Raw genomic sequence first — 222,517 nt, 5'->3', positions numbered from 1 at the left:
GATTTGCCTTCGCCGGGCAGGGAGCTCGTGACGACGACGACCTTCTGGTCGTGGTCGACCTCGACGTACTGCATGTTGGTGCGCAGCACGCGGAAGGCCTCTGCCCACGGGGTCGCCTGGCTCAGCACCTCGTGCGGCGGGAGGTGGGCGGCCTGGTCGTTGGAGATGTTGGCCAGGATCGGCGCGCTGGTGACCTCACTGACGTCGTCGCTGGACGTCACCGAGGTGTCGAGCAGCTCGCGGGCGACGGCCAGGCCGACGCCGAGCAGCAGGCCGAGCACAGCCGCCAGCCCGAGGTTGCGGAGCGGCTGCGGGGACACGGGGACGGTGTTCTCCTGGGCGTCATCCACGATCGAGGCCCGGATCAGGGCGTCACGCTTGCCGCTGGGCGTCTCGAGGTCCTCGACGAGCTCCGTGAGGCTCTGGGCATAGGCCTGGGCGATGTCGCGGGCAACGACCGGATCCGGGTCGGTGGCGGTGAGCTGGAGCAGCACGGTCTCGGGCACCACCGTGGCCGCTACCTGGGTGCGCAGCACGTCGGCGTCCGCGTCGCCGCCGAGGCTGTCGGCGACCCGCTCGGCGAGCTGGCGACTTGTCACCAGGTCGGCGTACGACGCAACTCGTTGGGTGGCGAAGAGGTTGCCGGTGTAGGCGTCGTTGGAGTCGGAAGGCGTCGTGGACACGAAGAGCTGCGCCGAGGACGAGTACTGCGGCGTCGCCTGCCAGGTGAGCAGCGCGGCGACGGCCATGGCACCGACGAAACAGAGGGCAACGACCCGCCAGCGTCGGCGAATCGTCGACCAGTAGTCCTTCAGTTCCACGTGATTCCGTTCATTGTTGAAAGTTGTGCGGCATTTCGCCGAGTCACTGTAACGGGTGGCACACTGACGCCGACAAATGCAGAAGGCTGTTCCGCTGCCTCGGCAGCGATTGCGGCAACGCGAGGAAACATGGGGGTTTCCGGATGTCCGAAATGATGAGACGCCTGCAGCGCCGCAAGACGCCGGTGGTGATGCTCTTCGATGCCGCTTGCTGGTTGACCGCATTCATTGTGTGGTCCGGGCTGCGTCTGGACTGGGATGTTGCCGACTGGAGCCCTGCGCTGATCTTCGGAGCGGTGGCCGCTGTCCTCCACGTGGTGCTGGGCTTCGCTGTGCGCCTGCACCACGGCCGCTCACGGATCGCGAGCCTAGATGAGCTGATCGTCCTCGGTTCGGTCATCTCCCTCATCGGGCTTCTCCTCTTCGTCATCAACTTCGCCGACATCCACGTGCCTCGGAGCGTGCCGCTCGGAGCAGCCCTCCTGACCCTCTTCATGACGGCTCTCGGCCGTGCTCTCTGGCGACGGCTGAAGGAGCGCGACCAGGAGCTCATGCGGGCCGAAGGGTCCACCCCGGTCCTTCTCGTCGGTGCAGGGGATGCCGCACACGACCTGATCGCTTCCATGCTCAGGGACCCCTCTCACCAGTGGCGCCCCGTCGGCATGCTCGACGACGACCCCTACAAGCGCCACCGACGGATCCGCGGGGTTCCCGTCCTGGGGCAGATACCTGCCCTCGTCGACGTCGCGGCGGAGCACGGAGTCGACACGGTGATCCTCGCCATTCCGAGCGCCTCGGCCAAGATCATCACCGACCTCAACCAGATCGCCCTTGCGGCCGGCCTGCACGTCAAGGTGCTCCCGGGCACCAACGAGCTCCTGTCGGCGCACGTCGGTATTCGCGACATCCGCGACATCAATCTCACCGACGTCCTCGGCCGGCACCAGCTCGACACCGACATCGAGTCGATCGCCGGCAACCTCGCCGGCAAGCGAGTGCTGGTCACCGGTGCTGGTGGCTCGATCGGAGCAGAGCTGTGTCGCCAGATCGACCGCTTCTCCCCGGGTGAGCTGATGATGCTCGACCGCGACGAGTCGGCGCTCCATGCTGTGCAGCTATCTCTCCGAGGCCGGGCACTGCTCGACTCCGACGACGTGATCCTGTGCGACATCAGGGACCCCGACGCCCTCCGCACCATCTTCACGGATCGCCGACCGCAGGTGGTGTTCCACGCAGCCGCGCTCAAGCACCTCCCGATGCTGGAGCAGTTCCCCGCCGAGGCGGTCAAGACCAACGTCATCGGCACCCGCAACGTCCTCGACGCCGCCCGAGAGGTTGGCGTCGAACGCTTCGTCAACATCTCGACCGACAAGGCCGCCAACCCGTCGAGCGTGCTCGGCTACTCCAAGCGGATCGCCGAGCGTATCACGGCCAGCCACGCGGCGTACGAACAGGGCACCTACCTCTCCGTCCGGTTCGGCAACGTGCTCGGCAGCCGGGGCTCGGTGCTGACCGCCTTCGCCCAGCAGATCGCTGCGGGCGGGCCAGTCACGGTGACCGACCGGGAGGTCACCCGCTACTTCATGACGATCGTGGAGGCGTGCCAGCTCGTCGTACAGGCGGCCGCGATCGGTCGCCCCGGCGAGGCGCTCGTCCTCGACATGGGCGACCCGATCAGGATCATCGACGTGGCGGACCAGCTGATCGAGCAGTCCGGCCGCCCGGTGCCGATCGAGATCACCGGCCTCCGCGCCGGTGAGAAGCTCCATGAGGAGCTCTTCGCCGACGACGAGCCCCAAGACGTCCGGCCCGAGCACTCGTTGGTGTCCCACGTGCCCGTGCCTGGCATCTCCGATGACCAGATCAACGGCTTGCCGACTTCGGGGCCACCGGTGGAGGTCGTCCGCGCTCTTGCGGCGCTGTGCCTGCTCGCGCCAGTGTCGGGCGGACGCGGTCGGCACTGAGCGACCGACTAGCCTTGGGCAATGGATTCGGAAGAGCGCCCCTGGGGCTCGTGGCACGTGATCGACGACGGCCAGGGCTACAAGGTCAAGCGCATTCACGTCAACCCCGGCGCGCGCCTGTCGTATCAGACCCACGAGCACCGATCCGAGCACTGGGTCGTCATCTTCGGTGTGGCCACCTGCGTCATCAACGGCGAGACGATCGAGGTCGGCCCGGGACGCTCGGTCGACGTCGTCCAGGGCGCCGCGCACCGCATCGCCAATCTCGGCTCCGAGGAGCTCGTGATCATCGAGGTCCAGCGCGGCGGCTACACCGGTGAGGACGACATCTGCCGCCTCGAGGACGACTACGGTCGCGAGGACGCCGAAGCCCCGGCGCAGTAACGCTCCAGCGCGACGAAGGCGTCCTCCGGCTCGAAGCCGGTGGCCCTGATCTTGGCGAGATTCATCGTGCTGTTCAGCGGTCGCGGGGCGAGCGTCTTGCCCGCGGCATACTCCTCTGAACTGATCGGCGTGACGTCGCCGGCGTCGCGCCCGGACAGCTCGAACACCCGGGTGGCGATGTCGGACCACGACGTCGCCGGACCGGTGTTGCTCACGTGGTAGGTGCCGTACGCCGCGTCGGACTCGAGCAGGTGCCGCGTAGCGCGCGCCAGCTCGGCGGCAAAGGTCAGCCGCCCGACCTGGTCGCTCACAACCGACGGTGAGACGCCGTTGCCGGCGAGGCGTTGCATGGTGCGCACGAAGTTGCCACCGTCGCCGATGACCCACGACGTGCGCACGACGTAGTGCCGCGGCGCTGCGGCGACGGCGAGCTCACCGGCCGCCTTGCTCTGGGCGTAGACGCCGAGCGGTGACAGCGGCTCGTCCTCGGTGTGCCCCGGGTCGAGGGGTGCGGTGCCGTCGAAGACGTACTCGGACGAGTAGTGAACGAGCGTGAAGCCGTGCTCCCGGGCCAGGGCCGCCAGGGTGGCCGGAGCCGTGGCATTGGCAGCCCAGGCGGCGACCCGTCCCTCGGCCGTCTCGGCGGTGTCGACAGCGGTGTAGGCCGCGGCATTGAGTACGACGTCGTAGTCGGCCCACGGCCAGGCGGCGACGGCACCGGTGTCGGTGAGGTCGAGGCGGTCACGGCCGACGCCCTCGGCGTCGGGGAACTCCTGCTGGAGCGCCTGCCCGAGCTGGCCGTTGCCGCCGACCACGAGCGTGCGCTGACGGGCGATCGCCGTACCGCGGTCGAGCTGCGGGTTCTGCCGGTCCTTCTCGGAGATGATGGCCTCGGCCAGCGGGATCGGCCAGGAGATCGACACCGTCGGGTCGTCGAGCGCCAGCGCGGGGTAGGTGATGCCCGGGCGCCAGTGCTGGTTGACGAGGTAGGTGTAGGCCGTGCCGTCCTCGAGTGTCTGGTAGGAGTTGCCGACCCCGCGGGGCACGAAGACCGCCATCGAGGTGTCCATCTCGAGGGTGAACGTGGCGCCGAACGAGTCGCCCTCGCGCATGTCGACCCAGGCACCGAAGATGCGGCCGGTCGCCAGCGAGATGAACTTGTCCCAGGGCTCGGTGTGGATGCCGCGCGTCACGCCGCGGTCGGCGTTGAACGACACGTTGTTCTGCACGGGACCGAAGTCGGGCAGCCCGATGTCGAGCATCTTCTGGTGCTGCCAGTTCTCCTTGAAGAAGCCGCGCGGGTCCTCGCGCACGTCGAGGCGGACGACGAACAGCCCGGGGATGGGCGTGGTCTCCAGCGACGGGAGGGCCACGGTCACATCCCCTTTGCGGCGTACGACGCCTCGGTGGCTTCCTTGGCCGGGCGCCACCAGTCCTGGTGGTCGGTGTACCAGGCGATGGTGTCGGCGAGGCCGGACTCGAAGTCCTCGAAGCGCGGCCGCCAGCCCAGCTCGCTGCGCAGCTTGCCCGACTCGATGGCGTAGCGCATGTCGTGGCCGGCCCGGTCGTTCACGTGCTCGAACTCGTCGGCCGGGCGGCCCATCAGGGTCAGGATCAGGCGGACGACCTCGAGGTTGTTCTTCTCGCCGTCGGCGCCGATCAGGTAGGTCTCACCGACCTTGCCGTCGTTGAGGATCGTCCACACGGCACTCGAGTGGTCCTCGGCGTGGATCCAGTCCCGGACGTTCTCGCCGCTGCCGTACAGCTTGGGGCGGCGGCCGTCGAGCACCTCGGTGATCTGGCGCGGGATGAACTTCTCGATGTGCTGCCAGGGCCCGTAGTTGTTGGAGCAGTTGGAGATCGTCGCGCGCACGCCGAACGACCGCACCCACGCGCGCACCAGGTGGTCGGACCCGGCCTTCGACGCGGAGTAGGGGCTGCTCGGGTTGTACGGCGTGTCCTCGGTGAACCGCTTGGGGTCGTCGAGCTCGAGGTCGCCGTAGACCTCGTCGGTGGAGATGTGGTGGAGGCGTACGTCGTGCTTGCGCACGGCCTCGAGGATCGTGAACGTGCCGATCAGGTTGGTGCGGATGAACGGGCTCGGATCGTCGAGCGAGTTGTCGTTGTGGGACTCGGCGGCATAGTGCACGACCGCGTCGTGCTGCGCGACCAGCGGCTCGACGACGGATTCGTCGGCGACGTCGCCCTCGATGAGCTCGACCCGGCCGGCGGGGAGGCCGTCGAGGGCCTCGCGGTTGGCGGCGTACGTCATCTTGTCGAGCACCGTGATGGTCGCGTCCGTCTCGCGCACCAGGTAGTGGACGAAGTTGGATCCGATGAACCCGGCGCCGCCGGTCACGAGAATTCGCTTCATGCGGCGGAGTCTAGGGGGTGCGTCAGGACGACCGGGCGGTCAGGCTCCACTGCTCGCTGCCCGCGACCTGAGCCGCGTCGAAGCGCGCGGAGCGCCCCTTGCCGGGGACCCAGCCCTCGGGGAGATCGGCGTTCCGGAAGCCCTTGGGCCAGTGAACGGTCACCGAGAGCTCCTCGGGGCGGACCGTCGGGTGGTTGTCGAAGTCGAGGCCGTAGACGAGCTCGCCGTCCTTGACGGTGGCGGCGTTAGGGACGTCGTACTCCAAGGTGAGCGTCTTGGACTCGCCCTGGAGCAATATCACTCCCTTGGTGAAGTACGGGCGGCCGAAGTAGTCGCGCAGCTCCGGCTCGAAGGGCTCGTCGTCGAAGGTGGCTCGGCGCACCTTCACGCCCTCGGGCAGGAAGGTGCCGACGTTGGAGTAGATGTCTCGCGAGGTGTAGCCGGTCTCGGGCACACCTGGCGGCAGGGGCTCTGCCTCGTTGCGCAGGTCGACGCGCAGCCGGACCTGGGCGCTTCCGTTGGCCCGCAGTTGTACGTCGGAGCTGATCACCTTGCGCTGCCAGTAGTCGGCCTTGGTGCCGACCGTGCTCTGGGTGAAGATGCCCACGTAATCCTGGTCCGTGGCCGACAGATCGCCGTCGAAGCCGATCTTCGTGACGGCTTCCTGTGCGGCCCGGTCACGAAGGTAGAGAACGAGGTGTCGGGCTTTGGCTGCCTCCGCGAGGGCGGTGGCAGTCCCGATGAAGTCGTCGCTTGCGAAGAGCTGGTCCAGGAAGGCGGGGATCAGCGCCCGGTTGATCTTGCGTCGCTGCTCGGTCGCCTCGAGGTCGTATCGGTCATAGCTGTTGAGAGTGAGGGGGACCAGGGTGTCAGCTGTGACCGCGCCGACTCCGGGCACGTCCAGTGGGCCGGTCACCTCGAGTAGGCGCGCCAGGGCTACCACGTCGACAGCGACGAGTCCATCAGCCTCATTCTTCTTCAGACGTGCCCAGGCTCTGAGCACCTCCTCGCCGGCAACCGGCCAGGAGGGAGCCAGGGTGGTCTTGGTGATCTGCGCCTTGTAGGGACCGTGGAAGGGGTTGCCCTTCACTCCTTGCCACACCGTCGACCGAAAGAAGCGCGCATTGCTGCCGACGTCATTGACGCGGCTCCGGGTCAACCGCCCCATATCAAGCGTCATGCCCGAGAAACTGAGGGCTGCGCCGCCCGAGAAGCGCTGTTCCGCGGGGTTGAGCAGAGCGAGAACATACGACTCCTTCTTCTCTGCGCCTAGCATCCCCGGCAGGGTGGAGAGCAACGGGCGGAGATCGGTGAGTGTCTCCTGGGCGGGGATGACCTCGGCCAACGCCTTATCCCGAGCCGCTGCGGTGGCATCTCCGACAATCGGGCTGGTGCCAGCCACGTCGTCGAGCGAACTGCGCGCCCCGTCGATCTTGTCCTCGATGGTGTTTACGCCGGCCAGCACCTTCTGGAGGGTCGAGATGTCCACACCACCCTCGGACAGGAAGAGTGACGCCTTCTCACCCGAGACCGCGGGCTCCAGATCCATCACGACTTCCAGCGCACCGGTGACGTCGTCGAGCGCATCTCCCAGGTGGCGTACGTCGCGCACTCCCGACCCCGCGACCGGCACCAGGCTCCACACTCGCCCACTCACCCCGTTGGTGACATCGCGGACGTCGTCGACCTCGCTGCGGGCCGCGCGTACGTGCTCTCCCGCCAGCTCGATGTCGCCGGCCTTGATGGCCGCCACGGCCTGCGTCAGGTCGGACTGGGCGGCGTCGGCATTGCCGGGCACGCTGCGAAAGGGCAGCGCGAGCAGCACAAGAGCGATGAAGAGGAACAGGAGGATCACAGAGCCGATGAGGATGCGGCGCCGCAGGCCATGAGACGTCGCAGGCATGGCGTCATGGTGCCAGAGAAGGCCTGAGGGCAACGAACCCATAGGCTTGCGCTCATGCGCGGAATCATCCTTGCCGGTGGCACCGGTTCACGTCTGCACCCGATCACCCAGGGCATCAGCAAGCAGCTGGTCCCCGTCTACGACAAGCCGATGATCTACTACCCGCTCACGACGCTGATGCTGGCCGGCATCAGGGACGTGCTGGTCATCACCACGCCGCACGAGGCCGAGGCCTTCCGGCGTCTGCTCGGCGACGGGTCGCAGTTCGGCATCAACCTCACGTTCGCCGTACAGGCCAGCCCCGACGGGCTCGCGCAGGCCTTCCTCATCGGCGCCGACCACATCGGTGGCGAGAAGGCCGGACTCGTGCTGGGCGACAACATCTTCTACGGCACGGGCCTGGGCAGTCAGCTGCGCAGCTTCGCCGACATCGACGGGGCGGCTGTGTTCGGCTACCACGTGTCCGACCCGACGGCGTACGGCGTCGTGGAGTTCGACGCCGAGGGCCGTGCGATCTCGCTGGAGGAGAAGCCGGAGCAGCCGAAGAGCCACTACGCCGTGCCCGGCCTCTACTTCTACGACAACGACGTTGTGGGCTTCGCCAAGGAGCTCGCGCCGTCGCCGCGTGGTGAGCTCGAGATCACCGACCTCAACCGCCGCTACCTCGAGGCCGGCCGGCTGCAGGTCGAGGTGCTGCCGCGCGGCACGGCCTGGCTCGACACCGGCACGTTCGACTCGCTCAACGACGCCTCCAACTTCGTGCGCACCATCGAGGGCAGGCAGGGCACCAAGATCGGTGCGCCCGAGGAGGTCGCCTGGCGGATGGGCTTCCTGTCCGACGCCGAGCTGGTCGAACGAGCAGAGCCGCTGCGCAAGAGCGGGTACGGCGAGTACCTGCTCGGGCTGCTCAACGACCGTTGAGGTCGGCCTCGACCATCGCGGCGACCACTTCGGTGAACGACCTGGTGGGCTGCCAGCCCAGGTCGCGACGGGCGCGCGTGCTGTCGCCACGCAGATCAGCGGCATCGGTGGGCCGCATGAGTGACGGGTCGACGCGCACGTGGCGCTCCCAGTCGACGATGCCCGCGTGCGCGAACGCGGCGGCGGCGAACTCCCTGACTGAGCGGCTCTCGCCGGTCGACACGACGTAGTCCTGCGCGACCGGATGTCGCGCGGCGCGCACCATCGCGTCGACGTGGTCGGGCGCCCAGCCCCAGTCTCGGGACGCGTCGAGGTTGCCGAGCACCAGCGTCTCGGCTCGGCCGCGAACGATGTCGGCCACACCGCGGGTGATCTTGCGGGTCACGAACCGCTCGGGCCGCCGTGGCGACTCGTGGTTGTAGAGGATCACGGCGATCGCGGCCAGCCCGCGTTCACGCCACGTGCCCACGGCCCGGTGTGCAAGCGCCTTCGCCTCGCCGTAGGGGTTGGTAGGCGCGAGCGGGCTGCCCTCGTCCTGCGGGCTGGTGGTCGGCGCACCGAAGATCTCGGCCGACGACGCCTGCACGAACCGCACCGGGCGAGCGACTGCCTGCATGACGGCGTACGACGACGCCATCAGCTCGATGGCCGCGTCGCCGTTGACGCGGCGTACTGCCTCGGGCTCCTGCCAGCTCTGCGCGACGGAGCTGATCGCGGCCAGGTTGTAGACCTCGTCGGGCGCGAGCTCCAGCAGCAGCCCGCGCACCGCGTGGGTGTCGTTGAGGTCGCCGGCGTGCAGGGTGACGGCGGCGGGGCAGTGCGGGAGAGGCCCGGCAGACGCCCGGGCGAGTGCGTGCACCTCGACGCCGTCGGCGAGCAGCCTCTCGGCGAGATAGCTGCCGTCCTGGCCGCCGATGCCGGTGACGAAGGCGAGCGTCACCAGCCGGCTCTCAGCGCCGCGATGTCGGCGTCGACCATCATCGCGACGAGCTCGTCGAAGCCGACCCGCGGCTTCCAGCCGAGCACCTCGCGCGCCTTGCTCGCATCACCGACGAGGCGGTCGACCTCTGCCGGCCTTCTGAAGCGGTCGTCCTGGCGCACGTGACCGCTCCAGTCGTCGACGCCGATGTGCCTGAACGCGACGTCGACCAGGTCGCGGATCGAGTGGGTGACGCCGGTGGCGATGACGTAGTCGTCGGGCTGGTCCTGCTGGAGCATCAGCCACATGGCCTCGACGTAGTCGCCGGCGAAACCCCAGTCGCGCTGGGCGTCGAGGGTGCCGAGCACGAGCTCGTCGGCCAGGCCGAGGCTGATCGCCGCCACCGCCCTGCTGACCTTGCGGGTCACGAACTCCTCGCCACGTCGCGGCGACTCGTGGTTGAAGAGGATGCCCGATGAGGCGTGCATGCCGTAGGACTCGCGGTAGTTGATGGTCATGTAGTGGCCGAAAACCTTGCTGACGCCGTACGGCGATCGTGGCCACAGGAGCGTGCGTTCGTGCTGCGGCCACTCGGGCACCGAGCCGAACATCTCCGAGCTCGATGCCTGGTAGAACCGCACGGCGCCCGGGTCGTCACCGGCATGCAGCCGCACCGCCTCGAGCATCGTGAGCACACCCTTGGCGGTGACGTCGGCGGTGAGCGCGGCGTTCTCCCACGAGTAGGCCACGAACGAGATCGCACCCAGGTTGTAGACCTCGTCCGGCCTGGCGCTGCCCAGCGCGCGCAGCAGGCTGGACATGTCGGTGAGGTCGCCGTTGTGGAGGTGTACGTCGGGCACCAGCCGCTCGACCAGCTCGCGGCGCGGGTTGTTCTGGCCGCGGATCACGCCGTGCACCTCGTAGCCCTTCGCGAGCAGCAGCTCGGCGAGGTAGAGCCCGTCCTGTCCGGTGATCCCGGTGATGAGCGCGCTGGGCCGATGACTGGGCATGGGCGCGATTGTGTCAGGCGGTGACGATCGCCTCGAAGCTCTTCAGTGCCCGGTCGGCATAGCCCTGCCACATCTTGGCGATCACGCTCGTCGTGAGCCGGGCAGGCGGGGCAGCGGGGTGCAGGGTCCAGGCCCAGCTGATGCGGCAGCCGTCGCCCTCCGGGGTGACTGTCCAGACCCCGTCGATCTTCGACATGAACGGGCGCAGCTTGCCGTGGATGTCGTCGAGGACGTAGCTGAAGCTGTGCGGCCGGTCGATCGTGATCAGCGTCTCGTGCAGGGTGCCGCCGTCACCGAGGACCAGCGTGCGCGACTGGCCGACCGCGTCCCAGGCGCCGTCCTGGTCGCGCACGTCGGTGATGGGAGGGAACGCGGCGAACCTGCGAGCGAAGATCGCCTGCCGCGGCGCCGCGAAGAGCGCGTCGAAGGCCCGGACGGGGTCGACGGCCATGACCCGTGATGCCTCCACACGATGGCTGCTCACCCGGGCAGGCTAGCGGACAAGCAGGGAGGTCGTGCCGTACGACGACCCGTTCGACGCCTTCGTTAGGCTGCCTCGCATGAAGGTTCTGGTCACCGGCGGCGCCGGCTACATCGGCTCGATCACTGCGAAGGCGCTCGACGAGGCAGGTCACACCCCCGTCATCCTCGACTCCTTGCTCGTCGGCCCGCTGGCGTTCGTGCAGGACCGGATCTTCTACGAGGGCGACATCGCCGACCGTGAGCTGCTGAGGCGCATCATGGCCGAGCACCCCGACATCGAGGCCACGATCCACATGGCGGCGCGGATCGTCGTACCCGAGTCCGTGGAGAAGCCGTACGAGTACTACCGCGACAACGTGTCCAAGTCGCTCGAGCTCTTCGACGAGCTGCTCGCGCTCGGCAAGCCGCGAGTGGTCTTCTCGAGCTCCGGCTCGCTCTACGACATCAAGGACGACTTCGAGGTGCGGGAGACCGACCCATTGGCGCCCACGTCGCCGTATGCCCGCACCAAGCTGATGATGGAGATGGTCCTCCAGGACATCGCCGCCGCGACCGACCTGCGCGCGATCATCCTGCGCTACTTCAATCCGATGGGCTCCGACCCGGACCTCGAGACCGGCATCTACGCCAAGGAGCCGTCGCACGTCATCGGTCAGCTCGTGATGGCCGCGCGCGGCATCAAGGACGAGTTCACGATCACCGGCACCGATCTGCCCACCCGTGACGGCACGGGGCTGCGCGACTACATCCACGTGTGGGACCTCGCGCGGGCCCACGTGCGGGCCGTGGAGAAGTTCGACGAGGTGCTCGCGGCCGTGGACGCGCCCTCGACGATCATCAACCTCGGCCGCGGCGACGGGGTCACCGTGCGCGAGCTGATCGCGTCGTTCGAACGGGTCTCCGGCCAGACCGTGCCGCTGCGTGAGGCACCGCCGCGTCCGGGTGACGCCGTGGGTGCGTTCGCCAACGTCGACCGGTCGGCCGAGCTGCTGGGCTGGCAGACCGAGCTGGACCTCGACGACGCCATCGCCTCGGCGCTCGCCTGGGGGGAGAAGCGCCAGGAGATCCTGGGCTACGAATGATCGCGGCCCTGGCTCTCGCGCTGTCCCTGATCGGGGGCGCCGCGGGTTTCGAGACGGTTGCTCGGCAACCTCCTCAACCAGCGGACCGACCGCTCGCCGGGCGGGTCGTCGTCCTCGATGCCGGGCACCAGCTCGGCAACCACAACTACCCACAGCAGATCAACCGGCCGGTGCCGGCGGGGGGGTTTTCCAAGCCGTGCAACACGACCGGTACGTCGACCAACGGTGGCTACCCGGAGGCGACGTTCACCTGGCAGGTCACCCGGCTGGTGCGCGCGCGGCTGCTTCACCTCGGTGCCCGGGTCGTGATGGTGCGCACCACCAACCGGCAGGACCGCTGGGGCCCGTGCGTGGACGTGCGCGGCCGCGCCGGCAACGACATCGACGCCGACCTGAAGATCAGCATCCACGCTGACGGGTCGTACGCCGCGGGGGCTCGCGGCTTCCACGTCATCACGCCGGCCTCGCGGCCAGGTTGGACCGCCGACATCGCGCCCCCGTCCGCCTCTCTGGCCCGCGACATGAAGCGCGGACTGAAGCGGGCCGGTCTGCCAGTGGCCAACTACATCGCCGGCGGCGACGGCATCGACGTGCGCGGTGACCTCGGCACCCTCAATCTCTCCGAGATGCCGGTCGTGATGGTCGAGCTGGGCAACATGCGCAGCGCCGCCGAGGCCCGGCGGATGACCAGCAAGCGCGGCCGGGCGACGTACGCGAAGGGGCTCGTGCGGGGCGTGCGCTCCTACCTGTCGTGACTCCACGGCTATCGTCGCCACGATGATCGCGACCTACCACTGGGACGACTGGGCCCTCGCCGACCTGGTCGCAGCCAAGGGCGCGACCCGGGTGAGTCTCGTCGTACCAGCCCGGAACGAGGCCGCCACCGTCGGCGACGTCGTGACGCGTGTGCGAGACGCGCTGATGGAGACGGTGTCGCTGCTCGACGAGATCGTGGTCATCGACTCCGACTCGACCGACCAGACGTACGCCGTGGCCGAGGACGCCGGCGCCGTCGTGCACCGGTCGGCCGACATCCGTCCCGACCTGGGCTCGCACCCGGGCAAGGGCGAGGCGATGTGGAAGTCGCAGTTCGTCACGACCGGTGACGTCGTCGTTTTCATGGACGCCGACCTGCTCGACTGGGACACCCACTTCGTCCCGGGGCTGCTGGGGCCGCTGCTCACCGATCCCGCGCCGCAGCTGGTCAAGGGCTTCTACGAGCGCCCGTTCGGGGACGACCCGGCATCGGCCTTCGAAGGTGGCCGGGTGACCGAGCTCGTCGCCCGACCCCTCGTCGCGGTGCTCTTTCCCGAGCTGGCCGGACTCATCCAGCCGCTGGCCGGGGAGTGGGCGATCCGCCGCGAGCTCTTCGGCTCGCTGGCGATCCCGACCGGGTACGCCGTCGAGCTGGCCGCGCTGGTCGACACCGTGCGCACCCACGGCCAAGCTGCCCTGGCCCAGGTCGACCTCGGCCGCCGGGCGCACCGCCACCAGGCGCTCCGTGACCTGGGCGGGATGTCGACCCAGATCCTGGCGGCGGCGCTCGACCGCGCGGGCCTCGAGCGCTCCGACACAGGCGTGGTGCTGCGCCAGTTCCACCCCGAGGGCGAGCGGGTCGAGGCGGTCGAGATGATGGTCCCCACGCTCGAACGACCGCCGGCAGAGGAGCTCAGGTGACACTCGTGCTCGGTCGGCACCCGTTCGCCGACGACGCCACGCTGATGATGGCCATCGTCAACCGCACCCCCGACTCGTTCTACGACAAGGGCGCCACCTGGGCCGAGGACAAGGCCTTCGACCGGGTCGCGCAGGTCGTCGACCAGGGCGCCGAGATCGTCGACATCGGCGGCATCAAGGCGGCTCCGGGCGTCGAGATCGACGCCGCCGAGGAGATCCGCCGGGTCGCCTCGTTCGTGGGCCGCGTGCGGTCGGCGTATCCCGACCTGGTCATCTCCGTCGACACCTGGCGGGCCGAGGTCGGTCGAGTGGTGTGCGCCGAGGGCGCCGACGTGCTCAACGATGCCTGGGGTGGCGCGGATCCCGCGCTGGTCGACGCGGCGGCCGAGCACGGCGCCGCGATCATCTGCACCCACACCGGCGGGGCGACCCCGCGCACCAGGCCCTATCGCCTGGAGTACGACGACGTGGTGGCCTCTGCCATCCACGACACCGTCGCCTATGCCGAGCGGGCGCTTGCCGCCGGCGTACGCCGTGAGTCGATCGTGATCGACCCCGCCCACGACTTCGGCAAGAACACCTTCCACTCGCTCGAGATCACCCGCCGTCTGGGCGAGCTGGTCGCCACCGGCTGGCCGGTGCTCGTGTCGCTCTCCAACAAGGACTTCGTCGGCGAGACCCTCGACGTACCCGTGGGTGAGCGGCTGACCGGCACCCTCGCCGCCACCGCCGTCTGCGCGCTCGCCGGCGCCCGGATCTACCGCGTGCACGAGGTCACCGAGACCCGTCAGGTCGTCGACATGATCGACACCATCGCCGGCCGGCGTCCGCCGCAGCGCGCGATCCGGGGACTGCAGTGAGAGTCGCGATCGTGGCGCCGGTGCTGGCCCTGCTGCCCGAGTACGCCGGCCGCGAGGACCCCGTCGCCGAGCTGCGTGCCGCAGCGACGTCGGCGGTCGCGTGGCTGGTCGATGGGGCAGACGGAGTGCGGATCGTGGCTGCCGACGTACAGGCCGAGCGTGTGGGCACCCATCTCCTCGAGTCGTCCGCCCCACACCGGGTCAGGGCCCGGTCTCAGGCGGACGACCCGGTGCTGGTGCTGGCCAACGGGTCGGCGAAGCGCACCGAGAAGGCGCCAGGCCACCTCGACGACCGGGCCGTCGCGTTCGACGACGCGCTGGGTGCGGCGCTGGCCGCCGGAGACGCCAGCGCGCTCGCGGGCCTCGACCTGACCTTGGCTGCTGAGCTGTGGGCCAGCGGCATCGACGGGCTGGCCTCGCTGGGGGGGCTCAGCGTCGAGGAGGCCGTGGTCGACTACGCCGACGACCCGTACGGGGTCGCCTACTGGGTGGTGAGGTGGACATGCGCGTCCTGATCGGCGACGACCCGGGTGCCGACGTCGCGGACGACGACCTGTCGGCCCGCTACGCGCGGCCCTTCGACCATGTGGGGCCGTGGCTGCGGGTGAACATGGTGAGCACCGTCGACGGCGCCGCCCAGGGCGAGGACGGCAAGAGCGGCGGCATCAACAACGCCGCCGACAAGCGGGTCTTCGACGCGCTGCGCCGGGTCGCTGACTGCGTGGTGGTCGGTGCGGGCACACTGCGCACCGAGGGCTACCGACCCACCGCCGTGCCTCTCGTCGTCGTGAGCCGTTCGGCGCGGGTGCCGCCGCTGCTCCAGGGCGCCGAGCCCGGCCGGGTGCTGATGGCGACCACCGAGCGCGCACCCGGACTCGCCGAGGCGCGCGCGCTGCTGGGGCCCGAGAACGTCATGGTCCTCGGCACCTACTCGGTCGACCTCGTCACCCTGAAGGCTGCCCTGTACGACCGCGGGTTCACCGAGCAGCTGTCGGAGGGCGGCCCACAGCTGCTGCATCACCTGCTGGCCGAGGGTGTCGCCGACGAGCTCTGCGTCACCGTCGTGCCCCGCGCGGTGGCCGGTAGCCGGCTGCGGATCGTGGTGGGCTCGGAGATCGACGTACCCCTGACCCCGACGCTGCTGCTCGAGGAAGCCGGCACCCTGCTCGGGCGCTGGCACGTCACCCGCTGAGTCAGCCGATCGCGTCGAGCAGGGCCTTGTTGAACGCCGGCAGGTCGCCCGGGTTGCGGCTGGAGATGAGGTTGCCGTCGGTGACGACCTCCTCGTCGACCCAGGTGCCGCCGGCATTGCGGATGTCGGTCTGCAGGCTCGGCCACGACGTCAGCCGCTTGCCGTCGAGGACACCGGCCTCGACGAGCGTCCACGGCGCGTGACAGATGGCCGCGACCGGCTTGCCGGACGCCACGAAGTCCTTGACGAACCTCACGGCGTCGGCGTCCATGCGCAAGGCATCGGGGTTGGCGACACCGCCGGGCAGCACGAGCGCGTCGTACTCGTCGATGCTTGCGTCGGACACCTTCACGTCCACCGGCCTCGTCTCGGCCTTGTCGAGGTGGTCGAAGGTCTGCACCTCGCCGGCCTCCGGCGACAGGAGTACGGCGGTGTGCCCGGCTTGTACGACGGCCTCCCAGGGTTCGGTCAGCTCGACCCTCTCGATGCCCTCTGACGCGGTCAGGAATGCGATCTTCTTGGTCATGCCCTCCACCGTGGCACGCAGGTGGTGAGCGGACACCACCGCTACCGGTGGTCTCAGCCGTGGGTGATCGTGCCCGCGTTGTCCTTGTCGAGGGAGCGGCCGATGACCATCCGCTGGATCTGGTTGGTGCCCTCGAAGATCTGCATGACCTTGGCCTCACGCATGTAGCGCTCGACGGGGAAGTCCTTGGTGTAGCCGTAGCCGCCAAGCACCTGTACGGCGTCGGTGGTGACCTTCATGGCGTTGTCGGTGGCGACCAGCTTGGCGATGCTGGCCTCGCGGGAAAACGGCAGGCCGCGGTCCTTGAGGCGGGCGGCGTGCAGCGTCATGGCGCGGGCGCTCTGCACCGCCGCCTCCATGTCGGCCAGCACGAACGCCAGGCCCTGGTGGTCGATGATGCGTTGCCCGAACGTCTGGCGCTCCTGGGCGTAGGCGACCGCCTTGTCGAGGGCGCCCTGGGCGAGCCCGATGGCGACGGCGGCGATGCCTAGACGGCCGGAGTCGAGGCCGGCCAGCGCGATCTTGAGGCCGTCACCCTCGGCGCCGAGCCGGCGCTCGACGGGCACCCGCACGTCGCTGAACAACATGGTCGCCGTGGTCGAGCCGGTGAGGCCCATCTTCTTCTCGGGGTTGTCGGCCGTGAGCCCCTCGGCATCGGCGGGCACGAGGAAGCAGGAGATGCCGTTGCGGTCGTCGGACGTGCGGGCCATCACCTTGTAGAAGTCGGCCTGGCCGCCGTGCGTGGTCCACGCCTTCGCGCCGTTGAGCACGTAGTCGTCGCCGTCGAGCTTGGCCGTCGCGCGCATCGCCGCCGGGTCGGAGCCGGCATGCGGCTCGGAGAGGCAGTAGGCGCCGAGCAGCTGGCCGCCGAGCATGTCGGGCAGCCACTGCTTCTTCTGCTCGTCGGTGCCGAACTTCACCAGGCCGAAGCACGACAGCGCGTGCACGCTGGTGCCGACGCCGACGCTCGACCACACGGCGCCGAGCTCCTCGAGCACCTGCAGGTACACCTCGTAGGGCTGCCCGCCGCCGCCGTACTCCTCGTCGTACGGGAGTCCGAGAACGCCGACCTCGCCGAGCATCCGGAAGACGTCCCGCGGGAAGGTCTCGGTCGCCTCGGCCTCGGCCGAGCGCGGCGCGAGCTCGTTGGTGGCGAGGTCGCGCACCAGCTTGAGGAGGTCGGTGGCTTCGTCGGTGGGGAGGACACGGCTGGCAGTCATGGTGCTCCAGCGTAGGGCGCGTGAGACGCCTGACGGAATGCAGAGGGCGTGGCCGGGGTTGGAGCCCTCGATGCTTGCCGAATCCCGCCGCCTGTCGACCCTGCTCGGACTCCTGTTCGGGCTCGCCGGCATGGGCTCATCCTCCGCCGCGATCGCCCTGCCGCTGATGGGTGCCGACTTCGGCATCAGCGTCGGGACCGCCATCTGGACGATCAGCCTCTACACGTTGATGCTCGCGGTGACCACCGCCGTCTACGGCCGGGTCTCCGACCTGGTCGGCGTGCGCATCCCGTTGATGGTCGGCATCGGCCTGATGACGGGTGGCGCCCTGGTCGCGGCCTTCGCCCCGACCTACTCCGTGCTGCTCGTCGCCCGCCTGTTGCAGGGCGCGGGCGCCGCTGCCGTGCCGACGCTCGGCGTCGCCGTGCTGAGTGCGAGGTACGCCGGCCCGGTGCGCGGACTGGCTCTGGGCCGGCTCGCTGCGACCGCTGCCGCCGTCAGCTGCATGGGCCCGCTCGTGGGCGGCATCGTCGAGCATGCGTTCGGCTGGCGCGCGGTGATGGCGCTGCCGATCCTCGGTGCGCTGGTGCTCCCGCTGATCTGGCGGGCGCTGACGGGTGAGGGCACCGGCGCCAGCCTCGACGTACTCGGCGCTGTGCTCGTGGCGGCGACCGCTGCCGGGCTGGTGCTGCTGGTGCAGTCGCCGTCGACGGGTCTGGTGGTGGCCCTGGTCGGCGTCTTCCTGATGGTCTTCGGGGCCCCCGCGGTCGCGTGGCGGATGCGTCGACGCCCACACGGGTTCCTGCCGGTGAGTGTGGTGCGCAACCCGGCCGTGGTGCGCAGCGCCATCGCGGCGTCGGCCATCCCCGCGTCGTGGTTCGCGCTGCTGATCGGTGTGCCCGCGGTGCTCGTCGCCGAGGGCTGGGAGCCGTGGCAGGTCGGCCTGCTGCTCGTTCCGAGCGCGGCCGTCGCGCTCTTCGTGCCGCGTTTCGCCGGACCGTTGATCGACCGGATCGGGCCGGCCGCCGCGATCGCCGCTGCCACCGTGGGTGCCAGTGTGGCGCTGCTGCTGGCGTCGCTCGGCGCGCAGCTCGTCTCCGCGCCGCTGCTCGGGTTCGTCGTGGCGGTGGTGACCGTGATCTTCGGCATCGGCCAGCCGGCCCTCAGCGCCGCCGTCGGCGACGCGGTGCACGAGGACGTCCGCGGCGTCGCCCTGGGTGTGGCCACGCTCTTCTTCCTGGTCGGCGGAAGTGTTGGCTCCGCCGTCGTCGGAGGCCTCGGAGAGGTCGTGGGTCTGCCGCTGAGCCTCGCCGCGCTCGCGGTGGTTCCGCTGCTCGGGCTGTTCGTGCTGGCCCCACAGCTGCGTACGACGCGCGTGCCCGGCTGACTCGCCGGTAGGGGGCTGGCGCCGGAAGCGGACCGTGCCTAGAGTGCGGGCGACGTCATTCTCTCGAGGGGAAGCGCTACCAATGCCCGGTGCACGCCGAATTGCCGTCCTGATCATGCTCGTGCTCGGTGTGGGGGTGTTGCCGGTCGCCAGCCTCGCTCCGGCGGGCGCTGCCCCCGACGACGGAGCCTTCACGAAGCTCAGCGGCTTCAAGCCGTCCGGCGCGAAGGTCCGGGTCAGGCCCGAGTCCTTCTCTGCAACCCGGGTGGACATCCCTGCTTTGAAGGGTGAGCTGCCCACCGGCGCTGCCTCCGCCGTGGTCTCCGTGCCCGACCCGTCCGGTGCTCCCGTGCGCTTCCGGGTCCAGCGCACCCAGATCATGGAGTCCAAGCTCGCCGCCGCGCACCCCGAGCTCGCGACGTACTCCGGCCGCGGTGTCGACGACCCGCTCGCCTCGATCTCGCTCGACCTCACGCCGATGGGCTTCCACGCCTCCGTGCGGGCGCCGGGTGGGCAGCGCGACTGGTACGTCGACCCGGCCTACAACGGCCGTGGCACGACGCAGCACCTGAGCTACTACGGCGCCGACCTGCCCGCCGCCGAGCAGCGCCGCCGTGAGGGCGAGATCCAGGGCGTCGGCGACAAGCTCCGCGATGCCACGGCCGCCGCGCCGTCTGCCGCAGCGGGAGCGCCGATCGTGCGCAAGGTATACCGCCTCGCGCTGACCTCCGACCCGACGTACGCACTCAAGTTCGGCGCCAGCAACGTGCTGTCCGAGAAGGTGACGCTGATGAACCGCGTCAACCAGGTCTACAACGACGACCTGGCCATCACCATGCGCCTCGTCAACGCCACCGACAGCCTCAACTTCGACACCGACGCCGAGGCGACCGGTCCCGACGGGCCGTGTGGCTCGGCCCCCTGCTTCAGCCTGTACGACGACGGCGGCACGCCCGACGACGAAAGTGACGACGTCCCCGGCGGTCTCGACTACTGCGACTCGCCCGCACTCGGTGAGAACCGCAACGTGCTCGGCCTGCTGGTGGGCGCCTCCAACTACGACATCGGTCACCTCGCGCTCGGCGTCAACGGTGGCGGAGTCGCGTTCCTCGGCGTCGTCGGCGGGGACTACAAGGCCTCGGGCTGCACCGGCCTGCCGGACCCCCGTGGTGACCTGTTCGCGATCGACTACGTCGCCCACGAGATGGGTCACCAGTTCGCCGGCAACCACACGTTCAACGGCACGCAGTCCAACTGCTCCGGCGGCAACCGTGAGTCCATCACCTCGGTCGAGCCGGGTTCCGGGTCGTCGGTGATGGCCTACGCCGGCATCTGCCGTCAGGACAACCTGCAGGCGCACTCCGACCCGTACTTCTCCCAGCGGTCGGTCGACGAAGTGACGACCTATACGAGCGGCGCTCCCGCGAGCAACTACGAGGTGCAGACCGTCTCCCTGCGTGACTTCAGCGGGACCGACAGCCTCCAGATCAGCTACGACGGCTCCGCGCCGGTGAGCGTCACTCGCGGAAGCACCTACAACGCTGCCGGTGTCGAGGCCGCGATCGAGGCGGCCACCGGGGCCGATGTGTCCGTGGTCCAGTGGGACTTCGACGAGGAGGGTTACCGCCCCGACCCCACCGAGATCGACGACCGCGGCTTCCAGGTGATCTTCAACGAGGCGCCCTTCGTGCTCGAGGTCCCGGCCGACGCCGGCGACGTGGACTACGACGCCCTCACCGTCACCGGCACCGGCGCCACGACCCTCGTCGGTGAGACCGCCAAGGGTGGGCCGTCGGACAACGGCGGCGGCCTCCTGCCCGAGCCGACCAACAACCTCGCTCCCTCGGTGACGGCGCCGGCAGACAAGACCCTGCCGATGCGTACGCCGTTCGCGCTCACCGGCTCCGGCACGGATGGGGACGGCGACCCGCTGCTGTACCTCTGGGAGCAGAACGACGACGCCTCCGGCACCGCGGGCACCGCCCTGGTCAGCAACACCAAGATCGACGGACCGCTCTTCCGGGTGTTCGGCAAGGAAGCCAAGGTGTCCGCGGCCGACTCGCTGCTGACGCCGTCACCGGGCGAGAACCTCGCAGACGGCAGCCCGACCCGGGTGTTCCCGGATCTGGCGCAGGTCCTCAGCGGCAACACCAACGCCGCCACCGGAGTCTGCCCGACGGCGCCCCCGCCGCCGGTGCCCTTCGTGCGGCTCGACCCGGCACTGGTGGAGTGCTACTCCGAGTACCTGCCGAAGACCGGGTATCTCGGCACTCCCGAGTCAGGTGTCCCGGCCATGCACTTCCGGCTGACCGCTCGCGACCTCTACCCGACCGGAGGAGGCCTGGCCTTCGACGACGTGACCCTCAGGCTCGACCCGACGGCCGGGCCGTTCCAGGTCACGTCGCAGGCGACCCCCGGGGCGACCGTGGCGGGTGGCACCTCCGTGCCCGTGACGTGGGCGGTCAACAACACCCAGGGCCTCGCGCCGACGGTGAAGATCACGGCGTCCACCGACGGTGGTGCGACCTTCGGGTCGGTTCTTGCCGCGGCGACACCGAACGACGGATCCGAGGCGCTGACGATGCCCAACGTCACGGCTGCCGACGTACGCATCAAGATCGAGGCGGTGGGCAACTACTTCTTCGACGTCAACGACGCGTCGTTCAAGCTGGCGGCCTCGCCGGCGCCGAACACGACGATCACCGAAGGCCCTGACGACAACTCCGTCGTGCTCGAGAAGCGGCAGACGTTCGACTACGCGTCGAGCAGCGCGTCGGCGACGTTCGTCTGCACGGTCGACGACGCCACCGTCCCGTGTGGCGCCGGAGGCAAGGAGCTCAAGTTCAGGGCGGGCACCCACCTCTTCGGGGTGTCTGCGGTCAACGCCGCTGGCGTCGCAGACGCGACCCCGGCGACGCGGACCTTCACCGTTCCGATCGATGACGGTCAGCTGGTCAAGAAGGGCGACTGGAGGAAGGTCAACGACAAACGGGCCTACGGCAACGACTACGTCACCTCGAGCGACAAGGGCGACAAGCTGATCACCCGGATCCGCCAGGCCACGGCCATCACCCTGGTCGTCAGCACTCGCAAGAACGCCGGGCCCGTGAAGCTGTTCGTCGGCAACCACCGGGTCAAGACGTTCAGCCTCCAGGGCAAGAACCGGGTCAACCGGCTCCGCGCCGTGGTGTTCGACTCACCGGAGAGCGGCAAGCTCAAGGTCGTCGTGGGCAAGAACAAGCCCGTGCGCATCGAGGGCGTGGCGGTGGTCACGGACCCCAGCTGATCCGGCACCTCACACCCAGCACCTCACACAGGGCCATCCGCTGCTGCGGGCGGCCGTGCGTGCGGGGCAAGCCCTGGTCGAGCAGCTCGGATGGTAGCCGTACGTCCGAGGCAGAACGAGTGGCTGGACAGGCACTTCCTGAACTTGTCCGGCCTTGCACCGGCCGACAAGTTCAGGAATCCCCGGTCGACCGGGGATTCCGAAGGAAGTGGATCAGGCAGGAGGGCCGACGAGCAGGGCTGCACCGGTGAGTACGACGACAGCGGCCAGGCCGGCGAGCGCGCCGCGCGCGGGGTTGCGGAGCAGCCACGACACTGCGCGCTCGGGGAGCGACGCCGGTGAGGTGGACACCAGGCGCCAGTCGGTCGACAGCATGCCGTGCCTCTCGGCGTACACGTCGAAGGCGATGGTGGCGAACGGCGGGACTGCGGCCATGAGCCCGAGCATGCCGCGCCCGGGCGTCCAGCGCTGGTCGACCCAGGCGACCAGCGTCACCAGGCAGTAGGCGACGAACACGACCCCGTGCACCATGCCGAAGACGCGTACGCCGAGCTCGGTGGTCTCGGTGACGTACTTCAGGAACATGCCGACGAGCAGCAGCGCCCAGGTGATGGCCTCGGCGATCGCGACCCGGCGGAACAGGACCCGTGGGGTCACTTGTTGGCCTTGCGGGCATGGGACGCGGTCTTGGCGCGGGCGTGCGCGTCGAGCACGACCTTGCGGATGCGGACCGCGTCGGGGGTGACCTCGACGCACTCGTCGTCACGGCAGAACTCCAGGGACTGCTCGAGCGACAGGTGGCGCGGCGGGATCAGCTTCTCGAAGTTGTCGGAGGTGGCGGACCGGATGTTGGTCTGCTGCTTCTCCTTGGTGATGTTGACGTCCATGTCGTCGGCGCGGGAGTTCTCGCCGATGATCATGCCCTCGTAGACCTCGGTCGTGGGCTCGAGGAACATGATGCCGCGTTCCTGCAGGTTGGTCATGGCGTACGCCGTCGCCGCACCCTTGCGGTCGGCGACGAGCGAGCCGTTGGTGCGCGAGCGGATCTCGCCGGCCCAGGGCTCGTAGCCCTCGGAGATGCCGTGCGCGATGCCGGTGCCGCGGGTGTCGGTGAGGAACTCGGTGCGGAAGCCGATCAGGCCACGCGCCGGCACCAGGAACTCCATGCGCACCCAGCCCGTGCCGTGGTTGGTCATCGACTCCATGCGGCCCTTGCGGGACGCGAGCAGCTCGGTGATCGTGCCGAGGTACTCCTCGGGCGCGTCGATGGTGAGGCGCTCGAACGGCTCGTGCACCTTGCCGTCGACCTCCTTGGTGACCACCTGCGGCTTCCCGACGGTGAGCTCGAAGCCCTCGCGTCGCATCTGCTCGACGAGGATGGCCAGCGCCAGCTCGCCGCGGCCCTGCACCTCCCACGCGTCGGGGCGCTCGGTGGGGAGGATGCGTAGCGACACGTTGCCGACCAGCTCGGCGTCGAGACGGTCCTTCACGAGGCGAGCCGTGACCTTGCCGCCCTTGGTGCGGCCGACGAGCGGCGACGTGTTGGTGCCGATCGTCATCGAGATCGCGGGCTCGTCGACGTGGATGAGCGGCAGCGCGACGGGGTTCTCGGCGTCGGCCAGGGTCTCGCCGATGGTGATCTCGGGGATGCCGGCGACGGCGACGATGTCACCGGGACCAGCGCTCTGGCCTGGCTGACGCTCAAGGCCCTCGGTGACGAGGAGCTCGGTGATCTTGACGTTCTTCACCGAGCCGTCGCGGCGCATCCAGGCGACGGTCTGGCCCTTGTTGAGGGTGCCCTCGTGGACGCGGACCAGCGCGAGCCGGCCGAGGAACGGGGAGGCGTCGAGGTTGGTGACGTGGGCCTGCAGCGGCGCGCCCTCGGTGTAGACGGGGGCCGGGATGGTCTCGAGGATCGTCTTGAACAGCGGCTCGAGGTCGCTGCCCTCGGGCATGGTGCCGTCCTCGGGCGCCACCAGGCTGGCGATGCCGGCGCGGCCCGACGCGTAGACGACGGGGAAGTCGAGGGCGTCCTGGCTGTGGCTCTCGTCGAGGAGGTCCATGAACAACTCGTAGGTCTCGTCGACGACCTCGGCGATGCGGGCGTCGCTGCGGTCGGTCTTGTTGACGACCAGGATCACCGGCATGTCGGCGTTGAGCGCCTTGCGGAGCACGAAGCGGGTCTGGGGGAGCGGACCCTCGGATGCGTCCACGAGCAGCACGATGCCGTCGACCATCGACAGGCCGCGCTCGACCTCGCCACCGAAGTCGGCGTGGCCGGGGGTGTCGATGATGTTGATGACCATCGGCTTGCCGCCACCGGCCGGACCGGCGTAGTGCACCGCGGTGTTCTTCGCGAGGATCGTGATGCCCTTCTCGCGCTCGAGGTCACCGGAGTCCATGACCCGCTCGGCGACGCTCTCGGCCTGGTGGGCCGTGAAGGCACCGGCCTGGCGCAGCATCGCGTCGACCAGCGTCGTCTTGCCGTGGTCGACGTGGGCGACGATCGCGACATTGCGCAGATCGCTGCGAGTTGTGGTTCCAGACATGGGGGTACGCCGTCGCTTTCGCTGGGGTGGGAGTGCGCTCAATCCTATCGGCGGCGCATGACTTTCCCAGAATCGCGCCCGGGCCATCCCATGCGTTCGGACGGTTCAGTTTGTCGCTGGTCTCGGGTAGGACTGGAGGCATGACGTGCCTGTTCGTGCCGCCCTATCTCCTGCGCCGAATCGCCGAGTCCGGGCACCCGGGCGCCGGTTCGTCCAACCAGACGCTGCGTGTCGACGCGGGCGTTCGAGGACGCCGGGCGGCCCGGCTTGCCGCTCCACCTGTCATCGACGGCGCCTGGCTGGTGCACACCGCCGACAACGGCACGGTGCTGCCCGGTGAGCCCGTGCGTGCCGCCGGAGAGCCGGCGGTCGGCGACGCCGCGGTCGACGAGGCGGCCGACGGCATCGCGTCCACGCTGGCGCTCTTCGCCGAGGAGTTCGGCCGGGCGTCGTACGACGGGCAGGGGGTCGGCGTCTCGCTCACGGTGCACTACGAGAAGGACTACGACAACGCCTTCTGGGACGGCGCGCACCTCGTCTTCGGCGATGGCGACGGTCGGGTCTTCGACCGGTTCACCACGGCGATCGACGTGCTCGCGCACGAGTTCACGCATGCGGTCACCGAGAGCACTGCCGCCCTGGCCTACGAGGGTCAGCCGGGGGCGCTCAACGAGTCGGTCTCCGACGTCTTTGCCTCCTGCCTCAAGCAGCGGGTTCTCGGCCAGACCGTCGACCAGGCCGACTGGCTGATCGGCGAGGGCCTCTTCCTCCCGGGGGTGCAGGCGCGGGCGCTGCGCGACATGGCGGCGCCCGGCACCGCCTACGACGACCCGGTGCTCGGCCAGGATCCGCAGGTCGGCCACATGGACGAATTCGTCGACACCGCCGACGACAACGGTGGTACGCACATCAACTCCGGCATCCCCAACCGCGCCTTCCATCTTGCTGCACTCGCCATCGGTGGCTCGGTCTGGCAGGGCGCCGGACAGATCTGGTACGCCGCGCTCACCTCCGGCAGGCTCGCTGCCGACGCCGACTTCTCGGCCTTCGCCGCGGCCACGGTCGCCGCCGCCGGTGACCGGGCAGAGGCCGTCGGGCAGGCCTGGCTACAGGTCGGCGTCGACCCCGGAGGTGAGTCCGTCCCCACCGGGACGGGGGCAGCCGCTTCGCCGACCGACGTGCCTGCGGGAGTCGTGGCAGTCCGTCGATCGGGTGGGTTCGCCGGCCGCACCACCGTCGGCGTCGTCGACCTCGACGGCGCCGATCCGCGAGCGGATGAGGTGCGCGACCTGGTCAGCGGCCTGGACCTGCGCCGCGTCAAGCCGGCTCTGCCCAAGCCCGACATGTTCACCTACACGTTCGAGATCTGCGGGGCCGACCCGGTCGCCGTACCGGAGCAGCACCTCGACGCCAGGTTGCACCGTTTGGCCGAGGTCGTGTTGTCCGGCACCGAGGATGGCGCGACGCGCTAACCGAGCGGCGCCCCGCGATTCCTCTCAGGTCAGCCCCTCTCGTGTCGATAGTCCCCCTGTCGACGCTTGAGGGAAGGGCCACAAATGGACGAGATCGATGAGATGGACGAGATCATCTCGGAGTTTCTGGTGGAGAGCCACGAGAACCTCGATCAGCTGGACCGCGACCTCGTGGAGCTGGAGAGGAACCCTGACTCCCGCGACCTGCTCGGGAGCATCTTCCGGACCATCCACACGATCAAGGGCACCAGCGGCTTCCTGGCCTTCGGCCGGCTGGAGGCGGTGACCCACGTCGGGGAGAACCTGCTCGCCCGGCTGCGTGACGGCAAGATGACCATGACCCCCGCCACCACCAACGTGCTGCTGGCCATGGTGGACCGGGTGCGTGACCTGCTGGCCGCCATCGAGCACGACGGCACCGAGGGCACCGTCGACGTCAGTGAGGCGGTCGCCCGGATCACCGAGGTGCTGGAGGGCCGGGACGTGATGCCTTCCCCGGTGCTCGTGCCTGATCCGGTCCCCGAGACCGACCCCCGAGCCGACCTGGCAGCCGACCTCGTCGAGGAGCTGGCCGCCGATCCCGTAGTCGAGCTGGCGGTCGTGCCGGTCGCAGACCCGGTCGCCGGCTCCCCTGCCGAGGAGGAGGGCACCCGGCGCAATGTCGCCGAGTCGTCGATCCGCGTCGACGTCGACGTGCTCGACAGCCTGATGCGACAGGTCGGAGAGCTGGTGCTGACCCGCAACCAGATCGTGCGACAGGCCTCCGGACAGGAGAACCTCGAGCTCGTGCGCGCCGCCCAGCGACTCAACCTGATCGCGACCGAGCTGCAGGAGGGCGTCATGAAGACGCGCATGCAGCCGATCGACCACCTCTGGGCCAAGCTGCCGCGCGTCGTACGCGACCTCGGAGCCGCCTGCGGCAAGCAGGTCGAGCTGGCCATGGTCGGCCGGGAGACCGAGCTCGACCGCTCGCTGCTCGAGTCGGTCAAGGATCCGCTGACCCACTTGGTGCGCAACGCGGTCGACCACGGACTCGAGTCGGCCGCCGAGCGGGTGGCGGCCGGCAAGCCGGCCGAGGGCCTGGTGACCCTGCGCGCCTACCACGAGGGCGGCCAGGTGGTCGTCGAAGTATGTGACGACGGCGCCGGCATCGACCCTGCGCGGATCGCTGCCAAGGCCGTCGACAAGGGCGTGCGCACGCAGGCCCAGGTCGCTTTGATGTCGAGCGCCGACATCCTCCAGCTCATCTTCACCGCGGGCTTCTCGACCGCCACCGCGGTCACCAACGTGTCGGGCCGCGGCGTCGGCATGGACGTCGTCAAGACCAACATCGAGAGCATCGGCGGCACCATCGAGATCGACTCGGTGCTCGGCCGCGGCACCACCTGTCGTCTTCGCATCCCGCTCACGCTCGCGATCGTGCCGTCCCTGACCGTCGAGTGCGCAGGTGACACCTATGCCATCGGACAGGTCAACCTGCTCGAGCTCGTGTCGCTGGGCGCGGACCGTGCGGCCACCGCCATCGAAGACGTCAACGGCGCCCCCGTGCACCGACTGCGCGGCACCCTCCTGCCGCTCGTCCACCTCGCGGACGTGCTCGGCGTCGAGTCCGAGCGCAGCGACGGCCACGTGCTGATCGCGGTCCTCCAGGCCGATGGCAAGCGCTTCGGACTGGTCATCGACCGGGTGCTGTCGACCGAGGACATCGTCGTCAAGCCGCTCGGGGCGCGCCTGAAGTCCCTCGGCACCTACTCAGGTGCCACGATCCTGGGCGACGGCCGGGTGGCGCTCATCCTCGACGTACAGGCGCTGGCCCGCCGCTCCCTCAACGCCGACATCCTCGAGCGCGTCGCCGCGCAGGCCGAGGAGACGAAGGTGGCCGTCGAGCACGTCCGGCTCCTCGTCGCCGGTATCGGTGGCGGTCGTCGGGTCGCCATCCCGCTGTCGTCTGTGACCCGGCTCGAGAAGATCCCGCAGGCGTCCGTCGAGGTCGTGGGCAGCCGTGAGGTCGTCCAGTATCGCGGGGAGATCCTGCCGTTGCTGCGACTGGCCCGGCACCTGGGCGTCGCGACGTATGACACGGGTGAGTCGGGCGAGAAGGACCTGGTGGTCATCATCTACACCGCCGGCGCGCGCAGCCTCGCGATCGTCGTCGAGGAGATCGTCGACATCGTCGACGAGGAGACCGAGATCCACCACGACATCGCCGACCGGGGTCTGCTCGGCTCGGTGCTGGTCCGCGACCGAGTCGTGGAGGTACTCGACGTGCGCGACGCCGTGCTCGCCGCCGACCCCCACTTCTATGCGGGCACCGACAGCTCCGACCTGTCGTCGTACGACGCCTGGTCGGGCTCCGGATCAGCGTTCGACGCACTTGAGCAGGAGGCGGTATGAGCACCCGGTTCGTCACGTTCACCCTCGACGCGCGGCTGTACGGCGTCCGCGTCGAGTCCGTGCGCGAGGTGCTGCGCGGGCTCCCGCGCACCCGCATCCCGCTCGCGCCCTCCACGCTGGCCGGACTCATCAACCTCCGTGGCCAGGTGCTCAGCGCGATCGACCTGCGCGAGCAGCTCGGCATGCCACCGCACACCGGGGAAGCCGACCAGATGATGGTGGTGATCAGGGCTGCCGGCGAGTCGGTCGCGCTCCTGGTCGACAGCATCGGAGCGGTCGTCGACGTCGAGGACGACCAGTTCGAATCACCGCCCGACACCCTCAGCGCAACGTCTCGCGAGCTACTGCTCGGGGCCTACAAGCTCGACCACCGCCTGCTCCTAGCCCTCGACGTCGACCGCGCCGTCGCCGCCTGATCACGAGAAACGGATATCCCATGAAGTCACCCGTCACCCTGAGCGTGGGTCGTCGGCTCGCTGCCATCGCCGCAGTCGGTGCCGTCACCGTGTCTGCCGTGCTCTTCACCGCGTTGTCTGGCCAGTCGCGGCTCTCCGACATCACCGGCCAGTTCATCGAGGCCAGGCGGGTGCAGGCCGCCCTGTTTGCCATGGACACGCGGGCCAGCGAGATCAAGGTGACGGCGCTGAAGGCGATCCTCGGCGAGGACCTCGACGAACAGCGGGCCAGTTTGAGTGAGGACGCGGCCACGGTCGACGAGCAGCTCGCGATCATCGAGGCCAACGCGGGCAACCTCGACGCCGACGCGCGGGCGGCAGTCGACCCGCTGGCCGGCGAGTTCGCTACCTACGTCGACAAGATCGAGACGCTCCTGGCAACGGTCGGCTCCGACCAGGCAACGGCGAAGGCGCAGGTTGGCGACATCCAGGCCGCCAACGACCTCACCGACGAAGCCATCGGGAACGCCATGGACGCCATGGATGGCTACACCGCTGTGCTCGGGGCTAAGCAGGACGACATCGCGTCGCAGACACGCCTACTGACGCCTGTCATCGCATTCGTCGGCATCGTTGTCCTGTTGGGCGCCTCCTACGCCATTGCCCGCAGCATCACCCGCCCACTGCGCCGTTCGGTCGACGCCCTCGAGGCCTTCGCGGAGGGCGACCTTTCCCAGCGCGTCCCCGAGACCTCCTCGGCCGAGCTCGGTCAGCTCGAGCGGGCGCTCAACCACTCCGTCGAGTCGGTCGGCCAGATCGTCACCGCGGTGTCGGTCTCGGCCGACGCCGTCGCCGCCGCCTCCGAGCAGCTGTCGGCGTCGTCGCAGCAGATCTCGGCTGGTGCCGAGGAGACCTCGACCCAGGCCGGCCTCGTCGCCGGTGCGTCGGAGGAGATCTCCCGCAACGTGCAGACCGTGGCCGCGGGCGCCGAGCAGATGGGTGCCTCGATCCGCGAGATCGCCCACTCGGCCAACGAAGCGGCCCGGGTCGCCTCGCAGGCGGTGCACATGGTCGACACCACCAACGACGCCGTCTCCAAGCTCGGTACGTCGAGCCAGGAGATCGGCAACGTCGTCAAGGTGATCACCTCGATCGCCGAGCAGACCAACCTGCTGGCCCTCAACGCGACCATCGAGGCCGCCCGCGCCGGCGAGGCCGGCAAGGGCTTCGCGGTCGTCGCCAACGAGGTCAAGGAGCTGGCGCGCGAGACGGCCAACGCCACCGAGGACATCGCCCGTCGGGTCGAGGCGATCCAGGGCGACACCGGTGGCGCGGTCGAGGCGATCCGTGAGATCGCCACGATCATCACCTCGATCAACGACTACCAGCTCACCATCGCCTCGGCGGTGGAGGAGCAGACCGCGACCACCAGCGAGATGAGCCGCAACGTCGCCGAGGCCTCCGCCGGCTCGGGCGAGATCGCGAGCAACATCGCCGGCGTGGCGGCAGCAGCCGACACCACCACGCAGTCGGTCACGCAGACCCTCGACGCGATCAACGAGCTCGCTCGGATGTCGAACGACCTCCGGTCCGAGGTCGGCCGCTTCCGCCAGGGCTGATCCGGGGCTGACGTACGACCAGGCCGGTGGCATCCTTGGGGGCGCCACCGGCTTCGTCGTCCCCTGACGACAGCCGACGCGGGGAGGGGTGACGATGCGCTACTCCGTCGTGGGCGCGGCCACCCTCGGCTTCGACCTGGCCCGGCTCCCGCACGGCGCAGCCGTCGCCGGTGTGCTGCGCGCTGCCCTTGCGTGTGGACCCGCCGAGCTCGACCGGCTCGCCGCTGCCCACCCCGGACCACGGGCCCGACGGCATCGCCACTCCGCGCTCGACGCCGCGATGGTCGAGCGTGATGCTCTGGCCGACCTCCTGCCAGACGCCGGGCGCGCGTTCGACGAGGCCGCGCGCGGGCAGCTGCACACCCTGCGTCGCCTCGAGAACGGCATGCTCGGCGACGCCGCCGGGCTCGACCACCTGGTGCGGCACGAGATCTTCGACTGGACCTGGTTGCGCAGTGGATCGATGGCCGTGCAGGACCCGGTCGCTGCCGACGCGGCCGACGTACTCTCCGACGCTGCTGTGGCCGAGTACCTCCGTGAGCCGGCCCACCCCGACCTGTGGGTCGAGATGACCGCGCCGTTGGGTGCCGCCGGGGTGCTGTCGGTCGACGGTCTCGACGGTCTCGACGTGGTCGACGCCCCGGGCGCCTCGTCCGTGCTGCGCGCCATCGCCTCGGCCGACGACGAGATGCGTACGGCGTGGCGTCGGGTCGTCGACGAGGTCCGCCCCCACACGGCCCAGTGGGCGCCGGCGATGCATCGAGCGACGTGGGCGGTGACCATGTCCGAACGGCTCCGGCTCGCCCTCGACGTGCAGCTCGCCGGGGTCGTCGCGTTCCACCGGGGCGGGTTCACCGCCTCCGACGGTGCGTACGGCGCGTGGAACGCGCTGGCGGGAGTCCTCCAGGCGCAGCTGGTCGACGACCTGCTGCCGGCCTCGGAGGCCGACGTACTCCTGCGCCCATGGCGTCTCGTCAGCGGCTGAATCGCTCAGGTCGCGTCGGCACCTGCCGATGAGTCAGGCGGTCACTCGTCCGGGGGACCACATCCCCCGCAGAATGAGGACTTCCATGGCGCCGATCCGCGTGCTGGTCGTCGACGACTCCGTCGTCATCCGGCGCCTGGTGAGTGACCTGCTCCAGGAGGACCCCGACATCGAGGTCGTCGGCACGGCCGTCAATGGTCGCGCGGCCCTGCACAAGGTCGAGTCACTGAAGCCCGACCTGATCACCATGGACATCGAGATGCCGGAGATGAACGGCATCGAGGCCGTGCGGGCGCTCCGCGCCTCCGGGTGCACGTCGCCGATCATCATGTTCAGCACGCTCACCGAGCAGGGCGCCGTCGCGACCCTCGACGCGCTTGCCGCGGGTGCCACCGACTACGTCGCCAAGCCGGCCAACGTCGGCAGCGTGCACCGCTCCATGGAGCTCGTGCGCGAGTCGCTCATCCCGCGTATCAAGTCACTCGTGCCCCGCACCTTCCTCCGTCCCTCGGCGGTCGTGCCGACGCCCAGGACCCTGACGTCGCCGCGGCCCTCGCTCGCGACGCGCACCGGCTCCGAGGGCTATCGGCTGCTCGTGATCGGCAGCTCCACCGGCGGCCCCGAGGCCCTCCACACCCTCTTCACGTCGCTGCCGCTCCTGCCCCTCCCGATCGCGGTCGTCCAGCACATGCCGCCGGTCTTCACCCGCCAGTTCGCCGCCCGACTCGACCGCGCTTCGGCGTGGGAGGTGACCGAGGTCGAGCACGACCAGCTGGTGGGCCCGGGCCAGGCCGCCATCGCACCGGGCAACTACCACCTCGAGCTCGTGTCCACCTCGCGGGGCTTCGTCGCCAAGCTCTCCCAAGGCCCGCAGGAGAACTACTGCCGACCTGCGGTCGACGTGCTCTTCCGCAGTGCCGCCGAGGCCGCCGGGGGCGCCGTGCTCGGTGTCGTGCTGACCGGCATGGGCCAGGACGGCGAGCGCGGCGCGGACCTCATCACCCAACGTGGCGGCAGCGTCATCGCCCAGGACCAGGCGACATCGGTCGTCTGGGGCATGCCGGGCGCCGTGACCAACGCAGGGCTCGCCGAGCTGGTGCTGCCGTTGCCGCAGATCGCCCCTGAGCTGGTCCGCCGGCTCGCCCGACCGAGCCGGATCGCAGTGCCTGAAGCAGTGGAGGTGGCCAGGTGAGCATGGGTTCCCGTGAGTTCGACTTCGTCCGTGACCTGGTCCGCACCGAAAGCGCGATCGTGCTCGACACCGGCAAGGAGTACCTCGTCGAGTCGCGGCTGCTGCCGCTCGCTCGCGCGGCTGGCCACAGCGACGTGACGTCGTACGTCGCGGACGTGGCCCTTCGTCGCCAGCCTCGCTTACTGACGGCCGTCGTGGAGGCGCTGACGACCAACGAGACGTCGTGGTTCCGCGACAACGACCCGTTCACGGCGTTGCGTACGACGGTGCTGCCGACGCTCGCGAAGACCCGGCCCCGGAAGGCGATCCGGATCTGGTGCGCCGCGTGCTCGAGCGGCCAGGAGCCCTACAGCGTCGCGATGTCGGTGCTCGACTCGCCGCTGCTCGCCAACTGGGACGTCACGATCGTCGCGACCGACCTGTCGGACGAGATGGTGCAGCGCGGTCGGGCGGGGGAGTACTCCCAGCTCGAGGTCAACCGTGGTCTGCCGGCGTCGCTGCTGGTGCGCCACTTCGAACGCGACGGCCTGAACTGGCGGATCAGTCCCGAGCTGCGCTCGAAGGTCGAGTTCCGCCAGCTCAACCTGCTGCGCCCCTACTCGTTGATGGGCAAGTTCGACATCGTCTTCATGCGCAACGTGCTCATCTACTTCGACCTGGAGACCAAGCGCGACATCCTGCGCCGGGTGCGCCAGGTCACGGCCCCCGACGGATACCTGTTCCTCGGCGGCGCGGAGATGACTCGTGGGGTCGATGACGGCTGGGAACGAGAGCCCACCGGTCGTTCCGCCCTGTACCGGATCAGAGAGGAAGATCGCTCATGCGTGCCCTGGTAGTCGACGACTCCCGCGCGATGCGCCGCATCGTCGGGAACATCCTGTCCACAGCTGGCTTCGAGATACTCCAGGCCGGTGACGGCCAAGAAGCGCTCGACGTGCTGGAGGCCCAGCAAGAGCCTCCCCAACTCGCCTGTGTCGACTGGAACATGCCCGTCATGGACGGCCTGACCTTTGTCACGCAGGTGCGCAAGCGCCCCGAGTGGCGAGGGATCACGCTCATGATGGTGACGACCGAGAGTGAGCAGGACCGCATTGTGCGGGCGCTCGCCGCCGGCGCCCACGAGTACCTCACCAAGCCCTTCGAGGCCGATGACATGCGCCAGAAGCTGGAGTTCCTCGGCCTGCTTCCCGACGTACCCGTGGAGGTGTGAGATGACGACCGTCCTTGCGCCCAACGACGTCCTGCTCGGCGCCGTCGTCGAGCAGGTGTGGACCGCGATGCTGCACCGGCCGGTGCTGCCCTGGCTCGGTTCGTGGCCCTCCGGCCAGACAGGCGTCCTGGCATCGATCACCGTCGACGGCGACTGGAGCGGCACGTTGCGGCTCTGGTGCCCCGACTCGGCCGCCGTGTCGATGACCCGCGCGTTGCTGAGGCTCACGGAGGGCGTCGACCCCGAGCTGGACGACGTCGAGGATGCGCTCGGCGAGGTGGTCAATGTCGTGGCAGGCAGCCTCAAGGGTGCCGTCGGCGGCACCTCGTCGCTCGGTCTGCCGAGCGTGACCGAGGGCTCCACGCCCGAGCTCGCCGCCGATGCCGTCCACCTCACCGTGTCCTGGCACGACGACCCCGTCCTGATCTCGATCCTCCCCGCCCGCTGACCCCCCAGCCGGTGCGTCCCACGAGTAGAAACGGAACACTCCCATGAAGGTCCTCATCGCCGACGACAGCAGGGTCATGCGCCAGATCGTGCTCCGCACGCTGCGCCAGGCCGGGCTCGGTCACCACGACTTCGTCGAGGCCGAGGACGGCGTCGACGCGCTCGCGAAGGTCGCCAGCGAGCGCCCCGACATGGTGCTCTCAGACTGGAACATGCCCAACATGACCGGCATCGAACTGCTCCGTGAGCTTCGTGCCGGTGGCAACGCCGTGCCGTTCGGCTTCGTCACCTCGGAGGGCTCGCCCGAGATGCGTGACCTCGCCCAGAAGGCCGGTGCGATGTTCGTCATCGCCAAGCCGTTCACCCCGGACACCTTCCAGGACGCGCTCGGCGCGGTCCTGGTCTGACCCACCGACTCGAGGAGCACCCGACCATGCAGATGCCTGACCGCAAGCAGATCAAGGACCTCTTCGAGGGCCTGCTGGGCCGCGACGTCACCATCGGCGACGCACCGGAGCCGCTGAGCCCCGACATCGTGCCCGCCCCGGCCTTTGCCGTGTACGTCGATGACGCAGGTCGTCTGTCAGCTGTGGCCCTGATGGATTTCGTGCTCGTCGCGTACACGGGCGCGGCGCTGGCCCTCGTGCCCGTCGGTGGTGCTGAAGCGGCGATCGAGGACAACGTGATGCCCACGAACCTGATGGACAACACCGCCGAGCTCCTCAACGTCCTTGCCGCCCCGATCGGCGACGCCAGCGGGATCCACCAACGCCTCGAGCGCACCTACAGCCCGAACGACGTCCTGCCCCCCGAGCTTGCCGCCATCGCCGCCACCCTGGGGGCGCGCGAGGACGTCACGGTCGGGATCGCGGGCTACGGATCCGGCCGGCTGGCCATGGTGTCGGTCCCGACGTACTGACGCTCTGTGGGTGGTCGAGTCTCCGCGAGACTCAGGCCAAAGCGCGGTCGAGCGCCGCGCGCACGTGCAGCGTCGTACACGGGAAGAGCGGCACCTCGCAGTCGGCCTGGTGGACGAGCAGCTCGAGCTCGGTGCAGCCAAGGAGCACGCCGCCGGCACCCGCGTCCCACAGCTCGTCGATCAGCGCGACGACCCGGCGACGGGTCCCGTCGACCACGCGACCGTGCACGAGCTCTTCGTAGATCGCGGCGTTGAGCCACTCGTGGTGCACGGCGTCGGGGACGATGACCTCCGGCCCGCCCTCGGCGATGCGGTTGATGAAGAACGGGTCGTTCATGGCGACGGTGGTGCCGAGGAACGCGACCTTCTCGACGCCCGCCGCGCGGCACGCGTCGGCCACGACGTCGGCCAGGTGCAGCAGCGGGATGTCGACGGCGGCGGCGACCTGGCCGGCCACCTTGTGGAACGTCGTGGTGCACAGCATCAGGAAGTCGGCGCCGGCGCGCTCGACGCCCTGGGCCGCCTCGCTGAGCAGGGTGCCGATCTGGTCCCAGCGCTCGTTGTCCTCCATGTCGGTGACCTCGGCAAAGTCGACCGTGCTGAGGACGACCTTCGGTGACGACAGGCCACCGAGCCGTTCCTGAACCCCGACGTTGAGGTCGCGGTAGTAGACGAGGCTGGATTCCCAGCTCATGCCGCCGATGAGTCCGATGGTCTGCACAGCGGAAGTGTGCCACTTCCGGGAGGCCGCGCGGAGGGGGCTACACCCGGTGGACCTTGTGCTGCGCGGCCTGCGCGCGCGGACGCATCACCATCTCGTCGATGTTGACGTGCGAGGGACGGGTGGCGATCCAGGTGATGGCGTCGGCGATGTCGGCCGCGACGAGCGGGTCGGGCACGCCGTCGTACACGGCGTCTGCCTTCGCCTGGTCGCCACCGAAGCGCACCAGTGCGAACTCGTCGGTCTGCACCAGCCCGGGCGCGACCTCGCTGATCCGGATCGGCTCGCCGCACAGCTCCAGCCGGAGCGTCTCGGTGACGACCCGGGTGCCGTGCTTGGCCGCGGTGTAGCCGGCGCCGCCTTCGTAGGCGATGCGGCCGGCGGTCGAGCCCATGTTGATGATCACGGCGTCGCCGGACTCGCGGAGCGCCGGCAGCAGGGCCTGGGTCACGCGCAGCAGGCCGATCACGTTGACGTCATACATCGCCTGCCACTGCTCGGGGTCGGCGATCGCGATCTCGTCGGACCCGAACGCGCCACCCGCGTTGTTGACCAGCACGTGCACCGGGCCATCGAGGGCGGCGATGAGACCGGCCACCGACTCGGCGGAGGTCACGTCGCAGGCGACCGCCACGCCGCCGATCTCGGCGGCCAGTGCCTCGATCCGGTCCGTACGACGCGCGGCGCAGACCACCCGGAAGCCCGCACCGGCCAGGGCCCGGGCGGTCGCTGCACCGATGCCACTGCTCGCACCGGTGACGACGGCAACCCGACGGGAGTCCTCATCAGTTGTCATGGCGCCATGATGGCAGGATCGCGCGGGTGACGATCACTGCAGCCGCTGACGGCTCCGCCCTGGGCAACCCCGGACCGGCCGGTTGGGGCTGGTACTCCGACGACGATCACTGGGCGTGCGGCGGCTGGTCCAACGGCACCAACAACATGGGCGAGCTGATGGCTGTGCTCGACCTGCTGCAGCAGACCGCGCACCTCGACGACGAGCTGCACATCATCTGCGACAGCACCTACGTCATCAACTCGATCACCAAGTGGATGCCCGGCTGGAAGCGGCGCGGCTGGAAGAAGGGCGACGGCAAGCCCGTCATGAACATCGACCTGATGAAGGCGCTCGACGAGGCCATGAAGGGTCGTCGCGTCGTCTTCGAGTGGGTCAAGGGGCATGCCGGCCACCCGCTCAACGAGGAGGCCGACCGGCTCGCCAACGCTGCGGCCACCGCGTGGAAGTCCGGGGCCGCGCCGGATCCCGGTCCGGGTTTCGCTGGCGCCCAGGTCGCCCACCCGGCCGCCATGCCGGGTCAGATCGACGAGGAGCCCGACCTCTTTGCCGACCTCGAGAGCGCCGATCCGGTCGAGACGCCCGAGCAGACCGTGATCGCCCTCGAACGCTCACTGCTGACCGACCAGGTCCGCGCCGACGCGGTGTCGGTCGCGGCCCTGCTGCACCCGCTCTGGCAGGAGATCGGCAAGTCCGGGAGGCTGTGGAGCCGAGACGAGATCCTCGCCGAGATCGGGCCGATCGGGCTGATCAGCCTCGAGGTGGTCGACGTGCAACGGCTGTCCGACGACGTGATCCTGCTCCTGTGGCGCAGTCACACCGACGAGGCGAGCGCGCTGCGTTCGTCGTTGTGGGTCCGCGAGTCCGGCCGCTGGGTGCAGCGGTTCCACCAGGGCACGCACACCGCCGACTGACGCCCACGGGCCCATTTGCGCCGCGTGAGAGTGCTGGCACACTTGGCCCGCCCGGCCCGGAAGAGAAGGTACTCATGACCCCACGTCGTATCGCCGGCCTCTGCTGCCTGCTCGGCGGCGCCGTCTGGGTCGCGAGGTGGGTCCTGGCCCCGTCGGGCTCCGCTGCGGACGCGATGCGGTACGCCGGCCTGGCGCTGCTCGGAGTCGGCCTGCTGATCGCCGGGGCCGGTCTCGCGCGGCGCGGCACATGGTGGTTGCGCGCCGTCGCCGGAGTGGGCGCGGCCGGGCTGACATGGTCCGTCGTCGAGATGTTCCGACCGGTCGGCGGCGCGCTGATGTTCGACAGCATCACCGGGATCGTCGCGATCATCGGTGGGATCTTCGCCTCCGTGACCGGCCGGGCCCGCACGCCCAGGCGGTCCGCCGGCGCGCATGCCCGCTGAGGCGCATCCACGGCTCCGGGAATCCCGCGGCCCCATTTGCGGTTGTGGTCCTTTGGACCGACCGACGAAGGGGCACCGGTGACACGACAGTCGACGCAGTGGCGCGGCCGGGTGGCGATGATCAGCCTCCACACCTCCCCGCTCGACCAGCCGGGCACTGGCGACGCCGGCGGCATGAACGTCTACGTCATCGAGCTGTCCAAGCGTCTCGCCGCCCAGGGCATCGCGGTCGACATCTTCACGCGCGCGACGTCCTCGACGCTGGCGCAGGTCGTCGAGGCCTCCGACGGCGTGCTGGTGCGGCACATCAACGCCGGCCCTTTCGAGGGGCTGACCAAGGCCGAGCTGCCGGGTCAGCTCTGTGTCTTCGCCCGCGAGGTGCTGCGCACCGAGGCGGCCCAGCCGATCGGCCACTACGACGCCGTCCACTCCCACTACTGGCTCTCCGGCCAGGTCGGCGCGCTGGCCCGCGATCGTTGGGGGGTGCCGCTCGTGCACTCGATGCACACCATGGCGAAGGTCAAGAACGCCGCGCTTGCCGAGGGTGACAGCCCCGAGCCCCTGGCCCGCGTCATCGGTGAGGAGCAGGTCGTCGAGGCCGCCGACATGCTCATCGCCAACACCGACATCGAGGCACGGCAGCTCGTCGACCTCTACGACGCGGTGCCCGACCGCGTCGAGATCGTGCACCCGGGTGTCGACCTGAGCGTCTTCCGGCGGCGCGACCAGGCGGAGGCCCGCCGGATGGTCGGCCTGCCCGAGGACGCTCACGTGCTGCTGTTCGCCGGCCGGATCCAGCCGCTCAAGGCCCCCGACGTACTCCTGCGCGCGGTCGCCGTGCTCCTCGACGAGGATCCTGCCCTGCGCTCGGGCCTGGTCGTGCCGATCGTCGGCGGCCCCTCCGGCAGCGGCCTCGAGCACCCCGAGTCGCTCGCTCAGCTCTCTGCGGAGCTCGGCCTCGACGACGTGGTCCGGTTCGTGCCGCCGGTCGCACAGACCGAGCTGGCCACGTGGTGCGCGGCCGCCACTCTGGTCGCCGTGCCGTCGTACAACGAGTCGTTCGGGCTGGTCGCCGCCGAGGCCCAGGCCACCGGCACCCCGGTCGTCGCGGCCGCTGTCGGGGGACTCACCACCGTGGTCGCCGACGGTCGCAGCGGACTGCTGGTCGACAGCCACGAGCCCCGCGACTGGGCGGCCGCCCTCGGCTCGATCATCCGCGACGACGACCTGCGCGCCCGGCTCTCCGCCGGCGCCGTCGAGCAGGCCCGGCTCTTCGCCTGGGAACGCACCGCCGAGCGCACGCTCGAGATCTACAAGCGGGCAGCGTCGCTGATGCGCCTGGAGGCCAGCGCATGACCGCAGACGTGGTGCGCGACTTCCTGAGCGCCGAGGAGATCGAGTTCACCGAGGCCTCGCCCGGCTCCTTCTCGCTGACCCTGCCCGGCGAGCGCAAGCTCCAGACCGCGGTGCGCCTTGACGTCGGCCCCCACGCCCTCGGCGTACACGCGTTCGTCTGTCGCAACCCCGACGAGAACCACGCCCGCGTCTACCGCTGGCTGCTCGAGCGCAACCTCAAGATGTACGCAGTGGCGTTCGCCGTCGACCACCTCGGTGACATCTACCTCGACGCGCGGCTGCCGTTGTCGATGGTGAACCCCGAGGAGCTCGACCGGCTGCTGGGCTCGGTGCTGGCGCACGCCGACGAGTCGTTCAACGCGATCCTCGAGCTCGGCTTCGCCTCCTCCATCCGCAAGGAGTGGGAGTGGCGGCTCTCGCGGGGCGAGTCGACGAAGAATCTCGAGGCGTTCACCGCGCTGCGGCCCTCGGACGGGCCGTCCGCCTAGCAGCAGCGACAGTCCTGCGCGTTGAACAGTTGTTGGACCACACCAGCCGCGTGGTCGAACGGTTGACTAGCCGCCTAGGGTCGCGCGTGTGGACTGGCCCTTCTTCGACCTACGTCTGACATGTGGCGCCGTCACGTTGCGTCCTGTGACAGATACCGACGTGCCGGAGCTGGCCGATCTGTTCCCGGACGACGCTGAGCAGGACCCGCACGCGGAGCGACTCGTCGGTCTGGCCCCAGCCGCCGACCGTCGTCGCTTGCTGGTGCAGGGCATCTGGCGCGATCGCGGCTCCTGGTCGCCGAGGTCGTGGTGCCTCGACTTGGCGGTGGAGGTAGACGGTCAGCTGGTCGGCCTGCAGTCTCTGGAGGGAGAGGACTTCCCGAGGTTGCGGACCGTCGACACCGGATCCTGGCTGGCCGTCCCGGCGCGTGGCCGTCGTACGGCCGTGGCCATGCGGACCTCGGTCCTGGGTCTCGGCTTCGACCACCTCGGTGCGGAAGCGGCGGTGTCGTCGGCACGGTTCGACAACGTGGCGTCATTGGCGGTGTCGCGACGGCTGGGTTACGTCGACAACGGGGTCAGCCGAACCGATTCGCCCAGCGGCGTGGTCGAAGTGCAGCACCTGAGACTTGCTCGCAAGACCTGGGAGGCGGTCCGCCACAGCGTGACTGTGACCGGTCTGGAGCCGTGCCTGCCGTGGTTCGGCCTCAGCGGCTGATCACCAACGCCAGCAGGGCCAGCGCTGCGGGAAGCGCCTGGATGAGCAGGATGCGGCGGCTCACGGTGGCCGCGCCGTACAGGCCGGCGACGACGACACAGACGAGGAAGAAGACCTTCACATCGAACCGGTCGTCGACCAGGCCCCAGACCAGGCCGGCGACCAGGAAGCCGTTGTAGAGGCCCTGGTTGGCGGCCAGCGACTTGGACTCCTCGGCGAACTCGGGCTTCAGCCCGAAGGCCTTGTGCCCGGTGGGCGTGTTCCAGAGGAACATCTCGAGCACGAGGAAGTACGCGTGCAGCGCAGCGACCAGCCCGATCAGAACGTTCGCGAGGATCTGCATGCGGTCATCATGGCCGAGTTTCGACCGGGCCGGGGCATTCGGGCACCTGCGCCACGGGCCTGGTCGTACGGCGCGTCAGCAGCACCCCGATGATGCAGAGCGCGCCGCCACCGAACGCCAGGGCGGCGGGCACCTCGCCGAGGGCCAGCCAGGCGATCAGCGTGGTGATGAACGGGACCAGGAACGTGGTCATCGCGAACTTGCCGGCGTCGGAGTGGGAGAGCGCGTAGGCCCACGTGGTGAACGCGATCGCGGAGGGGAAGACGCCCAGGAAGACGATCCAGCCCAGGTTGGCGACGCTGGTCTCGCCGGCGACCTCCACCAGCTCGCCGGCCCACGGCAGGCACACGACGGCACCCACGACGTAGTACCAGAAGGTCATCTCGAGGGCGCTCATCGCCCCCAGCAGCTTCTTCTGGGTGATCACGCCGACGGCGAACGTCAGCGCCGCGACGACCGCGAGCACAACACCGAGCAGGTCGCCGTTGCCACCGGTGGAGGAGACCCGGCCGATCACTACGACGCCGGCGAAGCCGACGGCCAGGCCGGCCAGCAGCCAGCGGGTCAGTCGCTCGCCGAGGAAGAACGTGGCCAGCAGGGCCACCAGGATCGGCCCGATCTGCACGATTAGGGCGGCGGTGCCGGCGTCGATGCGACGCTCGGCCTCGTTGAGGGTGAGGTTGTAGATGCCGATCCACGTCGCCCCGCCCAGGACGATCAGAGGCCACTCGCGTCGGGTCGGCCAGCGCCGGTTGCGCTGGAACTGCAGCATCACGCCCAGCGCGACCACAGCCACGAGCAACCGTCCCAGCGAGAGGGCTCCGGGCGGCACGTCACGGCCCAGATGCCGGATCGCGACGAACGCCGAGGCCCACATCAGCAGCGTGAACGCCACTGCAGCCAGAGGCTTCCACGGCACCACGGGTGCGCGGTCGGAAGCGGTCGGGTGAGGAGTCTGTGGTTGGGGGGACCGGGTCGTCGGCGATGTCACCCTTCGAACCTAGATGCTCCCGCCGACATCGACCGCCCGATTTACGGTCGCGGACCAGCGACTTTCGGACGTCGATTCCGGGCCGGCGTCGCGCGGGGCTCCTGCTCGGTCAGAGGTCGAGCTTGTAGCCGAGCCCGCGCACGGTGACGAGGTACTTCGGCTCCGACGGATCGGGCTCGAGCTTGGCGCGCAGCCGCTTGACGTGCACGTCGAGGGTCTTGGTGTCGCCGACGTAGTCGGAGCCCCACACCCGGTCGATCAGCTGCCCGCGCGTCAGCACCCGGCCGGGGTTGCGCAGCAGCATCTCGAGCAGCTCGAACTCCTTGAGCGGCAGCCGTTGCTCGGTCCCGCCGACGGTCACGACGTGCCGCTCGACGTCCATCCGCACCGGACCGGCCTCGAGCGTGTCGGGCAGCAGGTCGGGCTCGTGCCCCCGCCGGAGTACGGCGCGGATCCGGGCCACGAGCTCGCGCGGCGAGTACGGCTTGGTGACGTAGTCGTCGGCGCCCAGCTCGAGCCCGACCACCTTGTCCACCTCGTCGTCCTTGGCCGACACCATGATCACCGGGACGCTCGAGGTGGCCCGGATCTGGCGGCACACCTCGGTGCCGGGGATCCCGGGCAGCATCAGGTCGAGGAGCACGATGTCGGCGCCGTTGCGGTCGAACTCGCTGAGCGCCGCGTGGCCGTCGGCCGCGATCGCGACCTCGAAACCCTCCTTGCGCAACATGTAGGCAAGAGCGTCGCTGTAGCTCTCTTCGTCCTCGACAACGAGTACCCGGGTCACCGGCGTACCTCCTGGGTGCTGTGCTTGGTGTGGTCGGTGGTGTGCGTGGTGGTGCTGCGCGGCAGGCTCAGGGTGAACGTCGACCCCTGGCCCTCGACGGACCACACGCTGACGTCGCCACCGTGCGTGGCCGCGACGTGCTTGACGATCGAGAGGCCGAGGCCCGTGCCGCCGGTGGAGCGGTGGCGCGCCGGGTCGACCCGGTAGAACCGCTCGAAGATCCGGTCGATCTCTCCCGACGGGATGCCGATGCCCTGGTCGATCACCGAGACCTCGACGCTCGTCTCGGTTCCGCGTGTCGTCACGACGACGCTCGAGCCCTGGCCCGAGTAGGCGACGGCGTTGGCGACCAGGTTGCTGACGGCGGCGGTGATCTGCTCGTCGCTGCCGTAGACCTGCAGGCCGCTGTCTCCGCCGGTGATCAGGTTGATGTGCTTGGCCCGCGCCTCGATGGCGCTGGTGTCGACGGCGATCGCGATCACCTCGTCGATCTTGACGCGCACCGGCATCTCGAGCGGGTCGTCACCCTGCAGCCGCGACAGCTCGATGATCTGCTGCACGAGCCTGGTCAGCCGGTCGCTCTCGGTCAGCATCCGGCCGGCGAAGCGCTTGACGGCCTCGGGGTCCTCCGACGCGTCGGCGACGGCCTCGGACAGCAGCCGGATCGCGCCGACCGGGGTCTTCAGCTCGTGGCTGACGTTGGCGACGAAGTCGCGTCGTACGGCCTCGACCCGGCGCTCGCGGGTGCGGTCCTCGACCAGCGCCAGCACCAGCCGGGACCCCAGCGGCGCGACCCGGGCGGTGACCATCCGCGGGGCGGCGTGGTTGCGGGTGAGGGACAGCTCTGTCTCGCGGATCTGCCCGTCGCGGCGCACCTGGCGCACGACCTCGGCAAGCTCCTCGATGACCAGCTCGTTGCCGCGCACGAGCCCGAACGCGTACGCCGGCGCGGAGGCCTTGAGCACGACGTCACTCTCGTCGACGACGACCGCGCTGCTGCGCAGCACGGAGAGCACCGTCGCCACACCCGCCGGCACGGCGGGCTCCTCGGGCGTCGCCAGCTGGTGCTGCTGGCGGTCGCTGATGTGCCAGGCGAGCACGGAGACCGCACCGACGACCACGCCGATGACGGCGGCCAGGGAGGCCTGGGTCGTCGGATCCACGTGCCCAGAGTACGGCGGCATTCACCGTGCGTTCGCCACCGAATGCGGGGGGCAACAACTGTTCACCCGTCGTTCACGCGTCATCGCCGTCCGGACACCCGGCCTCCGTACAGTCCGCGACATGCGTGATGCCTTCCATGACCAGCTCGACGGAATCTTCGAGGACCTCGCCGCCATCGGCCGACTCGTCGAGACCGCGGTCGAGCGAGCGACCCGTGCCCTACTCACCGCCGACGCCGGCCTGGCCGAACAGGTCATCTCTGCCGACGTCGACATCGACCGCGCTCGCGAGCGCGTGGAGGACGACGCGTTCCAGATGCTGTCCCTCCAGGCGCCGGTCGCCGGCGACCTCCGGATCGTGGTCGCCGCGCTGCGGATGGTGACCGAGCTGGAGCGGATGGGCGACCTCTCGGTGCACGTCGCCAAGATCGCCCGGCTCCGGGTGCCCAACATCGCCGTACCCGAGCAGATCCGGCCCAGCATCGAGCGGATGGCCGAGGTCGCCGAGGCGATGGTGCGCCGGACCACCGCGATCATCGCCCTGCGCGACGTCGACGCGGCGCTCGACCTCCACAAGGACGACGAGGAGATCGACCGGCTGCGCCGCGACAGCTTCGTGACGCTGCTGGCCGACGACTGGTCACACGGTGTCGAGGCGGCCGTCGACGCCGCCCTGCTGGGCCGTTACTACGAGCGGATCGCCGACCACGCGGTGTCGATCGCCAACCGGGTGGTGTTCGTGGTCACCGGCAAGGCGCCGCAGGACATCGACGCGTAGCTCTTCGATAGTCGAGCGCCTCGAGAGGACGAGCGAGGTGTAATGCGACTCAGCGACCCTGGTTGGCGACCGCGGCAGCAGCCGCGGACGCCGCCTCGGGGTCGAGGTAGCGACCACCCACGCCCGTCGGCATCAGGTCGTCACCGAGCTCGTAGACCAGCGGCATGCCGGTGGGGATGTTGAGCTCCGCGATGTCCTCGTCGCTGATGCCGTCGAGGTGCTTGACGATCGCGCGCAGGCTGTTGCCGTGGGCGGCGACGAGCACGGTGTGCCCGGCGCGAAGGTCGGCCGTCACGTCGGACTCCCAGTAGGGGAGCAGGCGGGTGATGACGTCCTTGAGGCACTCGGTGCGCGGCAGGTCGGCGCCGAGGTCGGCGTACCGCGGGTCACCCGCCTGCGAGAACTCGTCGTCGTCGTCGAGCGGCGGCGGGGGTACGTCGAAGCTGCGGCGCCACATCATGAACTGCTCTTCGCCGTACTGCGCCAGCGTCTGCTTCTTGTCCTTGCCCTGCAGCGCGCCGTAGTGGCGCTCGTTGAGCCGCCAGCTGCGTCGTGCCGGGATCCAGTGCCGGTCGGCGGTGTCGAGCGCGAGGTTGGCGGTGGTGATCGCCCGCCGCTGAAGCGAGGTGTGTACGACGTCGGGCAGGAGGCCGGCCTCGACGAGCTGCTCGCCCCCGCGGACCGCTTCGGCGCGGCCCTTGTCGGTGAGGTCGACGTCGACCCAGCCGGTGAAGAGGTTCTTGGCGTTCCAGTCGCTCTGGCCGTGGCGGAGCAGCACGAGGGTGTGGGTCATCGTCACTCCCCACCCTCGGCGGGCTCGGCGATGGCGCACTCCTCGGGGCCGGCCGGCACGCCGGCGACGTCGTTGTAGATGCCGCAGTTGACGACGACGGGCACCTTCATGTTCGCGGTCTCGCCGTTGCTGAAGGCGACGTTGACCTGCACGTAGTCACCGGCCGCGAAGGTGCCGGTCACGGCGATCGGGGTCTCGGAGATCGCCAGGTTGACCAGCGCGCCGGGCGCGATGTCGACGGGCGTCACCTCGGCGGCGGACAGCTCCTCCTGGTCGTTGCTCGAGAGGCCCTCGAGCTGGACGGACTCGGTCTGGGAGTTGTTGGACAGCGACGCGATGAACACCCCCTCGCCCTCCGCCCCGGTCACGACGGTGGCCGCCAGCACGTCGACGACGCCGGCGCGGTCGTTGGCACCGTTGGCGGGCGTGTAGTAGCGGTCGGTCGCCAGGTTGAATCCACAGGAGGTCGACACCGCTGCGGCGAGCAGGAGCGCGCCGATGAGCGTGCGGGGAGTGGACTGCTTTCGGAGCTGCATGCGGTGGCCTTCGCGGGTCTGGGTCAGCGGGGGTCGGACGCAGCCCACAGCCTAGCGGCGTGCGGCCGGGTCAGGACTGCTGGGCCAGCCCGACCTGTTGCGCCACCACGAGCAGCGCGAAGAGCACGAGCACGACGTACGCGCAGCCGGCGACGAGGAGCCTGGTCGCCCCGGTCTTCATGGCGATGCGCAGGGGCAGCGAGCGGTAGCCGTCCTGGTTGTCCACCACGAGCCCGGGCAGCGAGCGCAGCACGTGGACGCCGACGCCGAGCAGAACCGCCACGACCGTGATCGCGACCTCCGGGGGAGTGTCGGAACCGGAGCCGCTCCATCCGCCGTACGACAGGTAGGCGGGGTAGAGCGCAAAGCTCGCTGCCCACGGCAGCCACGAGAGCCAGCCCTTGCGCAGCGTCACGTTGCCGAAGAGGCCGATCAGCACGATCAAGAGGTACGACGTGCCGGCGGGCACGCCCGCAGCGACCGAGAGGGGTACGACGAGCAGGACGGCGCACGCGATCGCGAACCAGACGGTGCCCGGGTCGATCAGCGCCTCGCCGACCGGCTTGCCCGGGATCTCGTGCCGGGCGTCGCGGGCGCGGTCGACGATGTCGTGGTGCCACCCGACGATCGCCTGACCCACCAGCACGGTGCCGAGCACGAGGAGCACCTCCCGTCCGGGGCGACCAGAAAGCGCCGCTGCGACGGCGACACCCACGGCCGTCAGCAGGGCCTGACGGGGGTGGGCGGCGCGGAGCAGCAGCACGGGAAGGGACCGATCAAGCATGTGCCGAAGTATCGCGGCTCGTCCGCCCCAGGGCGGCACATATGACCCTCCCGTGCGGACGAGTCGAGCCCTGAAACCTGGCCGCCACCACAGGAGCACATGTTCTGTCAAGCCCACAATGGGCCTCTGACCTGCGGAAACGAAGGAAGCGGCCAGTCGAGGACGTGTTAGAATGGAGTCCTAGGAAGGGGTACCGAACATATGACTTTCACCGTCGGCGAAACGGTTGTTTACCCGAATCACGGGGCTGCCATCATCGAGGACATCGAGATGCGGACCATCAAGGGGGAGGACCGGGAATACCTCGTTCTTCGGATTGTCGCTCAGCAGGACCTGGTCGTGCGCGTCCCGGCCTGCAACCTCGATCTTGTCGGCGTCCGCGACGTCGTCGACAAGGAGGGCCTCGACCGCGTGTTCGACGTCCTCCGGGCCGCCCATGTGGAGGAGCCGACCAACTGGTCGCGCCGCTACAAGGCCAACCTCGAGAAGCTGCACAGCGGCGACGTCATGAAGGTCTCCGAGGTCGTCCGCGACCTGTGGCGTCGTGAGCGTGACCGCGGGCTCTCCGCGGGTGAGAAGCGGATGCTGGCCAAGGCGCGCCAGATCCTCGTCTCCGAGCTTGCGCTGGCCGAGCACACCAACGAGGACAAGGCCGAGGCGATCCTCGACGAGGTCCTCGCCTCCTGAGTTCAACTCATCAGCACGACCCCCGACACACGTCCCGTGTCGGGGGTCGTGCTGTCTCTCGATAGCGTGGCCCGCACGATGTCCGAGTACGACGAGGTCCCCGACGCCCTGGGCGTCGTGCTGGCCCACGACCGCGGCACCCTCCCGTTCACGCTCATCCACGGTGAGGCCCTGGTCGCGTGCGCGTCCTGGGCGCTGGGGCAGTCGGGCGTGACGCCGGTCGACGGTTCCGCCGACTGGGCGTCGATCCGCGACGCGGCCGAGCCGTTCGCGCTGCACGACAGCCTGTGCCCGATGACGCCGGCCGGGTTCATCGCCTCCTGCGTCCGCCGCGCGGTCGACGACGACGTGGTCGTGGTCGGCGTCCGGCCGGTCACCGACACCGTCAAGGTCGTACGCGCCGGCCTGGTGGGTGAGACCGTCGACCGGGCCGGGCTGTTGGCGCTGGCGTCCCCGGTCGTGCTGCCGGCACGGGTCGTGGTCGGCCTCGAGACGCCGCCCGGCGAAGACCTCTCCGCACTCGTGTCGCGGCTGGTCGCCGACCACGCGGTGGAGTTCGTCGAGGCGCCGCCGGAGGCTCGGCGGGTGGCCTCGCCCGACGACGTACGCCTGCTCGAGCTGCTGACCGCGCCTGACTAGAGCAAGGCGGCGGCGAGGGCGACGTCCTCGGCGAACGTCACCTTGAGGTTGTGGCTCGTGGAGGGCACGGCGGCGACCTCGACGTCGGCGTAGCGGTCGAGCACGGCCGCCGTGTCGGTCGCGTCGAAGCCCTCCGCCGCGGCCGCGGTGTGTGCGGCCAGCAGCGCGGGTGCCCGGAACGCCTGCGGAGTCTGTACGACGCCCAGGCCGGCCGCGGCCCCCGTGCCGTCACTGCGGATCAGTCCGCTGGCCGGGACGACCGGGATCGCCCCGCCGTGCACGCGTGCCGCCGCCAGGGTGGCCTCGAAGAGCGCGACGTCGGCCAGCGGGCGCGCGCCGTCGTGGATTGCCACGACGTCGATCTCGCCCGACCCGATCTCGGCGCGCAACGCGCGGACCGCCGCCCACTCCGACGCGTGCCGGGTGGCGCCCCCCTCGACCAGCAGCACCTCGGCGTCGCCGAGATGTGGGCTCAGGGCGTCGGCCACGGCATCACTCTCGCCGGGCGCGAACACGACGACCACCCGTCGTACTCCCGGGACGGCCAGGGCGGTGGTCACCGAGTGCGCGAGCACCGGCCGGTCGCCCAGCACCAGCAGGACCTTGTTGACCTCGGCGCCGACACGCGAGCCGGAGCCGGCTCCGAGGACGACGACGGCGGCAGACATGGAGGTGAGGGTACGGCGGTCCGTTTCACGGACGAAACACGACGGAGACCCCGCCACAACACGGCGCACCTACTTTCGGGAGCAACCGGAGGAGGCGCGGATGGGCACGGAGTGGGAACCGGTGTGCCGGCTGGTGGAGCTCGAGGTCGACCGCGGCGCGACCGCGCTCGTGCACGGGCAGGCGGTGGCCATCTTCCGCACCGACGACGACCAGGTGCGCGTGCTGGGCAACTACGACCCGTTCGCCAAGGCGTCGGCGCTGGCCCGCGGCATCGTGGGTGTGCGGGGGGACGTGCCGTTCGTGGCGTCGCCCCTGCACCGGCACGCGTTCGACCTGCGCACGGGTGAGTGTCTCGACGATCCGCACGTCGTCGTACCCGTATATGAGGTTCGCGTCGTCGACGGCGTGGTGCTGGTTGGTCTGCGAAGGCTGCCGGAGGCGTCCGCTGGCTAGCCGGTGGCGACGAGGGCTGCGTCCACCAGCTCGATCAGCGCGTCGCTGACGAGACGATCTCGCTCCAGGGGCAGCATGTGGCCGGCGCCGGGCGCCACGACGAGCCGGGCGCCGCGCACCGAGGCGGCGATCCGCCGTGCGTGCGACAGCGGGGTCAGCAGGTCCTCGCTGCCGACGAGCACGACCGTGGGGATCCCGTCGTACGCCGCGAGGGCCGCGGCCCGCTCGTGCGTCTGGAAGTCGGCGTAGAACCCGCTCATCGTCTCCGGCGGGCAGTTGATGATCTGGTCGACGACGAGACCGGCGTCGCGCGGGCGCAGCGGCTCTCCGAAGAGGAACCTGTTGACCACCCACCGTTCGATCCGGGGTGTACGACGGCGCTCGCGGCGCGACAGCAGCCGGGCCCGGGCAGCCAGCAGCCGGGGCACCTGCGCCTTGACCCGCGGAGCAAGCTCGCGCATCCCGAGGGTCACCTTGTCCATGTGGCCCGACGACGTGGCGACGAACGCCGCGCCTAGTACCCGCTCGACCAGGTCGGGTCGCTGCTCGGCCAGCGACATCATCGCCATCCCGCCCAGCGAATGACCGGCGACGACCAGGGCTCCGGTGGGCGCGTGTGCGTCGATCACGTCACCCATGTCGCGGGCCACGTCGGCCACCGTGCACGACGCCGCCGGTGACCTGGCCGAGCGGCCGTGGCCGCGGTGGTCCCACGTCAGCACGGCGATCTCGTGGCCGTAGCGGCTCAGCAGGTCGCGCACCTGGTAGTGCCAGTCGGCGACGTCGGCGGTCCAGCAGTGCGCGAGTACGACGGTCAGCGGGGCGTCGTCGTGGCCGTGCCGCTCGACGTACAGCTCGAGGCCGTCCTGCGTGATCACCGGCCGACCACCAGTGCGGTGGCGATGGCGGCGATGCCCTCGCCGCGGCCGGTGAGGCCGAGCCCGTCGGTGGTCGTGGCCGAGACCGACACCGGAGCACCGACAGCCGCCGACAGTGCGGCTTCGGCCTCGGCGCGGCGCGGCCCGAGGCGGGGGCGGTTGCCGATGACCTGGATCGCGACGTTGCCGATCTCGTAGCCGGCCGCGCGCACCCGACGGGCGGTCTCGGCGAGCAGTGCCGCGCCGGAGGCGCCGGCCCACTCGGGCTCCGACGTACCGAAGTTGCTGCCGAGATCGCCGATCCCGGCGGCCGAGAGGAGCGCGTCACAGGCGGCATGGGCGGCCACGTCGGCGTCGGAGTGACCCGCGAGACCCAGGGGCTCGTCTGGCCAGGCGAGGCCGGCCAGCTGGAGCTCCGCACCCTCGACGAGACGGTGTACGTCGGTGCCGACGCCGGTGCGCGGCAGGGCCGGAGGGGGCAGGTCGGTCACGACATGATCATGCCTGAGTCACACTTGGGACATGACGGGGTCTCGCAGGTGGGCAGTGGCAGGACTGGTGTCCGGCCTCGCTGGTCTCGCGACGAGCTACGCCGTCGCCCTGCTCCTCACGATCCGCGAGTCGCCGGTCGTGGCCGTCGCCGAGCTGGTCGTGCGGATGACGCCGGGTTTCGTCGCCGAACGCGCCATCAGGCTCCTGGGCCACGCCGACAAGCCGGTGCTCGTCGTGACGGTCATCTTGCTGACCTCTCTCATGTTCGTGATCGTCGGGTGGCTGGGCTCCCGATCGTGGCGCTGGTCGCTGCTGGCCTGGCTGGCCTTGGCCGGCTTCGGCCTCTTCGCCGTGCTGAGCCACTCGGGGGCGCGGGCGACCGACGCACTGCCGGTGATCGTCGGCTTCGTCACCTGGGTGGTCTGCCTCGACCTGCTCGGCCGTCGCGTCAAGCCGGCACCGGGCGCCGACGACGACGGTCGGCGCCGGTTCCTGACGACGGCGGCCACGATCGGTGCGGGTGCAGCGGGCGTAGCGGTGCTGGGCCGCTTCGTGGGTGCCGGCAAGCGCAGGGTCGAGGAGAGTCGACGGCTGCTGCGGCTGCCCGGGATCACCCGGCGCGAACCTCCGGTCAAGACCCGGATCGGCGTCGACGGGATCACGCCCTGGCGCACTCGCCCCGAGGACTTCTATCTCATCGACACCACGATCGCGGTGCCGACGATCACCGCCAGCGACTGGCGGCTGCGCATCCACGGCCTGGTCGACCGCGAGCTCACGCTGAGCTTCTCCGACCTTCTCGACCGTGAGCTCACCGAGGCCTGGATCACTCTCAACTGCGTCTCCAACCCGGTGGGTGGGCCACTCATCGGCAATGCCTGGTGGAGCGGCGTCCGGCTGGCCGCGCTGCTGGAGGAGGTGGGCGTGCAGGCGGGCGCCGACGCCGTGCTCCAGACCAGTGACGACGGCTGGACATGCGGCACCCCCCTCTCCGCGCTCACCGACGATCGCGACGCGATGCTGGCCGTCGCGATGAACGGCCGGCCGCTGCCTCTCGAGCACGGGTTCCCGGTGCGCACGATCGTTCCCGGGCTCTACGGCTACGTGTCGGCGTGCAAGTGGGTAGTCGACCTCGAGGTCACGAAGTTCAGCGACTTCTCCGCCTACTGGACCGACCGCGGCTGGTCGGAGCAGGGGCCGGTCAAGCTGTCCTCACGCATCGACGTACCCCGGTCCGGCGCCGACGTCCCGGCCGGCGACCTGCGCGTGGGCGGCATCGCGTGGGCGCAGCACACCGGCGTCGAGAAGGTCGAGGTCGCCCTCGACGGCGGTGCCTGGACGACCGCCGAGATCGCCGACCCCGGCACCGACGACACCTGGGTGCAGTGGGCGGCCACCGTGTCGGTCACCCCGGGCGACCGCATCCTGCGCGTCCGCGCCACGGACAAGACCGGGTTCGTGCAGAGCAGCGCGCTGGTCGACGTCGTACCCAACGGTTCCGAGGGCTGGCACGGCGTCGACTTCACCGTGCAGGACGCGTAGCCCGCTGGCCGCCGAAGTTCAGCGGATGACGTACGCCGTGCCGCCGGAGGTCGGGATCCAGGCGTCCTCGAACTCCGAGCGCCTGTAGGTACGCCGAACGCTCGCGTCGGTGGGGGCGGCGGGGTCGTTGACGACCACGTCTCCGGTCGCGGTGAAGCCGACGATCACCATCACGTGGCCGGGCGTCGACGAGATGGGGGCGCCGGTGAGCTCGCCGCGGCCGAATGCGACCGACACGACGAGCGGGGTGCCGGCGGTGATGTAGTCCTCGGCCTCACGCAGGCTGCGCAGCCGCGTCACATACGCCTCGGGCACGGACTGCCCGGCGTACGCCGTGTTGAAGGCCCAGTTGCCGGTGCCGTCGTAGCCGTGGTCGTAGGTCATCCGGGCTGCGTAGTCGACCATCGGGTCGGGGTGGCCGGAGCCGGCGTAGGCCAGCGCTGCGGCCGGTGTCGCGCCGCGGTAGCCGAGCACCATCGCGACCGACGTCGGCGAGCACCAGGCCTCACCGCCGCCACCCCACTGCGGGTAGTGACCGGCATGCACCATCTGGGAGTACGCCGGCACGTCGAGGGTGGTGCCCACGCCCGGCCCGGGCGCGGAGGTGTGTACGTCGTCGGTGACGGGCAGCCGTGAGGCGACCGCGCCGACCCGGTCGAGCGAGACGACAGCGCCCGAGTCGGGTGCGCGGAGCAGCGTGACCTTCAGCTGCCAGCCGGTCGCGGCATTCGTGTCGCCCAGAATGCGCAAGGTGTCGACGGCGACGCGAGCCAGGTCGTCTGTCTGAGTGCCGGCGGAGGTGCGGCGAATGGCCTCGCCCGAGGTCCAGCGGCCCATCACGTCCCATGAGGAGGTGGAGGCGGTCGTGCGGACCCGCGCCTTGACCTCGATCCAGCTCTGGCCGGGCGTGGTGGCCTGCCACGAGGGGATCAGCTCGGTGAGGGCGAAGCCGGGCTCGACCCAGGCCGACGTCCAGCTGCCGGTCTCGTACTTCTTGCCCAGGTAGGTACGGTGCCCGGTCGGCTTCTTGAGCTTCAGCGACCCCTTCGCGACCTTGACGCCGACCAAGGTGCCGGCGCGCAGCTGGCCGCCGGAGGTCCAGGAGGTCTGCGTGATCTGCCGATCCTCGACGCGCGCCGTGTCGGCCGTGGCGGCCTGCGGGACGGTCAGCGCAGGCACGAGCACGGCGGCAAGCAGGGCAGTGAGGGGAAGGCGGCGCACGCGACGACGGTAGGTCACATCAGCCCCATCCGTCACGCCATTCGGTGATGCCGCGCGGATGCAGGGCGGCGTCGGGGCCGCACTTAGGATGGGCTGGTGAACTTCAGGCTCCACGACACCGCGACCCGCGAGGTCCGTGACTTCGTCCCCCTCGAGGAGGGGAAGGCGGGTCTCTACGTGTGTGGGCTGACCGTGCAGAGCGAGCCGCACGTCGGGCACGTGCGCTCCGGGGTCAACTTCGACGTGCTGCAGCGCTGGCTGGGGGTGCTCGGCTACGACGTGACGTTCATCCGCAACATCACCGACATCGACGACAAGATCCTCGCGAAGGCCGCCGAGCAGGGCCGGCCCTGGTACAACCTCGCCTACGCGATGCACCGCGAGCTCGACCGGGCCTACGCCGCGCTCAACGTCGCGCCGCCGACCTACGAACCGGCCGCCACCGGGCACATCCCCGAGATGATCGAGATGATCGGGCAGCTCATCACCCGCGGCCACGCCTACGCCGCGGAGGACGGGTCCGGCGACGTCTACTTCGACGTGCGCTCCTGGCCGTCGTACGGCGAGCTGACGCGGCAGGGCATCGACGACATGGAGTCAGCAGAGGCAGTCGCCGACCCGCAGATGGCAGCCAGGAAGCGCGACCCGCGCGACTTCGCGCTGTGGAAGTCGTGGAAGAAGGCGACCGAGCCCGAGACCGCTGCCTGGCCCTCGCCATGGGGTCCGGGGCGTCCGGGCTGGCACATCGAGTGCTCGGCGATGGCCGAGAAGTACCTCGGCACGGCCTTCGACATCCACGGCGGCGGCGTCGACCTTCGGTTCCCGCACCACGAGAACGAGCAGGCACAGTCGCGCGCCGCGGGCCACGGCTTCGCGTCGTACTGGATGCACAACGCGTGGATCACCACCGCCGGCGAGAAGATGAGCAAGAGCCTCGGCAACTCGCTGACGATCCCCGCTGTGCTCGAGCGCTTCCGCGGCATCGAGCTGCGCTACTACCTGGTGGCGGCGCACTACCGCAGCCACGTGGAGTTCAGCTTCGAGGCGCTGGAGGAGGCCGCGACCGGGTTCCGGCGGATCGAGGCGTTCCTCGAGCGGTCAGGTGTCGACCTAGCGCAGCCGACGGACGCCGAATCCGTGTCCCAGGATTTCTGGGACGCCATGAACGACGACCTCGGCACACCCGCCGCCGTCGCCTCCATCCACGACCATGTGCGGCTCGGAAACAAGGCCTTGGCTGCCGGGCAGGACGCAACCACCTATGCGTCGGTCATCCTGGCGATGCTCGACGTGCTCGGGCTGCACCCCTCCGACGCTGCGTGGTCCACGGGCTCCTCCGCCGACACCGACAAGCTCACCCAGGCCGTCGACGTCCTCGTCGCCGGCCTCCTCGAACGACGTGCCGAGGCGCGTGCGGCGAAGGACTTCGCCACCGCCGATGCGATCCGCGACCGGATCGTGGCCGCGGGCATCGACATCGAGGACACCCCCACCGGCCCCCAATGGAGCATCTGATGCCAGGTAACTCATCCCGCAAGGGCGCGATCCGCAAGACCGGCAAGGGCCCGACCGTGGGCTCGGGCGGTCGCGTGAAGCGCGGCCTCGAGGGCCGGGGGCCGACGCCGAAGGCCAAGGACCGCCCCAACCACAAGGTCTACAAGTCCAACGAGAAGACCGAGCGCGCCGAGCAGGCCCGCCCCAAGCGCCGCAGCGCGAAGAGCACCGAGGCCGAGTGGGTCGCCGGTCGCAACTCCGTGGTCGAGGCGCTGCGTGCCGGCATCCCGGTCACCGGCATCTACGTCGCCGAGGGCGCCGAGCGCGACGCCCGGCTGCGTGAGGCCTTCAAGCTGGCTGCCGAGCGCGGTCTCTCGCTGCTCGAGGTCACCAAGGCCGAGCTCGACAAGATGACCGGTGGCGCGGTGCACCAGGGCCTCGCAGCCCGCATCCCGTCGTACGAGTACGCCCACGCCGACGACCTGCTCAACTCCGCCGGCAGCGGCGAGATGGCGCTGATCGTGGCCCTCGACTCCGTCACCGACCCCCGCAACCTCGGCGCCGTCGTACGTTCGGCCTCGGGCTTCGGCGCGCACGGCGTGCTCATCCCCGAGCGCCGCGCGGCCGGCATGACCGCGTCGGCGTGGAAGACCTCGGCCGGTGCCGCAGCACGCACTCCGATCGCGCAGACCGTCAACCTCGTCCGTCAGCTCAAGGCCTACCAGTCGGCCGGCTGCATGGTCGTCGGTCTCGCGGCCGATGGTGACGTCACGCTGCCCCAGCTGGTGTCCGAGGGCGGCCTGTTCGACGTACCGCTCGTGATCGTCGTCGGCTCCGAGGGCAACGGCCTCTCGCGACTCGTCGCCGAGACCTGCGACCAGCTCGTCAGCATCCCGATGGCCAACCAGCTCGAGTCGCTCAACGCCGGCGTCGCAGCCTCCGTCACCCTGTACGCCGTGTCGCAGGCGCGCGCCGCCCGCTGAGTCGCCCGATGCGCCGCCCTCGGCACACGACCACCCTCCGCTGGATCGCCATGGCGGCGGTGTGGCTGGTCGTGTCCCTGGCAACGGCGTCGACCCTGTTCCTGACGAGTAGCCGCACGACGGTGCTGGCCAGCCACGACGCCGTACTCCGCCCGACGCTCGACAGCCATGCGGTGCTCAAGACCGGGCCGGTGCTGCCCAACTTCCGGATCGCCACGAAGGGCCGGATCGGCGTCAGCATCGATCTCGGCAAGACCGAGGCCGCGTCGACCGCGGAGCTGTTCCAGCGCTACGCCGTGATCGCGGCGGAGCCGGACGCGCAGATCGCGAAGGCCGAGGCGCTGGTCGTCGACATGGCGCTGTCGGCTGCGCTGCGAGGCGCTGCGGTCGGCTGCCTGCCCGTCGCGATCTACTACCTGGTGGGCCGGGAGCGGCGCCGCGAGCTGCTGCTCGGCCTCCGGCACCTTCAGCTGAAGACGCTGGTCGGCGCGCTGGTGCTGCTGCTCATCGCGATCGCCTTCTGGCAGCCGTGGCAGACCCGCGACGACTCGGTCGAGGAGGCGCGCGAGTGGATCCCGCTGGCCGACTACCTCGGCGACGACGTACCCCTGCCCGAGGAGGCCGACGGGGTCGAGATCCGCGTCGACGTGACCACCGATCAGTCGAAGCGGCTCTTCGAGAGCGCGGCGTCGACGTACGACCAGAGCAAGGAGTTCTACGCCGACGTCGTCGATGCGGCAGGCGAGCTCGAGCTGCGCGTGCCCGAGGAGGGCGAGACCGTGGTGACGCTGGTGTCCGACCGGCACGACAACATCGGCATGGACAAGGTCGCGCGCGCGATCAGTGACGCCGGCGGCGGGACCGCTGTCTACGACGCGGGCGACGACACCTCGTCGGGCGCCGCGTGGGAGGCGTTCTCGCTGGACTCCCTCGACGACGCGTTCGGCGACCTCGACCGGTGGGCGGTGGCGGGCAACCACGACAACGGCACGTTCGTGGCCCGCTACCTCGGTGATCTCGGCTGGACGACGTTCGACGGCGAGATCATCGACGGGCCTGCCAACACCACGCTGCTCGGCGTCGACGACCCGCGCTCGAGCGGCTTGGGCAACTGGCGCGACGAGACCGGGCTGTCGTCCACCGAGGTGGGCGAGAGACTGGCGGACGCGGCGTGTGCGGCCGACGAACGGGTGTCGACGATGCTCGTGCACGACGCGAACCTGGGCAAGGAAGCCCTGGCCCGCGGGTGCGTCGACCTCGTCGTCGGCGGACACCTGCACGTCGAGGTCGGCCCCACCGAGGTGGCCGGCGAGGACGGCAGCACCGGCTGGTCCTACACGATGGGCACCACCGGCGGGGCGGCGTACGCCATCGCCGTCGGCAGCAAGCCGCGCCGCGACGCATCGGTTGCGCTGATCACGTACGCCGAGGGCCGGCCGACCGGGATCCAGAGCGTGCTGCTGCGCACCAACGGCGATCTCGTGGCCAACGCGTGGACGCCCATCCCGCTCGTCGACGCAGAGCCCACCGATCAGAAGTAGTCGCGGATGTGCGGCTCTCGTGCGCCGAAGAGCCCGTCGATCCCCGCGTCGTACGTCGCGGGGCCGGTGAGCAGCCCGGCGGTCCGGATCGTCGCGCACGAGGCCGCGCCGGCGTAGGCGATGGCCAGGCCGCGAGGGGCGAAGACCGGTCCGTCGAAGGAGTCGACGCGGGTGCAGACCGACGTGCCGCCGGTGAGCTCGTAGGAGCCGTCCATCGTCTCCATCAGGTCGCCCTCGACCGAGAAGCGCACCGGTCCGCCCTCGGGCAGCGACAGCCCGGTGCAGGCGCCGACGACGTCGTGCACGCGCAGCATGTAGGCATGCCCGCTGGTGACCGGCCAGGCCAGCGACGGCAGGAGGAGGCGTATCGCGTCCAGGCCCGACGTCTCGAAGCGCACGTGCCCGGTCACGGTGGCGAACGAGCCCAGCGAGCGCAGTAGCGCCCGCAACGCGTCAGGCGTCGAGCCCAGCAGGTCGGCGACCTCGATGGTGGCCGTGTGGTCGTAGCCGGAGCCGCGCACCCACGAGCTGTAGCCGAGCACCTCTCCAGCGGCGTCACACGCCAGGGTGACGCCGGTGAAGGCGTCGATGAACTCCTGAGCGGTGGCGACGAACGACGCTCCGCGGCGGGTGAGTGGCCCGTTGTGGGCGGCGGCCCACGCGTCGTACACGGCCCGGACGGCGTCGAAGTCGTCGGCGGTCGCGCGGCGCAGGGTGATGCCTTCGGCGGGCCGGACCGCGGCCAGCGCGCTCGTCGGCACCTCGACGGCGTCGTACGACGAGATCAGCTCGTAGCCGAAGCGACGGTAGATGCCCGGCGCCGTCGGGAAGAGCGTCGAGATCACCTCGCCGCGCTCGCGCAGGCCCTCGTCGAGTACGACCCGGAACAGGTCGTCGAGCAGCCCCTGCCCACGCGACTCGGTGCGTACGGCGACGCCCGCGATGCCGTTGGTGGCGACCTCGACGCCGTGGAACCAGGAGTGGTACTCGCGCCCCATCACCTTGGCCAGCAGCACGCCCTGGTCGAGGGTGCCCCAGCTGTGCCGGCCGGGCGGTGGGAACGTGGCCGGGTCGGGGTCGGGCGTGCCGGCCGGCCAGGCGCCGAACGCCTCCTTGCTCAGGGCGGTCGTCAGCGGCAGGTCGTCGGCAGTCAGGGCGCGGGTTTCCACGGACGCCAACCTAGGGCCAGCGCGCCACCAACAGGACTAGCCTGCGGCCATGGCCCTGCGCATCGTGGCCAGCCGCCCCGACCCGGCGATCCTGACGCTGCCGTGGTCGACGCCGCTGGAGGAGTGGACCGACGAGTACGTCGTCCCGCTCCCGCGCGGCCTCTCGCGGCACGTCGTACGCATCATCCGGCTCGGCACGCACACCTACGCGGTCAAGGAGACGAACGAGCCGATCGCCTTCCGGGAGTACACGACCCTGCGCGACATGCAGCGCCTCGGCCTCCCGGCGGTGGTCCCGCACGGGGTCGTGGCCGGGCGGGTCGACGCTGATGGCGAGGAGCTGCCGGCCGCGCTGATCACTCACCACCTTCAGTTCTCGCTGCCCTATCGCAGCCTCTTCTCGCACGGCCTCACGGGCGAGAACCTGCCCAGCCTCGTCGACGCGATCGTCGTGCTGCTGGTCCGGCTGCACCTGGCCGGCTTCTACTGGGGCGACGTGTCGCTGTCCAACGTGCTCTTCCGTCGCAACGCCGGCGAGTTCGCGGCGTACCTCGTGGACGCCGAGACCGGCGAGCTGCGCGACGAGGTCAGCCCCCGGATGCGGGAGTACGACGTCACGGTGGGCTGCGAGAACGTGTTCGCCGAGCTCCTCGACCTGCAGGCCAGTGGCGCTGTCGACACCGAGACTCCGGGGCACAAGATCATCGATTACCTCCGCGAGCGCTACGAGCTGCTCTGGACCGAGCTCACCTCGGAGGAGGAGTTCTCCGCGCAGGACCTGTGGCGCATCGAGCAGCGCGTCGAACGGCTCAACGACCTCGGCTTCGACGTCGAGGAGATCGACATCGTCACCGACTTCGACGGCGACAGCGTGCGCATCCAGCCCAAGGTCGTCGAGCTCGGGCACCACTGTCGCGAGCTGCAGGCGCTGACCGGCATGAACGTCGAGGACAACCAGGCCCGCCGGCTGCTGAACGACCTCGCGTCGTTCACCGCGCACTTCGACCTCGGCCGCGAGGACCGGCACCTGGTCGCCAGCCGCTGGATGACCCAGATCTACGAACCGATCATGGCGATGATCCCGCCCGACGCGCGCGGCAAGCTCGAGCCGGCGGAGATCTACCACGAGATCCTCGTGCACCGCTGGTACCTCTCCGAGCGGGCCGGCCACGAGGTCGGCATCTTCGAGACCGCGCAGGACTACATCGACAACGAGCTGAAGAAGCGTCCCGACGAGGTCATCGCCACCGACGAGGAGTAGCCGCTTCTCGCTGGTCTAGGTGCGAGGAGCGCAGCGACGAGCCTCGAAACCAAGGCCCCCATTCATCTCGGCTTCGAGGCTCAGGCCTGGCGGCCTTCGCACCTCAACCAGCGGCGAGGTGGATCGTCAGCACCGGCCCGGCACTCGCTGCCCCCGGGTCTCCCGCAGCCCCGGGCTCGGTCGCCAGCAGCAGCTCCGCACCGTCGTACGGCACGTCGAAGGCGGAACCTCCCGCCCGCCGCGCGGTGACGAGCACCGACCCGGCGGGGTGCTCGCGCAGGAAGCAGATCGTGTCGTCATCGACGTACACCCATCGCAGCCCGCCCCCGCGCAGCGCGGGGTGCTCGCGGCGCACGGCCGCGAGAGAGGAGTACGTCGCAAGCGTGGCGTGGTCCCACTCGTCGCGGCGGTCCCAGGGCATCGGCCGGCGGGAGTCCTCGCCGAGCACGCCTTCCAGTCCGATCTCGTCGCCGGCGAACACCATCGGCACGCCCGGCATCGTGAACTGAAGCCCCGCAGCCACCCGGTGGACCGCCGGATCGCCCACCATGGTGCGGATCCGGGCGCTGTCGTGGGAGCCGAGGATGTTCCACGAGTTGGCGGTCGCGCGCCAGCCGAGGGTGCCCTGCCACTCCCGCAATGTCTGTACGACGACCGGTCCGGGTCGTCGCGGCACGGTGACCGGACGACCGAACGGCCGGGCGGGGGAGGCCGGGTCGACCAGCCACGACCAGACCGGCCACGAGAAGCCGGAGTAGTTCATGACGCCGTGCCAGCCGTCGCCGTCGACGTCACCGGTCGCGTCGTGGTTGTGCTCGCCGATGACCCACGGGTCCGGGCGCAGGGCCTCGGCGGTGCGTCGTACGGCACGGGCGACGTCGTGCGCGACGTCGACCGACCCGAGGCGACCGGTCATGTTGGCGACGTCGATCCGCCAGCCGTCGAGGTCGTACGGCGGCTGCAGCCAGCGCCCGACCACGGAGTCGGGGCCCTCGACCATGGCCGAGCGCAGCGCGGGGTCGGAGTGGTTGACCTTCGGCAGCGTGGGGTGGCCCATCCACGACTCGTAGCGGCCCTCGTGGTCGAGGTAGTAGTACGTTCGCTCGCGCGCGTGGGGATCGGCCGTCGCCGTGCGGAACCACTCGTGGGTGTCGCCGGTGTGGTTGGTCGTGAGGTCGCCGATGATGCGCCAGCCGCGGTCGTGCACGGCCCGGCTGAGGCGCTGGTAGGCCGCGTCGCCGCCGAGCAGCGGTTCGACGCCGTCGAACGTGGACGCGTTGTAGCGATGGTTGCTCTCGGCAGGGAAGACCGGCGTCGTGTAGACGATGTCGGCGCCGACCTCGGCGACGTGGTCGAGGTGCTCGGTGATCCCGTCGAGGTCCCCGCCATAGAGCTGGTGCGGTGTGCGCAGATCGGCGGGCTCGAAGATCACCTCGTCGTCCCAGGCGGCAGGCAGCGCCCAGCCCGGGGTCGTGCGTCCGTCGGCAGCGGCCGAGCGGGCGAACCGGTCCGGGAAGATCTGGTAGACCACGCCCTCGCGGCCCCATGCCGGCGCGGCGGGGTGGGCGCTGAGCTTGAAGTCGTAGGCATCGGGCACATCGCGGTCGGCCAGTCCCGCACCCGTCAGCCACTCCTGGCTGTCGCCCCGCACAATGAGGAACCGGTAGTGCGTGACTGGGTTGTGCACCGGGATCGCGCCGGTCCATGCACCGTCGTCGTCACGGGTGCAGGGGTGGAACGTCGGCTCCGCGTCGTACGTCGTCCGGATCCAGACCGCGTCGATCGGGTCTCCGGTGCTGCTGGCCATCCGCAGGGCCACGACGCTGCCCAGCGCGGGCACCTCCTGGCTCTCGTCGCCGAGGCGGACGTAGACCGGGGAGCCGTCGTGGTGGGGGTTGTCCAGCAGTGGCACCGGACGAGACTACGGGGGGTCGATTAGCATGTGCGCGCGCCCTCTCGGCGCATGCCGGTGTAGCTCAGTTGGTAGAGCATCCGCCTTGTAAGCGGACGGTCGCAGGTTCGAGTCCCGTCACCGGCTCCGAGATGTCCCCGGCGCTGGCTACCTTTCGTCCCATGTACGAGTGCCTGGGGTGTGGGGTGGTCGGCGCGGGGCGCGTCGGCCGCAAGTTTTGCAGCAACGCCTGTCAGCGCCGCAAGCAACAGCGCGACCTGGTGGACGAGTGGCTTGCCACTGGTCAGGCCTTCCCGGCTTCGAAGCGCGGCCACTACGTGCGGTCATTCCTCATGGGCGAGCAAGCCGGCCGTTGCGCGGTCTGCGCATGTCCTCACACGTGGTGCGGCCAGGAGCTGGTGTTCGTCCTCGACCAGGTCGACGGCGACTCTGGCAACAACGCCCGCGCCAACCTTCGCCTGGTGTGTCCCAACTGCGACTCCCAGCTTCCGACGTACAAGAACCGCAACAACGGACGCGGTCGGCACGCTCGGCGGCTGCGCTACGCCGGCGGCCAGTCGTACTAGGCGGCGGGGTTGGTGGTGCGAGATCCAGCGCTGGGGGGTTCAACAGTTTCCGAACAGTCCGCAGGATTTCCCGGCCCAGAACCTGCCGACTGTTCGGTAGCGCTCCGGATAACCCGTTGACGGCGGCCGGGCGGCCCAACGAGGCTGCCCGCGTGATCGCGAGCTGACGCCATTCCTCCCACAACGCCGGTCCGACCGTGACTGTCGAGCGACCGGCGGTGAGTCCGCGTCCCTCCACCCCTGATTGGACCGATCACGCATGTCACCCACGAAGATCCACCAGCACCCGCTCGCCTACCTCCTCGGCACCGAGGGCATCGCCCTGATGCGCGCCTACGCAGGCGAGCACGACCGCGACTTCACCCGGTCCCGCATTGCCGGGATGCGCCGACTCCTCGACCAGGCCGACGGCTTCGGCGACGGCGTCGACCTCGAGGAGATCTCGATGGCCGAGGGGTACGACAGTTGGGCGCCGTCGTACGACAATCCTGACAACGGGTTCTTCGCCATGGACGAGGCAGCGATGCTGCCGATTCTCGACACGATCCCGGCCGGTGACGCGGTCGATGCCATGTGCGGCACCGGGCGCTATGCCGAGCACCTGGCAGAGCGGGGCCACAGAGTCCGGGGGTACGACGTCTCGCCGGGCATGCTCGACGTGGCCCGGGCGAAGGTGCCCGAAGCGGAGTTCGACGTCGCCGACGTCACGTCGATGCCCGTCCAGGACGCGAGCGCCGACGTCATGGTCAACGCCCTGGCGATCAACCACGTCGAGGACCTCGGGCCGGCGTTCGCAGAAGCGGCGCGCATCCTGCGGCCGGGCGGGCACCTGCTCCTGTGCTCGATGGCCGGCTACTTCCTCGGCTCCCGGTTCTCCCCGATGCCGGAGTACGACGCCCGGGGCAACATCGGCTACATCCAGGAGTGGAACCACTCGACAGGCGACTACCTGCGCGCGGCGCTGGCTGCCGGGTTGGTGGTCCGGGACTGCCAGGAGCTCACGGCCGACGTGTCTCCCGACGAGAACGCGGGTGATCCGGAGCTTCCGCAGCCGGGTCTCCCGATGAGGATCTGGCAGCTCCATCGCTGGGTGCCGGAGGCCGCGCACGCGGTGCGCGACGACCGGGTCTGCCTCACGGTGTGGCACTTCACCGCACCTGAGTGACCTCGAACTGCATGCGGGGCTGGGCAAACGTGTCCTGCGACGCGATCAGTCGCAGCTCACGCTCGCCGGAGTCGAGGGTGTTCTGCAGCAGGTCGAAGACGCTCGAGGTGGTGCACGCCAGCGCTTCGGCGGCCGACCCGGTCTCGTGAAGGTGTGCGGTGAAGAGGGCAGCGGTGACGTCGCCGGAGCCGTTGGCCTTGAAGGGCAGGTACGGCGTCCGCGCGACCCACGCCCCGTCGGCGTTGACCGCCATCGTCTCGATGGTGCCGGCGGGGCGGTCGGGTCGCTGCACCGACGTGACCAGCACGGTCGACGGGCCCATCGCCATCGCCTTTCGGGCCGCAGCCAGCGTCGACTTCAGGGTGTCGGGGTGCGTGTCGGTGAGGAAGCCGAGCTCGAACTGGTTGGGCGTGATCACGTCGGCCTTCGGCACCACCCGCTCGCGGATCACCGGCGGGATCGCCGGGTCCACGAAACAGCCCGACTTGGCGTTGCCCATCACCGGGTCACAGGTGTACGTCGCCCGCGGGTTGGCCGCCTTGACGCGGGCCACGGCGTCGAGGATCACGTCGGCGATGCCGGAGCCGCCCTGGTAGCCCGACAGCACCGCGTCGACCTCTCCCAGCACACCGCGCTCCTCGATGCCGATGATGACCTCGCGGACGTCGTCGGGGGAGAGCAGCGGACCCCGCCACGCGCCGTACCCGGTGTGGTTGGAGAAGTGCACCGTGAAGACCGGCCAGACTTCGTGACCGAGCCGCTGGAGCGGGAAGACGGCGGCGGAGTTGCCGACGTGGCCGTAGGCGACCGAGGACTGGATCGACAGGATCTTCACCGCCGCATTCTCCCATGCAGGGTTCCAGGCCCACGCTGACCGGGAAGCGTGCACTCCTGGCCCTGGCCACTGCTCTCGGCAAGCGCCGGATCAACTACCAGAACACCTGCGACCAGAAGCAGACCTTGATCACCGACCCCTACGACGATCAGCAGGTACCCGCACCTCGACGCTGCACGACAACCCGAGCGACGGCCTCGAGACGATCCCGGGCATCAGCTACCTCGGGGGCCAGTCGAAGCCGACCGTGACCGGCTCCTTCGTCGACTGGGCCGAGTGGCCCGACTGGGCCGACTGGGCCGACGTGTCAGGCGACTTGCAGCGACCGCTTCGACAGCCCCATCCAGAAGCCGTCGATGACCTGCGTGCCGGGCGTCTCCGCATCGGTGGCGGCGCCGAGGGTGACGAACAGCGGCGTGTAGTGCTCGACCGTGGGGTGCGCGTAGGGCATGCCCGGCGCCTTCGACTTGTACGACGCGAGCGCGTCGATGTCGCCGCGCGCGAGCGCCTCGCCGGCCCAGGCGTCGAACTCGGTCGACCAGCCCGGAGCCGCGGCGTCGATGCGGAACTCCCTGAGGAACGGCAGGCCGTGCGTCAGGAACCCCGACCCGATGATCAGCACGCCCTCCTCACGCAGCGGGCGCAGCCGCTCGCCGAGCTTCATCAGGCGGATCGGGTCGTCGGTGGGCAGCGACATCTGAAGCACCGGGATGTCGGCGTCGGGGTACATGATGCGCAGCGGCACCCACGCCCCGTGGTCGAGGCCGCGCGAGGCGTGCTGGTGCATGGGCTCGGTGTCGGGCATCATCGCGGCGACCCGGGCGGCGAGCGCGGTGGAGTCAGGAGTCTGATAGGTCATCCGGTAGTACTTCGCGTCGAAGCCACCGAAGTCGTAGACGAGCGGTGCGCCGTTGGCGGTGAGGCTGACCGGCGCCGACTCCCAGTGCGCGCTGACGATGAGGATCGCCTTCGGACGGGGGAGGTCGCCGGCCCAGGCGGCCAGCTGCCCGGACCAGGTCGGGTCGTCGAGCAGGGGCGGAGCGCCGTGGCCGATGTACAGCGCGGGCATGCGGTCGGTCATGCCAGACATAATAGTCCGGAATTCAACTTTTTCCCGCCCGTTGTGGAGGCGACCGGGTCCTGTGCCTGCGTTGCGGCGTACGCCGCGACTAGGCCGGGAGTCGCCAGTCGACCGGCGCTGCGCCCTGCTCGGCCAGCAGCCGGTTGACCCGACTGAACGGCCTCGACCCGAAGAACCCGCGGCTCGCCGACAGCGGCGAGGGATGAGCCGACTCGACCCACGGGATCGATCCCAGCATCGGCTTGAGCGACTGGGCGTCGCGACCCCACAAGATCGCCGCGCACGGTCCGCCGCGGCGCACCAGGGCGGTGATCGCGCACTCGGTGACCTGCTCCCAACCGCGCCCGCGGTGCGACGCGGCCTCGCCCGGGCGCACCGTCAGCACGCGGTTGAGCAGCATCACCCCCTGGTCTGCCCAGCCGGTGAGGTCGCCGTGGGCCGGCGTCTCGATCTCCAGGTCGGTGCGGAGCTCGGTGTAGATGTTGGTCAGCGACCGAGGCACCGGCCGCACGTCGGGTGCCACCGCGAAGCTGAGCCCGATCGGGTGCCCCGGAGTCGGGTAAGGGTCCTGCCCGACCACCAGCACGCATACGTCGGCCAGCGGCCGCGCGAACGCCTTCAGCACGTCGTCTCCGGCCGGCAGGTAGAACCGCCCGGCGGCCAACTCCTCACGCAGAAAGCGGCCCATCGACTCGATCCGGTCGTCGACCGGCGCCAGGGCGTTCGCCCAGTCGGGGGCCACCAGCCCGCGTTCCACCAGCCGCGCCAGAGCACCCATGCCGCTGAGTCTGCCGTACGCCGCTGGTTGAGGTGCGAGCGCAGCCTTGCGTTGAGGTGCGAGCGCAGCCTTGCCTTGAGGTGCGAGCGCAGCCTTGCGTTGAGGTGCGAGCGCAGCGAGCCTCGAAACGAGCCTCGAAACGAGCCTCGAAACCCAGGCGCCTACGCTCACCCCATGGCCCGCCGCGCGAAGGTCGACGACGTCCACGAGATCGCCCGCGCGCTCCCCGGTGTGAAGCTGGCCGAAGGTGGCCGCACGGTCTACCAGGTCTCCGGCCGCAGCTTCGTCTTCTTCCGCAACGCACGACCCGACGCGTTCGACCCCGAGACCGGAGAGCGGTACGACGACGTGATCGTGTTCTGGGTGGAGTCGGAGGAGGCCAAGCACGCGTTCGTCGACGACGAGTCGTCGCCGTACTTCACGACGCCGCACTTCGACGGGCATCCCTCGGTGCTCCTGCGCGGGTCGCACGTCGGCCGGCTCGACGTCGACGAGATCACCGAGGTCGTGCAGGACGCCTGGCTGGCCCGGGCGTCGAAGACCGCCGCGACGAAGTGGCTCGCCGCTCGCGGACTGTCCCGATAGGCATGTCATCGGACAGGCGAGCGGAGCAGTGGTCAGCGGCGATTCGTTCAGCTGGTGCGATCGAGGCAGTCCGACCCGGCTTCGCGCAGGACCCGGCGCTGCGTCGGCCGCGCCTCGGCGTACCGGGTGCGCCCGGCATCGGTCAGGGCCACGAACAGGGCGCGCCGGTCCTGGTTGCACGACTCGCGAGTGAGCAGGCCGTCGCGCTCGAGCCTGCTCAGCAGACGGGAGAGCGCACTCTGCGTGAGGTGTGCGCTCTCGCCCAGCTGGGTCATCCGCATGCTGCACTCGTCGGCCTGGGAGAGCTGCTGCAGGACCTCGAACTCGCTCGCAGAGAGCGCGTGTGCCGAGCCTAGCTCCCGGTCGAGTGAGCACATCAGGCGCTGGTAGCGGCCCATCAGCTGGTGCCACTCCACCGCCAACGCATCGTCGTTGCTGAGGCGTGCCATGGGGGCACCCTACCACATTCTTACGCATAATATGCGTCTGCAAATTATGCTTGCACATTGAATGCACATGCATGAGTATGGTCCTCATGTCCTCATCCCTGACTGCGGCACGGATAACGCCGCCCTCCAGCTCCGCCTCCATCCACACCGCCGACGGCTGGACCTCCCGCACCTGGCTGCTGCTCGTCGTCCTCTGCGGCGCCCTGTTCCTCGATGGCCTCGACATCTCCATGGTGGGCGTGGCGCTGCCGTCCATCGGGGCAGACCTCGGCATGTCCGCAGCGACCCTCCAGTGGATCGTCAGCGGATACGTCCTCGGCTACGGAGGGCTGCTCCTGCTCGGTGGTCGCGCCGCCGATCTTCTCGGCAAGCGCAGCGTCTTCCTCGTCGCCGTCACCGTCTTCGGCATCGCCTCCGTGGTCAGCGCGATGCTGAGCAGTCCCGAGGCCATCGTCGCCCTCCGGTTCGTCAAGGGCGTCGCGGCGGCCTTCACCGTGCCTGCCGGGCTCTCCATCATCACCACGACGTTCGCCGAAGGCCCTGCACGCAACAAGGCGCTGAGCATCTACACCGTGGTCGGCGCCAGCGGATTCTCGCTCGGCCTGGTGTTCGGTGGAGTGCTGACCGAGCTGGGCTGGCGAGCCACGTTCCTGCTTCCCGGTCCGGTCTCGTTGCTGCTGGTGGTGGTCGGCTGGCGCGTCATCCCTACCTCCGCGCGCTCCCTGACCCGCCTTGCCGACTTCGACCTGTTCGGCGCGGTCTCGAGCACCGGTGCGCTGCTGCTGTTCGTGGTCGCCGTCGTCGAAGCGCCCACCCGTGGCTGGACCAGCGCGCCCGTGCTGTCGGTGTTCGCGGCCAGCGCGGTCCTGGCCGTGGCGTTCGTGGCCACGGAGCTACGCCACCCCACGCCACTGATCCGGCTCGGCATCCTGCGTTCCGCGCACCTGGTGCACGCCAATGTGGCCGGGGCGATCATGGCCGGCGGCTACTTCGCGTTCCAGTTCCTGGTCACGCTCTATCTGCAGAACTCTCTGGGCTGGTCGCCCCTGACCATGGCGCTCGGCTTCCTGCCCGCGGGGCTACTGGTGGTAGCAAGTTCGACCCGGATCGACAGGGTGCTGGCCCGGGTACGGACCCAGGTCCTCATTGCAGTGGGCATGGGCTCGTTCCTGGTGGCCTACGTGCTCTTCCTGCGAGTGGATCCTGAGCTCGGCTATGCCGCCCTGCTGCTGCCCACCATGCTGCTCCTCGGCGTCGGCTTCGCCCTGACCTTCCCGTCGATCAACGCCCAGGCCACGTCGGGCGTCGCCGACCACGAGCAGGGCTTGGCCTCGGGCCTGGTGAACACCAGCGTCCAGATCGGCGGCGCGGTCGTGCTGGCGGTGGTCTCGGCCATCCTTGTCAACGCGTCTGCTTCGGAGGGCCCGGCGCAGGTCGGCGAGCTCATGCCCGGCATGCTGACGGGGCTGCAGGTGATCGCGGTGTTCACCGCATTCGGGGTGGCCGCCTCGGTGGCCACGCTGTTCCTGCGGGCCCCGGTTCAGGTGGAGTCTGATGTAGAGGCCGAGATCCTCGCCTGACCGGCCACAGCGTCGCGATGCCGGGGGTGTCGGTGAGGCAGGGCGTCCGGCGTGGTCACCGGACGCCCGCGTCGACGTCGCGCAGGTGCGCGTTCAGCAGCTGGTTCATGCCCTTCACCGTCTTGGGCTTGCGGCCCGCGAGGTTGTGGCTCTCGCCGGGGTCGGCGCCGAGGTCGTAGAGCTCGGAGTGGCCGCCCTGCCGGATCAGCTTGAGGTCTCCGACGCGTACGGCGGCTCGGGTGTCGGCGCGGCGGAATCCCGGCCGGTGCACCCAGAACAGTGTCTCGCGGTCGAGCGTGCCGGTCCCGGTCAGCAACGGTGCGATGCTGAGCCCGTCGACCTTGCGCTGCGGAGTGCGGCCGGCCAGCTCGACCGCCGTCGGCAGCAGGTCGATGGTGCTGGTCATCGTGTCGTCCGTGCGCCCGGCTGCCACCGTGCCCGGCCAGCGCGCGACGAGCGGCACCCGGATGCCGCCTTCGTAGAGCTGCCCTTTGCCGCCGCGCAGCGGTGCGTTGGCGTCGTGCCGCGGCGCGCCGTTGTCGGAGGTGACCATCAGCAACGTGTCCCCGGCCAGGCCGAGCTCGTCGAGGGTGCGCACGATCCTGCCGACCTGTTGGTCCACGCTCTCGAGCATCGCCGCGAGCACCGGCGAGTTGCCGGGCTTGCCGGCGCCGGCCTTGGCCTTGTACTTCGCCAGCAGCTCTGGCTTGCCCTGCAGCCGCGTGTGCACCGCGAAGTTGGATACGTGCAGGAAGAACGGCTCATCGCGGTGCTTGGTGATGTATTCGGTGGCCTCACTGGCCAACCGGTCCGTGAGGTACTCACCGCGCGGTCCTGCCAGCGCCGGCATGAACGCGTACGGCGCGACGTAGTCGCCGTCGGCGATGTAGCGGCTCTCTGAGGCACGCACTTCGTCGAAGCCGAGCGCGTAGGGGTTGCCGCGACGGTTGCGGTAGCGCCCGGTGTAGTCCTCGGTCAGGTGCCACTTGCCGATCATCCCGCTGGTGTAGCCCGCTCGCCCCAGCGCGTCGGGCAGGCTGTGGGTGCGCGGAGAGAGGAAGTGCATCCCCGGCGCCTGCTCCGGATGCAGGAAGTCCGTGATGCCACTGCGTGCGGGGTAGAGCCCGCTCACCAGGGCGGCTCGCGTGGGTGAGCACAGGGGCGCCGCGGCGTACGCGTTGGTGAAACGCATACCGTCGTGCGCGAGCTTGTCGATCTCGGGCGTCTCGTTGAACTCGTGGCCGTAGCACCCCAGCTCGCGCCAGCCCAGGTCGTCGATGGAGACAACAAGGATGTTCGGGCGGCGTACGGCGCGGGCCGGGGCCCCGACTGCCAACTGAGGCGCCGGCAACATCGAGGCTGCAGCGCCACCCATCAGGCCGCCAAGCAGGGCGCGGCGACTGGTCGTCGTACTCATGTCTACGGCTCGTCTTCGTCGTCGTCAGCGGGTCAGCGAGCGCGAGCCCTGGGAGCCGTACCTGCGGCGCGGGTTCACGCCGATCGCCGACTCCGGCTGGTCGGGCGACGTCGCGGCCTTCTTCTTCACGGGCGCCTTCTTCGCGGCCGCCTTCTTCGCGGCAACCTTGTTCGTGGGCGCCTTCTTCGGGGCCGGCTTCTTCCGGGCCCTCTTCGGCGGCTTCACCTCGATCGGAGGCGTCGACCACTCCGCCACCCACTCGTCGAGCACCTTCCACGTCGTACCCCCAGCAGCGCGGCCGGTCAGCATGCCGAGGTGCCCACCGGGCACGACCTCGAAGCGGGTCTCGCGGGAGCCGGTGAGCAGGGGGAGTACGGCGCGTACGGCGGCGATCGGCGCGATGCCGTCGTTGGCGCCACCGAAGACCAGTACCGGCGCGGTGATGGCCGACAGCGAGATGGTGCGGCCGTTGAGCTCGAAGGTGCCGTCGACCAGCCCGTTGCCCTTGATCAGTCGGTGGTAGAGCTGCCCGAACGTGCGCCCCGGGTAGGCCGTCATCTTCGACGTGAACCGGTCGACGGCCTCGATCTGCGCCAGGAAGTCCCGGTCATCCAGGTGGGTGGCAAGCGCGATCGGTTTGGTCACCAGCTTTTGGAACGACGACAGCTGGAAGGCCCACCTGACCAGCGGCTGGGGTGCGCCGCCCATGGCCTGGTAGGCGCGGGTGATCATGCCCCGGTCTGCACCGCCGAGGTTCAGCAGCGGCCGCACGGGCGCGATGATCGGCACCTTCGACGTGTCGAACGGAGAGCCCACCAGGCTCACCGAGGCGATCGGCAGGTCCGGCTGGTCGGCCGCTGCCAGCAGCGCGAAGATGCCGCCGACGCTCCAGCCGACCACGTGCACCGGCCGCCCGCCGGCGTGGGCCGACACCTCGCGGATCGCGGCCGGCACGACCTCGTCGATCCAGTGCTCCATGCCGAGACTGCGGTCCTTGAACGAGACCTGCCCGTACTCCACTAGGTACGTCGGCCGGCCGCCGGAGACGAGGTGCTCGACGAGCGAGCAGCCACGTCGCAGGTCGAAGCAGAGCGCGGGTGCGGCAAGCGGCGTCACCAGCAGCACCGGGTCACCGGTCTCGACGGCGTGTGCGGCAGGTCGGTAGTGGTAGACCTCGCGCAGGTTTCCGTCGTCGATCAGGGTCCGGGGCATCGTCCGCAGGTCGGCCAGCCCGCCGTAGGCCAGCATGTGGGCGACGTTGCTCGCCGCGGAGACGACCTGATCGGGCTTGGGGATCAGATCCATGCTGCGAAAGATACGCGTCCGTCCGCCGCTCGTGGAGGAGGGACGGAGTCCCGTCTCGAAACCGCGGCTCGACAAGAGTGCCGCCCGGGACTAGACCTGACGCATGAAGTGGACCCTGGCGGCCCTGGGGGCCGCCGCCATCGGTGGAGTGGCGGCGCACGACCTGACCCAGAAACGGCACGCGATCCTGCGCAACTTCCCGGTGGTCGGGCATGCGCGATTCCTGATCGAGCGCTTCGGACCCGAGCTGCGCCAGTACATCGTGGCGTCCAACGACGAGGAGCGCCCCTTCACCCGCGACCAGCGTGGCTGGATCTATGCCAGTGCCAAGCTGGAGAACAACTACTTCGGGTTCGGCACCGACAACGACATCGAGCACGTCGCGGGCTACCCGATCATCAAGCACCGCACCTTCATGGGGCCGGGCGCGCAGACCGCGCCGCACGGCGACGAGAGGGTGCCTATGCCCGCCGCCAAGGTCCTCGGCGGCCCGCGCGGGCGCACCCACGCCTTCCGTCCCGCGTCGGTCGTCAACATCTCGGGCATGAGCTTCGGGTCGCTGTCGGCTGCCGCCATCGAGGCGCTCAACAGGGGCGCCGCCATGGTCGGCTCGATGCACAACACCGGCGAGGGCGCGCTCTCGCCGTACCACCGCAACGGCGGCGACATCGTCTTCCAGATCGGTACGGCGTACTTCGGCTGCCGCGACGAGCACGGGAAGTTCGACATCGGGCGGCTCAAGGAGCTCGTGGCCTCCGCGCCGGTCCGAGCCATCGAGATCAAGCTCAGCCAAGGCGCCAAGCCCGGCCTCGGCGGCATGCTGCCGGGCGCGAAGGTCTCGTCCGAGATCGCGGCGATCCGTGGCATCCCCGAGGGCGTCGACTGTGCCTCGCCCAGCCGGCACGAGGTCTTCGATGACGTCGACTCGATGCTCGACTTCGTCGAGCTGGTGGCCGGTGAGACCGGGCTCCCTGTCGGCATCAAGTCGGCGGTCGGCAACCTGGAGTTCTGGGACCAGCTGATCGAGGCGATGCTGCCACGCGAGCGGGGCGTCGACTTCGTCAACATCGACGGTGGCGAGGGCGGCACCGGCGCTGCGCCGATGATCTTCGCCGACTCCGTCGCCTACCCGTTCCGCGTCGCGTTCACCCAGGTGCACCGGCGCTTTGCGGCCGCCGGACTGGCGGACGACGTCGTGTTCATCGGGGCCGGCAAGCTCGGCGTACCCGAGAACGCCATCGTGGCCTTCGCCCTCGGCGCCGACATGATCAACGTCGGCCGCGAGGCGATGATGGCGATGGGCTGCATCCAGGCCCAGAAGTGCCACACCGACCACTGCCCGGTGGGCATCGCCACCCAGAACCCGCGCTACACAAGGGGTCTCGACGTCGGACTCAAGAGCGTGCGGGTCGCCAACTACCTCATCTCGATGCGCCGCGACCTGCTCAAGGTCTCCGAGGCCGTCGGGGTCGTGCACCCGTCGTTGATCACGCCTGACGACGTCGACATCCTCGACGGCCAGTCGCGCACCATCAGCCTGGGTGAGCTCTACGGCTACCAGCCCGGCTGGGGCCGGATCTCCGAACGGGCCGAGAAGGAGATCGTCGACATCATGTGCGGCGACCTCGATCCCCGGCAGCAGCCCGCCTGACCCGGTCTCGAAACGGAGGGGGCCTGCTGGGTAGTCCGGGGCAAAATGCACCGTCGTGAGCGATCTGAGGTGCGGTTTGCCCCGGACTACCCCGAAGGCACGGTCCGGGCGTCACCTTCCCGACGGCGGTGGTCGACAGCGTCCAGCCTTCCTGTCCTCGCGCGGAGAACGGCGGCGTCACCAGCGGCGAGAGCTGCGGCAACATCGAGGCCACCGTCAGCAACGGAACCGGGAAGGGCGAGTCGGTCACGGTGCCGGTCGCTCCGCAGGTGACGGACTCCGGGCTCGTCCCGGGTGACGACGTCCGGCTACAACGCACTCCGGCTGCCGAGGGCGCTGATCCGGCGTATGGCTACTTCGGCACCGAGCGACTCACTCCGCTCCTGGTGATGACGCTGGTCTTCGCCCTGCTCGTGGTCGTGGTCGCGCGCTGGCGAGGGGTGTTCGCACTCGTCGGGCTGGTCTTCAGCGGTCTGCTCATCTGGGAGTTCATGCTGCCGGCCCTGCTCACGGGCGAGTCCGGGCTCCTCGTGGGTCTCTCCGGTTCGGCCACGATCATGTTCGTAGTGCTCTACCTGACCCACGGGGTGTCGATGCGCACGAGTGCGGCGCTGGCGGGCACGCTCGCGGGCATCCTGGTCACCGCGGCGATCGGCGTCGTGGCGGTGAGTGCGACGCGGCTGAGCGGCATGGCCGACGAGTCGGCCGGGATCTTGTCGTCGTACGTCGGCGACCTCAGCTTCCAGAGCCTGATGGCCTGCGCGACGATCGTGGCCGGCCTCGGCGTGCTCAACGACGTGACGATCACCCAGTCGTCGTCGGTGTGGGAGATTCGCGCCGCGGCACCGACGATGAGCCGAGCGGAGGTGTTCGCGAGTGGCATGCGGATCGGCCGCGACCACATCGCCTCGACCATCTACACGATCGTGTTCGCGTACGCCGGCACCGCGCTCGCCGTACTCCTGATCCTCCAGCTCTACGGCCTGCCGGTGTCCGTCCTGCTCACCACGGAGGAGATCGGCGAGGAGATCGTGCGCACGCTGGCCAGCGGCATGGGCCTGGTGCTCGCCGTGCCGTTGACGACGGCGATCGCGGCGATGACCGTGCCCCGCGAGCAGCCGGCCGGATGAGTGCTCAGACGCGCTCGACGGTGGCGTACGGCGCCCGGTCGGCGCCGGTGACCATCGCCCAGTAGCGATCGCCGTGCGACCAGTGCCACCACTCGGTCGGGTAGTTCACCAGGCCGACAGCCGACAGGGCGGCCGTCAGCACGTCGCGCATCTCCCGGGCTGCGCCGCGCACGTCCGGGTGCCGCGTGTAGCACCGGCCCTCGCTGTCCTCGGGCGAGTCGTTGAGTCCGCATCCCATCCAGACCTCGTGCCCATCGGGTCCCAGCAGGGTCACGTCGACCGCCGCGCCGGCCGAGTGCGGCGCGACGTCGGGCGGCGAGACGTACCTGCTCGCCAGCCGGTGCACCTCCTCGGGCGAGAGCGCGGGATCGTCGACCGCCAGCCGCGCGGCGTACGACGTGAAGTAGCGGCGCTGGAGCTCTGGCGGTCGGTACCCCTCGACCACCAGCAGCCGCAGCCCGTCGGGCAGGGCACGATCGGCCACCAGGAGTCGCCGGAGCAGGCCGGCGCGCACGTGCGCGGCGTCGTCGGATCCGTGGAGGTCACCAAAGCCCAGCTGGCCGCGGACGTCCACGAGGGGTTCGTCGGACCCGCCGGCAGGCAGCGAGGCGACCCGCAGGTCCGACATCAGTACGACGTCGTCCCAGTGCGTCACGAACCACGCGCCGGGCGCAGCGGCTTGCCGTGCGACTCCCGGACCCGCGAAAGCTCCTGGAGGAACGAGTCCGCCCACGCCTTCACGTCGTTCTCGACGACGGTCTTGCGCATCGCCTTCATCCGCTTGGTGCGTTCCTTGACGGTCGAACGGTTGGCGTCGAGCAGGGCCTGCTTCATGCCGTTGATGTCGTAGGGGTTGACCAGCCAAGCCTGGCGCAGCTCGTTCGCCGCGCCTGCGAACTCCGACAGCACCAGGGCGCCGTCGCCGTCGTAGCGGCAGGCGATGTACTCCTTGGCCACGAGGTTCATCCCGTCGCGGTAGGGCGTGACGACCATGATGTCGGCGGCGCGGTAGAGCGCGGCCATCTCCTCGCGCGGGTACGACGAGTGCAGGTAGGAGATCGCGGGCCGGCCGATGCGCCCGAGGTCGCCGTTGACGCGACCGACCAGCTGCTCGATCTCCTCGCGGATCACGATGTACTGCTCCACCCGCTCCCGCGACGGCGTCGCCACCTGCACGAACACCGCGTCCTCGACATCGAGCTCTCCGTCGGCGATCAGCTCGCTGTAGGCACGCAGCCGGGCAAGGATGCCCTTGGTGTAGTCGAGCCGGTCGACGCCCAGGAAGAGCTTGCTCGGGTTGCCCAGGGCGCGACGGATCTCGGCCGCGCGCTCGCCGACCGCCTTCGACCGGGCCAGTTCCTCGAAACCCGAGGCGTCGATCGAGATGGGGTACGCCGCGGCGCGCACGGTGCGCTCGTCGGGCAGGTAGACCAGGTCGCGGTGCGTCTTGTGACCGACGCGCTGGCGGACCAGCCGGATGAAGTTCTGAGCGCCACCGGCGAGCTGGAAGCCGACCACGTCGGCGCCGAGCAGGCCCTCGAGGATCTGGCGACGCCATGGCAGCTGCTGGAAGAGCTCACCGGGCGGGAAGGGGATGTGCAGGTAGAACCCGATGCGCAGGTCGGGCCGCAGCTCGCGCAGCAGCTGCGGCACCAGCTGCAGCTGGTAGTCGTGCACCCAGACCGTGGCGTCCTTGGCGGCGACCTCGGCGGCCTTCGCGGCGAAGCGCTCGTTGACCGTGACGTAGGCGTCCCACCACTCACGGTGGAACTCCGGCTTGGCCACGACGTCGTGGTACAGCGGCCACAGGGTGCCGTTGGAGAAGCCCTCGTAGAACTCCTCGATCTCCTGCGCGGTGAGGTGCACCGGCACCAGGGACATGCCGTCCTCGACGAACGGCTCCAGGTCGTCCTCGGTGCCGCCGGGCCAGCCGATCCAGGCGCCGTCGTTGGCCCGCAGCACGGGCTCGAGAGCGCTGACGAGACCACCGGGGGAGCGGCGCCAGCCCGGCGTGCCGTCGGGGTTGTCGACCCGGTCGACGGGCAGCCGGTTGGCGACGATGACGAGGTCGGCCTTCCCGGATGCGGTCACGCCGTCACCCTAGTCGGAGGACAGGAAGCCCGCCCACCCGCAGAGGTCATGCCTCCGACGGATAGCGCACGCCGATCTGCCCACGCAGGTCGTCCATCTGCCGCATCACCGCGAGAGTCTGCTCGTGCGGAACCAGCGGGCTCTCGCGCAGTCCGGCGCGCACGCACCGCATCACCTCGGCGGCCTCGTTGCCCAGCCCGCCGCCGATCAGGGGCTCGATGCCGCGGATCTCCACCGCCTCGCCGTCCGTCGGCAGCCAGGTCGCGGCCAACGGGTGGTGGAAGGAGCCGGCCAGCTCGATGCGACCCGCGTCCGTGGCGACCCAGGCCCCGCCTCGTGAGGCGGACGTCATCGTGGCGCTGAGGGACGCGACCGCTCCGCCGGCGTACCGGCCGGCAATGGCGATGTCGCGGTCGACGCCGCGCTCGTCGAGATCGGCCACGGCTCGCAGCTCGGTGGCCTCGCCGAGCATCAGGAGGGCGAAGGTGAGCGGGTAGACGCCCATGTCGAGGAGGGTGCCGCCGCCCAGGGCCGGGTCGAGGAGCCGGTCGGTCGGCGGCCGCTCGGCCCGGAAGCCGATGTCGGCGTGCAGCGAGCGCGGGGTGCCGAACCGGCCAGCCTCCAGGCCGTCGCGAACCGCCCGGATCAGCGGGTTGCAGGCCATCCACATCGCCTCCATCAGGAAGCGGTCGTACTCGCGCGCCAGCCGCACCATCTCGCCGGCCTCCGCCGCGTTGAGCGTCAGCGGCTTCTCGCAGAGCACGTGCTTGCCGGCCTCGAACGCCAGCCGGGCGTCGTGCAGGTGCATCGAGTGCGGGGTGGCGACGTAGACGACGTCGACTTCGGCGTCGGCCACCAGTGCGTCGTACGACGCGTGCGCGCGGCACCCGTCCTGGCCACCGAACTCCTCGGCGAACGCGTCGGCGGAGCCCTGGCTGCGCGACCCGACGGCCGCGATCACGGCGCCGGGCGTGACGAGCAGGTCGCGGGCGAAGGATCGGGCGATGCCGCCGGTGGCCAGGATGCCCCAGCGGACCGGCGTGTCAGAGGTGTCCATGACACGCAATCCTAGGTTGTCCACACGACTCGCCGGAGTCGAATGACATCCGTGTGGTTCGTCGCCTACGATGGGGCCAACACACGCTGCGAGCACGGGAGAGAGACGGAAATGGACGCTGCCAACGCCCTCCAGGGCCACCCAGCCGTTGAGTCGGCCGGCCTCAGCGACCGCGACCGCGAGATCCTCGAGTTCGAGCGCCACTGGTGGAAGTACGCCGGCGCCAAGGAGCAGGCGGTGCGCGACAACTTCGACATGTCGTCCACCCGCTACTACCAGGTGCTCAACGCCCTGATCGACCGCGACGAGGCCCTCGAGGCCGATCCGCTACTCGTCCGCCGGCTCCGTCGACTCCGCTCGCAGCGTCAGCGCCAGCGCTCGGCCCGCCGCCTCGGCTTCGAGCTGTGACGATGCACAGGCGCGACGAGCGCGGCGTCGCCGTGCCCTCCCCGCTGGTGATGCTGAGCATCATCGCCGTGGCCATGGCCGGCATCGCCTTCGTGGCCACCCGTGACCAGCCCTCGGACGAGCGCCGCATCGAGACCGTGTCCGGTCCCAACGAGACCGAAGCCCCTGTCGTCACGCCCACCGTCGAGCCGACCAAGCCGACCAAGCCGACCAAGGCCCCCAAGCCGCAGGTCAAGCGCGGCACGGTGATGGTCGAGGTCTACAACAACTCCGGCATCCAGGGTCTCGCCGGCACCACCGCCGAGAAGGCCGTGGCCGCGGGCTGGCAGGTCGTCGGCACCGACAACTGGATGGGCACGATCCCGAGCACGACGGTCTACTACCCCAGTCGGCTCGAGGCAGCGGCCAAGTTGCTGGCGCTCGACCTGGGCATCGATCGCGTGCAGCCCGCGGTCGACCCGATGCGCCTCGATGCGCTGACCGTCGTCCTCACCGGCTGAACACTGGCTCACCGCCGCCCGGAGCCGCGTGACAGGGTGAACCCCATGGAGTTCACCTCCGCAACGGCCCGCCTGCGCTACGACGACATCGTCGCCGTCGTGAACGACACCGTCGTCGCCCTCGACTTCGACGGCACCCTCGCCCCGATCGTCGGGGACCCGGCAAAGGCCCACATCCACGACGACGCCCCCGACCTGCTGGTCGAGTTGGCTGAGGTCGTCCGCGCGATCGCGGTGATCACCGGCCGACCTGCGCGCCAGGCGCTCTCCTTGGGCGGTCTCGACGAGGTGGGCGTCCGGATGGGTGAAACCGGTCGCGAGCTGTTCCTCTTCGGCCAGTACGGCAACGAGCGATGGTCGTCGACCAAACGCCGCATCATCTCGCCCCGCCCGCCCCACGGGCTGAGCTCCTACCTCCGAGAGCTGCCCGGCATCCTGCGTCGCGCCGACGCCCTCGAGGCGTACGTCGAGGAGAAGGGGCTGGCGGTCGCCGTACACACTCGTCGGCTACCCGACTCCGAGGCCGCCTTCGACCGGCTGCTGCCGTTGCTGCGCGACGCCGCCGCCCGCAACGACCTGATGATCGAGCCCGGCCGTCTCGTCGCCGAGGTGCGCGCGACCGGGATGCACAAGGGCATCGCCGTCCACTCGCTCGTGGACGAGCTGGGTGCCAAGGGGTTCGTCTTCGCCGGGGACGACCTCGGCGACCTCGAGGCGTTCGCCGCGGTGGCCGAGCTCCGCGACGCCGGCCTGGCAACCCTGCTGGTGTGCTCGGCGAGCCCCGACGCAGAGGGGCCCGAGGAACTGCTCGACCTTGCCGACGTCGTCGTCGAAGGTCCTGACGGAGTGCTCGACTTGCTTCGCCAGCTGCGCGCCGACGCCCGCTGAGGACCGCCCGAAGCAGCGCCCAACATGCGGACACGATGTGCACATCGTGAGACGCGCGCCTACGCTGAGGTCAGCTCATCGAGAGGGACTGAGGGAACGGCCCGTTGACGTCCCGGCAACCGCCGCGAACCTCCCTATTCGCGGATGTGGTGCTAATTCCGGCCCGTGGCGAAGTCCGTCACGGGGCAGATGAGAAGGAGGATTCCTTGAGCGCCCCTACCGTCGAGAAGACGTCCACCACGCCCCGCGAAGGGGCCTTCGGCAACGCCACCGGCCTGTTGTGCCGCGAGTGCAGCCACCAGGTCGAACTCGGTCCGTTCTACGCGTGTCCGGAGTGTTTCGGCCCCCTCGAGATCGCCTACGACTTCCCGGCCGTCACCCGCGAGCAGATCGAGGCCGGTCCCGCCAACATCTGGCGTTACAAGGCGCTGCTGCCGGTGCCCGGCGACATCGAGCAGAGCCCCAACATGGAGCCCGGCTTCACCCGGCTGCTCAGGGCCGACAACCTCGGCCGCGAGCTCGGCATCGACAACCTGTGGGTCAAGGACGACAGCACCAACCCCACCAACTCCTTCAAGGACCGCGTCGTCGCCTGTGCGCTGAGCGCGGCCGTCGAGTTCAAGGCCAAGGTCTTCGCCTGCCCCAGCACGGGCAACCTCGCCAACGCGGTGGCTGCGGCCGGAGCCCGCGCCGGCATCAAGACCGTCGTGTTCATCCCGAGCAACCTCGAGAAGCCCAAGCAGATCAACAGTGCGGTCTACACCGACTCTCTGGTCGCCGTGAACGGCAACTACGACGACGTCAACAAGCTCGCATCCGAGATCGCCGGGGAGGAGGAGGGCTGGGCGTTCGTCAACGTCAACGTGCGGCCCTACTACGCCGAGGGCTCCAAGACGCTGGGCTACGAGATCGCCGAGCAGCTCGGCTGGCGGCTGCCCGACCAGATCGTCATCCCGGTCGCCTCGGGCTCCCAGCTGACCAAGGTGCACAAGGCGTTCCAGGAGCTGATCAAGCTCGGCCTCGTCGAGGACAAGCCCTACAAGGTGTACGGCGCCCAGGCCACCGGCTGCTCGCCAGTCTCGATCGCCTACAAGGCCGGTGTCGACGCGATCCGCCCGGTCAAGCCCGACACCATCGCCAAGAGCCTGGCCATCGGCAACCCCGCCGACGGCATCTACGTGCTCGACATCTGCCGCCAGACGGGCGGCGCTGTCGAGGACGTCTCCGACGAGGAGGTGCGCGACGCCATCGTGCTGCTTGCCCGCACGGAGGGGATCTTCACCGAGACGGCTGGCGGCACGACTGTCGGCTGCCTCAAGAAGCTCGTCGAGAGCGGCCAGCTCGACACCAGCCTCGAGACCGTCGTCATCAACACCGGCCACGGCCTCAAGACGCTCGACGCGGTGGCCGACCAGGTGTCCGTGGCGGCGACGATCGACCCGTCGTATGCGGCCTTCGCCGCCACCGGCATAGCCTGACCGCACCGACCCAGAGCTGACCGCACCGACCCAGAGCTGAGAGGACCACCATGAGTGTGAGCGTCCGCATCCCCACGATCCTGCGCACCTACACCGGCGGGGAGTCCGAGGTGACGGCCGAGGGCACCACCCTGGCCGAGGTGCTCGACCACCTCGACGGCTCCTACAGCGGCATCAAGGGCCGCATCCTCGACGAGGCGGGCCAGCTGCGCCGCTTCGTGAACGTGTACGTCGGCAACGACGACGTGCGCTTCCTCGAGAATCTCGAGACGGCCACTCCGGAGGGCACCCAGATCTCTGTGATCCCGGCGGTCGCCGGAGGGGCGTGACCTCCATGACGGCGCCGACGATCCTGGAGTACAGCCGCACCTACCCGGTGGACCCCGAACGGGCCTACGACTGGATCCTGCCCATACCGCTCGAGCAGATCTTCGCGCGGCGCTACGGACCGCTCCCGCCCATCAAGGGCACCGACATCGACGGTGGTGGCGTGTGGGGCACGGCCGGCCAGACCCGCACGATCCGCCTCGCCGACGGCGGCACCATGCGCGAGAGCCTCACCCGGGTCGACCGCCCGTGGTCGTTCGGCTACCGCATCGACAACGTCACCGGACCCATGAGGCCGCTGGTCGCCACGCTCGACGGGCTCTGGTCCGTCGAGCCCGCCGGCAACGGCGCCCGCGTCACCTGGCGCTGGACCGTCCAGCCCACCAATGCCTGGACCGCCCGGGTCATGCCGGTCTTCGGCCGGCTCTGGCAGGGCTACGCCCGCCAGGCGTTCGAGGAGATCGAGAAGGGTCTCGTCTGAGCCTGTCGCGTGCTCCGGCTGAGGTATCGCTAGCGGGGCAGCGGACGCGACTCTTCCAGGCGCCGCTGCGCGAGGTGCGCGCGCTCGGCCTCGTTGTCGCAGCGCGCGATCGCCTCGTCGTACGACGCGAGTGCGGCGGCCACGTCTCCCGACCGGGCCAGCAGCTCGGCCCGGGCGCCGGGCAGCCGGTGACCGGGCAGGTCGAGGCCTTCGAGGAGCCGTAACCCGGCGAAAGGGCCGTCGGCTTCCGCCACTGCCACCGCCCGGTTGAGCCGCACCACCGGTGAGGGCACCAGTGCCTCGAGCGCGGCGTACCACTGCGCGATCCGGCTCCAGTCCGTCTGCTCCGCGGAGGCGGCGATGGCGTGCTCGGCGGCGATCAGCGCCTGCAACAGGTACGGCGTGGAGTCCCGGAGGAGCTGCGGCCGCAGCAGCGCGACGGCTTCGCCGATCTCGTCCGTGTGCCAGCGGGTGCGGTCCTGGTCGGGCAGCAGCACGAGCGCGCCGTCGTCCACCCGCGCGTCGCGCCGGGCGTGCTGTAAGAGCATCAGGGCGAGCAGCGCGTCGATCTCGTCGGTGCCGGCGAAGCCGCGGGGTAGCAGCCCGCGCACCACGCGCAGCAACCGGATCGCCTCGCCCGCCTCCGTCGCCCGGACGACGTCGGGGCCCGAGCCCGGGGCGTAGCCGGCCGTGAAGGCCAAGTAGGCGATGTCGGCGACCGTCGCCACGCGGCGTACGAGCTCGGCGCCGGTGGGCACGGCGAACGACTCGCTCGCCAGCCGCTTGCGGGCCCGCGTCAGCCTGGCCGCCATCGTCGGGGTGCTGACCAGGAACAGTCGCGCGATGTCGGGCGTGGAGACACCCAGCACCAGCCGCAGGGTGAGCGCGGCTGCGGCGTCGGGCGACAGCGACGGGTGCGCGCACAGCAGCACCAGCCGCAGCCGCTCGTCGACCAGTCCCTTCCCGTCGTCGGCCATCACGCGCTGCGCCTCCTCGGTCAGCTCGGACTCCACGGCGAGCCGAGGAAGGGTGCGTACCGCGACCGCCTCCGATCGGAGCCGGTCGAGGATGCGCCGCCGGGCCGCTGTCAGCAGCCACCCCGGCGGGTTGGTGGGTACGCCGTCGCGCGGCCAGGTCCGGGCCGCCGCCTCGAAGGCGTCGGCCAGCCCGTCCTCGGCCAGGTCGAGGCGCCGGAACCCGGCCACCAGCAGCGCCAATAGCCGTCCCCACTCCTCGCGCCACGCGCGGTCGAGCTCGTCCATGCAGTCAGCCGTCGTACCCGTCGATCGAGGTGACCGGACGCACCTCGATCGTGTAGCCCGGCGAGAGCAGCCGGGCGAGGTCCAGAGCCGTCTCCATCGAGTCCAGGTCGACGAGGTAGAGCCCGACCAACTGCTCTGCGGACTCGGCGAACGGACCCTCGGTCACGACGCCGCCGCGAACGCCTCGGGACTCGGCCGCCCCGGCCAGCGCCTCGCCGACGACCAGCGCGCCACGTTCCCCGAGCGCTGCGTCGAAGGAGGCGTGGCCGTCGAACACGGTCTGCCGCTGTGCCTCGGTCGCCCGATCCCAGGCGGTCGGGTCTTCCTCGTTGAGCAGGAGGAGCAACCTCACGGGTTGCACCGGCGCAGCTCGAGTCCCTTCTCACCTTCAGCCAGGATGCCGACGCACTGGACGAGGTCGTCGATGTCGTCGGTGTCGATCAGGTAGAAGCCCGACAGCTGCTCAGCGCTCTCGGCGTACGGACCCTCGGTGACGACGACGTCGTCGCGGTCGCCGGTGACGACCCTCGTCTCCCGGCTGTTCGACAGCTCGGCGGCGGCCTTGACCTTGTGGCCGCGCGCGGCCAGTGCCTCGCCGAACTCGTGGTGCTTGGCGTACATGGCGTCCTTGGCCGCCTGGGAGCTCGCGTCCCAGGCAGCCTCGTCGGTGGGGATCAGCAGGATGTAGTCGGACATGACCATTCCTCTCTCGGTGGGGTGAGTCTTCCACCGATATGACGCGCGGGGGAGGGTGAGATCGACAGGTTTGCTCAGGAATCTGCCGCGACGGCCACGATCGCGGCGTGACCGCGCGAGTCGACCTTGACGGTGGCCACGACATCGCCGTCGCGTACGGCGTCCTCGAGCGCATGTGCCTTGTCCTGCGGCACGAACCAGCTCTCGATCCCGCACTCGACCTGCCAGTCGCGATCGCTGCACGTCAGGTAGGTGCCGTCTTCGGGCCGGGTGCGGCTCCAGCCGCCCGCCTTCATGGTCGAACCGTCGTCGACGAGGCTGATGTAGACGTCCCCGTGTTCGCCCGTCATCTCGCGGTCCAGCCGTAGGTCCGGATAATCGAGCGCGACGTACGCCCCACGGAACGGGTCGATCGGGTCCAGCGGCTCGACACGGAGCTGGATCTCGTCGCCCGCGACCCGGGCGGAGAGCTGAGGAGCGACGGCGAGACCGGTGGCGGCAAGCTGTACGGCGGCCACCAGTGCGATGGTGCGGATCATGACTGGGCTCCTGTCGGGCCGGCCAGCTCAGCGGCCAGCTCGGATGCGAGGGTGCGCCGGGCTCGGTCGAAGACGAACCCGGTGGCGAGGAAGACGAGGCCGACGAGCAGGAACAGCCACGCCCCGTCGATGATGGCGGCGAAGACCGCGAAGCTCTGGAACGACGTGAACACGACCAGGGCGACGGCGGCCATCGCGGTCAGCACCCAGTTGTCGCGCAGGGCGCCGAGGGCGGCGACGCCGACCGCGAGGGCGACGTAAGCGACGACGCAGAGGGCGGCGTGGAGCAGGTCGCCGGCACCGAGGTGGTCGGGATCCGAGCCGGGCTCCCAGAGAGCAAGAAGTACGCCGACCGCCAGGGCCGCAGCCGCGCCGGCAACCTCCCATCGCGCCACGACCGTGCCGACACGGAGGGCGGCCGCGGTCACCACGACCGCGACGACGCCTAGGACGATGAGGAAGATGCTCGGCCCGAGATCTGAGTCGCCGGTGTCGGGCAGGGCGGAGACGAAGAGCCCGATCAGCGTGAACGCCATGCCCACAAGGCGCCACGGCCCTGCGAATGCCGGCACCCAGCGGTCGTGCAGTGCCGCGACCGCGAGCGAGAACACGCCCGTGGCAAGCAGGATCAGGACGACGCGGAGGAACGTCGCGTCATCGAAGAGCCCTTGCCACAGCACCCAGCCGGACAGCGCCGACATGCCGACCAGCAGCGGGCCGCGAGCCCGGGTCGCGTAGGCGTGGACGAGTGCGGCTACGCCCCAGAGGCCGATCAGCCGCGGCTCGTACGCCGGCACCTGGAGGCTCTGCGCGGCCTGGAAGATGACAGCGCCGGAGGTGAGTGCAGCGACGAGTCGTACGGCGCCGGCGAGGAGCGCCGGACCGCGACCGGCCAGCAGCTCGCCGCCGGCGAGGAGCGCCAGCCAGAGCACGGCCACGACGACGAAGCGCGCGATGGGGGCGAGCTCGTCGAGGTTGGCTGCGACCAGCCAGATCAGGCCGACGCCGACGAAGGTGCCGCCGACCCCGAGCAGGAGGCGGGCCAGCGAGAAGCGGCGGGAGGCGGCATAGCTGCCGAGGATGCGGGTCGCCGTGTCGTCATCGACGAGTCCGGAGGACTGCCAGGCACCGACCTCGTCGGTGAGCCAGGCCAGGCGCTGGGGAGAGACGGGAGTGGTCATGTGCGGATCTTCGGCCCGGGACCCGGTCTGCCGAATCCGCGTGCGTACTCAGATCATCGCCCGTCCGGCACAGTGGAGGCATGGCACGCACCATCGCAACCAACGACAAGGTCGACCGAGACGCACTGCTGGACTTCATCCGGCCACGCCACCGGGCCACCCTGGTGACCACCCGGCGCGACGGCCGCCCGCAGCTCTCACCCGTCTCGTGCGGCGTCGACGAGCAGGGCCGGCTCGTCGTGGCGACGTACCCGTCCCGCGCCAAGGTGACGAACCTGCGCCGCAGCTCTGCCGCCAGTGCGCTGATCCACAGCGACGAGTGGAACGGGCCATGGGTGCAGATCGACGGCGTCGCCGAGGTCATCGACATGCCCGACGCGGTCGAGCCGCTGGTCGACTACTTTCGCAGCATCTCCGGGGACCACCCCGACTGGGACGAGTACCGCCAGGCGATGCGCGACCAGGACAAGTCGCTCGTCCGGCTCACCATCGAGCGGTGGGGTCCGGTCGCCACCGGCGGTTTCCCGCCCGAGCTGGCCGACTGAGCGGCTGCGTTCGGCCGCCCGACATGTCGGGTTGACCGCGTGTTCAGGCGGGTTGGTTCTACTCGGCGCATGCGGGCTCGCGAACGATGGACCGTCGGGGTGCTGGCCTCGGCCGGTGTCGTGGCCACCAGCAGCGTCGGCGCGCGGCAGTTCCTCCAGCGGCAGGCGGCGATCGCGCGCGGCCTCATCGGCGACCCGCTCGGGCACGAGGCTCCCGAAGCCGACAAGACCTACCGCAAGAGCCAGCCGGGGCGCCTCGACCTGCTGATGCTCGGCGACTCCATCGCCGCAGGGCTTGGTGCCGAGCGCGCCAAGGACACCCTCGGCGCCCGGCTCGCCAAGGGTCTGGGCAAGGCCACCGACACCTCCGTCCGCCTGCGTACGGCGGCCCGCGTGGGCTCCGAGTCGAGCGTGCTCGCCGAACAGCTCGACGCGCTGCCCGACGGGTACCGGCCCGACGCGGCCGTCATCGTGGTCGGTGGCAACGACGTCACCCACCGGGTCCCGGTGGCCGAGTCGGTGCGCCATCTCGCCGAGGCCGTCGACCGGCTGCACGAGCTCGGATCCCGTGTCGTGGTGGGCACCTGCCCCGACCTCGGCGCACTCCGCCCGGTGCCGCAGCCCCTGCGCAGCCTGGGCTCGCGGGCCAGCCGTCAGCTCGCCAACGCCCAGCGCGAGGTGGCTCTCGAACGCGGTGCGTACGTCGTCTCGCTGGCCCATGTCGTCGGCCCGTTCTTCATCACCAACCCCGACGAGATGTTCAGCCTCGACCGGTTCCATCCCAGCGCGGCCGGCTACCGGCGTACGGCCAAGGCGATGTTGCCGTCGGTGCTCCGCGCGCTCGGACATGCCGAAGACCTGCCCTTCGGGCACCATGCTCCGGCGTTCTAGTCTGACCGGATGCCCGAGGACCCGAAGGAACGACGACGCCGGCTGCTCGCCATGGACCTCACCGAGCTCGCGGTGGAGTTCGGCACCGACAAGTGGGGCGTGCACCGCTACACCCCGCACTACCAGCGGCACCTCGAGCACCTGCGCGGCGAGGAGTTCACGCTGCTCGAGCTCGGTGTCGGCGGTTACGCCCGCAGCATGGGTGGCGCTTCCCTCAAGATGTGGAAGTGGTTCTTCCCGAAGGCCCACGTCATCGGCCTCGACATCGAGGACAAGACGGCGCTGAGCGGCGGCCGGATCACCGTCGTACAAGGGGATCAGACCGACGAGGCGCTGCTCACCTCGCTGATGGAGGAGCACCAGCCGTTGGTCGTCATCGACGACGGGTCACACGTCCCCGACCACGTGCGGGCGAGCTTCGGCGTGCTGTTCCCGCTGCTGCCCGACGACGGTGTCTACGCGATCGAGGACACCCAGACGTCGTACTGGCCCGAGTGGGGCGGGCAGGCCGACCCCCGGGCGCGCGGCACGTCGATGGACCTCGTCAAGGACCTCGTCGACGGCCTCAACTTCGAGGAGTACGTCGACCAGCACGAGCCGTCGTACACGGACCGCTGGGTCAGGTCGGTGCACTGCTACCACAACCTCGTGGTCGTCGAGAAGGGCGACAACGTGGAGGGCACCAACAAGCTGGACGTCTTGAAGGAGCGCTACGAGTGAACTCAGTACTCCTCGCCACCAGTCGCGACTGGCCCGCGGGAGAGCCCGGCCACGAGACGCTCGACAAGGCCCTGATCGCTCGCGGCATCGACGCCCGCTGGGCCGTGTGGGACGACGCGTCGGTCGACTGGGTCGGCGCCGACCTCGTCGCCGTGCGGTCGACCTGGGACTACATGACCCGATCCGAGGAGTTCCTGGCCTGGGTTCACTCGGTCGAAGCGACGACGACGGTGCTCAACGGCGCCGACGTCTTCCAGTGGAACCTCGACAAGGGCTACCTCGCCCGGCTCGGTGACGTGCCCGTCGTACCCACGCGGCTCGTGGTCTCCGCCGCCGAGCTCGAGGCCACGGTCGCCGAGTTCGGTGACGTGGTCGTGAAGCCGCGGGTGGGTGCCGGCGGCATCGGGGTGACCGTCGTACGACGCGGCAACGCGATCGCCCTGCCCGACGCCCCGGTCCTGGCCCAGCCACTTGTCACCACGATCCACACCGACGGCGAGACCTCGGTGTTCGTGATCGGCGGAGAGGCCGTGTCGATGGTCAACAAGGTGCCCGGCGCGGGCGAGATCCGCGTGCACGAGCAGTTCGGCGGCCGCACCACGGAGGTCGCGATGTCGGGCCCGGAGTCGGTGCTGGCCCTCGAGGCGCTGCGTGCCGCCGCCGAGTTCACCGGCCGGCCGCTCGACTACGGCCGCGTCGACCTGCTCAAGTACGACGGGAACTGGTGCGTCAGCGAGCTCGAGGTCACCGAGCCGGGGCTCTACCTCGACGTGCTCCCGGCCAACGCGGAGGTGTTCGCCGACCTGGTGGCCGCCCGACTGGGCTGACTCAGGCACGACCGATCCGTGCGGCGAGCCAGCCGGCGTTCTGGGCCATCACGTCGTCGGGCACGATCTCGGCCACCCCGGACGCGAGTGCGTCGAGCCTGACCGTGGCCAGCTCGTCGCGCCACGCCTGCTCGGCCCGCCACATGCCGGCTGCGATCGCGCACGAGCTGCGGAAGCACTTCCGCGGTGCCGGGTGCGGCGCGCGCTGGCGGATCTCGGTGCACCGGAAGGCCGCCTGACCGCCGTCGACGGCGAGCACGATGTCGAGCAGGGTGACCTCGCCTGCGGGCCGGGCCAGCGAATAGCCGCCGTTGCGGCCCTGGCTCGACGCCACGATGCCGGCCCGCGACAACGCCTGCAGCGACTTGGCGAGGTAGGGCTTCGGCACCCCGTGGAACTCCGCCAGCACCCCGGCGTTGAGGGCCAGGCCGTCGGGGAGCTGGGCGAGGACGACGGCACAGTGAGCGGCCCACTCGACTCCTTCGCTGATACGCATGGAAACGAGGTTACGGGATGTCCGAGTTCTCTGGTATAACGTGGATACCAATTATCCACGTATGCGAGGAGTCGTCATGAAGGTCGCCGTCATCGGAGGGGCCGGGCTTGCCGGTCGTCACGCGGTCGCAGCACTCGAGGCCGCCGGGGACGAAGTCGTGGTGCTGAGCCGGGCGACCGGCGTCGACGCCGTCACCGGAGCTGGGCTCGACGAGGGACTGGCCGGGGTGGAGGTCGTGATCGACGCCGCCAATGTGTCCTCGATGGATCGCGATGTGGCCTCTGCGTTCTTCACGAGCGTGGCCGGCAACCTGCAGACCGCGGGTGCCCGTGCCGGAGTGCGTCGCATCGTCACGCTGTCGATCTACGGCATCGACGGGCTGGAGGGGCGGGGCTACTTCGCCGCCAAGCTCGCGCAGGAGGAGGCGGCTCGCCGTGGCGACGTGCCGTCGACGATCCTGCGGGCCACGCAGTTCCACGACTTCGGCGGCCAGCTGATGCAGTGGACACGCAAGGGCCCGGTCGTCGGGGTGCCGATCCAGCCCGTGCAGACCGTGGCGATCGAGACCGTTGCCGCGCACCTGGTCCGGCTCGCGCACGGCGACGAGGACGGCACGGTCAACCTCGCGGGGCCGCGGCCCGACACCCTGATCCGGCAGGTACGCCGCCACGTCCGGGCCGCCGGCAAGCGCTACATCTCCGTGCCGCTGTGGCTGCCCGGGCGGGCCGAGAAGCTCATCCGGGCCGGCGCCCTCGTGCCCCGGGGCGACGCCGTACTCGACGGACCCGACTTCGAGACCTGGCTGGCCGCGCGCTGACCGGGGTCCGGAAGGCCGCGATTCGTTTGCACTCGCCCCCTTCGAGTGCTAAACATGACGCTGGCACTCTCGCCATGAGAGTGACAACACGGCACTGGTGACGTTGAGGTCCTCCAGCCCGGCGGGAAGGGTCCGTCGGAGGGTCGAGGTCCGTCCGTCGCGGGCAGCCCACCAGGCGCCGTACACCCCCAGACTCTGAAGGAATCACAAGGGTTATGTCGAAGCTGATTGCTTTCAACGAGGAGGCCCGACGCGGCCTCGAGCGTGGCATGAACACGCTCGCGGACGCCGTCAAGGTCACGCTCGGTCCCAAGGGCCGCAATGTCGTGCTCGAGAAGAAGTGGGGCGCGCCCACCATCACCAACGATGGTGTGAGCATCGCCAAGGAAATTGAGCTCGAGGACCCGTTCGAGAAGATCGGTGCCGAGCTCGTCAAGGAAGTCGCCAAGAAGACCGACGACGTCGCCGGTGACGGTACGACGACCGCCACGGTCCTCGCCCAGGCGATGGTTCGCGAGGGTCTGCGCAACGTCGCGGCCGGCGCCAACCCGATGGGTCTCAAGCGCGGCATCGAGGCCGCTGTCGCCGCCGTGACCGAGCAGCTGCTCGCCATGTCGACCGAGATCGAGACCCGCGAGCAGATCGCCGCCACGGCGTCGATCTCCGCAGGTGACAGCACCGTCGGTGACGTCATCGCCGAGGCGATGGACAAGGTCGGCAAGGAAGGCGTCATCACGGTCGAGGAGTCGAACACGTTCGGCATCGACCTCGAGCTGACCGAGGGCATGCGGTTCGACAAGGGCTACATCTCGGCCTACTTCGTCACCGACCCCGAGCGCATGGAGACCGTGCTGGAGGACCCCTACGTCCTCATCGCCAACTCCAAGGTCAGCAACGTCAAGGACCTGCTGCCGCTGCTCGAGAAGATCATGCAGTCGGGCAAGCCGCTGGTGATCATCGCTGAGGACGTCGACGGCGAGGCGCTGTCGACCCTGGTGGTCAACAAGATCCGTGGCACCTTCAAGTCCGTCGCCGTCAAGGCTCCGGGCTTCGGTGACCGCCGCAAGGCCATGCTCCAGGACATCGCGATCCTGACCGGTGGCCAGGTCATCTCCGAGGAGGTCGGCCTCAAGCTCGAGAACGCCGGCGTCGAGCTCCTCGGCCAGGCCCGCAAGGTCGTCATCACCAAGGACGAGACCACCATCGTCGAAGGTGCCGGCGACACCGGCCAGATCGAGGGCCGGGTCAACCAGATCCGTGCCGAGATCGAGAAGTCGGACTCCGACTACGACCGCGAGAAGCTGCAGGAGCGCCTGGCCAAGCTGGCCGGCGGCGTTGCGGTCATCAAGGTCGGCGCGGCCACCGAGGTCGAGCTCAAGGAGCGCAAGCACCGCATCGAGGACGCCGTGCGCAACGCCAAGGCGGCTGTCGAAGAGGGCATCGTCGCCGGTGGCGGCGTGGCACTCGTGCAGGCTGCGGCCACCGCGTTCGACAAGCTGGACCTGACGGGCGACGAGGCGACGGGTGCCAACATCGTTCGCTACGCGACCGAGGCCCCGCTCAAGCAGATCGCGATCAACGCCGGCCTCGAGGGCGGCGTCGTGGCCGAGAAGGTGCGCAACCTCAAGCCCGGTCACGGCCTCAACGCGGCCACCGGCGAGTACGTCGACATGCTGGCCGAGGGCATCAACGACCCGGTCAAGGTGACCCGCTCTGCTCTGCAGAACGCCGCCTCGATCGCTGCGTTGTTCCTCACCACCGAGGCCGTCGTGGCCGACAAGCCGGAGAAGGCCGCCCCGATGGGCGACCCGTCCGGTGGCATGGGCGGCATGGACTTCTGATCGCCCAGCCCTGAGCGCAGCGAAGGGCTGACAAGGCGATCAGGTCGAGGAGGGTTGGCGTAGTCCCGAGCGAAGCGAGGGAGTGCGCAACCCGTCTCGAGACCAGCCACATGTGGTTTTGAGACCGCCTGGCTCCAACGTGCGAGACAGCAAGGCCCCCGCTCGGAGCGGGGGCCTTGTTGCGTGTCGGGGCAACTTCCCGGATCGGAGCTGCGTCACAGGTACCGTGACCCGGCCGATGAAGACATCTCGTGGAACTGCCCGCTTCGCCGTCGCCCTCGTGGCCCTGGCTGCCGCCATCGCGGCTGTGCCGGCAACGCCGCGGGTGGCCGCGCAGGCGCAGGCGCCGGGCGACCGGCCCAACATCGTGCTGATCACCACCGACGACCAGACGCTCGAGGATCTCTACTGGATGCCGCAGACCCGAGCGGCACTCGGTGGTGGCGGGGCGACGTTCGGCCAGGCGATCTCGCCACATCCGCTGTGCTGCCCGGCCCGCGCCGAGATGGTCACCGGTCAGTACGCGCAGAACAACGGCGTACGCAGCAACTCCGGCCCGCATGGCGGGTTCGGGGCGCTCAAGGAGCCGGGCAACAGTGTCGCGAGCTGGCTGCACGACGCGGGCTACGCCACCGGGTTCGTCGGCAAGTACCTCAACCTCTACTCCGAGCGCGACGGCATCCAGGCCGGCTGGGACCACTGGGCGCCGTTCACCCACGGCACCTACCAGGCCTTCGACTACACCGTGTACGACGACGGCGCGCTGGTCGAGCACCACGACGACCTGCACAGCAACGACTTCGTCACCAACCGCACGGTCGACCTGATCGGCGAGTACGCCGGCGACCAGGACCCGTTCTTCATCTGGTCGTCGTACGTCGCCCCCCACGGCCAGTGCACCGACAACCTGCCCCTCGACACGTGCGCCGCCCCGCCGACGCCGGCAACCCGGCACGCCGGCCTGTATCCCGGTTCGCGGCTGCCGTCGCTCGACAAGCCGTCATACAACGAGCAGGACGTCTCGGACAAGCCGATCCTCATCCGCAAGGAGAAGCGCAAGCGCGCCGCGACCCTGCAGCGCCTCTTCACCCAGCGCATCCGGTCGCTGGCCTCGGTCGACGAGGGGGTCGCTGCCACCGTCGAGGCGCTGCGCGCCGCCGGCGAGCTCGACAACACCTACCTGATCTTCACCAGCGACAACGGCTACCTGCTGGGCGAGCACCGCTACACCGGCAAGCTGCTGGCCTACCGCGAGTCGCTGCGGGTGCCGCTGCTCGTGCGTGGCCCGGGCATCCCGCCGGGTGTCGTGCGGTCCAACATCGCTTCGACGGTCGACCTCGCGCCCACGCTGGTGGAGATCTCCGGTGCGACGCCGGGGCGCCCGATGGACGGCGTGTCGGTGCTGGGGGCGGCACGCGCCGGCGCGCCTCTGGCTCGCACCTCGCTCATCCAGGCCGGCCCGTTCCACCGGCGTGGCACGATCGACTGGACGTTCCGGGGTGTCCACACCGGCCGTTACACGTTCGTCCGCTGGAACCGCACCGGCTTCGTCGAGCTCTACGACCACGCCCGGGACCCCTACGAACTTCGCAACCTGGCGGCCGTGAAGAAGTACGCGCGGGTGCGCCGCGAGCTGTTCCGGCGTACCAACCTGTTGTCGTCGTGCTCGGGTGACGCCTGCCGCGAGGACTTCGGGCCGCTGCCCCGGCCGGGCCGCTGACGACGCCGGCTCGCTACGTTGGAGGGGTGACACGGGAGGAGCGGTTCGAGACGCTGGCACGCGAGGTGATCGAGCCGCTGCGCCGGTTCCTCGTGCGTCGTACCGACTCAGACACCGCCGACGACGTCCTCTCCGACACCCTGCTGGTGCTGTGGCGGCGCTTCGACGAGGTGCCCGACAACCCACTGCCCTGGGCGTACGGCGTGGCGCGGGGCTGCCTTCAGAACGCCGAGCGCAGCCGCCGACGGCAGACGCGGGTGGCCGCGAAGGTGGCCGGGCAGCCCGTCGAACCGCACCCGGTCGGCACCGACGTCCGGCTGGCCGAGGCGCTCGACCGGCTGCCCGACCGGGACCGTGAGCTGGTCCGGCTGTGGGCGTGGGAGCAGCTGACGCCCGCCGAGATCGGCGCCGTGCTCGACCTCACCGCCAACGCCGTGAGCATCCGCCTGCACCGGGCCAAGGGAAAGCTGCTCGAGGACCTGCGAAAGACCGGCACCGGTGCCGGACATGAAGGGGCATAGGGAGGCCATCGTGAACGACTACGGCTACGACGACGAGGAGCTGCGCCGCAGCCTGAGCGCGATCGACCCGGCCGCCCGACTGACGCCCGCGCCCCCCGAGCAGGTGGCCCGACTCCTGGAGGACGCCATGAGCAACCACACCCCCGAACTCCGACCCGAGACGACGCGGCGCCGCAGCCCCCTCGTCTGGGTCGCGGCAGCCGCTGCCGTCGTCGTCATTGCGGGCGTATCCTTCGCAGCGCTGCGTAGTGACGACGACGTGCAGTCCCCCACGGCCCAGGAGCCCACCAGCCAGGCGCCGGCACAGCCGGTTGCCGAGCCCGGCTCCACGACCGCGCTGGTCACGGGCGACGCGGTCGAGGCCAAGTGCATGGTCCCCAACGTGCGGGTGCTCCGCGGCAACACGCTCGCCTTCGACGGCTCCGTCACCTCGATCGAGGGTGACCAGGTCACGCTCGCGCCCACCACATGGTTCAAGGGCACCCCCACCGAGACGGTCACGGTGACGGCGCCGAGCAAGCAGCTCCAGGAGCTGCTGGTCGCGGTCGACTTCCAGGTCGGCGGTCGCTACCTCGTCACGGCCTTCCAGGACACCGTGACGCTCTGCGGGTTCAGCGCGCCGTACTCCGAGGACCTCGACAAGCTCTACCAGGACGCGTACGCGAGCTGAGCCGCCCAGCGTGCAGCTCTGACCGTCAGAACACGCCCTGCGGCCGGAACTGCACCGACAGCCGCGGGCCGGCATGCGCCGTCTTGGGTACGGCGTGCTCCCAGGTGCGCTGGCACGAACCGCCCATCACGAGCAGGTCCCCGTGGCCCATGGCGACGGCGACGGACTCGCCGCCACCGCGGGGGCGGAGCAGCAGCCGGCGTGGGTCGCCGACCGAGACGATCGCGACCATGGTGTCCTGCGTCCTGCCTCGGCCGATGGTGTCGCCGTGCCAGGCAACCGAGTCGCGGCCGTCGCGGTAGTAGCAGCAGCCGGCGGTGACGAACGGCTCGCCGAGCTCGGGCAGGTAGTGCGCCGACAGGGCCCCGCGCGCGTCGACGAGCAGCCGGTGCGGCAGGGCCTCGTCGGCGGCGTACGTGTGCACCAGACGGGGCACGTCGACGACGCGGTCGTACATCTGGCGGCGCTCGGCGCGCCACGGCACGTCACGCACCAGCGCCTCGAACACGGCATCGGCACCGGGCAGCCAGTTGCGCTGGACGTCGACCCAGGCTCCTCTGGACAAGAGCGTGCGCTCGGGTGCCAGCGTCGGCAGCCCGGCGACGTCAGTGGCCGGCGCCTCGTCGAAGAGCGTGCCCTGGAAGTCCACGACTCCATGATATCGAACACCTGTTCGGACGCATGGATCCTCGGGGGTTTCCCCGGGAGGGATCCGGGGGAGTCCCCATGGCGCCTGGTTGGCGTGGCGCGGGAGGCTGGGACCATGACCGAGCACACGCCCGCCGCGCGGGTCCGCAAACTCACCAAGACCTATGGCACCGGCCAGGCCCAGGTGCGTGCGCTCGACGACGTGACGCTCGACCTCGTGGCGGGGGAGTTCACCGCGATCATGGGACCGAGCGGGTCGGGCAAGTCGACGCTGATGCACTGCTGTGCGGCCCTCGACACCGGCACGTCGGGGCAGGTCTTCATCGGCGAACAGGAGCTCACCCGGCTCAAGGACAAGGCGCTGACCCGGCTGCGTCGCGACGAGATCGGCTTCGTGTTCCAGTCGTTCAACCTGGTGCCGACCCTGACCGCGCGCGAGAACATCGTGCTGCCGCTGGCCATCGCGCGCCGCAAGCCCGACCCTGAGTGGTTCGACTCCGTCATTGCGACTGTCGGGCTGGGTGACCGGCTCAGCCACAAGCCCAATGAGCTCTCCGGCGGCCAGCAGCAGCGGGTGGCGATCGCGCGGGCGCTGGTGAGCCGTCCGCGCATCGTCTTCGCCGACGAGCCGACCGGGAACCTCGACTCCCGCTCGGGTGCCGAGGTGCTCGAGCTGCTCCGCAGCAGTGTCGACGACCACGGCCAGACGATCGTGATGGTGAGCCACGACCCGGTCGCCGCGGCGTACACGGATCGGGTGGTGTTCCTCGCCGACGGTCGTGTGGTCGACGAGCTGCGCGACCCCGATCGCGAGTCGGTGCTGGAGGTCATGGCCACCATGAGCGCACCGGTGGCCGGCTGATGCTCCGCGCCGCCCTCAAGAGCCTGCTGGGCCGCAAGGTCCGGCTGTTTCTCAGTACGTTCGCGATCGTGCTGGGAGTTGCGTTCGTGGCCGGGTCTCTCGTCTTCAGCGACACCCTGGGCCGAAGCTTCACGGCACTGTTCGCGTCGACCGTCGGCGATGTCGTCGTCCGGCCGGAGGGTGCTGGCGACCTGCGCAACGGCCCGTCGACTCGCACCGTGCCGGCGTCGGTGCTCAAGGATCTGCAGGACCTGGAGGGCGCAGCGCGCGTCGACGGCAACGTCACCGACCGCGGCGTCTTCGTCGTCGACCGGAAGAACAAGGTCGTCGGTGGCCAGGGCCCGCCCGGCATCGGCGGCAACTGGTCGGACGCCCCCGCCGGGCACGACCTCGAGGGTCTCAGCATCATCATCGGGGACGAACCGAGCGGGCGTGACCAGGTCGTGCTCGACGCCTCGACCGCCGACCGCGCCGGCTACCACCGCGGCGATCGCGTGCACATCGTCACGGCCGGCGACCAGTCGGTCCTCAACCCGGTGCTCGTGGGCATCGCCGACTTCGAGCAGGGCGGCTCGCTCAACGGGGCGACGTTCGCCGCCTTCGACACGCGGACCGCCCAGAAGCTGTTCCTCGACGGCCGCGACGCCTACACCGACCTCTGGGTGACGGCTGCCGACGGGGTCTCGCAGGAGGAGCTGCGGGACGCAGTGGCACTAAGCCTGCCCGACGGCTTCGAGGCGGTCACCGGTGACGACGCGGCCGACGACAGCGCCGGCGAGCTGTTGCAGGCGATCTCGTTCATCACGACGTTCCTGCTGATCTTTGCCGGCATCTCACTGGTCGTCGGCGCCTTCCTGATCGTCAACACGTTCTCGATGCTGGTCGCCCAGCGCAGCCGTGAGCTCGCGCTGCTGCGTGCCCTCGGCGCCTCGCGGCGGCAGGTGACCAGGTCGGTGCTGCTCGAGGCGTTCGTGCTGGGCGTGCTCGGCTCGACGATCGGGCTGGGCCTGGGCGTGGCGCTGGCGATGGTGATCCGGCTCGTCTTCGGCCGGTTCGGGCTCGACCTCTCCGGGCAGCCGCTGATCTTCGCGCCGCGCACCGTCCTCGCGTCGTACGGCATCGGCATCGTCGTCACCATGGCGGCGGCGTGGCTGCCGGCCCGGCGTACGTCCCGGATCGCGCCGGTGCAGGCGTTGCGCGACGAAATCTCGATGCCGGAGACGTCGTTGCGTCGCCGGTTCCTGGGCGGGCTCCTGCTCATCGCGGCCGGGTGTGGTGCGCTGGCCGCGGGGCTGTTCACCTCGGTGAGCCGGGGTGGCTGGTTCGTCGGGGGTGGTGTGCTCGCGGTGCTGCTGGGCGTGGCTTCGGCGAGCCCGGTGCTGAGCCGGCCGTTCCTGGCGGTGGCCCACCGGCTGCTGGCCCGCGTCTTCGGCACCGTCGGAAACCTGGCCGGCCAGAACTCCCTGCGCAACCCGCGTCGTACGACCGCAACCGCGTCGGCCCTGATGATCGGACTGGCGCTGGCTGCCACGATGGCGATTGTCGGGGACTCCGCTAAGGCGTCGGTCGACCAGACGATCGAGGAGAACTTCAAGGGCGACTACGTCGTCAGCAACCTGATGGGGCAGTCGTTCTCGTCGCGCATCGGCAACCGGATGAGCAAGATCGACGGCGTGGAGTCGGTGGCTCGCCAGCGCTGGGCCTTCGGCGAGTACGACGACGGGCAGCAGGGCGTCGGTGCGAGCGAGAAGTCCTCGTTGTCCGGGGCGCTCGGCCTCGAAATGGTGACCGGTTCGCTCGACGACCTGCGCGACGGCGCGGTGCTCGTCTCTGACAAGTACGCCGAGGATCACGACCTGGCAGTCGGTGACGACTACCAGATCACCTTCAACGGGGAGGAGGTGACCTACCCCGTGGCCGGCACGTTCGCCGACAACCCGGTGGTCGGCTTCCCGATCCAGACGACGCTGTCGACGCTGAAGAAGGCCGGCTTCCCCGAACGCGACAACTTCCTGGTCATCGACGTCGACAGGCAGACGCCGGCCCTCGAGGCGGCGATCGACGAGGTGGTGGCCGAGCTGCCCATCGTCACGGTCAAGGACCAGGCCGCCTTCGCCGAGGAGCAGCGCGGACCCATCGACCAGCTGGTGCTGATGATCTTCGCTCTGCTGGGCCTGGCGCTCTTCATCGCCGTACTCGGCATCGTCAACACGCTCGCGCTGTCGGTCATCGAGCGCACCCGCGAGGTCGGACTGCTGCGGGCCGTGGGGTTGTCACGCAGCCAGCTCCGGCGGATGATCACCTGTGAGTCGGTGGTGATCGCAGTGCTCGGCGCAGTGCTGGGCAGTGTGCTCGGCGTCGGCTTCGGCATCGCCATGATGTACGCCCTGCGCGACGAGGGTCTCGAGGTCATCTCGGTGCCGTGGGACCAGCTTGGTGCGTTCCTTGCGGTCTCCGTGGTGGTGGGTGTGCTGGCGGCAGTGCTCCCCGCGCGGCGGGCCGCGCGGCTCGACGTACTCGAGGCAATCGCGACGGAGTGACCACCACGGGGAGGTAAAGGAATGGGGGGCAGGCGCACGGCGTCACCGATTCCCGGTACGGATCGGCTTGTCCAGACCTATTCTGAGCCTATGACCCAGGTGGCCGGAACCGTGCAGCGCGCACTCAAGCATGTGCAGGTGCGCGAGCATGTCCGCACCCTGGTCGAGGGAGCGGAGCCCGGCACGCCCGCGCCGTCCGAGCGTGAGCTCGTCGCGCAGTTCGGCGTGGCCCGGATGACGGTGCGTCAGGCGATGGACGCGCTGGTGATCGAAGGGCTGCTCGAGCGGATGCCCGGTCGCGGCACGTTCGTTGCCCGACCTCGTCGCCGGGTGGGCATGCTGACCAGCTTCACCGAGAACATGCGCCAGCGGGGGCTGCTCCCCGAGTCACAGACCCTGCTCGCCCGCCGCGAGCAGGCCGGCCCCGGCGTGGCCCGCGCACTCGACCTCTCCGCCGGCGACGCCGTCATCCACTGGAAGCGGCTACGACGTGGCAACGGCCAGGTCATCTGCATCGAGGACGCCTACCTCAACGAGGTGCTGCTGCCCGGGTTCCTGCAGTCGGGCATGCCCACCAGCCTGTACGACGCGCTCGACGCCCGTGGGCTGCGGCCCACCTGGGCCGAGGACTCCGTCACGTCTGACGTCGCCACCCCCGAGGAGGCCGAGCAGCTCGAGCTGCCGAAGGGCTCGCCGGTCCTGCGTGTCGCCCGTCGGGCGCTGATCGACCACCGGCCGGTCGAGGTGTCGCGGTCTGCCTACCGGCACGACCGCTTCACGATGTACGTCCAGCTCGGTTCCGACGCCTGAGCGCTCCCTCGCTCGTCGATTGCGAGCCTCAGCGCGACCCAGCGAGCATGGACAGCAGATGGTCGATGGCTGCGCGGGACTTCCGTCCGGTGCGGGCCACCTCGGGCACGGCGTCCGGGGCGGCGCGTCGAAGCTCGACCCAGCCCAGGTAGGCGGCGTAGGCGGCGACCGCCTGCAGTCGGGCCTCACGCTTGTCGAGTCCGAGGTCGCGAAAGCACTCCTCGAGGTAGGCCATCCGCCGACGAGTCACCCGCTCCAGCACGACCGAGACGACGGGGTCGGAGGCATGGGCGACGAGGGCGGGCTCCAGGCCCGCAATCTCGTCGCCGGTCAGCGCCTCCCGCAACAGGGTGGACAGTCGTTCGGCCGGGTCGGTGATCGGTGTCAGGGCCTCGATGAACGAGGTGGTGGCCTCGCTCTCCCACAGCTCCAGGGCGCCGATCAACAGGGCTTCGCGGTCCTTGAAGTGCCAGTAGAAGCTGCCTCTGGTCACCCCCAGCCCTCGGGCAATCGGTTCGACCGAGACGGCGGTGACTCCGGACCGGGCGAGTGTCGTCAGTGCTGCATAGAGCCAGTCGTCATGGGTGACCTTCTGCACGGGCATATCAATACGCTACTGTACGGACATCCATACAGGCTCGTATGGAAACGGAGGGATGGGCATGATCACTGGAATCGCTGTCGTCGCGGGGCTCGCGCTACTGCTTGTCGGCATGCTCCACGTCGTGTGGGCTGCGTCGCCGTGGCCGTTGGGCACCAGGGCGCAGTTCGCCGAGGTCATCGTCGGCCGACCCGCCGGCGAGGAGCTGCCGGCAGTGTTTGCCACCTTGTCGGTCGTAGTCGGGGTGCTGCTCGCGGCGGGGGCCTACCTCGTGGTCGCCGAGGCCGGGCTGGTCCCCGGGGTCCTGGGCGACGGCTGGATCGCCGCCGGCACGTGGGTCGTGGCTGCCGTCCTGCTCGTGAGGGGGGTCTACGGTCTGGTCGAGTCCGGGCTCGGCCTGAGCGTCGCAGAGGCGACCTACCGCCGCCTCGACCTGCGCGCCTACTCACCGTTGTGCCTGGTGCTGGGCGCACTGACCGCCGTCGTCGCCCTGGCCTGAGCGTCGATCGGCGGGTGACCCTTGGCCGGTTGCGCAAGGATCGGGGCATGCTCGATGCCCTACCTCCGGCCCGCCGCCGCTTCGTGGCGGTGCTCGCCGCGCTGGCGCTGGCCGTCGTGGCCGCCATCGGTGTCGCGCTCTGGGTCAACCGCGAGCCGGCGACCGTTCCGGTCTCGCAGGCAACGCTCGGCCCGGTGCTGCTCGTGCCGGGGTACGGCGGATCGACGACCGCGCTCGACGTACTCGCGGAGGCGCTGACCCGGGTCGGCCGCGACGCAGAAGTCGTCACGTTGGCGGGCGACGGCACCGGCGACCTGGACGAACAGGCCGGCGTGCTCGAGGACGCGGTCGACCGGGCACTGGACCGCACCGGCGCCGACTCTGTCGACGTGATCGGCTACTCCGCCGGTGGAGTGACCGTGCGGCTGTGGGTGCGCGACCACGGCGGCGCCAGCCTCGCCCGCCGCGTGCTCACCCTGGGCTCGCCTCATCACGGCTCCGACCTGGCCGGGCTGGCGGGCGACCTGGCGCCCGACCGGTGCCCCGAGGCCTGCCAGCAGCTTGTACCCGACAGCGACCTGCTGCGCGAGCTGAACGCCGGCGACGAGACACCGGCCGGCCCGTTGTGGGTGTCGATCTGGTCCACCGACGATCAGACGGTCGTACCTCCCGACTCGGCTGCTCTCGACGGGGCGTTGGAGTTCACCATCCAGTCGATCTGCCCGGGCGCCGTCGTCGCGCACGGCGACTTGCCGCGTGCGCCGTCGGTGATGGCGGCCGTGATCGTCGAGCTCGGCACAAACGCTCCGGCCGTGCCAGGCGAGGAGGTCTGCTCCGCCACCCAGTGATCCTCAGTCCTTGACGTCCTTGGTCGCGAAGTTGGCCCAGCCGATGCCGAGGAACACCGCGACGTACACGAGCTGCAGCAGCGTGCCGCGGACCACGTCGCGCCACAGGATCGGGTCGCGGAAAAAGTCGACGAAGGCCAGCCAGTAGCGCGTCGGCAGGTACGGCGCGATCGAGTCGGCGGCGTCGAGGGTGAGCAGCAGCGTGGACGCGACGAGTACGGCGAGGGTGCCGAGCGCGGCGCCGAGGGGCGAGTCGACGATGGTCGAGAGGCACAGTGCGATCGAAGCCACGCCGAACATTGAGAGCAGCGCGTAGGCCAGCGCGAGCAGGGTGCGGGTGATCAGCTCCTGCTGGCTGAGCGTGGTGCCGGACACCGTCGCGGTCGTGCCGATCGGCGCATCACCGAGCAGCAGCGTGCCGGTGACATAAGCGGTTGCCGCCACCACGACGAGGGTCAGCATCACGAACGCCATCACGCTCACCAGCTTGGCGATGAGTAGCCGGGTCCGCCCCACGGGCCGAACGAGCAGGTAGCGCAGCGTGCCTAGCTGGGCCTCGCCGGCGATCGCTTCACCGGCGACGATCGAGACCGCGATCGGCATGAAGAGCGGCAGCACGATGGCGATAGCCGCCAGCGGGAAGAGCGTGCCGTCGGTGAGTACGGCGGACAGGAAGGCCGGTCCGGTGCCCGGCCGTGGCCCGACATCGGTCACCCCGAGCAGCACCGCCACCAGCGTCGGCAGTGCGTCGATCATGGCGATCGTGACCCACGTGCGGCGGCTCCGCAGCAGCTGGTGGAGCTCGACGCGGATCATCCGCGCTCGATCCGGTCGGACCCGGCCGCGGTGGCGGCCAGGACGACGTCCTCGAGGGTGTGCCGTTCGGGCGCGAGCTCCGTCACGCGGACCCCGCCCCGCACCAGCAGCGCGTTGAGCGCCGCCACGTCGTCGACGCGCACGAGCAGGGAGTCGTCGCCGAAGCTCTCGACCTGGCCGTCCAACAGCGCCCTCGCCCGGTGGACGTCGTGGGTGCGCAGGTAGGTGCGACCGGTCGGCCTGGTGAGCGTGGCGAGCTCCTGCTCGATGACCAACCGGCCGCGGTCCAGCACGCCGACGCGGGTCGCGAGCTGCTCGATCTCGGCCAGCAGGTGGCTGGACAGGAAGATCGTCGTACCTCCTGCGTGCAGCTCGAGCAGCAGGTCGCGGATCTCGTGGATGCCCTGTGGGTCCAGACCGTTGGTCGGTTCGTCGAGCACCAGCAGACGCGGCTTTCCGAGCAGGGCGTGGGCGAGCCCGAGCCGCTGCCGCATGCCGAGTGAGTACGCCGCCACCGGCCGCTCGTCGACGCCGCCCAGGCCGACCCGGTCGAGCACGTCGTCCACCCGGCCGGCGCGACCTCGGCGACTTTCGCGACCGAGCGCGTCGTGTACACGCAGGTTGGCCCGGCCCGAAAGCCGCGGGTACGCCGCGGGCGACTCGACCAGTGTGCCGACCTGGGGCAGCACCTTGCCGGACTGGCGGGGCATCTCCTCGCCGAGCACCTCTGCGCTGCCCGACGTGGCGAGCACCAGGCCGAGCAGCATCCGCACCGTGGTGGTCTTGCCCGACCCATTGGCGCCGAGGAAGCCGTAGATGTCGCCCTCGCGGACGTGCAGGTCGATGGCGTCGACGGCGAGGATGCCGCCGTACTTCTTGGTGAGCCCTGTCGTGCGGATCATCGACGCGTCACCACCGTGTCGTTGGCCAGGTCGCGGGCGGCGCGCACCAGGGTGTTGGCGGTGACCGTGCCCGCAACGAGCCAGCCGCCGGCGCCCTCGGCGCCGGTCAGCATCACGCCCAGCGGACCCAACGCGACCACCGTGCCCTCGGCAAGCACCTGAACGCCGGGCGTCAGCTCGAGCTGCTTCCGCAACGGCCCGGCCTCGCGCTCGCGCAGCGGGATGGTGATCAACCGGGTGATGCCGGCGCCGTAGATGCCGACGGCCCGGTCGGCCTCGGGTGCCTTGGGCAGTCCGGCGACGGTCTGCGGCGGCAGGAACGGTGCGTACTGGTTGGCTGCGTCGGCGATGTCGAGCACGTCATCGAAGGAGGCGTCCGACCCCGGTGGTGCCCTGAACGAGACCGACTCCTCCGACGGTGTCGCAGCGGAGAACTCGCGGAACTCAGACGTGAACGCTGCCATGTCAGCGCCCTTGGCCACCACCTCGACCCGGAGTGGCACCCCGGACGTCGGATCGGCCCACAGGTCGACGTGGTCGATGCTCGACTGCTTCGCGGCGGGTGCGAGCCGCAGGCCGGCCGCATCGACGCCGGCCACCCGGCGCGCGGGGAGGCGCTCCACGTCACCGGGGTCGACGTCGTCGAGCAGCAGCCTCGCCACCGCCGGTGGCACCAGGTCGGCGGTGCGCGGTAGCCGGATGTCGGGGTCGGCGCTGCGCTTCACGTCGTTCTGCTGGTAGCGCCACTGGGTGGTGCCACGCGCGTCGTGCACCAGGTCGCTCTCGCCGCTGGGCAGCAGCTTGTTGACCCGCCACCGGTCGGCGCCGCGCCACCACACCCGCATCCGGGTCTCCTCGCCGAACAGCGAGCCGACGTCGGTGAACCGGTCGGCCACCGGCAGCCGCAGCGTGCCCCGCGACTCGACGTACCCGGAATAGGGATGGTCACGCGCCGCCTGCACGCGCGACAGCAGGTCGGCGGCGTCGAGGCCGGGGTCGTCGGCCGGCAGCGCCCGCACCACCCACGGCGCGGCGAGGAGCGCCGCGACTCCCGCGGCGACGAGGCTCCAGCGCTGCACCGGCTTCATGCTCGCGAGCGTACGTCGCGGCGCTCAGACAGTCGTGATGTCGTCGGCGTCGACGATCCGGTAGGCGTAGCCCTGCTCGGCCAGGAACCGCTGCCGGTTCTGGGCGAACTCCGCGTCGACGGTGTCGCGCGAGACGATCGTGTAGAAGTGCGCGCTCTTGCCCTCCGACTTGGGTCGCAGCAGCCGGCCGAGGCGCTGGGCCTCCTCCTGGCGAGAGCCGAACGACCCGCTCACCTGGATCGCCACCTCCGCCGACGGCAGGTCGATGGAGAAGTTCGCCACCTTGCTCACCACGAGCAGCCCGAGCTCGCCGGTCCGGAACGCCTCGAAGAGCCGCTGCCGTTCCTTGACCGGTGTCTCGCCCTTGATGACGGGTGCGTCGAGGGCTTCGCCGAGCTCGTCGAGCTGGTCGATGTACTGGCCGATCACCAGTGTGGGCTGGCCAACGTGTTGCGCGACCAGCTGGCGTACGACGTCGAGCTTGCGGCGGGTGCAGGACGCGAGCCGGTAGCGCTCCTCGGGCTCGGACGTCGCGTAGACGAGCCGCTCACCCTCGGGCAGCGTGACCCGCACCTCGACACAGTCGGCGGGCGCGATCCAGCCCTGCGCCTCGATGTCCTTCCACGGCGCGTCGTACCTCTTGGGGCCGATGAGCGAGAAGACGTCGCCCTCGCGGCCGTCCTCGCGCACCAGCGTGGCGGTCAGGCCGATGCGGCGGCGGGCCTGGAGGTTGGCGGTCATCCGGAAGATCGGCGCCGGCAGCAGGTGCACCTCGTCGTACATGATCAGGCCCCAGTCGCGCGCGTCGAAGAGCTCGAGATGCGAGTAGACGCCCTTCCGGCGGGTCGTCATCACCTGGTACGTCGCGATGGTGACGGGCCGGATCTCCTTGACGGAGCCGGAGTACTCGCCGATCTCCTCCGCGGTCAGCGACGTGCGCTTGATCAGCTCGTCCTTCCACTGCCGCGCACTGACGGTGTTGGTGACGAGGATCAGGGTGGTGGCCGCGGCGTGCGCCATCGCGGCCGCCCCGACGAGCGTCTTGCCCGCTCCACACGGGAGTACGACGACGCCGGAACCGCCGTGCCAGAACGACTCCGCGGCGTCGCGCTGGTAGTCGCGCAGGTGCCACTCGGTCTCGTCGAGGGCGATCGGGTGCGCCTCGCCGTCGACGTACCCGGCGAAGTCCTCGGCCGGCCAGCCGATCTTGAGGAGCGCCTGCTTGAGGTTGCCGCGCTCGCTGGCGTGTACGACGACGGTGTCCCCGTCTGCGCCGCCGATGCGGTCGCCGATCATTCCTTGGATCCGCTTGGCGCGCAGCACCTCTTCGAGCACGGGCCGGTCGGTGGAGACCAGGACCAGACCGTGCACGGGGTGCTTCTCGAGGCGGAGCCGGCCGTAACGGGCCATCGTCTCGGCGATGTCGACGAGCAGCGCGTGCTGCACGGGGTAGCGCGAGTAGGCCAGCAGGGTGTCGACGACCTGCTCGGCGTCGTGGCCCGCGGCGCGCGCGTTCCAGAGGCCGAGCGGGGTCAGCCGGTAGGTGTGGATGTGCTCGGGCGAACGCTCGAGCTCGGCGAAGGGCGCTATCGCCTTGCGACAGTCCTGCGCGCGCTCGTGGTCGATCTCGAGGAGCAGGGTCTTGTCGGACTGGACGATCAGGGGGCCGTCGGGGGATGTCATCAGGCGGTTGCGGCAGCTTTCTGTCGGGCGCGGTAGGCCGCCACGTTGGCGCGCGAGGAGCAGCGGTCGGAGCAGTAGCGGCGCGACTGGTTGGGCGAGGTGTCGACGTACACGTTGGTGCACTTCGTCGCGCTGCAGACCCCGAGCCGGGTCGGGCCGAGGTCGCACACGAGCGTGGCCAGCCCCATCAGGGACTCACCGATCAGCAGGTCGGAGACCGACGCCGCACGGTTGGCGACGTGCATGTGCAGGTGCGTCGGGTCGTGGTCGCTGATCATCGGGGTGACCGGGTGCTGGCTCAGGAGCTCGTTGAGACCGGTCACCACATCGGAGGCCCGGCCGGCGTCGGACGCGTCGAAGATCGGCCGCAGGTCCCGCTGGAACCGGCGCAGCACGGCAACGTCGCGGTCGCTGGTCTGCGCGTGCAGCCAATGCCGGTCCGACAGGTGCGTCAGGAGGCCGTCGACGTCGTCGACGTCGGCGTTCAGGAGCGCCGCCGCCGACTCGGCGTACCTCAGGAAGTCCATCCGGCCAGTCTACGGTCGATCGCCAACGGGTCTGACCGTCGTACGCGAGCGGGAACAACGCCTGCCCGAGCCCCTCGCCCACGCCTGAGCGCTCGACGGATCAGGTCGATACTCCCGCCGGTCTACGCCGGTCAGAGCCCTACCGGTCAGCGACCGGCCGGACCGTCGTGATCCGGTGTACGGCGAAGGTGCGGGTGTCGTCGCTGCGGTGGTCGTGGGCGGTGAGCTGTCCGCCCTCGACGCGCATCGGGTCGACCAGCCGGTCAGACGACGAGCCGTGGTTGTCGACGTAGCCGATGAGCACGGTGGCGCTGTCGTCGATCGCCATCCGCAGCGCCGCCAGCGCAGCCTGCGGGCTGGTGGCGTCGGTGGGCCGTGACGGCCGGGAGGCGCTGGCCCGGTCACCGGCGCGGATGGCGGTGACGACCGCAGTGACCGTCGCCGCTTCGCGGGCAGTGCGTATGGCGGGCGGGCGGCGGTGCCGCGGGGTGCGAGCTCGCTGCAGGTCGCGGCGGGCAACACGGACCGTGCCGTCGGCGGCCTCCACCACCGGGGCTGAGCCGAGCTCGCGCAGCCGGGGGAGCAGTACGTCGACCGGCACCGTGCTCACCAGGACCGTGGGTGCCAGCCGGCGCAGGCCGAGGGTGCCCGCCTTCGGGTGGTGGATCAGCTCGGTGAGCGCGCCCGCGTCGTCGGCCCGCAGGAACGCCTCGGCGTGCCCGACACGCAGGGTGCCGAAGGTGCGGGCCACGTCGTCGACCAGGTAGGTCAGCGGCTGGGGCAGGGGAGTGCGCGAGACCGAAGCGAGGAACTCGTGCACCTCCGCGGCCGACCAGCCGGCGTCGAACGCGCGGCGCACGGACGTCGGCGCGAAGCGGTAGACCGTCGCCCCACCGCGCGACTCGACATCGGCCAGCAGGTGAAGGGTGCGCGAGAGGCTTGGCTCCAGTGGGCCGGGCGCGACGGCGGTGAGGTCGGCCTGCACGAGCACGTGGTCGACCGGTTCGGGCAGCAGGGGCGCCAGCGCCGCCGCGGCCGTGTCGAGGTCGCCGGCGAGGAGGTGGCGGCCGGCGCCGGAGATCCCGTCGTAGCCGGTGAGGCCGAGCGCCGCCGCCTCGGCGAGCGCCCACCCGACCATGTCGGCGCGGGTGGCTGGCCGGCGCGGCCGCTTCCAGGCGACGCGCGCCACGACACCCGGCAGGCCGGTGCCGGTCGCGAGCGTGGCTCCCGGCGGCAGGTCGGCAAGCTCGTCGAGCGCCATCCGGCGGGCCTCGGCCGCGAAGCTGCTCGAGAGGTCGGGAGCGAGCGCGTTCCAAGTCTTGCCGGCGCTGTCGCGGGTGCCGATGAGCCCGGCCAGCCGCGGCGACTCCAGCCAGGCGCGCGCGATCGCGGCCCAGCGCACCGCGGGATCGCCGGTCGACCAGGAGTCGTAGGTGTCGGTGGGCAGCCAGACCGCCTCGCCGTCGGTGTCGGTGGACTCCGCCAGCAGCCCGGCCTCGTGTGCCACCTCGACCAGCAGGCCGGCCTCGGTGGGCGTGACGTGCAGCTCGGTCGCGGCCGCCTTGAGGTCGCGCACCGCCAGCCCGCCGGTCCGGAGGACGCCGGGCGGAGCCAGGCCCCAGTGGTCGAGGAGCAGCTCCACGCGGCGTACGGCGTCGAATGCGGCGCCGGCAGCGAGCTTGTCGACGAGGGAAGGGTCGCGGTCGCTCGTCGCGATCGGGGGTACGTCGTCGACCGGGGCCGTCGTGGTGCGACCGTCGCGCAGGGCCAGCCCGACCTCGCCGGGAAGGTGTACGACGCCCTGACCGCGCGGGACGAGCAGGCCGTGGGCGAGCAGCTCCTCGACCGGGGTCGCCGCGTCTTCAGGGCGCGTGGGCGCACGCCCGGTGCCGGTGGTGCCCTCGCCGCCGCGCTCGGCCAGGTGCTCGAGCATCGTGCGTGCCGGGGGACTGAGCTGGGCGATGCGTTGGAGGATCGTGGCGGCGTCATGGCCGTGGCCGGTGACGGGCCGCAGCCCGCTCACGCCGGCCGCTTCGGTGCCACGCAGGACCTCGGCGATGCCGGTCAGCGGGCGCAGTCCCGAGGGGCTCTGCCACGTCAGGGCGAGGTCGACCAGGCGATCGGTGGCGGCCGTGACTGCTGCCGGGTCGGCGTACACCAGTGAAACAAGTTGGTCCTGGGTGGTTTGAGATGCAATCACCTGGGCATCCAGTACGGAAAGCTCCAGCCGGCTCAGTCCGTCGAGCGCGCGCAGAACCGACGAGCGCGTGGCGGCGCGCGAGGCCAGCTGGGCCGAGTCGTGAGGAGCCGGAGTGGCCAGGTCAGGACGCTCACGCAGCAGGTTGCCCAGGCGCTCGTCCGGCCACCCGCGCAGCTGGTCGGCGAGGGTGCGTGGGGGTGTCCCCGGCTCGTTGGCAGACATCTCTCCTACGCTACTCGTCAGCCTCCCGCCCGGAGGCATGGTCCACGGGCACGGCCGTGGTGACACCGACGACAGGGGCGGCAGGGTGTGTCGATGAAGGCGGTCGACCTGCACCACGGCTCGTCCAGCGAGATCGGCCACGTGCGCAAGGTCAACGAGGACGCGTTCCTCGTCGCGCCGCCCCTCTTCGTCGTCGCCGACGGGATGGGTGGCCACTCTGGCGGTGACGTCGCCAGCAGGATCGTCGTCGAGGAGTTCGCCCGGCTCAGCGAGGAGGGCTACGACCCGCGCGGAGGCGCCGAGGCCGTGGTCGCCACACTGACCCGCTGCCAGGTGCGGATCCGCGACTACACCAGCGCCCAGGCCGGCACAGGTCACCGCATCCATGCCGGCACGACGGTCGTGGTGGCGCTGCTCGTCGAGGACGAGAACGGTCCCAAGTGGCTGCTCGCCAACCTCGGCGACTCGCGCATCTACCGGCTCGTGGACAACGAGCTCGACCAGGTCAGCGTCGACCACTCCGTGGTCCAGGAGCTGATCGACGCCGGCGAGATCACCCCCGAGCAAGCAGCCGAGCACCCCGAACGGCACGTCATCACCCGCGCGCTCGGCGCCGCCCTCGACTCCCTCGAACCTGACTTCTTCCTGCTGCCGTTGGCCGCGGCCGAGCGCATCCTGCTCTGCAGCGACGGCGTGACCGGCATGATCAGCGACGCGACCGTCGCCCGCATCCTGAAGCAGAACGACGACCCCCGCGACGCCGCCGACGGACTCGTGCAGGCGGCGCTGATGGCCGGAGGGCGTGACAACGCGACTGCGGTCGTCGTGGATGTGGTGGGATTGGTGACCGACGAGTCGTTCGACTTCGTGCGTCAGCGCGAGAGTCTCGAGACAAAACTGGGGGCCCTTCCATGAGCAATGCCGTGAACGAGAGCGACGCGAGCAGGCGCGGCTACCTGCCCGGCTCCTGGTACGCCGCCGTCGGGCCTGCCGTCACCGTGCTGTTGCCGGCGTCGGCCAAGGCCCGCGTCGCTGCTGTCTGGGAGCAGGTCGACGACGGTGCCGGGTTCGACCAGACCCTCGACGCCCTTCTCTCGTCCGGCCTGCGCGACCTCTCCGACTTCGTGCTGGTGGGCGACACGGAGGGCGCCACCCGGATCCTCGTGCGCGGCCAGGGCCGGGTCAGCTGCGACACGTCCGGGGGCTCCGCCGAGGTCATTGCAGATCCGGGCTCCATCTGGAGCGAGCGCACACTGACCGGTGTCACCGGGATCACCGTCGAGGTCGAGCCCGACTCGACCGGTGACGAGCTGTCCGTGGCATCCGGGCTGGTCCGCGTCTCCCGGGTGACCTGGGGTGGTGGAGCAGTCGTCGGGGGTGCTGCGGCCTCGAGTGCCGTCGTACCCGTGGAGGTCGAGTCGGAGCGCACCCCCGCCCCCGAGTCCGTCCTGGCTGCCGTGCCCGAGCCGATCGCCGAGCCCGAGCCGGTTGTCGAGGCCGACCCGGAGCCCGAGCCCATGCTCGCCCCCGACGACGAGACCGGGGAACACCCGGAGGTGCCCGTTGCCGCGCCGTACGTCGCGCCGGAGCCGCCCATCGAGCCCGAGCCCGAGCCGGCGGCCGGCCCCGAGACTGTCGCCCTCCCCGTCGAGGAGGGCGCCGACCACGACGGCCACACCACGATCGGGACTGTGGGGGGAGTCGTGGCCGAGCCACCCGGCATCCCCGGTCAGCCGCCCGCGCCAAGCGTGACCTCGCGGCCGGTCGCCAAGCTGGTGTTCTCCAGTGGAGAGACCATCGAGGTCGACCGTGCCATCCTCATCGGCCGGGCGCCGGAGGCCCGACGCTTCGCGTCCACCGACCAGCCGCAGCTGGTGACGGTGCCTAGCCCCAACCACGAGATCTCGTCCACGCACCTCGAGATCCGGCCCGGCTCCGGCGTCGACCACGGCATGTCCGTGGCGACCGACCTCGGCTCGACCAACGGCACGATGCTCATGCAGCCGGGCCTGCCGCCCGAGGAGCTGCAGCCGGGCATTGCGGTGTCGCTCATTCCTGGCGCGATCATCGACCTCGGCGACGGTGTGACCATCCAGGTCACCAACCCCTGACACCAGAGACCCACGACATGAGTGTTCCCTTCACAGGCACCCCGCCGACCTACCCGGTCGCCGAGCTCGAACGACGCTTCTACGCGTTCGCGATCGACCGGCTGATCGTCTGGGGCCTGTACGCCGCGACCGCCGTCGCGTGCTGGTACTTCTTGGGCAGCAGCGGGTTCTGGGCCGGCGCGGGCATCGTGGTCGGCGTCGCCGTACTCATGACGCTCGTCTTCTCCGCCGTGCTCGGGATGACCGGTTCGTCGCCCGGCAAGAGCCTGGTCGGCCTGCGGGTCGTGCACCACGGCACGGGCACGCCCATCGGCTTCGGCCGTGCGCTGCTGCGCTCGCTGGTGCTCGGGCTCTCGGCGCTGCCGACCTTCGGGCTGGGCCTGGCCACGCTGGCCTGGACCGCCGTGGCCGACGGTGGGCACCGACGCCGCGGCTGGCACGACCACATCTCGCACGGGATCGTCATCGACGTGCGGCCGGCACCGCCCGTCGCCGCCGAGGCCGAAGCCCCGCGGCACGTCGTCAACCTGACCGCGATGCGACTGATCCCCGCCCCCGTCGCGGCACCCACGCCGACTCCGGCACCCAGCCCGGCACCCACCCCGGCACCCCGGGTCCCCGACGCCGGCTCCCCCTCGAACGGGGCTCCCCAGCCGGCGCCTCAGCAGCAGCCGATGCAGCAGCGCGTGCAGCAGCCGCAGCAGCCGGGCCCACCGCCGGGCCAGCAGCCGCCGCCCCAGCTCATCTCTCCACCTCGGCCCGAGCAACGCCCGCTCCCTCACACGCCCCGGCCGAGCGACGCCCAGCCCGGTCCGGCTGACGACGGCCGCACCGTCGTCCGAGGTGCCAAGCAGTCGACCCAGCAACCGAACGTCTCGCCGCAGCAGGCGCCGGCCCCGTCGGTCCGCTGGCGGGTCACGTTCGACGACGGGGAGACGTTCGTCGTCGAGGGCCTGACCCTGGTCGGCCGCCGCCCGGAGCCGCGAGGCGGTGAGCCGGTGCGCCACGTCGTACCCCTGTCGTCGGGTGACATGTCGCTGTCCAAGACGCACGCCCAGTTCGCGCCCGCCCCCGACGGCGCGCTCGTGGTGATGGACCGCGGGTCCACCAACGGCTCGATGCTGCTCCGAAAGGGCGTCGCGCGCGAGCTCACGGCCGGCAAGCCGACGACCGTGATCGACGGTGACACGGTGCGCTTCGGCGACCGCGAGATGTTGGTCAGCCGCGAGCGCTGACCCGCACGGTGTGCAGCCGCGCCACCCGGAGGGCGAGCTGTACGTCGAGGCTGTGGCCGGGCTCGCGCCAGTCGCCGAGCAGGTCGTCGATGCGGTCGAGCCGCTGGGTGACGGTGTTGGGGTGCACGTGCAGTCGCTCGGCCGCCGCCTTGAGCTTCCCGCCGGTGGCGAACCACGCCTCCAGGGTCGCGATCAGTGACGTGCCCCGGCGCGCGTCGTACTCACGCACCGGACCGATCGTCGCCTCGAGGAACGAGCCGAGCTGTTCGGGTCCGTTGTCGCCGAGCAGGAGCCGGGCCAGGCCCAGGCCGGTGGCGTCGCTGACCTCGCCCTGGCGGCCCAGGGTCAGCAGGGTGTCGAGGCAGCGCCGGGCCTCGGCGTAGGCTTCCCGAACTCCCGTGGAGTACGACGCGGCGTCGGTGTCACTATCGACGAGCGCGACGCCGACCGTAGCCGCGCCGCCGACCCTGGTGATCGCCTCGCGGAGGCGCTCGCCGCTCTCGGCGGGATCGGCGTCGGGGGCGATGAGCACCAGCCGGCCACCGTGCTCTCCTGCCAGCCCGCGGGCTCCGGCGACGACGGCGGACGCGGCGCGCAGGGCGGTGTGTCGGTCGACGCCGTCGACCTCGGCCACGCACAGGGCGGCGGCAGCGGTCAGCTCGAGGCGCTGACGACGCGCCCGTTCCCGCAGCCGGGACGGGTCGTCGAGGCGGCCGCCGAGCAGATCGCCGAGCAGCTGGACGCCAAGGCGTTCCTCCGTCTCGGCGACTGACCGGGCGAAGAGGAGCACCAGCGCCGTGACCAGGGCCGCCCGCTCGAGGGTGCGGCGCTCGGCCAGGCCCATCGGCCGGCTCGGGCGGCTGAGCACCAGCGTCGCCAGGTGCTCGGTGCCGGCCAGCGACGGGGCGACGTAGCCGTCGTGGATCGGCACCGAGCGGCCCGACGCGACCGCGCCGGCGACGGCATCCGCCCATCCGTCGACGGGTGCCGAGTCGCCCGCGAGGAGCTCACCGTCGGGACCGTGCACGGTCACGTCACCGCCGAGGATGCCCGTCAGCACGGTCGCCACCTCCGCCACCCCGCCGCCCTGCAGCAGCAGGTCGGTGAGCCGGTCGTGCGCGGTCGCGGCGGCCTCGACCGACCGGGTGTGCGCGGTCATGGTGGCGTTGGCCTCGTCGAGCTGGGCGAAGAGCCGTGCGTTCTCGAGCGCGACGGCGGCGTGCGCGGCGAATGACATCAGCAGGGAGACCTCCGCCGCCGGGAACTGACGCACCGTGCGGTGCACCGCGAGCAGCGCCCCGATGACACGCCCGTCGAGGATCAGCGGCACGCCGAGAATCGCGCGAATGTGCTCGCCCGCCACCGCCTCGTCTATGTAGCCGCGGTGCACGAAGCGCTCGTCGGCCTGGTAGTCCTCGGTGAAGTACGGCGCACCGATCTGCGCGACCAGCCCGAGCAGCCCGGTGCCCAGCGGCAGCCGGAGCCGGCGGAACTCCTGCGTGAGGGCGCCGTCGGTGACCTTCATGTACGACGCGCCGTCGTCCTCGTCGTTGAGCGAGAGGTAGGTCATGTCGGCGTTGAGCAGCTGCCGCGCCCGTCGAACGATGGCGGTGAGGATGGCGTCGACGTCGCGGATCGCCGTCAGGTCGCTCGCGGTGTCGTAGAGCGCCGAGAGCTCGGCCTCGCGGGCCCGGTGCCGGGCGATCACCTCGCGCAGGCGGAGTGCGAGCTCGTGCTCGCGGCGCAGCGTCTCGACCGTCTCGGCGGGCAGGTCGCCGGCGCCGGCCTGCCCCTCGGCCTCGGTGACGAGCCGGTCGAAGTCGGCGCGAGGCGCGTCGGCGTACAAGAGTTCCAGGAAGCCCATGCGCCACATCATGACCGGCATGTGGCCCGTTTGCACAGGGTGAGCGCATAACTGTGTGTAGCTCAGCCATGTCCGGCGGCGATTATCTGGGCCTAGCGTGGCGGTCATGTCTGAGACGCACGTCACTTCGGGAGCCCGGCTGGAAGGCCGGCGTGCCGTGGTGACCGGCGGCGCGAGCGGCATCGGCGCCGCCGTGGCCACTCGCCTGGCCGAGGCCGGCGCCGAGGTCGTCGTGGTCGATCGCGACGAGGAGGGCGCCGCCAAGGTGGCTGCCCTGATCGGTGGCGAGCACCGCGTCGTGGATCTCTCCGACGGCGCCGCCATCGGCGCGCTCGACGTCACCGCAGACATCCTCGTCAACAACGCCGGCCTCCAGCACGTCGCACCGATCGAGGACTTCGACCCCGAGCGTTTCGCGCTGATCCACAAGGTCATGCTCGAGGCGCCGTTCCGGCTCGCGCGGCTTCTGCTCCCCGGCATGTACGCCGCCGGCTGGGGTCGCATCGTGCACGTCTCGAGCGTCCACGGACACCGCGCGTCGGCGTACAAGTCGGCCTACGTCAGCGCCAAGCACGGCCTCGAGGGGCTGTCGAAGGTGATCGCGCTGGAGGCGGCCGGCAAGGGCGTCACGAGCAACACGGTCTGCCCGGGCTACGTGCGCACGCCGCTCGTCGAGGGCCAGATCGCCGATCAGGCCAAGGCCCACGGGATCCCCGCTGGGGACGTCGTCGACGACGTCCTGCTCGCCCGCACTCCCGTCAAGCGACTGGTCGAGCCGGACGAGGTGGCCGAGATGGTCGCCTTCCTGTGCGGCCCGCAGTCGTCGTCCATCACCGGATCCTCCTTCCTCCTCGACGGCGGTTGGACCGCCGCCTGACGACGCAAGATCCACCAAGACAAGGCCATCCCCCCGAGAAAGGCACGTCATGTCCACGCAGTCCCCGAGCTCAGCTGGTCACCCAGCCGCAGCCGGCCAGAACGGTCCGGTCAGCACCCCACCCGGCATCGTCAAGGTCGTCTTCGCCTCCCTCGTCGGCACCGCCGTCGAGTGGTACGACTTCTTCCTCTACGGCTCGGCCGCGGCCCTGGTCTTCGGCACCCTGTTCTTCCCCGAGAGCGAGCCGGTCACCGCGACCCTGCTGGCGTTCGGCACCTACGCGCTGGGCTTCGTGGCGCGGCCGCTGGGTGGCGTGGTCTTCGGCCACTTCGGTGACCGGGTGGGCCGCAAGAAGATGCTCGTCGTCGCGCTGATGATGATGGGTGTCGCGACGTTCGCGATCGGCCTGCTGCCGACGTACGCGAGCATCGGCATCGCCGCGCCGATCCTGCTGCTGGTCTGCCGCCTGCTCCAGGGCTTCGCGGTCGGCGGAGAGTGGGGCGGCGCCGTACTCATGGCCGCCGAGCACGGTGACGAGAAGAACCGTGGGTTCTGGTCGTCGTGGCCGCAGGCCGGCGTACCGCTGGGCAACCTGCTCGCCACCGGTGTGCTGTTCCTCCTGGCCGCGGTGCAGAGCGACGCGGACTTCGAGGCGTGGGGCTGGCGCATCCCGTTCCTGCTGTCGGCCGTGCTCGTGCTGATCGGCCTCTACGTGCGCCTCCAGCTCGAGGAGTCGCCGGTCTACGCCGAGGCCAAGGCAGAGATCGCGGAGAAGAAGCAGGCCGACTCGCACCTGCCGATCCTCGAGGTGATCAAGACCTACCCCAAGGAGGTCCTGATCGCCATGGGCATGCGGATGGCGGAGAACATCTCGTACTACATCTTCACCGTCATCTCGATCAGCTACGTGACGACCTACCTCGAGGCCGACAAGAGCCTGATCCTCAAGATGCTGCTGATCGCCGCAGGCTTCCAGTTCTTCCTGATCCCGGCTCTCGGCGCCCTGTCCGACCGCGTCGGCCGTCGTCCGCTCTACCTGACGGGCGCCGTCGGCGTCGGTGTCTGGGGCTTCGTGTTCTTCGGGCTGCTCGACTCGATGAGCCCCGGCAAGGTGCTGCTGGCGGTGACGGTCGGGCTGATCTTCCACTCGCTGATGTACGCGCCGCAGGCGGCCTTCTTCTCCGAGCTGTTCGGCACCTCGGTCCGCTACACCGGCGCCTCGGTGGGCTACCAGCTCGCGTCGATCTTCGCCGGTGCCTTGGCCCCGATCATCGCCCTGGAGCTGCTCGGCACCGTGGAGGAGAAGAACACCACGGCGGTCGGTATCTACGTCGCGATCGCATCGGTCATCACGATCGTCGCCGTGCTCTGCGCCAAGGAGACCCGCGGGTCCTCGCTCCGCCACGACCGGGTCGTCCGCGACGCCCACCGCTGACTCGCTGCCCGCGTTAGTCCAGTCACCTTAGGTCCTCGTCCCATGGGCGGAGCGACAGAAGGTGACTGGACTATCCGAGGGGGCGGCGGCGAAGTAGGTTTTTCGACCATGGAGTCCTACGCCGCTGGCGAGCCCAGCCCGGACCTGCTCGACGAGACGATCGGGGCCAACTTCGAGCGCACCGCGACGACGTACGCGGATCGTGAGGCGCTGGTGGAGGTCGCCTCGGGGCGCCGCTGGACCTGGGCCGAGCTGAATGCCGACGTAGACAGCCTCGCGCGGGCGCTGATGGCGGCCGGGCTCGGCAAGGGCGACCGGGTCGGCGTCTGGTCGCCGAACTGTGCCGAGTGGACGCTCGTGCAGTACGCCACCGCGAAGATCGGTGCGGTGCTGGTCAACGTCAACCCGGCGTACCGCACCCACGAGTTCTCCTACGCCGTGAACCAGTCGGGCATGCGGATGCTGGTGAGCGCCGAGTCGCACAAGACCAGCGACTACCGCGCGATGGTCACCGAGACCAGTGACCAGTGCCCCGACCTGAAGCAGGTCGTCTTCATCGGCACGTCCGACTGGGACGACCTGTTGGCGGGCGCCGACTCCGTGTCAGCGGGCGAGCTCGACGAGCGCCGGATCGGGCTGAGCCCGGACGACCCGATCAACATCCAGTACACGTCGGGCACGACCGGCTACCCCAAGGGCGCCACCCTGAGCCACCGCAACATCCTCAACAACGGCTTCTTCACCACCGAGCTGATCAACTTCACCCACGAGGACCGGCTCTGCATCCCCGTGCCCTTCTACCACTGCTTCGGCATGGTGATGGGCAACCTCGGCTGCACCACGCACGGCTCGACGATGGTGATCCCGGCGCCGGCGTTCGACGCCGCCATCACCCTGCAGACCGTGCAGGACGAGCGGTGCACGGGTGTCTACGGGGTGCCCACGATGTTCATCGCGATGCAGAGCCACCCCGACTTCGGCACCTACGACCTGTCGTCGCTGCGGACCGGCGTGATGGCCGGCTCGATCTGCCCGGTTGAGGTGATGAAGCGGTGCATCGACGACATGCACATGACGGAGGTCTCGATCGCCTACGGGATGACCGAGACGTCACCGGTGTCGTGTCAGACGCGATCCGACGACGACCTCGAGCGGCGTACGGCGAGCATCGGCCGCGCCCACCCGCACGTGGAGATCAAGGTGGTCGACCCGGCGACCGGTGAGGTGGTGGAGCGCGGTGAGACCGGTGAGTTCTGCACGCGCGGCTACTCGGTGATGCTGGGCTACTGGCCCCTTCGAGACGCCTCGTCCCTCGGCTCCTCAGGACAAGTCGACGAGGCCAAGACCAGTGAGGCCATCGACTCCGACAAGTGGATGCACACGGGCGACCTCGCGGTCATGCGCGACGACGGCTATTGCACCATCGTGGGCCGCATCAAGGACATGGTGATCCGCGGTGGCGAGAACATCTACCCGCGCGAGATCGAGGAGTTCCTCTACACCCACCCCGACGTCGAGGACGTCCAGGTCATCGGAGTACCTGACGAGAAGTACGGCGAGGAGCTGTGCGCCTGGATCAAGATGCGGGCCGGCGCCGAGCCGCTCGACGCGGACGCCGTACGTGCCTTCTGCTCCGGCAAGCTGGCGCACTACAAGGCGCCGCGCTACGTCAAGGTGGTCGACGACTTCCCCATCACCGTCACCGGCAAGATCCGCAAGATCGAGATGCGGGAGCAGTCGGCGAAGGAGCTCGGGCTGGCCTGAGGCCGACGGACCGACTCAGCGCACCAGCACTACCGGCACCCGCACCGTGGTGCCCCGGGCGCTGGTCCACACTACCTGGCCGGCGTCGAGCGGGTGGGGTCCGGTGGGCCCGGTGACATCGACACTGAACGTCGTCGACTGGCCGGGGCGCAGCGTCATCGCCGCCGGCTGGACCATCACCCGGTGGTTGGTGAAGCCGACCGCTCGCGACGAGTAGTACATCGGCCGGCTGCTCACGTTGGTGACCCGCCGGGTCAGCGTGTGGTGGCCGCGGATCAGCATCGACGGGGTGTTCAGGGCGGCGCCTGCGCGGTCGCCGACCAGATAGTCGCGGAAGGACGACGGGCCGACCGGGAAGGCGAGGCCGGGCCGCGCCGCGACCTTGGCCGCGCTTCGGCCGGCACCCTGCTCGAGCCCGTTCGGGGCCCGGCCGACGGGCACGGCGGTCGTCGCGATGGCCGAACGCACCAGGTCGGCGGTCCAGTCACGGTGCCGGGCCCGCACGAGAGCGGCGACTCCGCTCACCTGGGCGGCCGCGGCCGACGTACCGGTGAAGAGGTCCCAGCGGCGACCGGTGGCCGACGGGACGGCGCCGAGCACACCCGTGGCAGTGGCGACGAGATCGGGCTTGACGGTGCCCGCGGTCGGGTCGCCGGGAGCCGACCAGCGCGCCAGCCGGGGCGGCGCGGCGGGCCGGTCGAGCGGGCGCAAGGTGGCCTCGGCAGCGGGGTGGCGTCGCAGCCAGTGGAGCAGCACCCGCCCCTGGCGTGCCTCGAGGTGCACCGTCGGCAGGCTGTGGAAGTCATCGGCCACCGTGCCGCGAGTGCGGTTGACCAGCACCATGCCGACACCGTCGGCGTGCTGGACGGTCTGTGACTTCTCGACCCGGGCGTTCCCGCCCCGGCTGCACACGACGATCGTGCCGGCCGCCAGGCTGGCGTCGAGCGAGCCGGCACGGCACTGGCTGGCTGCGCGCTGCGAGGCTCCGGACGCGGCGACGTTGGTGGCCAGGGCGATCCGCGCCCGGCCACTCGACTCGACCGCACGGGTGGCGCCCTCCAGTTTCGGCCCGCCCTGCACGCTCACCCGGCCGGCCCGGATCGAACCTGCCAGCGCACCGACGGTGGTGACCCACGGCGCGGGGTGCGCGGCGTACTGGTGGCGGGCGTCGTTGCCGGCAGCCGCGATCACGGCAATGTCGTTCTCGGTGGCGCCGAGCAGCGCGCGCTCGACGGTGTCGAAGGCGGTGGGGCCGGCCACCGACAGGTTGAGTACGTCGACCCGGTCGGCCGTGGCCGCGTCGATGGCGGTGACGAGGTCGGCCGTCGAGCAGCCGTCGTCGGCGGGGTCGGGTGCCGACCAGCAGGCCTTGTAGGCGGCGATGCGGGCCTGCGGTGCCACTCCGCCGAACGTGCCGGACCAGTCGTCAGCCGCCACGGAGACACCGGCGTTGCCGGCCGCCACGGAGGCGACCTGGGTGCCGTGACCGGTGACGTCGCGCGGCGACAGGGACTCGGAGCTGCGGACCCGGTCGACGCCGAAGCCGTCGACGTACCAACGCGCGCCAACAAGCTTGCGGTTGCAGATGTCGGTGGTCCAGTCCTGGCCGGTCGAGCAGCCGCCGGCGAACCGCTCGGGCTCGCGGCCGAGGGCGGGGGTGTCGGCGAAGACCGGGCTCTCGGGGGCGATGCCGGAGTCGATCACGCCGACCACGACGCCGGCGCCGCCACGTGGGCGCCGGTTGGCCTTGGCCGGCGACGCCATCGAAGTAGCCGACGAGGCAGTGCGCGGGGCAGCGGCTAGGGGCAAGATCGCGTCCGGCTCCACGAGCACCACCGACTCGTCGGCGCTCAGCATCGCTGCCTGCTCGACGGTGAGCTGGGTCGCGAACCCGTTGAGAGCGGTGGTCCAGCGGTAGACGGGGGCGGGGGCGGCGACCGACGACAGGAGCACGTCCTGCTCGGCAGCGAGCGTGGCCTGTGCCTCGGGTGCCGCGGAGCCGGGTTCAGTGAGAGTGACGAGATAGAGCTCGGTCACGCTGGTGTCATCGGCATCGGCCGACGACGTCAACGCCATCGTCGACGCGGCCAGCGTGGCAACGAGCAGCGGCACCAGGGCAGCCCGGAGCGCGCGTCGCCGTGACGCGGTCCTGGTGGTCCTGGTCGTCCCCAAGGTCATGCTTCCCATCTGCTCGGCAGCTCAAATGTGCCGGCGAGCTGTCCATGCTCGCAGGGGATTGGTGGGGAATCAAAGGGCGGACCTACGCTGGCCCCATGCTCAGCACGCCCGCTCGCCTCACCGTGGGCTTCGACCTGGACATGACGCTCATCGACACCGCGCCCGGCTTCCGGGCCACGCTGACTGCACTCGGCGCCGAGCTCGGCGTGGACTTCCCGGTCGAGGAGATGACCGCGCGGCTCGGCCCGCCGCTCGACGCCATCCTCGCCCCACACCTGTCGGTTGACGCGGTGGCACCCGCGATCGACCGCTTCCGGTCGCTCTACCCCGACCACTGCATCACCACGGTCCCCGCGTTCCCCGGCGCCCACGAAGCCCTCGCTGCCGTACGCCGTCACGGCGGGCAGGTCCTGCTCGTGACCGGCAAGTTCGCACCCAACGCCCAGCTCCACGTTGACCACCTCGGCCTCGACGTCGACCACGTGGCCGGGACGGTCTGGGGCGTCGGCAAGGCCGACGTACTCGTCGAGAGGGGCGCGTCGATCTACGTCGGCGACCACGTCCACGACGTGGAGGGTGCGCACGCGGCCGGCGCGATCAGCGTCTCGGTGCTCACCGGTGGCTGCACGCGCGAGGAGCTCCTCGCGGCCGGGACCCACGTCGTACTCGACGACCTCACGGAGTTTCCCGCCTGGCTCGATGAGCACGTGCTCGACACCCGACTCGGGGCCCTGGCCGCCGACCTGGCAGCGCGCGAGTCGGTCGTCGTCGCCTACAGCGGGGGAGCCGACAGCGCGTTCCTGCTCGCCGCCGCCGTGCGTGCCCTCGGCGCCGACCGGGTGCTCGCCGCCACCGGCTACTCCCACTCGCTGCCCGAGGCCGAGCGCGACCCCGCACGCGACTTCGCGGCTGCGCTCGGCGTCCGGCTGATCACGCCGACCACCCACGAGATGCAGCTCGAGGGCTACGTCGCCAACGCGGGCGACCGCTGCTACTTCTGCAAGGCCGAGCTGACCGAGGTGCTGGGAGAGATCGCCGGGCGCGAGGGCTTCCGGCACGTCGCCACCGGCACCAACGCCGACGACGCGGTCGCCGGCTTCCGGCCCGGCATCAAGGCCGCCGCCGAGCGGGGTGCCATCACGCCACTGCTCGACGCCGGGCTCACAAAGGCCCAGGTGCGCGCGGCCTCGCGCCGCTGGGACCTGCCCACCTGGGACAAGCCCGCCGCGGCCTGCCTCTCGAGCCGGGTCGCCTACGGCATCGCGGTCACCCCGCACCGGCTGGGCCGCATCGAGCGCGCCGAAGCCGGCGTACGCCGGGTGCTCGAGGGCGCCGGAGCAGCAGTCCGCGACCTCCGGGTGCGCGACCTCGGTGACCGGGCTTCGGTCGAGGTCGACGCGGCGCTTCTCGAGGGTCCGCTGGCGTCCGGGTCGCTGCGGTCGGCCGTGCGGGTCGCCGTACTCGCGGAAGGTTTCACCGAGGCAGATCTCGACCCCCGTGGCTTCCGCTCAGGCTCCCTGAACGACCTGCTCGACTGAGAGACGACTAACCGATGGCCCGCCGGTTGCCCCGGCACATATCCTTCCTCTGCGCGCGACACGGGTCGCGGGCGACGCGACGCAACAGATAGGTCAGACCAGTGCCCAGTGGCAAGGTGAAGTGGTTCGACGCCGAGAAGGGCTTCGGCTTCTTGTCCCAGGACGACGGGCCTGACGTCTACGTGCACTCCGACGCGCTCCCCGAGGGCATGAAGGTGCTCAAGAACGGTGCCCGCGTCGAGTTCGGCATCGCCCAGGGCCGCCGCGGCGACCAGGCGCTGCAGGTCCGCGTTCTCGACGCGCCCGCGTCCGTCACGCGCAACCAGCGCAACGCCTCGCGCAAGACGCCCGAGGAGATGGTCACCATCGTCGAGGACCTGATCCGGCTGCTCGACAACGTCGGTGAGGGCTTCCGGCACGGTCGCCACCCCGATCCCAAGACGGCGAAGCCGACGGCAAAGCTGCTGCGCGCGCTGGCCGACGAGCTCGAGCTCTGACCGAGGCGCTCAGAGCGTCGTACGCCGCCGCGAAATCAACACGAACGCAGCCCAGGCCGCCAGCGCCGCGGCCGCGAAGCCCAGCCCCAACCGGGGCATCAGCGGCATCGCGATGCCCACGAAGCCGCCGATCACCCAGGCCAGCTGGAGAGTCGTGTCGGAGAGCGCGAACGCGCTGGACTGGATGCGCCCAGGCACGTCGCGCTGGATCGTGGAGTCGAGCGACAGCTTCGCCAGTGACTGTGCGAGGCCGGCGGTGAGGCCGAGCAGGGCCAGCGCGAGCACGCCGTAGAACATCGCCGCCACGAGCGCGAGAGCGGCGTCGGCGAGCAGCGCGACGACGACCGTGACGGCCGGGTTGATGCGCCGGGTCATCGAGGCGGCGGCGATGCCGAGGGTGTTGCCGAGGCCGGCGGCGCCGATGACGATGCCGAGCAGGTACTCCGGTTTCCAGCCGTCGATCGGGTTCTCGCGCAGCAGGAACGCCATGAACATCGTCAGGAAGCCCGACAGCCAGCGTGGCCCGGCGTTGGCCCGTAGCGCGAACGCCACCGCCGCCGGGATGTGCACCCGCTGGCGTCTGGTCGAGGTCGGCGCCGTGGCCTGTGCGTCGGCCGGGCTCGGCATCAGCACGAGCGTGCCCTCACCCTGGCTCGAGTCGACCCTTTCGGGCAGCCGGATCGCCAGGATGGTGGCGACCACGAAGACCGCGAAGGCGTAGCGCAGCGACCACTCGGGACCGAAGTACGACGCCCCGGCTGCCAGCGGTGCCGAGATCGCCGCCCCGACGACACCGGCAAGCGAGACGCGGGCGTTGGCCTTGACGAGCGTGAGGCCCGCCGGGATGAGTCGTGGCACGGCGGCAGCACGGGTCACGCCGTACGCCTTGGAAGCGACGAGGACTCCGAGCGCCGCCGGGAACAACCACGCGGAGTTGGTGACCACCGCCGTCCCCAGCACCCAGCAGAGGAAGCCGCGGATCGCCATGGTCGAGCCGATGGCCCAGCGCCGGCCGTGGCTGAACTTGTCGAGGAACGGTCCGATCAGCGGTGCCACGATCGCGAACGGAAGCATCGTGAGACCGAGGAAGAGGGCTACCTGGCCGCGTGCCTCGCCGGTCGGGACCTGGAAGAAGAGCGTGCCGGCAAGCGAGATCGCGACCGCCGCGTCACCCGCGGCGTTGAAGGCGTGCAGCTCGATGAGTCGGGAGAGTCCGGAGTCGCCGGCGCCCTCGGCGCGGGCGGCCTTGCGGGCCTGGGTCGCCGAGAACCGGCCGGCGCGGCCGGTCACCCGGGCGGTTCCAGCGACGCCGCGACCGGTCACGCGGGCGAGTCCCGCGAGACCACGCCCGACCACCCGGCTGGCGGCCTTGGCGCGCTCAGCACCCGGTCGCGGGGGCACAGGTTCGTTCGTCGTCACTTGATCATCCTGCCCGGTGGTGCAGCCCGGGGAGACAGCGCCACACGGCATTTGCCATGATGGGCCGGTGACCCCACTCGCCGCCGCCACCAAGCCCGACGCCACCTTGGTGAAGGCCCACGACACCGCGCGCTCGGTGCTGCTGGAGCAGGCCCCCGCGGACGACATCGGGGAGCACCTCGGCCATGAGGTCGAGATCGAGGCCGAGAAGGTCGTCACCCACTTCTTCGAGTGCACTCGCCCCGGCTACCTCGGCTGGCGCTGGGCCGTCACCCTCGCCCGCGCCCCGCGTCAGAAGGACGTCACGGTCAACGAGATCGTGCTGCTCCCAGGCGCCGACTCCATCGTGGCCCCCAGTTGGCTGCCCTACAGCGAGCGCCTCCAGCCCGGTGACCTCTCCCCGGGCGACCTGCTGCCCGTCGAGGACGAGGACGCGCGCCTGGTCCCGACCTACCTCTTCGGCGACGACTCTCTCGACGCCGGCGACACCGCCCAGGTCAAGCAGGTCGCCGCCGACCTCGGCCTCGGCCGGGTCCGCACGCTCTCGGTCGAGGGCCGCGACGTGGCCGCCCAGCGGTGGTACGACGGCGACAGCGGCCCCGAGGCCCCGCTCGCCAAGTCGGCACCGGCCACCTGCACCTCGTGCGGCTTCCTGGTCCGGATCGCCGGCCCGCTGTCGGAGATGTTCGGCGTCTGCGCCAACGGCAACGCCAACGACGACGGCCGGGTCGTTTCGTTCGACCACGGCTGCGGTGCGCACTCCGAGGTCAAGCTGAGCCGCAAGAACCAGCCGGCCCCGCCGCCCGAGCACGCCTTCGACAGTCTCAGCATCGACGACTTCGAGACGTTCTAGCCTTCGGAGGCGTGCAGCTCGGCGCGCGCCTTGCGCCGCCGGCGGCAGTACTCCAGCCCGAACAGGCCAAGCCCGAAGCCGGCCATGCAGGTCCACAGCCACCACACGTGGCCGTCGTCGCTGAGCCTGCCGTAGAACGGCAGCAGCGCGAGGAAGCCGAGGAGCCACAGCGCCGTCCCCACCTCGAGGGTGCGCACGCCGTCGACGTCGAGGGGCGCCACATCGGCCACGATGTAGGTCCGGTTGCCGATCTCGTGCTGCTTCGGCTGGTCGTCGCGCAGTTCCACGCCTCGCACGCTAGCAACCTCCGCCGCTCGGCGTACACGCGGCGGGTGCGGAAGAACGCCGGCTCTGTCAAGATGCGGCAGTGACCCAGGCAGCGACCACCTCGTCCCGCGGCGTCGACCGCTTCTTCCACATCTCCGATCGCGGCTCCACCGTCGGCCGGGAGTTGCGCGGCGGCCTCGTCACCTTCCTCACGATGGCCTACATCATCGTGCTCAACCCGATTATCCTGCTGGCCGGCAAGGACATGAACGGTGACCTGCTCGCCGACGGCGACTTCGCGGCGATCAGCGCAGCGACCGCGCTGGTGGCCGGCGTGGTCACGATCCTGATGGGTGTCGTGGCGAACTACCCGCTCGCCCTGGCGACCGGGCTCGGGCTCAACGCGTTCGTCACGTTCTCCATCGCCAGCCAGATGACGTGGGCCGACGCGATGGGTCTGGTCGTGCTGGAGGGCCTGATCATCCTGGTGCTGGTGCTCACCGGCTTCCGCGAGGCCGTCTTCCAGGCCGTACCCGCCCAGCTCAAGACGGCCATCTCCGTCGGCATCGGCCTGTTCATCGCCCTGATCGGGCTCGTCGACGCCGGTTTCGTACGCCGCACCGGCGTCGGCCCCGTCCCGGTCGAGATGGGCATCGGTGGTCAGCTCTCCGGCTGGCCGGTGCTCGTCTTCGTGGTCGGTCTCGTCCTCGTGATCGGCCTGTACGTCGCCCGCGTCAAGGGCGCGATCCTCATCTCGATCGTCGTGTCGACCGTGTTGGCGATCATCGTCGAGAAGATCGCCGACGTCGGCCCGTCCGTCAGCGACGCAGGCGTCAACCCCAAGGGCTGGAACCTCAACGTCCCCGCCATCCCCGACTCGGTCGTCGACCTGCCCGACTTCCAGCTGCTCGGCAACTTCAACCTGCTGGGCTCGTGGGAGAACGCCGGCGTGGTCACGGTCTGCCTGTTCATCTTCACCCTGTTGCTCGCCGACTTCTTCGACACGATGGGCACGATGACGGCCATCGGCGCCGAGGCCGGCCTGCTCGACGAGGAGGGCAACCCGCCCAACATCCGCCGGATCCTGGTCGTCGACTCGATCGCCGCCGTCGCGGGTGGCGCGGCCAGCGTCTCGAGCAATACGTCGTACATCGAGTCTGCCTCCGGCGTCGGCGAGGGCGCCCGCACCGGACTCGCATCGGTCGTCACCGGCCTGCTGTTCCTCCTGGCGACACTCTTCGCGCCGCTGGTGCAGGTGATCCCCAACGAGGCGGCCGTGCCGGCGCTGGTGCTCGTTGGCTTCCTGATGATGCAGCAGGTCAAGGGCATCGACTGGGACGACCTCGAGATCGCGATCCCGGCGTTCCTCACGATCGTGCTGATGCCGTTCACCTACTCGATCTCAGCCGGCATCGGCGCCGGCTTCCTGGCCTTCGTGCTGATCAAGGTCGTCCGCCGCAAGGCCTCGGTCGTGCACCCGCTGATGTGGGTGGTGGCCGCGATGTTCGTCGTCTACTTCGCGATCTCGCCGCTCAGCGCCTGGCTCAGCTGAGCCGCACCGCGGGGTAGTCCAGTCACCTCGTGTCGCTGAAGCAGCACCACAACGACAAGAAGTGACTGGACTACCCAAGCAGGAATACTTAGCACAGGTAATGAGTTAGGCTAAGTATCATGCCAACGGTCGAGAAGGTTGCCCGCACCAACGCGGGACTCGCTGCCGAGCTCCGCAACTCGGTGATGCGCCTGCGTCGCCGGCTGGCCAACGAACGCCACCCCGACAACGAGCTCAGCCTCGGCCAGATGGCCGTCCTCGGCTGCCTCTACCGCAACGGCGACCTGCCGATCGGCGCGCTCGCGGGCGCCGAGAAGGTGCAGCCGCCGTCGATGACACGCACGGTCACGGCCCTCGAGGCCGCGGGCTACGTCGTACGACGTCCGCACGAGCTCGACGGCCGTCAGGTCGTGGTCGAGCTGACCACCTCCGGTCGGGCGACCGTGCTGGCCGACCGCGACCGACGAGACGCGTGGCTGGCCCTGAAGCTGGCCGCCCTCACCCCCGACGAACGAGCCGCCCTGCGCGTGGCGGCTCCCATTCTCCAGCGACTCGCGCAGGAAGACTGACCGCGACCAGATGAGTCCCACATTCCGCTCGCTCCGCAACCACAACTACCGGCTCTACCTGGCCGGCAGCATCGTGTCGAACACCGGCACCTGGATGATGCGTGTCGCGCAGGACTGGCTGGTGCTCTCGATCGCCGGCAACGCTGGCACGGAGCTCGGCATCACGACCGGGCTGCAGTTCCTGCCTGTCCTGGTGCTCTCGCCGTACGCCGGCGTCGTTGCCGACCGCTTCTCCAAGCGGCGGCTGCTCCAGGTGACCCAGGCGACAATGGCCCTGGCCTCCCTGGCGCTGGGCCTCGTCGCCGTCTTCGGTGCCGCTCAGACGTGGCACGTCTACGCGCTCGCCCTGGCCTTCGGCATCGGGTCGGCGTTCGACGCCCCGGCCAGGCAGTCGTTCGTCTCCGAGATGGTCGGCCCCGAGGACCTCACCAACGCGGTCGGCCTCAACTCCGCCAGCTTCAACACCGCGCGCATCATGGGCCCGGGTCTCGCCGGCCTGATGATCGGCGCGCTGGGCGACGGCATGGTCGCCTCCGGCTGGGTGATCCTGATCAACGCGGTGTCCTACCTCGCAGTGATCTACCAGCTCGAACGCATGGACACTGCCGAGCTCAACACCCCGGCCCGCCGCACCGGGACCAGCAAGGGGATGCTCCGCGAGGGGGTGGCCTACATTCGCAGCCAGCCCAAGATGATGATGATCTTGGTGATGGTGTTCTTCGCCGGCACGTTCGGCATGAACTTCCAGATCACCTCCGCCCTGATGGCGACCGAGGTGTTCGACAAGGGCGCGGGGGAGTTCGGCGTCCTCGGCTCGGCGATGGCGGTCGGCTCGCTGGCCGGAGCCCTGCTCGCGGCCCGCCGGGTCCGCATCCGGATGCGGCTGCTCGTGCTGGCGGCCCTCGGCTTCGGCCTCGCGGAGATCGTGGCAGGCCTGCTGCCGTCGTACCTCAGCTTCGCGCTCTTCGCCCCGCTCATCGGACTGTGCACGATCACCCTGCTCAACTCTGCCAACGCCACCATGCAGCTCGAGTCAGACCCGATGATCCGCGGCCGGGTGATGGCTCTCTACATGACTATCGTCATGGGCGGCACCCCGCTGGGCTCGCCCGTGATCGGCTGGATCGGCGAGACGTACGGCGCCCGCTGGTGCCTGATCGTGGGCGGCGTCATGGTCATCGTCGGCGTCGGTCTGGCCTTCGTGGTCTTCCTGCGGACGTCCCACCAGACCATCATCGAGGCGCTGCGCGGAACCGCCGTGATCGCCCCGGTGGAGGAGCAGCTGCAGCAGACCGCCTGAGCCCGCGTCCGGCGTTTTGACCCCCTCATGCGCGACGGGTAATCTCGATCCTCGTGTCTGGGTGACCAGACATTTCCGGCGTGCCCTCAGTAGCCGCCGCTCACATGGCACATCGAAACACTCGCAACATGACCGCGTCCGGCACCGTGCCGGGCCGTGACAGCACATTGAAAGGGAACCACCAGGTGCCCACCATTCAGCAGTTGGTCCGCAAGGGCCGTCAGGACAAGGTGTCCAAGAGCAAGACGCCTGCCCTCAAGGGTTCGCCCCAGCGACGCGGTGTCTGTACCCGCGTCTACACCACCACCCCGAAGAAGCCGAACTCCGCTCTCCGCAAGGTCGCCCGCGTGCGCCTGTCGAGCGGCGTCGAGGTCACGGCGTACATCCCGGGCGTGGGCCACAACCTCCAGGAGCACTCGATCGTGCTCGTCCGCGGCGGCCGGGTGAAGGACCTTCCCGGTGTCCGCTACAAGATCATCCGCGGCACCCTCGACACCCAGGGCGTCAAGAACCGTAAGCAGGCTCGCAGCCGCTACGGCGCCAAGAAGGAGAAGAGCTGATATGCCGCGCAAGGGTCCCGCACCGAAGCGTCCGATCGACGTCGACCCCGTTTACGGGTCACAGATCGTCACGCAGCTCGTCAGCAAGGTCCTCCAGGACGGCAAGAAGCAGGTTGCTCAGCGCATCGTCTACACCGCGCTCGAGGGCTGCCGCGAGAAGACCGGCACCGACCCGGTCGTCACGCTCAAGCGTGGTCTCGACAACGTGAAGCCGTCCATCGAGGTCAAGTCCCGCCGTGTCGGCGGCGCGACCTACCAGGTCCCGATCGAGGTCAAGCCCAACCGCAGCACGACCCTGGCCCTGCGCTGGCTCGTCGGCTACGCCGCCGACCGCCGCGAGAAGACCATGGCCGAGCGCCTCATGAACGAGATCCTCGACGCGAGCAACGGCCTCGGTGCCGCTGTGAAGAAGCGCGAGGACACGCACAAGATGGCCGAGTCCAACAAGGCTTTCGCCCACTACCGCTGGTGACGAGTGGAGTACGCCGCACGCGCGGCGTACTCCTCCCACCGCCCCCACTACTTCGAGGGACTGAGACTGACCTGTGGCTGTCGACATCACGACCGACCTGAACAAGGTTCGCAACATCGGCATCATGGCGCACATCGACGCCGGCAAGACCACCACCACCGAGCGCATCCTCTTCTACACCGGTATCTCCTACAAGATCGGTGAGGTGCACGACGGTGCTGCCGTCATGGACTGGATGGAGCAGGAGCAGGAGCGCGGCATCACGATCACGTCCGCCGCGACGACCTGCTGGTGGAAGGACCACCAGATCAACATCATCGACACCCCCGGGCACGTCGACTTCACCGCCGAGGTCGAGCGCTCGCTGCGCGTCCTCGACGGCGCGGTCGCGGTCTTCGACGGTGTTGCCGGTGTCGAGCCGCAGACGATGACCGTGTGGCGCCAGGCCAACAAGTACTCCGTCCCGCGGATGTGCTTCGTGAACAAGCTGGACCGCACCGGTGCCGACTTCTTCAACTGCGTCGACATGATGGTTGACCGCCTCAACTCCACCCCGCTGGTCCTGCAGCTCCCGATCGGCGCCGAGGGCGACTTCATCGGTGTCGTCGACCTGGTCGGCATGCGGGCGCTGGTCTGGCGCGGCGAGACCACGATGGGCGAGGACTACGCCATCGAGGAGATCCCGGCCGACCTGGCCGAGCAGGCCGCCGAATACCGCATCAAGCTGCTCGAGACGCTCGCCGAGGCCGACGACGTCATCATGGAGAAGTACCTCGAAGAGGGCGACTTCGGCGTCGAGGAGCTGGAGGCCGCGATCCGTCGCGCCACCCTCGCCGACAAGATCAACCCCGTGCTCTGTGGCACCGCGTTCAAGAACAAGGGCGTGCAGCCCCTGCTCGACGCCGTCGTCAAGTACCTCCCGTCGCCGCTCGACATCGACGCGATCGTCGGTCACTCGGTCAAGGACGAGAACGAGGAGATCAAGCGCCTCCCGTCCGACGACGAGCCGTTCTCGGGTCTGGCCTACAAGATCGCCACCGACCCGCACCTCGGCAAGCTGATCTACGTGCGCGTCTACTCCGGCAAGCTCGCGGCCGGCGCGACCGTGGTCAACTCGGTCAACGGCCGCAAGGAGCGGATCGGCAAGGTCTACCAGATGCACGCCAACAAGCGTGAGGAGATCGCGTCGGTCGGCGCCGGCCAGATCGTGGCCGTCATGGGCCTCAAGGACACCAAGACCGGACACACCCTGTCCGACCCGCAGCACCCGGTGATCCTCGAGTCGATGACGTTCCCGGCCCCGGTGATCGAGGTCGCGATCGAGCCCAAGACCAAGAGTGACCAGGAGAAGCTGGGCACTGCGATCCAGCGCCTCTCCGACGAGGACCCGACCTTCACGGTCAAGGCCGACGAAGAGACCGGCCAGACGATCATCGCCGGCATGGGCGAGCTCCACCTCGAGATCCTCGTCGACCGGATGAAGCGTGAGTTCCGCGTCGAGGCCACCGTCGGCAAGCCGCAGGTGGCCTACCGGGAGACGCTCCGCAAGGAGGTCACCAAGCACAGCTACACCCACAAGAAGCAGACGGGTGGCTCCGGCCAGTTCGCCAAGGTCGTCATCTCGCTCGGTCCCAACATCGACCCCGAGACCGGCACCGGCGCTGGCTACGAGTTCGTCAACAACGTCAGCGGTGGTCGCATCCCGAAGGAGTACATCCCTTCGGTCGACCAGGGTGGCCAGGACGCCTTGGAGTTCGGCGTGCTCGCCGGATACCCCATGGTCGACGTGAAGTTCTCCCTCGAGGACGGCGCCTACCACGACGTCGACTCGTCCGAGCTCGCGTTCAAGATCGCCGGCAACCAGGCGTTCAAGGAGGCTGCTCGAATGGCGAAGCCGGTCCTCCTCGAGCCGATGTTCGCCGTCGAGGTGACCACCCCGGAGACCTTCCTGGGCACGGTCATCGGCGATATCAACAGCCGTCGCGGCCAGATCCAGAACCAGGAGGAGCGCCACGGTGACATGGTCATCGACGCCCTCGTGCCGCTCTCTGAGATGTTCGGGTACGTTGGCGACCTGAGGTCCAAGACCTCCGGCCAGGCGTCGTACTCGATGGAGTTCGACTCGTACGCCGAGGTTCCCACGAACATCGCCGACGAGATCATCAAGAAGGTCCGCGGCGAGTAGTCGCCCCGGATCCTCGGCAGTTGCACCGTCCATCACCCACGATTCAAGTAACAACCCAAACCAGGAGGAGCCCCAGTGGCTAAGGCGAAGTTCGAGCGGACCAAGCCGCACGTCAACATCGGCACCATCGGTCACATCGACCACGGGAAGACGACGCTGACCGCGGCGATCACCAAGGTGCTGCACGACAAGTACCCGACCCTGAACGAGGCCTCGGCCTTCGACCAGATCGACAAGGCGCCCGAAGAGCGTCAGCGCGGCATCACCATCTCCATCGCGCACGTCGAGTACCAGACCGAGGTGCGGCACTACGCGCACGTCGACTGCCCGGGTCACGCGGACTACATCAAGAACATGATCACCGGTGCCGCGCAGATGGACGGCGCGATCCTCGTGGTTGCCGCCACCGACGGCCCGATGCCGCAGACGCGCGAGCACGTGCTGCTCGCCCGCCAGGTCGGCGTTCCCGCCCTGGTCGTGGCGCTCAACAAGTGCGACATGGTCGACGACGAAGAGCTCATCGAGCTCGTCGAGATGGAGGTGCGCGAGCTCCTCACCGAGTACGAGTTCGACGGCGACGAAATCCCCGTCGTCCGCGTGGCCGCCGCTCCGGCGCTGGCCGGCGACGCCAAGTGGGGCGAGTCCGTGGCCGAGCTGATGCAGGCGGTCGACGACTATATCCCGACCCCCGCGCGTGAGATGGACAAGCCGTTCCTCATGCCCGTCGAGGACGTCTTCACCATCACGGGTCGCGGCACGGTCATCACCGGCCGCATCGAGCGTGGCATCGTGAAGGTCAACGAGGAGGTCGAGATCATCGGCATCCGCGAGGGCTCGCAGAAGACCACGGTCACCGCGGTCGAGATGTTCCGCAAGCTGCTCGACGAGGGCCAGGCCGGCGAGAACGTCGGACTGCTGCTTCGCGGCACCAAGCGCGAAGACGTCGAGCGCGGCATGGTTGTCATCAAGCCCGGCACGACCACCCCGCACACCAACTTCGAGGCGAGCGTCTACATCCTCTCGAAGGAGGAGGGTGGCCGTCACACGCCGTTCTTCAACAACTACCGCCCGCAGTTCTACTTCCGCACCACGGACGTGACCGGCGTCGTGACCCTCCCCGAGGGCACCGAGATGGTCATGCCCGGCGACAACACCGAAATGTCGGTCGAGCTGATCCAGCCGATCGCCATGGACGAAGGCCTGCGCTTCGCCATCCGCGAGGGTGGCCGAACCGTCGGCGCTGGCCGCGTCACCAAGATCACCAAGTGATCTAGCAACACACTTCATCGCCAGGAGGCCTCGTTCCCGCAAGGGAACGGGGCCTCTTGGTCATTTCCGCGGACCGGCGTGCGCAGCGAGGGTCGTGAGTACGTCGAGCCAGTACGCCGCCGGCGTGGCGAGGCGGGTGGTGCCGTGGCCAGGGCCGCGTCGTTGCTGTCCGCATGGGCCTGCGTCGACTCCCCAAGCCACAGCCCGGGCCACCCGGCCGTCGGGGAGCGTCACGTTGCCACGGGTTCACGGTAGACGCGATGCCGATGGGACAATTGCCGCATGACGCACGTCCGCCCGGCCCGCCCGCACCAGAAACTCACCCCCGACGGGCGACGGATGCGGGAGGTGCTGTCCTACTCGCGGCGCGGCAGCCGGTTCACGCCCAGCCAGCAGGAGGCGTGGGACGCGCACTCCGAGGGCTGGGTGATCCCCGACGAGGCGGTCGACGAGCCAGACTTCTCACTCGCCAGCTGGTTCGGCCGCGAGGCGCCGCTGATCGTGGAGATCGGGCCCGGCGTCGGCGAGGCGACCGGGGTGCTCGCCGCTGCCCGCCCCGACCACGACGTCCTGGCCCTGGAGGTGTGGACGCCGGGCATCGCGGCCAGCCTGGCCGAGGTCGCGGCGGCTGGAGCGACGAACGTGCGGTTCTGCTCGGTGGACGCCGTCTGGATGCTCGAGCACATGGTGCCCGAGGGCGGCCTGGCTGCGCTGTGGACGTTCTTCCCCGACCCGTGGCCCAAGACGAAGCACCACAAGCGGCGCCTGGTCGACCGCGACTTCGCCGCCGTGGCCGCCTCGCGGCTCGCGCCGGGTGCGGAGTGGCGGCTGGCCACCGACTGGGCTGAGTACGCCGACCAGATGCGCGCCGTGCTCGACGCCGAGCCGGCGCTGTCCGGCGGGGTGGTGGAGCGTTGGGCCGAGCGTCCCGTGACCAAGTTCGAGCGCAAGGGCACCGAGGTCGGCCGCGACATCACCGATCTGGCCTACCGACGGCGCTGACTGGGTGTCCCATTCAGCTTGCTTCGAGGACGAAGAAGATGAAGCACAAGAACGCTGTCCGGTCGGCGAGGTGGGGCGGGAAGAGCTCGCGCGGCGCGTCGGGGGAGGCGGGCGGTTCACTGATGACCGAGATGCGGAAGCCCGCCTCGGTGAACGCGTCCGTCATGGCGTGCAACGGGCGATGCCAGTACGTCAGCACCGCGCTCTGGCCATTGAAGGTGTGCTCCTGCGAGTGCTGCGTGAGGCTGAAGTAGTCGGCGCTCGGCTCGGTCACCTTGTAGACGATGGGGTGGTTCACCGACAGAATGAGACGGCCTCCTGGCTTCAGAACGCGCCGCAGCTCAGCCAGGGGTGCCGTCCAGTCCGGCAGGTAGTGCAGAACGAGCGATGCCACGACGTCATCGAACGCACCATCGGCGAATGGGAGTGGCTGGCTGAGGTCGGCCACGTGCAGCGCTGCATTCTCACCCAGCCTCTGCCGCGCCAGCTCGACCATCGCCGAGCTGGCGTCGAAGCCGGTCACGATGGCACCTTTCGCGCGTAGCGCTGCGGACAGGGGCCCAGAGCCACACCCAGCATCGAGGACTCGGTGACCGTCGACGTCCCCGGCAAGCTCAATCATCGCCGGCCGCTCGTAGTGGCCGTTGATGAGGTTGGACTCGTTATCGGTTGAGTAGCTCTCGGCGAAACTGTCATAGTGGTTGGCCTTCACCAGGTCCCCGCTTTCGTACGAACTCTCGTGGACGGGAGCGAAGTGGTCGATCTTGGCACGGAGGAGCCATCCGGAAGCTCAAGCGCATACGGCGCGTCATCGACCCATTGGCGCTCACCCAGCGGTCGGGGTCAGGCGACGTCGAGACCCTGCTCGTGCAGCAGCCACTCGACGCGCAGCCGCTCGGCCTCCCGGTCGGGCCCGGGCGGCAGGGCCGAGAGGGTGTCTGGCAGCCCGAGTGCGGCGCACGCGTCGCCGAGTGCGTCGTCGTACGCCGCGAGGGTGGCGACGCGACGTACCTGCGGCTGTCCGGGCGTGGGATGCAGCGTCGCCATCCGGAGGCGGCGCAGGTCGGCCGACAGTATGCCGATCGGTGGGCCGGCCGCGGTCGGCGGCGGGGGCGCCACGATGCGCAGCGCCCGCCCGAGGCGGACCATGACCCGGACGATCGCGTCGCCGTAGAACACGACCGAGAGCACCGCGACGAACATCGCGGTGCAGGCCAGCACCGTCAGGATGCCAAGGAGCACCCTCCAACGGTACGCCGACCGGGTCGGTCGCGGCCCGCGGACGGGCCAGCGCCTCGATTGCGTGCCACCTGCTCGTCGCTGGAGCGGCCAGTGCCACCATGTGCAGCGCGCCGACCTCGAGTGCCTGCGCGCCGGCGTCGCGGCGAGGGCGAACGCTGCGAGCGCGGTCGTGCCGCCTCGACGTCACCCGCCGTGCGGAGCAGCCGACCCCGTTCGATCGCGACCCGAACTCCCACGGCGCGGGAGCCGTCGGCCAAGCCATCGAGGACCGCGTGCCCCGCGTCGTACTGCTCCTGAAGGCCGAGCGCGCGGGCCACCTGGGTGGCCACTGGGCGGCCTCGTCGCCACCAGCGGCGGCAGCTGCGTCGCGGAACCTGGCCTCCGAGGAGCTCGGATCATCGATGTCCCACAGTGGCAGCGGATCGATCATTGATGGCATGTTCACACGCGCTGCCGGGTCACCGGCACGCCCTAGAGTTCGTGGGTGACCACGACCGCCGAGCAGATTCCGACCCGGCAGGTCCACCGCGCGTGGTGGGTCGCCGGCGTCACGATGGCGGCGCTGGTCGCTGCCGCCGGGTTCCGGTCCTCGACCGGAGCGCTGCTCGAGCCACTGGAGCAGGACTTCGGCTGGTCACGGTCGACCACGAGCGGCGCGGTCAGCCTCAACCTGATCATCTACGGCCTCACGGCGCCGTTTGCCGCTGCGCTGATGGAGCGCTTCGGCGTACGCCGCGTGGTCGCCGTCGCGCTCACCCTCGTCTCCGTCGGCTCGGGGCTCACGCTGGTCATGACCAGCGCCTGGCAGCTGTGGCTGCTGTGGGGCTTCGCGGTCGGCATCGGCACCGGCTCACTGGCCCTCGTCTTCGGCGCGATCGTGGCCACCCGCTGGTTCGACCAGCACCGCGGGGTCGTGATCGGTGTCTTCTCGGCGGCCAGCTCGACCGGCCAGCTGGTCTTCCTGCCCGCCATCGCCCGGCTCGCCGACGGCCCCGGCTGGCGCTGGGCGGCCGGTCTGGTGGCAATGTTCGCGCTCGCGCTGGTGCCGCTGGTGTGGTGGATCATGCGCGACCGTCCGAGCGACGTCGGCACCACGCCGTACGGCGCACCGGAGGGCTGGACCCCGCCGCCCGCGCCGGTCGTGACGCAGAGCGCCGCCCGGATCGCGATCACGACGCTGCGGGACAGCGCCCGGTCACGCGTCTTCTGGATCCTCTTCATCACCTTCTGGATCTGCGGGTGGTCGACCAACGGGCTGATCGGCACCCACTTCATCCCGGCCGCCCACGACCACGGGATGCCGGCCACGACGAGCGCGAGCCTGCTGGCCCTGATCGGCGTCTTCGACATCATCGGCACGATCGCGAGCGGCTGGCTGACCGACCGGGTCGACAGCCGCTACCTGCTGTTCGTCTACTACTTCCTCCGCGGGCTGTCGCTGCTGGTGGTGCCGTGGCTGCTCGCCGACACCGTGCACCCGAGCCTGTTCGTGTTCATCCTCTTCTACGGACTCGACTGGGTGGCGACGGTGCCGCCGACGGTCGCGCTGTGCCGGCAGCACTTCGGTGAGGTGCGCGCCGGCGTGGTGTTCGGGTGGGTGTTTGCGTCCCACATGGTCGGCGCGGGTGTTGCCGCGTCGTACGCGGGATGGATCAGGGAGGCGAACGGCGACTACTTCGGCGCCTGGATGACGGCAGGCGGGCTGTGCCTCGGCGCCGCCGCCCTGTGCCTGCTGATCCCGCGCGCCGATCACTCGAAGTCGGAGCGCGAGATGTCCTCGGGCGAGTAATCGCGCGGCTCGACCAGCACCATCCAGTTGCCGGAGTTGTCGCGCATCAGTGCCTCGACGCCGTACGGACGCTCCTCGGGAGGCTGGATGAACTCGACGCCCTTGGCGACCAGCTCGGCGTGCGCGGCGTGGCAGTCGTCGACGTACAGACCGATGCCGGGCAGGCCGCCCTCGGCCTGGGCACGCTGCATGGCGCCGATGAGGTCGCCGGAGAGCGGCTTGCTCGGCGTGGTCAGGTGCACCTGGAGCTCGGGCTGGCTGGGGTGCCCGACGGTGCACCACCGGAAGTCCTCGCCGAGGGTGATGTCGTCGCGGGCCTCGAAGCCCAGGACGTCGGTGTAGAAGGCGAGGGACTCGTCGATGTCACGGACCCAGACGCTGACAAGGGAGATGTTGGTGATCATGCCGTCACGCTAGGGGTCTTCGTCGCCTTGCGGCTTCTCCCCGCTTGCGGTCCTGCGTTCGACCAGCCCCCACATGAAGACGTAGCAGCCGGGGATTCGTGGAGCGCCGTCGGCGTAGCGCCGCTGGAAGTCGCTGGGGCTCTCGCCGACGACCTCGCTGAAGCGGCTGCTGAACGAGCCGAGGCTCGAGAACCCGACCGCGTGGCAGACCTCCGTGACAGTGAGGTTGGTGGCACGCAGCAGGTCCTGGGCACGCTCGACGCGACGTTCGGAGAGGTACGCCGCCGGCGTCAGGCCGTACGTCGCGGTGAAGAGGCGGTGGAAGTGCCACTTGCTGATCGCGGCAACCGCGGCCAGCTGCTCGAGGTCGAGCGGCTCGGCGAAGTTGCGGTCGGCGTGGTCGCGGGCGCGGCGCAGGTGCACGAGCACGTCGTCGGCGGGGCGCACGGTCAGCGGCTCCGGGTCAGCCGGCGACGCAGGGACTCCTCGCGAGCAAGGCGGGCGGTGTCGCGTTCGCGGCGGGTGGCGATCACGGCGGCCAGGTAGACCTCCGGTGGGGTGTTCGGCGGCGGCGCCGGGGCGACGTACCGACTCGTCTCGGTCGCCAGCTGGGTGCCCAGTCGGAGCCGCGTCGCGGGGTCGATCTGCGCGACCCGCGAGAGGAACTGCCGGATGCCGAGGGCCAGCCGGGGCGGCAGCGAGGCGATGTCGGCGGTCTGCGCCCAGCGCCTCAGCTCGGGCGGCATCCCGACCGGCTGGGGCAGGCTCAGGCGCACCCGGTCGCGGACGACGTAGGTGCCGGCGGCGAAGTCACCCAGGCGCTTGCCGCGCGAGCTCAGCAGGGCCGAGAAGAACGCCGGGGCGCCGGAGAACGCGTAGATCTCGACGAAGCCGATGAGCGACCGCACGAACGCGTGCTGGAACGAGATCGGGCCGGCGTCGTCGCGCACAGTGCGCAGCCCCATCACCAGCTTGCCGAGCGACCTGCCGCGGCTGAGCGTCTCGACGGTCGTCGGCACCACGATGAACACCGTCACCATGGTGCTGATGAAGGCGACCTGGAGCAGGGCGCCGTCGGTCTGCAGGGCGGCCAGGGTGAAGGTGAAGATGAAGATGACGAGCAGGATGACGGTGACGATGACGTCGATCAGGCCCGACACCATCCGCGAGCCGAGGCTGGCCGCGGGCAGGTCGAGCGCGACGGCCTCGCCGGTGACGAGGTCGTCGGTGGTCAGAGCGGCGTACGCGGCGTGATCGGGGTCGGCCATCGCGGGCCAGCATAGGGTGAGGCTGTGGACCTCGACGCCTACGTGATGGCACACCACCACGAGTGGCGCCGGCTCGAGCAGCTGACCGGCACCCGGCGGCTGTCCGGGCCCGAGAGCGACGAGCTCGTCGACCACTACCAGCGCGTGGCCACCCACCTCTCCGTCGTGCGTACGTCGGCGCCCGACGCCCAGCTCGTCGCCTACCTCTCCGCGCTGCTGTCGCGGGCCCGCAACAAGTCGGCCGGCACCCGCTCGACGACCTGGCGCGGAGTCACCGGCTTCTTCACCGAGCGCTTCCCGGCCGCGCTGTATCGCCTGCGCTGGTGGTGGATCAGCACCTTCGCCGCCAACGTCGCCGCGGTCGCGGTGATGATGTGGTGGCTGCTCGGACACCCCGACGTCGAGCAGAGCCTGATGACGCCCGACCAGATCGACCAGCTCGTCAACGAGGACTTCGAGAGCTACTACAGCCAGTACGCCGCGTCGCACTTCGCCGCCCAGGTGTGGATCAACAACGCCTGGGTCTCGGCGCTCTGCATCGCGCTGGGTGCTCTCGGGGCGCCGGTCGTCTACCTGCTGTTCCAGAACATCGCCAACCTGGCGATCATCGGGTCGATCATGACCAGGCAGGGTCATGCCGGGCACTTCTGGGGCCTGATCCTCCCGCACGGACTGCTCGAGCTGACGGCCGTGTTCGTCGCGGGAGGCGTGGGCTTGCGGCTGTTCTGGTCGTGGGTCGAGCCCGGGTCGCTGACCCGCTCCGAGTCGCTCGCGCGTGAGGGCCGCACCTCCGGCACCGTCGCCCTCGGGCTGGTCGCCGTGCTGCTGGTCAGCGGCGTCATCGAGGCCTTCGTGACACCGTCGGGCCTGCCCACCTGGGCCCGCATCGGCATCGGCATCCTGGCCGAGGTGGTGTTCTTCGCCTATGTCTTCGGCCTCGGCCGGGCGGCGTACCACCGTGGGGTCACGGGCGACGTCGACGCTGCCCTGCTCGAGGACCGGGTGGCAACGCAGGCCTGAAAACCCGTCGCCCCTTCGCCACCGATCTGCCTAGGGTGCCGGGCATGACCACCTACTTCGTGATGGTTCGTCGTGTCCGGCGCACGCTTCAGGCGGGCGTGGGGGTGGCACCCGCTTCGTGACGACTGGGCCGCGCGCATCGTGGCGCAGTCCCTGGTCGGGCCTGCTGACCTGGTGCTCGACCTGGGCGCCGGCACCGGTGCCCTGACCGGCCCCCTGGTCGCCAGCGGCGCCCGGGTCGTCGCGGTCGAGCTGCACCCTGGCCGTGCCGCGGCGCTGCGCAGGCGGTTCCCCGACGTCACGGTCGTCGAGCGCGACCTGCGCACGTTCCGGTTCCCGTCGCGGCCCTTCCGGGTCGTCGCCAGCCCGCCGTACCAGGTGACCTCGGAGCTGGTGCGCTGTCTGTTGCGGGCCCAGGCGCTGCGTGGTGCCGATCTCGTCCTGCAGCGCGGGGCGGCCAGGCGGCTCGTCGAGCAGCAGCCGCGGTCGCGGCGCCCGAGGCTCGAGCTCCGGATGCCCGTGCCGCGGCACGCGTTCCGTCCACCGCCGCAGGTCGACTCCGTGGTGCTGGGGATCAGGAGGCGCTAGAGCAACCCGCGCGCCTTCAGGGCGAGGTAGTGGTCGGCCAGCGCGGGCGGCAGCGCCTCGGCCGGCGCGTCGACCACGTCGGCGCCGAGCGCGCGCAGCAGGTCGCTGGTGCGGCGGCGCTGGGCAAGCACCTGCTGGGCTGCTGCCGCGTCGTACACCTCGGCGGCGTCGGAGTGCAGCGCCGCCATGGCCGACAGTGCGGGATCCTGCACCGACGCGAGTACGACGCGGTGGTGGCGGATCAGAGTCGGCAGCACAGGCAGCAGGCCCTCCTCGATCGCGGTCGGCTCCAACGGAGTGAGGAGTACGACGAGCGCCCGCTGCCGACCCATCGCCGTGACCGCCCCGGCGAGCGCGGTCCAGTCGGCCTCGGCGATCACCGGCTCGAGGTCGGCCATCGCCTCCTGGAGGGTGGCCGCGACGTCGCGAGCGCCGGCTGAGCGCAGCCGGGTCCGGATCTGCCGGTCGCCGGCCACGAAGTCGATCCGGTCGCCGGCACGCGCGGCCAGCGCGGCCAGCAGCAGCGCGGCGTCCATGGCGGAGTCGATGCGCGGGACGTCGTCCACCCGGCCGGCGGAGGTACGGGACGTGTCGAGCACCAGCACCACCCGGCGGTCGCGCTCGGGCTGCCAGGTGCGCACGACCACGGTGCGGTTGCGGGCCGACGCGCGCCAGTCGATCGAGCGCACGTCGTCACCGCGCACGTACTCACGCAGCGAGTCGAACTCCGTGCCCTGCCCCCGCACCCGGACGGCCGAGCGGCCGTCGAGGTCGCGCAGCCGGGCCAGCCGCGAGGGCAGGTGCTTGCGGGAGTCGAACGGCGGCAGCGACCGCACGGTGCCGGGCACGTCGAGTGTCGCCTGGCGGGCGGCCAGCCCGAGCGGTCCGAAGCACCGAACGGTCACGCCGGAAGCGCGCAGGTCGCCGCGTCGTACGGGAAGGAGGGGTGTGCTGACCCGCGTGCCGGCATCGCGCGTCACGCGCACCTTGTGCCGGTTGTCGGAGGCGCCGGCGCTGGGTTGCCAGGCATCGCGCACGGTCGCCCGCATCGTGCGCCCGCCCTCGGTCGACAGGGCGAGCTCGGAAACGGCGGGCGTGCCCTGCCGCACCGTGCCGGGCGGACGCCGCGACATCGTCATCGCACGCGGCGACGGGGCGAGTGCCCAGTCGGCGAGCACCAGCAGGATCACGGCGAGCAGCCACAGCCACACGGTGCCCATGCCGGGGCGCAGCACCACCGGGGCCAGGCCCAGGAGGAGCAGCAGGGGTACGCGCCCGGTGATGGCCATCAGCTGTGCTGGTTCATCGGGGAACCGGCACCGAACCCAGCGCCGACGACAACACGGCACTCACGTCGACACCCTCGAGCTCGGCCTCGGGGCGCAACCCCAGCCGGTGCACGAGCGCGGCGTGCGCGAGCGCTTTCACGTCGTCGGGCGTCACGAAGTCGCGGCCGGTCAGCCACGCCCACGCCCGTGCGGCGCGCAGCAGCGCGGTCGCACCACGCGGGGAGACGCCCAGCGACAACGACGGCGACTGGCGGGTGGCCCGGGCGATGTCGACGATGTAGCCGACCACCTCCGGCGAGACCTGTACGCCGCGGCAGGCTGCTTGTCCGGCGACGATGTCGGCCTGCCCAGCGACTGCGGTGACGCCGGCAGCCGCCAGGCCGCGCGGGTCGAAGCCGGCCGCGTGCCGAGTGAGGATCTCGAGCTCGTCGGCACGTTGTGGCACGGGCAGCACCACCTTGAGGAGAAAGCGGTCGAGCTGGGCCTCGGGCAGCGGGTAGGTGCCTTCGTACTCGACCGGGTTCTGAGTCGCTGCGACAAGAAATGGCCGGGGCAGTGGTCGTGACACCCCGTCGACGGACACTTGGCCCTCCTCCATCGCCTCCAGCAGCGCCGACTGCGTCTTGGGCGGCGTCCGGTTGATCTCGTCGGCGAGCAGCAGGTTGGTGAAGAGCGGCCCCTCGCGGAACGCCAGCTCGCCCCGGCTGCCCTCGATCACCATCGACCCGGTGATGTCGCCGGGCATCAGGTCGGGCGTGAACTGCACGCGCCGCGTCTCGACCGCGAGCGACGCCGCGAGGGCGCGCACCAGCAGTGTCTTGGCCACACCCGGCACGCCCTCCATCAGCACGTGGCCGCCGGTGAGCAGGGCGACGAGCAGGCCCGACACGGCGGCGTCCTGGCCGACTACGACCTTGCCCACCTCGGCGCGTACGGCGGCCAAGCGCTCACGTGCGTCGTCGACCGGGGTTTCCTGCAAAGTCTCTGTCATGTGCGACGTACCTCTCTGTCGAGTGCGGCCAGCTCGCTGGCCAGGTGAATCAGGTCGGAGTCGGTGGCGGGCGCGGATGCGGAGTCGTCGAGCAGCCGGGCCAGGTCGTCGGGACGTCGGCCCGTGTGGGCGGCGAGGGCCGGAACCAGCACGGCGAGGTCGCCGGGAGGCAGCCGCAGCGTGCTCTCGGCAGAGCTGCGCGCGGCCCGGCGCAGCGCGGTGGCGGCGTGCGCCCGGTCACCGACGCGGCGATAGAGCTTGCCCCGGCTCTGCGTGGTCTCGACCGCCTTCACCACCACCGGCAACGGCTCGGTGGCGAGTGGACCGAGCCGGCGCCCGCGCCAGAGCATCAGCGCGATGGCGGTGAGCCCGACGAGCCACAGCGCCGGGATCAGCCAGCGGGGGAGGAGGCTGCGCACGCTCACCCCGTCGTCGCCGACCAGGTCGGCGTAGGTCGGGACGTACCAGACCAGCCGCGGCCGCTCGCCCAGCAGCCGCACCGCCGCGGCGCCGTTGTCGGCCCGCAGGATCTGGTCGTTGGTGAGCATGTCGCCCGCGCCCAGCAACGCGACCCGGTCGGTGGGCCTGGCCAGCAGTCGACCGTCGGCTGTGGGGAAGCAGCCGGTGCCCTTGAACGCGAGCCCCCTGTCGATGCTGATCTCGAGGTCACGCAGCGCCGGCTCGTCGCAGCCGGCATCGACGGAGCCTGCGGGCGAGACGGTCGTCGGCAGGTTGGCGAACCCCAGCGCCTCGACCGCGAGGATGCCGGGCTCGGCCACGACGAGCCGACCGGGGGCGGCATGGTCGAGCAGCCGACGGGTCGTGCTCTCGCCGAGCTGCTCGCTCGACGTGACGAGCACGGTCGTGCCCGCGTCGACGTCGGCCGCGTCGAAGTCGTCGGCGGTGCGCGCCACGCTCACCTCGATGCCCCGGTCGTCGAGCACCCGGGCCAGCGCACGAGCCCCGTCGGTGCCCGGGTTGTCGGGGTCGAGCCGCGCGTCGGTGCGATTGCCGGGAGTGCCGAGAAGCAGCACCACGAGCAGCGCTGCCAGGAGGCCGCCGGCGATGAGCACCGTCGAACGGTGCCGCTGCCACCGTGACTGGGTCATCGCGCGCCCACCAGGTCGTCGTCGAGTGCCAGGACCGACATCGCCTGGTCGCGCGTGGCCGGCCGGCCGCCGTACAGGACGAGGTCGAAGAGGGCAGCGGCGTCGTCGATGCGCCCAGCCACATCGGGTACGGCGAGCCCGAGGTCGCGGGCCACCTCGTGCGCAGTCGCGCCGGGTGTCTCGGGCAGCCGGCCCCGCTCGATCTGGCGTACGGCGAGCGCCCGGAAGCCGTCGACCAGGGCGTCGTCGGGGCGGTCGTCGGACAGGGCCGCCTCGGCCCGGGCGCGCAGCTCGGCGGCGCTGATGCGCTCATCGGTCAGCAGCGGGCCGGACCCCGGCGCACCGGTCGGCGAGCGGCGGGCCCGGCTGAGCAGCCAGGCCAGGCCGAGCACGAGCAGCAGCAGGACGAGCATCGCCACGAACGTCGACAGCGGAGGCACCCGGGAGGCGGCGTCGAGACCGTTGGTGACGGTGCGCTCGAGCCAGGAGATGAGCCGGTTGAGGAAGTCCTGGTCGTTGTACTCCGGCTTCACCAGCTCGCGGCGCAGCCACGACCGGGCCTCGTCGGGCGAGGGGTCGAGCGGCGCGGCGAGTAGAGCACGGATCACGAGACGGGGATCCCCGCCCGCGTCATCAGCTCGACGTCGTACGCCTCCTTGCGCATCCGCTGGTCGAGGTACTGCAACGAGGTCATCGTCGCGGTGAACGGCGACACGAAGGCCGCGGCCACCACGGAGCTCGCCGCCTGGCTCAGCACGAGGAGGAAGAGCGCGGACTCGGTCGGCGCACCGGCCGCGAGCGCCCCCTGGCCCAGGAACGAGATGGGCAAGGAGAGCATGCCGCCGGCAATCTGCGCCACGATGAGGGTGAGCAGGGCGATGCCGAACGTGCGCCAGAACTGGTGGCGGGTCAGCGTGAAGCCGCGACCGATCGCGCCGCGGATGCCGACGTCCTCGAGCATCAACGCAGGCACCGGCAGGTAGTAGACGCGGATCCAGAACCAGAGCATGAACGCCACGAAGAGCGGCACGCTCACCAGCCCGAAGACGACCAACGGCCACGCGTTCTCGGAGAGCAGGGCGACCGCCACCCACATGGCGGCGTACACGCTGATCGCCACGATCAGCATCAGCGCGAGCAGGAAAGTGAGGCCGATCAGCTTCCAGCGGCGGCCGCGGGTCTCGCCCCACGCCTCGACCAGGCCGAGCCGCTTGCCGATCGCGGCGGCCGCGCACACGCGGGCGATCATGCCGGTGACGAGGATCAGGCCGATCGACTGGAGGAAACTGCCGAGGACCAACGAGCCGAGCGCCCCGACGAAGCCGGCGATCTCTGCCGTGCTGACCTCGGCACCGCTCGACGACGCGTCGAGCGAGAGATCGAGCCCGAGACTGAGGGCGGCGGTGATGAGCACCGGGATCGTCATCGAGATCGCGGCCACGAGGACGGCCGAGCCGACGGTCGCCTTCGGGTTGAAGCGGATGATCTTGAACGTCGCGTCGAACATGTCCGACAGGCCCAGCGGCCGCAGGGGGAGTGCGCCGGGCTTGTGGGCCACACCCAACGGCGCCTGACCGGGTGGCCGCCATCCGGGCGGTGGAGGTGGCGGCGCGTACGACGCGGGGCCCTGTCCCTGCCACTGCCCCTGCCATGCGCCCTGTCCGGGCGCTGGGTAGAGCGGCTGGTTGGGCTCCGACGGACCCGCGCCGGATCCCGGGGGCGGGAACTCGCCCTGACTCGACATGCCCAACCCCCGCCTCGCGTGCCCGGTCTCCTGCGGCGGCCATCCTCGCAGACTCGGGCTAACCTCCCTCCATGCGCAGGCTCGGGGTCGTCCTCACGCTTCTCCTGGTGTTCGTCGTCTCCTCCTGCTCCGGCGACACCGCCCGCGACACACCTGCGGAAAACGTCGACACCGGTGACCCGGCTGCGTTCGCGCCCACCGAGGACTCCATCCGCGAGCGCTGCGTCTCGGAGATGCCCGAGCAGGTGCCGATCCGCGACGTACTCGCGCTCGGCGACGGCGACGCGACCACCGTGCCCGCCGTCGTGATCGGGCCGGAGCAGACCTCCGACACCGTCCTGGTCCTGATGCACCAGGTCGGCTCCGCGCTGTGCGGCTGGGGCCGCTTCGCCACCGCCGCCGCCGAACAGGGCGTCACCTCGGTGCTCGTCGACCTGTGCGGGTACGGCGACGCCCAGTGCCCCGAAGGCTCGACCGCTGCGGTCTCGGCTCAGCTCGGGCTCGGCCTGGCCGCGGAGCTCGGCGCGACCCGGACCGCACTGGTCGGCGCCTCCATGGGCGGCAGCGAGACGGTGCTCGCCATGGCCGGCGGCACCGAGGCCGACGTCTGGGTCGACGTGTCCGGCCCGTCGAGCTGGGCCGGCGTCCAGCTGCTCACCGTCGCTCCGAAGATCAAGACGCCGGGGCTGGTGATCTTCGCCAGGTCCGACGGACAGCCCGAGTACGCGGCGGGGAAGGCCCTGGCCCGAAGTGCCGGGGCGGAGTTCCTGGACGGCGGGAATGGCCATGGCTACGAGCTGCTGACCGACTACGAGGGCCGGCTGATCGCCGGTGGCGAGCGCCTGCTCGCCTTCGCACAGGGCGGCTGAACCGGTCGGGCTGGAACCGATTTGGCCTAACGCCGGGACCTCTGTCAAGATATCCAGGTTGCTCCGGCGGGTCGCCGGGGTGTGCCACACCAACTTGACCACTGAATCGCGTCTCCGGATCGATCAGTAGCTGGCGTGCGGCCGCACCTGACACGGAGACCCGATCAGCCCGACGAACCGTCGGGCGCCACACATCAAGAGTCAGAACCTTCGGTCCCGTGCCGTGCGAAATGCGCGACACGCCCGACCTCGGGGGTGGGCCGTGCGGCGGAGAGACAGGCGGGACGGCCTCACCCGAGGACGTATCGAGACAGACCAGCACGCGGTACCACCGGGCGAGCCGGAGGTACGAGATCGAAGAGGACGAGCTACCTATGGCGGGACAGAAGATCCGCATCAGGCTCAAGGCCTATGACCACGAGGTGATCGACACCTCGGCGCGCAAGATCGTGGACACCGTCACCCGTACGGGTGCGAAGGTCGCCGGCCCCGTGCCGCTGCCGACCGAGAAGAACGTGTACTGCGTCATCCGCTCGCCCCACAAGTACAAGGACTCGCGCGAGCACTTCGAGATGCGCACCCACAAGCGCCTCATCGACATCATCGACCCGACGCCGAAGACGGTCGACTCCCTGATGCGTCTCGACCTGCCTGCCGGTGTCGACATCGAGATCAAGCTCTGAGGTTGTTGACATGACTGCCACTTTTGAACGCAATGTGAAGGGCCTGCTGGGCACCAAGCTCGGCATGACCCAGCTCTGGGACGAGAACAACAAGATCGTCCCCGTCACCGTGATCGCGGCGACCACCAACGTGGTCACCCAGGTCCGCCAGCCCGAGACCGACGGCTACAACGCCATCCAGGTCGGGTTCGGCGAGATCGAGGGCCGCAAGGTCACCAAGCCGTCGGCCGGCCACTTCGCCAAGGCCGGGGTCACCCCGCGCCGCCACCTGGTGGAGATCCGCACCGCAGACGCCGCGTCGTACTCCATCGGCCAGGAGCTCAGCGCCGAGCTGTTCGCCGCCGGTGAAGAGATCGACATCACCGGCACCAGCAAGGGCAAGGGCTTCGCCGGTGTCATGAAGCGTCACGGCTTCCACGGCGTCGGCGCCTCCCACGGTGCCCACCGCAACCACCGCAAGCCCGGCTCGATCGGCGCCTGCGCCACCCCGGGCCGCGTCTTCAAGGGCACCCGCATGGCCGGCCGGATGGGTAGTGACACCGTCACCACCCAGAACGTCACCGTGCACGCCGTCGACGCTGCCAAGGGCCTGATCCTCCTCAAGGGTGCCGTTCCCGGCCCCAAGGGTGGACTCGTGGTGCTGCGCTCCGCCGCCAAGAAGACGGGAGTCTGAGGACATGGCTACTGCATCCAAGGGGACCCTCAAGGTCGACCTTCCCGCCGAGATCTTCGACGTCGAGGTCAACATCCCGCTGATCCACCAGGTCGTCGTGGCCCAGCAGGCTGCTGCCCGCCAGGGCACGCACAGCACCAAGCGTCGCGGCGAGGTTCGCGGCGGTGGCCGCAAGCCTCACAAGCAGAAGGGCACCGGCCGCGCCCGTCAGGGCTCGACCCGTGCGCCCCAGTTCGCCGGTGGTGGCATCGTGCACGGCCCCAAGCCGCGCGACTACAGCGAGCGCACGCCCAAGAAGATGAAGGCCGCCGCCCTGCGTGGCGCCCTCTCCGACCGGGCCCGCGACGGCCGCATCCACGTGGTCGACTCCCTGGTGGCGGACAAGATCTCAACCAAGGTGGCGCTGGCCTCGCTGGCGAGCCTGACCGACCGCGTGCGTTACCTCGTCGTGCTCGAGCGCACCGACACCCTCACCTGGCTCTCACTGCGCAACGCGCAGCAGGTGCACATCGTGGCCGTCGACCAGCTCAACACCTACGACGTCCTCGCGAGCGACGACGTGGTCTTCACCCAGGGCGCGTACGACGCGTTCATCTCGAAGACCGCCGGTTCCTCCGACCGTCCTGGCAAGCTGCCCAAGACGGCCAAGGCTCCTGCCGCTGCTGTCGCCGAGCCCGTCGCGTTCGCCGCGGTGGACACCGATGACGCCGACGAGGCGAAGGCCGAGCTGCCCAAGGGCGCGAAGGCTCCCCTCAAGAGCGGCAACGCTCCTAAGGGCTACGAGGTCAAGGGCAACGCCGACTCCGGTCTCTACCACGAGCCCGACGGCCAGTGGTACGACGCCACGGTCGCCGAGTTCTGGTTCAAGTCTGCCGCCGACGCCGAGGCCGCTGGCTTCATCAAGGCCGGCACCAAGAAGGAGGGCGACAAGTGAGCACCCTGCACAAGGACCACCGCGACATCCTGATTGCGCCGGTCGTGTCGGAGAAGAGCTACGGCCTCCTCGACGCCAACAAGTACACCTTCATCGTCCGTCCGGACGCCAACAAGACCGAGATCAAGATCGCGGTCGAGAAGGTGTTCAACGTCAAGGTGACGTCGGTCAACACGATCAACCGCATCGGCAAGACGCGTCGTACCCGCACGGGCCTGGGCAAGCGCAAGGACACCAAGCGCGCCATCGTCAGCCTCGCTGAGGGTCACCGCATCGACATCTTCGGAGGTCCGGTCTCCTGACCGGGCTGAATAGGAACTGATATGGCTATCCGCAAGTACAAGCCGACCACCCCGGGCCGTCGTGGCTCGTCCGTGGCCGACTTCGTCGAGATCACCCGGACCACGCCGGAGAAGTCGCTGACGCGCCCGCTGCCCAAGAAGGGCGGCCGCAACAACCAGGGCCGGATCACCACCCGGCACCAGGGTGGCGGTCACAAGCGTGCCTACCGCGTCATCGACTTCCGTCGCTACGACAAGGACGGCGTGCCGGCCAAGGTCGCTCACATCGAGTACGACCCCAACCGCACCGCTCGCATCGCGCTGCTGCACTACGCCGATGGCGAGAAGCGCTACATCATCGCGCCGAAGGACCTGACCCAGGGCACGCCCGTGGAGTCCGGCCCCAACGCCGACATCAAGCCCGGCAACAACCTCCCGCTGCGCAACATCCCGGTCGGTACGACGATCCACTGTGTGGAGCTGCGTCCCGGCGGCGGCGCCAAGATCGCCCGTTCCGCGGGCATCTCGGCCCAGCTGGTCGCCAAGGAAGGCTCGCGCGCCACGCTGCGCATGCCGTCCGGCGAGATGCGCTTTGTCGACGTGCGCTGCCGCGCCAGCATCGGCGAGGTCGGCAACGCCGAGCAGTCGAACATCAACTGGGGCAAGGCCGGCCGCATGCGCTGGAAGGGCAAGCGCCCGACCGTCCGCGGTGTCGTCATGAACCCGGTCGACCACCCGCACGGTGGTGGTGAGGGCAAGACGTCCGGTGGACGTCACCCGGTGTCCCCCTGGGGCAAGCCCGAGGGCCGCACGCGCAAGCGCAAGGCCAGCGACTCCCAGATCATCCGTCGTCGCAAGTCCGGCAAGGGTAGGAAGTAACCGACAATGCCTCGCAGCCTGAAGAAGGGCCCCTTCATCGATGACCACCTTCAGAAGAAGGTGGACGCCGAGAACGCGAAGGGCAGCCACAACGTCATCAAGACCTGGTCCCGCCGGTCGATGATCGTGCCCGACATGATCGGTCACACCATCGCCGTGCACGACGGTCGCAAGCACGTTCCCGTCTTCGTGACCGACTCGATGGTCGGCCACAAGCTCGGTGAATTCGCTCCCACCCGCACCTACCGCGGGCACGTGAAGGAAGACCGGAAGGGACGTCGTCGATGAGTGTCGAAGAGCGCCGGCGCACCAGCGCCCGCCGCGAGTCCCTGCTGGGTGACCAGCCAGGTTCCTTCGCGACCGCGCGTTACGTGCGCATCACCCCGATGAAGGCCCGCCGTGTCGTCGACATGGTCCGCGGCATGGCTGTCGACGACGCCCTGGCGCTGCTGCAGTTCGCGCCGCAGTCCGCGTCCGAGACCGTCTACAAGGTGCTGGAGAGCGCGATCGCCAACGCAGAGGGCACTGAAGGCCTCTCCGCGAGCGGCCTGGTCGTCTCCGTCGCCCGCGTCGACGAGGGCCCCACCATGAAGCGGTGGCGTCCGCGAGCACAGGGCCGCGCCACGCGCATCAACAAGCGCACCAGCCACATCACCCTGGTCGTTCAGCCGGCTGATGTCGTCGCCGTGCAGAAGACCGAGAAGAAGGGACGGACCGCCTGATGGGCCAGAAGATCAACCCGAATGGCTTCCGCCTGGGCATCTCCACCGACCACAAGAGCCGCTGGTACGCCGACAAGCTCTACAAGGCGTACGTCGGCGAGGACGTCGCGATCCGCAAGCTGCTCTCCAAGGGCATGGAGCGGGCCGGCATCTCCAAGGTCGAGATCGAGCGCACCCGTGACCGCGTCCGTGTGGACATCCACACCGCGCGTCCCGGCATCGTGATCGGTCGCCGTGGCGCCGAGGCCGACCGCATCCGCGGAGAGCTCGAGAAGCTCACCGGCAAGCAGGTCCAGCTGAACATCCTCGAGGTCAAGAACCCCGAGATCGACGCGCAGCTGGTTGCCCAGGGCGTGGCCGAGCAGCTGACAGGTCGTGTGCAGTTCCGTCGTGCCATGCGCAAGGCGATGCAGACCTCGATGCGCTCCGGTGCCAAGGGCATTCGGATCCAGTGCTCGGGCCGTCTCAACGGTGCCGAAATGTCCCGCACGGAGTTCTACCGTGAGGGCCGCGTGCCGCTGCACACCCTGCGTGCCGACATCGACTACGGCTTCTACGAGGCCAAGACGACCTTCGGTCGCATCGGCGTGAAGGTCTGGATCTACAAGGGCGAGGTTGCCGCAACCCGCGCCGAGCGTCAGGCCCAGCAGGCCGCCCGCGCCGGTGCTCCGGGTCGCGGTGGCGCCGGCGGCGCTGGTGGCGGACGCCCCAGCCGTGGCGGCGAGCGCCCGAGTCGTGGCACCCGCGGTGACCGCGGCGCTGCTGCCCCTCGCACCGACGCGCCCGCCGAGGCCGCTGCTCCGGCAGCGACCGAGGCCCCGGCCGCCGAGGTTGCGACCACTTCGACCACTGGGGAGGCCTGACCCATGTTGATGCCCCGTCGTGTCAAACACCGCAAGCAGCACCACCCCAACCGGACCGGTGCCGCCAAGGGCGGAACGAAGCTCGCCTTCGGCGACTTCGGTATCCAGGCGCTCGAAGGCTCCTACGTGACCAACCGACAGATCGAGTCGGCACGTATCGCCATGACCCGCCACATCAAGCGAGGCGGAAAGGTCTGGATCAACATCTACCCGGACCGGCCGCTGACCAAGAAGCCTGCCGAGACCCGCATGGGTTCCGGTAAGGGTTCACCCGAGTGGTGGGTGGCGAACGTTAAGCCCGGCCGCGTCATGTTCGAACTTTCCGGTGTGGACGAGGTGACCGCTCGCGAGGCCATGCGCCGCGCGATGCACAAGCTGCCCCTGAAGTGCCGGTTCATCTCCCGCGAGGCTGGTGAATTCTGATGAGCGACAAGTTGAGCGCATTCGAGCTCGATGACATGAACGCTTCCGACCTCGAGGCCAAGCTGCGCGAGGCCAAGGAGGAGCTGTTCAACCTGCGGTTCCAGGCGGCCACCGGCCAGCTGGAGAGCCACGGCCGCCTCCGCACGGTCAAGAAGGACATTGCCCGGATCTACACCGTGGTGCGTGAGCGCGAGCTCGGCATCAGGTCCACCCCGGGTGCGAGCAACAAGGAAGAGGCGTCCGCATGAGCGACGGCACCGAGAAGGTCGAGCAGCGCAAGGCGCGCAAGGTCCGCGAGGGTCTCGTCGTCAGCGACAAGATGGACAAGACGATCGTCGTGACCGTCGAGGACCGCGTCAAGCACGCGCTCTACGGCAAGGTCATGCGGCGTACGTCCAAGCTGAAGGCGCACGACGAGACTAACGAGTGCGGCATCGGCGACCGGGTCCGGATCATGGAGACCCGTCCCCTGTCCGCAACGAAGCGCTGGCGCGTCATCGAGGTCCTCGAGAAGGCCAAGTGATCCAGGGGTGTGAACCCCTGGCCGCCCGGCCCCACGATTTCCATAACAAGTTCGGCAAGGCTCGTCCGCCCGGGAGGGCGGCGAGAACCAGCTCGACAACCAGGAGAAACCAATGATCCAGCAGGAGTCGCGACTCAAGGTCGCCGACAACACCGGTGCGAAGGAGATCCTTTGCATCCGTGTTCTCGGTGGCTCTGGTCGTCGCTACGCCGGCATCGGCGACACGATCGTCGCCACCGTGAAGGACGCGATCCCCGGTGGCAACGTGAAGAAGGGTGACGTCGTCAAGGCGGTCATCGTGCGAACGGTCAAGGAGCGTCGTCGTCCAGACGGCTCCTACATCCGCTTCGACGAGAACGCTGCCGTCATCCTCAAGAGCGATGGCGAGCCGCGAGGCACCCGCATCTTCGGCCCGGTCGGCCGCGAGCTGCGCGAGAAGAAGTTCATGAAGATCATCTCTTTGGCCCCGGAGGTGCTGTGATGAGTAACCACCAGAGCAAGCCGAAGAAGAACTCTGTGAGCATCAAGAAGGGCGACACCGTCAAGGTCATCGCCGGCAAGGACAAGGGCGCCGAAGGCAAGGTTATCCAGGTGCTTCGTGAGGAGCAGCGGGTCCTCGTCGAGGGTGTCAACCGCATCAAGCGGCACACCAAGGTCCAGAACCAGGGCGGTCGCGCCGGCACCACCGGCGGCATCATCACCGCCGAGGCCCCGATCCACGTCTCCAACGTGATGCTGGTCGAGGGTGACGGCGTCACCCGCATCGGCTTCCGCCGCGACGAGGTCACCAAGCGCCGCCCTGACGGGTCCGAGTACACCGCCCAGCGCAGTGTCCGGATCTCGCGCAAGTCCGGGAAGGACATCTGAGATGGCTGAGACCACTACCGCTCCCCGACTCAAGGCCCGCTACCGCGAGGAGATCATCCCCGCGCTGCAGTCTGAGTTCGAGATCAAGAACGTCATGCAGGTGCCCGGCCTGACCAAGATCGTGGTCAACATGGGTGTCGGCGAGGCTGCTCGCGACTCGAAGCTGATCGAGGGTGCCATCAAGGACCTCACCGCGATCACCGGCCAGAAGCCGTTCGTCACGAAGGCCCGCAAGTCCATCGCGCAGTTCAAGCTGCGTGAGGGCATGCCGATCGGCGCTCACGTCACGCTGCGCGGCGACCGCATGTGGGAGTTCCTCGACCGCCTGCTCTCGCTCGCCCTGCCGCGTATCCGCGACTTCCGCGGGCTCTCGCCCAAGCAGTTCGACGGCCGCGGCAACTACACGTTCGGTCTGACCGAGCAGGTCATGTTCCACGAGATCGACCAGGACAGGATCGACCGGTCGCGTGGCATGGACATCACCATCGTGACCACCGCCACCAACGACGACGAGGGCCGCGCGCTGCTCAAGCAGCTCGGCTTCCCGTTCAAGGAGAACTGACATGGCGAAGACTGCACTCAGGGTCAAGGCCGCCCGCAAGCCGAAGTTCGCTGTGCGCGGCTACACCCGCTGCCAGCGCTGCGGCCGTCCCAAGGCTGTCTACCGCAAGTTCGGCCTGTGCCGTATCTGCCTGCGCGAGATGGCTCACCGCGGCGAGCTGCCCGGCGTCACCAAGTCCTCGTGGTGATCATTCACCACCACAACCGCTGAAGGTCTCGCCCCCGGGCGGGAAACCACAGAAGAGAGAAACGGCCACACCATGACGATGACTGACCCGATCGCAGACATGCTCACGCGTCTGCGCAACGCCAACCAGGCGTTCCACGACGATGTGTCGATGCCGTACAGCAAGCTCAAGGAAGGCGTCGCGGAGATCCTCCAGCAGGAGGGCTACATCGCCTCCTACGACGTCGCCGAGCCGGCAGAGGGCGAAGTGGGCAAGAAGCTCAGCATCACCCTCAAGTACGGCCGCAACCGAGAGCGCTCCATTGCAGGCGTTCGCCGCATCAGCAAGCCCGGCCTCCGGGTCTACGCCAAGCACACGGGTCTCCCGAAGGTGCTCGGCGGACTGGGCGTCGCGATCATCTCGACGAGCCAGGGACTGCTGACCGACCGCCAGGCAAACAAGAAGGGCGTGGGTGGGGAAGTCCTCGCCTACGTCTGGTAATCCGAGACCAGAGAAGGAGAGAAGAACATGTCGCGAATCGGCAAGCTCCCGATCACGGTCCCGGCCGCGGTGGACGTGCAGATCGACAACTCCCTGGTGACCGTCAAGGGTCCCAAGGGCACGCTCGCGCACTCCGTCGCAGCCCCGATCACCGTAGACAAGGGTGATGACGGCGTCCTCGAGGTCAAGCGCCCCGACGACAACCGCATCAGCCGCTCGCTCCACGGACTGACCCGCACCCTGATCAACAACATGGTGGTGGGCGTGACCGAGGGGTACGAGAAGAAGCTCGAAATCGTCGGTGTGGGTTACCGGGTCCTCCCCAAGGGCCCGACGCAGCTGGAGTTCCAGCTCGGCTACTCGCACTCGATCACGTTCGACGCACCCGAAGGCATCACCTTCACCGTCGACGGCCCGACCAAGCTCGGCGTCGTCGGCATCGACAAGCAGCTTGTCGGTGAGGTGGCCGCCAAGATCCGCAAGCTGCGCAAGCCTGAGCCCTACAAGGGCAAGGGTGTGCGCTACTCCGGCGAACACATCCGCCGCAAGGTCGGAAAGGCCGGTAAGTAACCATGGCTATCTCCCTGTCAAACAACAAGCACACGTCGGCGCGCACCAAGTCGCGCCTTCGTCGCCAGATGCGTGGCCGCAAGAAGATCTCCGGAACGACCGAGCGCCCGCGCGTGGTCGTCACCCGGTCGGCCAGGCACATCTCCGTACAGGTCGTGGACGACCTCGTCGGTCAGACGCTTGCCTACGCCTCGACCATGGAGGCCGACGTGCGCTCCACTGAGGGCGACAAGACTGCCAAGGCGAAGAAGGTCGGCGAGCTGCTCGCCGAGCGCGCCAAGGCTGCAGGAGTCGAGGACGTGGTCTTCGACCGCGCCGGCAACAAGTACCACGGCCGCATTGCGGCCCTCGCTGACGCCGCCCGTGAGGGCGGACTGGCGTTCTGATCGCAAGTCAACGCGGCAAGAGAGAGAACTTAGATATGGAGCACATCTCATGAGCGGAGCCCAGCGCGGACAGCGCAGCGGTGGCTCGGGCGACCGTCGTCAGCGCGACGACCGTCGTGGCGGCGGAGCTGAAAAGTCTGCCTACATCGAGCGAGTCGTAGCCATCAACCGTGTCGCCAAGGTCGTCAAGGGTGGTCGTCGCTTCAGCTTCACCGCCCTCGTGATCGTCGGCGACGGCGACGGCATGGTCGGCGTCGGTTACGGCAAGGCCAAGGAAGTCCCCGCGGCGATCGCCAAGGGTGTCGAGGAAGCGAAGAAGGCATTCTTCAAGGTTCCCCGCATCCAGGGCACGATCCCGCACCCGGTCCAGGGTGAGAAGGCCGCAGGCGTGGTCATGCTGCGCCCGGCTGCGCCCGGTACCGGCGTGATCGCGGGCGGTCCGGTGCGTGCAGTTCTCGAGTGCGCCGGCATCCACGACATCCTGAGCAAGTCGCTCGGTTCCTCCAACCAGATCAACATCGTCCACGCGACCGTGGCGGCGTTGAAGATGCTGGAAGAGCCCGAGCAGGTCGCCGCACGTCGTGGCCTCACCGTCGAGCAGGTCACCCCGGCCGCGATCCTGCGGGCGCGTGCCGAGCAGGCGGCGGAGGTGTCGGCCTGATGGCACAGCTGAAGGTCCAGCAGAAGAAGTCAACGATCGGCTGCAAGGCCAACCAGCGCGAGACCCTGCGCACTCTCGGTCTCAAGCGGATTGGTGACGTCGTCGTCAAGGAGGACCGCCCGGAGATCCGCGGCATGGTCCACACCGTCCGTCACCTGGTGTCGGTCGAGGAAGTGAGCTGACATGACGCTCAAGCTGCACCACCTGCGCCCGGCGCCCGGCGCCAAGACTGCCAAGACCCGCGTCGGTCGTGGTGAGGGCTCCAAGGGCAAGACTGCCGGCCGCGGCACCAAGGGCACCAGTGCCCGCTACCAGGTCCCGGCCACCTTCGAGGGCGGTCAGACTCCACTGCACATGCGTCTCCCGAAGCTCAAGGGCTTCCGGAACCCGTTCAAGGTGGAGTTCCAGGTCGTCAACCTCGACAAGCTCGGCGAGCTGTTCCCCGACGGTGGCGACGTCACCGTCGACACGCTGGTCGCCAAGGGCGCCGTCCGCAAGGGCCACCCCGTCAAGGTGCTCGGCCAGGGCGAGATCTCCGTTGCGGTCCAGGTGAGCGTCAACGCGTTCTCCGGCTCTGCGAAGGACAAGATCGAGGCCGCCGGCGGCACTGCGACGGTTGCCTGAGGCATCGTCGTACCGACGTAGGTGCGGGGTTCGTCCTGCCGTGTGAACGCGGCAGGTCGGACCCCGTACTGCATGTCTGGCGGTGCGGGGCTTCCTGTTAGGCTTCCCCGGGCCCTGACGCCAACTCGTCGACGACGAGTCGTGCCGATGGACCTACCGGTGGTTGTGCTCGGCAAGACCACTGACCCAATGAGAAAGAGGATCCAGTGCTAGGCGCGTTTGCCAACGCTTTCCGCACGCCGGACCTGCGGCGCAAGCTGCTGTTCGTGCTGCTGATCATCACGGTGTTCCGGCTCGGCTCGCAGGTGCCCGCGCCCGGAGTCAACGTGGCCAACGTGCAGTCGTGCCTCAGCGACGTCGAGAACTCCGGGCTCTACAGCCTGGTCAACATGTTCTCGGGCGGAGCACTGCTCCAGCTGACGATCTTCGCGCTCGGGATCATGCCCTACATCACCGCCAGCATCATCCTGCAGCTGCTCGTCGTGGTCATCCCGCGGCTCGAAGCGCTGAAGAAGGAGGGCCAGTCGGGGCAGACCAAGATCACCCAGTACACCCGTTACCTCACCCTGGGCCTCGCCCTCCTCCAGGCGACCGGCATCGTGGCGTTGGCGCGCTCGGGACGACTGCTCCAGGGCTGCAACGTGGATCTCCTGCACAGCAACAGCACCTCCACGTTCCTGATCATGGTCATCACCATGACCGCAGGCACCGCCGTCATCATGTGGCTCGGCGAGCTCGTCACCGACCGCGGCATCGGCAACGGCATGTCGATCCTCATCTTCACCCAGGTCGTCGCGACCTTCCCGCAGGCTCTGTGGAGCGTCCAGCAGACCAACGGCTGGTGGGTGTTCGGCATCGTCTTGGTCATCGGCCTGGTCATCATCGCCGGCGTCATCTTCATCGAGCAGGCCCAGCGTCGCATCCCGGTCCAGTACGCCCGGCGGATGGTCGGCCGCAAGATGTTCGGCGGCAGCTCGACGTACATCCCGCTCAAGGTCAACCAGGCCGGCATCATCCCGGTCATCTTCGCGTCGTCGCTGCTCTACCTGCCGGCGATGGCCGTGCAGTTCAACCAGACCTCCACCAACCCGGTGCTCACGTTCGTCAACCGCTACCTCGTGGGTGGCGACCACCCGCTCTACATGGCGACCTACTTCGCGTTGATCATCTTCTTCACCTACTTCTACGTGTCGATCACCTTCAACCCCGAAGAAGTGGCCGACAACATGAAGAAGTACGGCGGCTTCATTCCCGGCATCCGCGCGGGCAAGCCGACCGAGGACTACCTGTCCTATGTCTTGTCCAGGATCACCTTCCCGGGCGCGCTCTACCTCGGTCTCATCTCGTTGATCCCGCTCGTCGCGTTCGCGATGATCGGGGCAACCCAGAACTTCCCGTTCGGCGGCACCTCCATCCTGATCATGGTGGGCGTCGCACTCGACACGGTGAAGCAGATCGAGAGTCAGCTCCAGCAGCGCAACTACGAAGGGTTCCTGCGTTAAATGAGACTCATCATCATGGGCCCGCCGGGAGCCGGGAAGGGCACTCAGGCCAAGTTCATCGCCGACCACTTCGGCATCCCCGCGATCTCCACCGGCGACATCTTCCGTGCCAATGTTTCTGCCGGGACCGAGCTCGGTGTCAAGGCAGAGCACTTCATGGACGCCGGCGAGTACGTTCCCGACGAGGTCACCAACCAGATGGTCCGCAACCGGATCGACGAGCCCGACGCCGACCCCGGCTTCATGCTCGACGGCTACCCGCGCACGCTGGCCCAGGTCGAAGAGCTCGACGGGATGATCAAGTTCACCGGTCACGCCCTCGACGCCGTCGTGGTGCTCACCGTCGACGAGGACGAGATCGTGCAGCGGCTCCTGCAGCGCGCTGAGCTCGAGGGCCGCGCCGACGACACCGAGGACGTCATCCGTCGTCGTCAGGAGCTCTACACCGAGCAGACCGAGCCGCTCATCGGCGTCTACCGCGACCGGGGTCTCCTCATCGAGCTCGACGGCATGGGCGAGGTCGACCAGGTCACCCAGCGCATCTTCGAAGCGCTGGACGTCGTTCCACAGAGTTAACGCCCGTGCGGACCGAGCCTGTGAGGGACGCGCGAGAGGCGAGAAGGTTGAGGAGGCCCGGCGTACACGCGAGCGAAGCGAGCGGGTGCGGGAGCCGTCTCGAAACACCAGTGAGTGTTCTGGGGAGAGGGATCTGATGGGACTGCGCGACCGCGGCATCGAGATCAAGACGCCCGACCAGATCGACGCCATGCGCGTCGCCGGTCTGCTGGTCGGCTCCACCCTGGAGCTCCTGCGGTCCTCGGTGAGGGCGGGCGTCACGACCGGTGAGCTCGACGCCATCGCCGACGACGCCATCCGCTCCGGCGGGGGCACGCCGTCGTTCCTCGGCTATCACGGCTTCAGCGGGTCCATCTGCGCCTCGGTCAACGACGAGGTCGTCCACGGCATCCCCGGTGACCGGGCACTGGTCGAGGGCGACGTCATCTCGATCGACTGCGGCGCCATCGTCAACGGCTGGCACGGCGACGCGGCGGTCACGGTGCCGGTCGGCGAGGTGAGCGCGGCAGCCGTCAAGCTGATGCAGGTCACCGAGGAGTCGATGTGGCGTGGCATCGCTGCCGCGCGTCTCGGCGGGCGCGTCACCGACATCTCGCACGCCATCGAGCAGTACGTCCGCAGCGCCGGCGAGTTCGGGATCCTCGAGGACTACGTCGGACACGGCATCGGCTCCGAGATGCACCAGCCACCCAACGTGCCCAACTACGGCCGCCCCGGTCGTGGCCCCCGCATCGTCGAGGGCCTGGCCCTCGCGGTCGAGCCGATGATCACCCTCGGCCGGCCCGACACCGAGGTCCTCGAGGACGACTGGACCGTCGTCACCATCGACGGCTCGTTGTCGGCCCACTCCGAGAACACCTTCACGATGACCCCGCGCGGTGCCTGGGTGCTCACCGCCCTCGATGGCGGCGAGCAGCGGCTCAAGGAGCTCGGCGTCCCGTTCGGTGGACGCTGACCCGTTCGACCGGGAGCGGGCGAGTTCGCACGAGCCACTCGTCGCGTGAGAGCATGGGCCCATCAGGAGGGGAGTATTCCCGTCGCGATGGTGTCGTCAGTACGGCGCGGGCCGGTTGGTCCGTACCCGGTGCCATTGGCTCGCACGAAGCATCGTGATCGAGCGGAAGAGACCTCCGGAGCATGCACCGGTCCGCGCCCCCGCGTACCGGCACCTGTCCACTCCGGAGGAGAAGCTCCCACGTGAGTTCCATCGTCGAAGGCTCGGTCGCCTCACCCACTGTCTGGCTCATCACGATCGTCGTGACCCTGGGTCTGTTGCTGGTCGACCTGCTGATCATCGCCCGCCGCCCGCACGAGCCGACGATGCCGGAGGTGAGCAGGCACCTGGCCTTCTTCATCGGCCTGGCCGTCGTGTTCGGTGTCTGCCTCTGGCTGTTCGCCTCGCCGCACGAGAACTCGCCCAGCCCGGGCCCCGAGTTCTTCGCCGGCTGGCTGACCGAGTACTCCCTCTCGATCGACAACCTGTTCATCTTCATCATCATCATGAACAGCTTCGCCGTACCCCGGAAGCTCCAGCAGACGGCGCTGATGATCGGCATCGTGCTGGCCCTGGTCATGCGCGCGATCTTCATCGTGGTCGGCGCTGCGGCGATCAACCAGTTCAGCTGGGTGTTCTACATCTTCGGGCTCTTCTTGGTCTACACGGCCTGGAAGCTCGCGAAGGAGGGCGGCGAGGACGAGGACGAGTACGAGGAGAACCGCCTCGTGAAGTTCGCCGAGAATCACCTGCCGGCCACCAAGGAGTGGAACGGGACCAAGCTCTTCACCACCGAGAACGGCAAGCGCCTCATCACGCCGATGTTCCTCGTCGTGCTGACGCTCGGCACCACCGACCTGCTGTTTGCCCTCGACTCGATCCCGGCGATCTACGGGCTCACCCGCGACCCCTACCTGGTGTTCACCGCCAACATCTTCGCGCTGATGGGCCTGCGACAGCTCTACTTCCTCATCGGTGGGCTGTTGCAGCGCCTGATCTACCTGTCGTACGGCCTGGCGGTCCTGCTCGGCTTCATCGGCGTCAAGCTGATCCTGCACGCGATGCACGAGAACGAGCTCCCGTTCATCAACGGTGGCGAGCACATCTCGTGGGCGCCTGACATCCCGATCTGGCTCTCGCTCGTGATCATCATCGGCACGCTCGCCGTCACGGCTGTCGTCAGCCTGTGGGCGTCCAGCAAGATGACCGACGCCGAGCAGGACGCCGCGACCGGCCCGCGTCGCGACTGGGAAGACGACTGACCTGAGCAGTCCATCCGGATCGACTGCCTCGGCGTCCCCGCGCCGCGGCGAGCAGCCTCAGCCGCAGGCCTGAGCCAGCGGCGAGTCCTCGCCGCCGCGCTGGAGGCGGACCTCGAGGCACACGTCGGCGTCGGCCCGGATGATCGCTGACTGCTTGGTCGTACGCCGGGTCTCCTCGGTGTCGAGGCGCTGCCACACCCACTGGTCGCCCGGCTGGATGTCCTGGGCGGTCCAGCGGAAGCGCACGCCGCGCGCAGTGCGCTCGGCCGTGAGGGTGGGCGGCTGGTCGACGGCGGACGGCAGGATGTCGAGGGGAGTGGTCGGCGAGGTCGGCCCGGGGTCGGGCTCGTCGTTGCCGCCATCGCCTTTGAGCATGAGTCCGCCGATGATCGCCACCACGGCCACCGCGGCCACGACCGCCCACACGATGCTGCCGCGGGACTGCTTCTCGTCCTCGGCGCGTTGGGCTGCCGGCGCCACGGTGCGCGGACCCGACGCCGAGATGACGGTGACCGCCTTCATCACCGTGTGGTCGTCGTCGGTCTCGGGCCTCGGGGCTGCGACAGCGGCGTCCGACCGGTCTCCCTCGACGGCGACCGCCGTGCGTGGGAAGCCGGCGTCGGACTCGATGCGCTGCAACGAGCGGGCCAGCTCGAGGGCGGTCTGCGGCCGGTGGGCGGGGTTCTTGGCCAGGCACTGCTGCAGAAGCCGGTCGAGGGCCGGGGGTACGTCGGGACGCTGGGTCGCCGGGGGAGTGGCGTGCAGGATGCGCGCCGACAGGGCGCGCGTGGAGTTGTCGCCGTTGGGGATCGAGAACGGCGAGCGGCCGACCAGCAGGTGCCAGATCGTCGCGCCGAGCGAGTAGACGTCGGAGTGCACCGTGCCGTTGGAGCGACCGTCGAGCATCTCTGGCGGCGACCACGGGTAGGAGATCCGGACGTCGCTCTCGCCGGCGACGTCGTGGATGTGGCCGGCGATGCCGAAGTCGGTGAGCGCGGGCTCGTGGTAGGTCGTGACCAGCACGTTGCTCGGCTTGATGTCGCGGTGCAGGATGCCCGAGCGGTGGGCGGTCTCGATGGCGCTGGCGAGCTTGATGCCGGTGCTCAGCGCGTCGATGGGCGCCATCGGGTTGGACCGCACTCGCACCCCGAGGTCGGGCGGGGGGCAGTAGCGCATGACCAGGAACGGTCGCCCCGAGTCGTGGGTGATGCCGGCCGTGATCACCGAGACGATGTAGGGGTGGTCGGCGAGCCGGGCCATGGCGTTGGCCTCGGCCGCGAACAGCCCCTTCTCGCGGTCGTCGAGGGGTACGTCGGGGCGCACGACCTTGACGGCCACCCGCTGGCGCGGCCAGTCCTGCTCGTAGAGGAACACGTCGGCGAATCCGCCGCTGCCGAGATGCTCGACAAACGTGTATCCCGGAATGACGGGCGCGCTCATGACTTCTCCCCAAGGTGCAGGTCACTCACAAAGTGACCTCTGGCCCGACTTCGTAGCGGACCTCGTAGACATCGGCGAGGTCCAGCGCGTGGCCGGGCTCGATGACATAGGACTCGTCGGGGACCATCTTCTCCGGTGGCCGCCCGGGCACCTTCCGGGTGGTCCCGCCGCGCGACCCGAGGTCGCGGGCGATGACGAGCCATCCGTCGAGCTCGATCTGCACGTGCAGGCGGGAGACATAGGTGTGCTCGGCCGAGAGGTGCACCAGGTGCGGCCAGTCGCCGCTGCCGGGGACCGGCGCGGGGCGCCGGCCGAGCACGACGCCGCGGTCGAGCGGCACGACCTCACCCGTCGGCAGGCGCAGGCCACCCAGGGTCGGCCGGGACACCCGCTGGGCCGCCTGGGGCGCGACCTGCTTGCGGCAGACCCGGCACAGCGGTGAGTCGGGTGGAGTCATGTGGCCGTCCGGGCACCACACCGCCTGCACGGTCTCGCCGGTCGAGGAGGCGAGGTGCTCAGGCCCGCCGGAGCGGTACACGGTCGAACCGTCGTGGTCGTGCTCCTCGACGGGAGAGCCGGCCGGGCGGGTGCCGGTCGTACCGGCCGATCCGGTCGTGCCCACGGGCTCGCCGCTGTGTGCGGGTACGGCGGCCGTCTGGTCGTCGTACGACGCGGTGACGGCGGGTGCCGGGGCATTGGCGTGGTCGTCGGGCCGGCTCTCGGTGACCTCGGCGGAGGCGCCGACGATGCGCTCGTTGAAAAGGGGGTCGGGCTCGCTGGTGTCACGGGGACCGGATTCGGCGGTGAGCACCGGACGCAGTCGTCGGGGCCGCGGCGCCGGCGCACCTTCGGGCCCGCGAGCTTCCAGGATCGCCTGCGGGATGCCGTCGATCATGCCCGCGACCGGCGCGGGCGCGTTGCTGGCGGGAGTGCCGGTGCCGGCGCTGACGACCTTGGGTCGGAGCGGGCGGATCTCGGCCCGCTGGGCGGCGACGACGCCGCCGATGAACCGGCGCAGCGGCTCGGTCGACGGCCCCGATGCGCGGATGCCTTCGCCACCCAGGGAGATGAGCCGGGCGGTGCCCTCGACGTGGACCCGGCCGCTGCCGAGCGAGACGGTCTGGCCGGTGCCCGGGGTGAGGTCGATGAGCACCAGTGCCGGGGGCTCACCGCCGAAGGCGGTCTCGACGATGCCGAGCACCTCCTCGGCCGCACGCGGGCCGTCCCCGAGCGCGGACCACAGCCGCTCGAGGACCTGCTCGTCACCGGGGTCGGTCATGAGCAGCCAGTGTTCGCCGGCACCGAGGAGCACGCCGCCACCCGCGGCGTACCGGGTCTCCACGACCACGCTGCCCCCTCGTTCCGGCCAGACATTTGCAAAGCCCCCCGACATTGTGCCGGTGCACCGACAATAGTGTGGAAGCGGCGACCGGAGTACGGAACACGATCCCGGGAACTTGTTCGTAGTTCGTCGACTGCTTACGCTCGGGCGAGAGTTGTAGCGATTCAGGGGGTAGCAGGTGCGCCTGCGGGGGTTCATGAGGCGGCATCGGGCAGCCATCGCGACCAATGCTGCCCTGGCGATCGCGGCGGGAGCCATTGTCGTCTACGCCGTCTCCGCCGAGGGCTACCGCTCCCACCGCACCGATCTCAATGACGGTGGCATCTGGGTCACGACCTCCGAACGCGGCTACTTCGGTCGCGTCAACAAGCCCATCGGCCAGCTCGATGGCGCCATCTTCGCCGAGCAGGACACCGACCTCGACATCGTCCAGGACGGCGCCGGTGTCGTCGGCCTGAACCTGCGTGCGGGTCGCGCCTACGCGATCGAGACGGCCGGGCTGACCCTCTCGGAAACCACCGCATCGATCCCGTCGGGTGGCCAGGTGCAGATGCGCGGGGGCACGCTCGCCAATGTCGACCCGGGCACCGGCGAGGTCTGGGCGACGCGTTTCGACCCGCAGACCGGCAAGCCGCTCGTGGGGGGCATCGACCCTTCTGCCGATCCCCTCGTCAAGGCCGGCAAGGGCGCGGCGATGGCAGTCACCGAGTCCGGCACGATCCTGGTCACCTCGTCCGACAAGGGCACCCTGGTCACCATCCGCCCGTCGACCTCCGGCGCGGCGTCGGGTTTCACCGAGCCAACTAAGAAGGCGCTGCCCGAGGCCGCGGGCGCCCCCACGGCCATGACAGCGGTCGGTGAGAAGGCCGTCACCCTCGACGCGGCGTCCGGCCAGCTCGCGGTCATCGGCGGCGGCAGCACCACTCTTCCCGACACGGGAGTCCTGCAGCAGTCCGGCCCGTCCGCCGACGACGTACTCGTCGGCACGCCAGGTGCCCTGCTCTCGGTCGGCCTCGCGACCGGCGAGACGACGACCGTGGTCGAGGGACAGAGCGGCCAGCCCGCTGCTCCGGTTCGCCTCGGCGCCTGTGAGTACGGCGCGTGGTCGGGCGGTCTCGGCTCGGTGGCCGTCGCCTGCGGAAGCGGCGCGCCCACGCCGCAGAGCCTGGGAGGCGAGGCGAGCAACCTCGTCTTCCGCGTCAACCGCGGCGAGATCCTGCTCAACGACCGCAGCACCGGATCCATCTGGGACATCGACGCCGACAAGCCGCTCAAGATCGACAACTGGCAGGCTTTCACCTCGAAGAAGCAGATCAAGGACAAGGACAAGGACGACGAGAACCAGAACAACGCCGATCGTCGTCCGCCCAAGGCCAAGCCCGATGACTTCGGTGCCCGGCCCGGCCGCACGAGTGTCCTCCATCCGCTCGACAACGACTCGGCGCCCGAGGGTCGGCTGCTGGCGATCCGCGCCGTCGACGCGCCGAGCATGCCCGGCGCATCGGTCACCATCAGTCCCGACGGCCAGACACTGCAGCTGCGCGTGCCCGACGACGCCAAGGGCTCGACGTCCTTCGAGTACTACATCGACGACGGCCGTACCCAGTCCGCCCATGCGACGGTGAGTGTCGCCGTACGGTCTTCCGGCGAGAACGCCCAGCCCACGCTGCGCGAGGGCTACGAGTCCAAGCCCTGGGTGGTGCCCGCCGGGGGTTCCCTCGAGGTGCCCCTGCTCTCCGACTGGCGCGACAACGTGGACTCCGACTCGCTCCTGCTCGAGTCGGCCACCGTCGTCGGCGCCGGCGCCGGCGACACCGCGGCCACCGCACGCACCACCGCGACGGGACGCGTGCGCTTCACCGCTCCGCCCGAGGCCGCCAACGTCCGGGTGGAGTACGCCGTCACCGACGGCGTCGGTCCGGCGACGACCAAGGCGATCAACTTCGCCGTCCAGGACAAGTTCAACACGACCCCGGTCCAGCCGACGGCCAACCCCGACGTGGTCAGCGGTGAGGTCGGCAAGCCGATCACTATCCGGCCGCTGGCCAACGACATGCCGGGCTCCGACCCGGCCACGCCGAACGCCGACCTCACCATCGGCGGCAAGATCCCCGACCAGGGCTCCGCACGCATCCGCACCGACCTCAACGCCGGCACCATCCGGTTCCTGTCAGACAAGGCGGGCACCTACTTCGTCGACTACGACGCCGCCTACGGCAGTGCCCCCACCGCCCCCGGCAAGATTCGCGTCGACGTCCGGCCGGCCCCGAAGAACGCCCTCGATCCGGTGGCGATGCCCGACACGCTGACGATCTACGGCCAGGCGGCCGGCACGGTCGACGTACTCGCCAACGACGTCGACCCGGCCGGCGGGATCCTGGTCGTGCAGAACGCCGCCGCCCAGGAGAAGAGCCAGATCGACGTCTCGGTCATCGACGGCCGGTGGCTGCGCATCGCCCCGCGCCAGGGCCGTCTGTTGCCGAACCCCCAGCTGGTTCGCTACACGGTCAGCAACGGCAACCGGACCGCGCGCGGCGAGGTCCTCGTCAGCCAGCGTCCGCAGCCCGAGGACAACACGCCGGTCACCGCGTCCGACCGGGTCATCGTCCGGGCCGGGTCCGCCGTGGTGACGCCGGTGCTCGACAACGACTACAGCCCCTCGGGTGACCAGCTGAGCCTCACCGACGACGCGACCGAGCTCGGCTCGGGTGAGCTGCGAGTCCGGGCGCCGATCGATGTCAAGGGCGACGTCGGCAGGGCGTTCATCGCCGGCCGGATGGTCCGCTACATCGCCCCGCCCGACATCAAGGAGCGAGACAGTTTCGACGTGCTGTACGTCGCCGAGAACTCTGCAGGCGAGACCGCACAGGGCCGGCTGACCGTCGTGGTCGTGCCGGCAAAGTCACCCAACACCGCGCCGGAGCCCCCTGTCCTCGAAGGCCGCGTCGTCTCCGGCGACACCGTCAAGCTCAAGGTGCCCGGCTTCGGCGTCGACCCCGACGGCGACCCGGTCACCGTGACGGGCATCGCCTCCGCACCCACGCTCGGTCGCGTGGTCTCGTTCGGTGCGAACTCGCTGGAGTTCCAGGCCTACCCGCGGGGTGTGGGCTCCGAGGAGTTCACCTACACCGTGGTCGACACGTTGGGTGCCGAGGCGACGGGCACCGTGCGGGTCGCCGTGGTGCCGGTGGGCACCCCGCAGCCGCCCGTGGCCGTGCCCGACCAGATGATGATCGAGCCCGGCCGTACCGCCCATGTCGACGTGATCGCCAACGACCAGATCGGGACGACCGACCGGATCAAGGTCGAGCTGGTCGACGCGCCGGCCGGGGTCGAGCTCGAGTCCGAGATCGGCCCGATCTCGATCAAGGCGCCCGGCACGGTCAAGGACGACGTCATCGAGGTGGTCTACCGACTCGACAACGGGCTGGCCACGTCGACGAGCACGGTGACACTCACGCCGATCGAGGACTACAACAACCCGCCGGTCGTGTACGACGCCTACGGGCGCACCACCGACAGCGACCAGGTCACGGTCGATGTGCTCGCCGGCCCCAACGAGCTGAGCGGTGCCTACGACCCCGACGGCTCGCGCACCGACCTGCGTCTGGTCGAGGTGTTCGCAGACCCCGCGATCGCGACGTTCGAGGGCGCCAGTGTCACGGTGACGCGTGGGCCCGAGCCCCGCGTGATCCCGTTCCGGGTCGAGGACGCCGACGGCGGCTCGGCCACAGCGTCGGTCTACGTGCCGCCCACCGGCACCAGCAGGCCGTACGTCCGTGACGACGCCCCGATCAAGATCGACTCCGCCAAGTCCCTCCGGGTGACGCTCGAGGACTACATCGTCAACCCGACCGGTGCGCCCCTGGCCATCACGGGTCGCAACCGGGTCTGGGCCTCGCCTCCGGTGGCGTTGGATGCCCGCTACAACGGCGACCTCGCGGTCGATCTCACGTCGCGCGGCGACTACACCGGCCCGGGCGCCCTGCTCGTCGAGGTCGCTCCGACGACCGGCAAGGACGTCCGGCGGACCATCTTGTCGATCCCGGTCCAGATCGGCACCGACCGGCCCGAGCTGCACTGCCCCGATGTGCCTGTGGCGGTCAACCAGGTCGATGCCATCGAGATCGACGTCGCCTCGGTCTGCAACGTCTGGACCCAGGACCCCGCAGCGGTTGCCGGCCTCACCTACGAGGCTGCCTGGGACCCCCAGGTCACGGGTGTGACGCTGACCGGTTCCGGCACCGACACGCTCGAGGTCACGGCGAGCGGCTCGGCCCTGTCCGGCAGTGAGGGCGCCATCACGATCACCGCGGGCGACAGCGAGCCCGACACGCTGCAGATCAGGGTCGAGCAAGCGCCCTCACCGTCGCTCCTCCCGATCAGCGTGCCCGACCTCAAGCCAGGCTCGTCGCGCACCATCGATCTGGCGTCCCGGTTCTCGGCCGGGGTCGCCAGTCCCGAGCCCCGCGTCATCGAGGTGTCCCGCTCGTCGGGAGTCGGTGTCACGGCGTCGGCCGACGGCACGAAGGTCACGCTCACGGCGCCCAACGGGGTGATCGGCCACGCGGAGTTCAGCGTGAGCATGACCGACGTCGCCGACGAGAACCCCGCGCCGGAGCGCACTGTCGACGGCACCATCTCCCTCGATGTGCTGGACACCCCGAGTGTCCCCGGCCGGCCGATCCGGGTCGGCGACCTGGAGAGCAAGCGGATCAACCTGTCGTGGGCGCCGTCGGAGGCCAACGGGTCGCCGATCGACTACTACCTCATCAAGGAGATCAAGTCCGGCGTGACGCAGCGGTTCCGGACCAACTCCGGAGCGGTGAAGGTGGGGCAGGTCGGCAAGAGCTACGCGTTCCAGGTGGCAGCGCACAACCGGGTCGGGCTCTCCGGCTTCAGCGACCGCTCGCTGACTGCGGTGGCCACCACCAAGCCCGGCCGGGTGCCGTCCATCACGCAGGTGAGCCGGGGACCGAACACCATGAAGATCTCGTGGGGTGCCGCCAACCCGTCCGGTTCTGCGATCGAGAGCTACACCATCACCGCGCAGGGCCTCCCCACGCAGACCGTGCCCGGAACGCTGACCTCGCTCGACCTCACAGGTCTGGACAACAACCGGACCTACACGTTCAAGATCTACTCGCGCAACAAGGCCGGGCTCTCCGACATCCGTGAGTCGGCGCCGTTCCAGTCTCTCGGCACGCCGCTCACACCGACGTCCCTGCGGGCCGTCGACCAGCAGCTGGGCAGGGATCTCACGACCGTGGCCCTGGACTGGGCGGCGACGCTTCCCGAGGGCCCCGGGCCGACGACGTACACCGCGTTCGCCCGGGTCGACGACGGGGTCGCGACGGCGATCCCGGGCTGCGTGCGGATCGAGGTGGCGACGTGTCTGCACCGCAACGTGCCGTACGACGGAAGCGCCGTGAACTACACCGTCATCGCCTACAACGCGCCGGGCAACCAGTCGCCCGCGAGCGCGCCCGTTCGCTTCGAGGCGATCGGCAAGCCGGCCAACTGGGCCGCGTGGAACTGGTCGGCCACCGGTCGCGACAACCAGGCGCAGCTGAACTACGTCGTGCCGGACTCCCGGGGTGCGCAGAGCAACGTCACGGTGCTGGTCGACGGCGTTGCGCGCCCGGCCCGCAACGGTGCTGTCGGGGCCCAGTCGGAGCTCATCGACGTGCCCACCAACGAGCGGAGCTTCAGCGTCGCGCTGCGCGTGTGCAACGAGAACTTCAGTCGTGGCGGGTGCACCGACAGTGAACTCCAACAGGTGCAGGCCTACGGTCCGATCGCCGAGCGGCACATCTTCTCCATCACGCCGAACGTCAGCGGAAAGTCGATCAGCTGGAGCATCTCGGGCACCAGCAACGGCGACTCGGTCCTGGTGCAGTATCAGAGCAAGAAGCAGCCGGTGCGCGAGTTCCGCCCGGCCGGTCCAGGAGCCTTCAACTTCACCACGCCGACCTACGAGACCGACAAGTACGGTGAGCAGACCGACATCTTCGTAAAGATCTCCGACGACAACCCGCTTGGTCGTGGGGAAGTGGTGCGCAGTGCGGTGGCCACGTCCAACGATCCGCCGCCGGTGACCGTTTCGGTGTCGAAAGGCGGCACCTGCCGCGACGGCACCGACCAGAACGATCCCAACCGGCCTCCAGCCTGCATGCCACCTGGGGGCACGGGCGCAGAGCCGTTCGCGCCGTGCACCGAGGCCAACTGCGCCTTCATCAACGTCGCGGTGAGCGGGTTCGTGGAGAGGTACGCGTGCAAGATCCACCGCACGGGTCGCCCAGACTTCCAGTTCGCGGTCGACCCCGTAGCCAACTATTCATCAGGGACCTACTACTACTACGGCACGGGCACGCTGCCGCTCGGCCCAACCGTGTGGGCTGAATGCGGGTCCGCACAGCAGTCCGGCAGAAGCGTGGAGATCGCGTGGTAACGCTCGACTTCCGTCCAACCCACCGGCAGAAAGACACACCATGACGATCTCGCACGAGCAGGCCGACTGGTTCAAGGAGACCTTCGACCAGCTGACCGACAACATGGAGAAGGCCGTCCTCGGCAAGCGCCACGTCGTACGCCTCGCCCTGACCTGCTTGCTCTCCGAGGGCCACATCCTGCTCGAGGACTTCCCCGGCACGGGCAAGACGATGCTGGCGCGAGCGCTCGCCAACACCGTCCAGGGCAGCCATGCCCGCATCCAGTTCACGCCCGACCTGCTGCCCTCCGACGTCACCGGCGTGACCGTCTATGACCAGCACAAGGGCACGTTCGAGTTCCATCCCGGTCCGATCTTCCACACGATCGTGCTGGCCGACGAGATCAACCGGGCCTCGCCCAAGACCCAGTCGGCGCTGCTCGAGGTGATGGAGGAGAGCCGGGTCACCATCGACGGCGTCGCCCACTCCGTCGGCCGCCCGTTCCTGGTCATCGCGACCCAGAATCCCATCGAGCAGGCCGGCACCTACCGCCTTCCCGAGGCGCAGCTCGACCGGTTCCTGATGAAGGCGTCGATGGGCTACCCCGACCGCGCGGCCACCATCGAGCTGCTCGTCAACGCAGCCGTTCGCGACCGCGCCTCGCTGGTCACGCCGGTCATCACCGCCGAGACGATCGCACAGATGAGCGGCCTGGCCGACCAGGTCTACGTGGACCCGGCCGTCATCGGGTACGTCGCCGAGCTGGCCGAGGAGTCTCGCCGTCAGCCGCACGTCAAGCTCGGCCTGTCGCCCCGTGGTGGTCTGGCCTTCATCCGGGTGGCCAAGACGTGGGCGGCCGCCGACGGCCGCGACCACGTCGTGCCCGACGACATCAAGGAGCTCGCCGAGCCCGTGCTGTGCCACCGCGTGCTGCTCGACGCCGAGGCGCAGTTCAGCGGCGTCACCGTCGAGACCGTGATCAGCCGGCTGCTCGACGCCGTATCCCCGCCGACCGACCGGGTGGCCTGAGACCACGCCCATGGCCGACACCAAGCCTCTCGACCAGATCCTGGGGATCGTCAAGCCTGTGGGCTGGGTGATCCTCGGGATCGGCGTGGGCGCAGCCTTGGTCGCCCAGACGGCGCACTGGCGCGAGCTGGGCGTGATCGCCGCGGCCTGCCTGCTCCTGCTCGTGCTCGCCGCACCGTTCCTGCTGGGCCGCACCAACGTGCGTGTCGACCTCGGCCTCGAGCCGGAGCGAGTAATGGCGGGGGAGTCCGCCGCGGCGAGCGTGCTGGTGACCAACACCGCCGGGCGACGACTGCTGCCCACCACGCTCGAGGTGCCGGTCGGCTCGGCCGTGCACCGCTACGGCATCGGCTCGCTGGCACCCGGGGCCGGCAACGAAGAGACGTTCACCATCCGCACCGAGCGTCGCGGGGTCATTCCCGTCGGCCCGGCGATCACGCGGCGCGGTGACCCACTCGGCATCTTCTCCCGTGACGTGACCTGGACGCCGGTCCGCGAGGTGCTCGTGCGGCCGCCGCTGCTGCCCCTGGAGTCCCTGGGAGCCGGCCTCCTGCGCGACCTCGAGGGCGTCTCCACCGACGCGATCTCGCAGAGCGACCTGGCCTTCCATGCCCTGCGCGAGTACGCCCCCGGCGACGACCTGCGCCACATCCACTGGCGCTCGTCGGCCAAGGTGATGGCCTCGACCGGTGAGTCGGCGCTGCTCGTCCGGCAGTACCTCGACACGCGTCGCAGCCACGCGACGCTGGTCGTCGAGGACCAGCTGTCGGCCTGGCCCGATCCCGACGACTTCGAGATGGCTATGGCCGTGGCCGCGTCGATCGCCGTACGCGCGATCTTGGACGACTTCGAGGTCTCGTTCGTCTGCGGCAAGCAGGCGTCGTCCGGCGCCGACGGTCACCTGGCGCTCGACTCGGTCTGCCGGGCCGACTTCGGAAACGTTGGGCTGGTCAACACCGGGCGACGTGCCGTCTCCGTCGCGCCCGACACCAGTCTCTGCTTCTTCATCACCGGCCCGGGCTGCGAGTTCCGCGACGTGCAGCGCGCGTCGGCGGCCTTCCCGCCCGAAGTACGCCGCTTCGCCATCCTGATCGACCCCGCCGGCCGCAGCCGGGTGAGCGAGGCCGGCGGACTCCCGGTCCTGCACCTGGCCGCCAAGGACGACCTGGCCGGGCTGCTGCGCTGGAGCGTGCGATGACGAGCCTCGACACCCAGACCCAGACCCGGCGGCGGGCGCGCGCCGACTGGCCCGGCGTCCCACGCCTCCTCGACCTCGTGTTCGTGGTGGCCCTTACCTCTTTGGCCCTGAGTGGCTTCGCCTCGTCGTTCACCGGCCAGGGCTACCTCGTCGTCGGCATCGTCGGCACCGTCCTCGCTGTCGCGATCTCCGCGCTCTTCCGCGCGCTGCGCTGGCCCGTGGTGGCGGCGGTGCTCACGCTGGTCGTCGTGTTCTTCCTGTTCGGGGGCCCGCTGTGCCTGCGCTCGATCGGCGACACGGCGTACGTCCCGGGTGGACGCACGCTCGGCGAGCTGACCGACCAGCTGTTGTTCGGCTGGAAGGACATGCTCACCACGCTGCCCCCGGTCGACGGCACCGGGCCGCTGCTGGTGCTGCCGTGGACGCTCGGCCTGGTGTCGGGCTTCATCGGTGCCCAGCTGGTGCACCTCCAGACCAGGCGCTCGTGGCTCACCGCCCTGCTGCCCGTGCTGGCCTGCGCTCTCGCGCTCGTCGTCGTCATCGGGCTCGGCGTCCGACACCCGCAGTCGCTGTGGCTGCAGGGCGTGGGCTTCGCAGCCCTGGCGCTCGGCTGGCTGGCGCTCCGTGGCCGCCGCGAGAGCGCGGCCGTCCGGGGCGGCAGCCGCGGCATCGGGCGCAGCGTCGCCGGCGTCGCACTGCTGGGCGCTGCAGCCGTGCTCGCCCTGCCCGTGGCCAACGCGGCGATGGGCGCCGACACCGACCGCACCGTGCTGCGCTCCTACGTCGAGCCGCCGTTCGACATCGGCCGCTACCCCTCGCTGCTGGCGTCGTTCCGCAACTACGTAGAGCTGCCCGCGACGGCACGCGAGGAACGGCCGACCAACGTCTTCGAGAAGGAGCTGTTCCGCGTCACCGGTGCCCCCAACGGCAGCCGGGTGCGGTTCGCGACGCTCGACAGCTACGACGGCATGGTGTGGGGGGCGTCCAACGACGCCCTGCCCGGCGAGGCCGAGGACTCCTTCCAGCGGGTCTCGTCGGTCATCGACAACCAGGTCTCCGGAGACGCGGTCAAGGCCACGGTGACCCTCGGTGAGGGCTACCGCGGCGTCTGGCTGCCCGTGATCGGCGCGCTCCAGTCGATGGAGTTCGAGAGCGGCGAGCCGGGCGTCAAGGGCGAGTCGTTCCGCTACAACCTCGCGACCTCGACTGCCGTCGTACCGTCCGGGCTGCACCCCGGCGACCGCTACTCCTTCACTGCCGTGGCTCCTGACGAGGCCGTCACCGCCGCTGATGCGCCCTCGAGCCAGACCGGCGTGCCCGCCGACGGCACCGGTTTCCTCGACGGCCCGGCCTCCAAGTGGACCGAGGAGGCGAACACACCCATGGAGCGGGTGTTCGCGGTGGCCGATCACCTCAAGACCGAGGGCCGCTACTCCGACGGAGTCAAGAAGTCCGAGCGCACCTACTACCCCGGACACGGCATCCAGCGGCTCTCCGACGGCTTCGTCAACGCCGAGGTCATGGTCGGCAACGACGAGCAGTACGCCGCGACGATGGCGCTGATGGCCAACAAGATCGGGGTCCCGGCCCGGGTGGTCATGGGTGCTGTCGTACCCGCGGGCGGCGTCGTGACCGGCGAGGACGTCTCGGCCTGGGTCGAGCTGCGGCTCGCCGACGGTTCGTGGCGCACCCTGCCGACCGAGGCGTTCATGTCCGACCGGCCGCCTTCGGAGCAGCAGCCCCAGACCCAGGAGCCGCTCAGCGGCACGGTCGTGCCCCCGCCGGCGCCGATCCCGCCGCCGTCGGACCTCGGTGAGCAGTCCGACTCCGACCTGCGGGCCAAGATGGCCAACAAGCCGTCCGACAAGTTGCAGGCAGAGGGCGACGGGCTGCCCGCGTGGGTGGCCACCGTGGTGATCTATGTCGGCATCCCGCTGCTGGTCATCGCGTTGTGCCTCGGCTCCATCATTGCCGCCAAGGTGCTCCGCCGGCGCCGTCGCCGCTCCGCCGCTGCGGTATCCACGCGGTTCGTCGGCGCCTGGCGCGAGCTGGTCGACCACGCCCTCGACCTCGGTCAGCAGGTGCCGCTCACGAGCACCGTGACCCGCCGCGAGCAGTCCGGCTCGATCACGTCCAAGCGGGCCGCCGCCCTGGCCCGGGAGGCCGACAGCTCGGTCTGGGGGCCGGAGGTGCCCGCGGCCGAGAGCGCCGAGTCCTACTGGGCGCGCATCGACAAGGAGCGCCGCGCGATGTCGCGCACGGTGGGCCGGCGTACCCGCTGGTTTGCCGCGGTCAACATCACCACGTTCAGGCCAGGGTTCCTGCGTCGCTGACCCGTGGTGGGGGGCCCAGCGCGATTAGGGATTTCTCCCAGCCTCCGCCTAAACTGGCGTGTCGGCCCAACGTGGGTTGCGTTTCGTGGTGCCTCGCGGCTGCCAGGATCACCAATCGACCAGCTCGTGAGAGCTAGTCGTGCGCGTGTCCAGGTGAGACACCCCCAGCGCTGCACGAGGTCCACCGGTCGCCTGCGACCGGAGGTTCCCGGGCCACCCAGCGGATCCATCCGCTGGCGCACGAAGACGGTAGATACGCGAATCAACAGATTGTGGAGGACATGCCGAAGAAAGAAGGCGTGATCGAGATCGAGGGCACCGTAGTGGAGGCCCTTCCCAACGCCATGTTCCGGGTCGAGCTGACCAACGGACACAAGGTGCTCGCCCACATCAGCGGCAAGATGCGCCAGCACTACATCCGGATCCTCCCTGAGGACCGCGTGGTGGTGGAGCTGTCGCCGTACGACCTCACACGGGGTCGCATCGTCTACCGCTACAAGTAACCAGCCACCCGATGAAGAAAGGGCCCTCCTCGTGAAGGTCAACCCCAGCGTCAAGCCGATGTGCGACAAGTGCAAGGTCATTCGTCGTCACGGCCGCGTCATGGTCATCTGTGAGAACCCGCGACACAAGCAGCGCCAGGGTTAAGCAGTAGCACCGCACAACTGAAGAACAACTAAACGTGATCGCTAGGTCTTGAACATCCAGGACTGAATCACCTCCGGAGCAGTGGCCGGGGCCCAACCGAGGCGGTATGGGACGCGACACGAACCGAAACCACCGTGCAAACAGACAAGGAATCGCCACATGGCTCGCCTCGTTGGTGTTGACCTCCCGCGCGACAAGCGCATCGAGATCGCACTCACCTACATCTACGGCATCGGCCGTACCCGCTCCCAGCAGCTCCTCGCCGCAACCGGGGTCGACCCGAACGCGCGCGTCCACACGTTGGGCGACGAAGAGCTGGTCAAGCTCCGCGATGAGATCGAAGCGAACTTCAAGATCGAGGGTGACCTCCGTCGCGAGGTCCAGGCAGACATCCGCCGCAAGATCGAGATCGGCAGCTACCAGGGTCGCCGCCACCGCATGGGCCTGCCGGTCCGCGGTCAGCGCACCAAGACCAACGCCCGTACCCGCAAGGGTCCCAAGCGCACTGTCGCCGGCAAGAAGAAGGCCAAGTGACGCACACGCGCCACCTGCCTGCTTCCTCGAACTCTCCCCGACCAGCTACCTCCAGGAGTTACTGAATGCCTCCCAAGAGCCGCGCCAGCAAGGTGCGCCGCAAGGAGAAGAAGAACGTCGCTCAGGGCGAAGCCCACATCAAGAGCACGTTCAACAACACGATCGTCACGATCACCGACCCCACCGGTGCGGTCATCGCCTGGGCCTCCGCCGGCACCGTCGGCTTCAAGGGCTCGCGCAAGTCCACGCCGTTCGCCGCGCAGATGGCAGCCGAGGCTGCTGGTCGTCGGGCGCAGGAGCACGGGATGAAGAAGATCGACGTCTTCGTGAAGGGCCCCGGTTCGGGCCGCGAGACGGCGATTCGTTCGCTTGGTGCCATCGGCCTCGAGGTCGGCACCATCCAGGACGTCACTCCCGTGCCCCACAACGGATGCCGGCCGCCCAAGCGCCGCCGCGTCTGATCCCGACAGCCAGAGACCCAAGGAGAGACTGAACATGGCCCGTTACACCGGCCCCATGACCAAGAAGTCGCGCCGTCTCGGTGTCGACCTCGTGGGAGGCGACCAGGCTTACGAGCGTCGCCCCTACCCCCCCGGCCAGCACGGCCGCGGACGCATCAAGGAGAGCGAGTACCTGCTCCAGCTGCGCGAGAAGCAGAAGGCCCGCTTCTCCTACGGCATCCTCGAGCGCCAGTTCCACAAGTACTACGTCGAGGCATCGCGTCGATCCGGCAAGACCGGTGACAACCTGCTCCAGATGCTCGAGTGCCGCCTCGACAACGTGGTCTACCGTGCCGGCTTCGCCCGCACGCGTCGCCACGCCCGTCAGCTCGTCGTACACGGCCACTTCATGGTGAACGGCCGCAAGGTCGACATCCCCTCGTTCCAGGTGAGCGCCCACGACGTCATCGACGTCCGGGAGAAGTCGCTCGAGATGACGCCGTTCATCGTGGCTCGCGAGACCCACGGCGAGCGCCACGTCCCGGCCTGGCTCGAGGCCATTCCGACCCGGATGCGCATCCTCGTGCACCAGGTCCCGGTCCGCGCGCAGATCGACATGCCGGTCACCGAACAGCTGATCGTCGAGTACTACTCCAAGAAGTAAAACCGGTGGTCCGGTTGCCCGTCGTCACCTCGGCGGGCAGCCGGAACCCCGACTCACTCCCTTCTCCATCACCGCAGTTCGGGCCCGTCAAATAGCGGGTGGGCCCGGGAAGGAAATATCAGTGCTTATCGCTCAGCGCCCCACGCTGTCGGAAGAGTCCGTCGACGAGTTCCGCTCACGCTTCGTGATCGAGCCCCTGGAGCCTGGCTTCGGCTACACCCTGGGCAACTCGCTGCGTCGTACGCTCCTGTCGTCGATCCCCGGTGCCTCGGTCACGAGCATCAAGGTCGACTCCGTCCTCCACGAGTTCTCGACCGTCGAGGGTGTCACCCAGGACGTCACCGAGATCATCCTCAACCTGAAGGGTCTGGTCGTCTCCTCCGAGCACGACGAGCCCGTCACGATGTACCTGCGCAAGTCGGGTGCCGGTGACGTCACCGCCGCCGACATCGCGCCGCCCGCCGGTGTCGAGGTCCACAACCCCGACCTGAAGATCGCCACCCTCTCCGACTCGGGCAAGCTCGAGATGGAGCTGGTCGTCGAGCGTGGCCGCGGCTACGTCTCCGCCGTCCAGAACAAGGGTTTGGACAACGAGATCGGCCGGATGCCGGTCGACTCGATCTACAGCCCGGTCCTCAAGGTGACCTACAAGGTCGAGGCCACCCGAGTCGAGCAGCGCACCGACTTCGACAAGCTCGTCATCGACGTCGAGACCAAGCCGTCGATCCGTCCCCGTGACGCGATCGCCTCGGCCGGCAAGACCCTGGTCGAGCTGTTCGGTCTGGCCCGTGAGCTCAACGTCGAGGCCGAGGGCATCGACATCGGCCCGTCGCCCGTCGACGAGCAGCTCGCTGCCGACCTCGCCCTGCCGGTCGAGGAGCTGCAGCTGACCGTCCGGTCCTACAACTGCCTCAAGCGCGAGGGCATCCACACCGTGGGTGAGCTCATCTCGCGCTCGGAGCAGGACCTGCTCGACATCCGCAACTTCGGTGCGAAGTCGATCGACGAGGTCAAGGCCAAGCTGGTCGAGATGGGCCTGTCCCTCAAGGACAGCGCGCCCGGCTTCGACCCGCAGGCCGCTCTCGCGGCGTACGGCGATGACGACGACGACGCGTTCGTCGAGGACGAGCAGTACTAGGTCTCGATACGCACGCGAGCTCGCTACTCGACCACCGAGAACGACGCTCGCAAGCTCGCGACAGCATCAACTCAATTGACCGAAATCGACCGGCCCAGCCGGTCGTCTATCCGGGTACCTGACACGGCCCGGGAGAAATGAGAGAACCACATGCCTACTCCCAAGAAGGGCAAGCGCCTCGGCGGTAGCCCGGCCCACCAGCGCCTGATCCTCGCGAACCTGGCGACGGCGCTGTTCGAGCACGGCCGCATCACCACCACCGAGGCCAAGGCACGGGTGCTGCGCCCGCACGCTGAGAAGCTGATCACCAAGGCCAAGAAGGGCGACCTGCACAACCGGCGCGAGGTCCTCAAGACCATCCGCGACAAGTCGGTCGTGCACACCCTCTTCGTCGACATCGCGCCGACCTTCGCCGAGCGTCCGGGTGGCTACACCCGGATCACGAAGATCGGTCCCCGCAAGGGCGACAACGCGCCGATGGCCGTGATCGAGCTGGTGACCGAGGCCTACTCGCCAAAGGCTGCGTCGTCGAAGAAGACGACCAAGGCTGCCGCGAGCACCCCGGCTCCTGCCGCTGAGGACGAGGTCGCCAGCGACCCGGTCGAGGCCAAGGCCGAGGACGCCGGCATCGCGCCGTTCGTTGACGTCGAAGGCGCCGACGCCGAGGTGTTCGAGGAGACCGAGGGTGGTTTCGAGGGCAAGTACGCCGGCTCGCACGTCCCGCTCGAGGACGCCGCTGTGGCGCCCGAGGGCTTCCCGGTCAAGGGCAACGAGGACTCGATGAAGTTCCACGAGCCCGACGGCCAGTGGTACGACCAGACGGTCGCCGAGGTGTGGTTTGACACCGTCGCGTCCGCCGAGGCTGCTGGGTTCACCCGCGCCGGCGAGTAGCCCACGCCTGACCTGCATCACGAGGGCCCGACATCCACAAGATGTCGGGCCCTCGTTGCATGTGTCAGGTCCAGCGCTGCTCGACGAGCCGGGTTGCCTCCGACACGGTCAGCCCGAGGCGGCGGCAGGTGGCGACGTACGACGCTGCGGCTGTGTCGGCGGCGGTGGACGAGGCCGCGGCCGACGACGCCACGAACGTGCCGCGCCGGCCCTGGGTGACGATCACGCGGTCGGCCTCGAGCGCGCGGTAGACCTTGGCCACGGTGTTGACAGCCAGGCCGAGGTCGTCTGCGAGCGCACGCACCGTCGGCAACCGGGTGCCGGGGGCCAGCATCCCGCTCGCGGCGCGGCCGGCGATCTGGGTGCGCAGCTGCTCGTAGGGCGCGACGTCCGACGTCGGGTCGGGCCGGGAGAAGTGGTCGGCGTCCATGGGCACCATGATGCCTGCAGCCCCTCTTGGCCGATGAGGGGTGTGGCTAGGATCCAGTGGCCACCCCGGGCGCGAGAAGAGGACCATCTTGGAACCCCTGCAGGACGACGCGTTCCTGGTCATCGGTGAGAGCCTGATCGACGTCGTACATGCGCCCGGCCAGGAGCCGGTCGAGCATGTCGGAGGCAGCGCCGCCAACGCGGCCGTCGCGCTGGCCAGGCTGGGCCGGTCGGTCTGGTTCGCGTCGGCGCTCGGTGCCGACGACCGGGGCCGTCGGATCCGGTCGCACCTGCACACCGAAGGCATCCGCTGGGCGGTCGAGCCGCTCTCGCTCGAGCGCACGTCGGCCGCGGTCGCGGAGCTCGACGACGGGGGAGTGGCGACGTACACGTTCGACATCGCCTGGCAGCTGCACCCGCTCCGCGAGGACCTGCCGGCGCCGGTCGTGGTGCAGGTCAGCTCTCTGGCGCCGACCCGGGAGCCCGGGGCGGACCACGTGCTGGCGGTGGTGCACCGCTACCGCGACCGCGCCCTGGTGGCCTACGACGTGAACCTGCGGCCGGCGATCACCGGCACCGGTCCCGCGGTGGTGGCGGCTGTCGAGGCGATGGTGGCGCTGAGCGACGTGGTGAAGGCGTCCGACGAGGACCTCGAGGGTCTGTACGGCGACCTGGACGAGCAGGCGGCCGTGGCGCATCTGCTGACACTCGGCCCGGCTGCCGTCGTGGTGACGCGTGGCGGAGACGGCGCCGGTTGGTACGGCGGAGGCGTCTCCGTCGAGATCGCCGCGCAGGCAGGCCCGGTCGTCGACACGATCGGTGCGGGTGACACGTTCGGTGCTGCGATGGTCGACGCGCTGGCCACTCGCGGCTGTGTCGGGACCGCTGCCCGTGGCGCTCTCACGGCCCTGGGCGCCGACGAGGTCCGTGACGTGCTGGCGCGGGCCGCCCACGCGGCCGCGATCACGGTGTCGCGGGCCGGCGCCAACCCGCCGTACGCCCGAGAGCTGGGCTGACGACTCAGGCCCGCGTCGCCCACGACGGGTCACGCCCGATGAAGCCGAGCAGCCGGTCCTGGGCCGAGGCATCGTCGGGTACCGGCACCCGGGGGCCGTACTGACCCGAGCCACGCATGACCTCCTCCATCGGCTCCATGCCGGCGAGCATCTCGGCACAGGTGTCGGCGTCGAGCTCGTGCAGCTGACCGGTGGCGGCGGCGAGGTCCCAGGCGTGCATGAACACGTCGGAGGTGTAGAACCGGTCGATGGCCACGTCGAGCGGGATGTCGCCGATGTGCGGGTTGCTCAGTGTCCGGCCCGCGGTGGCGGGGTCGTCGAGCAGCGCCTGCACAGCGTCGTACGCCGTCTGCCAGGCGCCGACCGGGTCCTCACCGACCGGCGGGCCGGTGGGCAGCTCGATCGCGGCTCCGCCCGCGAGGAACGCGGGGAGCCACTCGACGAGGTGACCGACGACGTCGCGCGCGACCCAGCCGGCAACGGGCGCAGGCCCCTCCCACGACCGGGTCGCTGTGACCAGGTCGGTGAAGGCGCCGGCGACCGCGCGGTGGCGGGCGGCGGGATCAGACGGCAGCATCGGCCAGCATCTGGTCGAGCTTGGCGTAGCCGTCGTTGACGCCGATCTCCATGCCGGAGGACAGCCAGGCGTCGCGGCTCTCGAAGGAGTCGACGAGGGACTGGGCGTGCAGCCGGGTGCGGCCGTCACCGAGGTCCTCGAAGGTCAGCGTCTCGAGCGAGACGCCCTCGGGCATGCCCTCCCAGGTGAACGTCTGGACGATGCGCTCGGTGCTGACTTCGTGGAAGCACCCATGGAAACCGTGCTCCAGTCCGTCGCTGGTGCTGACGAAGCGCCAGCTGCCGCCGGTGCGGGCGTCCCAGTAGTCGATCTCGGTGGGGACGTCGTTGGGCCCCACCCACTGCTTGTAGATCTCGGGGTCGGTATGCGCCCGGAACAGCTGCTCTGGCGTGCTGCGGAAGTCGCGAGTGATCGTGATCATCGGGACGTCCTTGACGGCCTCGATCGTGGCCTCGCGGTTGGCGGTGGTGGTCATGATGCTGATCCTTCCTGGGTTGTCTGCTGCTTGTCGGGGTCCTGCTCCTCGGTGAGCTTCGCCAGCACGGCGTCGAGTCGCTGGTAGCGCTCCTCGGCCTGCCGGCGGTAGCGCTCGATCCATTTCGTCATCAGGTCGAACACCTCTGCTTCCAGGTGCACTGGTCGGCGCTGGGCCTCCCGGCTCCGACTGACCAGGCCCGCCTCCTCCAGCACCTTGAGGTGCTTGGAGACCGCCTGGACGCTGACGTCGTACGGCGCGGCCAGGTCGCCGACACATGCGTCGGCCTCGGTGAGGCGGGCGACGATGTCGCGCCGGGTCGGGTCAGCGAGAGCGGCGAAGACGCGGGAGAGCTGGTCGGCGGTCATGAGTAACCTTCATCAACTGATTGGTTGAATACAACCGTAGAACGGCGCGGAGTTCTTTGTCAACCAATTGATTGCATAAGGTTCGCGAGTCCTACTCGCCGAGGGTCAGGAACGTGTGGACGAGCGGTACGACGCTCGCGCCCTCGCCGCTGGCCGAGGCGACGCGCTTCATCGAGCCCGACCTGATGTCGCTGGCCGCGAAGACGCCGGGCACCGTGGTGGCCAGGTTGTCGGGGGGCAGCCCGTCGGTCCAGTCGGCCTTTGGCACGTCGCGGCCAGTCAGCACGAAGCCGCGGTCGTCGCGGGCCACGGAGTCCGGCAGCCAGTCGCAGTGCGGCTCGGCGCCGAGCAGGAGGAACAGGCCTTCGGCGGAGCGCCGGCTGACCTCGCCGGTCGTCGTGTCGCGTACGTCGAGCCACTGAAGGCGGCCGTCGCCACCGCCTTCGGCGATCTCCGCGCACGGCTGCACCGAGATGGCCGGGTTGTGGTCGATCTCGCTGACCAGGTACTGCGACATGGTCGATGCCAGGTCGGGCCGGCGGACCATGATCGTCACCGACCGGGCGTACCTCGAGAGGTGGATGGCGGCCTGGCCGGCGGAGTTGCCGCCGCCCACGACCACCACGTCGTACCCCTCCATCTCGCGGGCCGCGGTCATCGCGCTGCCGTAGTAGACCCCGTTGCCCGTCAGGTCCTCGACGCTGTCGACGCCGAGCTTGCGGTAGGCGACGCCGGTGGAGATCACGACGGCCCGGGCCCGGACCTCGCCGCCGTCGGAGCGCAGCACGTGCGGCTTGTCGTCGCCTCCTGGCTCCAGCGACGTGACCTCCCAGCCGGTGAAGAACTGGGTGCCGAAGCGCAGAGCCTGGTTACGGGCGCGCTGGGCCAGCCGCATGCCGGAGATGCCGCGCGGAAAGCCGAGATAGTTGCGGATCATCGAGCTGGTGCCGGCCTGTCCACCGATCGCCTCCGCCTCGACCACCACGACCGACAGGCCCTCGGACGCGGCGTACACGGCAGCGGCCAGCCCGGCCGGCCCGCCGCCGACCACGGCGACATCGACGACGTCCTCGACCACGAAGTCCTCGGGGACGCCGAAGACGGAGGCCGCGACGTCCCGCACCGAGGTCGGTTGCACCGGGTTCCGGTTGTGGGCGTAGACGAGGGGGTACGTCGCGTCGGGCGAGAACATCGCGCGGACGTACTTGCCGCCGTCGCTGTCCGGCTCGTAGACCCGGCTCGCCATGCCCATCCGGTCGAGGTAGTCGCGGATCGCCATCGTCAGGGCGTCGCGCACCGGCGACACGATCTTGACCGAGACGACCTCGGGATCGGCGACCGTCGACCCCCAGTCGGAGAGAAGGTCGGTGACGGCGTTGTGGAACTCCTCGTCACGGGTGCCGCGCGGCATCAGCAGATAGGCGTCGTACTTGCCCTTGGCCATGCCGGCTCGCAACCCTGGAGCGTCGGCGATGAAGTGGTCGAAGTGGGCCGCGATCATCCGGCGCGCGGTCGGCACCACGGCACGCCACAGCCCAAAAGCCTGGAGGATCTGCGCATCGGGCAGGCGGGAGTCCGAGACGAACAGGGCGACGGTGCCGCCGCCCGCACGGATCCCCTCCGTCAGCTCGAGCGCCTCGCCGCACGAACGTGCGACGCGGAGGTCATACTCGCGGGCGTAGCGGTCGAAGGAGTCGAGCAGCTGCTCGGCGTGGGTCTCGGACACCAGGACGATTGACGGATCGGGCACCCGACAAGCCTAGAACGAAGCCGCAATAGGGTGGCGCCGTGCGCATCCGGATCGACCTTGCCTACGACGGCACCGATTTCAACGGCTGGGCCATCCAGCCCGGACTGCGCACGGTCCAGGGTCTGCTCGAGGAGGCGCTCGCGACCGCGCTCCGGCTGCCGAAGGCGCGCGTCGTCTGCGCCGGCCGCACCGACACCGGCGTGCACGCGCGCGGACAGGTCGTGCACTTCGACCTGGACGCCGACGTGCTGGCCGGCTCGGTCGGCCGGTCGACCGAGGCACCCGACGCGGCGTTGCTGCGCCGGCTCAACGGCATCCTGCCAACCGACCTGCGTGTGCACCGGGTGGCCGAGGCCGCCGAGGGCTTCGACGCGCGCTTCTCGGCGATGTGGCGGCGCTACTCCTACCGGGTGGTCGACGATCCCAACAGCGTCGACCCGCTGAGCCGCCACCACGTGCTCGTCTGGCAGCGGGCCCTCGACCTCGACGCGATGAACAAGGCCTCGGCCGAGCTGGTCGGCCTGCGCGACTTCGCGTCGTTCTGCCGCCGGCGCGAAGGCGCGACCACGGTCCGCACGTTGCTCGACCTGTCGTGGGTGCGCGACGAGTACGGCGTCGCGGTGGCCACCGTGCGTGCCGACGCCTTCTGCCACAGCATGGTGCGGTCGATGGTCGGCTGCCTGCTCGCGATCGGCGACGGCCGTCAGCCCGCCAGCTGGGCGGTCGAGATCATGAACGGCGCGCGCCGCGACCCGGAGATGACGGTGGCGCGCGCACGCGGGCTGACGCTCGAGGAGGTCGGCTACCCCGACGACGCCGAGCTTGCCGCGCAGGCGGAGCGCACGCGCACGAAGAGGAGACTGTCATGACGGACGAAGAGCAGGACCACTACTTCTCCGCCGACCCCTCGGTGCCCTTCCGGCGAGAGCCGTTCTCGTGCGAGGTGTGGGGCCAGCGCCTCGACCTGACCAGCGGGTCGGGTGTCTACAGCCGCGGCCACCTCGACATCGGCACCGCCGTACTGCTGCGCGAGACCGCGCCGCCCGAGCCGGGACACGTGCTCGACCTTGGCTGCGGGTACGGCGTCATCGGGCTGGGCATCGCCGCTGCCTGGCGGGCGCGTGGCGTCGAGGCCGGGACCACTGGTGTGACGGGCATCGACGTCAACGAGCGTGCCGTACTGCTGGCCAACGAGAACGGCGCCGCGCTGAAGCTGGAGGACCGCTTCATCGCGTGCACTCCGGGCTACCTGCCGGACTCGGTGACCTTCGACGAGATCTGGTCGAACCCGCCGATTCGGATCGGCAAGGCCGCCTTGCACGAGCTGTTGCTGACGTGGCTGCCGCGGCTGAAGCCGGACGGGCGCGCGGTGATGGTGGTCGGCAAGAACCTGGGCGGTGACTCGCTGCAGCGCTGGCTGGGGGAGCAGGGTTACCCGACCACGCGGCTGGCCAGCGCCAAGGGGTTCCGGGTGCTGGAGTCGCGGCGCGCGTAGGGGAGCTCGGTGCGGTGCTGGCTCGGCGGCCGGGTGGCGAGCTCGACCCTGCGACCCGGCAGAGAAGGGACCCGCACCAGTGGGTCGGACCTTGTATGGGCGCTGCTCGCCGGGCCGTCGCCGCACCTCGGGACAGTGTCGGTAGGACGCGTGACCCATCTCACATGCCGGAAGGGCTGTTGACCCACGGGCAGTGTGTCGCCCACCTTGGTTCCGAAACCAGTTATGAATCCTCTTTCGTAACTGTCGCCACCAAGCAAGGGAGACGCGTCGGTGACCAGCCCGCGCCACGTGCCCACGTCGAGCTCGCTGGCCATGTGCCTGGCCGCCATCCGTGGCCTCGGCGAGGCGACCGTCTCCGACATAGCGAGCGACACGGGGCTCTCGCGCCCCACCGTCGAGGCCGTGCTGGCCCAGCTGGCCGACGGCGGAGTCGTCGAGCACGCCGACCACCCCGTCCAGCCGCACGGCGGTGGCCGACCGGCACGACTCTCCCGCTTTCGAGCCGACCGCGGGCTTGTCGCTGGTCTTGACATCGTCGGGCCGTCGGTCGAGGTCGTCGTCACCGACCTGGCAGGCCGCCGGGTCGCCGCCAGCTCTGGCCAGCACCCGAGCCCCCGCTCGGCGGCCCCCGAGCCTGAGCTCGTCCGCACCGCGCTGTACGAGACGATGCGGGAGGCCGGGCTGGACTGGTCACTGCTGCGGGCCGTGGGGGTCGGGATGGCCGGCCTGGTCCAGCCCGACGGCACGGCCCTCACTTCCCCGCTGGTCGCGCCGTGGGTGGGAATCAACGTCACCGATGCGTTGCGGGCCGCGCTCGGCGTGCCGCTGACGCTCGACAACGACCTCAGCCTCGCCGCGCTCGCCGAGTCTCGGCTCGGCGCTCTGGCCCAATCTCGGGTCGGGGTCTACGTCCAGACCTGGCACCACGTGTCCGCGCGCGTGACGATCCACGGCGAGGTCCTCAGGGGGCGCCACAACCGTGCCGGGGAGGTCGGCCTGCTGCACTCCTTCTCCGACATCGACATTCCCCGGGGCGACCTCGCGATCGCCATGCCTCCGGTCGACGACGCCCTCGAGCGCCTGCACACCCACCCGGCAGACCCCGTGGGGCGCGAGGCCCTCGGCCGCATCAGCGCAGCCATGACCCCGGCTGTCGCTGCCCTCGTCCTCACTGTCGACCCTGACGTCGTCGTGCTCGGTGGGCCCTTGAGCCGGCACGCGGATCTCATCTCGCCCGTCCTCACCCCGCTCGTCAACGACTTCAGCGACGGCGTCGACCTGGACGTCCTGATCACTGGCAGCGAGCTCGCCGGTCGCGCCGTGGCAGTCGGCGCCACCCTCCAGGCGTTCGCGGACTTCTCACAGCAGATCTACGGCACCGCAGGCGTTGTTCCTCCGGAGCTCGATCTCGAGGGACAAGCTCCCGGGAGGCTCGTCTGATGCTCAGATACGCCGCCAAGCGGATCCTGTTCATGATCCCCACGGTCATCGGGTCGACGTTCCTCGTCTACCTGCTGGTCTTCCTCGTTCCCGGAGACCCGGTCCTGTCACTCGCCGGCGACAAGCGGCTGTCGCCCGCGAGCATCGCGGCCATCCGGGACCAGTACAACCTCGACGACCCGTTCTTCGTTCAGTACGTCAAGTACCTCGGGAACGTGCTGCACGGCGACTTCGGGCGGGACTTCAACAACAACTCCGTCTCGACCCTCATCCGCACGGCGCTGCCCTACACGATCGCGCTGGCCCTCACAGCCTTCATCCTCAAGCTGGTCATCGGCTTGTCGCTGGGGGCCTGGGCCGGACTGCGGAAGGGTGGGTTGCCGGACAAGATCAACCTGGTCTTCACGATCTTCTTTCTCGCGGTGCCGGGGTTCCTCATCGCCTACTTCGCGCAGTACTTCGTCGGCATCAAGCTCGGCCTGTTCCCGATCTCCGGACCGAGGCTGGGCTACCCGATCGCCTTCATCATGCCGGCGCTCGTGCTCGCGCTCGAGACGGCTTCACCGCTCGCCCGGTTGACTCGTACCAGCCTGGTCGACGTGCTGCGCTCGGGCTACATCGTCACCGCTCGGGCCAAGGGCGCCTCACCGAGCCGCGTCATCTGGCGGCACGCCCTTCGCAACGCGTCCCTGCCCGTGGTCACCTATCTCGGCCTGAGCCTTGCCAGCCTGCTCGGCGGCTCGGTACTGATCGAGACGATCTTCAACCTGCCCGGCCTCGGCGGGACGCTGTCCACCGCCATCGGCGCCCAGCAGGGACCGGTCGTGGTCGGCGTCTCGGTCTTCCTCCTGCTCTTCTACCTGGTCGCCGCGCTCGCCGTCGACCTGCTCTACCCGATCATCGACCCGAGGGTCCGCCATGCCTGACATCGACGAGTCCGAGCTCACCACCCAAGGCGTCGCCGTCCCGACCACGTCGCCGCGTGTCAGCGCCCGCCGCGGCCTCGTCGCCGACGGGCTCAGCCAGATCTGGCGTCAGCCGTTCACCCTCCTGGCGCTGCTCATCATCACTGTTGTCGGCCTCATGGCCGTCGTTCCCCAGCTCGTCACCCGGATCGACCCGCGCGACTGCAGCCTCGCCGACTCGCGTCTCGGACCGAGAGGGGGCCACCCCTTCGGCTATGACATGCAGGGGTGTGACTACTTCAGCAACGTCGTGCACGGTGCCCGCACCTCGCTCGAGGTGGGTGTCCTGGTCGCCCTGCTCACCTTCGTCATCGCCCTGGTGGCCGGCTCGCTGGCCGGCTACTTCGGCGGCCTCGTCGACACGGTGGTGTCCCGGCTGGCCGACATCATCCTCGGCGTACCCGTCGCCATCGCCAGTCTGGTGATCCTCTACCAGTTCCAGTCCCGCTCCGTCTGGACGATCGTCATGGTGCTGGTGCTCTTCAGCTGGGCCGGCACGATGCGCTACCTGCGCGGCCAGGTGCTCCAGGTCAAGCAGCTGGAGTACGTCCAGGCGGCCCGGGTCCTCGGCGTCGGCAACCTGCGCATCTTGTGGCGGCACGTGCTGCCCAACGCGATCACCCCGCTCATCGTGATGACGACCCTCAGCGTGGGCGCCGGGATGACGGCCGAGGCCGGCTTCTCCATCCTCGGTGTGGGCATCAGGCTCCCCGCCTTCTCATGGGGCCTGCAGATAGCCGCCGCCAGCACCGACGGCAACTGGCAGGTCGCGCCGCACTTGATGCTCTTTCCCGCGTCCATGCTCGCGCTAACCACGCTCGCCTTCGTCGTCCTCGGCGAGAGCCTGCGCGACGCCCTCGACCCCAGGAGCCGTTGATGTCCCCGCTGCGGACCGCCACCGCGACCACCGCCCGGCGCGAGCCCGCCCCCGCGGGCGGACCGACCCTGCTCGAGGTACGCAACCTCGGCGTCGAGTTCCGCACCCGCCAGGGCGCATTCACCGCGATCGACGACCTCTCCTTCACCATCGGCCCGGGCAAGACCCTGGCCGTGCTCGGCGAGTCCGGCTCCGGCAAGAGCGTCACGGCGAAGGCGATCATGGGCATCCTCCCGCGCCCGCCCGCCCGGGTCACGCAGGGCGAGATCCTCCTCGAGGGGGTCGACCTCCTCTCCTTGCCGCGCAAGAAGTTCCGCACGGTCCAGGGCGCGCGCATCTCGATGGTCTTTCAGGACTCCTTGACCTCGCTCAACCCGGTCGTCCCTGTGGCCAAGCAGGTCGCCGAGCTCTACAAGATCCACCGTGGTGCAAGCAACCGCGACGCGATGACCGCAGCCGTCGACATGCTGCGCGCCGTACGCATCCCCGATGCGGCGAACCGGGCCAAGGACTACCCCTTCCAGTTCTCCGGCGGCATGCGGCAGCGGGTGATGATCGCGATGGCGCTCGCGCTCGACCCGCAGCTGCTCATCGCCGACGAGCCGACCACCGCCCTCGACGTCACCGTCCAGGCGCAGATCCTCGATCTCCTCGGCGAGCTCCAGGCCGACCGCGGCATGGCACTGATGCTGATCACCCACGACCTCGGGGTCGCCGGCCAGATCGCCGAGCAGGCCCTGGTCATGTATGCCGGCGGTCTCGCCGAGCTCGCCCCCATGGCCGAGCTGATGGAACGGCCCGCCCACCCGTACTCCCGCGGACTGCTCGGCTCGATCCCCGGTCCGGAGCACAAGGGCCACGAGCTGCCGACGATCCCGGGCCTGCCCCCGCAGCTCGACGCGCGGCCGCTGGGCTGCTCGTTCAGCCCTCGCTGCGAGTTCGTAACCGACATCTGTCGCGTGGAGGCACCCGCCCTGCGGCACGTCGCCCCCGGCCGCACGGCCGCCTGTCACCACTGGGAGGAGGTGGTCTCCCATGACGCTGCTCTCGCTCGATGACGTCCGGCAGACCTACAAGCCGAAGGGATCGACGTTCCACCGCGCCAGCGGACTCGTGCGAGCCGTGGACGGCGTGACCCTCAAGATCGTCGCGGGCGAGACAGTCGGCCTGGTCGGCGAGTCCGGCTGCGGCAAGTCCACGCTCGCCCGGATGATGGTCGGCCTCGAGGACCCGTCCGAGGGCAGCGTGGCCTTCGAGGGCCGCGATCTAGCCACGCTCTCGCGGGCCGAGCGCAAGGCATTCCACCGCAACGTCCAGCTGATCTTTCAGGACCCGCACGCCTCGCTCGACCCGCGGCGCACCGTCGGCGACTCGATCGCCGAGGGGATCCACACCCACCATCTGCTCCGCTCCGCACAGGTCCCGGCCCGCGTGGAGGAGCTGCTCGGCGAGGTGGGTCTCGACCCGCGTCACGCCGAGCGCTACCCCCACGAGTTCTCGGGCGGCCAGCTGCAGCGGATCGGCATCGCCCGGGCGCTGGCGGTCGACCCCAAGCTGCTCGTCTGCGACGAGCCCGTCTCAGCGCTCGACATCTCGGTGCGCGCGCAGGTGCTCAACCTCCTCGGACGACTCAAAGAGACCCACGGGCTCGCGATCCTCTTCATCGCCCACGACCTCGACGTCGTCCAGCACGTCTCGGACCGGATCGTGACGATGTACCTCGGCAAGGTCGTCGAGGAGGGCCCGTGCCACGCGGTCTACTCCCACTCCGGACACCCCTACACCCGGGCCCTGCTCTCGGCGATCCCGAAGAAGCTCCCGCCCGGCCAGCGCATCGACCGGGTCGTGCTCGAGGGTGATCCGCCCTCGCCGATCGACCCACCGCCCGGCTGCCCCTTCCACACGCGGTGCTACACGGCGCGGCCCGACTGCGCCACGACCGTCCCCGAGCCGGTGCTCCTGTCGGCGGGGAACAGTGCTCGATGCCTGCTGGCCGAAGAGGTCAGCAGGTCCCAGGTCGGTCTCCCCTTCGAGAACGCCTGACTCCACCGCACCATCACCGGCCCACCCCGGGCCACCACACCGACCCCCACCACCACATCGAAGAGGAACGACCCCCATGAAGAAGTCCACCCAACTCCTCGCGTTGACCGCGACGGCGACGCTGGCGCTGTCCGGTTGCAGCCTCGACGGCGGCTCCAGTGACTCGCCCGACGCAGGCAGGAACAGGGCCATCTCGGCGGTCCAGATCAGCTCTTCGGGGCAGATCGAGCGCATCACCGGCCCGCAGAACCCCGGCAGCCAGATCGGCATGGGCCTGTGCGAGCCGCTCACGGGGATCAAGGAGGACGGCACCATCTTCATGCGCGCGGCCGAGAGCGTGGAGAGCACCGACCAACGCACCTGGACGGTCAAGATCCAGCCCGACCGCACCTTCTCCGACGGCACGCCCATCACCGCGAAGACCTGGGTCGACTCGTTCAACTTCTCCGCCCTCGGCTCCAACGCCATGGCCGGCAACTACGCCTTCATCGACATCGAGGGGTACGACGACCTCAATCCCAGCGATGGCAGCAAGCCCAAGGGCAAGACCCTCTCGGGGCTCGAGCTGGTCGACGACACGATGTTCACCCTCACCATGAACAAGCCCTACAACGACGTCCCCTACCTGCTCTCCACCCTGCCCTACTGCCCGATGCCCGAGTCCGGGTTCGCCGACCCGATCGCCTACGACAAGTTGCCCATCGGCAACGGCCCCTACACGCTTACCAAGCTCGACCCCCAGGTCGAGGCCATCGAGGAGCTGGACCCCAACTACCAGGGCTGGGTGCCCGAGGGCGCGGCCGAGAAGATCACCTTCAAGGTCTACCGCGACGCCAACACCGCCTACCAGGACGTCGTGGCCGGCAACGTCGACATCCTGCGCAGCCTGCCGCCGGGCCTGGTCGCGCAGGGCAAGAACTCCCTCGGCGAGGAGGGTCTGACCGCCATCGCGAGCAACACCCTCGAGACCTACATCTCCTGGCCGACCTATCTCGACGACACCTTCCCCCAGGAGGTCCGCGAGGCCTTCTCGATGATCGTCGACCGCAACGCGATCGCTGAGAAACTCTTCCTCGGGTCGAGCCTGGGTGCGCGCTCGCTGATGCCGGACTCCGTCGCTGCCTACCGCGAAGACGCCTGCGAGACCTGCACATACGACCCGGAGAAGGCCAAGAGCCTGATTGAGCAGGCGGGCTTCACCGGGTCGATCCCACTGACCTACGACGCGGCCAACACGACGGACGCCTCGACGGCCCTGGCGATCTCCAACGAGGCCAGGAAGATCGGTCTCGACGTCGAGCCCCGCCCGGTTGCGGGCAACGCCCTCGGCGAGCAGATCAACAACTACGAGCTCGAGGGTCCGACCATCCAGCTGTGGGGCTCATCCTTCCCCTCCGCCTCCGAATGGGTCGCCTCGATCCTGGTCGACGCCAACTACCACCTGAAGTACGCCAACCCGACGGCCACCAAGGAGGTCGCCGCAGCCTGGGCCGCCAAGAGTCCGGAGGAGGCGACCCCGCACTGGCAGGCCGCCGAGGACGCGATCCTCGCTGACCAGGTGCTCCAGCCGCTCTACTACCAGGTCATGTACATCGCCCACAAGGACTGCGTCGACCCGGCGAGCGCCGGCGGCGACATGCAGATCTACCGCAGCAACGTCACCTGCTGACCTTGTTCACGATCGTCTCCGACTCACCACCGAAGGAACGTACACATGACTGATGCCCGTATCGGGATCGTCGGCTTCGGGCTGCGATCCAGCCTCGCAGCCGTCGCACACCAGCCCGGCGAGGGCCGCCGCGTCGTCGCTGTCTGCGACATCGACGAGCGCGGCCGGCAGGATGCCGTCACCATGCTCGGCAACGAGGTCGAGGTCGTCTCCGACTTCGACGACCTGCTCAAGATCGACCTGGACGCCGTGCTCGTCCTCACCCCGGACCACCTCCACGCCGAGCACGCGGTCCGCTGCCTCGAGGCGGGGGTCGCCACCTTCCTCGAGAAGCCGATGGCGACCACGATCGAGGACGCCGACGCGATCCTCGAGGCTGCCTACCGCACCGGCACCCGGCTCTACATCGGCCACAACATGCGGCACATGCCCGTGATCACGGCGATGCGAAACGCGATCGAAGCTGGCCGGATCGGCGAGGTCAAAGCGGTGTGGTGCCGCCACTTCGTCTCGACCGGTGGCGACTTCTACTTCAAGGACTGGCACGCCGATCGGAGCAAGACGACTGGCATGTTGCTCCAGAAGGGTGCCCATGACATCGACGTCATCCACTGGCTGGCCGGTGGCTACTCGATCCGCGTGGCCGCTGTGGGATCGCTCAGCGTGTACGGCGACATCGCCGACCGTCGGGACAACAGCGACCGTCGGATGTGGGACTGGTACTCCACCGACAACTGGCCCCCGACCGCGCAGAAGGAGATGTCGCCCGTCCTGGACATCGAAGACATCTCCATGGCCAACATGGTCCTCGACAACGGCGTCCTCGCGTCCTACCAGCAGTGCCACTTCACACCCGACTACTGGCGCAACTACACGGTCATCGGCACCGAGGGACGGCTCGAGAACTTCGGTGACGACACCGACGCTGTCGTCAAGCTGTGGAACACCCGCTCCGACAGCTATCGCGAGGTTGCGGACGAGATCATCCCCGTCCCGGCAGCCGAGGGTGGCCACGGCGGCGCGGACCCGATGCTGATCGACGAGTTCGTCCGGTTCGCCATTGCGGGCGGCGACACCATGACCTCACCGGTCGCAGCGCGCAACTCCGTCGCGGCCGGGGTCAGTGGGACCCTCTCGCTGCGGACTGGAGGCGGCGCCGTAGAAGTGCCTCCGTTGCGCCCGGAGGTCCTTGCCTACTTCGCAGCAGGCCAGACCCGCAGCTGAGGTAGTCCATTGCTCCGGCGCTCGAACAATCACCTTCCGGATCCTCATGCCGTCCATCGCCCGAACCACTGCCCGTCTGCCCTCGCGGCGGCCTCCAGGTCGGCCTTGGAGATGTCGGGCCACACCGCAGGGGGCCCCGGACCTTGCCCTGGATCTGGACGACGGCAGTGACCGAGTCCTCGACCACCAGCGCCTCGTCGACGACCGACCATCCGGCGCGGGCGACGGTCGGCTGGTGACCCAGGCGTGACGCATCGACGGCCTCGCGCACGGCCGGGTCCGGGGTAGTCCGGGGCAAAATGTACCTGCGAGAGCCTGGGGAGGTGTGATTTGCCCCGGACTACCCGCCCAAACCGGCGGGGCTCAGGCGAGGAGCCGCAGCAACCGCTCGACCTCGCGCGCGACGGCGGATCGGCCGGGGCCGAGGTACTTGCGTGGGTCGACCAGCGACTCGTCGGCCAGCGCGGCCCGCACAGCTGACGCCATCACCACATTGAGATGGGTGGCGATGTTGACCTTGCGCATGCCGTGCCGCACGGCGCTGCGGAGCCCCTCGTCAGGCACGCCCGACGAGCCGTGCAGCACCAGCGGCACCGGTGTCGCGGCAGCGATGGCGGCGATCAGTTCGTCGTCGAGCACGGCGTCGCGGGTGAGCATGGCGTGGCTCGAGCCGACGGCGACGGCAAGCGCGTCGACGCCGGTCGTCGCGACGTACGCCGCTGCGTCGGCGGGATCGGTACGCACCCCCGGAGCGTGGACGCCGTCCTTGCCACCGATCTCGCCCAGCTCGGCCTCGACCCAGACGCCGGCGCTGTGCGCCTCGGCCGCGATCGCGGTCGTCGTGGACACGTTGGCCGCGTGGTCCAGCGCAGAGGCGTCGTACATCAGCGAACCGATGCCCAGGTCGATCGCCTGACGGACCAGGTCGGGACGGGTGGCGTGGTCGAGGTGTACGACGACCTCGGCGGCCGACTCCTCCGCGATCGCCAGCGCAGCGCGGGCGATGGGAGCGAGCGAGCCGTGGTAGGCCACCGTGTTCTCGGAGATCTGCACGATCACCGGCCGGCCTGCCGCCTCGGCGCCGGCGACGATCGCCTCGGCGTGCTCGATCTGGATGACGTTGAACGCGCCCAGCGCGCACCCGTCGGCCACGGCGGCCTTGGCGATGTCGGACATGCGGACGAGCGGCATCTCAGGCCCTCTCGGTGATCGGAACCAGGGGAGTGACGACGACGCGGCCCTGCCAGGCGCGCATCAGGTGTTCGTCGACCGCGCCGGCGACCGGCGAGGCGACGGCTGCGGCGGACACCACGACGGCGTCGGCGGCGAGGTCTTCGGGAGGGGTGCCGGTGGCGAGGCCGCGCGCCACCGCGGCGGCTGCGGCGTCACCCGCTCCGGTCGGGTTGCCGGCCACGGGCTCCGGAGGCACAGCTGCCCACGACCCGGCGATGGTGGTGACCACCAGCCCCTCGGCACCACGCGTCGCGATGACCGCACCGACGCCGGAGTCGACGAGCCGCCGCGAGGCAGCAACCAGGTCAGCAGAGCCGCCGGACAACTCGGCCAGCTCGTCCACGTTGGGCATCAGCACCACGCCCGGCACCTGTGCGGCGGCGAGCAGCGCAGGGCCGGACGTGTCGACCAGCACGGGTACGCCGCGGCGTACCGCCCTGGTTGCGAGGTCGGCGTACGTGGTCGGCGGCAGGCCGGGCGGCAGGCTGCCCGACAGCACCAGGCAGGTCGCGCCGACCAGCAGTGTGTCGACGTGCGCGCGCAACCGGGCGCCAGCGCCTTCGGGGACGGCCGCGCCGGGTTCCCAGAGCGAGGTGGTGCGACCGGGCTCGACCACGGCGAGGGTACGACGCACGTGCGGCAGCGCGGTCACGAAGCTCTCGTTGACGCCGAGCGCGGCCAGGTCGGCGGCGAACGCAACCGACGACAGACCGGTGGCAATGACGGGCTCGCCGAGCTGGGTCAGCACGGCGGCGACGTTGACACCCTTGCCGCCGGGCCGCTGGTGCACGGTCTCTACGCGGTGCACGTCGCCGGGAGTCAGAGAAGGCAGCTCGTAGGTGACGTCGTACGCCGGGTTGGCGGTGACCGTGACGATCACCGGACCCGCTCCCCACCGCGCAGCACGCCGGTCACGGTCCAGCTGTCGTCGAGGATGACCAGGTCGGCGCGCAGCCCGGTGGCCAGCCGGCCGCGGTCGGCCAGCCGGAGCAGCCGGGCCGGGGTGGCCGAGGCAGCGCGGATCGCGCGGGCCGGGTCGATGCCCGCCTGGAGGATGCACCGGCGTACGACGTCGGCCAGCCGTGCCGTCGAGCCGGCGATGGACGCCGGCTCGGTGATCGTGCGGGCGACACCGTCGGTGACCCGGACCTCCAGCGGACCGAGCTTGTAGGAGCCGTCGGGCATCCCGGCCGCCGTCATCGCATCGCTGACCAGGACGACGCGGTTGTGGGTGTCGAGGTCGAAGACAAGGGCCACCGTCTCGTCGGTGAGGTGGATGCCATCGGCGATGAGCTCGACATGGGTGCCGCCGCGGGCCAGCGCGGCCAGGCTTGCGGCGACCGGGCCGGGCGCCCGGTGGTGCATGGGCGCCATGCCGTTGAAGAGGTGGGTGACCAGCGAGACCGACGACGTGGCGAGCGCGCGACCGAACGTGGCCACGTCGGCATCGGTGTGCCCGATCGCCACCAGGGCGCCGTGCTCGGCGATGAGCCGGGAGACGGCGTCGGCCCCGTCGAGCTCCGGAGCGATCGTCACCATCCGGACGGTGCCGCGGCCGGCCGAGAGCCAGCCCTGCACCAGCTGCCGGTCGGGTGCAAGCAGCAGCGAGGGCTCGTGTGCGCCGCAGTGGCCATGGCCCAGGAACGGGCCCTCGAGGTGGCTGCCGATGATGGACGACCCGCTTGCCGCGACCTCGGCGATCGCCGCGACGCCGGCAGTGATGTCGTCGGGCTCGGCGGTGACGAGGCTGGCCAGCATGGTGGTGGTGCCGTGGCGGAGGTGGTGACGGGCGACCTCGTCGATGTCGGCACGCACGCCAGCGGTGACGGAGCTGCCGCCACCCCCGTGGCAGTGGATGTCGATGAACCCGGGGGCGATGGTGCCGACCTGCGTGGGGGCGGCGCCGGACCAGCCGCTCGTCGGTCCGACGTAACCGAACCGTCCGCCGACGATCTCGAGGACGCCGTCGTCGATGACCTCGTCGAGCAGCACCAGCCGGCCGCCGAGGACCGTCGCCCGCTTCACGACGTCGCCCAGGGTTCGCGGGCGAGCAGTGCGGCGCCGACCACGCCGCCGCGGTCGCCGAGCTCGGCGACCGTGATGTGCGGCGGCTCGACGACGCGGGTGCGGGCACGCACTGCGGCAGTCAGGGGAGCGACCAGGTCGTCACCGGCCACCCCGAGCCCGCCGCCGATGACGACCAGGGCCGGGTTGGCGACCAGTGCCAGCAGGGAGATCGCGTCGGCCAGCGCCTCGATCGCCTCCTGCCAGACCTCACGGGCCACCGGATCGGAGTCGAGGCGGGCCACCACGTCGGCAGCGCCGGTCACGGCGACACCCGAGCGGGCGGCGTACAGACGGGCGATCGACGACGCGGACGCAACCGTCTCGAGGCAGCCGTCGGCACCGCACGCGCATGGGTTGCCGGGCCGGACCGGCACGTGCCCGATCTCGGTGACCTCACCGTGCGCACCTGTGACGAGCCTGCCGTCGACGACCAGGGCCGCGGCGATGCCGGTGCCGATCACGACGAAGCCGACGTAGGTCTCTCCGCGCCCGGCGCCCTGGCGCATCTCGGCGACCGCTGCGGAGGCCACGTCGTTCGCGAGCCGCACAGGCGTGCCCCACCGCTCGGAGAGCGGGGCGGCCATGACGAGGTCGCGCCAGCCGATGTTGGAGGAGTACGTCGCGATGCCCTGCGCCGCGTCGACCAGCCCGGGCACCACGACACCGGAACCGACCACGTCGGCGTCGAGGCCGGCGACGTGCGTCAGCAGGGCATCGCCGACCTCCGCGATGGCGCCGAGTGTCTTGTCGCCCTTGGGCGTCGGCTGCCGGACGCGAGTAAGGACGAGCCCGTCAGCGTCGACGAGCTCGCCCTTGATGCTGGTGCCGCCGACATCGATCGCGATCACGAGGTCGCCGGCGTGGGTGGGGTTCACGAGTCAAGGATGATGGATCGGGTCAGGTTGCGGGGTGCCCCGGCGTCCAGCCCGCGGTCGGCCGCCCGGAGCAGGCACAGCCGGTGCACCATCACGATGTCGGCCATCGCGTCGCGGTCGCTGCTGATCAGGTGGGCGCCGGTGACCTCGAGGTCACGCGCGAAGTCGGGCACCAGCGGGCCGAGCGCCCACACCACGCGGCCAGGGGCCGCGATCGAGATGGGGCCGTGGCGGTACTCGGTCATGTAGTAGGACTCGGTCCACGACTGGGTGGACTCCTTGAGCTTGAGCGCGGCCTCCTCGGCCAGGCCGAACGTCCAGCCCATGCCGACGAAGGTGATCTGGTCGGCCGCGCGCGCCTCGGCCAGGTGGGTGCTGGTGAGCTCGTCGTCGGTCAGCGCGAGTACGGCGCGCGCGTCGGCCACCGCCGCCGTGAGGTCCTGGCCCAGGTGAGCCCGGAAGAGCGCGAGCGTCGTGGTGGCGATGCGGGTCTGCACGACCGCTTGCTCGTCGTACGCCGACATGTCGATCACGTCGCCGAGCTCGACGATCGGGGTGCTCATGTCACCGGTGATGACGGTGACCTTCGCGCGGTCCTTGACGCCCTCAAGGGCGCGCAGGACCTCGGTGGTGGTGCCGGAGCGGCTGATGCCGATCACCCGGTCGTAGTCGCGACCGAGCAACGGGTCGCCGCCCGGCATGGCGTCGGTCTCGCCCTGGCCGAGGGACTCGCGCAGCGCGGCGTACGCACGGGCGACGTAGAGGGAGGTGCCGCAGCCGACAACGGCGACGCGCTCACCCGGCTCGGGCAGCAGCGCCGCGTGGGCCAGCGCGAGATCGGGGGCGTCGAGCCAGTTGTCGGGCTGGGTCGCCGTCTCGGCGGCCATCGGCGAGGACTGGCGGGCGGAGGTGTCGGTCACGATGCTCACGGGTTCAATCGTGAGAGTTGTGATCGTACTTGTCAAGACTCTTGACATATCGGTCAAGCACGATCACGCTGACGGGTGTTCGAGCCGTTTGTGTGATCTGGATCATCCTGAGTCAGGGCGCGCTGACTGCTGAGTTATGACGAATTTCATCACAACTGCGCACGGGTCTACCCCACGGGACCGGGCGCGAGAGCGGAGAAGAGCACCATGGTGGACATCACCCGAGTCATGCGTCGCGGCTACCGGGCAGGCATCGCGGTCACCGCGGTCGGCGCCCTCTCGATCACCCTGGCCGCGTGTGGTCAGCAGACCGACACCGAGTCGAGCAGCGCCAGCCGCGACTGCCCGGCCATCGCTGAGAAGCCCGCCGAGGGCAACGGCAAGATCGTCTACTGGTCGATGTGGACCAAGGGCGAGCCCCAGCAGGAGGTCCTGCAGAAGACGTTCGACTGCTTCACCGAGCAGACCGGTGTCGAGGTCGACGCCCAGTGGTTCGGCCGCACCGTGCTGACCCAGAACGTCGCCCCGTCGCTCAACACCGACGACGTGCCCGACCTGATCGACCAGGACATCAGCCAGGTCCAGGCCGCGGTCGCCGGTCCCGGTGGCCTCCAGGACGTCTCCGACGTGATGGACATGAAGGTCAGCGAGGGTGACAGCACCGTCGCCGACGTGATGCCGGCCAACTACTTCGAGTTCCCCGAGAACAAGCTCACCGACGGCGGCCAGATGCTGGTGCCGTACGAGATGCTCAGCAACGCCTGGTGGTACCAGACCGGCACGGTCGAGGACTTCAAGGCGCCCGAGACCACCGACGAGCTCTTCGCCCTGTTCGACAAGGCGAAGGAGGACGGCACGGCCGCGGTCTCGCAGGACGGCGACATCGACTTCTACAACGCCTACTTCTTCAGCCGCTGGGCCGAGCAGTACGTCGGCTCCGGTGGGCTGCTGGCCGCCGCGCAGGACAAGACGGGTGCCTCCTGGACCGACGACGCCGGCTTCCTCGAGGCCGCCAAGCTGGTCGAGCGCCTCGGCAAGGGTGACTACTTGATCGACGGCTGGGACGCGAGCAAGTTCCCCAACGTCCAGAACCGCTGGGCCGACGGTGACGCTGCCTACCTCTACGTCGGCTCGTGGATCACCTCCGAAGCCGGCGAGTACATCAAGAAGCAGGCCGGTGGTGCCGGCGCCGACGTGGAGTTCGCGTCGTTCCCGATGCCGCTGGCCGACGGCGCCACGCACCCGACGGTCGAGCAGATGCCGATCGGCTTCGGCGTGACCGCCAAGGCCAAGAACGCCGACGCCACAAAGGCGCTCATTGCCTACGCGCTCAACAAGGAGAACATCGAGCCGATCGCAAGCGAGGCGCTCAACCTGGTGCCGCGCAGCGACGTCGACGCTCCTCCGTCGCTCGACGGCGTCAAGCAGGCCCTCGAGGACCCCGAGGCCGAGCCGGCCGTGTTCATGGACGCGGTCGACGGCCAGGCGCCCGACTGGACCAAGGAAGTCTTCTACCCGCTCAACAACCAGCTCCTGAAGGGTGAGATCACCGCCGAGGACTTCGTCAAGCAGATGGCTGCGCAGACCAAGTCGTTCAACTCCTGATCGGATCCAATTCCAGTCATGTCGACGACAATCACGACCGCTCGCGTGTCGGAGTCGGTGTCGGGCTCAACCCGCGCCGACTCCGACCCGGGCGCCTTCGCCCGCGGCAAGCGCCGGATCTTCGCGCCGTTCGTGGTGCCCAGCCTGGTGCTCTACGTGGCCTTCCTGGTGTTGCCGACGATCGCGACGGTGGTGCTCAGCTTCACCAGCTGGAGCGGTGCCGGTGACACGCCCAAGCCCAACGGGGTCGCCAACTACACCGAGCTCGCGTCGTCGTTCCCCGACGGCGCCTTCGCCCGGTCGTTCGTCAACACGCTGATCTACATCGTGGTGGGGGGCGTCGGCACGTTCGTGCTGGCGTTCCTCTTCGCGATGGTGCTGCGCGACATGCGTGCCAACAAGTTCATCCGGGCGATCCTGTTCTTCCCCAACATCGTCGCGCCGCTGGCGCTCGGCATGTACTTCGGCTTCGTGTTCCGCTCGCCCGACGGCCTGGCCAACAACATGCTCGGCATGTTCGGCATCGATTACTTCAAGTTCCTCAGCTCCGACAACGTCACCTACATCGCGATGGCCGGCATCGTCTGGTCGTCGGCCGGCTTCTACATCACCATCATCATGGCGGCGATCGACCGGGTGCCCACCTACCTCTACGAGGACGCCGCCATCGCGGGCGCCACCGCCTGGCAGAAGTTCCGCAGCATCACGCTGCCGCTCACCTGGGACGTCGTCGGCATCGCCGGCGTGCTCTGGACCATCTCCGCGGTCAAGATCTTCGAGCTGGTCTGGGTGCTGGCTGGACCGGGCACCTACTCGCCGCCGGTGAAGACCTGGACGCTCGGAGTCATGGTCTTCGACCGCACGTTCGGCGGCCGTGGCACCCCGCAGTACGGCGTCGCGTGCGCCGTCGCGGTCGTGATGATCCTGCTGGTGAGCCTTTTCGTGCTCCTCCTGCGCCGGTTCATGCGGCGCGAGACGGTGCAGTTCTGATGTCGGGAGAAGACATGACGCAACCTGCCGCCTCGACGGCCATCGTCACGGCCCGCGCGGCCATGCCCCGCAAGGGTCCTCGGCGTCCGAAGGCCGCGCCCGGCACCGAGGGCCTCAGCGTGCTCCGCGTCGTCGGCACCGCCGCGATCTGGGTCTTCACAGCTTTCAACATCTTCATCCTGTACTGGCTGCTGGTGTCGACGTTCAAGACCCCGCGCGAGATCTTCGGGTCGCCGTTCGGCCTGCCCCACGACCTCTTCGCGGTCGGCCGGCCCTTCCGCAACTGGGCCACCGCGTGGGTGACCTCCGACTTCGGCTCGGCCTTCGTCAACACGATCCTGGTGGTGGGGGTGTCGTGCGCGCTGCTGATCGTTGTCGGTTCACCCGCGGCGTACGCCCTGAGTCGCTTCGGCACCCGCGGCTCCGCCGCGATGACGACGTTCTTCGTCATCGGCATCGGGGTGCCGTTCCAGACGATCGTGATCCCGATGTTCGTGGCGATGTCGAAGCTCGGCATCGCCGACAGCCTGTGGGGCCTGACGATCGTGTACGTCGCGCTGTCGCTGCCGTTCACGATCTTCCTGCTCACCGGCTTCTTCGGGTCGCTGCCCGACGAGCTCGAGGAGGCGGCCGCCGTCGACGGGCTCAGCCCGGCCCGCACGTTCCTCACCGTGATGCTCCCGCTGGCCCGCGGCGGCATCATCACCGCGGTCATCCTCAACGCGATCGGGCTCTGGAACGAGACCCTGCTGGCGGTCGTGCTCCTGCGTGACGACACCCAGTTCACGATGTCCCGCGCGCTGTTCACCTTCTACCAGACCATGCAGTACAACTCCGACTACGGCGGCCTGATGGCCGGCGTCGGCCTGGTCGTGCTGCCGATGTTCGTGCTCTACCTGCTCCTTGCCCGCCGCATCATCGAGGGCCTGACCCTCGGCTCCGGAAAGTAGGAATCACCCATGGCAACCGTCAGCTTCAAGGGCGCCACCCGGTTCTACCCCGGCTCTGACCGGCCAGCCGTCGACGCGCTCGACCTGGACATCACCGACGGCGAGTTCCTCGTGCTGGTCGGCCCCTCGGGCTGTGGCAAGTCCACGACCCTGCGCATGCTCGCCGGCCTCGAGGGCATCGACGACGGGCAGGTCTGGATCGGCGACGACAACGTGACCGACCTGGCGCCGTCCAAGCGCGACCTGGCGATGGTCTTCCAAAACTACGCGCTCTACCCGCACATGACCGTCGGGCAGAACATCGGGTTCCACCTCCAGATCGCCAAGATGTCCAAGGACGAGATCGAACGACGCGTGGCCGCCGCGGCCGAGTCGCTCAACCTCACTCCGTACCTCGACCGCAAGCCGGCCAAGCTGAGCGGTGGCCAGCGCCAGCGCGTCGCGATGGGTCGCGCGATCGTGCGCGAGCCTCGGGTGTTCCTGATGGACGAGCCGCTGTCCAACCTCGACGCGAAGCTGCGGGTGCAGACCCGCAGCCAGATCGCCGCGCTGCAGCGCAAGCTGGGCGTCACGACGGTCTACGTCACCCACGACCAGGTCGAGGCGATGACGATGGGCGACCGCGTCGCCGTACTCAAGGACGGCGTGCTGCAACAGGTCGACACCCCCGACGCACTGTTCAACCAGCCGACCAACATCTTCGTCGCAGGCTTCATCGGCTCGCCCGGCATGAACCTCTTCTTGTCTCCGGTCGCCGACGGTCGTGCGGTCGTGGGCGGCCACTCGGTGCCGCTGACGGCCTCGCAGGTGGCGGGCACGGGTCCCGAAGTCGTTGTCGGCGTACGGCCCGAAGGCATGCTGGTCTCGTCGGGCAACGACGGCATCCCCTGCGTCGTCGACGTCATCGAGGAGCTCGGGAGCGATCGCTACCTCTACTGCTCGGGCGACTTCACCACCGTCGACCCCGAGTCCGGTGGTCCCGGCCCGACCGTGCTGACCGCACGCGTGGCTGGCGGCCCCGGCCCGCAGGTCGGCGACAGCATCGTGCTGCGCCCGGTCGACGACAAGGTCCACATGTTCTCGACACTGACCGGCGAGCGTCTGGGGTGAGTGTCCCCGCGCCCGCTCCGTCGACGGCGTACGGCCGCGCGCGCAGCACCAGGCTTCGCGTGACGGGATCCCTGCCCGGACCCGAGAGCACGCTGCCGGCGTTCAGGCCGCTGCGGGCGCTCTCACCGGTCGAGGTCGGACCGGATGCGCCGGCGGGGATGGCCGAACGCGTCGCCTACGGACGGCTCGGGTCGCCGCTGCCCTATGCCCTCCAGAGCGACTACGCGCGCCACGACGAGCGCGTCGAGCTGCCCGCCCTGGAGCTGGCGAACGGGCTGATGACGGCCACCGTGCTGCCGACGCTCGGGGGCCGGGTCTGGTCCCTGTACGACGAGGCGCGGGGCCGCGAGCTGCTGCACGTCAACCCGGTGCTGCGCTTCGCCAACTTCGGGCTGACCGACGCGTGGTTCGCCGGCGGCATCGAGTGGAACCTCGGCTCGACCGGCCACACCAGTCTCTCGTCGCGGCCGATGCATGCGGCCGTACTGCCGGGCGCCGCGGGGGAGTGCGGCGACGTGATCCGGCTCTGGGAGTGGGAGCGCACCCGCGACCTCGTGCTGCAGGTCGACCTGTGGCTGCGCGGCGACCGGCTGATCGCGTCGACGCGCGTGGTCAACCCCGACCCCGAGCCCAAGCCGCTCTACTACTGGACCAACATCGCGGTGCCCGAGACGTCGGAGACCCGCGTGCTCTGCCCGGCCACGCACGCCTGGCGCACCGACTACTCCGGCGAGCTGCGCCGGGTCGACGTGCCGCACCCCGACTCGACTGCCGTCGACATCAGCCGGCCCGGGGCCAGTGCGATGGCGGCCGACTACTTCTTCGAGGTGGCAGAGCAGGAGAGCCGGGTGATCGTCGCGGTCGAGTCCGATGGGCGCGGCTTTGCACAGACGTCCACTGCCGCGCTGAACGGCCGCAAGCTCTTCCTCTGGGGCTCCGGTCCTGGCGGCGCACGTTGGCAGGAGTGGCTCTCGGGCCTCGACTCCGCCTACGCCGAGATCCAGGCCGGCGTGCTGCCCACCCAGCTCGAACACACACCTCTCGCCGGCCGCGCCGAGGTGTCCTGGACCGAGGCGTTCGGCGCCGTCGATCTAGCCCCATCTGACGTCGCAGGCGAGTACGCCGCGGCGAGCGGCCGCGCGGCTGCTGCCGTGCGCATCCCCGAGCTCGAGGACGTGCACGACCAGTGGCGGCGCGAGATCGCCGACCTGTCTGTCGACGCACTCGTGTGCACAGGCTCGGGCTGGGGGCACGCGGAGCTCGGGCTGCGCGGCCTCGACGCCTGTCCCGGCGCCCCGGCACTGACCTTCCCCGAGGTCGATGACGCCAGCGCGGTCGCACTGGCCGTGTTGCGCGGGACCTCGCTGGATGCCGGGGCCGACCGGCTGCCGGTGCCTCCGGTGTCCGACCTCTGGTTCGACCTTCTCCGGCAGGCACCCGCGCATTGGTGGCGTGACCTGGCGCTGGCGGTCAACCACCAGCTGCGCGGTGATCTGGCCGCGGCGCGGGCTGGCTACGAGGCGAGTCTCGCGGCCCGGCCGTCCGCCGTCGCCGAGCGCGGACTCGCCCTGCTCGCCGACGACGTCGACTCGGCTGTCGCGCACTACGCGCGGGCACGCAGTCTCGATCCCGACTCGCGCGGGTTGGCGACGGAGCAGCTGACGCTGCTCATCTGCTGCGGTCGTCCCGACCACGCCCTGCAGGTCATCGAAACCCTGCCGGACGCCGTACGTCGGCACGGGCGGACGCGCCTGCTGGAAGCCGTGGCTCTCACCGATGCCGATCGTGCCGACGAGGCCCGCCTCATCATGGATGATGTCGAGGTGCCCGACCTTGCCGAAGGCGCGCTCGATCTCGGCGACCTGTGGGTCCGGCTCCACCCGGGCCTGCCGCTTCCGCAACGATTGGACTTTCGAATGCATGACGACGGGGCACGCCCATGAGCGAGATCGCCGCCGACCAGGCCACCCGCTGGCGGATGCTGCTCGACGCGCTCGCGGCCCACCAGCGGCTGTCGGTGGCAGAAGCCTCCGAGCTGCTGGGCGTCTCCGCCGCGACCGTACGACGCGACTTCACCGAGCTCGCGCGCCAGCAGCTCGCGACGCGCACCCATGGCGGTGTGGTCGCCACGTCGGTCGCCTACGACCTGCCGGCGCGCTACCGCATCACGACCGACGACCCGCGCGAGCGAATCGCGCGCGAGGCGGCCCTGCGCGTCGAGCCGCGCTCGGTGATCGCGTTCAACGGTGGCACCACCACCAGCGCAGTGGCCCGCCACCTCGCGTCTCGCGTCGACCTACAGAGCGGGTTCGACGCGGTCACCATCGTCACCAACGCCCTCAACATCGCGAGCGAGATGGTGCTGCGGCCGAGCATCCGCACCGTCGTCATCGGTGGCGTCGCGCGGCCCGAGTCCTACGAGCTGCACGGCCCGTTTGCCAGCCGGGTGCTGGCCGACCTGCTCGTCGACCAGCTCTTCCTCGGCGTCGACGGGCTGACCGCCCACGAGGGCGCGAGCTGCAGCCACCTGGGTGAGTCGGGCATCAACTCCGAGATGGTCGGCAAGGCGCAGAAGGTCACTGTCGTGGCGGCCGCCGACAAGCTCGGCAAGGTGACGCTGGCCCGCATCTGCGGCATCGACCAGATCCAGGCGCTCGTCACCGACTCGTCGGCCGACGAGACGGTCGTCGCGCAGCTGCGCGACGCCGGGGTCGACGTCACCCTCGTCTGAGCCCGTACGGTTCGGTCATGAGCTACGAAGCTGCGCCCGACCGCTACGACTCCATGGCCTACCGCTACACCGGGCGCAGCGGCCTCAAGCTGCCGCTGCTCTCGCTCGGGCTCTGGCAGAACTTCGGCGACGACCGGCCGGAGGAGACCCAGCGCGCCATCCTGCGTCGCGCGTTCGACCGCGGCGTCACCCACTTCGACCTCGCCAACAACTACGGCCCGCCATACGGCCGCGCCGAGGAGAACTTCGGCCGCTACCTGGCCGACGACTTCGCGGCGTACCGCGACGAGCTCGTCATCTCGACCAAGGCCGGCTACGACATGTGGCCCGGCCCGTACGGCCAGGGCGGCGGGTCGCGCAAGTACGTGCTGTCCAGCCTCGACCAGTCGCTGAAGCGGATGGGGCTCGACTACGTCGACATCTTCTACAGCCACCGCTTCGACGCCGAGACGCCCGTCGAGGAGACCATGATGGCCCTCGACACGGCGGTGCGATCGGGTCGCGCGCTGTACGCCGGCATCTCGTCGTTCTCGGCGGACAAGACCCGCGAGGCCGCGTCGATCGCCGTCGAGCTCGGCACTCCGCTGCTGATCCATCAGCCGTCGTACTCCATGCTCAACCGCTGGATCGAGGGGGACCTGCTGGACGAGATCGAGACGCAGGGCATGGGGTGCATCGTGTTCACGGCGCTGGCGCAGGGGCTGCTGACGGACCGCTACCTCGACGGGGTGCCGGCCGACTCGCGGGCCGCGCGCGACGACTCCACGATCGCCGGGCTCGACCAGGCCGTGCTCGACCGGGTGCGCGCGCTCAACGAGATCGCGCAGGGCCGTGGCCAGCAGCTCGCCCAGCTCGCGCTGCAATGGGCCGTCCGCGACCAGCGCGTCACGTCAGCTGTCATCGGCGCTTCGTCGGTGGAGCAGCTCGACACCAACCTCGACGCGCTGTCGTTCCCCGACCTGACCGACGACGAGCTGGCCGAGATCGACAAGCACGCCGTCGAGTCCGGCATCAACCTCTGGGCGAAGTCGACCGAGGAGTGACCGTTCTTCGTTGAGTTGCGCTCGCGTGCCCGTCGAGTTGCGCCGAATGCAGCCAAGCTGTGCGGGAGGCGCAACTCACGGGGTGCATAGGCGCGACTCAACAGGTATGGACGCGCAATTCAACCGGTGACGTAGGCCGCGAGCACGCCGGCCGCGAGGGCGAACGGCACCACGAGCAGACCCTCGAGCCCGAAGCGCACCAGCGAGATCTCGAGCCCGCGGGCCCGGCAGGCGCGCAGCCACAGCAGGTTGGCGAGCGAGCCCCATGCGAGCAGCATCGGGCCGACGTTGACCGCGACGAGCACTACGACCACGCGCACGAGGGAGTCAGCGAAGGGCTCGGCGACCAGGTAGGCCGGCAGGTTGTTGATCGCGTTGGCCGACACCGCCGAGACGCCGGCCAGTCGGCTCAGGTCGCCGAGCGAGGAGCCGGTGCCGAACAGGCTCTCCAGCAGCGGCGCACCCTCGACGACCACGATGTCGACGACGGCGAAGAGTGCGATCGCGAAGAGCAGCACCCCCCACGGCACCAGGCGCAGCAGTCGGCCGGGCGCGACCTGCTGCGGGCGTCGTACGGAGAAGGCGATGGTGAGTACGACGCCCGCCCCCAGCGCGACGACCCACGCCGGTGTCCCGACAACCACCGCGGGGCCGATCAGGGCGACGACAACGGCGGCAGTCCACAGCAGCACCGGGTCGTACGGCGGCAGCGTGCGCGGCACGACGTACGAGCCCGTGATCGCGCGCCGGTGCCGGACGAGCAGCACGGCCATCACCACCACCAGGATTGCGAACTGGGGCACCCACGTTGCGCGCAGGAACTCGTGGGCGTCGAGTCCGAGGCGCTCCTGGGCGAGCAGGTTGGTGAGGTTGGAGACGGGCAGCAGCAGCGAGGCGGCGTTGGCCAGCCAGATCGACGCGAACGCGAACGGCAGCGCGCTGATGCCGAGCTCGGCCGCGAGCGCGAGTCCGATCGGCGCGAGCAGCACGGCGGTCGTGTCGATGCTGAGCAGCCACGTGCAGAGCGTGGCCATCGCGCTGAACAGCAGGAAGAGGGTGAGCCGGCTGCCGCCGGAGATGCGGGCGGCAACGTGGGCACTGACGTCGAACAACCCGGCGTCGTCGCAGAGGTCGGCGACCACCTGAATCAGGACGAGGAAGAGCAGGACTGGCCAGACGCGCTCGGCCGTGTCCAGCAGAGCGGTCACCACGGCGTCACCCTACGGCTGCGAGCATGGCTTGCAACACGAGCGGCCCCCGTGGCGTTGGTAGGTCATGGAAGCGGTCATCCCCGGGACGAAAAGGAAGCCAGTGACTGACCCCGCAACGCCTCTCGGGGCAACGGGCGGCACCGACCTCGACTTCGACAGCTGGGTCGCGGCCCGCGGGCCGGCGCTGATGCGGCTGGGCTTCGTGCTCACCGGCAACCGCGCCGACGCGGAGGACGTCGTACAGGACGCCCTGTCGCGGGCCCTCGCGCGCTGGTCGCGGATCAGTGGGGTGTCCGACCCGGACGCCTACGTACGACGGATGGTGGTCAACGCGCACGTCTCCTGGTGGCGCAAGTTCCGCCGCCGCGAGACGCCGGTCGAGACCGTGCGCGACACCGCCGTCACCGAACCGGTGGCACCCGAGGAGCGTGACCGCCTCTGGCAGGCATGCATCGCGCTGCCGAAGGACCAGCGCACCGCGGTGGTGCTGCGCTTCTACGAAGACCTGGAGTACGCCGAGATCGCCGACCTGACCGGCGTACGCGAGGGCAGTGTGCGGTCGCGGGTCTCCCGCGGCATCGCCACCCTCCGCCAACAACTGGGCGACGAGTTTGGAGCAGACGATGAGTGACGAGTTCGAGCGCAGGCTGTCAGAGAGTCTTCGGCGTGCGGCCGACAGTGCAGGCGGTGCCACCGGCCTGGCACAGGGTGCGCGGTCCCGGCTCCGCCGGCGACGTCGTACGACGATCGCGGCGGCCGCCGCAGCCCTGGCCGTGGTGGCGGTGCCGGTGGGCATCCAGGTCGCCGGTGACGGCGGAGGCGACGGCGCCACCGTCGCGACCGACCCGTCCGTCGACCCGCCGGCCGGGCCCGTCATGCGGACCGAGTCGTGGCGCGATGCAACTGTCCAGGTGCCTGCCGACTGGGGCTACGGCTCCCTGTCGGCGTGGTGCGCGTCCGGCAACGGGGACAGCCCGCAGCCGGTCGTGCAGCGCCCGACGACGATCGCCCCGGCGATCGCCTGCAGCGGCCCGGCGAGCAGCTACGGCGTGCAGTTCGTCGACGCCCGCTCGAGCACGATGCAGAGCGACGAGGCTGTCCCGAGCGAAGTCGCTGACGGGGTCGACTACCCCGCTGGCGCGTGGTCCGGCTTCAAGGTGGTCGGCGGCACGATGGTGCAGGTGGTGGCCCCGGACGAGGACGCCGCGATGGCGATCTATGAATCCATCGCGTTGCTGGAGGGCCCGGATGCCAACGGGTGCCCGCAGGACCTGGGCCAGGCCGAGGCGGGCGGCGGCAAGGGTGGCAAGGACATCTCGCTGTGCCGCTACAGCGATGCCGACGAGCTCGAGTCCAGCAAGCTGCTGCCGCCCAGTGAGTCGGAGCAGCTGCTCGACGAGATCGCGTCGGCGCCGACGCTGGAGTTCGACGCCTCCTGCGACGGACCTGCCTCGGACCCGACCGTGATCCTCCAGGACGGCGGCTACCTCGCCACCCTGCGCACCGATGACCCGTGCGAGGAGCGCAACGGCGTGTTCCTGTCCGGTGTCGCCCACGAGCTCACCGGCGTCATCCGCGAGCTCACCCAGATGCCGTAGTGGGAGCCTCGGCTTCGAGGCTCGTCCCTTCGAGGCTCGCACGCTCGCACCGCAGCGAGCCTCGAAACCAAGGGCCCTCGGCGGGGATTCACGCCAGCGGGTCGAGCGCCCCGTGCTCGGTCACCGAAGCGGCGAGGCGAGACAGCTGGAACCCACCATCCCCGAACAGGTGGTCCAGCATCGTCAGGTGCGCGACGTAGGTGCCGACGGCGTACTCCGCGGTCATGCCGATGCCACCGTGCAGCTGGATCGCCTCCTGGCCGATGTGCCGTCCCGAGCGGCTGACCTGCAAGGCCACTCGCGACGCGGCGTCGGCGAGTGCCTCGGCGTCACCTTGGGCGACCACCATCGTGGCCCACTCGACCATGCTGTGGGTGAGCTCCTGCGAGACGTACATGTCGGCCGCCCTGAACGTCAGCGCCTGGAACGTGTTGAGCGTGACGCCGAACTGCTTGCGGCTCTTCAGGTAGTCGGTCGTGTTGGAGAGCGCGGTCTGCATCGCGCCCAGCGCCTGGTTGGCCGCCATCACGCGGGTGATGTCCTGCACGGTCGCGATGCTCGCGGTGACGTCCTGCCCGGCCGCGCCCAGCGGAGTCGCGGTCGTGCCGTCGAAGCTGATGCGGGCGGCCCGGGTGCCGTCGTACGCCGCGTAGCCGGTGCGCTCGGCGTCGTCACCGGACACCAGGAACAGGCCGGTGCCGCCGTCGGGCAGCGCAGCGCTCACGACGAGTACGTCGGCATGCGCGCCGTGGAGCACCGGCTCCTTGACGCCGCTCAGCGTCCATGAGCCATCGCTGTCAATCGCGCTGACAGCAGTCGCTGTGGGTCCCCAGCGGCGACCCGGCTCGTCGTGGGCGAAGGCAAGCACGCTGTCGCCGGCGGACAGGGCGCCCAGCACCGGCCAACGCTGCTCGGGGGTGCCGCAAGCAGCCACGAGCCCGCCGGCCAGCACCACGGAAGCGAGGTAGGGCTCGGGCGCGACGACCCGGCCGAGCTCGCGGCACACGATGCCGATCTCGACCGGTCCGGCGCCGACGCCGCCGTCGGCCTCGGCGAACGGCAGGCCCAGCAGGCCCATCTCGGCCATCCGGCTCCAGAGCGTCTCGTCGAAGCCGGGGTCCTCGGCTACCGCGTTGCGGCGGGTCTCGAAGTCGGCGTACGCCTTGCCGACCAGGCCCTTGACGGCATCGCGCAGCGCGACCTGCTCGTCGTCGTAGGTGAAGTCCATGTCAGTCCCTTCAGAGGCCGAGGATCGTGCGGGAGATGATCTGGCGCTGCACCTCGTTGGAGCCGCCGTAGATCGAGGCCTTGCGGAGGTTGAGGTACGTCGGCGTCGCGCGACGCGCCCAGCCGTCGAGGTCGGAGTCGTCTCCGGCGCCACTGGCCAGCGATCCCGGCCCGGCGAGGTCGACGACAAGCTCGCTGACGGCTTGCTGCAGCACCGAGCCCTTGAGCTTGAGCACCGACGAGGCCGGGTGCGGCTCGCCGCCGGCCGAGTGGGCCGCGACGCGCAGGGCGGTCAGCTCGAGCGCGAGCAGCTCGTTCTCGAGCTCGGCCACCCGGGCGCGCAGCAGCGGGTCGTCGGCGATGAGGTCGGCGGCCAGTTCCTTTGCGTACGCCAGCGAGCGCTTGGTCGCGCCCACCGGCGCGACGCCCACGCGCTCGTTGCCGAGCAGGAACTTAGCGATGGTCCAACCGCTGTTGAGCTCGCCGACGAGGTGGTCGCCGGGCACGCGGACGTCCTCGAACCAGACCTCGTTGACCTCGTGGCCGCCGTCGATGAGCTCGATCGGTCGCACCTCGACGCCGGGCGTGGCCATGTCGATGAGCAGCAGCGAGATGCCGGCCTGCTTCTTCACCTCGGGGTCGGTGCGCACGAGCGTGAAGATCCAGTCGGCGTGCTGGCCGAGCGTGGTCCACGTCTTCTGGCCGTTGACGACCCAGTCGTCGCCGTCGAGCACGGCGGTGGTGCGCACCGATGCGAGGTCGGAGCCGGCATCGGGCTCGGAGAACCCCTGCGCCCACCAGATGTCGAGGTTGGCGGTCTTCGGCAGGAACTCCAACTTCTGCTCCTCCGAGCCGAACTGAGCCAGCACCGGCCCGATCATCGAGGCGTTGAACGCCAGCGGCGTCGGCACCCCGGCCCGCTGCATCTCCTCGAACCACAGGTGCCGCTTCAGGTCGGACCAGCCGCGGCCGCCGTACTCCTCCGGCCAGTGGGGTACGGCGAGGCCCGCTTCGTTGAGGGTGCGCATGCTCTCGACCAGCTGGTCCTTGGTGAGCTCGCGGCCTTCCGTCACCGCCGTCCGGATCTCCTCGGAGACCTGCGTGGTGAAGAAGTCACGCATCTCCTGCCGGAAGGCCTGGTCCTCCTCGGACAGCTCGAGCTGCATGTGCCCCGCCTCTCTTGTGACCCGTCGGTAGTTCTCCTGCTCATCATGGCCCGTGGGCGGTGAGAACGGCATGTGCCCCCCGCCCAAACCTCGTGCGACGATCGCCGCATGGCTCCCCGACCCGACCGGCTCCCACCCGGGGTGCTGCAGATGCTGCGCGAGCGGCACCTGGCCACGCTGGTCACCCAGCGCGCGGACGGTTCACCGCATGCCGTACCTGTCGGCTTCACCTGGGACGACGACGTGCACGTCGCCCGCGTCATCACCGACGGGGAGTCGGTCAAGGCCGGCAATGCCAGACGCGGCGGTCGGGCGGCGGTCAGCCAGGTCGACGGTCGTCGCTGGCTGACGCTCGAGGGGCCGGTGCGCGTGCTCGACGACCCTGAGTCCGTGGCCGACGCCGTGCAGCGGTACGCCGAGCGCTACCGCAGCCCGCGCGTGAACCCGCGCCGAGTGGTGCTCGTCATCGACGTCGACCGGGTGCTGGGCGCCGGCTGGCCGGGCATCGACGACACCGCCTGATATCGGGATGCGGCCGGTGCGTCCATGCCGGACAATCGTCGCTCGTGGGTCACGTGGATGTTGCCGGAGTGCGTTACGAGCTGCCAGATGGACGGGTGCTGCTCGACGACGTCAGCTTCCGCGTCGGTGACGGAGCCAAGGTCGCGCTGGTCGGGGCCAACGGCGCCGGCAAGACCACCTTGCTCCGGATCATCACCGGCGACCTCGTGCCGCACGCCGGGGCGGTCACCCGGAGCGGCGGGTTGGGCGTGATGCGGCAGTTCGTGGGACACGGGGGTGCCGACGAGACCGTCGCCGACCTGCTGCTCTCGGTGGCGCCGCCCGCCGTACGCAAGGCTGCCGAGGAGGTAGACGCCTGCGAGCTGCGCCTCATGGAGCACGACGACGAGAAGTCGCAGATGCGCTACGCCGCGGCACTCTCCGACTTCGCCGACGCGGGCGGCTACGACATCGAGGTCGTGTGGGACGTGTGTACGACGGCCGCCCTGGGTGTGCCGTACGACCGAGCGAAGTACCGCGGCCTGCGCACCCTCTCGGGCGGTGAGCAGAAGCGACTCGTGCTCGAGTACCTCCTGCGCGGACCCGACCAGGTGCTGCTGCTCGACGAGCCCGACAACTACCTCGACGTGCCCGGCAAGATCTGGCTGGAGGAGCGGATCCGCGAGTCGGCCAAGACGATCCTTTTCATCAGCCACGACCGCGAGCTGCTCGCCAACACCGCGACCCGCATCGTCACCGTCGAGCTCGGCAGCGCCGGCAACCTGGTGTGGACCCACCCCGCCAGCTTCGCGACCTACCACCAGGCGAGGGAGGAGCGGTTCCTGCGCTTCGAGGAGCTGCGCAGACGCTGGGACGAGGAGCTGTCCAAACTCAAGGCGCTGGTGCTGATGTACAAGCAGAAGGCCGCCTACAACGACGGTCTGGCCAGCCGCTACCAGGCCGCCCAGACGCGCCTCCGCAAGTTCGAGGAGGCCGGTCCGCCCACGGAGCAGCCGCGCGAGCAGCAGGTCAAGATGCGCCTCAAGGGCGGCCGCACCGGCAAGCGCGCCGTCGTCTGCACCGACCTCGAGCTGAGCGGACTGATGAAGCCGTTCGACCTTGAGGTCTGGTACGGCGAGCGGGTCGCCGTGCTCGGCTCCAACGGCTCCGGCAAGTCGCACTTCCTGCGGCTGCTGGCAGCCGGTGGCAGCGACCCCGACATCGAGCACCAGCCCGTCGGTGAGGTGGCCATCAAGCCGGTCGACCACACCGGCAAGGCCAAGCTCGGCGCGCGCGTGCGCCCCGGCTGGTTCGTGCAGACCCACGAGCATCCCGAGCTGCGCGGCCGCACGCTGCTCGACGTACTTCATCGTGGCGACGGCTCTGCAGATGGGCGCAACGGCATGGGCCGCGAGCAGGCTGCCCGCGTTCTCGACCGCTACGAGCTCGCGCACGCGGGGGAGCAGAACTTCGAGTCGCTGTCGGGCGGCCAGCAGGCACGCTTCCAGATCCTGCTGCTGGAGCTCTCCGGCGCGACCCTGCTGCTGCTCGACGAGCCCACCGACAACCTCGACGTACAGAGTGCCGAGGCCCTCGAGGTCGGCCTGGCCGCGTTCGACGGCACCGTCCTCGCGGTCACCCACGACCGCTGGTTCGCGCGCTCCTTCGACCGCTTCCTGGTGTACGGCGGCGACGGCGCGGTCTACGAGTCCGACGGCCCCGTGTGGGACGAGGGCCGCGTGGAGCGGGCGCGATGAGTCTCGAGATCCGTGCGGTCGCGCTCGCCGACGAAGAGCTCTTCGCCCAGTGGCACGCGACGTACCTTGCCGCGAGCGAGCACGAGGTCGGCCGGTTCCACACCTGCTGGACGCTGCCCGAGCTGAGGGTCACGATGGAGCCGAACCGACGACGCTGGTCGGCGGGCTACGTCGGACTGGCGGACGGCGAAGTCGTCGTGTCCGGCTCCGTCGCCACGTCGCTGATGGACAACCTCGACTCCGCCGCCGTCGAGGTGCACACGCTGCCGGAGGCGCGGCGACGCGGCCACGGCAGCGCGATGCTGGAGGTTCTCGAGGACGTGGCCCGCAGCCACGGTCGGTCCCGCCTCGACTCCGAGGCCACCTTCCCGTACGCCGCGGGCAGCGCTGGCGACGGCGTGCCCGCAGTCGAGTTCGCGCAACGGCACGACTACCGCTTCGGTCTCAGCGACGTCGAGCGCGAGCTCGACCTGCCGGTGTCCGACGCCCTGCTGGCCCAGCTGGCGGCTGAGGCGACCCCGCACCACGCGTCGTACCAGCTGCGCTCCTGGGTCGGCGACATCCCCCAAGACATCGCACTGAGCTGGATGACGCTCTCCTCCAGCCTGATGACCGAGGCCCCGCTGGGAGAGCTCGAACGCGAGCCCGAGGTGGTCGACCTGGATGCGCTCCGTGAGGGCGAAACGAGCGTGGCGCGCCAGGGCCGCACCCGCTACAACACCGTCGCGCTCGACGCGGCCGGCGAGGTCGTCGCCTACTCCGATCTCGTCACCACGATCCACGAGCCCGGTCGCGCCTACCAGTGGGGCACGCTCGTACGCCGCGCCGACCGCGGCCACCGCCTCGGACTGGCGGTCAAGGTCGCGAACCTGTTGCTGCTGCAGCGCGAGCGGCCCGACATCACCCGGCTGACCACCTTCAACGCCGAGGTCAACGCGCACATGATCGGCGTCAACGAGCGGCTCGGGTTCGAGCCGGTGGCCCGGCTGGCGGAGTTCCAGAAGCGGCTGACCCAGCCCTGATGCCGGACAGTCCGCAGGTTCCCCGGCCGGGAGGTCCTGCGGACTGTTCGGAATCGCGCGTTGGTTACGGCGCCTCGGGGATCCCGCTCTCCGGCGGCGAGTCCTCGGCCTGGGCGGCGTCGGCCTCGGTGATCTCGGCGTCACCGATGTCGGTGGTCAGCACCGGGGTCAGGGGCTCGCCGACACCCTTCTGGATCTCGATGATGCTCAGGCCGGAGATGCCCAGGTGGCTGTCGGCGGTGAAGCGGTACGGCGCGAGCTGTGGGCCGTCGAGGTCCTGGCCGACCTCCTCGAGCGTCTCGACGAGACCGTCGCGGGTGAGGTCCTCGCCCGCCGCCTGCAGAACCTGCACGAACGCGTAGGCCTGGGACATGCCGTAGATGCGGTAGTTGCTGAGCTCGCCGTCGCTGCCCTGCTCGTCCCACACCTTCTGCCACAGCTGGACCCACGGGTCGTCCGGAGCGTCGACGCCGGGGATGTACTCCGAGGTCAGCACACCGTTGAGCGAGTTGTCGTCACCCTCGACGGCACCCTCGGAGAAGCGCGAGAGCAGTGAGCCGACGAGCGTGGGGTCGGAGCCGACGTTGCTGTAGTACCACTGCGGGTCGTAGCCGAGCTTGAGCGCGACGAGCTGGCTCAACGCGGTGTACGACGGGGTGTTGAAGCCCAGCACCAGGTCGGCGCCGGAGGCCTGCAGACCGGCGATCTGCGGGCCCACGTCGGTGTTGCCCGACGTGTAGCGCTCGACGCCGACGATCTGGTCGTCGACGTACTGCCGCACACCCTTCTCGCCGTCCTCGCCGAAGTCGTCGTCCTGCAGGAACAGGCCGACCTTCGCATCGGGCATGTTCTCGGCGATGTACTGGCCGATGATCTTGCCCTCGATCTCGTAGTCGGGCTGCCAGCCGAACGTGTAGGGCTTGCTCTCCACGTCGTCACCCCACTGGAGCGAGCCGGACGACACGAACACGTCGGGCACCTTCTCTTCATTGAGGAAGTCGACGACGGCGCTGTGCGTGGGGGTGCCGAGCCCGCCGACCATCGCGAAGATCTCGTCCTGCAGCACCAGCTCGTTGGTGACGGCGGTGGTGTTGGTGGGGTTGTAGCCGTCGTCCTTGACGATGTACTCGATCTTGCGACCGTTGATGCCACCCGCGGCGTTGACGTAGTCGAAGTACGCCTTCGCGCCGGTGGGGATCTCGCTGTAGCCGGGCGCAGCAACGCCGGTCAGCGGGAAGTGCGCGCCGAGGGTGATCGAGTCATCGGTGATGCCGACGTCGGTGGCGCCGCCGCCGCCGCTGTCGCCGCTGCTGTCGCTGTCGTCACGGCCACCCGCGCCGCACCCGGCCAGCACCAGCGAGGTGATGACGCCGGCGACCAGTGGGACCGCGAGCCGAGATGTGCGTTTCATGATGATGTTCCTTTCGAGGTGGTGGTGAGGGGGTTTGTCTTGCGCGAGCGCGCGATCAGGCCGCGGAGACTGCCGACGATGCCGGCCGGGGCCACCAGGATCACCGCGACCATGACGAGGCCGTAGACGAGCGGCGCGAGCTCGGCCGCCCGGATGTCGCTGAGGCCGGAGCCGACGCCGATGTCGGTGACGACTCCTGGCAGGAACGTCAGCAGGGCGGCACCGATGAGTGCTCCGGTGAGGCTGCCCAGTCCCCCAAGTACGACGGCCGCCAGCAGGGTGAGGCTGAGCGTCAGGCTGAATGCGCTCGGCGCGGCCAGCTTGACGGTGAAGGCCAGCATCGCCCCGGCCGCACCCGCAGCGGCGGCGCTGACCATGAACGCGGAGACGCGCGCGCGGCCCAGGTCGATGCCGGCGAGCTCGGCGGAGACCTCGTCGTCGCGTACGGCGCGCCACCGGCGCCCGACCCGGCTGCGCGCCAGGTTTGCGAGCAGCGTGAAGACGACGATCAGTGTCAACCAGGCGATGTACGCGACGTACCGGCTGCGGCTGAGCTCGCTGCCGGTGACGAAGAAGGCGGTGTTGAGCACCCATTCGGGGATGTCCGGCATCACCACGCGCAGCCCCTGCTCACCGCCGAGCGTCTCCTTGAAGAAGAGCGCGATCCCGGGCACTGCGACCGCCAGGGCCAGGGTCGCGCCGGCGAGGTAGGGCCCGTGCAACCGGGCGGCGGCTACCCCGACGGCGATGCCGACGACAAGGGTGACCAGCACGGCGGCGATGATCACCAGCACCAGCGGGGTCGACGACTCGCGGTCGGGCAGCAGCAGCGCAGCGGTGTAGGCGCCGAAGGCCATGAGCGCGCCGTGGCCCAGCGAGATCTGGCCGTTGAGCCCGGTGAGCACGGTGAGCCCGCCGGCGGCAATGCCGAGGTAGGCCATCGACGCGAGCTGGATGCTCCGGAACTCCGACACGCTCTCCATGACCGCGATCACCACCAACAGCGCCGCCCCGGCGCCGATCAGGTGCCGCGCGAGGGTGGAGTGCTGCCACAGTCCGCTGATCCGCTCGCGCATCAGACCCGCCGCTCCGCGGTCTGGGCGAAGATGCCGCCGGGACGCAGGGTGAGCACCAGCATCAGGATCACCAGGGCGGCCAGCGCGACCAGCTGCGAGCCGACGTACCCGCTCACGAAGCTCAGCGAGAGACCCAGCAGTAACCCGCCGACGACCGCGCCGAGCGGACTGTCGAGGCCACCGAGCACGGCGGCGACGAATCCGTAGACCACCACGGAGTCCATGAATCCGGGGTGGACCAGGCTGCCGCCCGCGATCAGCAGGCCGGCGAGCGACCCGACGAGGGCGGCGAGTGCCCAGCCGAGGGTGAGCATCTGCCCGACACGTACGCCGAGCAGCCGCGCGACCTCCTGGTTGAACGCCGACGCCCGCATCCGCAGGCCGAGGTCGGTGAAGCGGAACAGCGCGACCAGCAGCGCCATCACGATCAGCACCGAGACGATCGTGAAGATTCCGAAGCCGTTGAGCGCGATCGTGGAGTCGCCGACCTTGATGCCGCGCAGCCCGAAGGGTGCGGGGAACGACCGGTAACGGTTGCCGAAGATCACCGCGGCCAGGCCGTGGATCACGATGAACAGGCCCAGGGTGAGGATCACCGCGTTGATCTCGGCCTTGCCCTCGACGGGGCGTACGACGACCCGCTCCAGCACCGCGCCGAGGACCAGCCCGCTCACCAGTGCGGCCGCGAAGCCCAGCCAGTAGCTGTAGCCGGCGTCGATCACTACCAGCGCGACGAACGTGGTCATCATCGCCATCGGCGCCTGGGCGAAGTTGACGATCCGTGTGGAGCGCCAGATCAGCACCAGGGCGAGCGCGAACGCGGCGTACACCATGCCGAGGGTGAGCCCGCCGAGTGCGGTGTTGATGAACTGCTGCACGTGAGCCCCTTCCGAGACGTCAGAAACCTAGGTAGGCGTGGCGGAGCTTCTCGTCGCCGGCCAGGTCGTCGGCGGGGGCGTCGGCGACGACCCGCCCGAGGTTGAGCACGATGCCGTGGTCGGCGACCGACAGGGCGCTGCGCGCGTTCTGCTCGACGAGCAGCACCGTCAGCCCCTCGTCGCTCACCAAATTCTTCAGCAGGCCGAAGATCTGCGAGACGATGCGCGGCGCGAGGCCCAGCGAGGGCTCGTCGAGCAGCAGCATCGTGGGGGTGGCCATCAGCGCACGTCCGATGACGAGCATCTGCCGCTCGCCGCCCGAGAGCGTGTTGGCCAGGGCAGCGCTGCGATCGGCCAGGATCGGGAAGTGGTCGTAGGCCCGCTTGAGGTCGTCGGGTCGCACCCGGCCACCGCGACCCAGCCCACCGAGGCGGAGGTTCTCCTCCACCGTCAGCTCGGTGATCACGCCGCGCCCCTCGGGGACGTGGGCGAGACCCAGCTTCGGCATCGCCTCGGCGGGGAGCCGTTCGAGCCTGGTGCCCTCGAAGTCGATGCTGCCGGCCCAGGCCTTGTGCAGCCCCGACACCGTGCGCAGCAGGGTGGTCTTGCCGGCGCCGTTGGCGCCGAGCACCGCGGTGATCTCGCCCTTCGCGGCGGTGAACGAGACGTCGTCGAGTGCGGTGATCGGGCCGTAGCCAGCGCGCAGTCCGGTGAGCTCGAGCATCAGTCGACGCTCTCGCCGAGATATGCCGCGAGCACGGCGGGATCCTCGCGGACCTCGTCGGGCGCGCCGTGCGCGATGACGCGACCGAAGTCGAGCACCGTGATCTCGTCGCACACCCGCATCACCAGGTCCATGTGGTGCTCCACGAGCATCACCGACATCGAGTCGGTGAGCCCGCGCACCAGCTCGCCCAGCTCGTCCATCTCGCTCGACGACAACCCGCTCGCCGGCTCGTCGAGCAGCAGCAGGTCCGGCTCGGCGGCCAACGCTCGCGCCAGCGCGACCCGCTTGCGCACGGGGTAGGGGAGGCTCGGCGGGTAGCGGTCGGCGTACTCGGCGATCTCGAGACGATCCAGTACGCCGCGTGCCCGGTCCCGCATCGCCCGCTCGTCGCGCGACGTGCCGGGGAGGGCCAGCAGCGAGCCGAAAAACCCCGACCTGGCGTGGTGGTCGGCGCCGACCATGACGTTCTCGAGCACGCTGACCCGGTCGAAGAGCCCGAGCCCCTGAAGGGTGCGGGCCATGCCGAGGCGGGGCAGGTCGGTAGGCCGGAGCTTGTCGAGCTCCTTGCCCTGACGGACGATCCGGCCGCTGTCGGGCTCGACGAAGCCGCACGCGACGTTGAAGAGGGTGGTCTTGCCCGCGCCGTTGGGGCCGATCACACCGTGCACCTGATGGGGCAGGATCCGCAGCCCGACCTCCGACAGGGCAGTCAGTCCCCCGAAGGTGACGGTGATGTCGCTCAGCTCCAGCTCGTACGGCGCCGCCATCGCTCCCTCTCGGCTCGGGGGGTGGTCTAGAGGTGTGACCTGTACCACTGTGGTTGCCCGGGGCGCCAAACACATTGGGCGTAGCGCACAAAATGCCGTGACGAGATGCCGCCCAGGGCTGGCCCGCGGTGTGCGGGGAGTGCGACGGTGGCTCGATGAAGACCCAGGCGAGCGGCACTTCCCCGGTGACAGACGACCCGGTGGCCAAGGCCTGGAGCCAGCTCCTGGACCGCTCCGACGCCATCGCCGACGTCATCTCGAGCCGGATGCTGGCCCAGCACGCCGCGGCGTACGAACGGATCGGGCCGCACCTCATCGACGACGTGCGGCACAGCTCTCGCGAGCACATCGGCCGCGGCCTGGCGATCCTGGCGGGCCGGCTCGACGCGCGGTCGGCGGTCGAGCTGTGGCGCGAGACCGGCCGGCGAAGGGCAAGGCAGGGCGTACCGCTCGAGCTCGTGCTCAATGCCTACACGATGGGCGCGCGGGTGCTGTGGGAGTCACTGATGGAACTGGCCGTGACCACGACCGGAATCAACGACAAGTCGCTGCTGGAGGCGGCGCGAGGCGTGTGGTCGGACCTCGACGTGCAGAACGGCGTGCTCATCGAGGCCTACCACCGGGAGAGCGCCCGGCTGCTGCGGCGTGACCAGCAGCGCCAGCAGACGGTGCTGGACGGGTTGCTCGACGGTCGCGGAGCCGACCAGGCCTTCACCGAGGAGGCCCGGTCGCTGTTCGAGATCACGGCGGGCGACCGGGTGGCCTGTGTTGTCGCGCTGTCCGACGGGCCGCAGACGGATGCGGCCGGCGCGGTCGAGGACCGGCTCGACCGGCACGACATCCGGACCCGCTGGCACGTCCGCTCGGGGGCCGCCTTCGGCCTCCTGGCCGGGTTGCTGCCGGACGAGGACACCCTGGTCGACCTGATCGGGCCCAACCCGCCCGGACGGGTGGGTGTGGCGGCGAGTGCCGAGGGGCTGGCCGGCTTCGCCACGGCGTTCCAGCTCGCGCTGCGGGCGGCCCAGACCCTGCCTCGCAACGGCCGCGGCGCCGTCGCGGTCACCGCCCGGCTGCCGGAGGTGCTGCTGGCCGGCGACAGCCACGTGACTCCGCTGCTGGTGGCGCAGACCCTCGGGCCGCTGCTGGAGCACGGCCAGGCCGACACCCTGCTCGCGACCCTGTCAGCGCTGCTGCGCCACGACGGCTCGCCCACCCACGCCGCGGCCGAGCTGTTCTGCCACCGCAACACCGTAATCTACCGGATGAAGCAGATCGAGAAGCTGACCGGCCGTGACCTCACCGACCCACGGGACAAGATGCTGCTCTGGCTCGCGCTGATGGCCGGGCCGTAGCGGCCGACCGCGCGACGTACCCGCGGCGTCCACCGGCACGTCATACGAACCGTGGAAGCGGGTCCACGATTCGGATGACGTTGCGCGGGGCCGGCTGGCTCAGGAGCTGGACGCGGTGGAGTCGGAGTCGAGCGTGAGCTCGGCTGTGCTCGCCTTGCCGTCTCGGGTGTAGGTCACGGTGACCTTGTCGCCCGGGCGGTAGGAGCGGACCGTCGCGACCAGGTCGTCGGCGCTGTCGACCAGCGCGGAGTCGACCTTGGTGATCACGTCACCGGCCTCGAGCCCGGCGTCCGCGGCGGTGGAGCCGTCGGTGATCTTCTCGATGCGAGCGCCCACGTCGTCGGTCGGCGTCTGGCCTTCCTGGCCGCCGAGCTGACCGGGCTGCTGGCTCTGCGGGTTGGACGCATCGGTGACCTGGATGCCGAGCCGCGCGTGGGTCGGGGTTTCGCCCTTGATCATCTGGTCGACGATCGGCATGACCTCGTCGATCGGGATCGCGAAGCCGAGGCCGATCGAGCCGGCCTCCTCCTGCGAGCCGCTGGACGCCGTACGGATCGAGGAGTTGATGCCGACCACGCTGCCGGTCATGTCGACCAGCGGACCGCCGCTGTTGCCGGGGTTGATGGCCGCGTCGGTCTGGATCGCGGGGTACGTCGTGGAGTTGCCGTCGGAGTCGGTGCCGACGTTCACCGGCCGCGCGAGTGCGCTGACGATGCCGCTGGTGACCGTGGCGTCGAGGCCGAACGGCGAGCCGATCGCGACGACGCCCTGGCCGACCGCGAGGTTGTCGGACTTGCCGATCGTCGCGGGCGTCAGGCCGGAGACACCCTCGGCCTTGATCACGGCGGTGTCGGTCAGCGGGTCGGTGCCGAGCACCGTTGCGTCGGCGCGGGTGCCGTCGCTGAACGAAACGCTGATCTTCCCGTCCTGGCCGGCGGTGTCGACCACGTGGTTGTTGGTCAGGACGGTGCCGTCCTCGCTGAGGATGATGCCCGAACCCGACGCGGCCGAGCTCGACGTGGTGACGGCGATCTTCACGACCGACGGCAGCACGTTCGCTGCCACGTCCTGCACCGAACCGGCCTCCGCGGGTGCCGTGCCCTGGTCGACGACCTGGCTCGTGCGCGTCGGGGTGGTCGAGGTCGAAGTCGTGCTGTCGGAGTTCCACGCGTCGTACGCCGCGGCGCCACCGATGCCGGCGCCGCCACCGACGAGCAGGGACGCGGTGACGACCGCCACCGCGAAGCCCGTGCGACCACGGGGCTTGCGCTCGCGCGTCGCGACAGGAGAATTGGGCAGCGGGCCGAGAGGAGTCGTCGGCTCCTGCTCGTTGCCGGGAGGACCGTAGAAGCTGGGAGGCGGGGTGTCGTTCATGTCCCCGACGATGCCCGGCCCTGCTGTGAACAGCCTGAGACCTCGCTGCGCGTTGACTTAAGTCTCAGTAGAGCGTGTCGTCGATCTTGCGCACCGAGT

General features: G+C 69.9%; 227 protein-coding genes, 1 tRNA gene, 1 pseudogene and 1 riboswitch (2 of these 230 only partly in view). Of the genes and pseudogenes, 143 read left to right on the top strand and 86 right to left on the bottom strand.

Features of this window, described 5'->3' with window-relative positions:
• Positions 1 to 821 carry the 5' portion of a polysaccharide biosynthesis tyrosine autokinase gene (locus H4Q84_RS10525; RefSeq protein WP_248583338.1) on the bottom strand. 649 nt of this gene lie to the left of the window's left edge, so the window shows 821 of its 1,470 coding nt (coding positions 1-821); the start codon lies at positions 819 to 821; its stop codon lies beyond the left edge, outside the window.
• 143 nt (positions 822 to 964) lie between these two features.
• Between H4Q84_RS10525 and H4Q84_RS10520 the strand changes: the two genes are divergently transcribed.
• Together H4Q84_RS10520 and H4Q84_RS10515 are read left to right on the top strand one after the other, a co-directional pair.
• On the top strand, positions 965 to 2,785 hold the full coding sequence (locus H4Q84_RS10520) for a nucleoside-diphosphate sugar epimerase/dehydratase (RefSeq protein WP_248583337.1): 1,821 nt from the start codon (positions 965 to 967) through the stop codon (positions 2,783 to 2,785).
• Positions 2,786 to 2,806: 21 nt separating this feature from the next.
• Entirely contained in the window at positions 2,807 to 3,169 is a 363-nt protein-coding gene (locus tag H4Q84_RS10515) for a phosphomannose isomerase type II C-terminal cupin domain (RefSeq protein ID WP_248583336.1), read from the top strand.
• Here the strand turns inward: H4Q84_RS10515 and H4Q84_RS10510 are convergent.
• From H4Q84_RS10510 to H4Q84_RS10500, 3 genes are read right to left on the bottom strand one after another with little or no spacing between them, the layout of a single operon-like run.
• Positions 3,133 to 4,542 (bottom strand): sugar nucleotide-binding protein, encoded by a 1,410-nt coding sequence (locus H4Q84_RS10510; RefSeq protein ID WP_248583335.1) that lies wholly within the window; start codon positions 4,540 to 4,542, stop codon positions 3,133 to 3,135. The genes H4Q84_RS10515 and H4Q84_RS10510 overlap by 37 nt on opposite strands.
• Positions 4,543 to 4,544: 2 nt before the next feature.
• Positions 4,545 to 5,543 (bottom strand): dTDP-glucose 4,6-dehydratase, encoded by a 999-nt coding sequence (rfbB, locus tag H4Q84_RS10505; protein ID WP_248583334.1) that lies wholly within the window; start codon positions 5,541 to 5,543, stop codon positions 4,545 to 4,547.
• A 22-nt stretch (positions 5,544 to 5,565) separates the two neighbouring features.
• Positions 5,566 to 7,446 (bottom strand): DUF4012 domain-containing protein, encoded by a 1,881-nt coding sequence (locus H4Q84_RS10500; RefSeq protein ID WP_248583333.1) that lies wholly within the window; start codon positions 7,444 to 7,446, stop codon positions 5,566 to 5,568.
• Positions 7,447 to 7,500: 54 nt separating this feature from the next.
• Between H4Q84_RS10500 and rfbA the strand changes: the two genes are divergently transcribed.
• Positions 7,501 to 8,367, top strand: a complete 867-nt coding sequence (gene rfbA, locus H4Q84_RS10495; RefSeq protein WP_248583332.1) for a glucose-1-phosphate thymidylyltransferase RfbA — start codon at positions 7,501 to 7,503, stop codon at positions 8,365 to 8,367.
• On the opposite strand, the gene H4Q84_RS10490 is transcribed toward rfbA, so the two are convergent.
• The 3 genes from H4Q84_RS10490 to H4Q84_RS10480 are packed head-to-tail and all read right to left on the bottom strand — an operon-like array spanning position 8,354 to position 10,780.
• Positions 8,354 to 9,307 (bottom strand): GDP-mannose 4,6-dehydratase, encoded by a 954-nt coding sequence (locus H4Q84_RS10490; protein WP_248583331.1) that lies wholly within the window; start codon positions 9,305 to 9,307, stop codon positions 8,354 to 8,356. The two genes, rfbA and H4Q84_RS10490, sit on opposite strands and share 14 nt — an antisense overlap.
• Positions 9,304 to 10,296 (bottom strand): GDP-mannose 4,6-dehydratase, encoded by a 993-nt coding sequence (gene gmd / locus H4Q84_RS10485; RefSeq protein WP_248583330.1) that lies wholly within the window; start codon positions 10,294 to 10,296, stop codon positions 9,304 to 9,306. Before gmd ends, H4Q84_RS10490 begins: the two co-directional genes overlap by 4 nt.
• Positions 10,297 to 10,309: 13 nt before the next feature.
• Positions 10,310 to 10,780 (bottom strand): SRPBCC family protein, encoded by a 471-nt coding sequence (locus H4Q84_RS10480; RefSeq protein ID WP_248583329.1) that lies wholly within the window; start codon positions 10,778 to 10,780, stop codon positions 10,310 to 10,312.
• Positions 10,781 to 10,856: 76 nt separating this feature from the next.
• On the opposite strand from H4Q84_RS10480, the gene galE reads away from it, so the two are divergent.
• Genes galE through H4Q84_RS10450 form a run of 6 tightly spaced genes read left to right on the top strand, consistent with a single transcriptional unit; the run spans position 10,857 to position 15,590 of the window.
• Positions 10,857 to 11,861 (top strand): UDP-glucose 4-epimerase GalE, encoded by a 1,005-nt coding sequence (galE, locus tag H4Q84_RS10475; protein WP_248583328.1) that lies wholly within the window; start codon positions 10,857 to 10,859, stop codon positions 11,859 to 11,861.
• The gene (locus H4Q84_RS10470) at positions 11,858 to 12,616 is read left to right on the top strand and encodes an N-acetylmuramoyl-L-alanine amidase (RefSeq protein ID WP_248583327.1); all 759 of its coding nucleotides are present in this window, start codon (positions 11,858 to 11,860) and stop codon (positions 12,614 to 12,616) included. Before galE ends, H4Q84_RS10470 begins: the two co-directional genes overlap by 4 nt.
• Before the next feature lie 22 nt (positions 12,617 to 12,638).
• On the top strand, positions 12,639 to 13,538 hold the full coding sequence (locus tag H4Q84_RS10465) for a glucosyl-3-phosphoglycerate synthase (RefSeq protein WP_248583326.1): 900 nt from the start codon (positions 12,639 to 12,641) through the stop codon (positions 13,536 to 13,538).
• Positions 13,535 to 14,398, top strand: coding sequence for a dihydropteroate synthase (gene folP / locus H4Q84_RS10460; RefSeq protein WP_248583325.1), 864 nt, complete (start codon positions 13,535 to 13,537; stop codon positions 14,396 to 14,398). The genes H4Q84_RS10465 and folP overlap by 4 nt, the downstream gene beginning before the upstream one ends.
• Before the next feature lie 11 nt (positions 14,399 to 14,409).
• Positions 14,410 to 14,913 carry a hypothetical protein gene (locus H4Q84_RS10455; protein WP_248583324.1) on the top strand — a complete coding sequence of 168 codons (504 nt, stop codon included), beginning with the start codon at positions 14,410 to 14,412 and terminating at the stop codon, positions 14,911 to 14,913.
• Positions 14,901 to 15,590: a dihydrofolate reductase family protein gene (locus H4Q84_RS10450; RefSeq protein ID WP_248583323.1), complete on the top strand. Its 690-nt coding sequence runs from the start codon at positions 14,901 to 14,903 to the stop codon at positions 15,588 to 15,590. The genes H4Q84_RS10455 and H4Q84_RS10450 overlap by 13 nt, the downstream gene beginning before the upstream one ends.
• Position 15,591: 1 nt before the next feature.
• On the opposite strand, the gene H4Q84_RS10445 is transcribed toward H4Q84_RS10450, so the two are convergent.
• Together H4Q84_RS10445 and H4Q84_RS10440 are read right to left on the bottom strand one after the other, a co-directional pair.
• Positions 15,592 to 16,116, bottom strand: coding sequence for a type 1 glutamine amidotransferase domain-containing protein (locus tag H4Q84_RS10445; RefSeq protein ID WP_248583322.1), 525 nt, complete (start codon positions 16,114 to 16,116; stop codon positions 15,592 to 15,594).
• 53 nt (positions 16,117 to 16,169) lie between these two features.
• Entirely contained in the window at positions 16,170 to 17,336 is a 1,167-nt protein-coding gene (locus H4Q84_RS10440; protein WP_248583321.1) for an acyl-CoA dehydrogenase family protein, read from the bottom strand.
• Between the two features lie 70 nt (positions 17,337 to 17,406).
• Between H4Q84_RS10440 and H4Q84_RS10435 the strand changes: the two genes are divergently transcribed.
• Together H4Q84_RS10435 and H4Q84_RS10430 are read left to right on the top strand one after the other, a co-directional pair.
• Complete coding sequence (locus H4Q84_RS10435) at positions 17,407 to 18,723, top strand: MFS transporter (protein WP_248583320.1); 1,317 nt, start codon at positions 17,407 to 17,409, stop codon at positions 18,721 to 18,723.
• Between the two features lie 82 nt (positions 18,724 to 18,805).
• Positions 18,806 to 22,009: a reprolysin-like metallopeptidase gene (locus tag H4Q84_RS10430; protein ID WP_248583319.1), complete on the top strand. Its 3,204-nt coding sequence runs from the start codon at positions 18,806 to 18,808 to the stop codon at positions 22,007 to 22,009.
• A gap of 213 nt (positions 22,010 to 22,222) precedes the next feature.
• On the opposite strand, the gene H4Q84_RS10425 is transcribed toward H4Q84_RS10430, so the two are convergent.
• Positions 22,223 to 22,666, bottom strand: a complete 444-nt coding sequence (locus H4Q84_RS10425; RefSeq protein WP_248583318.1) for a DUF3817 domain-containing protein — start codon at positions 22,664 to 22,666, stop codon at positions 22,223 to 22,225.
• Complete coding sequence (gene typA / locus H4Q84_RS10420) at positions 22,663 to 24,558, bottom strand: translational GTPase TypA (RefSeq protein WP_248583317.1); 1,896 nt, start codon at positions 24,556 to 24,558, stop codon at positions 22,663 to 22,665. The genes H4Q84_RS10425 and typA overlap by 4 nt, the downstream gene beginning before the upstream one ends.
• Positions 24,559 to 24,698: 140 nt before the next feature.
• On the opposite strand from typA, the gene H4Q84_RS10415 reads away from it, so the two are divergent.
• The 11 genes from H4Q84_RS10415 to H4Q84_RS10365 all read left to right on the top strand — a co-directional run bounded on the left by H4Q84_RS10415 (position 24,699) and on the right by H4Q84_RS10365 (position 35,191).
• Positions 24,699 to 26,030, top strand: coding sequence for a protealysin inhibitor emfourin (locus H4Q84_RS10415; RefSeq protein ID WP_248583316.1), 1,332 nt, complete (start codon positions 24,699 to 24,701; stop codon positions 26,028 to 26,030).
• 84 nt (positions 26,031 to 26,114) lie between these two features.
• Positions 26,115 to 28,424, top strand: coding sequence for a chemotaxis protein CheW (locus H4Q84_RS10410; RefSeq protein WP_248583315.1), 2,310 nt, complete (start codon positions 26,115 to 26,117; stop codon positions 28,422 to 28,424).
• On the top strand, positions 28,421 to 28,840 hold the full coding sequence (locus H4Q84_RS10405) for a chemotaxis protein CheW (RefSeq protein ID WP_248583314.1): 420 nt from the start codon (positions 28,421 to 28,423) through the stop codon (positions 28,838 to 28,840). Before H4Q84_RS10410 ends, H4Q84_RS10405 begins: the two co-directional genes overlap by 4 nt.
• Positions 28,841 to 28,860: 20 nt before the next feature.
• Positions 28,861 to 30,438, top strand: a complete 1,578-nt coding sequence (locus tag H4Q84_RS10400) for a methyl-accepting chemotaxis protein (protein WP_248583313.1) — start codon at positions 28,861 to 28,863, stop codon at positions 30,436 to 30,438.
• Positions 30,439 to 30,532: 94 nt separating this feature from the next.
• Complete coding sequence (locus H4Q84_RS10395; protein WP_248583312.1) at positions 30,533 to 31,423, top strand: hypothetical protein; 891 nt, start codon at positions 30,533 to 30,535, stop codon at positions 31,421 to 31,423.
• An 85-nt stretch (positions 31,424 to 31,508) separates the two neighbouring features.
• A complete protein-coding gene (locus H4Q84_RS10390) occupies positions 31,509 to 32,615 on the top strand; it encodes a chemotaxis response regulator protein-glutamate methylesterase (RefSeq protein WP_248583311.1) in 1,107 nt (368 codons plus the stop codon).
• Positions 32,616 to 32,617: 2 nt separating this feature from the next.
• Complete coding sequence (locus tag H4Q84_RS10385) at positions 32,618 to 33,451, top strand: protein-glutamate O-methyltransferase CheR (protein WP_248583310.1); 834 nt, start codon at positions 32,618 to 32,620, stop codon at positions 33,449 to 33,451.
• On the top strand, positions 33,436 to 33,825 hold the full coding sequence (locus H4Q84_RS10380; RefSeq protein WP_248583309.1) for a response regulator: 390 nt from the start codon (positions 33,436 to 33,438) through the stop codon (positions 33,823 to 33,825). The genes H4Q84_RS10385 and H4Q84_RS10380 overlap by 16 nt, the downstream gene beginning before the upstream one ends.
• Before the next feature lies 1 nt (position 33,826).
• Positions 33,827 to 34,273: a chemotaxis protein CheX gene (locus H4Q84_RS10375; RefSeq protein WP_248583308.1), complete on the top strand. Its 447-nt coding sequence runs from the start codon at positions 33,827 to 33,829 to the stop codon at positions 34,271 to 34,273.
• A 43-nt stretch (positions 34,274 to 34,316) separates the two neighbouring features.
• Entirely contained in the window at positions 34,317 to 34,679 is a 363-nt protein-coding gene (locus tag H4Q84_RS10370; protein ID WP_248583307.1) for a response regulator, read from the top strand.
• 26 nt (positions 34,680 to 34,705) lie between these two features.
• Positions 34,706 to 35,191 (top strand): hypothetical protein, encoded by a 486-nt coding sequence (locus H4Q84_RS10365; RefSeq protein ID WP_248583306.1) that lies wholly within the window; start codon positions 34,706 to 34,708, stop codon positions 35,189 to 35,191.
• A gap of 31 nt (positions 35,192 to 35,222) precedes the next feature.
• Here H4Q84_RS10365 and H4Q84_RS10360 read toward each other — a convergent pair whose 3' ends face one another.
• Together H4Q84_RS10360 and H4Q84_RS10355 are read right to left on the bottom strand one after the other, a co-directional pair.
• Positions 35,223 to 35,912 carry an amino acid racemase gene (locus tag H4Q84_RS10360; protein ID WP_248583305.1) on the bottom strand — a complete coding sequence of 230 codons (690 nt, stop codon included), beginning with the start codon at positions 35,910 to 35,912 and terminating at the stop codon, positions 35,223 to 35,225.
• 40 nt (positions 35,913 to 35,952) lie between these two features.
• Entirely contained in the window at positions 35,953 to 36,708 is a 756-nt protein-coding gene (locus H4Q84_RS10355; protein ID WP_248583304.1) for an SDR family NAD(P)-dependent oxidoreductase, read from the bottom strand.
• Between the two features lie 26 nt (positions 36,709 to 36,734).
• Here H4Q84_RS10355 and H4Q84_RS10350 point away from each other — a divergent pair, with 26 nt between their 5' ends.
• The 5 genes from H4Q84_RS10350 to H4Q84_RS10330 all read left to right on the top strand — a co-directional run bounded on the left by H4Q84_RS10350 (position 36,735) and on the right by H4Q84_RS10330 (position 40,627).
• The gene (locus H4Q84_RS10350) at positions 36,735 to 37,622 is read left to right on the top strand and encodes a ribonuclease HI family protein (RefSeq protein ID WP_248583303.1); all 888 of its coding nucleotides are present in this window, start codon (positions 36,735 to 36,737) and stop codon (positions 37,620 to 37,622) included.
• Positions 37,623 to 37,696: 74 nt separating this feature from the next.
• Complete coding sequence (locus H4Q84_RS10345) at positions 37,697 to 38,065, top strand: hypothetical protein (protein ID WP_248583302.1); 369 nt, start codon at positions 37,697 to 37,699, stop codon at positions 38,063 to 38,065.
• Between the two features lie 117 nt (positions 38,066 to 38,182).
• Positions 38,183 to 39,421, top strand: coding sequence for a D-inositol-3-phosphate glycosyltransferase (gene mshA, locus H4Q84_RS10340; protein WP_248583639.1), 1,239 nt, complete (start codon positions 38,183 to 38,185; stop codon positions 39,419 to 39,421).
• On the top strand, positions 39,418 to 39,909 hold the full coding sequence (locus H4Q84_RS10335; RefSeq protein ID WP_248583301.1) for a YbjN domain-containing protein: 492 nt from the start codon (positions 39,418 to 39,420) through the stop codon (positions 39,907 to 39,909). The genes mshA and H4Q84_RS10335 overlap by 4 nt, the downstream gene beginning before the upstream one ends.
• Before the next feature lie 88 nt (positions 39,910 to 39,997).
• A complete protein-coding gene (locus H4Q84_RS10330; protein WP_248583300.1) occupies positions 39,998 to 40,627 on the top strand; it encodes a GNAT family N-acetyltransferase in 630 nt (209 codons plus the stop codon).
• Here H4Q84_RS10330 and H4Q84_RS10325 read toward each other — a convergent pair.
• From H4Q84_RS10325 to H4Q84_RS10310, 4 genes are all read right to left on the bottom strand, one after another.
• The gene (locus H4Q84_RS10325) at positions 40,617 to 40,970 is read right to left on the bottom strand and encodes a DUF1304 domain-containing protein (protein ID WP_248583299.1); all 354 of its coding nucleotides are present in this window, start codon (positions 40,968 to 40,970) and stop codon (positions 40,617 to 40,619) included. The two genes, H4Q84_RS10330 and H4Q84_RS10325, sit on opposite strands and share 11 nt — an antisense overlap.
• A 7-nt stretch (positions 40,971 to 40,977) precedes the next feature.
• A complete protein-coding gene (locus H4Q84_RS10320; protein WP_248583298.1) occupies positions 40,978 to 41,865 on the bottom strand; it encodes a DMT family transporter in 888 nt (295 codons plus the stop codon).
• A gap of 205 nt (positions 41,866 to 42,070) precedes the next feature.
• Entirely contained in the window at positions 42,071 to 42,748 is a 678-nt protein-coding gene (locus tag H4Q84_RS10315) for a response regulator transcription factor (RefSeq protein WP_248583297.1), read from the bottom strand.
• The gene (locus H4Q84_RS10310) at positions 42,745 to 43,911 is read right to left on the bottom strand and encodes an ATP-binding protein (protein WP_248583296.1); all 1,167 of its coding nucleotides are present in this window, start codon (positions 43,909 to 43,911) and stop codon (positions 42,745 to 42,747) included. The genes H4Q84_RS10315 and H4Q84_RS10310 overlap by 4 nt, the downstream gene beginning before the upstream one ends.
• Positions 43,912 to 44,032: 121 nt before the next feature.
• Here H4Q84_RS10310 and phoU point away from each other — a divergent pair, with 121 nt between their 5' ends.
• Positions 44,033 to 44,689: a phosphate signaling complex protein PhoU gene (phoU, locus tag H4Q84_RS10305; protein WP_248583295.1), complete on the top strand. Its 657-nt coding sequence runs from the start codon at positions 44,033 to 44,035 to the stop codon at positions 44,687 to 44,689.
• A 49-nt stretch (positions 44,690 to 44,738) separates the two neighbouring features.
• On the opposite strand, the gene H4Q84_RS10300 is transcribed toward phoU, so the two are convergent.
• From H4Q84_RS10300 to H4Q84_RS10290, 3 genes are all read right to left on the bottom strand, one after another.
• A complete protein-coding gene (locus H4Q84_RS10300; RefSeq protein ID WP_248583294.1) occupies positions 44,739 to 45,482 on the bottom strand; it encodes a phosphoglyceromutase in 744 nt (247 codons plus the stop codon).
• Positions 45,483 to 45,484: 2 nt separating this feature from the next.
• A complete protein-coding gene (locus tag H4Q84_RS10295; RefSeq protein WP_248583293.1) occupies positions 45,485 to 46,018 on the bottom strand; it encodes a hypothetical protein in 534 nt (177 codons plus the stop codon).
• A 70-nt stretch (positions 46,019 to 46,088) separates the two neighbouring features.
• Positions 46,089 to 46,802 carry a UbiA family prenyltransferase gene (locus tag H4Q84_RS10290; RefSeq protein ID WP_248583292.1) on the bottom strand — a complete coding sequence of 238 codons (714 nt, stop codon included), beginning with the start codon at positions 46,800 to 46,802 and terminating at the stop codon, positions 46,089 to 46,091.
• Positions 46,803 to 47,003: 201 nt separating this feature from the next.
• Between H4Q84_RS10290 and H4Q84_RS10285 the strand changes: the two genes are divergently transcribed.
• Together H4Q84_RS10285 and H4Q84_RS10280 are read left to right on the top strand one after the other, a co-directional pair.
• Positions 47,004 to 47,489, top strand: a complete 486-nt coding sequence (locus H4Q84_RS10285; protein ID WP_248583291.1) for a CarD family transcriptional regulator — start codon at positions 47,004 to 47,006, stop codon at positions 47,487 to 47,489.
• A 78-nt stretch (positions 47,490 to 47,567) separates the two neighbouring features.
• Positions 47,568 to 48,128, top strand: a complete 561-nt coding sequence (locus H4Q84_RS10280; RefSeq protein WP_248583290.1) for a 2-C-methyl-D-erythritol 4-phosphate cytidylyltransferase — start codon at positions 47,568 to 47,570, stop codon at positions 48,126 to 48,128.
• On the opposite strand, the gene H4Q84_RS10275 is transcribed toward H4Q84_RS10280, so the two are convergent.
• The gene (locus tag H4Q84_RS10275; RefSeq protein WP_248583289.1) at positions 48,125 to 48,796 is read right to left on the bottom strand and encodes a 2-C-methyl-D-erythritol 4-phosphate cytidylyltransferase; all 672 of its coding nucleotides are present in this window, start codon (positions 48,794 to 48,796) and stop codon (positions 48,125 to 48,127) included. The two genes, H4Q84_RS10280 and H4Q84_RS10275, sit on opposite strands and share 4 nt — an antisense overlap.
• A gap of 100 nt (positions 48,797 to 48,896) precedes the next feature.
• Between H4Q84_RS10275 and nirD the strand changes: the two genes are divergently transcribed.
• Positions 48,897 to 49,250, top strand: a complete 354-nt coding sequence (gene nirD / locus H4Q84_RS10270; RefSeq protein ID WP_248583288.1) for a nitrite reductase small subunit NirD — start codon at positions 48,897 to 48,899, stop codon at positions 49,248 to 49,250.
• Here nirD and H4Q84_RS10265 read toward each other — a convergent pair.
• Positions 49,247 to 50,128, bottom strand: a complete 882-nt coding sequence (locus H4Q84_RS10265; protein WP_248583287.1) for an alpha/beta hydrolase — start codon at positions 50,126 to 50,128, stop codon at positions 49,247 to 49,249. The genes nirD and H4Q84_RS10265 overlap by 4 nt on opposite strands.
• Positions 50,125 to 50,619: a 2-C-methyl-D-erythritol 2,4-cyclodiphosphate synthase gene (gene ispF, locus H4Q84_RS10260; protein ID WP_248583286.1), complete on the bottom strand. Its 495-nt coding sequence runs from the start codon at positions 50,617 to 50,619 to the stop codon at positions 50,125 to 50,127. The genes H4Q84_RS10265 and ispF overlap by 4 nt, the downstream gene beginning before the upstream one ends.
• Before the next feature lie 31 nt (positions 50,620 to 50,650).
• On the opposite strand from ispF, the gene H4Q84_RS10255 reads away from it, so the two are divergent.
• The gene (locus H4Q84_RS10255) at positions 50,651 to 52,162 is read left to right on the top strand and encodes a molybdopterin-dependent oxidoreductase (protein ID WP_248583285.1); all 1,512 of its coding nucleotides are present in this window, start codon (positions 50,651 to 50,653) and stop codon (positions 52,160 to 52,162) included.
• Positions 52,163 to 52,180: 18 nt separating this feature from the next.
• On the opposite strand, the gene H4Q84_RS10250 is transcribed toward H4Q84_RS10255, so the two are convergent.
• Positions 52,181 to 53,383 carry a C39 family peptidase gene (locus tag H4Q84_RS10250; RefSeq protein ID WP_248583284.1) on the bottom strand — a complete coding sequence of 401 codons (1,203 nt, stop codon included), beginning with the start codon at positions 53,381 to 53,383 and terminating at the stop codon, positions 52,181 to 52,183.
• A gap of 96 nt (positions 53,384 to 53,479) precedes the next feature.
• On the opposite strand from H4Q84_RS10250, the gene cysS reads away from it, so the two are divergent.
• Genes cysS through H4Q84_RS10235 form a run of 3 tightly spaced genes read left to right on the top strand, consistent with a single transcriptional unit; the run spans position 53,480 to position 57,401 of the window.
• The gene (gene cysS, locus H4Q84_RS10245) at positions 53,480 to 54,898 is read left to right on the top strand and encodes a cysteine--tRNA ligase (protein ID WP_248583283.1); all 1,419 of its coding nucleotides are present in this window, start codon (positions 53,480 to 53,482) and stop codon (positions 54,896 to 54,898) included.
• Positions 54,898 to 55,860, top strand: a complete 963-nt coding sequence (rlmB, locus tag H4Q84_RS10240) for a 23S rRNA (guanosine(2251)-2'-O)-methyltransferase RlmB (RefSeq protein WP_248583282.1) — start codon at positions 54,898 to 54,900, stop codon at positions 55,858 to 55,860. Before cysS ends, rlmB begins: the two co-directional genes overlap by 1 nt.
• A gap of 8 nt (positions 55,861 to 55,868) precedes the next feature.
• Positions 55,869 to 57,401, top strand: coding sequence for a metallophosphoesterase (locus H4Q84_RS10235; protein WP_248583281.1), 1,533 nt, complete (start codon positions 55,869 to 55,871; stop codon positions 57,399 to 57,401).
• Here the strand turns inward: H4Q84_RS10235 and H4Q84_RS10230 are convergent.
• Complete coding sequence (locus H4Q84_RS10230) at positions 57,392 to 58,570, bottom strand: GNAT family N-acetyltransferase (RefSeq protein WP_248583280.1); 1,179 nt, start codon at positions 58,568 to 58,570, stop codon at positions 57,392 to 57,394. The two genes, H4Q84_RS10235 and H4Q84_RS10230, sit on opposite strands and share 10 nt — an antisense overlap.
• A gap of 49 nt (positions 58,571 to 58,619) precedes the next feature.
• On the opposite strand from H4Q84_RS10230, the gene H4Q84_RS10225 reads away from it, so the two are divergent.
• Positions 58,620 to 59,831 (top strand): DUF4032 domain-containing protein, encoded by a 1,212-nt coding sequence (locus tag H4Q84_RS10225; protein WP_248583279.1) that lies wholly within the window; start codon positions 58,620 to 58,622, stop codon positions 59,829 to 59,831.
• Positions 59,832 to 59,934: 103 nt separating this feature from the next.
• On the opposite strand, the gene H4Q84_RS10220 is transcribed toward H4Q84_RS10225, so the two are convergent.
• Complete coding sequence (locus H4Q84_RS10220; protein ID WP_248583278.1) at positions 59,935 to 61,743, bottom strand: glycoside hydrolase family 13 protein; 1,809 nt, start codon at positions 61,741 to 61,743, stop codon at positions 59,935 to 59,937.
• A gap of 53 nt (positions 61,744 to 61,796) precedes the next feature.
• On the opposite strand from H4Q84_RS10220, the gene H4Q84_RS10215 reads away from it, so the two are divergent.
• The 3 genes from H4Q84_RS10215 to H4Q84_RS10205 all read left to right on the top strand — a co-directional run bounded on the left by H4Q84_RS10215 (position 61,797) and on the right by H4Q84_RS10205 (position 63,474).
• Positions 61,797 to 61,869: transfer RNA gene (locus tag H4Q84_RS10215), tRNA-Thr, on the top strand.
• Between the two features lie 35 nt (positions 61,870 to 61,904).
• Positions 61,905 to 62,309, top strand: coding sequence for an HNH endonuclease (locus H4Q84_RS10210; protein ID WP_248583277.1), 405 nt, complete (start codon positions 61,905 to 61,907; stop codon positions 62,307 to 62,309).
• A gap of 259 nt (positions 62,310 to 62,568) precedes the next feature.
• Positions 62,569 to 63,474, top strand: coding sequence for a class I SAM-dependent methyltransferase (locus H4Q84_RS10205; RefSeq protein WP_248583276.1), 906 nt, complete (start codon positions 62,569 to 62,571; stop codon positions 63,472 to 63,474).
• Here H4Q84_RS10205 and pdxY read toward each other — a convergent pair.
• From pdxY to H4Q84_RS10190, 3 genes are all read right to left on the bottom strand, one after another.
• Positions 63,458 to 64,309 (bottom strand): pyridoxal kinase PdxY, encoded by an 852-nt coding sequence (gene pdxY / locus H4Q84_RS10200; protein ID WP_248583275.1) that lies wholly within the window; start codon positions 64,307 to 64,309, stop codon positions 63,458 to 63,460. The genes H4Q84_RS10205 and pdxY overlap by 17 nt on opposite strands.
• Before the next feature lie 307 nt (positions 64,310 to 64,616).
• On the bottom strand, positions 64,617 to 65,390 hold the full coding sequence (locus H4Q84_RS10195; RefSeq protein ID WP_248583274.1) for a class III extradiol ring-cleavage dioxygenase: 774 nt from the start codon (positions 65,388 to 65,390) through the stop codon (positions 64,617 to 64,619).
• Positions 65,391 to 65,478: 88 nt separating this feature from the next.
• Positions 65,479 to 66,168, bottom strand: coding sequence for a uracil-DNA glycosylase (locus H4Q84_RS10190; RefSeq protein WP_248583273.1), 690 nt, complete (start codon positions 66,166 to 66,168; stop codon positions 65,479 to 65,481).
• 174 nt (positions 66,169 to 66,342) lie between these two features.
• Between H4Q84_RS10190 and H4Q84_RS10185 the strand changes: the two genes are divergently transcribed.
• Positions 66,343 to 66,753, top strand: coding sequence for a hypothetical protein (locus H4Q84_RS10185; RefSeq protein WP_248583272.1), 411 nt, complete (start codon positions 66,343 to 66,345; stop codon positions 66,751 to 66,753).
• Positions 66,754 to 66,800: 47 nt separating this feature from the next.
• On the opposite strand, the gene H4Q84_RS10180 is transcribed toward H4Q84_RS10185, so the two are convergent.
• Positions 66,801 to 67,202 carry a MarR family transcriptional regulator gene (locus H4Q84_RS10180; protein ID WP_248583271.1) on the bottom strand — a complete coding sequence of 134 codons (402 nt, stop codon included), beginning with the start codon at positions 67,200 to 67,202 and terminating at the stop codon, positions 66,801 to 66,803.
• Between the two features lie 86 nt (positions 67,203 to 67,288).
• On the opposite strand from H4Q84_RS10180, the gene H4Q84_RS10175 reads away from it, so the two are divergent.
• Entirely contained in the window at positions 67,289 to 68,782 is a 1,494-nt protein-coding gene (locus H4Q84_RS10175) for an MFS transporter (RefSeq protein WP_248583270.1), read from the top strand.
• A 55-nt stretch (positions 68,783 to 68,837) separates the two neighbouring features.
• On the opposite strand, the gene H4Q84_RS10170 is transcribed toward H4Q84_RS10175, so the two are convergent.
• A complete protein-coding gene (locus tag H4Q84_RS10170) occupies positions 68,838 to 70,199 on the bottom strand; it encodes a sulfatase (protein ID WP_248583269.1) in 1,362 nt (453 codons plus the stop codon).
• A gap of 24 nt (positions 70,200 to 70,223) precedes the next feature.
• Positions 70,224 to 71,504, bottom strand: a complete 1,281-nt coding sequence (locus tag H4Q84_RS10165) for an alpha/beta fold hydrolase (RefSeq protein ID WP_248583268.1) — start codon at positions 71,502 to 71,504, stop codon at positions 70,224 to 70,226.
• Positions 71,505 to 71,607: 103 nt separating this feature from the next.
• Here H4Q84_RS10165 and H4Q84_RS10160 point away from each other — a divergent pair, with 103 nt between their 5' ends.
• Positions 71,608 to 73,155, top strand: a complete 1,548-nt coding sequence (locus H4Q84_RS10160; protein ID WP_248583267.1) for an FMN-binding glutamate synthase family protein — start codon at positions 71,608 to 71,610, stop codon at positions 73,153 to 73,155.
• A 128-nt stretch (positions 73,156 to 73,283) separates the two neighbouring features.
• Positions 73,284 to 74,285 (top strand): YibE/F family protein, encoded by a 1,002-nt coding sequence (locus H4Q84_RS10155; RefSeq protein WP_248583266.1) that lies wholly within the window; start codon positions 73,284 to 73,286, stop codon positions 74,283 to 74,285.
• Between the two features lie 4 nt (positions 74,286 to 74,289).
• On the opposite strand, the gene H4Q84_RS10150 is transcribed toward H4Q84_RS10155, so the two are convergent.
• Genes H4Q84_RS10150 through H4Q84_RS10140 form a run of 3 tightly spaced genes read right to left on the bottom strand, consistent with a single transcriptional unit; the run spans position 74,290 to position 77,433 of the window.
• The gene (locus tag H4Q84_RS10150; RefSeq protein ID WP_248583265.1) at positions 74,290 to 74,940 is read right to left on the bottom strand and encodes a M15 family metallopeptidase; all 651 of its coding nucleotides are present in this window, start codon (positions 74,938 to 74,940) and stop codon (positions 74,290 to 74,292) included.
• A complete protein-coding gene (locus H4Q84_RS10145) occupies positions 74,937 to 76,376 on the bottom strand; it encodes a trehalose-6-phosphate synthase (protein WP_248583264.1) in 1,440 nt (479 codons plus the stop codon). The genes H4Q84_RS10150 and H4Q84_RS10145 overlap by 4 nt, the downstream gene beginning before the upstream one ends.
• 46 nt (positions 76,377 to 76,422) lie before the next feature.
• The gene (locus H4Q84_RS10140) at positions 76,423 to 77,433 is read right to left on the bottom strand and encodes a Gfo/Idh/MocA family oxidoreductase (RefSeq protein WP_248583263.1); all 1,011 of its coding nucleotides are present in this window, start codon (positions 77,431 to 77,433) and stop codon (positions 76,423 to 76,425) included.
• Between the two features lie 111 nt (positions 77,434 to 77,544).
• On the opposite strand from H4Q84_RS10140, the gene H4Q84_RS10135 reads away from it, so the two are divergent.
• The 6 genes from H4Q84_RS10135 to H4Q84_RS10110 all read left to right on the top strand — a co-directional run bounded on the left by H4Q84_RS10135 (position 77,545) and on the right by H4Q84_RS10110 (position 81,515).
• A complete protein-coding gene (locus H4Q84_RS10135) occupies positions 77,545 to 77,841 on the top strand; it encodes a DUF3263 domain-containing protein (protein WP_248583262.1) in 297 nt (98 codons plus the stop codon).
• Between the two features lie 2 nt (positions 77,842 to 77,843).
• Positions 77,844 to 78,341 (top strand): LytR C-terminal domain-containing protein, encoded by a 498-nt coding sequence (locus H4Q84_RS10130; protein ID WP_248583638.1) that lies wholly within the window; start codon positions 77,844 to 77,846, stop codon positions 78,339 to 78,341.
• 45 nt (positions 78,342 to 78,386) lie between these two features.
• Entirely contained in the window at positions 78,387 to 79,229 is an 843-nt protein-coding gene (gene otsB, locus H4Q84_RS10125) for a trehalose-phosphatase (protein ID WP_248583261.1), read from the top strand.
• A 72-nt stretch (positions 79,230 to 79,301) separates the two neighbouring features.
• A riboswitch (SAM riboswitch) is annotated at positions 79,302 to 79,425 on the top strand.
• Positions 79,426 to 79,435: 10 nt separating this feature from the next.
• Positions 79,436 to 80,707, top strand: a complete 1,272-nt coding sequence (gene thrC / locus H4Q84_RS10120) for a threonine synthase (RefSeq protein WP_248583260.1) — start codon at positions 79,436 to 79,438, stop codon at positions 80,705 to 80,707.
• A 50-nt stretch (positions 80,708 to 80,757) separates the two neighbouring features.
• Positions 80,758 to 81,036 (top strand): MoaD/ThiS family protein, encoded by a 279-nt coding sequence (locus H4Q84_RS10115; RefSeq protein ID WP_248583259.1) that lies wholly within the window; start codon positions 80,758 to 80,760, stop codon positions 81,034 to 81,036.
• 5 nt (positions 81,037 to 81,041) lie between these two features.
• Positions 81,042 to 81,515, top strand: a complete 474-nt coding sequence (locus H4Q84_RS10110; RefSeq protein ID WP_248583637.1) for an SRPBCC family protein — start codon at positions 81,042 to 81,044, stop codon at positions 81,513 to 81,515.
• A 29-nt stretch (positions 81,516 to 81,544) separates the two neighbouring features.
• On the opposite strand, the gene H4Q84_RS10105 is transcribed toward H4Q84_RS10110, so the two are convergent.
• From H4Q84_RS10105 to H4Q84_RS10085, 5 genes are all read right to left on the bottom strand, one after another.
• Complete coding sequence (locus tag H4Q84_RS10105; protein ID WP_248583258.1) at positions 81,545 to 82,777, bottom strand: DUF6596 domain-containing protein; 1,233 nt, start codon at positions 82,775 to 82,777, stop codon at positions 81,545 to 81,547.
• Between the two features lie 4 nt (positions 82,778 to 82,781).
• Complete coding sequence (locus H4Q84_RS10100; protein WP_248583257.1) at positions 82,782 to 83,129, bottom strand: YciI family protein; 348 nt, start codon at positions 83,127 to 83,129, stop codon at positions 82,782 to 82,784.
• Complete coding sequence (locus H4Q84_RS10095) at positions 83,126 to 83,473, bottom strand: YciI family protein (RefSeq protein ID WP_248583256.1); 348 nt, start codon at positions 83,471 to 83,473, stop codon at positions 83,126 to 83,128. Before H4Q84_RS10095 ends, H4Q84_RS10100 begins: the two co-directional genes overlap by 4 nt.
• Positions 83,474 to 83,547: 74 nt before the next feature.
• On the bottom strand, positions 83,548 to 84,012 hold the full coding sequence (locus H4Q84_RS10090; protein ID WP_248583255.1) for a GDYXXLXY domain-containing protein: 465 nt from the start codon (positions 84,010 to 84,012) through the stop codon (positions 83,548 to 83,550).
• On the bottom strand, positions 84,009 to 85,193 hold the full coding sequence (locus H4Q84_RS10085) for a DUF2157 domain-containing protein (RefSeq protein WP_248583254.1): 1,185 nt from the start codon (positions 85,191 to 85,193) through the stop codon (positions 84,009 to 84,011). Before H4Q84_RS10085 ends, H4Q84_RS10090 begins: the two co-directional genes overlap by 4 nt.
• 80 nt (positions 85,194 to 85,273) lie before the next feature.
• Here H4Q84_RS10085 and H4Q84_RS10080 point away from each other — a divergent pair, with 80 nt between their 5' ends.
• The 4 genes from H4Q84_RS10080 to H4Q84_RS10065 all read left to right on the top strand — a co-directional run bounded on the left by H4Q84_RS10080 (position 85,274) and on the right by H4Q84_RS10065 (position 88,176).
• Positions 85,274 to 85,738 carry a PPOX class F420-dependent oxidoreductase gene (locus tag H4Q84_RS10080; RefSeq protein ID WP_248583253.1) on the top strand — a complete coding sequence of 155 codons (465 nt, stop codon included), beginning with the start codon at positions 85,274 to 85,276 and terminating at the stop codon, positions 85,736 to 85,738.
• Positions 85,739 to 85,807: 69 nt separating this feature from the next.
• Positions 85,808 to 86,629: an SGNH/GDSL hydrolase family protein gene (locus tag H4Q84_RS10075; RefSeq protein WP_248583252.1), complete on the top strand. Its 822-nt coding sequence runs from the start codon at positions 85,808 to 85,810 to the stop codon at positions 86,627 to 86,629.
• A gap of 9 nt (positions 86,630 to 86,638) precedes the next feature.
• Positions 86,639 to 87,349: a hypothetical protein gene (locus tag H4Q84_RS10070; RefSeq protein ID WP_248583251.1), complete on the top strand. Its 711-nt coding sequence runs from the start codon at positions 86,639 to 86,641 to the stop codon at positions 87,347 to 87,349.
• Complete coding sequence (locus H4Q84_RS10065) at positions 87,346 to 88,176, top strand: hypothetical protein (RefSeq protein ID WP_248583250.1); 831 nt, start codon at positions 87,346 to 87,348, stop codon at positions 88,174 to 88,176. The genes H4Q84_RS10070 and H4Q84_RS10065 overlap by 4 nt, the downstream gene beginning before the upstream one ends.
• A gap of 1 nt (position 88,177) precedes the next feature.
• On the opposite strand, the gene H4Q84_RS10060 is transcribed toward H4Q84_RS10065, so the two are convergent.
• Positions 88,178 to 88,672, bottom strand: coding sequence for an Rrf2 family transcriptional regulator (locus tag H4Q84_RS10060; RefSeq protein ID WP_248583249.1), 495 nt, complete (start codon positions 88,670 to 88,672; stop codon positions 88,178 to 88,180).
• A 76-nt stretch (positions 88,673 to 88,748) separates the two neighbouring features.
• On the opposite strand from H4Q84_RS10060, the gene H4Q84_RS10055 reads away from it, so the two are divergent.
• From H4Q84_RS10055 to H4Q84_RS10035, 5 genes are all read left to right on the top strand, one after another.
• Positions 88,749 to 89,489: a 3-beta hydroxysteroid dehydrogenase gene (locus tag H4Q84_RS10055; RefSeq protein ID WP_248583248.1), complete on the top strand. Its 741-nt coding sequence runs from the start codon at positions 88,749 to 88,751 to the stop codon at positions 89,487 to 89,489.
• A gap of 215 nt (positions 89,490 to 89,704) precedes the next feature.
• Positions 89,705 to 91,330 carry a chaperonin GroEL gene (gene groL, locus H4Q84_RS10050; protein ID WP_248583247.1) on the top strand — a complete coding sequence of 542 codons (1,626 nt, stop codon included), beginning with the start codon at positions 89,705 to 89,707 and terminating at the stop codon, positions 91,328 to 91,330.
• 238 nt (positions 91,331 to 91,568) lie between these two features.
• Entirely contained in the window at positions 91,569 to 93,050 is a 1,482-nt protein-coding gene (locus tag H4Q84_RS10045; protein WP_248583246.1) for a sulfatase, read from the top strand.
• Positions 93,051 to 93,076: 26 nt separating this feature from the next.
• A complete protein-coding gene (locus H4Q84_RS10040; RefSeq protein WP_248583245.1) occupies positions 93,077 to 93,571 on the top strand; it encodes a sigma-70 family RNA polymerase sigma factor in 495 nt (164 codons plus the stop codon).
• A gap of 10 nt (positions 93,572 to 93,581) precedes the next feature.
• On the top strand, positions 93,582 to 94,241 hold the full coding sequence (locus H4Q84_RS10035) for a hypothetical protein (protein WP_248583244.1): 660 nt from the start codon (positions 93,582 to 93,584) through the stop codon (positions 94,239 to 94,241).
• A gap of 25 nt (positions 94,242 to 94,266) precedes the next feature.
• On the opposite strand, the gene H4Q84_RS10030 is transcribed toward H4Q84_RS10035, so the two are convergent.
• Positions 94,267 to 94,890, bottom strand: a complete 624-nt coding sequence (locus tag H4Q84_RS10030; RefSeq protein WP_248583243.1) for an alpha-ketoglutarate-dependent dioxygenase AlkB — start codon at positions 94,888 to 94,890, stop codon at positions 94,267 to 94,269.
• 114 nt (positions 94,891 to 95,004) lie between these two features.
• Here H4Q84_RS10030 and H4Q84_RS10025 point away from each other — a divergent pair, with 114 nt between their 5' ends.
• The 3 genes from H4Q84_RS10025 to H4Q84_RS10015 all read left to right on the top strand — a co-directional run bounded on the left by H4Q84_RS10025 (position 95,005) and on the right by H4Q84_RS10015 (position 99,101).
• On the top strand, positions 95,005 to 95,751 hold the full coding sequence (locus H4Q84_RS10025) for an ABC transporter ATP-binding protein (protein ID WP_248583242.1): 747 nt from the start codon (positions 95,005 to 95,007) through the stop codon (positions 95,749 to 95,751).
• Positions 95,751 to 98,291 carry an FtsX-like permease family protein gene (locus tag H4Q84_RS10020; protein ID WP_248583241.1) on the top strand — a complete coding sequence of 847 codons (2,541 nt, stop codon included), beginning with the start codon at positions 95,751 to 95,753 and terminating at the stop codon, positions 98,289 to 98,291. Before H4Q84_RS10025 ends, H4Q84_RS10020 begins: the two co-directional genes overlap by 1 nt.
• A gap of 90 nt (positions 98,292 to 98,381) precedes the next feature.
• Positions 98,382 to 99,101 carry a GntR family transcriptional regulator gene (locus H4Q84_RS10015; protein ID WP_248583240.1) on the top strand — a complete coding sequence of 240 codons (720 nt, stop codon included), beginning with the start codon at positions 98,382 to 98,384 and terminating at the stop codon, positions 99,099 to 99,101.
• Between the two features lie 28 nt (positions 99,102 to 99,129).
• Here H4Q84_RS10015 and H4Q84_RS10010 read toward each other — a convergent pair whose 3' ends face one another.
• The gene (locus H4Q84_RS10010; RefSeq protein WP_248583239.1) at positions 99,130 to 99,705 is read right to left on the bottom strand and encodes a TetR/AcrR family transcriptional regulator; all 576 of its coding nucleotides are present in this window, start codon (positions 99,703 to 99,705) and stop codon (positions 99,130 to 99,132) included.
• Between the two features lie 58 nt (positions 99,706 to 99,763).
• On the opposite strand from H4Q84_RS10010, the gene H4Q84_RS10005 reads away from it, so the two are divergent.
• On the top strand, positions 99,764 to 100,201 hold the full coding sequence (locus H4Q84_RS10005) for a DUF3995 domain-containing protein (protein WP_248583238.1): 438 nt from the start codon (positions 99,764 to 99,766) through the stop codon (positions 100,199 to 100,201).
• Between the two features lie 47 nt (positions 100,202 to 100,248).
• Entirely contained in the window at positions 100,249 to 101,049 is an 801-nt protein-coding gene (locus H4Q84_RS10000) for a hypothetical protein (RefSeq protein ID WP_248583237.1), read from the top strand.
• A 3-nt stretch (positions 101,050 to 101,052) separates the two neighbouring features.
• Here H4Q84_RS10000 and H4Q84_RS09995 read toward each other — a convergent pair whose 3' ends face one another.
• The 6 genes from H4Q84_RS09995 to H4Q84_RS09970 form a co-directional block, all read right to left on the bottom strand.
• The gene (locus tag H4Q84_RS09995) at positions 101,053 to 101,865 is read right to left on the bottom strand and encodes an ABC transporter permease (protein WP_248583236.1); all 813 of its coding nucleotides are present in this window, start codon (positions 101,863 to 101,865) and stop codon (positions 101,053 to 101,055) included.
• Entirely contained in the window at positions 101,862 to 102,767 is a 906-nt protein-coding gene (locus H4Q84_RS09990) for an ATP-binding cassette domain-containing protein (protein ID WP_248583235.1), read from the bottom strand. The genes H4Q84_RS09995 and H4Q84_RS09990 overlap by 4 nt, the downstream gene beginning before the upstream one ends.
• Complete coding sequence (locus H4Q84_RS09985; protein WP_248583234.1) at positions 102,764 to 103,855, bottom strand: hypothetical protein; 1,092 nt, start codon at positions 103,853 to 103,855, stop codon at positions 102,764 to 102,766. Before H4Q84_RS09985 ends, H4Q84_RS09990 begins: the two co-directional genes overlap by 4 nt.
• Before the next feature lie 24 nt (positions 103,856 to 103,879).
• On the bottom strand, positions 103,880 to 105,538 hold the full coding sequence (locus tag H4Q84_RS09980) for a DNA repair helicase XPB (RefSeq protein WP_248583233.1): 1,659 nt from the start codon (positions 105,536 to 105,538) through the stop codon (positions 103,880 to 103,882).
• Positions 105,538 to 106,065 (bottom strand): CGNR zinc finger domain-containing protein, encoded by a 528-nt coding sequence (locus tag H4Q84_RS09975; protein ID WP_248583232.1) that lies wholly within the window; start codon positions 106,063 to 106,065, stop codon positions 105,538 to 105,540. The genes H4Q84_RS09980 and H4Q84_RS09975 overlap by 1 nt, the downstream gene beginning before the upstream one ends.
• A 139-nt stretch (positions 106,066 to 106,204) precedes the next feature.
• On the bottom strand, positions 106,205 to 108,487 hold the full coding sequence (locus tag H4Q84_RS09970; protein WP_248583231.1) for a helicase-associated domain-containing protein: 2,283 nt from the start codon (positions 108,485 to 108,487) through the stop codon (positions 106,205 to 106,207).
• 93 nt (positions 108,488 to 108,580) lie between these two features.
• Between H4Q84_RS09970 and H4Q84_RS09965 the strand changes: the two genes are divergently transcribed.
• From H4Q84_RS09965 to H4Q84_RS09955, 3 genes are read left to right on the top strand one after another with little or no spacing between them, the layout of a single operon-like run.
• On the top strand, positions 108,581 to 109,402 hold the full coding sequence (locus H4Q84_RS09965) for a protein phosphatase 2C domain-containing protein (protein WP_248583230.1): 822 nt from the start codon (positions 108,581 to 108,583) through the stop codon (positions 109,400 to 109,402).
• The gene (locus H4Q84_RS09960; RefSeq protein ID WP_248583229.1) at positions 109,399 to 110,598 is read left to right on the top strand and encodes an FHA domain-containing protein; all 1,200 of its coding nucleotides are present in this window, start codon (positions 109,399 to 109,401) and stop codon (positions 110,596 to 110,598) included. The genes H4Q84_RS09965 and H4Q84_RS09960 overlap by 4 nt, the downstream gene beginning before the upstream one ends.
• Before the next feature lie 17 nt (positions 110,599 to 110,615).
• Positions 110,616 to 111,833, top strand: coding sequence for an RDD family protein (locus tag H4Q84_RS09955; protein WP_248583228.1), 1,218 nt, complete (start codon positions 110,616 to 110,618; stop codon positions 111,831 to 111,833).
• Here H4Q84_RS09955 and H4Q84_RS09950 read toward each other — a convergent pair.
• Positions 111,817 to 113,697, bottom strand: a complete 1,881-nt coding sequence (locus tag H4Q84_RS09950) for a GAF domain-containing protein (RefSeq protein WP_248583227.1) — start codon at positions 113,695 to 113,697, stop codon at positions 111,817 to 111,819. The genes H4Q84_RS09955 and H4Q84_RS09950 overlap by 17 nt on opposite strands.
• A gap of 106 nt (positions 113,698 to 113,803) precedes the next feature.
• Between H4Q84_RS09950 and H4Q84_RS09945 the strand changes: the two genes are divergently transcribed.
• The 3 genes from H4Q84_RS09945 (at position 113,804) to H4Q84_RS09935 (ending at position 117,773) form a co-directional block, all read left to right on the top strand.
• Positions 113,804 to 114,574 carry a 3-hydroxybutyrate dehydrogenase gene (locus tag H4Q84_RS09945; RefSeq protein ID WP_248583226.1) on the top strand — a complete coding sequence of 257 codons (771 nt, stop codon included), beginning with the start codon at positions 113,804 to 113,806 and terminating at the stop codon, positions 114,572 to 114,574.
• 49 nt (positions 114,575 to 114,623) lie between these two features.
• Complete coding sequence (locus H4Q84_RS09940) at positions 114,624 to 116,009, top strand: MFS transporter (protein WP_248583225.1); 1,386 nt, start codon at positions 114,624 to 114,626, stop codon at positions 116,007 to 116,009.
• Between the two features lie 108 nt (positions 116,010 to 116,117).
• The gene (locus H4Q84_RS09935) at positions 116,118 to 117,773 is read left to right on the top strand and encodes an AMP-binding protein (RefSeq protein ID WP_248583224.1); all 1,656 of its coding nucleotides are present in this window, start codon (positions 116,118 to 116,120) and stop codon (positions 117,771 to 117,773) included.
• Between the two features lie 15 nt (positions 117,774 to 117,788).
• On the opposite strand, the gene H4Q84_RS09930 is transcribed toward H4Q84_RS09935, so the two are convergent.
• Entirely contained in the window at positions 117,789 to 119,951 is a 2,163-nt protein-coding gene (locus H4Q84_RS09930; RefSeq protein WP_248583223.1) for a S8 family serine peptidase, read from the bottom strand.
• A gap of 95 nt (positions 119,952 to 120,046) precedes the next feature.
• Between H4Q84_RS09930 and H4Q84_RS09925 the strand changes: the two genes are divergently transcribed.
• Together H4Q84_RS09925 and H4Q84_RS23145 are read left to right on the top strand one after the other, a co-directional pair.
• Entirely contained in the window at positions 120,047 to 121,489 is a 1,443-nt protein-coding gene (locus tag H4Q84_RS09925) for an HAD hydrolase-like protein (protein ID WP_248583222.1), read from the top strand.
• Positions 121,490 to 121,590: 101 nt separating this feature from the next.
• Entirely contained in the window at positions 121,591 to 121,986 is a 396-nt protein-coding gene (locus H4Q84_RS23145) for a cold-shock protein (protein ID WP_282580329.1), read from the top strand.
• Positions 121,987 to 121,995: 9 nt separating this feature from the next.
• Here the strand turns inward: H4Q84_RS23145 and H4Q84_RS09915 are convergent, their stop codons facing one another.
• The gene (locus H4Q84_RS09915; protein WP_248583221.1) at positions 121,996 to 123,405 is read right to left on the bottom strand and encodes an MFS transporter; all 1,410 of its coding nucleotides are present in this window, start codon (positions 123,403 to 123,405) and stop codon (positions 121,996 to 121,998) included.
• A gap of 67 nt (positions 123,406 to 123,472) precedes the next feature.
• Here H4Q84_RS09915 and H4Q84_RS09910 point away from each other — a divergent pair, with 67 nt between their 5' ends.
• Positions 123,473 to 124,258 carry a DUF3027 domain-containing protein gene (locus H4Q84_RS09910; RefSeq protein ID WP_248583220.1) on the top strand — a complete coding sequence of 262 codons (786 nt, stop codon included), beginning with the start codon at positions 123,473 to 123,475 and terminating at the stop codon, positions 124,256 to 124,258.
• On the opposite strand, the gene H4Q84_RS09905 is transcribed toward H4Q84_RS09910, so the two are convergent.
• On the bottom strand, positions 124,255 to 124,545 hold the full coding sequence (locus H4Q84_RS09905; RefSeq protein WP_248583219.1) for a DUF2530 domain-containing protein: 291 nt from the start codon (positions 124,543 to 124,545) through the stop codon (positions 124,255 to 124,257). The two genes, H4Q84_RS09910 and H4Q84_RS09905, sit on opposite strands and share 4 nt — an antisense overlap.
• Before the next feature lie 80 nt (positions 124,546 to 124,625).
• On the opposite strand from H4Q84_RS09905, the gene H4Q84_RS09900 reads away from it, so the two are divergent.
• From H4Q84_RS09900 to tuf, 7 genes are all read left to right on the top strand, one after another.
• Positions 124,626 to 126,077 (top strand): NCS2 family permease, encoded by a 1,452-nt coding sequence (locus H4Q84_RS09900; RefSeq protein WP_248583218.1) that lies wholly within the window; start codon positions 124,626 to 124,628, stop codon positions 126,075 to 126,077.
• 119 nt (positions 126,078 to 126,196) lie between these two features.
• Positions 126,197 to 126,646, top strand: coding sequence for a MarR family transcriptional regulator (locus tag H4Q84_RS09895; protein WP_248583217.1), 450 nt, complete (start codon positions 126,197 to 126,199; stop codon positions 126,644 to 126,646).
• 10 nt (positions 126,647 to 126,656) lie between these two features.
• Positions 126,657 to 127,946: an MFS transporter gene (locus H4Q84_RS09890; protein ID WP_248583216.1), complete on the top strand. Its 1,290-nt coding sequence runs from the start codon at positions 126,657 to 126,659 to the stop codon at positions 127,944 to 127,946.
• Between the two features lie 185 nt (positions 127,947 to 128,131).
• The gene (rpsL, locus tag H4Q84_RS09885; RefSeq protein WP_101526259.1) at positions 128,132 to 128,506 is read left to right on the top strand and encodes a 30S ribosomal protein S12; all 375 of its coding nucleotides are present in this window, start codon (positions 128,132 to 128,134) and stop codon (positions 128,504 to 128,506) included.
• 1 nt (position 128,507) lies between these two features.
• Positions 128,508 to 128,978, top strand: coding sequence for a 30S ribosomal protein S7 (rpsG, locus tag H4Q84_RS09880; RefSeq protein ID WP_248583215.1), 471 nt, complete (start codon positions 128,508 to 128,510; stop codon positions 128,976 to 128,978).
• Between the two features lie 73 nt (positions 128,979 to 129,051).
• Positions 129,052 to 131,163 (top strand): elongation factor G, encoded by a 2,112-nt coding sequence (gene fusA / locus H4Q84_RS09875; protein ID WP_282580328.1) that lies wholly within the window; start codon positions 129,052 to 129,054, stop codon positions 131,161 to 131,163.
• A gap of 75 nt (positions 131,164 to 131,238) precedes the next feature.
• Positions 131,239 to 132,432, top strand: coding sequence for an elongation factor Tu (gene tuf, locus H4Q84_RS09870; RefSeq protein ID WP_248583214.1), 1,194 nt, complete (start codon positions 131,239 to 131,241; stop codon positions 132,430 to 132,432).
• A 60-nt stretch (positions 132,433 to 132,492) separates the two neighbouring features.
• Here the strand turns inward: tuf and H4Q84_RS09865 are convergent, their stop codons facing one another.
• A complete protein-coding gene (locus H4Q84_RS09865) occupies positions 132,493 to 132,666 on the bottom strand; it encodes a hypothetical protein (protein ID WP_248583213.1) in 174 nt (57 codons plus the stop codon).
• A 48-nt stretch (positions 132,667 to 132,714) separates the two neighbouring features.
• On the opposite strand from H4Q84_RS09865, the gene trmB reads away from it, so the two are divergent.
• On the top strand, positions 132,715 to 133,434 hold the full coding sequence (gene trmB, locus H4Q84_RS09860) for a tRNA (guanosine(46)-N7)-methyltransferase TrmB (RefSeq protein ID WP_248583212.1): 720 nt from the start codon (positions 132,715 to 132,717) through the stop codon (positions 133,432 to 133,434).
• 13 nt (positions 133,435 to 133,447) lie between these two features.
• Here the strand turns inward: trmB and H4Q84_RS09855 are convergent, their stop codons facing one another.
• Together H4Q84_RS09855 and H4Q84_RS09850 are read right to left on the bottom strand one after the other, a co-directional pair.
• Entirely contained in the window at positions 133,448 to 134,146 is a 699-nt protein-coding gene (locus H4Q84_RS09855; protein WP_248583211.1) for a class I SAM-dependent methyltransferase, read from the bottom strand.
• Between the two features lie 131 nt (positions 134,147 to 134,277).
• Positions 134,278 to 134,676 carry a hypothetical protein gene (locus H4Q84_RS09850; RefSeq protein WP_248583210.1) on the bottom strand — a complete coding sequence of 133 codons (399 nt, stop codon included), beginning with the start codon at positions 134,674 to 134,676 and terminating at the stop codon, positions 134,278 to 134,280.
• Positions 134,677 to 135,160: 484 nt separating this feature from the next.
• Here H4Q84_RS09850 and H4Q84_RS09845 point away from each other — a divergent pair, with 484 nt between their 5' ends.
• Positions 135,161 to 136,465 (top strand): MFS transporter, encoded by a 1,305-nt coding sequence (locus tag H4Q84_RS09845; RefSeq protein ID WP_248583209.1) that lies wholly within the window; start codon positions 135,161 to 135,163, stop codon positions 136,463 to 136,465.
• Here H4Q84_RS09845 and H4Q84_RS09840 read toward each other — a convergent pair.
• The 3 genes from H4Q84_RS09840 to H4Q84_RS09830 are packed head-to-tail and all read right to left on the bottom strand — an operon-like array spanning position 136,426 to position 138,137.
• Complete coding sequence (locus H4Q84_RS09840) at positions 136,426 to 136,869, bottom strand: VOC family protein (RefSeq protein WP_248583208.1); 444 nt, start codon at positions 136,867 to 136,869, stop codon at positions 136,426 to 136,428. The two genes, H4Q84_RS09845 and H4Q84_RS09840, sit on opposite strands and share 40 nt — an antisense overlap.
• Before the next feature lie 9 nt (positions 136,870 to 136,878).
• Positions 136,879 to 137,316, bottom strand: a complete 438-nt coding sequence (locus H4Q84_RS09835; RefSeq protein WP_248583207.1) for an AraC family transcriptional regulator — start codon at positions 137,314 to 137,316, stop codon at positions 136,879 to 136,881.
• A gap of 2 nt (positions 137,317 to 137,318) precedes the next feature.
• Positions 137,319 to 138,137, bottom strand: a complete 819-nt coding sequence (locus tag H4Q84_RS09830) for an RDD family protein (protein ID WP_248583206.1) — start codon at positions 138,135 to 138,137, stop codon at positions 137,319 to 137,321.
• A gap of 24 nt (positions 138,138 to 138,161) precedes the next feature.
• Here H4Q84_RS09830 and H4Q84_RS09825 point away from each other — a divergent pair, with 24 nt between their 5' ends.
• Positions 138,162 to 139,157, top strand: a complete 996-nt coding sequence (locus tag H4Q84_RS09825) for a stage II sporulation protein M (protein WP_248583205.1) — start codon at positions 138,162 to 138,164, stop codon at positions 139,155 to 139,157.
• 72 nt (positions 139,158 to 139,229) lie between these two features.
• Positions 139,230 to 139,745 (top strand): rRNA adenine N-6-methyltransferase family protein, encoded by a 516-nt coding sequence (locus tag H4Q84_RS09820; protein WP_248583204.1) that lies wholly within the window; start codon positions 139,230 to 139,232, stop codon positions 139,743 to 139,745.
• On the opposite strand, the gene H4Q84_RS09815 is transcribed toward H4Q84_RS09820, so the two are convergent.
• The 5 genes from H4Q84_RS09815 to H4Q84_RS09795 are packed head-to-tail and all read right to left on the bottom strand — an operon-like array spanning position 139,742 to position 144,878.
• Positions 139,742 to 141,034, bottom strand: a complete 1,293-nt coding sequence (locus H4Q84_RS09815; protein WP_248583203.1) for a DUF58 domain-containing protein — start codon at positions 141,032 to 141,034, stop codon at positions 139,742 to 139,744. The two genes, H4Q84_RS09820 and H4Q84_RS09815, sit on opposite strands and share 4 nt — an antisense overlap.
• A 13-nt stretch (positions 141,035 to 141,047) precedes the next feature.
• A complete protein-coding gene (locus H4Q84_RS09810) occupies positions 141,048 to 142,025 on the bottom strand; it encodes a MoxR family ATPase (RefSeq protein WP_248583202.1) in 978 nt (325 codons plus the stop codon).
• Positions 142,022 to 143,134 (bottom strand): DUF4350 domain-containing protein, encoded by a 1,113-nt coding sequence (locus H4Q84_RS09805; RefSeq protein ID WP_248583201.1) that lies wholly within the window; start codon positions 143,132 to 143,134, stop codon positions 142,022 to 142,024. Before H4Q84_RS09805 ends, H4Q84_RS09810 begins: the two co-directional genes overlap by 4 nt.
• Complete coding sequence (locus tag H4Q84_RS09800; RefSeq protein ID WP_248583200.1) at positions 143,131 to 143,742, bottom strand: DUF4129 domain-containing protein; 612 nt, start codon at positions 143,740 to 143,742, stop codon at positions 143,131 to 143,133. Before H4Q84_RS09800 ends, H4Q84_RS09805 begins: the two co-directional genes overlap by 4 nt.
• Positions 143,739 to 144,878 (bottom strand): hypothetical protein, encoded by a 1,140-nt coding sequence (locus tag H4Q84_RS09795; protein ID WP_248583199.1) that lies wholly within the window; start codon positions 144,876 to 144,878, stop codon positions 143,739 to 143,741. The genes H4Q84_RS09800 and H4Q84_RS09795 overlap by 4 nt, the downstream gene beginning before the upstream one ends.
• 71 nt (positions 144,879 to 144,949) lie before the next feature.
• Here H4Q84_RS09795 and H4Q84_RS09790 point away from each other — a divergent pair, with 71 nt between their 5' ends.
• From H4Q84_RS09790 to H4Q84_RS09665, 26 genes are all read left to right on the top strand, one after another.
• Positions 144,950 to 145,747: a hypothetical protein gene (locus H4Q84_RS09790; protein WP_248583198.1), complete on the top strand. Its 798-nt coding sequence runs from the start codon at positions 144,950 to 144,952 to the stop codon at positions 145,745 to 145,747.
• A gap of 374 nt (positions 145,748 to 146,121) precedes the next feature.
• Positions 146,122 to 146,430, top strand: a complete 309-nt coding sequence (gene rpsJ / locus H4Q84_RS09785) for a 30S ribosomal protein S10 (RefSeq protein WP_008360994.1) — start codon at positions 146,122 to 146,124, stop codon at positions 146,428 to 146,430.
• Between the two features lie 10 nt (positions 146,431 to 146,440).
• Positions 146,441 to 147,103, top strand: a complete 663-nt coding sequence (gene rplC, locus H4Q84_RS09780; RefSeq protein WP_248583197.1) for a 50S ribosomal protein L3 — start codon at positions 146,441 to 146,443, stop codon at positions 147,101 to 147,103.
• A 4-nt stretch (positions 147,104 to 147,107) separates the two neighbouring features.
• Positions 147,108 to 148,037 carry a 50S ribosomal protein L4 gene (gene rplD / locus H4Q84_RS09775; RefSeq protein WP_248583196.1) on the top strand — a complete coding sequence of 310 codons (930 nt, stop codon included), beginning with the start codon at positions 147,108 to 147,110 and terminating at the stop codon, positions 148,035 to 148,037.
• Positions 148,034 to 148,339 carry a 50S ribosomal protein L23 gene (gene rplW / locus H4Q84_RS09770; RefSeq protein ID WP_248583195.1) on the top strand — a complete coding sequence of 102 codons (306 nt, stop codon included), beginning with the start codon at positions 148,034 to 148,036 and terminating at the stop codon, positions 148,337 to 148,339. Before rplD ends, rplW begins: the two co-directional genes overlap by 4 nt.
• A 21-nt stretch (positions 148,340 to 148,360) precedes the next feature.
• Positions 148,361 to 149,197: a 50S ribosomal protein L2 gene (rplB, locus tag H4Q84_RS09765; RefSeq protein WP_248583194.1), complete on the top strand. Its 837-nt coding sequence runs from the start codon at positions 148,361 to 148,363 to the stop codon at positions 149,195 to 149,197.
• Between the two features lie 6 nt (positions 149,198 to 149,203).
• Positions 149,204 to 149,485, top strand: a complete 282-nt coding sequence (gene rpsS, locus H4Q84_RS09760) for a 30S ribosomal protein S19 (protein WP_091109718.1) — start codon at positions 149,204 to 149,206, stop codon at positions 149,483 to 149,485.
• Positions 149,482 to 149,919, top strand: coding sequence for a 50S ribosomal protein L22 (gene rplV / locus H4Q84_RS09755; protein ID WP_248583193.1), 438 nt, complete (start codon positions 149,482 to 149,484; stop codon positions 149,917 to 149,919). Before rpsS ends, rplV begins: the two co-directional genes overlap by 4 nt.
• Positions 149,919 to 150,782 (top strand): 30S ribosomal protein S3, encoded by an 864-nt coding sequence (gene rpsC / locus H4Q84_RS09750; RefSeq protein ID WP_248583192.1) that lies wholly within the window; start codon positions 149,919 to 149,921, stop codon positions 150,780 to 150,782. The genes rplV and rpsC overlap by 1 nt, the downstream gene beginning before the upstream one ends.
• Positions 150,783 to 150,785: 3 nt before the next feature.
• Positions 150,786 to 151,205 carry a 50S ribosomal protein L16 gene (rplP, locus tag H4Q84_RS09745; RefSeq protein ID WP_248583191.1) on the top strand — a complete coding sequence of 140 codons (420 nt, stop codon included), beginning with the start codon at positions 150,786 to 150,788 and terminating at the stop codon, positions 151,203 to 151,205.
• Positions 151,205 to 151,453, top strand: a complete 249-nt coding sequence (gene rpmC, locus H4Q84_RS09740) for a 50S ribosomal protein L29 (protein ID WP_282580327.1) — start codon at positions 151,205 to 151,207, stop codon at positions 151,451 to 151,453. The genes rplP and rpmC overlap by 1 nt, the downstream gene beginning before the upstream one ends.
• Positions 151,450 to 151,728, top strand: a complete 279-nt coding sequence (gene rpsQ, locus H4Q84_RS09735; RefSeq protein ID WP_248583190.1) for a 30S ribosomal protein S17 — start codon at positions 151,450 to 151,452, stop codon at positions 151,726 to 151,728. The genes rpmC and rpsQ overlap by 4 nt, the downstream gene beginning before the upstream one ends.
• Positions 151,729 to 151,840: 112 nt before the next feature.
• A complete protein-coding gene (gene rplN, locus H4Q84_RS09730; RefSeq protein ID WP_179666773.1) occupies positions 151,841 to 152,209 on the top strand; it encodes a 50S ribosomal protein L14 in 369 nt (122 codons plus the stop codon).
• Entirely contained in the window at positions 152,209 to 152,595 is a 387-nt protein-coding gene (gene rplX / locus H4Q84_RS09725) for a 50S ribosomal protein L24 (protein ID WP_248583189.1), read from the top strand. Before rplN ends, rplX begins: the two co-directional genes overlap by 1 nt.
• A gap of 1 nt (position 152,596) precedes the next feature.
• On the top strand, positions 152,597 to 153,157 hold the full coding sequence (rplE, locus tag H4Q84_RS09720; RefSeq protein ID WP_248583188.1) for a 50S ribosomal protein L5: 561 nt from the start codon (positions 152,597 to 152,599) through the stop codon (positions 153,155 to 153,157).
• 1 nt (position 153,158) lies between these two features.
• Positions 153,159 to 153,344: a type Z 30S ribosomal protein S14 gene (locus tag H4Q84_RS09715; protein ID WP_028636399.1), complete on the top strand. Its 186-nt coding sequence runs from the start codon at positions 153,159 to 153,161 to the stop codon at positions 153,342 to 153,344.
• 72 nt (positions 153,345 to 153,416) lie between these two features.
• A complete protein-coding gene (rpsH, locus tag H4Q84_RS09710) occupies positions 153,417 to 153,824 on the top strand; it encodes a 30S ribosomal protein S8 (protein ID WP_248583187.1) in 408 nt (135 codons plus the stop codon).
• A gap of 27 nt (positions 153,825 to 153,851) precedes the next feature.
• The gene (gene rplF, locus H4Q84_RS09705; RefSeq protein WP_248583186.1) at positions 153,852 to 154,394 is read left to right on the top strand and encodes a 50S ribosomal protein L6; all 543 of its coding nucleotides are present in this window, start codon (positions 153,852 to 153,854) and stop codon (positions 154,392 to 154,394) included.
• 2 nt (positions 154,395 to 154,396) lie between these two features.
• A complete protein-coding gene (rplR, locus tag H4Q84_RS09700; RefSeq protein ID WP_248583185.1) occupies positions 154,397 to 154,780 on the top strand; it encodes a 50S ribosomal protein L18 in 384 nt (127 codons plus the stop codon).
• Positions 154,781 to 154,829: 49 nt separating this feature from the next.
• Positions 154,830 to 155,441, top strand: coding sequence for a 30S ribosomal protein S5 (gene rpsE / locus H4Q84_RS09695; RefSeq protein WP_248583184.1), 612 nt, complete (start codon positions 154,830 to 154,832; stop codon positions 155,439 to 155,441).
• The gene (gene rpmD / locus H4Q84_RS09690) at positions 155,441 to 155,623 is read left to right on the top strand and encodes a 50S ribosomal protein L30 (RefSeq protein ID WP_248583183.1); all 183 of its coding nucleotides are present in this window, start codon (positions 155,441 to 155,443) and stop codon (positions 155,621 to 155,623) included. The genes rpsE and rpmD overlap by 1 nt, the downstream gene beginning before the upstream one ends.
• A gap of 1 nt (position 155,624) precedes the next feature.
• The gene (gene rplO / locus H4Q84_RS09685; protein WP_248583182.1) at positions 155,625 to 156,065 is read left to right on the top strand and encodes a 50S ribosomal protein L15; all 441 of its coding nucleotides are present in this window, start codon (positions 155,625 to 155,627) and stop codon (positions 156,063 to 156,065) included.
• A 206-nt stretch (positions 156,066 to 156,271) separates the two neighbouring features.
• Positions 156,272 to 157,567: a preprotein translocase subunit SecY gene (secY, locus tag H4Q84_RS09680; protein ID WP_248583181.1), complete on the top strand. Its 1,296-nt coding sequence runs from the start codon at positions 156,272 to 156,274 to the stop codon at positions 157,565 to 157,567.
• Complete coding sequence (locus H4Q84_RS09675) at positions 157,568 to 158,143, top strand: adenylate kinase (protein ID WP_248583180.1); 576 nt, start codon at positions 157,568 to 157,570, stop codon at positions 158,141 to 158,143.
• Between the two features lie 133 nt (positions 158,144 to 158,276).
• On the top strand, positions 158,277 to 159,098 hold the full coding sequence (gene map / locus H4Q84_RS09670) for a type I methionyl aminopeptidase (protein WP_248583634.1): 822 nt from the start codon (positions 158,277 to 158,279) through the stop codon (positions 159,096 to 159,098).
• Between the two features lie 242 nt (positions 159,099 to 159,340).
• Entirely contained in the window at positions 159,341 to 160,399 is a 1,059-nt protein-coding gene (locus tag H4Q84_RS09665; RefSeq protein WP_248583179.1) for a TerC/Alx family metal homeostasis membrane protein, read from the top strand.
• A gap of 57 nt (positions 160,400 to 160,456) precedes the next feature.
• Here H4Q84_RS09665 and H4Q84_RS09660 read toward each other — a convergent pair whose 3' ends face one another.
• Together H4Q84_RS09660 and H4Q84_RS09655 are read right to left on the bottom strand one after the other, a co-directional pair.
• Positions 160,457 to 161,839 carry a serine/threonine-protein kinase gene (locus H4Q84_RS09660; RefSeq protein WP_248583178.1) on the bottom strand — a complete coding sequence of 461 codons (1,383 nt, stop codon included), beginning with the start codon at positions 161,837 to 161,839 and terminating at the stop codon, positions 160,457 to 160,459.
• A 25-nt stretch (positions 161,840 to 161,864) separates the two neighbouring features.
• On the bottom strand, positions 161,865 to 163,187 hold the full coding sequence (locus tag H4Q84_RS09655) for a hypothetical protein (protein WP_248583177.1): 1,323 nt from the start codon (positions 163,185 to 163,187) through the stop codon (positions 161,865 to 161,867).
• Between the two features lie 190 nt (positions 163,188 to 163,377).
• Here H4Q84_RS09655 and H4Q84_RS09650 point away from each other — a divergent pair, with 190 nt between their 5' ends.
• The 11 genes and pseudogenes from H4Q84_RS09650 to rplQ form a co-directional block, all read left to right on the top strand.
• On the top strand, positions 163,378 to 169,632 hold the full coding sequence (locus H4Q84_RS09650; protein WP_248583176.1) for an Ig-like domain-containing protein: 6,255 nt from the start codon (positions 163,378 to 163,380) through the stop codon (positions 169,630 to 169,632).
• A 40-nt stretch (positions 169,633 to 169,672) separates the two neighbouring features.
• Positions 169,673 to 170,641 (top strand): MoxR family ATPase, encoded by a 969-nt coding sequence (locus H4Q84_RS09645; RefSeq protein ID WP_248583175.1) that lies wholly within the window; start codon positions 169,673 to 169,675, stop codon positions 170,639 to 170,641.
• 10 nt (positions 170,642 to 170,651) lie between these two features.
• Positions 170,652 to 171,839: a DUF58 domain-containing protein gene (locus H4Q84_RS09640; protein ID WP_248583174.1), complete on the top strand. Its 1,188-nt coding sequence runs from the start codon at positions 170,652 to 170,654 to the stop codon at positions 171,837 to 171,839.
• A complete protein-coding gene (locus H4Q84_RS09635) occupies positions 171,836 to 174,172 on the top strand; it encodes a transglutaminase-like domain-containing protein (RefSeq protein ID WP_248583173.1) in 2,337 nt (778 codons plus the stop codon). The genes H4Q84_RS09640 and H4Q84_RS09635 overlap by 4 nt, the downstream gene beginning before the upstream one ends.
• Positions 174,173 to 174,453: 281 nt before the next feature.
• Positions 174,454 to 174,675 (top strand): translation initiation factor IF-1, encoded by a 222-nt coding sequence (infA, locus tag H4Q84_RS09630; RefSeq protein WP_036490070.1) that lies wholly within the window; start codon positions 174,454 to 174,456, stop codon positions 174,673 to 174,675.
• 31 nt (positions 174,676 to 174,706) lie between these two features.
• A complete protein-coding gene (rpmJ, locus tag H4Q84_RS09625) occupies positions 174,707 to 174,820 on the top strand; it encodes a 50S ribosomal protein L36 (RefSeq protein WP_056707964.1) in 114 nt (37 codons plus the stop codon).
• Positions 174,821 to 174,979: 159 nt separating this feature from the next.
• Positions 174,980 to 175,354: a 30S ribosomal protein S13 gene (gene rpsM, locus H4Q84_RS09620; protein ID WP_036490072.1), complete on the top strand. Its 375-nt coding sequence runs from the start codon at positions 174,980 to 174,982 to the stop codon at positions 175,352 to 175,354.
• 65 nt (positions 175,355 to 175,419) lie between these two features.
• Positions 175,420 to 175,815 carry a 30S ribosomal protein S11 gene (rpsK, locus tag H4Q84_RS09615; RefSeq protein WP_248583172.1) on the top strand — a complete coding sequence of 132 codons (396 nt, stop codon included), beginning with the start codon at positions 175,420 to 175,422 and terminating at the stop codon, positions 175,813 to 175,815.
• A gap of 34 nt (positions 175,816 to 175,849) precedes the next feature.
• Positions 175,850 to 176,458 carry a 30S ribosomal protein S4 gene (rpsD, locus tag H4Q84_RS09610; RefSeq protein ID WP_248583171.1) on the top strand — a complete coding sequence of 203 codons (609 nt, stop codon included), beginning with the start codon at positions 175,850 to 175,852 and terminating at the stop codon, positions 176,456 to 176,458.
• 121 nt (positions 176,459 to 176,579) lie between these two features.
• Positions 176,580 to 177,596 carry a DNA-directed RNA polymerase subunit alpha gene (locus tag H4Q84_RS09605; protein WP_248583170.1) on the top strand — a complete coding sequence of 339 codons (1,017 nt, stop codon included), beginning with the start codon at positions 176,580 to 176,582 and terminating at the stop codon, positions 177,594 to 177,596.
• A 150-nt stretch (positions 177,597 to 177,746) separates the two neighbouring features.
• Positions 177,747 to 178,166, top strand: a pseudogene (rplQ, locus tag H4Q84_RS09600) (50S ribosomal protein L17); the annotation flags it as partial.
• A 385-nt stretch (positions 178,167 to 178,551) separates the two neighbouring features.
• Here rplQ and H4Q84_RS09595 read toward each other — a convergent pair.
• Positions 178,552 to 178,917 (bottom strand): GntR family transcriptional regulator, encoded by a 366-nt coding sequence (locus tag H4Q84_RS09595; protein ID WP_248583169.1) that lies wholly within the window; start codon positions 178,915 to 178,917, stop codon positions 178,552 to 178,554.
• 88 nt (positions 178,918 to 179,005) lie between these two features.
• Here H4Q84_RS09595 and H4Q84_RS09590 point away from each other — a divergent pair, with 88 nt between their 5' ends.
• Positions 179,006 to 179,932, top strand: coding sequence for a PfkB family carbohydrate kinase (locus H4Q84_RS09590; RefSeq protein WP_248583168.1), 927 nt, complete (start codon positions 179,006 to 179,008; stop codon positions 179,930 to 179,932).
• A gap of 4 nt (positions 179,933 to 179,936) precedes the next feature.
• On the opposite strand, the gene H4Q84_RS09585 is transcribed toward H4Q84_RS09590, so the two are convergent.
• From H4Q84_RS09585 to H4Q84_RS09570, 4 genes are all read right to left on the bottom strand, one after another.
• On the bottom strand, positions 179,937 to 180,509 hold the full coding sequence (locus H4Q84_RS09585; protein WP_248583167.1) for a TIGR03086 family metal-binding protein: 573 nt from the start codon (positions 180,507 to 180,509) through the stop codon (positions 179,937 to 179,939).
• Complete coding sequence (locus H4Q84_RS09580; RefSeq protein ID WP_248583166.1) at positions 180,496 to 180,984, bottom strand: SRPBCC family protein; 489 nt, start codon at positions 180,982 to 180,984, stop codon at positions 180,496 to 180,498. Before H4Q84_RS09580 ends, H4Q84_RS09585 begins: the two co-directional genes overlap by 14 nt.
• A complete protein-coding gene (locus H4Q84_RS09575; RefSeq protein ID WP_248583165.1) occupies positions 180,981 to 181,352 on the bottom strand; it encodes a metalloregulator ArsR/SmtB family transcription factor in 372 nt (123 codons plus the stop codon). Before H4Q84_RS09575 ends, H4Q84_RS09580 begins: the two co-directional genes overlap by 4 nt.
• Before the next feature lie 91 nt (positions 181,353 to 181,443).
• Positions 181,444 to 183,102 carry an FAD-dependent oxidoreductase gene (locus H4Q84_RS09570; RefSeq protein WP_248583164.1) on the bottom strand — a complete coding sequence of 553 codons (1,659 nt, stop codon included), beginning with the start codon at positions 183,100 to 183,102 and terminating at the stop codon, positions 181,444 to 181,446.
• 38 nt (positions 183,103 to 183,140) lie between these two features.
• Between H4Q84_RS09570 and truA the strand changes: the two genes are divergently transcribed.
• From truA to H4Q84_RS09525, 9 genes are all read left to right on the top strand, one after another.
• Positions 183,141 to 183,971 (top strand): tRNA pseudouridine(38-40) synthase TruA, encoded by an 831-nt coding sequence (gene truA / locus H4Q84_RS09565; protein WP_248583163.1) that lies wholly within the window; start codon positions 183,141 to 183,143, stop codon positions 183,969 to 183,971.
• Entirely contained in the window at positions 183,968 to 184,597 is a 630-nt protein-coding gene (locus tag H4Q84_RS09560; RefSeq protein ID WP_248583162.1) for a methyltransferase, read from the top strand. The genes truA and H4Q84_RS09560 overlap by 4 nt, the downstream gene beginning before the upstream one ends.
• Before the next feature lie 273 nt (positions 184,598 to 184,870).
• Complete coding sequence (locus H4Q84_RS09555) at positions 184,871 to 186,040, top strand: ROK family transcriptional regulator (RefSeq protein WP_248583161.1); 1,170 nt, start codon at positions 184,871 to 184,873, stop codon at positions 186,038 to 186,040.
• On the top strand, positions 186,040 to 186,966 hold the full coding sequence (locus H4Q84_RS09550; protein WP_248583160.1) for an ABC transporter permease: 927 nt from the start codon (positions 186,040 to 186,042) through the stop codon (positions 186,964 to 186,966). Before H4Q84_RS09555 ends, H4Q84_RS09550 begins: the two co-directional genes overlap by 1 nt.
• Positions 186,959 to 187,882 (top strand): ABC transporter permease, encoded by a 924-nt coding sequence (locus H4Q84_RS09545; RefSeq protein ID WP_248583159.1) that lies wholly within the window; start codon positions 186,959 to 186,961, stop codon positions 187,880 to 187,882. The genes H4Q84_RS09550 and H4Q84_RS09545 overlap by 8 nt, the downstream gene beginning before the upstream one ends.
• Complete coding sequence (locus H4Q84_RS09540; RefSeq protein WP_248583158.1) at positions 187,882 to 188,940, top strand: ABC transporter ATP-binding protein; 1,059 nt, start codon at positions 187,882 to 187,884, stop codon at positions 188,938 to 188,940. Before H4Q84_RS09545 ends, H4Q84_RS09540 begins: the two co-directional genes overlap by 1 nt.
• Positions 188,918 to 189,925 carry an oligopeptide/dipeptide ABC transporter ATP-binding protein gene (locus tag H4Q84_RS09535; protein ID WP_248583157.1) on the top strand — a complete coding sequence of 336 codons (1,008 nt, stop codon included), beginning with the start codon at positions 188,918 to 188,920 and terminating at the stop codon, positions 189,923 to 189,925. The genes H4Q84_RS09540 and H4Q84_RS09535 overlap by 23 nt, the downstream gene beginning before the upstream one ends.
• Positions 189,926 to 190,001: 76 nt before the next feature.
• Positions 190,002 to 191,594: an ABC transporter substrate-binding protein gene (locus H4Q84_RS09530; protein WP_248583156.1), complete on the top strand. Its 1,593-nt coding sequence runs from the start codon at positions 190,002 to 190,004 to the stop codon at positions 191,592 to 191,594.
• Positions 191,595 to 191,639: 45 nt separating this feature from the next.
• The gene (locus H4Q84_RS09525) at positions 191,640 to 192,818 is read left to right on the top strand and encodes a Gfo/Idh/MocA family oxidoreductase (RefSeq protein WP_248583155.1); all 1,179 of its coding nucleotides are present in this window, start codon (positions 191,640 to 191,642) and stop codon (positions 192,816 to 192,818) included.
• Between the two features lie 363 nt (positions 192,819 to 193,181).
• Here the strand turns inward: H4Q84_RS09525 and H4Q84_RS09520 are convergent, their stop codons facing one another.
• Genes H4Q84_RS09520 through H4Q84_RS09500 form a run of 5 tightly spaced genes read right to left on the bottom strand, consistent with a single transcriptional unit; the run spans position 193,182 to position 197,922 of the window.
• Entirely contained in the window at positions 193,182 to 194,009 is an 828-nt protein-coding gene (locus tag H4Q84_RS09520; RefSeq protein ID WP_248583154.1) for a class II fructose-bisphosphate aldolase, read from the bottom strand.
• Between the two features lies 1 nt (position 194,010).
• Complete coding sequence (locus H4Q84_RS09515) at positions 194,011 to 194,931, bottom strand: hexose kinase (protein ID WP_248583153.1); 921 nt, start codon at positions 194,929 to 194,931, stop codon at positions 194,011 to 194,013.
• Positions 194,928 to 196,076 (bottom strand): N-acetylglucosamine-6-phosphate deacetylase, encoded by a 1,149-nt coding sequence (locus tag H4Q84_RS09510; RefSeq protein ID WP_248583152.1) that lies wholly within the window; start codon positions 196,074 to 196,076, stop codon positions 194,928 to 194,930. The genes H4Q84_RS09515 and H4Q84_RS09510 overlap by 4 nt, the downstream gene beginning before the upstream one ends.
• The gene (locus tag H4Q84_RS09505) at positions 196,073 to 196,993 is read right to left on the bottom strand and encodes an ROK family protein (RefSeq protein WP_248583151.1); all 921 of its coding nucleotides are present in this window, start codon (positions 196,991 to 196,993) and stop codon (positions 196,073 to 196,075) included. The genes H4Q84_RS09510 and H4Q84_RS09505 overlap by 4 nt, the downstream gene beginning before the upstream one ends.
• A complete protein-coding gene (locus tag H4Q84_RS09500; protein ID WP_248583150.1) occupies positions 196,990 to 197,922 on the bottom strand; it encodes an SIS domain-containing protein in 933 nt (310 codons plus the stop codon). The genes H4Q84_RS09505 and H4Q84_RS09500 overlap by 4 nt, the downstream gene beginning before the upstream one ends.
• A 207-nt stretch (positions 197,923 to 198,129) precedes the next feature.
• On the opposite strand from H4Q84_RS09500, the gene H4Q84_RS09495 reads away from it, so the two are divergent.
• Genes H4Q84_RS09495 through mgrA form a run of 7 tightly spaced genes read left to right on the top strand, consistent with a single transcriptional unit; the run spans position 198,130 to position 206,351 of the window.
• Positions 198,130 to 199,527, top strand: a complete 1,398-nt coding sequence (locus tag H4Q84_RS09495; RefSeq protein WP_248583149.1) for an ABC transporter substrate-binding protein — start codon at positions 198,130 to 198,132, stop codon at positions 199,525 to 199,527.
• Positions 199,528 to 199,545: 18 nt separating this feature from the next.
• A complete protein-coding gene (locus H4Q84_RS09490) occupies positions 199,546 to 200,517 on the top strand; it encodes a sugar ABC transporter permease (RefSeq protein WP_248583148.1) in 972 nt (323 codons plus the stop codon).
• Between the two features lie 14 nt (positions 200,518 to 200,531).
• The gene (locus tag H4Q84_RS09485) at positions 200,532 to 201,467 is read left to right on the top strand and encodes a carbohydrate ABC transporter permease (protein ID WP_248583147.1); all 936 of its coding nucleotides are present in this window, start codon (positions 200,532 to 200,534) and stop codon (positions 201,465 to 201,467) included.
• A 9-nt stretch (positions 201,468 to 201,476) separates the two neighbouring features.
• Positions 201,477 to 202,577, top strand: coding sequence for a sn-glycerol-3-phosphate ABC transporter ATP-binding protein UgpC (gene ugpC, locus H4Q84_RS09480; RefSeq protein ID WP_248583146.1), 1,101 nt, complete (start codon positions 201,477 to 201,479; stop codon positions 202,575 to 202,577).
• On the top strand, positions 202,574 to 204,520 hold the full coding sequence (locus H4Q84_RS09475) for a DUF5107 domain-containing protein (RefSeq protein ID WP_248583145.1): 1,947 nt from the start codon (positions 202,574 to 202,576) through the stop codon (positions 204,518 to 204,520). The genes ugpC and H4Q84_RS09475 overlap by 4 nt, the downstream gene beginning before the upstream one ends.
• The gene (locus tag H4Q84_RS09470) at positions 204,517 to 205,308 is read left to right on the top strand and encodes a DeoR/GlpR family DNA-binding transcription regulator (RefSeq protein ID WP_248583144.1); all 792 of its coding nucleotides are present in this window, start codon (positions 204,517 to 204,519) and stop codon (positions 205,306 to 205,308) included. Before H4Q84_RS09475 ends, H4Q84_RS09470 begins: the two co-directional genes overlap by 4 nt.
• Before the next feature lie 17 nt (positions 205,309 to 205,325).
• Positions 205,326 to 206,351 carry an L-glyceraldehyde 3-phosphate reductase gene (gene mgrA / locus H4Q84_RS09465; protein WP_248583143.1) on the top strand — a complete coding sequence of 342 codons (1,026 nt, stop codon included), beginning with the start codon at positions 205,326 to 205,328 and terminating at the stop codon, positions 206,349 to 206,351.
• 119 nt (positions 206,352 to 206,470) lie between these two features.
• Here the strand turns inward: mgrA and H4Q84_RS09460 are convergent, their stop codons facing one another.
• Positions 206,471 to 207,562 carry an SLC13 family permease gene (locus H4Q84_RS09460; RefSeq protein ID WP_248583142.1) on the bottom strand — a complete coding sequence of 364 codons (1,092 nt, stop codon included), beginning with the start codon at positions 207,560 to 207,562 and terminating at the stop codon, positions 206,471 to 206,473.
• A 100-nt stretch (positions 207,563 to 207,662) separates the two neighbouring features.
• Here H4Q84_RS09460 and H4Q84_RS09455 point away from each other — a divergent pair, with 100 nt between their 5' ends.
• Positions 207,663 to 208,193: a SigE family RNA polymerase sigma factor gene (locus H4Q84_RS09455; protein WP_248583141.1), complete on the top strand. Its 531-nt coding sequence runs from the start codon at positions 207,663 to 207,665 to the stop codon at positions 208,191 to 208,193.
• A complete protein-coding gene (locus H4Q84_RS09450) occupies positions 208,186 to 209,160 on the top strand; it encodes a hypothetical protein (RefSeq protein WP_248583140.1) in 975 nt (324 codons plus the stop codon). Before H4Q84_RS09455 ends, H4Q84_RS09450 begins: the two co-directional genes overlap by 8 nt.
• A gap of 88 nt (positions 209,161 to 209,248) precedes the next feature.
• Here H4Q84_RS09450 and H4Q84_RS09445 read toward each other — a convergent pair whose 3' ends face one another.
• Positions 209,249 to 210,388: an acyl-CoA dehydrogenase family protein gene (locus H4Q84_RS09445; RefSeq protein WP_248583139.1), complete on the bottom strand. Its 1,140-nt coding sequence runs from the start codon at positions 210,386 to 210,388 to the stop codon at positions 209,249 to 209,251.
• A gap of 10 nt (positions 210,389 to 210,398) precedes the next feature.
• On the bottom strand, positions 210,399 to 211,553 hold the full coding sequence (locus H4Q84_RS09440) for an acyl-CoA dehydrogenase family protein (protein ID WP_248583138.1): 1,155 nt from the start codon (positions 211,551 to 211,553) through the stop codon (positions 210,399 to 210,401).
• Positions 211,554 to 211,661: 108 nt separating this feature from the next.
• Between H4Q84_RS09440 and H4Q84_RS09435 the strand changes: the two genes are divergently transcribed.
• Genes H4Q84_RS09435 through H4Q84_RS09425 form a run of 3 tightly spaced genes read left to right on the top strand, consistent with a single transcriptional unit; the run spans position 211,662 to position 214,833 of the window.
• Positions 211,662 to 212,075, top strand: coding sequence for a PPOX class F420-dependent oxidoreductase (locus H4Q84_RS09435; protein ID WP_248583137.1), 414 nt, complete (start codon positions 211,662 to 211,664; stop codon positions 212,073 to 212,075).
• Positions 212,076 to 212,119: 44 nt separating this feature from the next.
• On the top strand, positions 212,120 to 213,811 hold the full coding sequence (locus tag H4Q84_RS09430; RefSeq protein ID WP_248583136.1) for an ATP-binding cassette domain-containing protein: 1,692 nt from the start codon (positions 212,120 to 212,122) through the stop codon (positions 213,809 to 213,811).
• Positions 213,808 to 214,833: a GNAT family N-acetyltransferase gene (locus tag H4Q84_RS09425; RefSeq protein WP_248583135.1), complete on the top strand. Its 1,026-nt coding sequence runs from the start codon at positions 213,808 to 213,810 to the stop codon at positions 214,831 to 214,833. The genes H4Q84_RS09430 and H4Q84_RS09425 overlap by 4 nt, the downstream gene beginning before the upstream one ends.
• A gap of 64 nt (positions 214,834 to 214,897) precedes the next feature.
• Here the strand turns inward: H4Q84_RS09425 and H4Q84_RS09420 are convergent, their stop codons facing one another.
• From H4Q84_RS09420 to H4Q84_RS09400, 5 genes are read right to left on the bottom strand one after another with little or no spacing between them, the layout of a single operon-like run.
• Positions 214,898 to 216,244, bottom strand: coding sequence for an ABC transporter substrate-binding protein (locus H4Q84_RS09420; RefSeq protein ID WP_248583134.1), 1,347 nt, complete (start codon positions 216,242 to 216,244; stop codon positions 214,898 to 214,900).
• Positions 216,241 to 217,320 (bottom strand): branched-chain amino acid ABC transporter permease, encoded by a 1,080-nt coding sequence (locus tag H4Q84_RS09415; RefSeq protein WP_248583133.1) that lies wholly within the window; start codon positions 217,318 to 217,320, stop codon positions 216,241 to 216,243. Before H4Q84_RS09415 ends, H4Q84_RS09420 begins: the two co-directional genes overlap by 4 nt.
• A complete protein-coding gene (locus tag H4Q84_RS09410; RefSeq protein ID WP_248583132.1) occupies positions 217,320 to 218,198 on the bottom strand; it encodes a branched-chain amino acid ABC transporter permease in 879 nt (292 codons plus the stop codon). Before H4Q84_RS09410 ends, H4Q84_RS09415 begins: the two co-directional genes overlap by 1 nt.
• Before the next feature lie 19 nt (positions 218,199 to 218,217).
• Entirely contained in the window at positions 218,218 to 218,922 is a 705-nt protein-coding gene (locus H4Q84_RS09405; RefSeq protein ID WP_248583131.1) for an ABC transporter ATP-binding protein, read from the bottom strand.
• Positions 218,922 to 219,692: an ABC transporter ATP-binding protein gene (locus H4Q84_RS09400; protein ID WP_248583130.1), complete on the bottom strand. Its 771-nt coding sequence runs from the start codon at positions 219,690 to 219,692 to the stop codon at positions 218,922 to 218,924. The genes H4Q84_RS09405 and H4Q84_RS09400 overlap by 1 nt, the downstream gene beginning before the upstream one ends.
• A 155-nt stretch (positions 219,693 to 219,847) precedes the next feature.
• Between H4Q84_RS09400 and H4Q84_RS09395 the strand changes: the two genes are divergently transcribed.
• Positions 219,848 to 221,044 carry a PucR family transcriptional regulator gene (locus H4Q84_RS09395; RefSeq protein WP_248583129.1) on the top strand — a complete coding sequence of 399 codons (1,197 nt, stop codon included), beginning with the start codon at positions 219,848 to 219,850 and terminating at the stop codon, positions 221,042 to 221,044.
• 99 nt (positions 221,045 to 221,143) lie between these two features.
• Here the strand turns inward: H4Q84_RS09395 and H4Q84_RS09390 are convergent, their stop codons facing one another.
• Both H4Q84_RS09390 and H4Q84_RS09385 read right to left on the bottom strand, forming a co-directional pair.
• The gene (locus H4Q84_RS09390) at positions 221,144 to 222,418 is read right to left on the bottom strand and encodes a trypsin-like peptidase domain-containing protein (protein WP_248583128.1); all 1,275 of its coding nucleotides are present in this window, start codon (positions 222,416 to 222,418) and stop codon (positions 221,144 to 221,146) included.
• Positions 222,419 to 222,482: 64 nt separating this feature from the next.
• A protein-coding gene (locus H4Q84_RS09385; protein WP_248583127.1) for a hypothetical protein crosses the window boundary here: on the bottom strand, positions 222,483 to 222,517 show its end. Its footprint extends 544 nt past the window's final position; only the last 35 of its 579 coding nucleotides appear in the window; its start codon lies beyond the right edge, outside the window; it ends in the stop codon at positions 222,483 to 222,485.

The organism is Nocardioides sp. InS609-2 (assembly GCF_023208195.1).
Lineage (GTDB): Bacteria > Actinomycetota > Actinomycetes > Propionibacteriales > Nocardioidaceae > Nocardioides.
This window is presented reverse-complemented; position numbering and strand designations above follow the sequence as displayed.

Bases quoted from the DNA above. Each gene is read 5' to 3' on its own strand.
- H4Q84_RS10520 (WP_248583337.1), top strand. From the start codon at position 965: ATGTCCGAAATGATGAGACGCCTGCAGCGCCGCAAGACGCCGGTGGTG.
- H4Q84_RS10515 (WP_248583336.1), top strand. From the start codon at position 2,807: ATGGATTCGGAAGAGCGCCCCTGGGGCTCGTGGCACGTGATCGACGAC.
- rfbB (WP_248583334.1), bottom strand. From the start codon at position 5,543: ATGAAGCGAATTCTCGTGACCGGCGGCGCCGGGTTCATCGGATCCAAC.
- H4Q84_RS10500 (WP_248583333.1), bottom strand. From the start codon at position 7,446: ATGCCTGCGACGTCTCATGGCCTGCGGCGCCGCATCCTCATCGGCTCT.
- rfbA (WP_248583332.1), top strand. From the start codon at position 7,501: ATGCGCGGAATCATCCTTGCCGGTGGCACCGGTTCACGTCTGCACCCG.
- gmd (WP_248583330.1), bottom strand. From the start codon at position 10,296: ATGCCCAGTCATCGGCCCAGCGCGCTCATCACCGGGATCACCGGACAG.
- galE (WP_248583328.1), top strand. From the start codon at position 10,857: ATGAAGGTTCTGGTCACCGGCGGCGCCGGCTACATCGGCTCGATCACT.
- H4Q84_RS10470 (WP_248583327.1), top strand. From the start codon at position 11,858: ATGATCGCGGCCCTGGCTCTCGCGCTGTCCCTGATCGGGGGCGCCGCG.
- H4Q84_RS10465 (WP_248583326.1), top strand. From the start codon at position 12,639: ATGATCGCGACCTACCACTGGGACGACTGGGCCCTCGCCGACCTGGTC.
- H4Q84_RS10450 (WP_248583323.1), top strand. From the start codon at position 14,901: ATGCGCGTCCTGATCGGCGACGACCCGGGTGCCGACGTCGCGGACGAC.
- H4Q84_RS10445 (WP_248583322.1), bottom strand. From the start codon at position 16,116: ATGACCAAGAAGATCGCATTCCTGACCGCGTCAGAGGGCATCGAGAGG.
- H4Q84_RS10440 (WP_248583321.1), bottom strand. From the start codon at position 17,336: ATGACTGCCAGCCGTGTCCTCCCCACCGACGAAGCCACCGACCTCCTC.
- H4Q84_RS10435 (WP_248583320.1), top strand. From the start codon at position 17,407: ATGCTTGCCGAATCCCGCCGCCTGTCGACCCTGCTCGGACTCCTGTTC.
- H4Q84_RS10430 (WP_248583319.1), top strand. From the start codon at position 18,806: ATGCCCGGTGCACGCCGAATTGCCGTCCTGATCATGCTCGTGCTCGGT.
- typA (WP_248583317.1), bottom strand. From the start codon at position 24,558: ATGTCTGGAACCACAACTCGCAGCGATCTGCGCAATGTCGCGATCGTC.
- H4Q84_RS10415 (WP_248583316.1), top strand. From the start codon at position 24,699: ATGACGTGCCTGTTCGTGCCGCCCTATCTCCTGCGCCGAATCGCCGAG.
- H4Q84_RS10410 (WP_248583315.1), top strand. From the start codon at position 26,115: ATGGACGAGATCGATGAGATGGACGAGATCATCTCGGAGTTTCTGGTG.
- H4Q84_RS10405 (WP_248583314.1), top strand. From the start codon at position 28,421: ATGAGCACCCGGTTCGTCACGTTCACCCTCGACGCGCGGCTGTACGGC.
- H4Q84_RS10400 (WP_248583313.1), top strand. From the start codon at position 28,861: ATGAAGTCACCCGTCACCCTGAGCGTGGGTCGTCGGCTCGCTGCCATC.
- H4Q84_RS10395 (WP_248583312.1), top strand. From the start codon at position 30,533: ATGCGCTACTCCGTCGTGGGCGCGGCCACCCTCGGCTTCGACCTGGCC.
- H4Q84_RS10390 (WP_248583311.1), top strand. From the start codon at position 31,509: ATGGCGCCGATCCGCGTGCTGGTCGTCGACGACTCCGTCGTCATCCGG.
- H4Q84_RS10385 (WP_248583310.1), top strand. From the start codon at position 32,618: ATGGGTTCCCGTGAGTTCGACTTCGTCCGTGACCTGGTCCGCACCGAA.
- H4Q84_RS10380 (WP_248583309.1), top strand. From the start codon at position 33,436: ATGCGTGCCCTGGTAGTCGACGACTCCCGCGCGATGCGCCGCATCGTC.
- H4Q84_RS10375 (WP_248583308.1), top strand. From the start codon at position 33,827: ATGACGACCGTCCTTGCGCCCAACGACGTCCTGCTCGGCGCCGTCGTC.
- H4Q84_RS10370 (WP_248583307.1), top strand. From the start codon at position 34,317: ATGAAGGTCCTCATCGCCGACGACAGCAGGGTCATGCGCCAGATCGTG.
- H4Q84_RS10365 (WP_248583306.1), top strand. From the start codon at position 34,706: ATGCAGATGCCTGACCGCAAGCAGATCAAGGACCTCTTCGAGGGCCTG.
- H4Q84_RS10355 (WP_248583304.1), bottom strand. From the start codon at position 36,708: ATGACAACTGATGAGGACTCCCGTCGGGTTGCCGTCGTCACCGGTGCG.
- H4Q84_RS10345 (WP_248583302.1), top strand. From the start codon at position 37,697: ATGACCCCACGTCGTATCGCCGGCCTCTGCTGCCTGCTCGGCGGCGCC.
- mshA (WP_248583639.1), top strand. From the start codon at position 38,183: ATGATCAGCCTCCACACCTCCCCGCTCGACCAGCCGGGCACTGGCGAC.
- H4Q84_RS10335 (WP_248583301.1), top strand. From the start codon at position 39,418: ATGACCGCAGACGTGGTGCGCGACTTCCTGAGCGCCGAGGAGATCGAG.
- H4Q84_RS10325 (WP_248583299.1), bottom strand. From the start codon at position 40,970: ATGCAGATCCTCGCGAACGTTCTGATCGGGCTGGTCGCTGCGCTGCAC.
- phoU (WP_248583295.1), top strand. From the start codon at position 44,033: ATGCGTGATGCCTTCCATGACCAGCTCGACGGAATCTTCGAGGACCTC.
- H4Q84_RS10300 (WP_248583294.1), bottom strand. From the start codon at position 45,482: ATGACCCACACCCTCGTGCTGCTCCGCCACGGCCAGAGCGACTGGAAC.
- H4Q84_RS10295 (WP_248583293.1), bottom strand. From the start codon at position 46,018: ATGCAGCTCCGAAAGCAGTCCACTCCCCGCACGCTCATCGGCGCGCTC.
- H4Q84_RS10290 (WP_248583292.1), bottom strand. From the start codon at position 46,802: ATGCTTGATCGGTCCCTTCCCGTGCTGCTGCTCCGCGCCGCCCACCCC.
- H4Q84_RS10285 (WP_248583291.1), top strand. From the start codon at position 47,004: ATGACTTTCACCGTCGGCGAAACGGTTGTTTACCCGAATCACGGGGCT.
- H4Q84_RS10280 (WP_248583290.1), top strand. From the start codon at position 47,568: ATGTCCGAGTACGACGAGGTCCCCGACGCCCTGGGCGTCGTGCTGGCC.
- H4Q84_RS10275 (WP_248583289.1), bottom strand. From the start codon at position 48,796: ATGTCTGCCGCCGTCGTCGTCCTCGGAGCCGGCTCCGGCTCGCGTGTC.
- nirD (WP_248583288.1), top strand. From the start codon at position 48,897: ATGGGCACGGAGTGGGAACCGGTGTGCCGGCTGGTGGAGCTCGAGGTC.
- H4Q84_RS10255 (WP_248583285.1), top strand. From the start codon at position 50,651: ATGACGGGGTCTCGCAGGTGGGCAGTGGCAGGACTGGTGTCCGGCCTC.
- rlmB (WP_248583282.1), top strand. From the start codon at position 54,898: ATGCCAGGTAACTCATCCCGCAAGGGCGCGATCCGCAAGACCGGCAAG.
- H4Q84_RS10235 (WP_248583281.1), top strand. From the start codon at position 55,869: ATGCGCCGCCCTCGGCACACGACCACCCTCCGCTGGATCGCCATGGCG.
- H4Q84_RS10225 (WP_248583279.1), top strand. From the start codon at position 58,620: ATGGCCCTGCGCATCGTGGCCAGCCGCCCCGACCCGGCGATCCTGACG.
- H4Q84_RS10210 (WP_248583277.1), top strand. From the start codon at position 61,905: ATGTACGAGTGCCTGGGGTGTGGGGTGGTCGGCGCGGGGCGCGTCGGC.
- H4Q84_RS10205 (WP_248583276.1), top strand. From the start codon at position 62,569: ATGTCACCCACGAAGATCCACCAGCACCCGCTCGCCTACCTCCTCGGC.
- H4Q84_RS10195 (WP_248583274.1), bottom strand. From the start codon at position 65,390: ATGACCGACCGCATGCCCGCGCTGTACATCGGCCACGGCGCTCCGCCC.
- H4Q84_RS10190 (WP_248583273.1), bottom strand. From the start codon at position 66,168: ATGGGTGCTCTGGCGCGGCTGGTGGAACGCGGGCTGGTGGCCCCCGAC.
- H4Q84_RS10185 (WP_248583272.1), top strand. From the start codon at position 66,343: ATGGCCCGCCGCGCGAAGGTCGACGACGTCCACGAGATCGCCCGCGCG.
- H4Q84_RS10180 (WP_248583271.1), bottom strand. From the start codon at position 67,202: ATGGCACGCCTCAGCAACGACGATGCGTTGGCGGTGGAGTGGCACCAG.
- H4Q84_RS10175 (WP_248583270.1), top strand. From the start codon at position 67,289: ATGTCCTCATCCCTGACTGCGGCACGGATAACGCCGCCCTCCAGCTCC.
- H4Q84_RS10170 (WP_248583269.1), bottom strand. From the start codon at position 70,199: ATGAGTACGACGACCAGTCGCCGCGCCCTGCTTGGCGGCCTGATGGGT.
- H4Q84_RS10165 (WP_248583268.1), bottom strand. From the start codon at position 71,504: ATGGATCTGATCCCCAAGCCCGATCAGGTCGTCTCCGCGGCGAGCAAC.
- H4Q84_RS10160 (WP_248583267.1), top strand. From the start codon at position 71,608: ATGAAGTGGACCCTGGCGGCCCTGGGGGCCGCCGCCATCGGTGGAGTG.
- H4Q84_RS10140 (WP_248583263.1), bottom strand. From the start codon at position 77,433: ATGGACACCTCTGACACGCCGGTCCGCTGGGGCATCCTGGCCACCGGC.
- H4Q84_RS10135 (WP_248583262.1), top strand. From the start codon at position 77,545: ATGGACGCTGCCAACGCCCTCCAGGGCCACCCAGCCGTTGAGTCGGCC.
- H4Q84_RS10130 (WP_248583638.1), top strand. From the start codon at position 77,844: ATGCACAGGCGCGACGAGCGCGGCGTCGCCGTGCCCTCCCCGCTGGTG.
- otsB (WP_248583261.1), top strand. From the start codon at position 78,387: ATGGAGTTCACCTCCGCAACGGCCCGCCTGCGCTACGACGACATCGTC.
- H4Q84_RS10115 (WP_248583259.1), top strand. From the start codon at position 80,758: ATGAGTGTGAGCGTCCGCATCCCCACGATCCTGCGCACCTACACCGGC.
- H4Q84_RS10110 (WP_248583637.1), top strand. From the start codon at position 81,042: ATGACGGCGCCGACGATCCTGGAGTACAGCCGCACCTACCCGGTGGAC.
- H4Q84_RS10105 (WP_248583258.1), bottom strand. From the start codon at position 82,777: ATGGACGAGCTCGACCGCGCGTGGCGCGAGGAGTGGGGACGGCTATTG.
- H4Q84_RS10095 (WP_248583256.1), bottom strand. From the start codon at position 83,473: ATGTCCGACTACATCCTGCTGATCCCCACCGACGAGGCTGCCTGGGAC.
- H4Q84_RS10090 (WP_248583255.1), bottom strand. From the start codon at position 84,012: ATGATCCGCACCATCGCACTGGTGGCCGCCGTACAGCTTGCCGCCACC.
- H4Q84_RS10085 (WP_248583254.1), bottom strand. From the start codon at position 85,193: ATGACCACTCCCGTCTCTCCCCAGCGCCTGGCCTGGCTCACCGACGAG.
- H4Q84_RS10080 (WP_248583253.1), top strand. From the start codon at position 85,274: ATGGCACGCACCATCGCAACCAACGACAAGGTCGACCGAGACGCACTG.
- H4Q84_RS10075 (WP_248583252.1), top strand. From the start codon at position 85,808: ATGCGGGCTCGCGAACGATGGACCGTCGGGGTGCTGGCCTCGGCCGGT.
- H4Q84_RS10070 (WP_248583251.1), top strand. From the start codon at position 86,639: ATGCCCGAGGACCCGAAGGAACGACGACGCCGGCTGCTCGCCATGGAC.
- H4Q84_RS10060 (WP_248583249.1), bottom strand. From the start codon at position 88,672: ATGCGTATCAGCGAAGGAGTCGAGTGGGCCGCTCACTGTGCCGTCGTC.
- H4Q84_RS10055 (WP_248583248.1), top strand. From the start codon at position 88,749: ATGAAGGTCGCCGTCATCGGAGGGGCCGGGCTTGCCGGTCGTCACGCG.
- groL (WP_248583247.1), top strand. From the start codon at position 89,705: ATGTCGAAGCTGATTGCTTTCAACGAGGAGGCCCGACGCGGCCTCGAG.
- H4Q84_RS10045 (WP_248583246.1), top strand. From the start codon at position 91,569: ATGAAGACATCTCGTGGAACTGCCCGCTTCGCCGTCGCCCTCGTGGCC.
- H4Q84_RS10025 (WP_248583242.1), top strand. From the start codon at position 95,005: ATGACCGAGCACACGCCCGCCGCGCGGGTCCGCAAACTCACCAAGACC.
- H4Q84_RS10020 (WP_248583241.1), top strand. From the start codon at position 95,751: ATGCTCCGCGCCGCCCTCAAGAGCCTGCTGGGCCGCAAGGTCCGGCTG.
- H4Q84_RS10015 (WP_248583240.1), top strand. From the start codon at position 98,382: ATGACCCAGGTGGCCGGAACCGTGCAGCGCGCACTCAAGCATGTGCAG.
- H4Q84_RS10010 (WP_248583239.1), bottom strand. From the start codon at position 99,705: ATGCCCGTGCAGAAGGTCACCCATGACGACTGGCTCTATGCAGCACTG.
- H4Q84_RS10005 (WP_248583238.1), top strand. From the start codon at position 99,764: ATGATCACTGGAATCGCTGTCGTCGCGGGGCTCGCGCTACTGCTTGTC.
- H4Q84_RS10000 (WP_248583237.1), top strand. From the start codon at position 100,249: ATGCTCGATGCCCTACCTCCGGCCCGCCGCCGCTTCGTGGCGGTGCTC.
- H4Q84_RS09995 (WP_248583236.1), bottom strand. From the start codon at position 101,865: ATGATCCGCGTCGAGCTCCACCAGCTGCTGCGGAGCCGCCGCACGTGG.
- H4Q84_RS09990 (WP_248583235.1), bottom strand. From the start codon at position 102,767: ATGATCCGCACGACAGGGCTCACCAAGAAGTACGGCGGCATCCTCGCC.
- H4Q84_RS09985 (WP_248583234.1), bottom strand. From the start codon at position 103,855: ATGAAGCCGGTGCAGCGCTGGAGCCTCGTCGCCGCGGGAGTCGCGGCG.
- H4Q84_RS09980 (WP_248583233.1), bottom strand. From the start codon at position 105,538: ATGACATCCCCCGACGGCCCCCTGATCGTCCAGTCCGACAAGACCCTG.
- H4Q84_RS09975 (WP_248583232.1), bottom strand. From the start codon at position 106,065: ATGGACTTCCTGAGGTACGCCGAGTCGGCGGCGGCGCTCCTGAACGCC.
- H4Q84_RS09970 (WP_248583231.1), bottom strand. From the start codon at position 108,487: ATGTCTGCCAACGAGCCGGGGACACCCCCACGCACCCTCGCCGACCAG.
- H4Q84_RS09965 (WP_248583230.1), top strand. From the start codon at position 108,581: ATGAAGGCGGTCGACCTGCACCACGGCTCGTCCAGCGAGATCGGCCAC.
- H4Q84_RS09960 (WP_248583229.1), top strand. From the start codon at position 109,399: ATGAGCAATGCCGTGAACGAGAGCGACGCGAGCAGGCGCGGCTACCTG.
- H4Q84_RS09955 (WP_248583228.1), top strand. From the start codon at position 110,616: ATGAGTGTTCCCTTCACAGGCACCCCGCCGACCTACCCGGTCGCCGAG.
- H4Q84_RS09950 (WP_248583227.1), bottom strand. From the start codon at position 113,697: ATGGGCTTCCTGGAACTCTTGTACGCCGACGCGCCTCGCGCCGACTTC.
- H4Q84_RS09945 (WP_248583226.1), top strand. From the start codon at position 113,804: ATGTCTGAGACGCACGTCACTTCGGGAGCCCGGCTGGAAGGCCGGCGT.
- H4Q84_RS09940 (WP_248583225.1), top strand. From the start codon at position 114,624: ATGTCCACGCAGTCCCCGAGCTCAGCTGGTCACCCAGCCGCAGCCGGC.
- H4Q84_RS09935 (WP_248583224.1), top strand. From the start codon at position 116,118: ATGGAGTCCTACGCCGCTGGCGAGCCCAGCCCGGACCTGCTCGACGAG.
- H4Q84_RS09930 (WP_248583223.1), bottom strand. From the start codon at position 119,951: ATGACCTTGGGGACGACCAGGACCACCAGGACCGCGTCACGGCGACGC.
- H4Q84_RS09925 (WP_248583222.1), top strand. From the start codon at position 120,047: ATGCTCAGCACGCCCGCTCGCCTCACCGTGGGCTTCGACCTGGACATG.
- H4Q84_RS09895 (WP_248583217.1), top strand. From the start codon at position 126,197: ATGCCAACGGTCGAGAAGGTTGCCCGCACCAACGCGGGACTCGCTGCC.
- H4Q84_RS09890 (WP_248583216.1), top strand. From the start codon at position 126,657: ATGAGTCCCACATTCCGCTCGCTCCGCAACCACAACTACCGGCTCTAC.
- rpsG (WP_248583215.1), top strand. From the start codon at position 128,508: ATGCCGCGCAAGGGTCCCGCACCGAAGCGTCCGATCGACGTCGACCCC.
- trmB (WP_248583212.1), top strand. From the start codon at position 132,715: ATGACGCACGTCCGCCCGGCCCGCCCGCACCAGAAACTCACCCCCGAC.
- H4Q84_RS09840 (WP_248583208.1), bottom strand. From the start codon at position 136,869: ATGATCACCAACATCTCCCTTGTCAGCGTCTGGGTCCGTGACATCGAC.
- H4Q84_RS09830 (WP_248583206.1), bottom strand. From the start codon at position 138,137: ATGGCCGACCCCGATCACGCCGCGTACGCCGCTCTGACCACCGACGAC.
- H4Q84_RS09815 (WP_248583203.1), bottom strand. From the start codon at position 141,034: ATGGCCATCACCGGGCGCGTACCCCTGCTGCTCCTCCTGGGCCTGGCC.
- H4Q84_RS09810 (WP_248583202.1), bottom strand. From the start codon at position 142,025: ATGACAGAGACTTTGCAGGAAACCCCGGTCGACGACGCACGTGAGCGC.
- H4Q84_RS09805 (WP_248583201.1), bottom strand. From the start codon at position 143,134: ATGACCCAGTCACGGTGGCAGCGGCACCGTTCGACGGTGCTCATCGCC.
- H4Q84_RS09795 (WP_248583199.1), bottom strand. From the start codon at position 144,878: ATGTCGAGTCAGGGCGAGTTCCCGCCCCCGGGATCCGGCGCGGGTCCG.
- H4Q84_RS09790 (WP_248583198.1), top strand. From the start codon at position 144,950: ATGCGCAGGCTCGGGGTCGTCCTCACGCTTCTCCTGGTGTTCGTCGTC.
- rpsJ (WP_008360994.1), top strand. From the start codon at position 146,122: ATGGCGGGACAGAAGATCCGCATCAGGCTCAAGGCCTATGACCACGAG.
- rplC (WP_248583197.1), top strand. From the start codon at position 146,441: ATGACTGCCACTTTTGAACGCAATGTGAAGGGCCTGCTGGGCACCAAG.
- rplD (WP_248583196.1), top strand. From the start codon at position 147,108: ATGGCTACTGCATCCAAGGGGACCCTCAAGGTCGACCTTCCCGCCGAG.
- rplB (WP_248583194.1), top strand. From the start codon at position 148,361: ATGGCTATCCGCAAGTACAAGCCGACCACCCCGGGCCGTCGTGGCTCG.
- rpsS (WP_091109718.1), top strand. From the start codon at position 149,204: ATGCCTCGCAGCCTGAAGAAGGGCCCCTTCATCGATGACCACCTTCAG.
- rplV (WP_248583193.1), top strand. From the start codon at position 149,482: ATGAGTGTCGAAGAGCGCCGGCGCACCAGCGCCCGCCGCGAGTCCCTG.
- rpsC (WP_248583192.1), top strand. From the start codon at position 149,919: ATGGGCCAGAAGATCAACCCGAATGGCTTCCGCCTGGGCATCTCCACC.
- rplP (WP_248583191.1), top strand. From the start codon at position 150,786: ATGTTGATGCCCCGTCGTGTCAAACACCGCAAGCAGCACCACCCCAAC.
- rpmC (WP_282580327.1), top strand. From the start codon at position 151,205: ATGAGCGACAAGTTGAGCGCATTCGAGCTCGATGACATGAACGCTTCC.
- rpsQ (WP_248583190.1), top strand. From the start codon at position 151,450: ATGAGCGACGGCACCGAGAAGGTCGAGCAGCGCAAGGCGCGCAAGGTC.
- rplN (WP_179666773.1), top strand. From the start codon at position 151,841: ATGATCCAGCAGGAGTCGCGACTCAAGGTCGCCGACAACACCGGTGCG.
- rplX (WP_248583189.1), top strand. From the start codon at position 152,209: ATGAGTAACCACCAGAGCAAGCCGAAGAAGAACTCTGTGAGCATCAAG.
- rplE (WP_248583188.1), top strand. From the start codon at position 152,597: ATGGCTGAGACCACTACCGCTCCCCGACTCAAGGCCCGCTACCGCGAG.
- H4Q84_RS09715 (WP_028636399.1), top strand. From the start codon at position 153,159: ATGGCGAAGACTGCACTCAGGGTCAAGGCCGCCCGCAAGCCGAAGTTC.
- rpsH (WP_248583187.1), top strand. From the start codon at position 153,417: ATGACGATGACTGACCCGATCGCAGACATGCTCACGCGTCTGCGCAAC.
- rplF (WP_248583186.1), top strand. From the start codon at position 153,852: ATGTCGCGAATCGGCAAGCTCCCGATCACGGTCCCGGCCGCGGTGGAC.
- rplR (WP_248583185.1), top strand. From the start codon at position 154,397: ATGGCTATCTCCCTGTCAAACAACAAGCACACGTCGGCGCGCACCAAG.
- rpsE (WP_248583184.1), top strand. From the start codon at position 154,830: ATGAGCGGAGCCCAGCGCGGACAGCGCAGCGGTGGCTCGGGCGACCGT.
- rpmD (WP_248583183.1), top strand. From the start codon at position 155,441: ATGGCACAGCTGAAGGTCCAGCAGAAGAAGTCAACGATCGGCTGCAAG.
- rplO (WP_248583182.1), top strand. From the start codon at position 155,625: ATGACGCTCAAGCTGCACCACCTGCGCCCGGCGCCCGGCGCCAAGACT.
- H4Q84_RS09675 (WP_248583180.1), top strand. From the start codon at position 157,568: ATGAGACTCATCATCATGGGCCCGCCGGGAGCCGGGAAGGGCACTCAG.
- H4Q84_RS09660 (WP_248583178.1), bottom strand. From the start codon at position 161,839: ATGAGCGCGCCCGTCATTCCGGGATACACGTTTGTCGAGCATCTCGGC.
- H4Q84_RS09650 (WP_248583176.1), top strand. From the start codon at position 163,378: ATGAGGCGGCATCGGGCAGCCATCGCGACCAATGCTGCCCTGGCGATC.
- H4Q84_RS09645 (WP_248583175.1), top strand. From the start codon at position 169,673: ATGACGATCTCGCACGAGCAGGCCGACTGGTTCAAGGAGACCTTCGAC.
- H4Q84_RS09640 (WP_248583174.1), top strand. From the start codon at position 170,652: ATGGCCGACACCAAGCCTCTCGACCAGATCCTGGGGATCGTCAAGCCT.
- H4Q84_RS09635 (WP_248583173.1), top strand. From the start codon at position 171,836: ATGACGAGCCTCGACACCCAGACCCAGACCCGGCGGCGGGCGCGCGCC.
- infA (WP_036490070.1), top strand. From the start codon at position 174,454: ATGCCGAAGAAAGAAGGCGTGATCGAGATCGAGGGCACCGTAGTGGAG.
- rpsM (WP_036490072.1), top strand. From the start codon at position 174,980: ATGGCTCGCCTCGTTGGTGTTGACCTCCCGCGCGACAAGCGCATCGAG.
- rpsK (WP_248583172.1), top strand. From the start codon at position 175,420: ATGCCTCCCAAGAGCCGCGCCAGCAAGGTGCGCCGCAAGGAGAAGAAG.
- rpsD (WP_248583171.1), top strand. From the start codon at position 175,850: ATGGCCCGTTACACCGGCCCCATGACCAAGAAGTCGCGCCGTCTCGGT.
- H4Q84_RS09595 (WP_248583169.1), bottom strand. From the start codon at position 178,917: ATGGACGCCGACCACTTCTCCCGGCCCGACCCGACGTCGGACGTCGCG.
- H4Q84_RS09585 (WP_248583167.1), bottom strand. From the start codon at position 180,509: ATGCTGCCGTCTGATCCCGCCGCCCGCCACCGCGCGGTCGCCGGCGCC.
- H4Q84_RS09580 (WP_248583166.1), bottom strand. From the start codon at position 180,984: ATGACCACCACCGCCAACCGCGAGGCCACGATCGAGGCCGTCAAGGAC.
- H4Q84_RS09575 (WP_248583165.1), bottom strand. From the start codon at position 181,352: ATGACCGCCGACCAGCTCTCCCGCGTCTTCGCCGCTCTCGCTGACCCG.
- H4Q84_RS09560 (WP_248583162.1), top strand. From the start codon at position 183,968: ATGACGGACGAAGAGCAGGACCACTACTTCTCCGCCGACCCCTCGGTG.
- H4Q84_RS09550 (WP_248583160.1), top strand. From the start codon at position 186,040: ATGCTCAGATACGCCGCCAAGCGGATCCTGTTCATGATCCCCACGGTC.
- H4Q84_RS09545 (WP_248583159.1), top strand. From the start codon at position 186,959: ATGCCTGACATCGACGAGTCCGAGCTCACCACCCAAGGCGTCGCCGTC.
- H4Q84_RS09540 (WP_248583158.1), top strand. From the start codon at position 187,882: ATGTCCCCGCTGCGGACCGCCACCGCGACCACCGCCCGGCGCGAGCCC.
- H4Q84_RS09535 (WP_248583157.1), top strand. From the start codon at position 188,918: ATGACGCTGCTCTCGCTCGATGACGTCCGGCAGACCTACAAGCCGAAG.
- H4Q84_RS09530 (WP_248583156.1), top strand. From the start codon at position 190,002: ATGAAGAAGTCCACCCAACTCCTCGCGTTGACCGCGACGGCGACGCTG.
- H4Q84_RS09525 (WP_248583155.1), top strand. From the start codon at position 191,640: ATGACTGATGCCCGTATCGGGATCGTCGGCTTCGGGCTGCGATCCAGC.
- H4Q84_RS09520 (WP_248583154.1), bottom strand. From the start codon at position 194,009: ATGCCGCTCGTCCGCATGTCCGACATCGCCAAGGCCGCCGTGGCCGAC.
- H4Q84_RS09495 (WP_248583149.1), top strand. From the start codon at position 198,130: ATGGTGGACATCACCCGAGTCATGCGTCGCGGCTACCGGGCAGGCATC.
- H4Q84_RS09490 (WP_248583148.1), top strand. From the start codon at position 199,546: ATGTCGACGACAATCACGACCGCTCGCGTGTCGGAGTCGGTGTCGGGC.
- H4Q84_RS09485 (WP_248583147.1), top strand. From the start codon at position 200,532: ATGACGCAACCTGCCGCCTCGACGGCCATCGTCACGGCCCGCGCGGCC.
- ugpC (WP_248583146.1), top strand. From the start codon at position 201,477: ATGGCAACCGTCAGCTTCAAGGGCGCCACCCGGTTCTACCCCGGCTCT.
- H4Q84_RS09470 (WP_248583144.1), top strand. From the start codon at position 204,517: ATGAGCGAGATCGCCGCCGACCAGGCCACCCGCTGGCGGATGCTGCTC.
- mgrA (WP_248583143.1), top strand. From the start codon at position 205,326: ATGAGCTACGAAGCTGCGCCCGACCGCTACGACTCCATGGCCTACCGC.
- H4Q84_RS09450 (WP_248583140.1), top strand. From the start codon at position 208,186: ATGAGTGACGAGTTCGAGCGCAGGCTGTCAGAGAGTCTTCGGCGTGCG.
- H4Q84_RS09445 (WP_248583139.1), bottom strand. From the start codon at position 210,388: ATGGACTTCACCTACGACGACGAGCAGGTCGCGCTGCGCGATGCCGTC.
- H4Q84_RS09440 (WP_248583138.1), bottom strand. From the start codon at position 211,553: ATGCAGCTCGAGCTGTCCGAGGAGGACCAGGCCTTCCGGCAGGAGATG.
- H4Q84_RS09435 (WP_248583137.1), top strand. From the start codon at position 211,662: ATGGCTCCCCGACCCGACCGGCTCCCACCCGGGGTGCTGCAGATGCTG.
- H4Q84_RS09425 (WP_248583135.1), top strand. From the start codon at position 213,808: ATGAGTCTCGAGATCCGTGCGGTCGCGCTCGCCGACGAAGAGCTCTTC.
- H4Q84_RS09420 (WP_248583134.1), bottom strand. From the start codon at position 216,244: ATGAAACGCACATCTCGGCTCGCGGTCCCACTGGTCGCCGGCGTCATC.
- H4Q84_RS09415 (WP_248583133.1), bottom strand. From the start codon at position 217,320: ATGCGCGAGCGGATCAGCGGACTGTGGCAGCACTCCACCCTCGCGCGG.
- H4Q84_RS09405 (WP_248583131.1), bottom strand. From the start codon at position 218,922: ATGCTCGAGCTCACCGGACTGCGCGCTGGCTACGGCCCGATCACCGCA.
- H4Q84_RS09400 (WP_248583130.1), bottom strand. From the start codon at position 219,692: ATGGCGGCGCCGTACGAGCTGGAGCTGAGCGACATCACCGTCACCTTC.
- H4Q84_RS09395 (WP_248583129.1), top strand. From the start codon at position 219,848: ATGAAGACCCAGGCGAGCGGCACTTCCCCGGTGACAGACGACCCGGTG.
- H4Q84_RS09390 (WP_248583128.1), bottom strand. From the start codon at position 222,418: ATGAACGACACCCCGCCTCCCAGCTTCTACGGTCCTCCCGGCAACGAG.